Raw genomic sequence first — 221,936 nt, 5'->3', positions numbered from 1 at the left:
TGGAGTAGGCGGGAAGCTGGCCTGCGCAGGTTGCGCAGGCGGTTATATGGCTGAAACTACTGGATAATCTGTTCCACATTGACCACCTCGCAAGGCTTGCGCCTGGCGGCTGGCCCGTGCGTCAGCCCGTCGCGAGGGTGGGGCAATCGGCCGGGACGCGGTTGCCTGCGAGGCTCGGCTGGCCGAGGGCGACAGTGAGCAGGCTCGCGCCGGCCGCCGTCACCGCGACGAGGAAGCCGCTCGCCGGTCCGAAGATGTCGACGACCCAGCCGGTCGCAAAGGCGCCGAGAGCCATGCCGATGCTGATGCCGGTCATCACCCACGTCACGCCCTCGGTCAGCATCGCGGCCGGGACGCGCCGCTCGATCAGGCCGAAGGCCGTGATGAAGGTCGGCGAGATGGTGATGCCGCTCACGAAGACCGCTGTCGCAAGCACCGCGACGGAGCCTTCCGCAATCAGCAGCGGCAGTTGCAGGACGGCGAGCGCGGCGACGGCAATCAGCAGCTGGCGGTGCAGCGGCAAGGCAGGGTTGAGCGCGCCGAGGGTGAGGCCGAGAAAGAACGAACCGACCGCATAGACGCCGATGACAAGCGTCGCGGCGCCGGGCTGCCCCAGCGCCTCGGTGATGGCGACGGTGCTCACCTCGACGCTGGCGAATATCGCTCCGACGAAGATGAGGGCGAGAGTCACGATCTGCACCGCACGCTGCCGGATCGCGGAGCCGCGCGGGCCATCGGCCGAGACCGGGCGGACCGCAGGCTCGGTGCGGCGCTGAAGGAGGAAGGCCGTGCCGCCGAGCGCCAGCAGCGCGGTGCTCGCGACCATCCCGGCTTCGGGGAAAAGCGCCACGGCAAGACCGACGGAGAGCGAGGCGCCGGCGATGTAGACGAGTTCGTCCGCGGCGGATTCGAACGCGAAGGCGGTGTTGAGTTCGGGCCGGTCGCGGAAGATCTCGCTCCAGCGCGCGCGGACCAGTGCCGACATACTGGGCATTGCCGCGGCGAGGAACGCCGAGGCGAAAAGCGTCCACGCGGGCCAGCCGGCGGCGGCGGCCACGGTGAGCGTGGCGAAGGCGAGAACCGAGACGAGCATCGCCGGTCCCGCGACCGTTGCCTGACCGTGGCGGTCGACGAGGCGCGATATCTGCGGCGACACGAAGGCGTTGGTCAGTCCGAAGGTGGCCGAAACGGCGCCCGCGAGCCAGTAGGCGCCGTGGGTCTGCGACAGCATGGCGATGATGCCGATTGGCGCCATGGCGATCGGCAGGCGGGCGATGAAGGCTGTGCCGGAAAAGCCGGCGGCGCCGGGTGCCCGGAAGATCTCTGCGTAGGGGTTTCGCATCGGATTGGTCCTTGAAGCGGGCCTTGAATGGAGCGGCCCGATTTTCATATACGTAGCGTATGTCAGCGCAGATAGTGGCATACGGCGCGTATGTCAAATCGGATTCAGCGCGTATGTGAGGGAAGGGCTATGGAGGGGACGATCGCGGGAGAGGGGACGCGGACCACCCGCAAGGAGGCGATGGCCGAGACCCGCCGGAAGCTGATGGCCGCCGGGCGCGAAGCCTTCGGCACGATCGGCTATGCGGAGGCGTCGATGGATGACCTGACGGCGGCGGCGGGGCTGACGCGCGGGGCGCTCTATCACCACTTCGGCGACAAGAAGGGACTGTTGCGCGCGGTGGTCGAGGAAATCGACCGGGAGATGTCCGAGCGGCTGGGCGCGATCTCGGCCGCGGCCGGGTCGCGCTGGCAGGGGCTGGTGGATGAGCAGGTGGCCTATATCCGCATGGCGCTGGAGCCCGAAATCCAGCGCATCATGTTCCGCGATGCGCCGGCGGTCTTTGGCGATCTGTCGCAGTGGCCGAGCGCCTCGGCCTGTGTCGCGGCCCTGAAAGCGCATCTGGACGCGCTTCTGGCCGAGGGGGCCATCGTCGAGATCGACACCGAGGCTGCCGCGCGCCTGATCAGTGGCGCGGGTGGCTATGCCGCCACGTGGATCGCCACGTCGGAGGATCCGGCGGAGACTTCGGCGCGCGCGGTCGCGAGCTTTCGGACGTTGCTCGACGGGCTCCGCGCGCGCGGGATGTAGCGGGCGGCTAGAGGCTCTTCACCCGCACCGCCGCGGTTTCCGTCTCGGCGAGCTTCAGCGGGTTCCGGAGCGGCAGGCCGAAGTCGGCCACCTCGATCTCGAAGACGTCACCCGCCTCGGTCCGCACGTTGTCGGCGAAGGAGAGGGTTGCCGTGCCGAACATGTGGACGTGGACGTCGCCCGGTTCGCGGAAGATCGGGTACTTGAAGTGGTGGTGTTCGAGGTTGGCGATGAAGTGGCTCATGTTGGCCTCGCCCGACACGAAGGGCTTGGCCCAGATCACTTCGCCGTCGCGCCGGATGCGGCTCTCGCCCTCCACGTGCTGCGGCAGGTCGCCAAGGCGAAGCTCCGGCCCGAAGGACGCGGGGCGGAGCTTGGAGTGGGCGAGGAAGAGGTAGTTCTGCCGCTCGGTCACGTGGTCGGAGAATTCGTTGGCGAGCGCGAAGCCGAGGCGGTGCGGCGTGCCGTCCGGGCCGATGAGATAGATGCCGGCGATCTCGGGCTCCTCGCCGGCGTCGAGGGCGAAGCCGGGGCTGACGAGTGCCGCACCCGGGCCGATCGCCTGGGTGCCGTTGCCCTTGTAGAACCATTCCGGCTGGACGCCCGGCAGCTCCGCGGGCTTGCCCTCCGCGAGGCCCATGCGGAACATCTTCATGGAGTCGGTGAGCTTTTCCGGGTCGGTGGTCTGGTGCATCGCATCGCGCGTCGCGGCGCTGCCGAGGTGGGTGAGGCCGGTGCCGGTCAGGTGCAGGTGCGCGGGATCGGGGTGGGCGATCGGCGCCAGCACTCTGCCCTCGGCGAGGGCGGCGGCGAGGTCGACTTCCTCGCCGAGGCCCTTGGCCGCGACCGCCTCCACCAGCGTCTGGCCGGCGATGATCGCCTCCTGCGCGAGGTTGTAGGTGGTGTCGGTGGCCCGCACCAGCCGGGTGGTCTCGCCGTCGCGGAACGCCACCCGGCGATTGCCGGTTTCGTCGATGATCTGGATGATGTGCATGGGGGGTTACGCTCTGTTCTTGTTGTAGACGTCGAAGATTACGGCCGCGAGGAGCACCAGCCCCTTGATGACCTGCTGGAGGTCGATGCCAACGCCCATGATCGACATGCCGTTGTTCATCACGCCCATGATGAAGGCGCCGATCACCGCGCCGATGATCCGGCCGACCCCGCCCGAGGCGGAGGCGCCGCCGATGAAGCAGGCGGCGATCACGTCGAGCTCGAAGGCGACACCGGCCTTTGGCGTCGCGGTGTTGAGGCGGGCGGCGAAGATGAGGCCGGCGAGGGCGGCGAGCATCCCCATGTTGACGAAGACGAGGAAGACCAGCCGGTCGGTCTTGATGCCGGACAGCCGCGCGGCCTTCTCGTTGCCGCCGAGTGCGTAGATCCGCCGGCCTATCGTCGTCCGGGTGGTGATGAAGGTGTAGATCGCGATCAGCACCGCCATGGTGATGAGCACGTTCGGCAGGCCGCGGCCCGAGGCGAGCAGCCATGCGATGAAGACGAGGGCGAAGGCGATGACGCCGTTGCGGGCGATGAAGAACGCGAAGGGCTCCTCGATCGCGGCATAGCGCGCCTGCTTCGCGCGGGTGCGCACCGCCGAGACGACGAGGCTGATGGCAGCGGCGATCCCGAGGACGAGGGCGGTGAGGTTGATGCCGGTGCCCGCAAGGACATCCGGCACGAAGCCCGACGAGAGCGCCTGAAAGCCCTTGGGGAACGGCCCGACCGACTGGCCCTGCAGCATGGTGAGCGAGAGGCCGCGAAAGACCAGCATCCCCGCCAGCGTCACGATGAACGAGGGGATCTTCCAGTAGGCGATCCAGTAGCCTTGCGCCGCGCCGATCACCGCGCCGATGGCGAGGCAGGCGATGATCGTCGGCACCGTGGGGATGTGGTAGTGCACCATCATCACCGCCGCGAGCGCGCCGATGAAGCCCGAGACCGACCCCACCGAGAGGTCGATGTGGCCCGCGACGATGACGAGCAGCATCCCGAGCGCCATGATGACGATGTAGCTGTTCTGCAGGAACAGGTTGGTCAGGTTCACGGGCTTCAGCAGCACCCCGGAGGTCGCGACCTGGAAGAACGCCATGATCGCGACGAGGGCGAGGAGCATGCCGTATTCGCGGATGTTCGCCCTGAGGTGACCGACGAGCGACTGGGGGGGCGGGGACTCGCTGATGCTGGCCATGGTTTATCCGTTCACGATCATGCGCATGATGCGTTCCTGGCTCGCCTCGGCGGCGGGGAGCTGGCCGACGAGGGCGCCTTCCTTCATCACGTAGATGCGGTCACACATGCCGAGGAGTTCCGGCATCTCGGAGGAGATCATGATCACCCCCTTGCCGGCCTCGGCGAGGGCGTTGATGAGTGTGTAGATCTCGTATTTCGCGCCGACGTCGATGCCGCGGGTGGGCTCGTCGAGGATCAGCACCTCGGGGCCGGAGAACAGCCATTTGGAGAGGACGACCTTCTGCTGGTTGCCGCCCGAGAGATTGACGGTCTTCTGGTAGACCGAGGCGCAGCGGATGTTCAGGCGCTTGCGGTAGTCCATCGCCACCTTGCGCTCCGCGTGGCCGTCGATGACGCCGAGCTTCGAGACGCCGGCGAGGTTTGCCAGCGTGATGTTGTGGGTGATGTGGTCCTCGAGGATGAGGCCGAGGCTCTTGCGGTCTTCGGTGACGTAAGCGAGGCCGGCGGCGACCGCGCGGCCGACGGTGGAGACGTCGACGGGCCGGCCGTGGAGTTTCGCGGTGCCGGTGATGCCGTGGCCCCATGAGCGGCCGAAGAGACTCATGGCAAGTTCGGTGCGGCCTGAGCCCATGAGGCCGGCTATGCCGACGATCTCGCCGGCGCGGACGTTGAGCGAGACCTCGCGGATCGCCTGGCGGTCGGGGTGGACCTGATCGAAGACCGACCAGCCGTCGAGTTCGAACAGCATTTCGCCAACGTGCGGCGTGCGGGGCGGGTAGCGGTCGGACATCGGGCGGCCGACCATGTCGCGGATGATGCGGTCTTCGCTTGCCGCGCCGACGTGATCCTCGCCTGCCGCGCGGGCGTCGAGGGTCGAGACGGTGGCGCCGTCGCGCAGCACGGTGATGCGGTCGGCGACGCGGGCGATCTCGTTCAGCTTGTGGCTGATCAGGATCGAGGTGATGCCCTGTGCGCGGAATTCGAGCAGCAGGTCGAGGAGCTTGGCGCTGTCGGTCTCCTGAAGGCTGGCGGTCGGCTCGTCGAGGATGAGAAGCTTCACCCGTTTGGCGAGCGCCTTGGCGATCTCCACCAGTTGCTGCTTGCCGACGCCGAGGTCGGTGACGAGCGTGGTCGGCCGCTCGGTCAGGCCCACCTTCTTCAGGAGGCCGTCGGTGCGGGAGAAGGTCTCTTCCCAGTCGATGACGCCGCCCTTCGCCACCTCGTTGCCGAGAAAGATGTTTTCGGCGATCGAGAGCAGCGGCACGAGCGCCAGTTCCTGATGGATGATGACGATGCCCACCGCCTCGCTGTCGGCGAGGTCGCGGAAGGCGCGGATCTCACCCTCGAAGAGGATGTCACCCTCGTAGGTGCCCGCCGGATAGACCCCGGACAGCACCTTCATGAGCGTGGATTTGCCCGCGCCGTTCTCGCCCACGAGCGCATGGATCTCGCCCGGCAGCACCGTGAGATTGACGTTGTCCAGCGCCCGCACGCCCGGGAACGTCTTCACGATGCCCCGCATCTCGAGGATGGGTTGCATGTCCTGTCCCTTCGGGAGCCGAGCGAACGCATGGTCGCCCGGCCGGCCGTCGATCAGTTGGTGATCTGATCCTTCTTGTAGTAGCCGGAGTCGATCAGGATCGCTTCCCAGTTCGACTTGTCGACCTCGACGGGCTTCAGGAGGTACGAGGGCACCACCTTGACTCCGTTGTCATAGGTCTGGGTGTCGGTCACTTCCGGCGTGCCGCCCGTGAGCAGCGCGTCCACCATCTTCACCGTGACGCCGGCAAGCTCGCGGGTGTCCTTGAAGATCGTCGAATACTGCTCGCCCGCGAGGATCGACTTCACCGAGGGAACCTCGGCGTCCTGACCCGTGACGATGGGCATCGGCAGGTCGGCCGAGCCGTAGCCCACGCCCTTCAGCGACGAAAGGATGCCGATCGAGAGACCATCATAAGGCGAGAGCACGCCGTTGACGTGCGCGTCGGTGTAGTTGGCCGAGAGCAGGTTATCCATGCGCGCCTGGGCGACCGCGCCGTCCCAGCGCAGGGTGCCGACCACGTCCATTCCGGTCTGGCCGGAGGGGATCGCGATCGAGCCGTCGTCGATCAGCGGCTGCAGCACGCTCATGGCGCCGTTGTAGAAGAAGAAGGCGTTGTTGTCGTCCGGGCTGCCGCCGAAGAGCTCGACGTTCCACGGCTTCACGTCGGGGAAGCGCTCCTTCAGCCCCTTCACGAGGCTTTCGGCCTGCAACACGCCCACCTGGAAGTTGTCGAAGGTGGCATAGTAGTCGACGTTCGCGCTGTCGCGGATCAGCCGGTCGTAGGCGATGACGGGGATGCCGGAGGCGTGGGCGTTCTCGAGCGCGTTCGAGAGGGTGGTGCCGTCGATCGCAGCGATCACCAGCGCCTTCACGCCCTTGGTGATCATGTTCTCGATCTGCGCGAGCTGGTTGGGGATGTCGTCCTCGGCGTATTGCAGATCGGCCCCGTAGCCCGCGGCCTTGAACTGCTCCACCATGCTGTGGCCGTCCGAGATCCAGCGGGCGGAGGACTGTGTCGGCATCGCGATGCCGATCGTGCCCTTGTCCTGGGCGAGGGCCGGGAATGCCAGTGCCGCGGCAAGGGTAGCCCCCGCCAGAATGCGCGTCAGAAGCTTCATTGCGATCTCCCCATTGCGGGTGCGTCTGCCGATAATCTCCGGCGCCCCCGTCGTTTCTTCTGTTTCGCAGCGGCGTGGCGGGTCCTGTGTCCTGGATCCGCCACGCGCTTGCACTTTAGCCAGGCTTGGACATATCAAGCAAATCGCAATCACGGCGTATGGCATGACGGAAATCGCATGAGACCAGTTCCATCGCCGGATCAGGAGCAGGCGCGCGGCGCGGACCGGCTGATGGGTCGCGGTCTGAAGCTCACGCACCTGCGGCTCATTGCAGCGATTGACGAGACCCGGCAGTTGACGGCGGCGGGGCGCAGCCTGCGGCTGACCCAGCCGGCGGCGTCGCGGCTGCTGGCCGAGGCCGAGGCCATTGCCGGCCATCCGCTCTGCGAGCGCCAGCCGAAGGGCATCGCGCTCACCCCGGCGGGCGAGGCGCTGGCGCGCCGGGCGCGGCGGGTGCTGGCGGAGATTTCCGAGGCGGGGCGCGAGATCGGCGACGTGGCGGAGGGGCGGCTCGGCACGGTGCGGGTCGGCGCGGTGACGGCGCCGGCCATCGATCTCGTGGTGCCGATCCTGCAACGGCTGCAGCGCGATCATCCCGGCCTGACAGCCCAGGTCGACGTGACGACGAGCGACGTGCTCGTCCCGGATCTCCTGCGCAGCCGGCATGACTTCGTCATCGGCCGCGTGCCGGCGAGCGTCGATCCCCGGCCGCTCTGCATCCGCTGGCTCGGGGTCGAGCCGGTCGCGTTCATCGTGCGGGCCAATCATCCGCTGGCGCAGCGTTCGCAGGTCGGGATCGAGGATCTCGCATCCTACGACTGGGTGATGCAGCCGCCGGGCTCGCTCCTGCGGCGCACGGTGGAGGAGGCCTTCCTGGCGCGCGGCGCCGAGCCGCCGAACTGCCGGCTGAGCACCGCCTCGCTCATTGTCACGCTGACCCGGCTTACCCGGTCGAACTCGATCGCGCCGGTGTCGACGCAGGTGGCGCGGCTGCTGGCCGGCGACGGAGGGATCGGGCGCGCGGTGACGCCGCTTGCCGTCAGCTTTCCGCTGGAAGTGAAGCCGTTCGGGCTGATCCGTCTGCGCGGCCTGACGCTGCCGAGATCCGCGGCGCTTCTCTATGACGCGATCCTTGAGGCGGCGGTGCGGGCCGATGAGGCGAAGCGGGAACCATAGGGTCTGTTCGCGGGTTTACCAACCTTGGCGCGGGCCCGGATGGCCCGCCCGCAATCCGCCAACCCAGGAGGAACTTCCCCGATGGGAGTGCCCAAGAACACGATCTGCATCTGGTATGACGAGGACGCCGAGGCCGCAGCGCGGTTCTATGCCGAGACGTTTCCCGACAGCTCACTGGACGAGGTTTTCCGTGCCCCGTCGGACTTCCCGTCCGGCAAGGCGGGCGATGTGCTGACGGTGCGCTTCACCGTGGCCGGCATCCCCTGCATCGGGCTGAACGGCGGGACGATGTTCCCGCAGACTGAAGCGTTCTCGTTCCAGATCGCCACGGACGATCAGGCGGAGACCGACCGCTACTGGAACGCCATTGTCGGCAACGGCGGCAAGGAGAGCGAGTGTGGATGGTGCCGGGATCGCTGGGGCGTGTCGTGGCAGATCACGCCGCGCGTGCTGTCCGAGGCGCTCGCCGCTGGCGGCGACGAGGCACGCCGGGCGTTCGAGGCGATGATGACGATGCGGAAGATCGACGTCGCCGCGATCGAGGCGGCCCGGCGCGGCTGACGCGCGGGGCGCGGGGGGACGTGCGGCTGGCTGAGAGCCAGCCGCAGTGGTCCGCGAGCGGTGTCTGCGAACGGTGTCTGCGGGCTCAGTCGAGACCGAGCTTGCCGCGCAGCGTCGAGAGGTCCTCGGCGAGGGTGTTGACTGCGGCCGCGAGAACCACCCGGTCGGCTTCGGTGAGGTTGTCGTAGGTGACGTAGCCCTCGCCCGACTGGTACTTCGACAGGATGGTGTCGATCGTCGCGAAGTTTTCGTCGACGGTCTTGATGAAGTCCGGGTCCCGGTCGATCACCAGCGGACGCATCAGCTCGACGATCTTCTGCGCGCCGTCGAAGTTGCCGCGGAAGTCCCAGAGGTCGGTGTGGGAGTAGCGGTCTTCCTCGCCGGAGATCTTCGTGGCCGCGACCTCTTCCATCAGCACCGCGGCGCCGCCGACCACCACTTCGGGCGGGAAGGTGAGGCTCTCGATGCGGCCTTGAAGGTCCTGCACGTCGGCGAGCAGCTTGTCGGCCACCGGGTCGAGCCCTTCGGTCGAGTTCTTCTCCCAGAGGCCGTATTCGATGCGATGGAAGCCCGGGAATGCCGGGTCGGCCTCGGCCTTCTCGTAGTCGTCGGCGCGGCTGTCGATCGAGACGTCGAGATCGGAGAAAAGCTCGGCGATCGGCTCGATGGCCTCGTAGTTGAGCCGGGTCGGCGCGAAGAGCGACTTCGCCTTCTCCACGTCGCCGGCCTTCACGGCGGCCACGAACTCGGTGGTGTTCTTCACCAGCGTATCGACGTTCTCGGAGACGTAGATCTTGTACTCGCTGATCGGTTCAACCAGATCGAGCGTCGCTTCCTGTGCGTGTGCGGCCTGCGCTGCGAGCAGGGCGCCGGCAGCGGCAAAGGTCATGAGGCGCATGTGAGCACTCCTAGGGTTTGGTCCCGGGGTCGGGGGCCGGGTCGGAGGAAACCGGTTGGCTGGACGTGGTCTGGCTGGTCGGTGAGATGGCGGCGATGAGGGTCGAGCCCACGTAGTCGCCGTCGGCAAAGCCGGGCAGGGCGAAGAAGTAGCCACCGCCAACGGGTCGGATGTATTCCTCGAGCGGTTCCTTATCGAGCCGCTTCTGGACGGTGATGAAGCCGCGGTCGAGGTCGGCCTGCCACGCGATGAAGAGGAGCCCCTGGTCGAGCTGGCCGTTCTTCAGCACGCCGTTCACGTAGTTGAACGGGCGCCGGAGGATCAGGTTCGCCTCCGTGGCCGGCGTGCGCGGGTTGGCGAGGCGGATGTGGGCGTCGAGCGGTGTGCGGGTGCCATCGGGGTCAGTGGCGAAATCGGGTACTTGCGCCTCGGTCGCGTCCGGCTGGTCGAGGGGGGCGCCGGACATCTTCATCCGGCCCATGATGCGCTCCTGCTCGCCGAGGGGCGTGCGGTCCCAGCGCTCGACGAGGTTGCGGATGATGCGCACGGCCGCGTAGCTGCCGCCGGTTGCCCAGTCGGGTTCGTCGCTCTCGGGGCCGACCCAGACGAGCCTGCGCATCAGCTCCTCGTCGGCGCTGTCGGGGTTGGCGGAGCCGTCGCGGAAGCCGAGGAGGTTGCGCGCGCTTTCGGGCGCCGCGCCGGGGCGCTGTGGCAGGACGGGCACGTTGCCGGCCTGCGCCCACTTCAGGACCATCTGGCCGGGCAGGTTCTTCACCACATCGCGGAGCGCGTGGACGCAGGTGTCCTGGGTGTTGGCGCAGAACTGGAGCATCAGGTCGCCGTGGCAGAGGTCGGCGATGAGCGCATCGTTGTGGAACTTCACCATGCGTTGCAGCACGCGGGGTTTCAGGGCCGCGAGCCACGGACGGTCCTCGAAGAGCGAGCTTCCGAGACCCACGGTGATCGTCAGGGCGTCGGGGGGCACGACCGGCCCGAGAATGCCGCTGTCGGGCGGCGGCAGCTTCGGATCCGCGTCCGGCACCGGGCCGCCGTGGGTCAGGAACACGATGCGCTCGGTCAGGCGGCGGAAGAGCGCTTCGAGGTCGGCGGCATCGTTGGCGAGCACGTGGAACGCGGCAACGATGCCGTTCGCCGGGCGCGGGGTGACGATGCCGGCCTGATGCGCGCCATGGGGCGACACCATGTCGCGGCTGTTGGTGGTGTCGGCGATCGGCGCGTCCGTGACGTGGCGCTGGCCGGCGCTGGTCGTCTGCTCGGTCGCCGCGAGGGCGAGGCCTGGTGCGGCGGCGAGGGCGGCGGCGCCGGCGAGCAGCCCGCGGCGGGTGGTGGAAAGTGGGGTTTCGGCCATGGCTACTCCAGTCCGATCGCCGGGTTGAGCGCGCCGGCGGCATCCGCGATCCGCGCGAACGCCTCGGAGATCGTCTTGCGCCCGGCGTCGTCGACCGTGTCGTAGGAGGGGAAGGCGCCGTCGACTTTCAGGCCGTCGAGGGTCGCGCGCGCGGCTTCAAGGGCCGACGTGAGCGCGTCCGCGGTGGCCGGGTTCGCCTCGCGCACCAGTGGCTCGACGACGATTGCCGACTTGGTGATGCCGTCGAGATCGGCGGAATACTCCGCCAGATCGCTGTGAGAGTAGGGGGTCTGCGATGCCGCCGCCTGATCGGCAACCCGCGCCGCGAGCGAGGCCGCGTTACCGGCGAGATCTGCCGGCCCGGGCTTTGCCTGCTTCAGGCGGTCCTTCACGGTGGCGGCCGCTGTCGCGAGATCGGCCGCCACGGGAGCGAGCCCCTCGGTCGTGCCCTCGCTCCAGAGCGCATATTCGATCCGGTGGAAGCCGATGAAGGCGGGGTCGGCCTCGCGCTGCGCGAGGTATTCGGCGAGCGGGTCCATGCTGTTCACCAGATCGGCGATGCGCCCCGTCACCGGCGCCATCTGCCGCCACGGCTGCCGGGCGGCGAGCCAGGCGGCCTTCGCGCCGTCGACATCGCCGGCCGCCACCCGCTCCGAGAGGGTCGCCGTGGCCTCGGCGAGTTCGTTCGACCGGCGGCTGAGGTAGACCTGATACTCCGAGAGCGGCCCGATGAAGTGGCGCAGTTCCGGCGCGGCCTTCGCCGCCTCGGACTCCGCCGTCGCCACCACGGTCAGCTTGCCGCGCGGATTCGAGAGCAGTCCGCAGGTGATGTCGTAGGTTCCGGTCTTCAGCCGCGGGGTCAGGGTCGCGTTGAGCCCCGGCGTGATGTTCTCCCGCTCGGCGACGACCATCACGCCGTCGAGGATTTCCCACTCAAGCGGTCGCTCCGAGGCGTTGTGGATGCGGAAGGTGGCCTTGCCGGCCGGCACCGTCAGCTCGGCGGGTTCGCAGGTCTCGTCGGTCACCGTAACCAGGATCGCGCCATCGGTGGGCTCGGGCATGCTGGTCTTCGCCGCGTACCAGAACGCGCCGAGGCCGGCGATGACGAGAAGTGCGGCGCCGCCGATGGCGAGCGACGCGGCACCGCGCGACATGGGGCGGGATCCGGCCATGGTTCAGGCCTCCTGCCTGGCCGGTCGCGGCGCTGATGCCGGCCGCAGGAAGAAATAGAGGGTGACAAGGAGCACCAGCGCCCAGACGATGACCTCGCCGAGCACCGGCGCGTCGTGGTAGCCGAAGACGCCCGAGAGCACGGTGCCCGTCACCGAGGACACCGGCAGGGTGCGGGTCATGTCCCAGACGGTCTGCTGGAGATGGTTCCAGATCCCCGCTTCGTGGAGGTTGCGCAGAACGCTGGAGGCGAGGCCGGCGGCGACGAAGATGATGAAGGCGCCGGTCCAGAGGAAGAACCGCCGCAGGTCGAGCCGCACGCCGCCGCGATAGATACCAAAGCCAAGGAGCGCCGACACCAGCACCCCGAGGATGGCGCCGAGCGGCGCCGCGGGACCGGGGCTCTGCTGGAGGAGCGCAAGCAGGAAGAACACCGACTCGAGCCCCTCGCGTGCCACCGCGAAGAAGCTCATGCCGATGAGCGCCCACGCCGGTCCGCGGACGTCGGAGAGCGCCACGTCGATATCGTGCTCCATGGTCTTCTTGATCGAGCGCGCCGCCTTGCGCATCCAGAACACCATCGAGATGAGGACAATCACTGCGATGGTGCCGACGATCGCCTCGAAGAGCTCCTGTGTCTTCTGCGGGAACTGCGCTCCGAGGATCAACACGCCCGCGCCGACGAAGAGTGACAGGGCGACCGCGAGCAGGATGCCGACCCAGACCGTCGGCAGCCACGCCGCCCGCCCGGTTCGGGCGAGGTAGCTCGCGATGATCCCGACAATCAGGGCGGCTTCGAGGCCTTCCCGGAGCATGATGAGGAATGACGGCAACATCGGCAGCGCTCGCCTCTTGCATGCGGTGGGAGCCGGCTGCCCGAAAGTAGCCGACTTAACCGCTCAGGTATGGTTCTGACTAGTCGAGCCGCGCCGCCAGTGCAAGAGTGAGGCGCGACAGGGGCGTCACCGCGTGGTGAACGGTCGTCATCGCCCGCTTCTGATTTTCCGCTCGCGGTGGTCCCGCCGGCTGGTTCCCTTTGGGGCGCCGCCCATGCTAGGCGCCCGTTGTCAGGCGCCCCGTGACAGGTGAGCGTCGACCGGAAAGGCAGGGTGGCATGGACGAGACCGGGCAGACGCAGCCGCCGCGACGCGGGCGGGTGCGCTCAGTGGTGGCGCTGACGGGTGTTCTTCTCGCCATCGCGCTCTTTCTCGGACTCGGTGTCTGGCAGGTCGAGCGGCGGGCCTGGAAGCTCGATCTCATCGCCAGGGTCGATGCCCGCCTCGCGGCGGCGCCGGTCCCGGCGCCCGGTCCGCCGGACTGGGCGGGGATCGGGCGCGACGACGAATATACCCGCGTCACCGCGACGGGACATTTCCTGAACGATCACGAGACGCCGGTCCTCGCCGTCACCATCCACGGCTCGGGATCGTGGATCCTGACGCCCTTCGTCACGCCGGAGTTCACCGTGCTGGTCAACCGCGGGTTCGTGCCGCCCGACAAGCGCGATCCGGCGACACGCGAGGCACCGGACGGCGAGGTGACGGTGACGGGTCTCCTGCGGCTTGCCGAGCCCGGCGGGGGCTTCCTGCGCAGCAACGATCCCGCGGCCGGGCGCTGGTACTCGCGCGATGTCGCCGCCATCACCGCTCAGGACGGACTCGGGCCGGCGGCGCCATATTTCATCGACGCCGATGCGACGCCGAACCCGGGCGGGTTGCCGATCGGTGGCCTGACCGTCGTCAGCTTTCGCAACACGCATCTGATCTATGCGCTTACCTGGTTCGGCCTCGCCGCCGGCCTTGCGGCGCTCGCCTGGCGCAGTCGGCGGTTCTGAGCTTCCACCGGGCTGGAAACGCGGGCTAGAGTTCGGTGGACTCAAGATCGAAGGATGCCCCGCATGGCCCGTATTCTCGTCCTGTCGAGCTGGACCTCGGCCGGGCACGTGGGCCTGTCAGCCGCGGTTCCGGCGCTGCAGGCGCTCGGCCATGTGCCGCTTCAGCTTCCGACCATCGTGCTCTCCAACGAGCCGGGCTTTGCCCATACCGCCGGCGACCGTATCCCGCCGGAGCAGCTTGCGGCGATGATCGACGCGCTTGAGGGCAATGGCTGGCTCAGCGGGCTTGACGCGCTGCTGACGGGCTATCTGCCGAGTGCCGCTCATGTGGAGATCGCGGTCGGCCTCGTCGCGCGCATCCGGCGCCTGTCGCCCGCCGCCCGGGTGGTGGTCGATCCGATCCTTGGTGACACGGCGGAGGGGCTGTATCTCGATCCGGTTGCGGCCGCGGGAGTCCGGGACAGGCTGGTTCCGCTCGCTGATATCCTGACGCCGAACGGCTTCGAACTCGGGTGGCTGAGCGGGCAGGGGATCGCGACGCTCGCGGAGGCGGTCGCGGCGGCGCGCGATCTGGGGGCGCGGGTGCTCGTCACCACGCCGCCGCTCACCGACGCCGCCGGGGTGCTCGACGTCGGGCCGGGGGCGCCGGTCCTCTACGAAACGCCGCAGTTCAGGGATGTGCCACACGGGGTCGGGGACGTCTTCTCCGCGCTCATTGCCGCCGGCGAGCCGGTCGGCGCGGCGGTGGGGCATCTTGCCGCGCTCTGTGCCGCCAGCTCGGGAGCGGAGCATCTGGCGCTCGTGCCGGCCTCGGCCTGGATGGCCGCGTTGCCGGTTGCCGGGCGTTCGCTCGCAGAATCAGAGGGCTGAGGGATGGCGTTCGACTTCATCCTGATGCTGACCGAGAACGACCGGACGATCCCCGATGCAGGCCGGCGGCTCGACGAGGCGCTGGCCGGGGGTGCGCGGCACATCGGCTTCAAGGACGTGGGCCTGCCGGTCTCGGAGCTGAAGGGCCTGACGGACACCATCCGGGCCGCGGGCGGGCGGTCGTATCTTGAGGTGGTGAGCCTCGATGCGGGCCAGGAGCTGGCCTCGGCCCGGGCTGCCGTGGCGCTCGACGTCGACTGTCTGCTCGGGGGCACCCGGGCCGAGGCGGTGACGGAGGTGATCCGCGCGCATCCGATCCGCTACTATCCGTTTCCGGGTCGCATTCTCGGGCATCCGAGCGTGCTGGCGGGGACCGAGGACGAGATCGTTGCCTCGGCCCGCCATCTCGCGGCGCTGGAGCACGTGCACGGGCTCGACCTGCTCGCGTACCGCTTCGAGGGCGATGTGGCGGCACTGATGGCGCGGGTCTGCGCGGCGGTGGAGAAGCCGGTGATCATGGCCGGCAGCATCGACCGGGAGGCGCGGGTCTTCGCCACGGCCGAGGCCGGCGCGGCGGGGTTCACCGTCGGCACCGCGGCGCTCGGCGGCGCGTTCCCGACCGACGAGCCCGGGTTCGCCGGGCAGGTGCGGGCGCTCCTCGATCTCGCCGCCCGGGGCCGGGCGCGCTCGACCGCGCCGCGCCGCCTCGCGCTCGTCGCGCACGACAGCCGCAAGGCGCAGCTTCGGGCCTGGGTGCTGCGCCACGCGCGGGCGCTGACCGGGCACCGGCTGGTCTGCACCGGCGGCACCGGCGCGATGATCGCGGGGGCTGCGCCCGGGCTCACGGTCGAGCGGCTGCAGCGCGGCAGTCGCGGCGGCGACCAGCAGCTCGGCGCGCTGCTTGCGATCGGCGATCTCGATGGCGTGGTGTTCTTCGCCGACCCGACGGTGCCCCATGGCGGGGATGTCGATCTGCAGGCGCTGACCCGCCTCGCCATCGTCCACGATATCCCGATCGCGCTGAGCCCGGCCGCCGCCGACATGCTGGCGACGAGCCTGCTGGCGCGCGCGGGCTAAGGCGCCGCATCGGGGCGCTCGCGGCGCCGGAGGAGCGCCAGTCCCGCCGACACGAGTACCGCCGTCGTCGTGGCGTAGGCGATCACCGGCCATGCGGTGTCGCCGTCGAGGCACGTCACGGCGAGTGTGCCCGCGATGCTCACGACGAGGCTCTGGATGCAGAAGTAGAAGGCGACCGCCGAGCCTGCGATGTCGTCGAACTCCGCCAGCGCACCGTTGGCGGTGACGGAGACCGTGAGGACGATGCCGGCCGCCATCACCCACATGGGCACGATGAAGCCGAGGAAGGACGGCGACCGGGCGAGCTCGCCGACCGCGAGGAGTGCAGCTCCGGTGACGAGCAGCGCCATGCCGCGCGCGACGCAGCCCGCGATGCCCCAGCGGGCGACGAAGCCCTTCGCGAAGCGGGTGGTCGCGATCATCGCGAGCGCGACAGTGGCGAAGGCGAGGCTGAAGCCGATCGGGGAGTAGCCGGCCTGACCGATGAGCACGCGGGGCGCGGTCGAGAAGAACACGAAGAAGCTGCCCATGCCCGCACTGAACGCGAGGGTGTAGACCCAGAAGCCGGGGCTCGTGAAGATCGGCAGGACGGAGCGGTGGCGCCTCGCCGTGCCGATGGGGCGGGTTTCTCGCCACCGGATCGCGGCGTTCAGCAGCGCGGGCACGGCGAGTGCGGCGAGTGTGGCGAAGATTGCCCGCCATCCCAGAAGGTTGCCGATCAACGCTCCCGCGATTGGCCCGAGGGCTGGCACAAAGGCGAGCATCGAGCTGAACAGGCCGTAGATGACGACGCCTTCGGGGCGATCGGCGTAGACGTCGCGCACGGTTGCAAAGGTTGCGACCAGCATCGCCGAGGCGCCGATCGCCTGAACCAGGCGAAAGGCGAGGAAGATCAGGGCAGTCTGGGAACAGGCCGCACCAAGGGAGGTCACGACGAAGGCGGTGGCGCCCGCGAGCAGGACCGGCCGTCGCCCGAGGCGATCGGAGAGCGGGCCGAAGATCACCTGACCAACCCCCAGCATCACCATGTAGAGGCTGAGGGTGAGCTGGATGACGGAAGGCGTCGTGTCGAGGATGCCGGGCATCGCCGGGACGACGGGAAGATAGATATCCATCGCCAGCGAGGCGAGGATGTCGAAGGGGGCCATGAGCAGCAAGGCCGCTGGCAGCGTGAAGGTCCACGCGGGGCGTGTATCGGGCATGACGAAGGTACCGCTCGATCAAGGGATATCGGGCAGCGGCAGCTCGTCAGAAATCGGAAGAGTGTGGTCCAACTGAGCGCCGCAACAACAAGTTCGGTTGTTGCGGCTTACTTGTCTGCGGCCTTGGCGCTTTCCATGCGGGTGTCACCACGAAGAGGGGTCTGAGTACGGTCTCTACTGCCGGGGTTGTGCCAGCAGCGCCTTCAGCGTCTCAAGCGCACGATCGGCGCAGCGCATCTTTCGGCTCATCCGGTCGCAGCAGAGGCTGCCGGACATCAGCCGCTCGCCGAGTTCGACCGCGAGCACCATGTCGAAGAGCGACGGCGGCGCGCCCGGGGGCAGTCCAGATTGCTCATGCAGGTGATCGAGCAACAGACGTTCGAATTCGTCGGGTGTGCGCACCGGCCAGCCACGCGCCGCCGCCGCCCGAGGCAGATCGTCGGTGGTCAGCCGCGCGAAGGCGCGTCGTACCGAGGCCTCGAAATCAAGCCCGCCACCACAGTCCGAGCTCATTCCTTTGCTCCGAGACATTTCCATGACGCCGAGGTAGCGCGAATTTCCGGCACGGCCATGGCTTGGCGGGACGTTGTTCCGCGCCTAGCGCTGGGACAGCACGAAGAGGTTCTGGCAGCGGCCGCCCGAGCGGCAGTAGGCGAGGACCGGGCCTTCGAGCCGGTCGAGCGCCTGGCGGAAGTCCTCGACGTTCTGGCTGTCGATCTTGCCGGAGACGACCGGAACGAACGCGAATCCGAGGCCGAGTCGCTTCGCTTCCGCCTCGATCTCCGCCACCGGCGTCTGGTCGGCGCTCTCGCCCTCGGGGCGATTGCACATGATGGAGCGGAAGCCGAGACGTGCGATTTCGGCGACGTCCTGGGGCTCAATCTGCGGCGATACGCTGTAGTCGGGGGTGATCTCGGTGATGCTCATCTCGCGCCTCCTGGCCCCTCCGGGGCTCACATTCGCCGTCTAGCATGCGGCTTTGCGGCGTGCCAGTGGGCCGAATGCCTGTTTGCGCTCCTCCTGCGATGCTCAATTCGCCGGTACGGCGAGGGGGAGCGCGGTGGTGTTCTTGATCTCCTCCATGGAGAGTGAGGAGGTGACGTTGTAGATCGACACCTCCTTGATGAGCGCGCGATAGAAGGTGTCGTAGGCGCGGGCATTTGGCACCCGAACCTTGAGGATATAGTCGATATCCCCCGCCAGCCGGTGCGCCTCGAGCACCTCGGGCCGCGAGCGCACCGCCTGAAGAAAGCGTTCAAGCCAGCCGGCATCATGCTGCGACGTGCGGATCAGCACGAAGAAGCAGCTTTCGAGCCCGAGCTTGTCCGGGTCGAGCAGTGCCACCTCCGACTTGATGAGGCCCGAGGCGCGCATCTTGCGGATTCGGTTCCAGACCGGGGTCTTCGATGCCCCCACCCGACGGGCGATCTCGTCGAGGGCGAGGGTCGCGTCCTCCTGCAACAGGGCGAGGATGTTCCGATCCAGATCGTCCAATGCGTCGGCCATCCTGTCCTTCCTGCGCTTTCCACAACCATGTTTTCTGAGTCGCAATCTTAACGGACAGAATTCCTTATTTGAAGCGTGCCATTGAGGAAAACAGGGATTTTGTCCTATTTATAAGCTCACAGTTCCCAGGGGCCAAGGCATGCGACACTACCCGGTTTTCCTCGATATGCGTGACCGCACCGTCCTCGTGGCCGGCGGCGGCGAGGTGGCCGTGGCCAAGCTGCGCCTGCTCCTGAAGACGGAGGCACGGCTTCGGGTCTTCGCCGCCACCCCGGACGCCGCCGTTGCCGGTTGGGCCGCCGAGGGGCGCATCGAGCTTGTCGCCCGCGCGATCGAGGCGGGAGACGTTCCCGGCAGCGCGCTGGTCTATGGCGCGACGGGTAACGCACTCGCGGACGCCCGTGTGGCCCGGCTCGCCCGCGGCGCCGGTGTGCCGGTGAACCTCGTCGACAATCTCGAGGGCAGCGATTTCATCACGCCGGCGATCGTTGATCGCGATCCGGTGACGGTGGCGATCGGCACCGAGGGCGCGGCCCCGGTGCTCGCCCGCAAGATCAAGGCCGAGGTCGAGGCGATGCTGCCCACGTCGCTTGGCTCGCTCGCGCGCATCGGTCAGGCGTTTCGCGGCCGGGTCGAGCACCTCGACGGCAAGGCCCGGCGCGGGTTCTGGACCCGCTTCTACTTCCAGACCGGCCCGCGCGCGCTCGCCGAGGGTCAGGAGGCCGCCGAGGCCGAGCTCGGGCGGATGCTCGGCGCGGGTGCGGAAGCCGAAGACGGCTTCGTTCACTTCGTGGGCGCAGGCCCCGGTGACCCGGAGCTTCTGACGCTGAAGGCGCGCCGCCTGCTGCACGAGGCCGACGTGGTGATCCACGACCGGCTGGTTTCGCCTGGCGTCCTGGAGCTTGCCCGCCGCGAGGCAACGATCATCGAGGTCGGCAAGACCGGCTTCGGCCCGTCGTGGAAGCAGGACGACATCAACGCGCTTCTCGTGCTGCACGCCGCCTCCGGTGCCACCGTGGTCCGGCTGAAGGGCGGCGATCCGGCGGTCTTTGGCCGGCTCGACGAGGAGATCGAGGCACTGGAGACCGCGGGCGTTCGTTACGCGATCACGCCCGGCATCACCTCGGCGAGCGCCGCCGCCGCCGCCATCGGCCAGTCGCTGACGAAGCGCGGGCGCAATGCCGCGTTCCGCATCCTCACCGGCCACGACGTCGAGGGCTTTGCCGAACACGACTGGCGCGAGCTGGCCAAGCCCGGCGCCACCGCGGCGATCTACATGGGCAAGCGCGCCGCGACGTTCCTGCGCGGCCGCCTGATGATGCACGGCGCGAGCGCCGACACGCCGGTCACGGCGGTCGAAAATGCGAGCCTCGCCTCGCAACGTCTTCACGCCACGACACTTCTCGACCTGCCGCGCGCGCTCGACGCGACGACGCCCGGCGCACCGACCCTCATCCTCATCGGGCTCGCGCCGCGTGCGGCCGCCCTCGCTCTCGCCGACATGAAGGAAGCACTCTGATGGCACGCAAATTCCAGCCGCAGATGGCCACTGGCAACGACCTCTTCGAGGGCGATGTCGTCTACTTCACGTCGACGGGCTGTTGGTCGCGCGACATCGGCGATGCGGCCCTCGCGGTGAATTCGGAGGCGGCAGACGACCTCCTCGCCCGCGCCTCGGCGTTTCCGAACGAGGTGGTGAGCGTCTATCTCGTGGACTCCGCCATCGACGACCGCGGCCGCGCCGCGCCTGCCCATTTCCGCGAGGTGTTCCGCACCCGCGGGCCCTCCAACTACCCCGAGCATGGCCGCCAGGCGGAGAGTGTGTGATGTATCAGTACAACGATTTCGATCAGGCCTTCGTCCGCGAGCGGGTCGCGGAGTTCCGTGATCAGGTGGAGCGCCGCATCGCCGGGTCGCTGACCGAGGCGGAGTTCCTGCCGCTCCGGTTGAGGAACGGGCTCTATCTCCAGCTCCACGCCTACATGTTCCGTATCGCGATCCCCTATGGGACGCTCAACAGCCGCAAGATGCGGCAGCTCGCGATGATCGCGGATCGCTGGGACAAGGGCTACGGCCACTTCACCACGCGGCAGAACATCCAGTTCAACTGGCCGAAGCTGCGCGATGTGCCGGACATCCTCGACGCGCTCGCCGACGTCGAGATGCATGCGAACCAGACCAGCGGCAACTGCATCCGCAACGTGACCGCGGATCACTTCGCCGGCGCCGCCGCCGACGAGATCGAGGATCCGCGCGCGACGGCGGAGCTGCTCCGCCAGTGGTCGACCGACCACCCGGAATTCCTCTACCTGCCGCGCAAGTTCAAGATCGGCATCACCGGCGCGCCGAACGACCGCGCCGCGACCAAGACCCATGACATCGGCCTGCGCATGGTGCGCAGCTCCGACGGGCTGCCGGGCTACGAGGTCTCCGTGGGCGGTGGCCTTGGCCGCACGCCGATCATCGGCAAGGTGGTGCGCGAGTACCTGCCGAAGGCGGACCTCATCCCGTATCTTGAGGCGATCCTGCAGGTCTACAACCTCGCCGGACGCCGCGACAACAAGTTCAAGGCGCGCCTCAAGATCCTGGTGAACGAGACCGGGCTCGACGAGATCCGCCAGCAGATCGAGGCGCGCTTCGCCGAGAAGCGGGCCGAGTGGCCGCCGATCAACCCGGGCCTCCTGGCCGAGATCGAGGCCGCGTTCACGCCGCCCGTCTTCGAGCCCGCGGCGCCCGTCGCGCCGGTGCTCTCGGCTGGCCTGCGCTCGTTCATCGACACCAACGTTGCCGAGCACAAGCAGCCGCACTACGCGATCGTCACCGTGTCGCTGAAGCCGATCGGCGGGACGCCGGGGGATGCGACGTCCCATCAGATGCGCGTCCTCGCGGATATCGCCGAGGAGCTTGGCCACGACGACCTGCGCATCAGCCACGAGCAGAACGTGGTCTTCCCGCACGTGCCGCGCCGGCATCTGCCGGAGATCTACGACCGGCTGAAGGCGGCCGGGCTCGCAACGGCGAACATCGGGCTCGTCTCGGATATCATCGCCTGCCCGGGCATGGACTACTGCTCGCTCGCGACCGCCCGGTCGATCCCGGTGGCGCAGGAGATCGCCGAGACCTTCGCCGACATCGACCGACAGCGCGACATCGGGCCGCTGAAGATCAAGATTTCGGGCTGCATCAACGCCTGCGGCCATCACCACGTCGGCCATATCGGCATTCTCGGGCTGGATCGGGCAGGGGTGGAGAACTACCAGATCACCCTCGGCGGCGACGCCACCGAGACGGCGGTTGTGGGCGACAAGACCGGTCCGGGCTTTGCCTATGACGAGGTGGTGCCGGCGGTCGAGCGGCTGATCGGGGCGTATCTCGACATGCGCACCGAGCCCGGAGAGACCTTCCTCGAGACCTTCCGCCGGGTCGGCATGGGGCCGTTCAAGGCAGCGCTCTATGAAGAGGTGCGCTCCGATGCGGCTTGATTGCGCCAGCGCGCTCGAAGCCCATCCGCTCGACCGGGTCGAAGCGCTTCGCCTCGCCTATGGCGACGCGACGCCTGAAGCGGTGCTCGAGGCCACGCTTTGCGCGTTCCCGGATCAGGTGGCGATGGTGTCCTCGTTCGGCGCCGAGGCGGCGGTGTTGCTGAAGATGATCGCCGATCTCGACCGCGACCTGCCGGTCCTGATGATCGACTCGGCGATGCTCTTCGAGGAGACGCTGGAGTACCAGCGGACCCTCGCGGCGCACCTCGGATTGCGCAACGTGCGGATCCTGCGGCCGAACCCGGCCGATCTGGCGCGGATCGATCCGGATGACACGCTGCACCAGCGCGATCCCGACACCTGCTGCGGGGTTCGCAAGGTGCTGCCGCTCGACCGGGCGCTGCGGCCCTGGCCGGTGTCGATCAGCGGGCGGAAGCGGTTTCAGGCATCGAGCCGGGCCGCGCTCGAGATCTTCGAGCGCGAGGGCGAGCGGCTGAAGGTGAACCCGCTCGCGCACTGGGGCGCGCAGGACCTGCGCGCCTACATGGACGTTCACGAGCTGCCCCGGCATCCGCTGGTGGCGAAGGGCTTCCGGTCCATCGGCTGCCAGCCGTGCACGACGCCGGTGAAAGAAGGCGAAGATGACCGTGCAGGTCGTTGGCGCGGCACGGAAAAGATTGAGTGCGGCATTCATTTCGGCGCGGATGGTCGCATCCTCCGCGTTGCAAGCTGAGGGAGACGACCATGAGCGTCATCGTGACCGAGGCGGGTTTTGCCGCCGACAGCTGGACCCACGAGTTCCTGCCGTTCGACGTGTTCTGGTCGGGCCAGGACCTGCCGGAGGAAGGGCTCGCCGTCGAGTTCCCCAATGACCGGGAGCCGGCCGACCTGCTGCCCTGGCTCGACCGGGTCGAGCTCATCCGGGTGGCGTTCCCGGCCTACACAGATGGCCGGGGCTTCTCGATCGGGCGCCGACTGCGCGAACTCGGCTACACCGGCCGGCTGCGGGCGGTCGGGCCGCTGATCGCCGATCAGTTCCGCATGGCGCGGCGTGTCGGGTTTGACGAGCTCGAGATCCCCGACACGATGGCCGCGCGCCAGCCGGAGGCGCAGTGGAAGCTGCGTGAGCAGGGCTCGTATCTGCGGCGACTCACGGCCTGAGTTCCCGGTAGAACCCGAAATCCGAGGGGTTTCCCGAAGGTTAACGCCCGTGTTAAACCGCCCCGAAGGTGGGGCGTGCGAGCATGTGGTTCGGGAGACTCTTTCGGGGACTGGGTGCGGGTCTGCTGGCGCTGGCGGCGACGCCGGCGGCAGCGTGGACGCCCGCGAGCCTCATTGCGCCCTGTGAGGGTGACTGCGCCGTCAGCATCTATGGCGGCACCTATGTCGAAAACGCCATGGCCAAGGTGCTGGTCACGCGGCCCGAGTTCCCGGCCAGCTGGGACTACACCACGGACGACCATCTGATCGCGACGGCCATCTCGCGCGAGGCCGGCTGGCTCTGGGACCGGCATGTCTCGCTGGAGCCCGAGGTCGGCATCGGTCAGCGCTTCGGCCGCCAGAAGGCGACAGAGGTCTGGGGCGCGCTCTTCGTGCGCTATCACGGTTTTCCGTGGGATGGGGTGGTGCGCACCACGGTCGCAGTCTCCACGGGCCTGAACTGGGCGAGTGACAAGACCGCGGTCGAGCGCGACCGCAACCAGAACGACGAGGAGGGCTCGCACGTGCTGCACTTCCTCGCGCCCGAGGTCACATTCTCGCTGCCGAGTCATCCGGGTGCCGAACTTCTGTTCCGCATGCATCACCGCTCCGGGATCTTCGGGTTGATCAATGGGGCGTCTGGCGGTGCGCAGTATGCGACGGTCGGATTGAGGCTGCACTTCTGAGCTCGCATGGACTTGCGCTGGCGCCGCGGCGCGGCTACAGGCGGCATCGCCCGGGCGCCGAAGCGTCGGGGCCAAGTCTCCGCCACCTTGTCAAAACGGAATCGCATGACCCGCGCCCACCTTCCCGGCATCGCCGCCATGGCGGTCGTCGTCATCACCTCGAACATCCTCGTGCAGTATCTCGTCGGCCAGTGGCTGACCTGGGGGGCGTTCACCTACCCCTTTGCCTTCCTCGTCACCGACCTGATGAACCGCCTGCACGGGCCGAAGGCGGCCCGGCGGGTGATCCTCGCCGGCTTCCTCGTGGGGCTCGCCTGCTCCTTTGTCGGCAGTCAGATCGAAGGCCCGTTCGGGCCGCTGGTCAGCCTGCGTGTCGCGATCGCGTCGGCGAGTGCGTTTCTCGTCGGCCAGTTGCTCGATGTGGCGGTCTTCAACCGCCTTCGCCGCGGCAGCTGGTGGCGCGCGCCGTTCATCGCCAGCATTGCAGGCAGCGTTCTGGATACGGTGATTTTCTTCGGACTGGCGTTCTCCGCGACGTTCGCCTTCATCGCCCCCCACGTTGATGTGGGCTGGGCGAACGAGCTGATGCCGCTGCTTGGCCGGGGTCCGATGGTTCCGCTCTGGCAATCACTCGCGCTTGCCGATTTCGGCGTCAAATTTGCCATTGCATTGTTTGCTCTTGCACCGTTCCGCATCGTGATTGGCCGGTATCTAAACCGTGTTTGAGGAATCGCTTGCGTTTTCCCGCGGTGGTGTCAGGCTTGATCCAAGCGAAACCAGCGGAAGGAGGTGATCCAATGTCGAGTGAGACTTTGGAGAACGTGGTAAGGTCTACGCGGGCAGAGAAGGTCTAGGGGACAATTCCCCTCACGGCCGGAGTTCCGCAGGATCATTGTGATCCAGCCGACCCAGCCTCCAATCTCATGAATGTGTGAGGGGTCGTACAGCTGTACGACCCCTCATCGCTTTTATGAAATGATCGCTTTCACGAATGCCCGGGTCCAATGCTGCATGTCACCGACTCCATCCTGATCTCTGACTGGGAGCTCACCGAGAGCTTCGTGCGCGCGTCTGGTCCCGGCGGGCAGAACGTCAACAAGGTGGCGACCGCGGTCGAGCTCCGCTTCGAGGCCGCGCGCTCCCCGAACCTCGCCCCGGACGTCAAGGCGCGCCTGCGCCGCCTCGCCGGGCGTCGCTGGACGCTTGACGGCTCGCTGATCATTCGGGCGGAACGCCATCGCACCCAGGCCCTCAACCGCACCGAGGCGCGGGAGAAGCTGAAGGAGCTGATCCTCGCGGCGCTCGAAGCGCCAAAGCCGCGTCGGCCCACGCGCCCGACGCTCGGGTCGGTGCGCCGACGGCTCGACGGAAAGGCCCACCGCGGGGCTCTGAAGGCGAACCGTGGCACGGTGGGCGAAGAGATCTGAGGGGCGGCAACCGACCCGTCAGCCGGTCAATCTGTCCCGGCGAGCGCTCAGTTGGTCGGCGCGGTGTACTCCGGGCGGTCCTTCAGGGCTTCTGGCGTCAGGGTCGTCGTGAGTTCCGGCTTTCCGGCCTCCGTCCGGTGCACCATCACTTCGTCGGGCATCAGCAGGACCGTGGTCTCGCCGAAGCCGAGGAACCCGCCGAAGCGTGCGACGATGTTCTTCACGTTGCCATCGGCATCCAGCAGGACGTCCTCCACCGATGCGACGGTCTCGTTGTCAGGCCCCGCCTTGATGTCCGTGCCGATAAGCTCGTCGCGCGGGATCGCTGCAAGTTCGCTCCCGGCCCCCGTCGCAGCCTCTGGCGCGGTGGCGGGGGTCGCAGGCGTGGTTGCCGGCGCCATCGCACCCGGATCGGCCGGGGTGACGGGCTCGGGTGCCGTCTCGTCGGTCGCGGGCTGGTCGGTCGCGGGCGCGGTCTGCGCCATCACTGCCGCCGGGCCGGCTCCGAAAGCAAGAACCGCCGCTACGGCACTTGTGGCAAGAAGGGTCTTCAACATTTCTTCACGTCCTCTTCTACGCGCGCCATCACTTCGTCCGTGAAGCGACGACATACGATACGAAGGACAAACGAACCAGACTTCCAGTCGTTCCTCCGGAGTGGCAGCATCTGCCCGCAAGATATTGTGAAGATTGTGCTGAGAAGACTTCAGTTCATCTTGTACCCGGAGAACGCCGCGGCGAGGGCCGCTTCGAGCGCCTGGGCGGAGTAGGGCTTTCGGACGGTTGGAACATGCTCGAGGCCTTCGGCGATCGCGCCCACATCGCCATAGCCGCTCGCGAAGATGACCGGCATCGACTGTTCGACCAGACGCCGCGCCAGATCCTCGCTGCGCGCGGCGCCGATCACCAGGTCGAGGACGGCCGCGTCGAGCTTCTGCCGCGCGATGATGCCTTCGGCTTCGTCCAGGCTGTGAGCGACATGGACCCGGCCCGCGCCGAGGGACAGGAGCATGTCCTCAGTGTCGAGAGAGATCAGGGCGTCGTCCTCAAGGAGCAGGATGTCCTCGAGCGAGGTCAGGCTGGTCTTCACATTCATCTCCGAAGAAGTCCGATCGCTGCGCGTTCGAATACGCTGTCGTTCCGATGCTGATGCGGCTTCCGGCGGTCCCGAATGGCGGCCACCAGAGTTCGATCGGGGTGTTCCATGTTTGCACACCCCCCCTCCCAGTGCATTAACATTTATCCGGGATCTGCTTCGCTCCACGGAACAATCACGCGATCTTGGGGGTTCACCCTTGTATCATCAAGATGGGCGGCGTTTTCGCCCGGGCCGGAAGGGAGGGAGCCTTGGCCGATCTCAATCGATTTGCGGGCTTCACCTCGCCACTGCGGCTGGCACGTGATCCATACCTCTCTCGTGAGGACAAGATGAGCGGCCTCGCCACATGGCGAAGTATGGTGGAGCGGTTCTGCGACCACGACGATTCGGAAGATCACTGGCGGCTCATGCAGGAGATCAACCGGGCGTTCGAGGGCCTCGGCAGAACGTCATGAGGCAGGCCCGGCTTCGTCAGTGAGCGGCGCGGCGGGCGGTGACACGGCCACGCCGCTTTCGGGGAAGCGGATCTCGCAGACAAGCCCCTCGGGTCGGAAGTCGAGTTTAACCGAGCCGTTCAGCGTCACCCCGACCAGCCGTTCGAGCAGGACGCGACCGAAGCCGTGCCGCTCGGGCGGGATGACGGCCGGCCCGCCGGTCTCGGTCCAGCGGAGCCGCACCTCTCCGGGAATGCGTTCCCACGCAACCGCGAGCTGGCCCGCGGGCACGGACAGGGCGCCGTATTTGCTGGCGTTGGTCGCAAGCTCATGGAACGCCAGTCCGAGATTCTGCGCGGCGTCCGGCGTCAGCAGCATCGGCTCGCCATCGAGGCTCACCTGCGGCGACTCCGGGTCGATCGTCGCGGCGAGGCTCGCCCGGAGCAGTTCGCGCAGATCGGCTCCGTGCCAGGACTGCGAGACCAGCAGATCATGCGCGGCAGCGATCGCCCGGAGGCGCAACGAGAAGTCGGAAACGAAGCTTTCGAGATCACCGGAGAGGCTTGCGGTCTTGCGGGCCATGGCCTGGATCACCGCGAGCAGGTTCTTCGAGCGGTGCGTGAGTTCGCGCAGCATCAGCCGGATGCGTTTTTCGTCGCGCCGGCGCTCGGTCAGGTCGAGGGTGGTGCCGACCAGGCCGACGATCCCGCCAGCCGAGTCCCGCTTCGCCTCGACGGTCAGCTCGTAGTAGCGCACCGTGCCCGCGACCTCGACCTCGATCTCCACGGTCTCGCGGCCGCCCGAGGTGAGTACGCGCTGCTTCGGGCCCTGGAGCCGGTGGGCGTCGCGTTCGGAAAAGATCTCCGCATCGGTCCGGTCGAGGAAGTCCGTGGCCGTCAGGCCGGGCGGGGGATTGTAGACGAACGTGTAGCGCAGGCCTGGTCCCTGCTCGAAAACGGTGATGGGCGAGTCATCGAGCGCGAGCTCGAAGCGCTGGTAGGCAGTGGCGAGTTGCGCAGCCATCGCGGTCAGGCGGACCTCGAAGAGCCGCATCTCGGTCACGTCGAATGCCGAGCACAGGATGCCGTCGATCTCGCCAGCGGCGTCGAACGTGGGCACCACGGTCATGTCGAAGTAGAGCCGGCCTTCCTCGGGCGTGTGCAGCGCCACCGTGTCGTTCACCGTCAGACCCGCCTCGATCGCCTTGCGCTTCAGGGCGTCGGCTTCGGAGAGCAGGTCGGGCTCGACGAGTTCGTTTGCGGTCCTGCCGAGCACAGATTCGGCAGAGACGCCGAGGCGGGGGTTGTACATCCACGTGTAGCGGAGGTCGGTGTCCTGGGCGAAGACGGTGATGTTCGACCGGGCCAGCGCCTCGCGGAAGCGCCGGTCGGAGAGTTCTGTCTCCCGACGTGCCGCGTCGGCCGCCCGCTGGTCGGGCAGACGCGCGAGCGTCACGAGCCAGAGGCCGGCCGACGCTATGCCGAGGAGAGCCGCGGTGCCGGCACCGGAGGGGTGGTGTCCGGCGGTGTGCATGATCGCGGATGCGACGAGGATGCCGCCAATCGGCAGGGCACCGGCACCCAGCGCGCGCCGGCCATGCGGGTGCGCAAGGCTCGCCACGATGACGATCGCGCATACCGCCACGAACCCGGGTGCGAGCTCAGCCAGGTTCATCGCGTGGCCCCCTCCCGTTCCCACGCGGCGCGGCCCGAAGTGGGCCGCGCCGGTTGGTGATCACCTCATCCTGAGGTCCGGGTCTCCCCGGTGCAACCGTTCGGAGGCCCCGAGCGTTCCACCCCGGGGTCAGCAGAGGCCGCTGGCGGGGGAGTGGTGCCGGGGTTCAGTGCGACATACCGGGCATGTGACCGTCGTGGCCGCCGGCGGTGTCGCCGCGCGGCTGCACGTCGAAGTCGACCGCGAGTTCACCGGATTTCTCGAAGACCAGCGTTGCCGGCAGGGTCTCACCCGCGTTGAGCGGCTTGTCGAGGCCCATGAACATCACGTGGTACCCACCGGGCGCCAGTGCGACCGTGCCGCCGGCCGGGATTTCGAGCGCGTCGACCGCCTTCATGCGGGCCACCCCGCTCGCATCGGTCTCGGTGGTGTGGACCTCCGAACGGGGCACGTCGGCGCGGATCGCCAGCAGGCGGTCGGCGCTCGTGCCATGGTTCGTGATCGAGAAGTACCCCGCGGCGGTCTTGCCCGTGCTCTCAAGGGCGTAGGGGTGGGCGACCTCGAGGTCGCCGACCGTGTAGTCGTGGGCGAAGATCGGGGTCGCGAAGAGCGCCGCGGCAAGGCCGGCGGCGAGGATCAGGGGCGCGCGCATGTCGTCATCCTGCGATGGAAGAAAAAGGGAAGGAGCTTCAGGCGTCTTCCCGTCCTGGCGGCCCGCGGGGCGAGGCGGCGAGGATCCTGAGGCCGCCCGATCTTCCCTGCGCCAGCACGAATTCAGTGGGTTGTGCTGGCCGTGCGTCGAATTTCAGGCTGTCGCCCACCGCAGCAAGCGAGGGCGTCGAGGTCTGGCAGCCGGCACAGTGATCATGGTCTAGCGCGTGACCGTCACCACAAAGGTCGGCCGCGTTGCCACCGAGCAGCAGATAGGCCCGGAACGCGGTTTCATCCGCCGACGGCCGCTCGGCGTAGCCGGTCACCATCGCCGCGGCGAGGAGAACCGGCGCGATGATGAGCAGCAGGACCAGGCGGGCGAAGCGACGGCGCATGGTTCCGTCTAGCCCATGCGGGCGGCGGCGCCAAGCGGACGCGCCGCGGGCCGGACGCCGGGTTTACGCGTCGAGCGACGCCGCGGTGCGGAAGAACAGCGCCTGGCTGATCGCGGCCTTCACCGCGTTCGGGTCATAGGGCTTGGTGATGAGGAAGGTGGGTTCGGGCCGCTTGCCGGTCAGCAGGCGTTCGGGGAACGACGTGATGAAGATCACCGGCACCGCGAACATCGTCAGGATCTCGCGCACCGCGTCGAGCCCGGACGAGCCGTCGGCAAGCTGGATGTCGGCGAGCACCAGCCCCGGGGGCTCGGCGCCGGCGGCCTGGACGGCCTGACCGGCGGTGCGGGCAATCGTCGAGACCTCGTGGCCGAGGCTTTCGACGATCTCGGCGAGATCGAGCGAGATGAGCGGCTCGTCCTCGATGATCAGCACCCGCGTCGCGATCTGCCGGTCGATCTCGGCCACGGCGGTTGCGATGAGCTCGTGGATTTCCGGGACACTGCGGCCGGTGATGAGGGCAACTTCCTCGGGGCGAAAGCCCTCGAGCGTGGTGAGAAGCAGCACCTGGCGGCTCTCCGGCGCGACTTTGGCAAGGCGTTCGCGCGCGGTGCGCTCGCCCGGCGCGACATCATCGCCTTCCCCGGGCTCGATGCCGAGCCCGTGCCAGAGGTCCTGGAACAGCCGGAACACTCCGACCTTGGCGCCGGCCCCAAGGTCGAGGATCGTCGGATCGGCGACGATCGCTTCGAGGCAGGCGGTCACATGCGCGTCGCCGCTCTGCTGCGAACCGGTCAGCGCCCGCGCGTACCGGCGCAGATAGGGCAGGTGCGGTGCGATTTCCTGGGACAGGCTGGCAGGCATCTCTCGGTCCTCTCGAAATGGCGATGGCACGGCCACTGCCACACCCCGTCGGGCGCTTGTCGCGCCGATCTCTCGCGGCAACAAGGCTTCGGAGCGTGAAAAGTTCCGTCCTCCGGGGAACCCGGGCCTCGCCGAAGCATTTTGATGGAAGTCGCCTCGCCCTCTGAGAAGGCTCGGCGAGATGGAAGCGGGTTGGAATGGTGATGGCAGGCAGCGATCCAGAGGACGGCGTGGCGGGAAGGGCCGGACGGCACGGCAACGCCGGCGTCCGCAAGCACGACTGGATCGCGCGGCAGTTGCGGCGGGTCTACGATGAGGCACTCGACGAGGACATCCCGCCCGACATGATGGCGATCCTCGCGAAACTTGACGAGCCTCCTTCGGGCAGGGGGGATGGAGCGTGAGCAATCCGTCATTTCGCGACGATCTCGTCGCGGCCATACCGATGCTCCGGGGTTTCGCCCGCTCGTTGAGCGGGAACCGGGACCGTGCGGATGATCTGGTGCAGGAAACGCTGGCAAAGGCCATCTCCAACCGGGACAAGTATCGGCCTGGGACCAACCTGCATGCATGGCTGGTGACGATCCTGCGCAACCAGTACTATTCCGAGGGTCGGCGGCGCTGGCGTGAGATTTCCGATGCGGAGGGCACTTACGCCGCGAAGCTCACGGAGACGCCGGGGCACGACAGCCAGCTTGAGATGCGCGAGTTCCTGGCCGCCATGCAGGTTCTGCCGCCCGACCAGCGCGAGGCGCTGATCCTGGTCGGCGCCAGCGGGCTCTCGTATGAGGCCGCCGCCGAGGTGCTCGGAACCCGGGTCGGAACGGTGAAGAGTCGTGTCTCGCGGGCACGCGCCCGGCTCGACTTGCTGCTGAACGGCGGGGAAGGCTTTTCCCGGGATGAGGATGCAGTGCGCCGGTCCATGGCCCAGCTTACCCGAGCGATGTCCGGCTGAGACAGCCACAGCCGGACGCGGCGCCACACGTGGGCGCGCCGCGGCGCGCCGGACCGAAGCGCGCCAAGCCGAGGCCGACCGCACCCTATTTTCCGTCGATGACCCGAAGCTTTGTCGCTCCGCGCGGGGTGGACGGCGCGTTGGGATTGCCGTCGATACTGCGCAGCTTGGGGGCGGCGCTGGCGAAGGAAGATGCGGGTTCTGCAAACCCCGGCATCAGCGCCTTCGCCTCGATGTCGGGGAGTTGCGCGGCGGTCGGCGTGGGTGCGGGGCCGGGTTCGACCGGGCTGACCGCCACCTCGTCGATCTGGAAGGCGAGAGGCGCCGCGAAGATTTCGCCACCACCGGAGGTGCAGCCGATCACCCGGTTGATGTCGCCGAAGTCGCTGCGCAGCGGCATCATCAGCATGCTGGCCCGGTAGGTGCCGGCGCGGTTCTGCGCCGACAGGGACAGCTCGACCACCGCCGGCTCCGACATCACCAGATTGACCAGACGGCCGAAGCGTGTCCGGTCCGGCTCGTCGATCAGGCAGGACGGCTGCATCCCGCGCACCTCCATGCCCATCATCTCGCAGATCTTCATGCCGGCGAGGCGAATGCGAAGGTTGTCGGGAGCGAGCTTCTCGACAATGAACATGTTCTCCAGAGCCTGCTCGAATTGCCGCGGGTCGATCTCGGCCCGGTAGGGCGCGATACGGCCCGCCCGAAGGCGATCCCAATAGGTCCGGAGCGACGAAAGCATGAGGTCATTCATGGAAACTTGACCGCGTGGATCCTGCCTGCTTTACCTCGGGCCCGACGCCGACCTGGGTAAACGATTTCTTGACGTGCTTAGCTCAGCGAGTCCGCAAAGTCGCCACTTTTGCAGAGAGTAGCTTAATTTGCATATAAATTGGCGAAAAGATCAATGGTCTTTCTCCTTGGAGGCGAGTGAACGCGATGGCGATCGCATCAATGACAGGATACGCGGACGTTTCCGACGTCGCGGAGGGCTTGGGCTGGACCTGGGAGGCGCGCAGCGTCAACGGGCGTGGGCTCGATCTGAGATTGCGGCTGCCGGAGGGCTTCGAGGCGCTCGACGCGGCCGCGCGGGCGGCAGCGGCGAAGGCGCTGGCGCGCGGCTCGGTCACGGTCAGCCTGCGGCTCAGCCGGGGAGCCGCGGGGTCGGCTCCGCGGCTCAACCGGGAGGTGCTCGACGCCGTGGTGGCAGCGGCGCTGGCGGCCGGTGAGGCGGCGGCGGAGCGCGGGCTCGACCTCGCGCCGATGACGGCGGCGGATCTGCTGGCGGCGCGTGGGGTGCTCGAGGCGGATGTCGCGGCGCCCGGCGAGGACGGTGCACTGGTCGCGCGCATGGCCGCCGATCTTGACCGGCTCTTCGCCGCGCTGGCGGCGGCCCGGGCCTCCGAAGGCCGCGCTCTCGCCATAGTGATCACCGGCCAGCTCGACCGGGTGGCGGTGCTTGTGGCGAGCGCGCGCGAGACGGCAACGGCGCGTACGGCGCGATCGGGCGAACTGCTGCGCACCCGGATCGAGGCGGTGCTGGCCGGAACATCGGCGGTCGATGAGGCGCGCCTCGCCCAGGAGCTCGCGCTCCTCGCGGTGAAATCCGACATCACGGAGGAGCTCGACCGCCTGGTGGCGCATGTCGCGGCGGCACGGGAGCTGCTCGCCACGGGAGGCCCGGTGGGGCGGCGGCTGGATTTCCTGATGCAGGAGTTCAATCGCGAAGCGAATACACTGTGCTCGAAGTCCGGCGCCGCCGATCTCACGGCAATCGGCCTCGATCTCAAGGTGGTGGTCGATCAGATGCGCGAGCAGGTGCAGAATGTGGAGTGAAGCATGAGCGAGCCGCGCCGCCGGGGACTGCTCGTCATCCTATCGTCGCCGTCCGGCGCGGGGAAGTCGACGCTGTCGCGCCGGCTCCTCGAGGTCGACCCGGAGGTGAGCTTCTCGATTTCGGCGACCACCCGCCCGCCACGCCCGGGCGAGGTGGAGGGCCGCGACTATCTCTTCCGCAGCCGGCGCGAGTTCGACGACATGGTCGACGCGGGCCAGATGCTCGAGCACGCCGAGGTCTTCGGCAACCGCTACGGCACGCCGCGCGCTCCGGTGGAGGCTGCGATCGGCGAGGGCAGGGACGTGCTCTTTGACGTCGACTGGCAGGGCGGCCAGCAGATCCGCGGCTCGGTGCTCGGCGAGTCTGTCGTCTCGATCTTCATCCTGCCGCCGTCGATCGCCGAACTCGAGTCGCGACTTCGGGCGCGGGGACAGGATTCCGACGATGTGGTGGCTGGCCGGATGCAGAAGTCGCGCGACGAGATCAGCCACTGGGCCGAATACGACTATGTGCTGGTGAACGAGAATCTGGCACAGGCTGAAGAAGAACTCCGCGCCATCATCGCCGCCGAGCGGCTGCGGCGCGAGCGGCGGCCGGAGCTGGTCGGGCTGGTGCGGCGGCTGAACCGGGAATTCGAGGAGGGATCAACATGACGACCTGCTACAGTCTCGACGGTATCGCGCCCGAGCTCGCACCGGACGCGTGGATAGCGCCGGGCGCGCGGCTCATGGGGCGCATCTCGCTCGCGCCGCGTTCCTCGGTCTGGTTCAACGCGGTGCTGCGCGGTGACAACGAACTGATCTCCGTCGGCGAGGGCTCGAACGTTCAGGACGGCTCGGTCTGCCACACCGACATGGGTTTTCCGCTGAGCATCGGGCCGAATTGCACCATCGGGCACATGGCGATCCTGCATGGCTGCACCATTGGCGCCGGCAGTCTGGTCGGCATGGGCGCGACGGTGCTGAACGGCGCGCGCATCGGCTCGGGCGTGCTGGTCGGCGCCGGGGCGCTGGTGACCGAGGGCAAGGAGCTTCCCGACGGCACGCTCGTGGTCGGCAGACCGGCCAAGGTGGTGCGTGACCTGACGCCAGCCGAAATCGAGGGACTTCTCAACTCGGCGCGACGCTACAGCGAGAACGCCGCGCGTTTCATGGCAGGGCTTCGGCCAGCGGCGGGGTAAGCACCGGCGGCGGCACGGCGATCCGCACCTCGGCGGTCGTCGCGTCGAACCGGGCAGTAAGCGTCCCGCCCGTCTCGGCAAGGCCCCGCGCCAGCAGGGCGAACTGCACCGCGTCGGGGCGGACCTGCGCGAGTGGTATCCGGTCCCTGACATGCGCCCAGAGGTCGCCCGGCGGCGCGGTGCGCCGGCCGAGGGCACGAAGCGAGATGGCGCCCGGTTCCGGCGTGGTCAGCTCCAGCGTGCCGCCCATGGGCAGGCTCTTCTCGATGCAGAGAATGGCGAGGCAGGCGAGGCGCGCCGCAGGCCGCGGCAGATCACCGGCCGCATCCCAGGCGACGGCGAAGCGGCCGCTGAACATCGCCGCGCAAATCTGCGCCGCCTCGTCGCGCGGCGTCACGGCGCCCGGCTCTGCCGGCCCGAAGGCGATGCGGAAGAAGCGGAGCTTCGCGAGCGCCGCGGAAAGGCTGTCACTCATCAGTGTGAGCTCGGGCGAACGCGCAGGGGCCTCGAGTTCGAGAAGTTCGAGGCCGTTGCCGATGGCCCCGATCGGGCTTATCAGGTCGTGACAAAGGCGGGCGCTGACCAGCGCCGCGAGATCGCCGACGGTGGTGGTCATGCCGGGTGCGCCCCGCCGTGGGAGCCGCAGATGGACCAGTTTCTTGAGCCCGGGATGCTCGTGCGGCATCCGGCCTGCCCCGAATGGGGGCTCGGACAAGTGCAGTCGGTGATCAACGGCCGGATCACGGTTAACTTCGAACATGCCGGCAAGGTGGTCATCGATGGCTCCCGAGTCGAACTCACCCCGGAGTTCGATCCTCGCGAGGCAGGGTACTGATCGCTCGCACGGGATGGTTAACGCAAGCTTAAGTTGTGCTGTTCGGATTCAATTCTACCGAACGGATTTCCCGGGCGGTTGCCTGCAGCCGCTCGAACGCCGCAAAGCGGGCCGTGTGGAGCGGCGCGGTGGCCGCGTCGGGGGTGAAGGTGCGCGCGGGCGCCGACATCGCCGCCATGGCGGCGGGAATGTCGGCGTGGGCGCCGCCCGCGACTGCCCCGAGGATCGCGGCGCCGAGAAGCACCGGCTCGGGTGCGGTGGCGGTGACGACCGGCTTGCCCGAGGCGTCGGCAAGCAGCTGGCGCACCAGATCGGACTGGCCGGCGCCGCCACTCAGCATGACGCGCTCGACCGCGGCGCCGCGCGAGGCCTGCGCCTTCAGGATCTGGCGCAGCCCGTAGCCGATGCCGCAGAGACCGGAAACGTAGAGCGCGACGAGGCTCGCGGCGTCGGTCTCCATGCCGAGGCCGGCGATGACCGCGCGCGCGTGCGGATCGGCGAAGGGCGCGCGGTTGCCGAGGAACTCCGGCACCACGTGGATGCCGTGGGCGAGGGCCGCGACGCCGTCCGGGCCGGCGCTTCGTGCCGCTTCGTCGGAGAGGAGCCCGAGAAGTGACCGGCCTTCGGCCTCGGCCTGCGCGGTGAGTGCAGGCGCTGCCGGGTGCAGGTGGACGAGCCGGTCGATGGCGGCGCCGGCGGCGGACTGGCCGCCTTCGCTCAGCCACATGCCGGGCACCATGGCGGAGAAGTACGGGCCCCAGACGCCCGGCACGAAGACCGGCTCCCGGGTGGTCGTCATGGTGCAGGACGAGGTGCCGAAGACGTAGCCCATGGAGCCTGTCGGGTCGCCGAGCGCGCCGACGGTGCCGATGCCGCCCGCGTGGGCGTCAATGAGACCGGCGGCGACCGGCGTGCCCGGTGTGAGCCCGAGGGCGCTGGCGGCGTCGGAGGTGAGGCCGCCCAGGCGGGCGCCCGGGTCCATGACCTCGGTGCCGATGCGGGTGAACCCCTCGTCCGCCAGCACGCGGAGGCCGATGGCGCGGAAGTAGTCGGGATCCCAGCGGCGTTCGTGGGCGAGGTAGGTCCACTTGCAGGTGACGGTGCAGGACGAGCGGGCGAGGCTGCCCGAGAGCCGCCAGGTCAGCCAGTCGGCGAGGTCGAAGAAGCCCCACGCGGCGTTGAAGACCTCCGGGCGGTTTTCCCGGAGCCAGAGGAGCTTCGGGGTCTCCATCTCGGGTGAGATGACGCCGCCCACGTAGGAGAGCACGCTCGCGCCGGTGGCATTGATGCGTTCGGCCTGCTCGACGGCGCGGTGGTCCATCCAGACGATGATGTCGCGCGCCGGATCCTCGGAGGGGCCCACCGGCAAGGGCACGCCGCCCTCGCCGACCACGACGAGCGAGCAGGTGGCATCGACGCCGATGCCGCCGACCGAGGCGGGGTCGACGCGGGCTTCAGTCATGGCGCCGCGCACCGCCGCGCAGACGGCGGACCAGATGTCGGCGCTCGACTGCTCGACGATGGAGCCCGCCTCGCGCCAGAGGGCGATGTCGTGCTTCGCGCTGCCGAGCATCCGGCCGCCGGTGTCGAAGACGCCCGCCCGCGCGCTGCCGGTTCCGACGTCGATGCCGATGAAGTGCATGGGTCTACAGGTCCAGGGTCTGCGGCAGGATCACGAGGTCGCGGATCATCACGCCCTTCGGCCGGGTCAGCATGAACATCACCGCGGCCGCGACTTCCTCGGGCTGCATCAGGCTGCCGTCGGCGAGGGCTTCGTCCATCTTGGCCTTGGGCCAGTCGTCGAGGAGGGCGGTGACCACCGGGCCGGGGGCGACGGCGCCGATCCGCACGCCGTCGCGGGCGATCTGACGGCGGACGGTGTGGACGAACGCCTGAACCGCGAACTTCGACGCGGTGTAGATCGGTTCCCAGATCACCGGGACGAAGCCCGCGATGGAACTCGTCACGATGATGTCGCCGGACTTCTGCGCCACCATGTGCGGTAGCACCGCGTGGACCGTGCGGAAGACCGCGTTGACGTTGAGGTTCAGCATCCGGTCCCAGGCGTCGGGGTCGCCCTCGGTCACCTTGCCGCCGATGTAGGCGCCGGCGTTGGCGTGGAAGATGTCGAGGCCGCCCAGACGTTCGAGGATTGTCGGCAGCATCGCCTCGACGCTGGCGGGATCAAGCAGGTCCGTGACGACCGGCACGGCATTCGGACCGAGTTCGGCGCAGAGCGCGTCGAGCCGGTCGCCGGCGCGATCGACGAGCGCCACCCTGGCGCCCGCGTCGAGCATCGCCTTGGCGCAGGCCAGTCCGATGCCGGAGGCGGCGCCAGTCACGGCGGCCACCTTTCCCTTGAGGTCTTGCGTCACGTCTCTTCTCCCGAGGTCAGGCCCGGCCGTGCGCCGCGCGGCTCTGTCGTGCGAGGCTGTCGACGATCACGGCGATGGCGAGCACGGCGCCGGTGATCATGTAGCGGAGCGACGACGAGAGATTGAGCAGCGTCAGGCCGTTGGCGATGGACTGGATGACGATGATGCCGAGCAGCGCCGAATAGGCGCTGCCCCGGCCGCCAAAGAGCGAGGTGCCGCCGATGACCGCGGCGGCGATGGCGTTGAGGTTCACGTCGCCGGTGCCCGCCTGCTGGCTCGACGAAGCGAGGCGTGCGGCAGCGAGCGTGCCGCCGAGGGCTGCGAACATCGAGCAGAGCATGAAGGCGCTCATGTAGATGCGGCGCACGTTGATGCCGGCGCGCCGCGCGGCCTCGCGGTTGCCACCGACGGCGAACATCGAGCGGCCCCATTTGGTGCGGGTGAGGGCGTAGTCCATGGCGACGACGAGGGCGACGAAGAGGCCGAACATCCACGGCACGCCGCGCCCGAGGTTGAGATAGTGGACGGCGAGGACGATGATGAGGGTGATGACGGCGGCCTTGGTGACCAGCCGCGCCGTCGAGGGCGCCGAGAGGTTGGCCGCGCGCCGCCGTGCCGCCGCTCCGATGCCGAACCAGAGGATCGCGATCCCCGGCAGCACCGAGAGCGAGTAGGAGAGCCAGCGCGGCATGATGAGAAGCTGGCCGAAGGCCACGACCCACGAGCCGTAGGGCAGGTTGATCGACCCCGAGGAGCCGAGCAGGTAGAGCTGCAACCCGAGCAGCGCGAGCAGGCCCGCGAGCGTCGAGACGAAGCTCGGCATCCCGAGGCGGTTCAGCAGCATGGCGTAGACCGAGCCCGTCACCGCGCCGACCGCGAGGACGGCAAGGACCGCGACCGGCACCGGGAAGCCCTGGTTCACCCAGAGGACCCCGAGGATCGCCGAGGCGAGCCCGCTCATGGAACCGACCGAGAGGTCGATTTCACCGAGCGTGAGCACGCAGACGACGCCAAGCGCGATGATGCCGGTGGTCGAGCAGTCGAAGAGCAGGTTCACGAGGTTGTTCGGCGTCACGAAGACCGGGTTCAGCGAGGTGAAGACCGTCCAGATGACGATGAGACCGATGACAACCGGCAGCGAGCCGAGATCGCCCGAGCGCACCCGGTCGAAGAAGGCGCGAACTGTGCCGCCGAGGCCGGCATCCTCGCGCACGCGCACGTCGGCCCGGTCGAGGGGCGTTGGGGGGCGCTGGTCGGTCATGCGTCCTGTCCTTCCGCGCGCAGCCGTTCCGCCCGGCGGGTCACGGCATTGTCGGTGGCGCCGGTGATGGCGCCGACGAGATCGGCGTTCGAGGCATCGGGCGTGAAGACGCCGTTGTTGCGCCCGAGCCGGAGCACCACGATGCGGTCGGCGACGGCGCGCACGTCTTCCATGTTGTGCGAGATCATGATGACGCCGAGCCCCCGGGCGCGCAGCCGCTCGATGAGGTTCAGGACTTCGGCGGTCTGGGCAACGCCGAGGGCGGCGGTCGGCTCGTCAAGCATGATGATCCGCGGCTCGAGGAGCAGCGAGCGGGCGATCGCGACCGTCTGGCGCTGGCCGCCCGAAAGCGAGGCGATGGGCTCGCGCACCGAGGGGATGCGCGCGGCCAGCTCGCCGAGGAGCGTCCACGCCTTCACCTCCATCGCCACCTCGTCGAGGTGGTAGGCGTCGAGCTCGCGGCCGAGGAAGATGTTCGCCACCACGTCGAGGTTCTCGCAAAGCGCGAGATCCTGGAACACCGTGGCGATGCCGAGATCGAGCGCCGCGCCGGGGCTTGGCAACGTGACCGGCTGGCCGCGGAAGGTGATGGTGCCGGAGGTCGGCTGATGCACGCCCGCCAGCACCTTGACGAGCGTCGACTTGCCCGCGCCGTTGTCGCCGACGAGCGCCACCACCTCACCCGCGTGCACGTCGAGGTCGATGTCGGTGAGCGCGGAGACGGCACCGAAGTTCTTCGAGATACCGCGAAGGCTCAGGATCAGTTCACCGGGGGGCGGCAGCGGCGGCGGCTCTGGGGTGTCGGTCATGGCTCGTCCTTCTCCGGGGAGGGCGCGCGCCGGGGAGCTCCCGGCGCGCACGGAGCGTGTTCACTCGATGCCGAGCTCCTTGCAGCCGTCGGCATAGGCGCCGGTGCAGACCTCGGCGGCGGTCGCGAGCTTCTTGTCGAAGATCTCGGCCTTGATGTTCTCGCGCGTCACCACGACCGGGACGAAGAGCTCGGCCGGCGTGTTGTAGAGCGTGGCCTTCGCCTCCGGCGTCTCGCCGTTCAGGAACTTCACCGCGACCTGCGCCGCAGCGGCGCCGACGATCTCGGAGGGCTTGGAGATCGTGTTGAACTGGTCGCCCGAGACGATGAGCTGGAGGGCGGCCAGCGTCGCGTCATTGCCGGTGACGGGCGGCAGCGGGTCGACGCCCGCGGCCTTCAGCGCCGCGATCGCCGCGCCGCCGGTGCCGTCGTTCGCCGCGACGATGCCGACGATCTGCTCGCCGAAGCGCTGGACCTGGCCGCTCGTCCACTCCTGCGCCTTGGGCGGCGCCCAGTTCGGCGTGTCGAATTCGGCGAGCGTCTTGTAGCCGGAGGCGGCAAGGCCCTCGTGCACGCCGTCGCGGATGAGGCCGGCGGCCGCATCGGTGGGCGAGCCGTTGATCTGCAGGACGCCGCCCTTGTCCTTGGCGACGCCTGCCGCCTCGAGATGCTGCACCAGCGACTCCGCGATCGACTTGCCGATCGCCTGATTGTCGAAGGAGACGTAGAAGTCGGCCGGCGTGTCCGGGATCGGGCGGTCATAGGCCACGACCTTGATGTCCTGGCTCTGGGCGAGCTTCACCAGCGAGGCGGCGGCGGCGGAGTCGACCGGGTCGAGCACGATCACCTTCGCGCCCTGCGAGATCACCGAGTTGAACTGCTGCTGCTGGAGCGAGGCGTCGGCGGTGGCGTTCTGGTAGATCAGCGTGCAGTCAGGGCAGAGCTTTTCCATCTCGGCCTTGAAGCCGGGGAAATCATGCTCCTCGTATCGGGTGGAACCCTGATCAGGCATCAGGAACGCGACGGTGCCGGAGGCGGCCATTGCGGAGCCTGCCAGCAGGATCGCCGTCGCGGAGACGGCGCCGGCGAGGCTGAGGCGGAAAGTCGTCATCAGGTCATCTCCCTTTGGACATATCAGCGCGTCATCTCGTGCCGCCTCCGGCCGGCGCTGTTCGCCGGGGCGGGCGTCTCAGGCGGCCGCGGCGGGCGGCCCCTGCTGCAGCATGAGAGCGCGGAAGCGACTCGGCGGCATCCCCTTCTGCGCCAGGAACTGGCGATTGAAATTCGACAGGTTGTTGAAGCCCGAGGCAAATGCCACCTCGGTGATCGCCGGCCGCTCCGGGCTCATCAGGAGCTGGCAGGCGAGGTTGATCCGAAGCCGGCTCACATACTGCACCAGCGTCATGCCGGTGTGGCGGCGGAAGCTGCGCGAGAAGGCGCTCGGCGTCAGCTGCGAGAGTGCTGCGAGGTCCGGCTCGCCGAAGGGTTCGGTGAGGTTCCGGTTGATGTAGGCGAGGGCGGCGTTGATGCCGGCCGACATGAACCCTGACGGGTCGGGCAGGTAGCCGGTGCTGGTCAGCGGCGTCGCGGGAGCGGCGGCGAGGCGCCCGAGCACGCCCAGGAAGAGCTCGACCCGGCGCGGGCCGCGGGCCTCGACGAGTTCGGCAATCATCGGTCCGACCTCGGCGGAGGTGGCGACCGGGAACAGGAGGCCCCGCCGGCTCGCGGCCAGCATGTCGCGGCAGGCCCCGAGTTCGGGGAACAGCCGCATGGCATCGCCGATGAAGGCTTCGGTGAACTGCACGATGCGGCTGCGAAGCGGTACTTCTGCGCCGCCGGCGCACTCGCTCACCCAGTTGTGCGGCAGATTGGGGCCGGTCAGGACCAGATTGCCGGGCGCGAAACTCCCGATGAAGTCGCCGACGAAATAGTGCCCGGAGGTCGCCGCCACATGGTGAAGCTCATACTCGGGGTGGAAGTGCCAGCGGACGGTGCGGAACGGATAGCCGTGCTGCCACGCCTTGAACGATTCCTGCGAGCCGATGTCGACGAGCTCCAGATCCGGTCCCAAATGCAGCATCCTCCCCGCCGGCCGCCAGAACAGACAACCGCGCCGCCCGGCCGGTAGCTCCCGCCCGTGACGGGAGAGTCTATGCCGAGGCGACGATCGCCGGCTACTACGATTCGCGCGGTTGACTGATACTATTTTGACGACGGGTGAGGCTGTTCGGTCGATTGGAGCGCGGACTGCCCTTCCGCAGGCCTATCTGGGACGGTCGGGAGGAAACCAACAGCGTTTAGGTCGCCGATGACCACAAGGGCTGCGGGGCGCCGCCCGGCGCGTCTTCGACGCTCCCCACCAGCGCTGCCGCGTCCACTGGATGAGGAACGCCCTCGCGCATGCGCCGACGAAGCAGCGCTCGGCCGTCGTCGCCATGCTCCGGACAATCTTCGCCCAGGAGACCGCCGCCGAGGCCATTGCTCAGCGGGACGTCGTCGCCGACGCGCTCCGCGAGAAGCAGCCGAAGCTCGGCGCGCTGATGAACGCCTCGTCGGCGCGCTTATGCTCGAGACCAACGACGAATGGACCGTCGCTCGACGCTACATGAGACCCTCGCACGCGCCACCAACACTCCGACCGTCAGGGCGTGGCAGCCTGACAAGACACCGAGCCTCTCCGAGGACCGGCGCTCCTACACCAACAGACGGGACACGACCTCGTGGAAAGCATCGCCGGCTTCGAGCGCACCGATATTGCCAAGCCGGGGACCGCCGTCCCGGTAAAATCCACCGCCACGAGGTCCGCCTTGGCGGTGTAGCGACAGGCGTCTCCCGGTGTCTTCGCGACTCCAAGGCAGGCCCCGGCGCCCCCCGGCCAGTGGGCGCGGGAGAGATCGCGGCCCGTCGCCATCGATTTCATCGAACGAATCTCGATCTTTTTGGTCTTCGGACGCTCATGATAGTCGAGCGCGGTCCGCCGCTCGACTGCCTTCGCGATGCTGTCGGCCGTACTTGCGCAGTGATACATATTAATATCAGAGTTTCTTGTGGACAAGATCAGTGCTACTCGTTCAGCCAGCCGGGATCGAATTCATGGCTTGGAATAAAGCCTCTCCGACCGCTCGTTGCGAACCGCGAGGTTGTGGCCGGCGCGCGACCGATTAAAACTGGTCAGGACGGCAGGCCAGATCGTATCAGCATGGCCAAGGCTCAGGACCCGACAGGACTAACCGAGAAGGAAGCATTATGAACGACCCCGCCGAGAGCCAGCTGACCCCCGGTTACGTGGACAGAAGCGAGCTTCGGGTCGTCCCCGAGCTTGCGTCCTTCATCGAGGATGAGGCGCTCCCGGGCACCGGCATCGACGCGAAGACCTTCTGGGACGGGCTCTCCGGTCTGGTGAACGAGCTTGGGCCTCGAAACGCCGAACTGCTGCGGCGCCGGGCAGAGTTGCAGACGCTGATCGACAACTGGCACGACGAGCATCGCGACCAGCCGCGGCGGGAAGTCTACAAGGCCTTCCTGAGCGAGATCGGCTATCTGCTGCCGGAAGGCGACGACTTCACCATCGAGACAACGAACGTCGATCCCGAGATTGCCAGCGTGCCGGGGCCGCAGCTCGTGGTGCCGATCACCAATGCCCGCTTCGCCCTCAATGCCGCCAACGCGCGCTGGGGCAGTCTCTACGACAGCCTCTATGGCACGGACGCCATGGGAAGCGCGCCGCCAGCCGGCGGCTACGACCGGGGCCGCGGCGCGCGGGTCGTCGCTCGGGCGCGCGTGTTCCTCGACGAGGCGTTCCCGCTCTCGGGCACCAGCCACGCGGACGCGCGGCGATATCACGTGCGCGCGGGTGCGCTGCTCGTTGACGATCAGCCTCTCGTCCAGCCGGAGAAGTTCGTCGGCTACCGCGGCCATCCGCAGGCGCCGGATGCGGTCCTGCTGCGCAACAACGGGCTGCACGTGGAGCTGGTATTCGACCGCACTCATCTGATCGGCAGCCGCGATCAGGCTGGGCTGGCGGACGTGCGGCTGGAAAGCGCGGTCTCGGCGATCATGGACTGCGAGGACTCCGTCGCTTGCGTCGACGCCGAGGACAAGGTTGTCGCCTATCGCAACTGGCTCGGACTGATGAAGGGCGACCTGTCGGAGACGTTCCAGAAGGGCGGCCACCGGATGACCCGGAGCCTCAACCCGGACCTGACCTTCACCGCTCCGAATGGCGGCGAGATTACGGTCAAGGGGCGCGCGCTGCTGCTCGTGCGCAACGTCGGGCACCTGATGACCAACCCGGCGATCCTCGATCGCGAGGGCAACGAGGTCTACGAGGGCCTGATGGACGCGATGATCACCACGATGATCGCGATGCACGACCTGAAGAAGACCGAGCCGCCGCGCAACAGCGCCACCGGCTCGGTCTACGTGGTGAAGCCGAAGATGCACGGTCCGGAGGAGGTCGCCTTCTCGGACGAGACCTTCACCCGCGTGGAGGAGGTCCTCGGGCTGCCGCACGACACGGTGAAGCTCGGCATCATGGACGAGGAGCGGCGCACCAGCGTCAATCTCAAGGAGTGCATCCGCGCCGCGAAGTCGCGGGTCGCCTTCATCAACACCGGCTTCCTCGACCGGACCGGCGACGAAATCCACACGTCCATGGAGATGGGCCCGGTCAGCCGCAAGGAGTTCATCAAGCGCAAGCCCTGGATCGGCGCCTATGAGGTTCGCAACGTCGACATCGGCCTCGAGTGCGGCTTCTCCGGACGCGCCCAGATCGGCAAGGGCATGTGGGCCGCTCCGGACCGGATGGCCGCGATGCTCGAAACGAAGATCGAACATCCGAAGGCGGGCGGAAACTGCGCGTGGGTGCCGAGCCCGACCGCGGCCACCCTGCATGCGCTGCACTATCACAAGGTGGACGTCTTCAAGGTGCAGGAGGCGATTGCCAAGGAAGGGCGGCGCGCCCACGTCGATGCTTTGCTGGAGATCCCCGTCGCGAGCTACCAAAAGTGGACGCCGGACCAGGTTCGCCGCGAGGTCGAGAACAACGCCCAGGGCATCCTCGGCTACGTGGTGCGCTGGATCGATCAGGGTGTCGGCTGCTCGAAGGTTCCCGACATCAACGACGTGGCGCTCATGGAGGACCGCGCGACCTGCCGCATTTCGGCGCAGCACATCGCGAACTGGCTGCGCCACGGCATCGTCAGCGAGGAGGAAGTGATGACGATCATGCGGCAGATGGCCGAGGTGGTCGATCGTCAGAACGCCGGCGATCCGAACTATCGCCCGATGGCGCCCGGCTTCGACGGCGTTGCGTTCAGGGCGGCTTGCGACCTGGTCTTCGAGGGACGGTCACAACCCTCGGGATACACCGAGCCGATCCTGCACGCCCGCCGGCGCGAGCGCAAAAGGCTCGATGCGGCCGCCTGATACGCTTGAGCGGTTCAGCCCCGATAGCTGAACCGCTCTCCGGTCTGTCGCATTCCCCGGGGAAGGTGCAACTGCCGGGGCTCCGATGCCGCTCCCGTTTCAGTTCACTCCGCGACGGGAGCGGGCTTTCCGAACCAGTCTCGTCGTGCTGTTTGAGATAGTGCTTCAGCGCGAAGATCACTGGCACCTCGTCGCGCGGCGCCTCGCGGACCACCTGATTGCAGGTCACGACGCCGGTGTGATGTCGCGCCATCCATTCTGGCTGTCAGACGAGACTTGGGCCGCGATCGAACCGCATCTGCCACGCGGCAGGCCAGGCAAGACCCGCGCCGACGATCGCTTCAATCGCCGGTCCGCGCGCAGGCTGTTTGAGAAGATGGCAGCCGTGGGAGCAGTCCCTGACGAGCTTTCCATCGTTAGCACCCAAGGCGCAGCGGGCACAAAGGGGGAAGCTTCAACAGACCCTCGACCCGAATGTCGAACTCGAACCGGTCGAAGGCAAGAACGCAATCGGATCCGGCGCTAAAACCGTGAGGAACAGGGTCACCTGCCATCGTCCCGCCGTCACCCCGCAACAGATCGGCGACGCTCTTTAAAGCGAAAGGCGTGCTGGTTCAAGGAACTGATCCAGAAGATGGGAGGCTCGAGAAAGCAAGCGAGGCGCGCTTCGACGAGCGCTGCGTCCCCACCGGCAGGCGGTGCATCGCATCCGATAGCATGCAAGAGCAACTAAGGGCGGGAATCTGGCAGGTACAGGCGCGAAATCTTGTAATTTATCAATGATCTCAGGTGGGTATGGCGGAAGAGGAAGGAGTCGAACCCACCGGAGGCGCCAGGCGCCTCCCACCGGATTTGAAGTCCGGGCACCCCACCGGGGATGTTGCTCTTCCGAGCCTCATGGGTAGCGTCCGCGCCGCGCGGGTGTCAACCGGTGGGCGGGCGTGCCCGCTGTGGAATCAACGGGTTCGCCGTCGACGGTGCGAAAGCGCATGGCAAGGCTCACCGCATTGTCAGGCGCGGGCGGACTTCGGGATGGACGCCTCCCGCCAGTGATGGGACAGTCCTGCCCGGGCCGAGGTGCGGGTATCGCGGCGGCAGGTGTATCGCCCGACCATCAGAGCCGGGCCTTCGGCGGAGGAAGCGATGGGTGCGTCCGAAACGCTCGTGAAGACCGGGGAGCCGCGGCTCACGGCGCTCTCCCATGGTGGCGGCTGCGGTTGCAAGATCGCGCCGGGGGTGCTCTCGGAGATCCTGCGCGGGACGCCCGCGATGCCGGTGCCCGAGGCGCTGATGGTCGGGATCGAGACCTCGGACGACGCCGCGGTCTGGAAGCTCAATGACACCCAGGCGCTGGTGGCGACCACAGACTTCTTCATGCCGATCGTTGACGACCCGGCCGACTTCGGGCGGATCGCGGCGACGAACGCGCTCTCGGACGTCTATGCCATGGGCGGCACGCCGATCATGGCGCTTGCCATCGTCGGAATGCCGATCAACGTTCTCTCCCACGCGACCATAGGCGCGATCCTTGGCGGCGGCGCCAGCGCCTGCCGCGATGCCGGGATCCCGGTGGCGGGCGGGCACACGATCGACTCGGTCGAAGCGATCTATGGGCTCGTCGCGCTCGGGCTCGTGCATCCCGACCGGGTGCGGCGGAACGCCGCCGCCCGGCCGGGTGACGTGCTGGTGCTCGGCAAGCCGCTCGGTGTGGGCGTGTTGTCCGCCGCGCTGAAGAAGGGCGCGCTCGAGCCTGAGGGCTACGCGCGGATGATTGCGACGACGACGCGTCTCAACACCCCGGGGCCGGATCTCGCGGCGCTCGACGGGGTCCATGCCATGACTGATGTGACGGGCTTCGCGCTCGCGGGCCATGCGCTCGAAATGGCCCGGGGGGCGGGGTGCGACGTGCGGCTCGACTGGACGGCGGTGCCGCTGCTCGCCGGGGCGCGGGAGCTGGCGGCGCAGGGCTTCGTGACGGGCGCGAGTGGCCGGAACTGGGCGAGCTATGGTGCGGAAGTGGTTCTGCCCGATGACTTTCCGCCGGAGGCGAAGGCGCTGCTCACCGATCCGCAGACCAGCGGCGGCCTGCTCGTCGCCTGCGAGCCGGCCGCGATCGGCGAGGTGCTCGAAACCTTCCGCCGCCACGGCTTCACCGAGGCGGGGATGATCGGCGAGGTCATTGCGGCGGACGGGCCACCCCGCCTGCGTGTCTAGGTCATGGGATATCGCTCTACCGGTCGCGGTAGAGCGCGGCGCGGCCGAGGAGCATCAGGGTGACCGGCGTCGTGACGGTGACGAAGCCGGCGATCAGCAGTTCGTGCAGCACCGGCCGCGACTGGGTGACCGAGAAGACGATGATCGAGGCGAGGACGATCCCCGCGGTGCCCCAGCTCGAGCCCAGCGTCGGCGCGTGGATGCGCTCGTAGAACGTGCGGAGCCGCAGCAGGCCGAACGAGCCGATGAGCGCGAGACTCGAGCCGAGCACGAGGAAGGCCGCCGCCGGGATCGCCGCCCAGAGGGGCAGGGTATCGAGATGGGTCATTCGATGATCTCGCCGCGCATGAGGAATTTGGCCAGCGCCACCGTCGCCACGAAGCCGAGCATGGAGATGACGATCGCAGCCTCGAAGAAGAAGGCGGTGCCGTTGCGGATGCCGAGCGTCAGGAACAGGAGCATGGTGTTGACGTAGAGCGAGTCGAGCCCGAGCACCCGGTCCTGCGCCCGGGGGCCGCCCAGGATGCGGATGGTCGCAAAGACCATCGCGAGCGCCAGCGCCCCGAGGGCGAAGGTGATCGCGGCGGAGAGGATGGTGGCGCTCATTCGAAGATCTCCTTCAGCAATCGGCCGTAGCGCTGGTTGACCGTCTCCCGCCATTCCTCGGGGTCGGCGAGGTCGAAGACGTGCAGGAGCAACCGGCCGTGGGCCGCGTCGTAGTCGATCCAGGCGGTGCCCGGGGTGGCGGTGACGATGACCGCGAGGACGGCGAGCGCGGTCGGGTCGCTGATGTCGAGGTCGATCTCCACGAAGCCCGCCCGCCGGCCGGCGCGGCCGCCGCCGAGGATGATGCGCGCCACCGCGACATTCGAGACGATGATGTCGAGCACGACCCGGACGCAGAGCACGACCACCTTGTCCCAGCGGCGGATCCGTGGCCGGGAGGGCTCGAGCGCCGCCATCGCCTGACCGACGACCAGCGCCACCGCGGCGCCGAGCACGAGATGGCCGGGCGAAACGCGGTTGAGCAGCAGCCACATGATGACGACGCCGAGGCTGAGCAGCGGATGCGGCAGGATGCGGCTCATTTCCCGGCTTCCGGCATGGTCTCGGCGCCGAGGACCCCGCGCACGTAGACGTGGGGGTGGTAGAGCGACGTGGCGGTCGCCTCCATGTAGTCCATGACCGGCCCCGCCTTCACCGACGCGCCGAGGGTGAGCGCGAGGAGCACGATGACCGGGACGAGCTCGACCAGCGGCACGGAGGGCAGCTCCTCCTCTTCCGCCGCCCAGAACGTGCGGGTGCCTTCACGGACCAGGGCGATCAGCGCAGCGAGCCCGGAGATGATCACCACCGCGGTGAAGGCGATACCGATCAGCGGAATATCCCGTTTGCCCAGATCGTCGAACGACAGGACCGCGGAGAGCATGGCGAACTTGCCGAGGAAACCGGCGAGGGGCGGCACCCCGGCGATGAGCAGCGCGCAGGTGAGAAAGCAGAACCCGAGGACGGTCGTCGCTCCGGGTACCCCGGGACCGCTGCCGGCACTGCGCAGCTCGGCCTCCCCGAGATCGTCGTCGCCAAGCCCGTAGGCCTCGGCGGTCACCGTCAGGATGGCCGCGAGCTCGCTCTCGCCGCGCTCGATCAGCTCGACCATGAGAAAGAGCGCGCTGATGGCGACCGTGGAGATGACGAGATAGAAGAGCGCCGCGGCGATCATCGCGCTGCCGCCACCAAGGCCCGAGATGCCGATGACCGCAAGCAGCGTGCCCGAGGAGACGAGCACCGAGCAACTCGCAAGCCGCCCGAGCCCCTGCGAGGCGAGCACGCCCACCGTGCCGAAGACCAGCGTGGCAAGGCCGCCCCAGAGCAGCACCTCGGCGCCGAACCCGGTCATCTGTGCCGCGGCGGTGCCGAACGCGAGCGAGGAGATCCGCAGCACCACGTAGACCCCGACCTTGCTCAGCACCACGAAGACCGCGGCGGCGGGCGGTGGCGCGGCGCCGTAGGTGATCGGAAGCCAGAAGCAGAGCGGCCACATGGCGGCTTTGACGAGGAACGCGATCCCGAGGACAGCGGCGCCAGCCGCGAGCAGCGGCTGTTGCTCGGCCGCGACGAGCGGCACGCGAACCGCGAGATCGGCCATGTTGAGCGTGCCGGTGACGCCGTAGATCAGACTGACGCCGATCAGGAACAGAAGCGAGGCCGCGAGGTTCATCGCGATATAGTGCAGACCCGCGCGCACCCTGAGCGTTCCCGAGCCATGCAGCGCGAGTCCGTAGGAGGCGGCGAGCAACACTTCGAAGAACACGAAGAGGTTGAAGAGATCGCCGGTCAGAAACGCCCCGTTCAGCCCCATGAGCAGGAACTGGAACAGGCTGTGGAAATGCTGCCCGCGCCGGTCCCAGCGCGCCATCGCAAAGACCACCGCCGAGAGCGCGAGCACCGAGGTCAGAAGCACCATGAGCGCGGACAGCCGGTCGAGGACCAGCACGATCGCGAAGGGTGGCGGCCAGTCCCCGAGCAGATAGAGCCCGATCGACGTCGTGTGATGCGACGCCATGTCCACCAGTTCCAGTGCGACGATGAACTGGGCGACCGTCGAGACGACGGCGATCACCCGGCGCTGGGTCTCGCCGTAGAACAGCATCAAGGCCCCGGCGACGAGCGGGATCAGGATCGAGGCGATCAGGATGTGGTCGGGGCTCTCGGTCACCGGTCAGGCTCCTTGCCGTCCACGTGGTCGGTCCCGGTCAGTCCGCGAAGCGCGATCATCACCACGAGAAAGAGCGCGGTGGTCGCGAAGCTGATAACGATGGCGGTGAGGACCAGCGCCTGCGGCACCGGATCGGCGTAGAGACTGGTATCGACGATACCGGCTTTGTCGAGGACGGGGGGGGCGCCGGTACGCGGCCGTCCCATGGCGAAGATGAAGAGATTGACCCCGTAGGAGAGCAACGCCAGCCCGATGATGACCTGAAACGTCCGTGGCCGGAGCAGCAGCCAGACGCCCGACGCGACAAGGATGCCAATGGCGATGGCGAGCACGGCTTCCATCAGCCCTCCTCCTCGCTCTCGGCGGCACGCTGCGCGCGAAGCGACTGGTGGGCGATCGCGACGAGGATGAGCACGGTCGCGCCGACCACGAGCAGGTAGACCCCGATGTCGAAGAGCAGGGCGGACGCGAACGGAACCTTGCCGATCCACGGGAACTCCACGTACTGCGCGTAGCTCGTCAGGAACGGGTAGCCGAAGAGCCACGATCCGATGCCGGTCAGGGCCGCCACGATGAGGCCGAGCCCGATCCAGCGCAAAGGCAGGATGCGCAGCCGGTCCTCGACCTCGCGCACGTTCGATCCGAGGTATTGCAGCAGGAACGCGATGGCGAGCGTGATGCCGGCCGCGAAACCGCCACCCGGCAGGTCGTGGCCGCGCAGGAAGAGGTAGATCGAGAGCGTGATGATCGCCGGGAACATCCAGCGGATGATGACTGACGGCACCGCGAGATAGTCGCGCAAGGTATCGCCGACGTTGCGGTCCTCGCGCTCGGTGTCGGAGGCGTCCTGCCGAAGCTGCTGCTCGGGGCGGTCGCTGCTCTCCTGCGCCGGGCGGAAACGGCGGAGCAGGGCGAAGATGGTAAGTGCGACGATCCCGAGCACGGTGATTTCGCCGAAGGTGTCGAACCCGCGGAAATCGACGAGGATGACATTCACCACGTTGGTGCCGCCGCCCTCCACATAGGCGTGCTGCAGGAACCAGTCGGCGGTGCCGCGGTTCGGTGGCGTGGTCATCACCGCGTAGGCGATCCCGGCAATGCCAAGGCCGCAGGCGCTGGCGATGACCAGGTCGCGGCCGCGGCGGGCACGCGCGAGGAGCCCGCGGTCGGCGGCGATCTCCTCGCGCCGCTTCGGCAGCCAGCGCAGGCCGAGAAGCAGGAGCACCGTCGTCACGATCTCGACGAGGAGCTGCGTCACCGCCAGATCCGGCGCCGAGAGCCAGACGAAGGAGACGCACGTCATGAGCCCGGCGCCACCGACCAGCAGCAGCGCGGCGAAGCGGTGGTACTTCGCCTGCCAGGCCGCAGTGATGGCGCAGGCGGCGCCGACGGCCCAGACCACGGTGAAGAGCGGATCGAAGTTGCGCGGGCCGATGGGCTTCAGGTGTTCCGCCCCCCAGAGCATCCATGCGGCAGCGCCGAGCGCGACCAGCACCAGGATGCGGAGCTGCGTCTGAAGCCGCTCGGTGCCGAGAAGCTTGAACGCCCGCCGCGCCCAGATCCACGAGACGTTGACCAGCAGCCGCTCGAAGATGCGTTGCCCCTCCAGCTCCCGCAGGATCGGCGGCCCCTCCGGCGCCGTGGTGATGCGCGTTGCCAGCAGCCGATAGAGGATGAGACCACCGATGAGTGCGGCGATGCTCATGGCGAGCGGCAGGTTGAACCCGTGCCAGATCGCCAGGCTGTAGTAGGGTACATCCGGGCCGAGCACGGACAGCGCGGCGGTGTGCAGCGCCGGGGCGATGGTGACGCCGGGCAGGATCCCGACGAGCAGGCAGGTGACCACGAGCACCCCGACCGGCAGGCGCATGAGGAACGGCGGCTCGTGCGGCTCCTTGGGCAAATCGGTGGCGGGAGCGCCGAAGAAGACGCTGTGCACGAAGCGGATTGAGTAGGCGACTGACAGGATCGCGGCGATGAGCGCCACCCAGGTCATCGACCTGTCAAGAAGGGAACTGTCATAAGTTTCCGCGGCTTGCGCGAAGAACATCTCCTTTGAGATGAAGCCGTTCAGCAGGGGGACGCCGGCCATGGCCGCTGAGGCGACGATGGCGAGGGTGGCGGTCTCGGGCATGGCGCGCCAGAGCCCGCCAAGGCGCCGCATGTCACGGGTCCCCGCCTCGTGGTCGACGATGCCCGCCGCCATGAAGAGCGACGCCTTGAAGATCGCGTGGTTCACCGTGTGGAAGATCGCCGCGACGATGGCGAGGGGGGTGTCCATGCCGATGAGTGCGGTGATGAGACCGAGATGGCTCACCGTCGAGTAGGCGAGGAGCCCCTTCAGATCGTGCTGGAAGAGCGCGAAGAACGCTCCGAGCAGCAGTGTGAGCAGGCCCGCGGCGCTGACGATGGTGAACCACTCCTGCGTTCCGCCGAGGGCCGGCGAAACGCGGATCAGCAGGAAGACACCCGCCTTCACCAGCGTTGCCGAGTGCAGGAACGACGACACCGGCGTTGGGGCCGCCATGGCGTTCGGCAGCCAGAAGTGGAACGGCACCTGCGCCGACTTGGTGAAGGCGCCGAGCAGAACGAGGATCAGGATTGGCACGTAGAGCGGATGCGCCCGGAGCACGTCGCCCGAGGCCAGCACCTGATCCAGGTCGTAGGAGCCGACAATTGCGCCGATGAGCAAAACGGCCGCGAGGAGCGAGAGACCGCCGAACGCGGTGACGACGAGCGCCATGCGCGCGCCGTCACGCGCGGCCGGGCGCCGGTGCCAGTAGCCGATCAGCATGAAGGAGAAGACGCTGGTCATCTCCCAGAAGACCACCAGCATCACCAGATTGCCCGAGAGCAGGATGCCGCCCATGGCGCCCATGAAGGCGAGAAGCCACGCAAAGAGCCGCGCCGCCGGCTCCTTGGGCGAGAGGTAGTAGCGGGCATAGAGGAAGACGAGAAGCCCGATCCCGTTCAGCAGGATGAGGAAGAGCCATGCAAGGCCATCGACCCGGATCGTCAGGCGCAGGCCGAAGCTCGGCAACCAGGCGATATCGTACCGCGCGATCCCGCCGTTCGCCACCACCGGATAGAGCGCGATGGTGACGAGCAACCCCGCCACTGCAACCGAGCCTGCCAGCAACGCTTCTGCGTTCCGGCTGGTTGGCAGCAGCGCCGCGGCAATGCTGCCGACAAATGGCAGCACCAGCAACAGGGTCAGGAAATTCTGCAGAATCATTCCTCGAGGATGTCGGCTACCCTGCCGACATGCCATTCCACGGCCCTCACGCCAAGGCTTTGGCCGCAGATTTCCTGCCTCGCGAGGGGTATGATACCGACCTTGCCCGCAATGCGGGCAGAGATCGCTTCGGGCGACGGATTGCCCCGGCAATCGTGGGCCATTCCCTGGTTCGGAGGCCGCGTCAGAAGGTGTATCCCACGCGCAGGCCTGCCCCCCACACCCAGCCGTCGTCGAAACTGGTGTCGAGCAGATTCGTCGTATCGCCGAGTCGGCCGTAGGTGATGCCGCCCGTGATGCTCGTCCGCCCCCAGTCATAGCTCAGCGCCGCGGTGGCGGTGGTGCGGCCGTCGTAGGGGCCGAGCGTCGTCATGACGCCGCCGACACTCGGCTCGTAGCTGACCGAGAACGAGCCCGCGAGCTCGTCGGTGAGCTGCCTGCCGAGGCCGAGGGTGTAGGTCCACCAGTCGTCGCCATACTCGACCAGCGGCCGCGGCGCGCCGAGGAGGGCGGCGGTGGTCTCGCCGTAGAGCGGCGGGCTGATGTTGAACTCGGACCAGTCGACCCAGCGGATCGAGCCGAAGACCAGCGTTCCCGGCGCGACGCCGGTCTGGAACTCGAGCGTCGCCGACTGCGGCGTGTCGACGTCGGTGTTCGTGTCCACCGTCCCCGCAAGCGCCGAGGTCTCGCGGGTGTCGAGATCGTGGCTGATCTTCGAGTGGTACGTGAGCGCCACCCTGAGCGCGATTTCCGGGCGCTCGTAGGCGGTGCCGATGAGCCAGCCGTAACCCCAGTTCTTGCCCGCATCCACGGAGTAGCCGCCGAGGAACGGGATTGCGGCCTTCGCATCGAGGCGCTCGGCGCGCAGGCCGCCGTAGACCTTCACCGCGCTCGTCACGTCGTAGGCAACGGCCGCGGTGATCTGGTAGGTCTTCATGTCGGCGAGGCTGCCCTGATAGAGCGTGTCGCCATTCGGGAGCAGCGCCGGAAAGCTGCCCGCGCCATAGCTCGTGTCCGCCCCGTAGGGCTGGTCAAAGATCAGGGCGTAGGAGATGCGCTCAGTGAGATCGGCCCGGTAGGCGCCAGCGAAATTCCAGCGCGACTCGAAGAGATCGCCGGTGTTTCCCGGCACGAACATCGGAGCGGGGCCGGCAAAGCCCGCGGGGATCGTCGCGCCGTTGCCGCTCTGGTGCGGGTCGGAGAAACTGAAGCCGAACTCGGCGTAGCGGCCATCCTGATAGAGAAGGCGCACGGTCGCCGGCACCACCTGCTCGAGCGCCGCCGCGTGGGCGGTTCCGGCAACGGCCACAGCAAGGAGTGACGCGCCGGAGAGGACCCCGGCGAGCTGCAGGTTCGGCATGATGCTTCCTTTGGTATTGGGGTCTGTGGGGTCTGTCTGGTAATTGTCCGCTCTACACGGCCCTCGTTGTCAGCGTTGAAACGCTAAAGACCCGTTCTGGTTGCATGGTTTTGGCCATGTGTGACAATCACGCAACATTCCTGCGGGTCGGTTGCCGCGCGAGGGGGCAGCCGCCGGAAAGCGCCGCGGATGACGGCTGGCCGCCAATTCGTCGTCACGCCGGTGGAAGTGCCGCCGGCTCAGTGGGCGAGTACGGCGAGCATAAGCAGGGCTACGATATTCGTGATTTTTATCATCGGGTTGACGGCCGGTCCTGCGGTATCCTTGTAGGGATCGCCCACTGTGTCGCCGGTCACGGCCGCCTTGTGGGCGTCGGAGCCCTTGAAGTGCTTCTGGCCCGAGGCGTCGGTGAATCCGTCCTCGAAGATCTTCTTCGCATTGTCCCACGCACCGCCCCCCGATGTCATCGAGATCGCGACGAAAAGCCCGTTCACAATCACTCCGAGCAGCATGGCACCGACGGCCGCGAGCGCGGCGTCGCGTCCGGCAATCCAGTTGATCGCCGCGAAGACGACGATGGGCGACAGCACCGGCAGCAGCGATGGGACGATCATCTCGCGAATCGCGGCCCTGGTCAGGATGTCGACGGCCCGGCCGTAGTCGGGCTTCGAGGTGCCCGCCATGATGCCGGGGTTCTCGCGGAACTGCCGGCGCACCTCCTGCACGATGGAGCCGGCAGCCCGGCCCACCGCGGTCATGGCAATGCCGCTGAAGAGGTAGGGCAGGAGCCCGCCGATCAGCAGCCCGACGACCACGTAGGGGTTCGAGAGCGAGAAGTCGACGTTCAGTCCGTCGAAGAAGCTGCCCGGTTCCGCGTGCTGCGCGAAAAAGCGCAGATCCTCGGTGTAGGCCGTGAAGAGCACCAGTGCCCCGAGCCCGGCCGAACCGATGGCATAGCCCTTGGTGACCGCCTTGGTGGTGTTGCCGACCGCGTCGAGCGCGTCGGTGGTGGCACGCACCTCCGGCGGCAGGTCGGCCATCTCGGCGATGCCGCCGGCGTTGTCAGTGACCGGACCGAAGGCGTCGAGCGCCACGACGACCCCCGCCAGCGCCAGCATCGTGGTCACCGCGATCGCGATGCCGAAGAGCCCGGCCAGCTGGTAGGTGACGATGATGCCTCCGACGATGACGAGCGAGGGCAGCGCGGTTGATTCGAGCGAGACCGCGAGCCCCTGGATGACGTTGGTGCCGTGGCCGGTGATCGACGCCTGCGCGATGGATCGGACCGGGCGATAGCCGGTGCCGGTGTAGTATTCGGTGATGATGACGATCAGCGTCGTCACCACGAGGCCGACCGCGCCGCAGAAGAAGAGATCCCACGCGGTGAAGCTCGTTCCCGTTGAGGTGGTGAAGGTGGCGCTCATCGGCCCGGGAAAGACCACCGCGGTGAGTGGAAGCAGCAGGATGAGCGACAGGACGCCGGTGGCGATGAAGCCCTTGTAGAGCGCGCCCATGATCGTGCCGCCGGGCGAGAGCCGCACGGCGAAGGTGCCGATGATCGAGGTGATGACGCAGATCGCGCAGATCGTCAGCGGGAACAGCATCACCGTCCCGACCATTTCCGGCTGGCCGGAGAAGTAGATCGCCCCCAGCACCATGGTCGCGACCAGCGTCACCGCATAGGTCTCGAAGAGATCGGCCGCCATCCCGGCGCAGTCGCCCACGTTGTCGCCGACGTTGTCCGCGATGGTCGCCGGGTTGCGCGGATCGTCTTCGGGGATCCCGGCCTCCACCTTGCCGACGAGGTCCCCGCCGACGTCGGCGCCCTTGGTGAAGATGCCGCCACCCAGCCGCGCGAAGATCGAGATGAGCGAGCCGCCGAAGCCGAGGGCCACCAGCGCGTCCGTCACCGTGCGGTCGTTCGGCTCAAGCCCGGCGATCCCCACGAGGATGCCGTAATAGATGGCGACTCCGAGCAGCGCGAGGCCGGCGACCAGCATTCCCGTCACGGCACCGGCGCGAAACGCGAGCTGGAGTCCCTCGGCCAGCCCCTTCGAGGCGGCCTGTGCCGTCCGCACGTTGGCGCGCACCGAAACCAGCATGCCGATGAAGCCGGCAGTGCCCGAAAGAACCGCGCCGATCAGGAAGCCGATGGCGACGGGCAGGCCGAGAAGGAGCGCCACGATGACGAAGATCACCGCGCCGGCAATCGCGATCGTCAGGTACTGTCGCTTGAGGTAGGCGGTCGCGCCTTCCTGGATCGCCCCGGCGATTTCCTGCATTCGCGCGCTGCCGGTATCGGCGGCCAGCACCCAGCGAACCGCCCAGATGCCGTAGACGATGCTGAGCGCACCGCACAGGATGACGAGGAAAAGCACGTCCAGTCCCTCCCGCCCTTAGTTTTGGCGGCAGAGTGCATTATCAACTGGTTCGGCGCAAGCAGATCGGCGGCGCACCCCGAAGGTGCACCGCCGGTCTGTCGTCGCAATGCTGAAGGTGGCGTGAGCCCGCCCGGGCTCAGGCGGTCTCTTCGCTGGCCTTGTAGCGCTCGATCGATTCCATCAGGATCTTCTGGGCTTCGGCCTTGTTGCCCCAGCCGGTGATCTTCGCCCACTTGCCCTGCTCGAGCGACTTGTAGTGCTCGAAGAAGTGCCAGATGCGCTCACGGTGACGGATCGGCAGGTCCTCAAGGTCCTGGATCTCGGCCTGGAACGGGTCGACCTTCTCGATCGGCATGGCGATGAGCTTGTCGTCGAGGCCGCCGTCATCTTCCATGTGCAGCACGCCGATCAGGCGGCAGCGGATGACGGAGCCCGGAACCAGCGTGACCTCGGTGCGGACCATAACGTCCACCGGGTCGCCGTCCTCGTGCAGGGTGTTGGGCACGAAGCCGTAGTTGTTCGGGTAGAACATCGGCACGTTGACGATCCGATCGACCATCAGGGCGCCCGAGGCCTTGTCGAACTCGTACTTCACCGGCGAGCCGCCGGCCGCACCGCCCGGGATCTCGATAACCACATAGATGTCGTGCGGCGGATTCTCCCCCGGCGGGATCTTGTCGAGCTGCATGGGGGTAACCCCTCCAGAATTCAGTAACGAACGTGCCGCGCCTATCACATTCGCATCCGCAGCAAAAGAGGAATGGTCGTCGCATCGAACGAAGGTGGCGAACCGGCGCCGCGTCGCCGGTCGGGCACCTGATTGACACCGTCACAGCACCTTCACAGAACCGGACGATGGTCCGGGCGCCGGCGCGATCGTTGCCGGTATCCTGAGAGATACGGGAGATTGAGGATGGCCTCACCGCCGGACGACGGGCGCGTGCCGCCCATGCCGAGCTTCGCCGAGGCGACGCGCGTCTGGGCCCGGATCGCGCTTCTGTCCTTTGGCGGGCCGGCGGGGCAGATCGCGGTCATGCACCGCATCCTCGTGGAGGAAAAGCGCTGGATCGGCGACGCGCGTTTCCTGCACGCGCTGAACTTCTGCATGCTCCTGCCGGGGCCGGAGGCGCAGCAGCTCGCGACCTATTCCGGCTGGCTCCTGCACGGTGCGCGCGGCGGCTGGGTCGCGGGGATGCTCTTCATCGTGCCGGGGCTCGTCACGATCATGGGCCTCAGCTGGATCTATGTCATCTGGGGAGAGGTGGGCGTTGTCGCGGCGGCCTTCGTCGGCGTGAAGGCCGCGGTGCTCGCGATCGTGCTGCAGGCGGTCGTCCGCCTCGGCAGCCGGATCCTCGGGAGCGGCCTGCACCGCCTGATCGCCGCCGGAGCGTTCGTCGCGATCTTTGCCTTCGACGTGCCGTTTCCCCTGGTCGTCCTGAGCGCGGCGCTCATCGGGCTCGTCGCGGCGCGGGCAGGCGTCGCATCCGCCCGCGCGCCCGGCGGCCCGGGCGGTGGCGCCGGCGAGGTGGCGGACGCGGATACGGTTCTCGGCGCGGAGTCGCAGGCGCTCGGATCCGCGGCGGCGACCGGCGCGCTCCGGGCCGGTCTCCTCGCGCTTTTCCTCTGGTTCCTGCCCGTCGGCTTGCTGCTGCTCGTCGCGGGTCAGGGGAACGTCTTCACCGACATCGCGCTGTTCTTCTCCCACATGGCGCTCGTGACGTTCGGTGGGGCCTACGCAGCACTTGCCTATGTCGCTCAAGAGGCAGTCGGCACCTTCGGCTGGCTCCGGCCCGGCGAGATGCTCGACGGTCTCGGCATGGCCGAGACGACGCCCGGGCCGCTCATCATGGTGCTGCAGTTCGTGGGGTTTCTCGCGGCGTTCCGCGATGCCGGATGGAGCGAGCCGCTCGTTGCCGCGACTCTCGGCGGCCTGCTCGTCACCTGGGTCACGTTCGCGCCGTGTTTTGCGTGGATTTTCCTCGGGGCGCCTTACATCGAGCGCCTGCGCGGCAGCCCGGCGCTCGGCGCCGCCCTCGGGGCGGTGACGGCGGCGGTCGTCGGCGTCATCCTCAACCTTGCGGTCTGGTTCGCGGTTCACGCGGCGTTTCGCGAGGTGTGGGCGGTCGGGATCGGGCCGGTGTCGCTCGACCTGCCGGTGCTCGCGAGCATCGACTGGAAGGCGGCCGGTCTCGCGGCCCTCGCGATCGTCGCGGTGTTCCGCTGGCGCCTCGGTCTCGCGGGGGTCATCGGCGGCGGCGCGGCGCTCGGGATCGCGCTCCACGCCGTCGGCCTCTGAAGCCCCAGCGGCGGGCTGGACGCGCGCTCCGGCCACAGATAAGGGGATCCGGGAAGCAGAAAACGCGGAGAGGACCATGCGCGCGTTCGTCTTTCCGGGCCAGGGCGCCCAGGTGATCGGTATGGGGCGCGACCTCGCCGAGGCCTATCCGGCGGCCCGGGCCGTCTTCGACGAGGTGGACTCTGCCCTCGGCGAGAAGCTTTCGGCGCTCGTCTGGGAGGGCGACATCGCCGAACTCACCCTGACCGCGAACGCTCAGCCGGCGTTGATGGCGACTTCGATCGCCACGATGCGCGCGCTCGAGGCCGAGGGGGTGCCGGTGACGAGCGCCGCCTTCGTCGCCGGTCATTCGCTCGGTGAATATTCCGCGCTCTGCGCCGTGGGCTCGCTCAGCCTCGCCGACACCGCGCGCCTCCTGCGGCTGCGCGGGCAGGCGATGCAGGAGGCGGTGCCGGTGGGCGAGGGCGCCATGGCCGCGCTCCTCGGGCTCGATCTCGCGGCCGCCGAGGCGGTCGCGGCCGAGGCAGCCGCTGATGGCGGCGTCTGCCAGGCGGCGAACGACAATGATCCGGCGCAGGTCGTGGTCTCGGGCAGCCGCGCCGCGGTGGAGCGTGCCGTCGGGATCGCGAAGGGCAAGGGCGCGAAGCGCGCGCTGCTCCTGCCGGTGAGCGCGCCTTTCCACTGTTCGCTGATGCAGCCCGCCGCCGACCGCATGGCCGAGGCGCTGGCGGGCACCGCCATCGCCGCGCCGTCCGTGCCGCTGGTCGCCAACGTCAAGGCGGAGGCGACGTCGGACCCGGAGGAAATCCGCAGGCTCCTCGTGGAGCAGGTGACGGGCCGGGTGCGCTGGCGCGAGAGTGTCGCATGGATGGTCGCGCAGGGCGTCACGGAATTCGTCGAGGTGGGTGCCGGCAAGGCGCTCTCCGGCATGGTGAAGCGGATCGCGAAGGGCGCGGAGACGAAGGCGGTGGCGACGCCGGCCGACGTCCGGTCGCTCGCCGCGGAAGGCTGAGGAGAAAGAGATGTTCGATCTGACTGGCAAGGGCGCCCTCGTCACCGGCGCCTCGGGCGGCATCGGTGGCGCCATTGCCCGGGCGCTGCACGCCCAGGGCGCGGCGGTCGTGCTCTCCGGCACGCGGGTTGAGCCGCTCGAGGCGCTCGCGGCCGAGCTTGGCGAGCGTGCGCACGTGGCACCCTGCAACCTGTCGGATGCCGAGGCGGTCGAGGCATTGCCGAAGGCCGCCGCGGCGGCGCTCGGACAGGTGGACATTCTCGTCAACAACGCCGGCATCACCCGTGACCAGCTCTTCATGCGCATGTCTGACGACGACTGGTCGAAGGTGATCGAGGTGAACCTCACCTCGGTGATGCGCCTCTCGCGCGGCGTGCTGCGGGGCATGATGAAGGCCCGCTGGGGCCGGATCGTCAACGTCAGCTCGATCGTCGGCGTCACCGGCAACCCGGGTCAGGCGAACTACGCCGCATCGAAAGCCGCCGTGATCGGCATGTCGAAGTCGCTCGCGGCCGAGGTGGCGAGCCGTGGCATCACGGTGAACTGCGTGGCCCCGGGCTTCATCGCCACGGCGATGACCGATGCGTTGACCGACGACCAGAAGGCGAAGATTTCCGGGTCGATCCCCGCCGGGCGCATGGGAACCGCCGACGAGATCGCCGCCGCGGCGGTCTATCTCGCATCGCCTGAGGCGGCCTACGTCACCGGCCAGACGCTCCACGTCAACGGCGGAATGGCGATGGTCTGACGGCCCAGGGGCTTGTGTGCAATAGCATTTGCCAGCATCGTTCGGTGTGGTATAGCGCCGCGAAGTCGTTCCACGGTCACTTGGACTTAAGTGCGCTGACAATACCGCCGCTTGCGGCTCGGAAACAGGAATAGCCGGTCGAGAGACCGGCACAGAAGCAGAAACGAGGAAGACGCAATGAGCGATATCGCAGAACGCGTGAAGAAGATCGTGGTCGAGCACCTGAGCGTTGACGAGTCCAAGGTGACCGAGAGCGCGTCCTTCATCGACGATCTGGGCGCCGACAGCCTCGACACCGTCGAGCTTGTCATGGCTTTCGAGGAAGAGTTTGGCATCGAGATCCCGGACGACGCCGCAGAGACGATCCAGACCTATGGCGATGCGGTGAAGTTCATCGAAGCGAACGCCAGCGCCTGACATCCCTCGCCGGTGCCTTCGGGCCTGAGAGTTCGGGCCCGAGAGGAAGACCAAGCTCCGTCGCGCCACTGGCCGGCGGAGCTTCTTGCTTTTCCGGGGGATTTCTCCCAAGGCGCGCCACGCGCGTTGACCGGCAACCATGACGCGGGATGATGGGTGCGGGGACGCGACGATCCTGCCGTCTCTCGTCCCCGTGACCCCGCCCCAGCGGCCTCATTCCTTCATCGACTCGGACCTCATCCCTCCGGCGCGTCGGCGAGATGGGCGAGCAGCGCGCGTGCTTCCGGGCTGTTCCAGTTGGCGCCGCCGAGCAGGCGGCCGACTTCCGAGCCGTCCTTGGCAAGGATGATCGTCGCCGGCAGGCCCGGCACGTCCATCGCGCGCGCCAGGGTGCCCTTCGGATCGAGGGCGTTCGGCAAGGCGGTGATCCCGATTTCCTTGCGGAAGCGGGCGATGCCATCCGGCGCGTTGCGGCCGGTCGCGATGGTGATGACTTCAACGCCGCCGGGACTGTCGCGCGCCAGTGCCTCGAGTTCAGGCATTTCCGTACGGCAGGGCACGCACCAGGTGGCCCAGAAGTTTACGACCCGCACCCTGCCGTTTGACTCGGCCAGCGTGGTCTCCTGCCCGTCATCGCCGGTGTAGGGCGTGTCCGGCGCCGGAACCGGATCGGTCGCCAGCACGAGGCGGCGCATCTCGCCCACCTGCAACGCGTCGAGACTCCCCGGAGACTCCGCACCGACGGGGGTGGCGAGCGCCGTGATGGCAACGTATAGCAGTGCAGCCGCCGGGGAGGGCGTGCGCGCAAGGATCGAGGGCAGGCGGAGCGACATGGCCGACAAATCGGGTTCCAACACGATGTGGGGCGGTCGTTTTGCTACCGGCCCGGACGCCCTCATGCAGGCGATCAATGCGTCGATCGACTTTGACAAACGGCTCGCGGCGGAGGACATCGCCGCGAGCCGCGCCCATGCCGCCATGCTGGGCGCCACCGGCATCGTCAGTGATACCGATGTCGCCGCGATCCGGGAAGGACTGCTCACGGTCTTGTCAGAGATCGAGGCCGGAGATTTCGTCTTTTCGCGCGAGCTCGAAGACATCCACATGAACGTGGAGTCCCGGCTGCGCGAGCTGATCGGCACGGCTGCCGGACGGCTCCACACCGCCCGCTCGCGAAACGATCAGGTGGCGACCGACTTCCGCCTCTGGGTCCGTGGCCAATGCGACGCGGCGATCGATGGGCTGACCGAACTCATGCGGGCGCTGCTGGCGCAGGCCGAGGCCGGCGCCGACATGGTGATGCCGGGCTTCACCCACCTGCAGGTGGCGCAGCCCGTGACCTGGGGCCACCACATGCTCGCCTACGTCGAGATGCTCGACCGCGACCGGGGCCGGTTCCGCGATGCCCGGGCACGGATGAACGAGAGCCCGCTCGGGGCGGCGGCGCTGGCGGGGACATCCTTCCCGATCGATCGCGAGACGACGGCACAGGCGCTCGGCTTCGACCGGCCGATGGCGAACTCGCTCGACGCGGTCTCCGACCGTGACTTCGCGCTCGAGTTCCTGAGCGCCGCGGCGATCACCGCCACGCACCTCAGCCGCTTCGCCGAGGAACTCGTGATCTGGTCTACGGCGCAGTTCCGCTTCGTCTCCCTGTCGGATCGCTTCTCCACCGGCTCTTCCATCATGCCGCAGAAGAAGAACCCCGACGCGGCGGAGCTCATCCGGGCGAAGCCGGGGCGGATCAACGGCGCGCTGGTCGCGCTCCTGACGGTGATGAAGGGCCTGCCGCTCGCCTATTCCAAGGACATGCAGGAAGACAAGGAGCAGGTCTTCGACGCCGCGGACAGCCTGATGATCGCGCTTGCCGCCATGGCCGGCATGGCCTCCGACGTGGTGCCGCAGGCCGAGCGGATGCACGCGGCCGCGGCGGCCGGCTTCTCGACCGCGACCGATCTCGCGGACTGGCTGGTGCGCCGTCTCGGCCTGCCGTTCCGCGAGGCGCACCACGTCACCGGCGCGCTGGTGAAGCGCGCCGAGGCGAAGGGCGTCGACCTGCACGAGCTCACCCTCGGGGAGATGCAATCGGAGCACCCCGGGATCACGCGGGAGGTCTACGACGTGCTCGGGGTGGAGAATTCCGTCGCGAGCCGCATGAGCTACGGCGGCACCGCCCCCGAGCAGGTGCGCGCGCAGGCGGCGCGTTGGCGGGCGGCGCTTGCATGAGGACGCTTGTATGTGGAAGCTGATTCTCCTTCTGGTAGTATTCGCCGGGCTCGCGGCCTGTGGTATCAAGGGCGGACCCGTGGCTCCGAGGCAGGACGTCCCCCCGATTCCGGCCGCTGGTGCAAACGGAGGACTCGACCTCTGACCTGAAAGGGTTGCGCATGATATTCTCTCCCCGCTCGCTCCTGGTGGCGTGTTTCCTGATCGGAAGCGCCGTCTCCGCCATGGCAGAGGGGCCGGTGCTCCTGACCGTGACCGGCGAGGTTACCGCACCGAACCGTGGCCCGGTTGACCCGGAATACGACAAGCTTCTGGTCTTCAACGACGCAAAGTTCGAAAGGGCGCGTGAGTTCGGCCTCGCGGATCTCGAGAGCCTGCCTCAGCAATCGGTGAAGACGGATTTCCCCAAGGGCGGCCCTGAGACGGTGTTCTCGGGCCCGCTGCTCGGAGATGTGCTCGATGCCTCGGGTGCCCGGGGCGAGACGGTGACCATTCAGGCAATCGACGGCTATGCCGTCGAGATGCCGGCCACCGAACTGATCGCGAAGGGGGCGGTGGTGGCGACCCGGCGCGACGGCGAGCCCTTCGGCATCGGCAATTTCGGTCCGACCCAGATCGTGTTTCCGCGTGGTGACCGGGCAGACCTGAAGGACATGCCGGACGACTTGTGGGTCTGGCAGATCTACCGGATCGACGTGCGGTAGCGGCGCATCAGGGCGCTTGCGAGCCCGACGGACGCCATCCCGTGACGACCCCGGGATGGCGCGACCTCACAGTCATGGGAACGCTCGCGCGGGATCGCGTCGCCCCTGTCGCCTTGACTCCCGCGGGTACCCGCGAAAGGAAAGGCCCGCCCACGCGCCGCCACCGGAGTTCCGATGCCGCTTGTCCTTCAGTTCCCGAACATCGACCCGGCGCTCGTCTCGGTAAATCTCTTTGGCCTCGAGCTGGCGATCCGCTGGTACGCGCTCGCCTACATTGCCGGTCTGGTGCTCGGCTGGCGCTATGTGGTCGGGCTGATGCGCCGGCCGGCGGTCTGGGGCGGCACCGCGCCCATGCGGCCGGAGCAGGTGGATGACCTGCTGACGTGGATGATCCTCGGCGTGATCCTCGGCGGCCGCATCGGCTACGTGCTCTTCTACCAGCCGGCCTATTTCGCAGCGAACCCGGGCCAGATCCTTGCGGTCTGGCAGGGGGGCATGTCGTTTCACGGCGGCCTTCTCGGCGTGGCCGCGGGTGTCGTCGGCTTCAGCCTGAAGAACGGGCTCCGGCCGCTCTCGGTCGGCGATGCGGTGGCCGCCGCGGCACCGATCGGGATCTGCCTCGGGCGGATCGCGAACTTCATCAACGGTGAGCTCTGGGGGCGGCCGTCGACGGTGCCATGGGCGGTGGTCTTTCCCGGCGAGGCGGCGCTCAGCTGTCCGGTGGACTGGATCGGACCCTGTGCCCGGCATCCCTCGCAGCTCTACGAGGCGGCGCTGGAAGGGCTCGTGCTCTTCGTGCTGCTGTTCATCGCCATCCGCCGCGGTGCGCTGAAGCGGCCCGGGCGGGTGTTCGGGCTTTTCCTCATCGGCTACTCGGTGGCGCGGGTGGCGCTCGAAGGCTTCCGCCAGGCCGACCAGCAGTTCGTCACCGCGACCAACCCGCATGGCCAAGTCATCTCGCTCGGGGGCGATCTCGGGCTGACCATGGGCCAGACGCTTTCGCTCCCCATGGCGCTCGTCGGCCTCTTCCTTGTCCTGCGCTCGGTGCGGGCGGGAGAGCGGCGGGCGTGAGCCTCGCGGCCGCACTGCGGGCTCGGATCGCGGCCGAAGGATCGATCCGACTCGACGTCTGGATGGGCGCCTGCCTCTCGGCCTATTACGGCAGCCGCGATCCGCTCGGGGCTGGCGGCGACTTCACCACCGCGCCGGAAATCAGCCAGATGTTCGGCGAGATGGTCGGCGGCTGGCTCGCCCACGCCTGGATTGCGGCAGGGCGTCCGAACCCGGTCGTCCTTGCCGAGCTTGGCCCCGGTCGCGGCACGCTGATGGCCGACATCCTGCGCCTCGCGACCCGCGTGCCGGGCTTCGCCGAGGCCGCCTCGGTCTGGCTCGTCGAGACGAGCCCGGCGCTGCGGGCGCGGCAGGCCGAGACGCTCGCGGCACATCGCCCGTTCTGGGCGGCCCACATCGACGAACTGCCGGACGCGCCGCTCCTGCTCGTGGCGAACGAGTTCCTCGACGCCCTGCCGATCCGGCAGTTTCAGCGGGCCGACGTGCTGTGGCGCGAGCGGTACGTCGGCCTTGAGGGCGACCGACTCGCGTTCGTCTGGGGCCCCGGGCGGGCTGATGCGGATCTCGACGCGCGCTTTCCCCATGCGCTTGATGGAGCGATCGTCGAGGTCTCGCCCGTTGGCGAGGCGATCGCCGCCCGGATCGGCGCGAGGATCGCGGCGGCCGGGGGGGCGGCGCTTCTCATCGACTATGGCGCCTGGGATGGCGTTGGCGACACCCTGCAGGCGCTCCGGGGTCACGCCCCCTCGGATCCTCTCGCGGATCCCGGCAATGCCGACCTGACGGCGCACGTGAACTTCCGCGCGATCGCGGCGGCGGCGCGGCCGGCGGTCGCATTCGGCGATGTGGGGCAGGGGGCGTTTCTCGAGAGCCTCGGCATCACGGAGCGCGCGCGGGCGCTGGCCGGCGGTCATTCGCCGGGTGACGTCGAGGCAATTGCCGCGGCGCATCGTCGCTTGACCCACCCGGAAGAAATGGGACAGCTGTTTCGGGTTGTTTGCCTGGTGCCCGAGACCGACTCGACCCCGCCCGGATTCGCCGCATGACCCTTCAAATCCTCACATCGCCCAATCTTGCAGGAGTGCGCCACGGCTTCTTCACGCGCCGGGGGGGTGCGTCGTCGGGCGTCTACGAGGGGCTGAACTGCGGCCCCGGCTCCAATGACCAGCGCGAGGCGGTGGCGATGAACCGGGCGCGGGTCGCGGCCGCGCTCGACGTCGGCCCGGATCAGCTGCTGTCGCTGCATCAGGTGCACTCCGCCAACGTCGTTGTCGCTGGCCCCGACGGATGGGCCGAGCGGCCGAAGGCCGACGGCGTCGTGACCAATATCCCGGGCCTGGCGCTCGGGATCCTGACAGCCGACTGCGCCCCGGTGCTCTTCGCCGACCAGGCTGCCGGGGTTGTCGGCGCGGCACACGCAGGCTGGCGTGGGGCCATCGACGGCGTTCTTGAGGCAACGATTGCGGCGATGGTCAGGCTCGGCGCGCAGGAAGGCGCGATTGTGGCCGCCGTCGGCCCGACGATCAGCCAGGCCGCCTATGAAGTCGGGCCGGAATTCCTCGACCGGTTCCGCGACGAGGAGGCGGGCCTCGAGCGCTTCTTCATCCCCGGGCAGGGGGACCGGCTGCGCTTTGATCTGCCGGGGTTCGTGCTGCACCGTCTGCGCGATGCCGGCGTGGCCGAGGCCGCATGGCTCGGCGCCTGCACCTACTCTGATCCGACACGATTCTTCTCCTACCGCCGGGCCACCCACGGTGGTGAGCCGGACTACGGCCGTCTGATCTCGACGATTCGGCTTTGACTCCCGCAATGGTTGATTTATTGTGTGCTGATCTCGCTATTTGCGGGTGAGGGCGCGGTGCGTTAACCGAGCGTTAATTTTCGCGACGGAGTTTCGGCAGGGCGCGTGTGAGAGGGCGGCTTCGTGGCAAGCTGGGTCTGGGATTTCCTTTCGACGACCGGGTTTCAGTCACGCGGAGCCATCCTCGGGCAACCGGACCCTTTCTGGCTGCACCTGGTGGCTGGCGCGACGCTCGCGATCTTTGGGTTGCTGATCCCTGCGGCGGTCCTTCTCTCCGTCCTGCGGCGCTCGGAAGGGGCCCGGCGGGCGCTTCCCTCGATCCTCGCCGTCTCACTGGCGGCCTTTGGCGTGACGCATCTGATGTCCATATGGACCCTCTGGATGCCGGGCTACGGCGCGGAGGGCGTCATCAAGGCCGGAGCTGTCCTGAGCGCCATTTTCGTCGCGCTCATGTTCCTTCCCGCGATGCCGCTCCGTCTCCTCGTCTCTGGCCCGCGTCCGTTGGATGGGGGCGACGACCATTTCGCCGGGGGGCCTGCCGGGGGTGGCGGAGTGCAACTGCAGACGGCCGAGTTCAACCAGGAGATCGAGCGGCGGGTCAACGAGCGCACGGCCTCGCTCATGCTCGCGAACAAGGGACTCCGGGAGGCACGCGCCCTCGCCGACGAGGCGAATCGCGCCAAGTCGGCCTTTCTCGCCGCCATGAGCCACGAGATCCGCACGCCGATGAATGGTGTCCTCGGGATGCTCAGTCTGGTGCGACGCGACCAGCTCGACCCGGAACAGGCGCACTATTTCGCGGTCGCCGAGGAATCGGCGCATGGGCTTCTGGCCGTCATCAACGACATCCTCGACTATTCCCGCCTCGACGCCGGCGCGGTCACACTCGACGCTTCGGTTTTCTCGCCGGCGCGAGTGCTCCTGAAGGTCGCCGAGCTTCTCGGAGAGAGCGCCGCTCGCAAGGGGCTGCGCCTTGATGTCGAGATCGGGCCCGGCATGCCGCAGGAAGTCGTCGGCGATCCCCAGCGGTTGCGGCAGGTGCTGATCAATCTGATCAGCAATGCGATCAAGTTTACCGAGCGGGGCGGGGTCAGCGTCCGCTTCGACGCCGCCGGGCCGGGTCGGCTGGCATGCGAGGTGCACGACACCGGGGTCGGTATCGCCCCGGAGTTTCTCGACTGCCTGTTCACGCGCTTCGCACAGAGCCGTGACGGCGCCCGGCACGGCGGCTCGGGTCTTGGCCTCGCGATCTGCCGCGCCCTCGTGGAACTCATGGACGGGGAGATCGCCGTTGAAAGCATACCGGGCGAGGGAAGCGTCTTCCGCTTCTGTATCGCCTGCCGCGAGGTTTCGACGCTGCTGCCCGAGCCCTCCCGGTCCGTCGCTCCCGCAGAGACCGCGGTGGGCGATTCGGTCGCACATGCCCGGGTGCTCGTCGTCGAGGACAACGCCGTGAACCAGTTGCTCGTGGCAAAGCTTCTGACCCGCGCCGGTCACGACGCCACCGTCATTGGCGATGGCGAAGGCGCGCTGAAGTTGCTGCGCGGCCGCGACTTCGACGTGGTGCTCATGGACGTGCAGCTTCCCGGCATGGACGGTGTCTCGGTCACCCGTGCCATACGCGAGCTGACCGGGGCGATCCGGGACGTCCCGGTGATCGCCCTGACGGCGAACGCCATGGCCGGCGACCGTGAGCGCTATCTCGCGGCCGGAATGGACGACTATGTCGCGAAGCCGATTGCCGCCCGGGAACTCTACGCGGCAATCGATCGCCAGATGGAGAGAAAAAGCCTCAAGGCGCTCCAGCGCCGCTTCGCGCCAGTCTAGTCTCGCGCCAGCCCAGTCTCGCGCCGTCTAGTCTCGCGCCAGCGCCCGCGCCTCGTAAACGTCGAAGGGCACCGCCGGCTCGTCCTTGGCGCAGCGGATGACGAGGCTTGTCTTGACGCTTGCAACGTTGGGCGCCGCGGTCAGTTCCTCCGTCAGGAACGACTGAAAGGTCGAGAGGTCCGGCGCCACGCATTTCAGGATGAAATCGATCTCGCCATTCAGCATGTGGCACTCGCGCACAAGCGGCCATGCCCGGCACTTTGCCTCGAATGCCGACAGGTCGCGCTCGGCCTGACTCGACAGCCCCACCATGGCAAAGACCTGCACCTCGAACCCGAGTTCGCGGGCATTGATCTTGGCGTGGTAGCCCTCGATCAGTCCGCTCTCCTCCAGTGTGCGCACGCGCCGCAGGCAGGGCGGTGCCGAGATCCCGACCCGGCGCGACAGTTCGACGTTGGTCATCCGTCCGTCGCCCTGCAGCTCGGCGAGGATGTGTCGGTCGATGGGATCGAGCTTGCTGGCTACCATGTGCTCATATGCTCCGGGAACGTCCCGTTAGTAAACAATCGCCCACCCGCTTGGCAATAATCTTTCGTACTTGCGAAAGATTTGGCAAGGCCCCCTTGGAAATCGCCGCCCTTGGTCTGGTCGCCGTCCGGCAGGGGCCTATACTCGGACAGCATATTTTACACACTCAGGCACGCCTCCCCATGTCCGAAACCCGTCCCGTCGCACCTGCGCGGCCAATGCCTCGTTTCGCGGAATTCATCGCCATGATGGCCGCGCTCATGGCGATGACGGCGCTTTCCGTCGACATCATGCTGCCGGCACTTCCCGAGATCCGGGCCGAGTTCGGCCTCATCGACGCCAACGCCCAGCAGCTTGTCATCACTGCCTATGTCGCGGGCTTCGCGATTGGCCAGTTCTTTCATGGTCCGCTGAGTGATGGCATCGGGCGGCGCGCGGTGCTTCTCGGCGGACTTGTGGCATACACCCTTGCCTCGATCGGCTGCTTCATCGCCGGCAGCTTCGAACTCCTGCTCCTTGCCCGCGTGGTGCAGGGTCTCTCCAATGCCGCGCCGCGGATCATCGCGGTTGCCGTGGTCCGCGACATCTATGGCGGGCGGCGCATGGCCGAGGTCATGTCATTCGTGATGATGATCTTCATCATCGCGCCGGTCGTCGCTCCGTCGATCGGCGGCGGCCTGATGCTGTTCGGAAGCTGGCACCTCATCTTCGTGTTCCTGACCGCCCTTGGTGCGGTCAACCTCGTCTGGATGGCGCTGCGCCTGCCGGAGACGCGTCCGGCGGCGAGCCGGGAGCCCATGTCGGTCCGCTGGGTCGTCGGCGCCTTTGGCCAGGCGATCGCCAACCCGCAGACGCTTGGCTACACGCTGGCGACCGGGATCGTCTTCGGCTCGCTCATGGGTTACATCAACTCGGCGCAGCAGGTCTTCGTGGAGGTCTATGATCTCGGTGCGCTCTTTCCGATCGTCTTCGGTGCCTGCGCCATCGCGCTCGCGGTCGCGTCGTTCGTGAACAGCCGTCTCGTCGGACGCCTCGGCATGCGCCGGGTGTCGCACGTCGCGGTTATCGGATTCCTGGTGTCGGGGGTGATCCATGTGGCCATCGCGCTCACGACCGGCGTGCCGCTCTGGCTCTTCCTCACGCTGCTCTCGACCAGCCTGTTCTGCTTTGGCCTGATGATGCCGAACTTCAACGCCCTCGCCATGGAGCCGATGGGGCGCATCGCCGGCACCGCCTCGTCCTTCGTCGGTGCCGTCACCACGGCCCTCGGCGCGGCCCTCGGTCTCTGGATCGGCCAGAGCTACGACGGGACGATCGTGCCACTGACCATCGGGTTCGCGGCCCTCGGCGCGGGGTGCCTTCTCGTGGTGCTGGTGACGGAGCGGGGTCGGCTGTTCCGCGCCGCGCCGCCCGCGCGCGCCAGCACGCGGTGAAATCGCTCTTTCCCCGCAGCGGGCGCCCATGGTAACCGACCCGCGGAAAAATGAGGGATGCCTGACCGATGGCACTGCAGCGTACCTTTTCGATCATCAAGCCGGACGCGACCCGGCGCAACCTGACCGGCGCGATCAACGCCAAGCTTGAGGAGGCCGGTCTGCGTATCGTCGCGCAGAAGCGCATCCACCTCAGCAAGGCGCAGGCCGAGGCGTTCTACGCCGTCCACAAGGAGCGGCCGTTCTTCGCCGAGCTGACCGAGTTCATGAGTTCCGCGCCGATCGTCGCGCAGGTGCTCGAGGGCGAGGACGCAATCGCGAAGAACCGTGAGGTCATGGGCGCGACCAACCCCGCCGACGCCGCGCCGGGAACCATCCGCAAGGAATTCGCGCTGTCGATCGGCGAGAACTCCGTGCACGGTTCGGACGGCCCGGACACCGCCGCGACCGAGATCGCCTACTTCTTCTCGGGCCTCGAGATCGTCGGCTGACAAGACCAGGGCCGGGCCGCTGGCCCGGCAACGACGGACCGGGGGATCAGGCGAGCAGCGCCAGCGGCGCCCGCTCCCCCGCCACGAACCGCCTCAGCACCGGCGGATAGAGCCGGTGCTCCATGGGCAGCACCCGCGCCGCGAGCGCGTCGGGCGTGTCGCCCGCCTCCACCGGCACAACCGCCTGCCCGAGGATCGGGCCTGAATCGAGGTCGGGCGTCACCTCGTGCACCGTGCAGCCATGCACCGCCATTCCGGCCGCGAGGCAGCGCGCGTGGGTGTGCAGGCCGGGGAACAGCGGCAGGATCGAGGGATGGATGTTCAGCATCCGCCCGGCCCAGGCTTCGATGAACCCGGGCGTCAACACCCGCATGAACCCCGCGAGACAGAGCAGCTCCGCACCACTCTCGCGGAGCGGTGCCATCATCGCGGCCTCGAAGCTCGCGCGATCGGGGTAGCTCCGGTGATCGACCACGGCCGTCGGGATACCCATCTCCGCGGCGCGCGCGAGGCCACCGGCATCGGGACGGTTCGAGAGCACGAGGCACACCTCGGCCGGATGGCCGGGGTCCGCCATGTCCCGCGCCAGCGCGAGCATGTTCGAGCCCCCGCCGGAAATCAGGATCGCGACCTTCCGGCGGCTCACAGCGTGCCCGAGTACCGCACGCCCGCGCCCCGGGTGACGACGCCGATCCGGTGCACCACGTCGCCCTCGGCCGCGAGTGCCGCTGTGGCCGCGTCGGCGGCCCCCGGCGCCACGACGGCCACGAGCCCGATGCCGCAGTTGAAGGTCTTCAGCATTTCCGCCTCGGCGATGCCGCCCGCGTCGCGCAGCCAGCGGAACACCGGCGGGAGCTCCCAGGCGTCGAGGTCGATCTCCGCGCCCAGCCCCTTCGGAAGCACGCGCGGCAGGTTCTCGGTGAGCCCGCCGCCGGTGATATGGGCGAGCGCATGCACCCCGCCGCCGCGAACCGCCTCGAGCGCCGGGCGCACGTAAATCCGCGTCGGCGCGAGCAGCCGGGCGCCGAGGCTTGCTCCCGTGCGGCCCGTGTCGAACGGCGCGGGATCGTCCCAGCCGAGCCTTGCCGCCTCGGCCACCCGGCGCACCAGGCTGAAGCCGTTCGAGTGCACCCCCGATGACGCCACCCCGAGCAGCACGTCGCCCTCGGCCACGTCGCGGGGCAGGGCTCCCGTGCGCTCCATGGCGCCGACCGCGAAGCCCGCGAGGTCGAAGTCCTCGGGATCGTACATCCCCGGCATTTCCGCGGTCTCGCCGCCGATCAGTGCGGCACCCGCCATCCGGCAGCCTTCGGCGATCCCGCCGATCACCGTGGCCGCGGCGTCGACATCGAGCCGGCCGGTGGCGAAGTAGTCGAGAAAGAACAAGGGCTCCGCGCCCTGACAGACCAGATCGTTGACACACATGGCGACGAGATCGACCCCCACCGTGTCGAGCGCGCCGGTGTCGATTGCGAGCCGGAGCTTGGTTCCGACCCCGTCGGTCGCGGACACCAGCACCGGATCGTCATAGCCGGCCGCCTTCAGGTCGAAGAGCGCGCCGAAGCCGCCCAGCCCCGCCATGACGCCGGGGCGGATCGTCGAGGCCGCCGCCGGTTTGATCCGGTCGACGAGCGCATTGCCAGCATCGATATCGACGCCCGCCGCGCCATAGGTCAGGCCATTGCCGCGGTGGTCGCTCACGCCGCTCTCTCCGTCCGGGGTTTCCGATCGTGGCTCCTCTAGCGCAAGTCCCCGCTCAAGGGAACAGCCCCGCCGGAGTGTCAGGCCGGTATGCCGTGCCGAGGCCCTGCGTCAGGTCGCGACACGCGATACCCACGCTTGACGCCGCCGGCACCCCGGCGCTAGCAGGGGGGCGATGGCGGGCCTGTAGCTCAACGGTCAGAGCAGAGCGCTCATAACGCTTTGGTTGCAGGTTCGAATCCTGCCGGGCCTACCAATCCTCGTCAGAATCCGTCCCGAGCGGGGAATGACGAACCGCATTGCGGGTGACTTGGGGGGTGACGATGTCCTCGACCGACTCCGATCCCGCCGATGCGGATCCCGCTGGCACCGTCCTCGACATCTATCAGCACCACGTCGCCGCGTTCGTCACGCTGCGCAGCACGGCGCTCTTCGAGCGGCCGTGGCTCGATGCGCTGCTCGCGGCCATGCCGCCGGGCGGGCGCGAGGTGCTCGACATCGGCTGCGGCACGGGGGCGCCGATGGCGGCGTATCTGATCGCGAAGGGGTGCCACGTCACCGGAATCGACGGGGCACCGGCGATGATCGAACGGGCGCGCGCGAGCTTCCCGGGCCATGTCTGGATCAGTGCCGACATGCGTGACCTCCCCGAGCTGGGTGCATTTCATGCGGTCGTCGCGTGGCACAGCTTCTTTCATCTCACGCCTGAGGATCAGCGGCCGATGTTCGCCCGCTTCGGGCGTCACTGCCTGCCCGGGGGTGTCCTGATCTTCACCAGCGGCACCGCGTATGGCGAGGCGATCGGCAGCTTCGAGGGACGCCCGCTCTACCACGGGAGCCTCGACAGCGCCGAGTATCACGACCTGCTGCGGGCAAACGGCTTCGACGTCATCCGGCACGTGGAGACCGACCCGGAGTGTGGCGGCGCCACGGTCTGGCTGGCGAGGAAGTCCGGCGGGCAGGGCGACTGACCCCCGCAAGTGCCAAGGGCATGATGGGGTGCTATGGTGGCGGGGATTTCTCCCTGCCGGAGGCCAATGACGTGGTTATCCGTTGAATTACTCAATGAGGTTGATTAATCAGGCAGCGTGAGCCGAGCCGAACCGGATGTGCCGCGCCCCGGAGGCCTTGCACCCCGAGCGACGGTCGGGTGAACTCTGGCGGGAGCCCCTGCGAAAGGGCCCGTCCCGACGAAGGGAGAGACGGTCGATGTTCCTGGTCTGCGGCGAAGCGCTGTTCGATTTCTTTCTGGAAAGCGAAGCGGGGCCGGCGGCCTCGACCTACGCCGCGCGCGCGGGCGGATCGCCCTTCAACGTGGCGATCGGGCTGTCGCGCCTCGGCAAACCGTCGGGTCTGCTGACCGGCATCTCCACCGACCTCCTCGGCCAGCGTCTGGCGCAGGTGCTGGACGACGAGGGCGTCTCCCGCCGCTACGCGCTCCCGACCGACCGGCCGACCACCATCAGCCTCGTGGGCCTCGATACCCATGGGGTCGCCGCCTACCAGTTCTATGACGCAGGCTCCGCCGACACCGGCGTGCGGCCGGAGGACCTGCCCGAGCTCGGCGAGGAGGTGACCGGCCTGCACTTCGGCTCCTACTCGCTCGCCGCCGCACCGGTGGCCGACGCCTACGCCACGCTGTCAAGGAAGCACCGGCACGGCTTCATCTCGATCGACCCGAACGTGCGGCCGAACGTCGAGCCCGACATGAGCGTCTGGCGCGCGCGCCTCGACACGCTCTTCCCGATGGCCGATCTGGTGAAGATCAGCTCGGAGGATCTCGAACTGCTCTGGCCCGGGCGCTCGGCCGACAGCTTCGCCGAGGACGTGCTGCGCCGGGGCGTCCGCCTCGCGGTCGTCACCGACGGCGGCGAAGCGGCGCATGGCTGGACGGCGAAGGGTCTCCACGCCTCGGCGGCGCCGCCGAAGGTGGAGGTCGTCGATACGGTCGGCGCGGGCGACACGTTTCAGGCGGCGCTGATCGCCCAGCTTCTCGACCACGCCGATGGCCCGGTCGCGGCGCTCGATGCGCTTGACGCCGACAGTCTCGCCCGGACCCTCGACTACGCCGCCCGCGCGGCGGCCATCACCTGCTCGCGCCGTGGCGCCGACCTGCCGCGGGCCGCCGATCTCGACCCGGACCTCCCCGACTGAAGGACTGCGCGCATGGTCTCGACCGTCATCCCCGTCCACCCGTTCGATCTCGTCATCTTCGGTGCCACGGGCGATCTCTCGCATCGCAAGATCCTGCCAAGCCTCTACCGCCGGATGCTGGTCGGCCAGATGCCCGCCGGCAGCCGGCTGATCGGTGCGGCGCGCTCGAAGATGACCAGGGCGGAATTCCGCAAGACCGTGCGCGAGGCGCTGGGAGAGTTCGTCGAGGCGAAGCATCAGAAGCCCGAGGCGATCGAGGAGTTCCTGAACGCGATCGACTACGTGGCGATCGACGCCACGGGCGACGCCGGCTGGGGCGCGCTCGCCAAGAAGCTCGACGAGAAGCCCGACAACATCCGCGCGTTCTATCTCTCGGTCGCGCCCGCGCTCTTTGCGCCCATTGCCGCGCGCCTCGCGCAGACCGGCATTGCGACGCCGGAGAGCCGCATCGTGGTGGAGAAGCCGCTCGGCCACGACCTCGCCTCGGCGAAGACCCTGAACGCGGAGCTGCGCAAGCACTTCCACGAGAGCCAGATCTACCGGATCGACCACTACCTCGGGAAGGAGACGGTGCAGAACCTCATGGCGATCCGTTTCGCCAACGCCCTCTTCGAACCGCTCTGGAACTCGCACTACGTCGAGCAGGTTCAGATCACCGTGGCGGAGTCGATCGGGGTTGCCGGGCGGGGAGCGTACTATGACAAGTCGGGTGCCATGCGGGACATGGTGCAGAACCACATGATGCAGCTCCTGTGCCTCACCGCCATGGAGCCGCCGTCGAAGTTTGATCCCGACGCGGTGCGCGACGAGAAGCTGAAGGTGATCCGCGCGCTGGACCCGCTGAAGGTTTCCGACACCGTGCGCGGCCAGTACCGCGCCGGCGGCGGTGATGGCAGTTACCTCGACCACGTGGGCAATCCGGCGAGCCGCACCGAGAGCTTTGTCGGCCTGCGCGTCCACATCGCGAACTGGCGCTGGTCCGGGACGCCGTTCTACCTGCGGACCGGCAAGAAGCTCACGGCCCGGGTCTCCGAGATCTGCGTGGTCTTCAAGCACCCGCCGCACACCATCTTTCCGCAGGTAGACACCCTGCGCGGCAACGCGCTGATCATCCGGCTGCAACCGAACGAGGGCATTACCCTCAGGGTCGCGATCAAGGATCCCGGTCCCGGCGGCATGCGTCTCGTCGAGGTGCCGCTCGACATGACCTTCGCCGGCACCCTCGGGCCGGACGGCGACCTCCCCGAAGCCTACGAGCGGCTGATCATGGACGTGATCCGTGGCAACCAGACGCTCTTCATGCGCGGCGATGAGGTCGAGGCAGCGTGGGAATGGGCCGATCCGATCCTGACTGCCTGGGAGGAATCGGGGTCGCGGCCGATGCCCTATGACCCCGGCAGCGCCGGCCCGATCGACGTCTACAAGCTCACCGGCTCGGACGGCCACCTGTGGCGGGAGATCGCGGCATGATCGAGGTTGCCTTCCAGAGCTATCCCGACCGCGAGACGCTGATGCGCTCGCTCGCCGAACTCGTCGCCGACCAGCTCCGCGCGGCGCATGCCACCAAGGAGACCGCAACCCTCGCCGTCCCCGGTGGCACGACGCCGGGGCCGTTCCTTTCGGCGCTCTCCGAGGCCGACCTGCCGTGGCAGGGCATCCGCGTCCTGCCCACGGACGAGCGGCGCGTCTCGGAGTTCAGCGAGCGCTCCAATCATCGGCTGATCGCCGATACCCTGATCCAGAACCGGGCCGCGAAGGCGGACCTCGTCTCGCTGCACGAGCCGCTCATCGGCTCGCTCGAGAAGCGGGTGGAGGCGGTGCTGCCGATCGACGTGCTGGTTCTCGGCATGGGCGACGACATGCACACGGCCTCACTCTTTCCCGGCGCGCCCGAGCTCGGCGCCGCGCTCGCGCCCGGCGCGCCGGCCGTGCTTGAGATCACGCCGCCAAGCCAGCCCGAGGCGCGTCTCACCCTCACCGCCCCCGTCCTGCGCGCGGCGGACGTGATCCACGTGCTCATCACCGGTCCCGACAAACTGGCGGCGTTCGAAAAGGCCCGCGCGGGCGGACCCGAGGCCGAGGCACCGATCCGCGCGGTGCTGACGGCGCCCGCGCCGGTGACCGTCCACTACGCCGAATAGGGGGAAGGGAGCCATGACGCTCAATGCCACCGTCGCCCACGTCACGGAACGGATCGTGGCGCGATCGAAGCCGCTCCGCCGTCCCTACCTCGACCGCATGGCGCGTGCCCGTGAGGCGGGCACCGCGCGGGCGCATCTCACCTGCGGCAACCAGGCGCATGCCTACGCGGCCATGCCGGGCGACGACAAGGCGCGTCTCGCGGCCGGCACGGCGGGCAACCTCGGGATCGTCACCGCGTTCAATGACATGCTCTCGGCGCATCAGCCCTATGAGACCTACCCCGCGCTGATCCGGCGCGCCGCCCATGAGATGGGCGGCACCGCGCAGGTTGCGGGCGGGGTGCCGGCCATGTGCGACGGGGTGACCCAAGGCCAGGCGGGGATGGAGCTCTCGCTCTTCTCCCGCGACGTGATCGCCATGGCCGCCGGGATCGCGCTCTCGCACAACGTCTTCGACGCGGCGGTCTTTCTCGGGGTCTGCGACAAGATCGTCCCCGGCCTTGTCATCGCCGCGGCGACCTTCGGCCACCTGCCGACGGTGTTCCTTCCCGCCGGCCCGATGACATCCGGCATCCCGAACGACGAGAAGGCCAAGGTCCGCCAGCAGTTCGCCACCGGCGAGGTCGGCCGCGACAAGCTCATGGCGGCCGAGATGGCTTCCTATCACGGGCCGGGCACCTGTACCTTCTACGGGACGGCGAACACCAACCAGATGCTGATGGAGTTCATGGGGCTCCACCTGCCGGGATCGTCGTTCGTGAACCCGAACACGCCGCTGCGCGAAGCGTTGACCATCGAGGGGGCAAGGCGTGCCCTGGCGATCTCGGCGCTTGGCAACGAGTACACGCCGGTTTGCGACGTCCTCGACGAGCGGGCGTTCGTGAACGGCATCGTCGGCCTCAACGCCACCGGCGGCTCGACCAACCTGCTTATCCACCTGATCGCCATGGCGCGCGCGGCGGGCATCATCCTCGACTGGGAGGACTTCGCCGATCTCTCCGACGCGACGCCGCTCATGGCGCGGGTCTACCCGAACGGGCTCGCGGACGTGAACCACTTCCATGCGGCGGGCGGCCTCGGCTTCATGATCGGCGAGTTGCTCGGGGCAGGGCTGCTGCACCCGGACGTGCGCACCGTCGCAGGCGACGGGCTCGCCCGCTATACCCGCGAGCCGAAGCTCCTCGACGGCGCGCTGGTCTGGGACGATGGCGCCGGCGAGACGCTGAACGACAGGATCCTCCGTCCCGCCTCGGACCCGTTCCAGCCGACCGGCGGGGTAAAGCGTCTGGCGGGCAATCTCGGCACCGGCGTCATGAAGATCTCCGCCGTCGCGCCCGAGCGGCACGTCATCGAGGCGCCCGTGCGCGTCTTCGCCGATCAGGAGGACGTGAAGGCCGCGTTCAAGGCGGGCGAGTTCACCTCCGACACCGTCGTCGTCGTGCGTTTCCAGGGGCCGAAGGCGAACGGCATGCCGGAACTCCACAGCCTGACGCCGGTTCTCGCGGTCCTCCAGGACCGGGGGCTGAAGGTCGCCCTCGTCACCGACGGGCGGATGTCGGGCGCCTCCGGCAAGGTGCCCTCCGCGATCCACGTCTCGCCCGAGGCCCTCGACGGCGGCCCGCTCGCCCGCCTGCATGACGGCGACTGGGTGCGCGTCGATGCGGTCGCGGGCACTCTCGACGTGCTCACCCCCGGCGCCCTCGACCGGCCGAACGTGCGTCCCGACCTCGTGGAAAACGGCTTTGGCACCGGCCGCGAGCTCTTCGACATCTTCCGCAATCACGTGGGCCCGGCCGAGACCGGGGCCACGCCGCTTTTTGCCTGACCCCGGAAGGAGCCCCGCATGACCCCCGAAGACGCATCGGCCTACGCCCGTGAGATCTGCGGCCTGGCACCGGTGATCCCGGTCATTGTCGTCAAGGACGCAGGCCACGCCCGGCCGCTCGCGAAGGCCCTCGTCGCCGGCGGCCTGCCGGTGCTCGAGGTGACGCTCCGCACCCCGGCCGCGCTCGACGCGATCCGCGCCATGGCCGAGGTCGAAGGCGGCATCGTCGGCGCCGGCACCCTGCTGACCCCGGCCGACGTGAAGGCGGCGAAGGCTGCCGGCGCGAACTTCGGCGTCTCGCCCGGGCTCACCGACTCGCTGCTGAAGGCCTGTGAGGACGAGGAACTGCCGCTCCTCGCCGGCACCGCGACCGTCTCGGAGGCCATGCGCCTGCTCGAGCGCGGGTACAGCGTGGCGAAGTTCTTCCCCGCCGAAGCGAACGGCGGCGCGCCCTCGCTCAAGGCCTACGCGGGCCCCATCCCGCAGATGCACTACTGCCCGACCGGCGGCATCACCCCGAGGACGGCGTCCACCTATCTCGCGCTGCCGAACGTGCTCTGCGTCGGCGGCTCCTGGGTCTGCGATCCGGGCCTGCTCGCCGACGAGCGTTGGGACGAGGTGGAGCGGCTGGCACGCGAGGCGCGCGAGCTTCGGGGATGATTCCGGGGATGATGTTGCAACCTCGCGCTGGCCAGGCTTGGGAAAGACCTGCCGCAGCGCCCAGCAAACCGATGACCCGGAGACCGCACCCATGACCGTCTGGACCTGGACCAAGCTCGCCGAGGCCGGCAAGGCCGCCGAGGCGACGCCCATCCTCGACCGCTTCGCCGAGAACCCCGACCGCTTCGCCGAGTTCTCGGTCACCCTCGATGACATGACGCTCGACTTCTCGAAGACCACGCTCGACGCGGGCGCGGTCGCGCTTCTCGTCGAGCTCGCCGAGGAACAGGGCGTGCCCGAGCGCCGCGACGTGATGTTCACCGGCGGCAAGATCAACATCACCGAGGGCCGCGCCGTCCTGCACACCGCGCTGCGCAACCGCAGCGGCAAGGCGATCCTCGTCGACGGCACCGACGTGATGCCGGAGGTGAGGGAGGTGCTCGACCGCATGGCGGTCTTCGCCACCGGCATCCGTTCCGGCAAGATTGCCGCCATCGACGGCAAGCCCTTCACCGACGTGGTGAACATCGGCATCGGCGGCAGCGACCTCGGCCCGGCCATGGCGACGCTGGCGCTCGCACCCTACCACGACGGCCCGCGGCTCCACTATGTCTCGAACGTCGATGGCGCGGACATCCACGACAAGCTCCTCGGCCTCGATCCGGCCCGCACCCTCGTCATCGTCGCCTCCAAGACCTTTACCACCATCGAGACGATGACCAACGCCCGCACCGCCAAGGCATGGATGGAAGCCGCCCTCGGCCCCGACGCCGGCAAGCACTTCGCCGCCGTCTCCACCGCCCTCGACAAGACCGCGGCCTTCGGCATCGACCCGTCCCGGGTCTTCGGCTTCTGGGACTGGGTCGGCGGGCGCTATTCGGTCTGGGGCGCCATCGGCCTGCCGGTGATGATCGCCATCGGCCCGGACGACTTCGGCGAATTCCTCGACGGCGCGCAGGACATGGACCAGCACTTCCAGAGCGCGCCGCTCGCCCGCAACATGCCGGTACTCCTCGGGCTCGTCGGGATCTGGCATCGCAACGTCATGGGCTACCAGACCCGCGCGATCCTGCCCTACGACCAGCGCCTGTCCCGCCTGCCGGCCTACCTCCAGCAGCTCGACATGGAGTCGAACGGCAAGAGCGTCACCCTCGACGGCTCGCCGGTGACGACCGCGACCGGCCCGGTCGTCTGGGGTGAGGCCGGCACCAACGGCCAGCACGCGTTCTACCAGCTCCTGCATCAGGGCACCAACATCGTGCCCTGCGAGTTCCTGATCGCCGCCGTCGGCCACGAGCCGGCGCTCGAGCATCACCACCAGCTCCTGATCGCGAACTGTCTCGCCCAGTCCGAGGCGCTGATGCGTGGCCGGACCCTCGCGGAGGCCGGGAAGACCGTGAAGGATCCGGCGCTCGCCCCCCACAAGGTCTTCCCCGGCAACCGCCCGTCGACGACCCTCGTCTACACCGAGCTCACCCCGCGCACCCTCGGGCGGATCATCGCGCTTTACGAGCATCGGGTCTTCGTCGAAGGCGTGATCTGGGGCATCAACTCCTACGACCAGTGGGGCGTGGAACTCGGCAAGGAACTCGCCACCGCCCTCCTGCCGCTCGTGGAATCGGGCCGGGGCTTCGGCGGAAAGGACGGCTCGACCGCCGGGCTCCTCCAGACGATCACCGACCTCAGGGGCTGACCCGAGGTGTGAGATGCGACCGCCACAGTGTCCTGAAGCACAAGAAGCGCTTCAGGGGGAAGAAGCATGGCCGCCGACCTTGCTGGAACAGAAGGGAGTGACCGAATGTGGACGGCGACGGCTTCGCCGATTTCGCCGTCACGCTCGGTGGCGTTACGGACGTGTTCAAGTTCGATCTGATCGTATAGACGAGGCGGATGCTCGATACGACCGATCCTGATGCACCCCGCCTGCTCCATGCCGACACCCACCTTCTGGTGTGGGAGAAGCCGTCGGGCCTGCACACCGTCCCGGCGAAGCCGCCGGGAACGCAGGACTGTCTGATGGCGCGGGCGGAGGCGCGGTATCCCGGCGCGCTTCTCGTCCACCGCCTAGACCGCGACACGTCGGGCGTGGTGGTCATGGCGCGGACCCGGCTCGCCCAGCGGCATCTCGGCTGGCAGTTCGAGCGCCGCCAGGTCGAAAAGAGCTATGTCGCCCGCGTCGCCGGTCACGTGACCGGCGAGGAAGGGCGCGTCGACCTGCCGCTCCGCTGCGACTGGCCGAACCGCCCACGGCAGATGGTGGCGGACGACGGCCGGCCGAGCGTCACCGACTGGCGCGTCGTCGCGCGCGAGGCGGATGCGACCCGGGTCGAGCTGACGCCGCTGACCGGGCGCTCCCACCAGCTCCGGGTGCACATGCTGGCGCTCGGCCACCCGATCCTCGGCGATACGCTCTACGGCGACCCCGCCTCGGCTCCGCGGCTGCAACTGCACGCCCGTCTGCTGGCCTTCCGCCATCCCATCGGCGGTGCGCCGGTCAGCTTCGAGAGTCCGGCGCCGTTCTGAATTTCCTGCGCGCCGAACGACTTCGGCGCCAGTTCACCCTTGAGTGAACGCGGCTCCCTTGCGACATTGGCACATTGCAATCACGGGGCCTCGATTCCGCGCGCTGGCGGGGGGAAGTCCTCGTCTCCTCGAGTCAGTCCGATGATCGTCGATTTCTCGTCCCAAGCCGAGTCGATTGCCCGTGGTCAATTTGACGCCTGCATCGTTGGCAGCGGTCCGGCCGGGATAACCCTCGCCCGCAAGCTCGCCGCCTCCGGCTTGTCGGTCGCCCTGATGGAGGGCGGTGGCCTCGACTACGAGCAGAGGTCGCAGGACCTCTACGCCGGCGACATCGTCGGCCGCGACTACCATCCCCTCGACAGCACCCGACTGCGCTTCTTTGGCGGCTCCTCGAATCACTGGCTGGGCCTCTGCCGCGCGCTGGAGCCGTGGGATTTCGAGGCGAGGCGTGATCTTCCCGGCAGCGGCTGGCCGATCACGCGCGCCGACCTCGATCCCTACGCGGCCGAAGCCGACGGCATCGTGTCGATTCCGGGCGCCTACGCGGACAAGACGGATCAGTTCGCCGGGGACGACTTCCGGGTGATCCGCTTCCGCCACAGCCCGCCCACCCGCTTCGGCGAGACCTTCCGGGAAGAGATCGGCGCGTCCGATCGGATCACCCTTGTCCTCAACGCAAACCTCGTCGACCTCGACCTCGACGACAGCCTCGGCACGGTCACCGGCGCCCGCTTCAAATCCTACGCCCCCGGCGATCCCGGCATCCTCGTCAACGCCCGGGTGTACTGCCTCTGCATGGGCGGGCTCGAGAACCCGCGCTTTCTCCTCAACGCCACGCGCCAGTTGCCGCAGGGGATCGGCAACGAGACCGATCTGGTCGGGCGCGGCTTCTGCGAACATCCCGCCTACACGGTGGGCAAGGTGCTCTTCGAAGACGAGGTACCGACACCCCGGGAATACGATCCGACCCCGGAGTTCCTCGCGCGTCAGCAGTCGGCGAACTTTCACCTCTTCCTCCAGACCCGCGCCCGGAATCTGACGAAGGAACTCGTGCGGAGCGTGATCTGCACGACGGATTTCGGCGCGCGGCTCGCCCGGGCCGTTCTCGACCGCGGCCTGAACTGCGATGCCGGCGGGCTCGACACCTACTTCCGGCTTCGCGAACAGGACACGAGCGTCGGAGCGCTCAGCCTCATCATCGAGCAGACCGTGGATCCTGACAGCCGCGTCACCCTCTCGCAGCAGCGCGACATGTTCGGCCATCGCCGCATCGCCCTCGACTGGCGCCTGAACGATCAGGACGCCCATACGATCCGCGAGGCCTGTCTCGGCATCGCCGGAGGTTTCGCGGAAACCGGCACCGGCCGGGTTCAGCTCAACGACTGGGTGACCGCGGCGGACATCGAGCCGCCGCAGCTCGGATCGGGCAACGGCGAGGTCGCCCTGCATCACCACCTCTGCACCACACGCATGAACGCCGATCCCGCCCTCGGCGTCGTGAACGGCGACTGCCGGGTGCATTCGGTCTCGAACCTCTACATCGGCGGGTCGAGCGTGTTTGCCAGCGCAGGCTATGCCAACCCGACCTACACCATCGTCCAGCTCGCCCTGCGCCTCGGCGATCACCTGTCCCGGATGCTCAAGGCCTGAGCCTCCGGCGGAACCGATTGCTTTCCCTGATTCGCTCCCTTGTGGCGACAACGGTGGACTTTCGCGGTTTCCGGTGGTAGGAGCGCGGCTCCCACCGCCAAGCATGAATCGCATTGCCATGTCCGAGACCGACACACGTTCGCGCGTCGAAACCAGGCCCCAGATCGAGCGGCCGAAAGTCTACAAGGTCCTGCTGCTCAATGACGACTACACGCCGCGGGATTTCGTTGTCGCCATCCTGCGCGCCGTCTTCCGCATGACGACCGATCAGGCCAACGGCGTGATGCTCGCGGCGCACGTGCAAGGCATGTGTGTCGTCGCGGTCTACACCCGCGAGATCGCCGAGACGAAGGCGACCGAGGCGACCGACATGGCCCAGCGTGAGGGCTTCCCGCTGCTCTTCACCATCGAGCCCGAGGACTGAGGGCTCCCGCGCCGGCTCAGCCCGGCGCCTCGCACCCGCGGATATCCACGACCCGGTCAGGCCCGAGGACGGTCAGCCGCATGTCATCCCGCGCGATCACCGATGTTGCGTCCGATCCCAGCGCCTCCATTGGCGCGCTTGCCGTGAGCGTCAGTCCCTCGACGCTGCTCTGCGGCGTGCCGATCCAGATATCCGGCCGGCCTGGTTCGATCAGGGCGATCTCGCCCGGGTTCGTCGGCTGTGCGAAGGTGACGGTCGCGATGATCTCGTCACCGTCGGCGCCCGGTGTGAGCGTACAGGTGGCGCGCACCACGCCCGCCTCTGCGGCGCTCTGGGCGCGCTGGGCAAGTGCCGTCTCGATCTCGTGACGCCCGTCCTCCGCCGCGTCGGGGGCAAGCGCCAGTTCCGCCGAGGCCTCGGCGGCGATGCAGATGTCCGAGCAGACGCCGAAGTCTGCCTCAAGCGTGATCTCCATGGGCGCTGACGGATCGGCTGGCCTCAGCCGGACAGGCAGCACCAGCTTCTGCTCGTAGCCGAAGGTCTGCATTCCCTCGGTCTCGAACATGATCGGCCGTGGCCACTCGTAGGAAACCGCCGCAAGGTTTCGCGACTCCGACCAGTCAAAGCGTGGCGGGATCCCTGCCTCGCCGGGGATGCGCCAGTAGGTGTGCCAGCCGGGCGCCAGCGCGATTTCGATCGCGGCCACCCGCGAGCCGTCGGGCGCGCGCCAGCCGGAGAGGAGGCGCATGCCCGGAGCGGCGGCGGCGGCAATCCCCGTGGCGATCGAAGCAACGCTGCGGCTTACCTCCGGGATCACGGCTGCGGCTGCGGCCGGGCCGGCTTCCTCTGCCGTGGCAGGGGTCGGAACCGCGTCCTCCGCCAGGGCGACGACGGGTGCCGCGATGGCAAGGCCGGCGGCTGCTGTGGCAAGGACAATCGGATGCATCTTGGTCTTTCGGCACAGATTCCCTTTCGGATGTGCCGCGAAATCGTGCAAACCAACAGTCACAACTCGGCGAGCCTCGCGGCTTCGCGAGCGGCAGTTGCGCCAAAGCCCATGCGCCGCGGCTTGACCGCGCCGCTGAATGGCGGTCTTGTGCCGGCCCGCTCCATTGTCTCCCCGGGATCCGCTCATGGCCGAGCCGCTCACTCTCTATCTTGCCGCCCCCCGCGGCTTTTGCGCCGGCGTTGATCGCGCCATCAAGATCGTCGAGATGGCCCTCGAGAAGTGGGGTGCGCCAGTCTACGTGCGGCATGAGATCGTTCACAACCGCTATGTGGTCGAGGGGCTGAAGGCCAAGGGCGCGGTCTTCGTCGAGGAGCTGTCCGACTGCCCGCCCGACCGCCCTGTGGTGTTTTCCGCCCACGGCGTGCCGAAGGCGGTGCCGGCCGAGGCCGAGGCCCGGCGGATGCTCTACGTCGATGCGACATGCCCGCTGGTCTCGAAGGTCCACCTCGAGGCCGAGCGTCACCATCAGAGCGGCCTGCAGATGGTGATGATCGGCCACGCCGGCCACCCGGAAGTGATCGGCACCATGGGCCAGCTCCCGGACGGCGCGGTGATTCTCGTCGAGACGGTTGCGGACGTCGCGGGCATCGCGCCGATCGATCCGGGCCGGCTCGCCTACATCACCCAGACGACGCTCTCGATCGACGACACCGCCGAGATCGTCGCCGCGCTGCGCGTGCGCTTCCCGGCGATCATCGGGCCGCACAAGGAAGACATCTGCTACGCCACCACCAACCGGCAGGAAGCGGTGAAGGCGATGGCGCCGAAGATCGAGGCGCTGCTCGTCATCGGCGCCCCGAACTCCTCGAACTCCCAGCGGCTGGTCGAGGTCGGCCGCCGGTCGGGCTGCGCCTACTCGCAGCTCGTGCAACGGGCGAGCGACATCGACTGGCGCGCGATCGCGGGCGCCCGTTCGATCGGCATCACCGCCGGGGCCTCGGCGCCGGAGGTGCTGGTGGAAGAGGTGATCGCCGCCTTCCGCGCGCGCTACGACGTGACCGAGCGTCTGGTGGAGACCGCGCAGGAGAACGTCGAATTCAAGGTGCCGCGGATCTTCCGCTCGAAGGTGGCGTGAGCATTCATGAGTGACGACGGGCCGGCGATCTTCGCCTTCACCGATGGTGCCTGCTCCGGCAATCCCGGCCCGGGCGGCTGGGGCGTGGTGCTGCAGGCGCGCGAGGGCGACGAGGTCGTCCGCGTTCGCGAGCTCTCGGGCGGCGAGCCGCAGACCACCAACAACCGCATGGAGCTGATGGCGGCGATCTCGGCGCTGGAAACCCTGACCCGTCCGACGCGGCTCTCCGTCGTCACCGACAGCGTCTACGTCCGCGACGGCGTGACCAAGTGGATCCACGGCTGGCGCCGCAACGGCTGGAAGACCGCCGCGGGGAAGCCGGTGAAGAACGAAGACCTCTGGAAACGCCTCGACGCCGCCGCCGCGCCGCACACCGTCGCGTGGGAGTGGATCAAGGGCCACGCCGGTCACGTGGAGAACGAGCGCGCCGACGAACTCGCCCGCGAGGCGATGGCGCCGTTCAAGAAGAAGAAATCCGCCCGGCCCGAGGACGTCGGCAGCCTCGGGCGGTAGCCCCGGCGCCGCTCAGAGTGCCGCGCGCGCATCCTTCCGGGCGAGGCGTTCCAGCAGATAGTCGACTTCCGCCCGCCCGGTCGCCGAGAGCGCAGGCCCGGGCTTGCGCTGCACGTCCGACCCGATGACGCCGCGCCGCATCAGCACGTACTTCCGCACCGAGAGACCAACCCCCGGCTGCTGCTCGTAGCGGATGAGCGGCAGGTGGGCGTCGAAGAGATCGTGTGCCGCGTCGCGCTCACCCCTGGCGTGCAGGTCGATGAGTTCCACCAGCATGTCGGGGAAGGCGTAGCCGGTCATCGCACCGTCCGAGCCGCGCTCGGGCTCGAAGTCGAGGAAAATCCCGCCGTTCGCGGTCAGGATCGAGAACGGGCGGAGCGTGCCGTCAGCCTGCAACTTGCGCAGCGCCGTGAGCTTCTCAAGCCCCGGCCAGTCCTCGGCCTTCAGCATGACACAGGACGGATGCTCCGCCATGATCCGGGCGATCACCGGCACCGAGAGGATGACCGAGAGCGTCAGCGGATAGTCCTGCAACGCCCACGGCACGTCCGGCCCGATCGCCTCCACGGCTTGCGCGAAGTAGGCCGCGATCTGCTCGTCGCTCCGAAGGTGCGGGGCAGGGGCCACCATCACCCCGGCCGCGCCGGCGTCCATGGCGTCCCGCGCGAGGCTTCGCATCGCCGCGAAGCCCGGAGCCGAGACGCCGACCACGACCGGCACGCGCGAGCGCGCGACGACGCGCCGGGCGATGGCGCGCGACTCCTCGGGCTCGAGCTTCTGCGCCTCGCCCATGATCCCGAGGATCGTCATGCCGGTGGCGCCGGCGTCCTGATAGAAGTCCGTCAGCCGGTCGACGCCGTCGAGATCGAGCCGGCCGTCCGGGTGAAACGGCGTTGCCGCGATCGGATAGACCCCGGTCGTCCCGGTCCCGAAGCTCATTTCCCGGCCTTCGATGCGGCGTAACGCGCCTTGGTCTCGTCGTTCATCGGGTAGAGCCCGGGCAGCGGCACGCCGCGCTCCACCTCGGTCATGATCCAGGCTTCCATCGCCTCCTGCTCCGGCGCCTCGGCCAGCACCGCGTCGAGGAGCGCCGCCGGGATCAGCACGGCTCCGTCGTCGTCCGCGACCACCACGTCATCGGGGAAGACCGCGACGCCGCCGCAGGCCACCGGCTCCTGCCAGCCGACAAAGGTCAGTCCCGCGACCGACGGCGGGGCGGCAACGCCGTCGCACCAGACCGGCAGGCCGGTGCCGAGCACGCCGGCCGCGTCGCGCATCACCCCGTCGGTCACGAGGCCCGCCACGTCGCGCTTCACCATTCGGGCGCAGAGGATGTCGCCGAAGATGCCGGCGTCGGTCACGCCCATGGCGTCGGCGACGACGATCACCCCCTCGGGCATCGCCTCGATGGCGGCGCGCGTCGAGATCGGCGAGGCCCAGCTCGCCGGCGTCGCCAGATCCTCGCGGGCCGGCACGAAGCGCAGGGTGAAGGCCGGACCGACGAGGCGGCCCTGACCCTCGCGGATCGGCCGCGTGCCGCGCATCCAGACGTTGCGCAGGCCCTTCTTCAGCAACACCGTGGTGAGCGTTGCCGTCGAGACGCCCTCAAGGATTTCAACGGTCTTCGGATCGAGCGCCATGACTGGTTCCCTAAGGGTTGATTGCGATCGCTCCCGGCTCGCCGCAGGGCGCGTACATGGTGTCGTCGAGGCCCGCGCGCGCGGCTGATCTCCGGATCGGCTGCCGTCCCGAAGAGCTCAGTACAGCCGGTCCCGCACGCTCGCCGCGAGTCCCGCCGCCACATCCTCGACCGGGTCGGCAATCTTGCCGTGCACCTTGATCGTCTCCGCGAGGCTCGGCACGTCGGAGATGTCGGGCCAGTCCTCCGGCCGCCACAGGCCCGAGCGGATCATGCATTTCGGGCAGTGCGACATGACGCTCTCGACGGCGACGACCAGCACATGCTCGGGCGGGCGCCCGCGTTCGGCGAGATCCTGACGCAACGCCTCATCGCGCACGATCACGCCCTGACCGGTCACCCGCAACGTCCAGTCGATGCCGGGGACGATGAAGATGAGCCCGATCGCCGGATTGACCAGCAGGTTCTGGAAGGTGTCGAACCGCTTGTTCCCGAGCCGGTCCGGGATCGCCAGCGTCTTTTCGTCGAGCACACGAACGAAGCCCGCCGGATCGCCCTTCGGCGACACGTCCATCGCGCCGCCCTTGCCGACGGAGCCGATGAAGATGAACGGCGAGGCGGCAATGAAGCGGCGGCTCATCTCGTCGACGACCGCCACCTCCTTCACCGCCGCGCGCGGGGTGACGTTGCCCGAGACCGCGCGGATCTCGTCTTCGCTCTCCACCACCGAGGAAAAGCGGGCGCGGAGCCGTGCGACCTCGGGGTGCATCAGCTTTCCACCGAGGCAATGGCGGCGGCGAGCTTGCCGAGGCCCTGCGCCGGCAGGCCGGCGATGTTGATGCGGCTGTCGCCCACGGCATAGATGCCGAAGTCCTCGCGCAGCTTCACCACCTGTTCCGGGCTGAGCCCGAGCCGCGAGAACATCCCGCGATGGGTGCCGACGAAGTCGAAGCGGTCGGAGTTCGTCGCCCGGCGCAACTCGTTGGCGAGGCCCTTGCGCAGCTCCAGCATGCCTGCGCGCATGGACTCGAGCTCCGCCTGCCAGTCGGCCTTGAGCGCGGGGTCGCTCAGGATGAGCGCCACCACCTTCGCGCCGTGATCGGGCGGGAAGGAGAAGTTCAGCCGGCTGAGCGAGGCGAGGTTCGCCTTCGTGATCGCGGACTTCTCGGCGGTCTCCGAAATCGCGATGGCCGCGCCGACCCGGTCACGGTAGAGCCCGAAGTTCTTCGAGCAGCTGACCGCGAGGAGCATCTCGGGCACCGCCGCCGCCATGTGCCGCACGCCTGCGGCATCGGCTTCGAGCCCGTCACCGAAGCCCTGATAGGCGAGGTCGATGAACGGCACCACGCCGGCCTTCACCACGAAGTCGGTGACCTCGGCCCACTGCTCTAGCGTCAGGTTCGCGCCCGTCGGGTTGTGGCAGCAGCCGTGCAGCAGCAGTACATCCCCCGGCTTCATCGCCACGAGATCGGCCATCATCGCCGCGAAGTCGACGCCGCCAGTCGCTGCGTCGAAGTAGCGATAGGTCCGCGACGGGATGCCGAGATGGGCGAGCATCGCCGGATGGTTCGGCCAGGTCGGGTCGGAGTACCAGACCGTTGCGGCCGGGTTCGAGCGCTTGATGAGTTCCAGGATCTGGCGGATCGCGCCGGTGCCGCCCGGCGTCTGGGCGCCGGCGATCCGGTCGGCGGGCACCGACGAGCCGAGCGCAAGCTCACCCAGCAGCTTCACGAACTCCAGATCGCCGAGGATGCCCACGTATGACTTGCTGTCCTGCGTGTCGAGGAGACGCTTTTCCGCCGCCTTCACCGCGCGCATCACCGGGGTCTTGCCGTTCGCGTCCTTGTAGACGCCGACGCCGAGGTCGAGCTTTTCCGTGCGCGGGTCGGCGCGGAACATCTCCAGGAGTTCGATGATCTTGTCGGGGGGGGACGGCTTCAGCGTCTCGAACATTTGGCCCTCCAGGGCTTCGTCAGGAGTCGATCAGGGAGCGATCGCGGGTCAGCACCCGCTCGTAGGTCGTCCGGCGAACCGGCGCAAACCCTGCTTTCTGGTAGAGCGGCAGGGCGCGCGGATGGTCGAGCGAATTGGTGTTGACGGTGACAGACAGCGTGCCGGGCCGGTCCCACGCCGCGTGCACCGCCGTCTGGATCAGGAAGCTGCCAAGCCCGCGGCCGATCGCCTCGGGCACGAGGCCGAAGTACGACAGATCGACGGTCTCGGGTTGCCGGCCGTCGAGGATGAAGAAGCCATGCGGCCAGCCGTCGCGCACCAGCGTGTAGAGCGTCACCGCCGGATCGTGCAGGAACGCCACCACGTCCTCTGCGGGTGCGTCGTGCTGGTCGGTCCACTCGTAGTCGCGGCCGACCGCGTCGTAGAGGTCGAGAAAGTACCAGAGCGGCGGCCGGTCCGCCGCGATCAGCGCCGTTGTCGGGCCCACGGGCACATGCGGACGGGGATAGGCCGGGCGCGCCGCCATGCGGAGATAGGTGATCGTCACCTCCACGGATTCGCCGGCGCCGCGGATCATCCCACTTCGACCTTCAGATCCGGATACGCGCCCCATTCCGCCCAGGACCCGTCGTAGAGCGCATGGGTGCGGTTGCCGAGCCGCTCGAGCCCGAGGCTGAGGATCGCCGCAGAGATCCCGGAGCCGCAGGTGGTGACCACGGGCTTCGTCACGTCGACACCGCCCGCGGCGAAGGCGGCCTTGAGGCCGGCTGCGTCAAGCATGGTGCCGTCGGCATTCATCAGCGCGGTCCAGGGCACGTTCTTCGAGCCCGGGATGTGCCCCGAGCGCAGGCCCGGCCGCGGTTCCGGCGCCTCGCCGCGGAAGCGGTCGGCGGCGCGGGCGTCGACGATCTGCGCATCGCCGAGCTTCGTTGTCGCCGCAACCTGCGTCACGTCGCGCACGAGGCTCGCGTCACGGCGCGCGGTGAAATGCCGGTCGCGCATGATCGGGGTGCCGGCCTCCACGGGCCGCCCCTCGGCCTGCCACTTCGCCAGACCACCGTCGAGCACCGCCACATCGGTCTTGCCAAAGAGGCGGAACAGCCACCAGACACGCGGCGCGCTGAAGATGCCGACGCTGTCGTAGATCACCACCCGGTGCCCGTCGCCGATCCCGAGGCCGCGCATCCGCGAGACGAACTTTTCCACCGGCGGCGCCATGTGCGGCAGGTCGGACTGATCGTCGGAGATCTCGTCGATGTCGAAGAACCGCGCGCCCGGTATGTGGGCGGCCTCGAATTCCGCCTTCGGATCGCGCCCGGAGCCGGGCATGTGCCAGCTCGCGTCAAGTATGCGCAGATCGGGCGCTCCGAGATGGCTGTCGAGCCATTCGGTTGAAACCAGCAGCTTGGGATCGCTCTCGGCCATTGGTGCATCCCGGGGAGGTTATCGGAGCTTCCCGGATAGCCGCCCCGGCGCGCCAGCACAAGCGCCCGAGGCCACGGTCTTTCGACCGCGGCCCCGGAGATCAGACCGGAGGGGTCAGCCCCAGCAGAGCTTCAGGCCCTCTTCGGTGCTGATCGACTTGACGCCCGGCATCGGCTGGTCGGTGACGAGCGCCACGCCGGTATCGAAGAAAGTCTTGCCCTCGGTCGCCGCCGGCTTCTCGCCGGTCTCGGCGAATTTCGCGATCGCCTCGATGCCGAGGGCCGCCATCTGCAACGGGTACTGCTGCGCCGTCGCGCCGAGCGCGCCCTCGGCCACGTTCTTCACGCCCGGGCAGCCGCCGTCGACCGAGACGATCGTCACGTCCTTGTCCTTGCCGAGGCTGACCAGCGCCTGATAGGCGCCCGCCGCCGCCGGCTCGTTGACGGTGTAGACGAGATTGATCGTGGGATCGGTGGCGATGAGCTTCTCCATGGCGGTGACGCCGCCCTCCTCGGAGCCCTGCGTCACCTCATGGCCGACGATGCGCGGGTCGGTCTCGTCACCGATGATGGTCGGATCGTTGATCTCGATCCCGAAGCCCTTCATGAATCCCTGATCGCGCAGCTGGTCGATGGTCGGGAACGACGGCAGCGCGTCGAGCATGGCGATGCGCGCATCGGCCGCCTTGTCGCCGAGCTTCTCCTTCGCCCACTGGCCGATCAACTCGCCCGCGACGAAGTTGTCGGTGGCGAAGGTCATGTCGGCGGCGTCTGCCGGCGACAGCGGCGTGTCGAGGGCGATCACCAGAATGCCCTGCTTCTGGGCGTCCTGCATCATCGGCGCGATCTGTGACGGATCGTTCGCCACCATCAGGATGCCCTTGGCGCCCGACGCGAGGCAGGCCTCGACCGCGGTCACCTGGCTCTCGTGGTCGCCATCGAACTTGCCGGCGGCGATGCTGAGCTCCACGCCGAGCTCCTTCGCCTTCGCGACGGCGCCCTCGCGCATCTTGGTGAAGAAAGGGTTCGAGTCCGTCTTGGTGATGAGGCAGGCCGAGATCGGCGCCGCCATCGCACCCGATCCGATGCCCAGAGCGAGCGCGAAAGCGGTTCCAGCCAGCAGAAGTTTCATGCGGTTCCTCCTGAAGATCCGTTCCTGTGCGGAACTGTGTGTAACGATAAACCGGACGCAACCGTTGCGTTGACCGCCGACACGGCGTAACTGGCGCGGGCTTGCATTGGCTGGCGTCCTCCCCCGAGGCGGTCCCGGCGGTTTTCCCGCCTGTGATGTCGGACCTGTCGGTCAGCGTGCTCTGACGTCCGCCGCGAAGTCAAGCGACGTGACGTCAGCCGTGCGTCGAGCTTGACGCAAGGGAAGCGAGCCCCTACCTCAATTACATGGAGACGATCGCATTCAAATGGTCGCGGGCCGGAGGTAGGCCGCTGCTTCGTTCGCTGCTGCGAACGATCTGAGCCGGTACGCTCGCGTCACCGATCTTCTTCTGAAGTCCCCGCCCACAATCGAATTCTGACGATGCGTCCCTTCAGAGGGCGCCCGCCGTTACAAGGAGGAACGCAATGTCCGCCCCGACCTCGCAGGAACCACCCATCGTCCTCGACGCCGCCTGGAGCGACCGTCTGGAGGAGCTGGCGGCCGTCGCCATCCGCCGCGGGCTCGGGACCGTCGGGGACCGGCTGATGGCCGAAGTCGCCCGCGCCACGGTGCTGCCGAGTGCCGAGATGCCCGCCGACGTGGTCAATATCGGCTCCGCGGTGCGCTACCGCGACGAGGTGAGCGGGCGCGAGCATTCCGTGTCCCTGGTCCTGCCGCAGAACGTCGACATCGACCGTGGCCGCATCTCCGTGCTCACCCCGGTCGGCGCCGCGCTGATCGGCCTCAGGACCGGCGCCACCATCGGCTGGGAAACCCGTGAGGGCGAAGAGCGCCGCCTGACCGTGCTTGAGGTGACCCCGGCCAAGTGACGGGACCAGCGACCGCGATCGGCCTGTTCGCTGGAGCCGCTGCGTGCGGCGGATGCGGCGAACAGGCCCGCGGGGTGTTTCTGAGGCCTACCTCAGATCCGGCGGCGTCGCCTCCGCGCCCAGCTCCGCGATGATGGCGTCGAGCGCCGCCACCCGGCTGCCCTGTTCGCCGAGCCGTCGCACCGAGACGGTGCGCTCCTCGACCTCGCGGCCGCCGACCGCGAGAATGACCGGCACCTTGGCGAGTGAGTGCTCGCGGACCTTGTAGTTGATCTTCTCGTTCCGAAGATCAGCCTCGACCCTGAGCCCCGCCGCTTTCAGCGCCGCCACCACCTCCAGCGCATAGTCGTTCGCTTCGGAGACGATCGGCGCCACCACGATCTGCCGCGGCGCGAGCCAGAGCGGGAAGCGCCCGGCATAGTGCTCGATCAGGAGCCCGATGAAGCGCTCGAACGTGCCGAACACCGCCCGGTGCAGCATCACCGGCCGATGCCGCCCGCCGTCCTCGCCCACGTAGGACGCATCGAGCCGCTCGGGCAGCACGTAGTCGAGCTGGAACGTGCCGCACTGCCACGTGCGCCCGATCGCGTCGGTCAGGTGGAATTCGAGCTTCGGCCCGTAGAACGCACCCTCGCCAACCGCGATGTCGAACTCCAGCCCGGCGGCGCGCAGCGCGTCGGAGAGCGCGTCCTCCGCCCGGTCCCACGTCGCGTCGTCGCCCGCCCGCACGTCCGGCCGCGTCGCGAGCTTGTAGGAAATGTCGGTCATGCCCATGTGGCCGTAGACCCGGGCGAAGAGCGCGAGAAACCGGCTCGTCTCGTCCTTGATCTGGTCCTCGCGGCAGAAGATGTGCGCGTCGTCCTGCGTCATCTGCCGCACGCGCATCAGCCCGTGCAGCGCGCCATGTGCCTCGTTGCGGTGGCAGCAGCCGAACTCCGCCATCCGGAGCGGCAGGTCGCGGTAGCTCTTGGTGCCCTGCCGGAAGATCTGCACGTGGCCAGGGCAGTTCATCGGCTTCAGCGCCATGAGCTGCGCCTTGCCCGACATCACCGGATCGGCATCCTCGTCGGCGGTCTCGGGGACTTCGTCCGGCACCACGAACATGTTCTCGCGGAACTTGCCCCAGTGCCCGGACTGCCGCCAGAGCTTCGAGTCGAGCAGCTGCGGCGTCTTCACCTCCACATAGCCGTCGGCGTCGAGCTGACGGCGGATGTAGGCTTCGAGCTCGCGCCACAGGCGGAAGCCGTTCGGATGCCAGAACACCGACCCCTGCGCCTCTGGCTGCAGGTGGAAGAGGTCCATCTCCTTCGCGAGCTTGCGGTGGTCGCGCTTCGCGGCCTCCTCCAGCTGGTGGAGATAGGCGTCCAGATCGGCGCGTGAGCGGAACGCCACGCCATAGATGCGCTGGAGCATCGGTCGCGACGAGTCGCCCCGCCAGTAGGCACCGGCGATCGACATGAGCTTGAACGCGTCCGGCGGCACCTGCCCGGTGTGGGCGAGGTGCGGGCCGCGGCAGAGATCCTGCCAGTGGCCGTGCCAGTACATGCGGATCGGATCCGCGCCGGGGATCGCCTCGACCAACTCCACCTTGTAGGGCTCGCCCGACGCCTCGTAATGCCGGATCGCCCGGTCACGCTCCCAGACCTCGGTGCGCACCGGGTCGCGCGCGGCGATGATCTGCCGCATGCGCGCCTCGATCGCCCCCAGATCCTCCGGGGTGAACGGCTCCTGGCGATCGAAGTCGTAGTACCAGCCGTTATCGATGACCGGGCCGATCGTCACCTTCACGTCGGGCCAGAGCTCCTGCACCGCGCGCGCCATGATGTGGGCGCAGTCGTGGCGGATGAGTTCGAGTGCCGCCTCGTCCTTCGCGGTGACGATGGCGAGCGACACGTCCTTCTCGATCGGCAGCGACAGATCGGACAGCCGCCCGTCGACCACCGCGGCCAGCGCCGCCTTTCCGAGGGATTTGGAGATCCCGGTCGCGACATCGGCTGCGGTCGATCCCGCCGGCACCTGTCGTACCGCGCCGTCGGGGAGCGTGACCGCCACCTCCCGCACATTGGGTTCGAGGTCGCTCATCACACTACTCCAATCGGTTCGGCGCCTACGATGCGCCCGGTTCTGAGGAAATCGCGACGTAGGCGCAGCGCCCCTCGGGTGTCAAGCGCGCCGACGCAATCCGGCGGGAAAGGTTCCCTTTGCCCTGTCGACGCCGATGCGCAATGGTGGGGTGCGGCGATTCTCACAAATTGGTGAGAAAACGCCCGGTCCGTCGAAGTGGAGCATGAGAGACAACATGCGTGTCACCCGTTTCTCGACCAGTGGCCATGCCGTCATCTGCTTGCTCTGACTGCCATTTCCCGGTTGCGATCCCCGCTGCCGGACGTTTCCGCCATTCGTCCCCGAACCGAGGCCTTGTCATGAAACGCCAGATCCACGCAGTTCTCTCGGTCGTCGTTCTCTCGGGCCTCGCCGCCTCGGGCGCCTTTGCGCAAGGTGTCGAGCCCGAGACCTTGTCGGTGATGGAGCGCATCCCCGAAGGGCCGCATGTCTACGTCATGGACTTCGGCATCAACGGCGCGAGTCCGATCTACGTGCTGAACGGTGACGACCTGTCGCTGCTCGGCTCGATCACCACCGGCACCTTCGCCACCATGAAGATGAGCGACGACAAGTCGACGCTCTACTCGTCTTCCGCCTACCTCCGCCGCTATACCTATGGCGAGGTCGAGGCGGTGATCCACGCGTGGGATCCGCAGACGTTGTCGATCAAGAAGGAATTCACGGTCACCCCCAAGGTCGCGCAGGCGCTGAGCCAGCGGGGCACGCTGAACGCCTCCGCTGACGGCAAGTACCTGCTGATCCAGAACGCGACCCCGGCCACCTCGATCACCATCGCCGACGCCGTCGAAGGCAAGGACCTCGCCGAGATCCCGACCCCGGGCTGCTGGACGGCGTATCCCTCGGTTGAAGGCATGTCCTTCACCACACTCTGCGGCGACGGCACGGTGGCGAAGTACACCTACGATGCCAGCGGCAAGGCGGGGCAGCCGGCGAAGTCGGACAAGATCTTCGACGCCGACAAGGACCCGCTCTACGGCGATGCCATGCGCATCGACGGCAAGCTCGTCTATGTCTCCTACGGCGGCACGCTCTACGTCATCGACGACAGCGGCGAGAAGCCGACCCTCGCAAAGACCGTGCCCTTCACCGAAGAGGGCTGGGCGCCGGGCGGCTACAACCTCATGGCCTACAACAAGCCGACGAACACCCTGTTCATCCTGATGCACTCGGAGCCGTTCGACGGATCGCACAAGGCCCCGGCCGAAGAGATCTGGGCGATCGACATGGCGACCGACAAGGTCGTCGGCCGCTCCGAGGCGCATCACGAGGCGAGTCTCACGGTCAGCGCCACCGATGATCCGGTGGTCTATGCCATCGACCACATGGGCGGCGTCCACCGCTACGCCGTGGAGAAGGGCGACAAGGTGACCCTCACCCAGACCGCGTCGCGCGAAGGCGTCACCATGTTCCCGACCATCGTCGAGGCCGACTTCTGAGATGTTCGAGGAATCGACCGGCCCTGCCGCACTGGCAGCAGTTACGATCACCACGTTTCTGGTGATCGTGCTGGCGCGTGCCGCCTGGCACAAGATCGACCGGTTTCTTGAGACGGTGGGCTTCGCGCAAGGCTACGGCCTGGTGCCGGAGGCCGCGGCGGCGCCCGTCGTCCGCGCCCTGACGGCGGCCGAGGGGGTGACGATCCTCGCGCTACTCGTCCCGGTGACACGCCCGCTGGGCGGTCTCGCCGCCGCCGGTCTCTTTGCCGGCTACGGCGCCCTGATGGCGGTGGCGCTGCGGCAGGGACGCACCCGGATCGAGTGCGGCTGCGGCGGTCCGCCGCAGCTCGTCTCGGGCTTCACGCTGGCGCGCAACGCCGGTCTCGCGGCCCTCGGGCTGGCCGTCGCCGTGCTGCCGGTGGCGTCAGTCCCGCCGCTCGGCGCGCTCCTCGCCATCGTCGCGGCGCTGGTTCTCGCGGCGCAGTACGGCATCCTCGAAAAGCTCGCCTCGCATCTTCCCAACATCCGCACGGGGGAGGGGACACGATGAGCCTGCTCGGCTTCGCCGTCATCGCGCTCTGGGTCGTCGTGATCCTGCAGCTCGGCGTGATCTTCGCCCTCGCGCGGCAGGTCGGGATCCTCTTCGAGCGCGTCTCGCCGGTCGGCGCGATGATCTCGTCGAACGGCCCCGAGCTCGGCGAGACGGTGCCCGCTCTCGTCCTGCCGAACCTGAACGGCGCGCCGCTGACACTCGGGCAGGGGGGCCGGTCGCAACTCGTCTTCTTCCTGTCCACCAGCTGCCCGATCTGCAAGGCGCTGCTGCCGGCGCTGAAGTCGATCCGGGGTGACGAGGGCAAGTGGCTCGACGTCATCCTTGCCTCCGATGGCCGGGAGACACTGCACCGGAAGCTGATCGAGGCGGAGGGGCTCGGGGCGTTTCCCTACGTCCTCTCGTCCGAACTCGGAATGAACTTCAAGGTGGCCAAGCTCCCGTTCGCCGTCCTGATCGATGATCGCGGCACGGTGGCGTCCAAGGGCCTCGTCAACAGCCGCGAGCAGCTCGAAAGCCTGTTCACCGCATCGGAAACCGGCATCCCGTCCTATCAGGCGGCGGTCGCCGGAATGTCCTCGTAACGCGTCGCAAGAAGGAACCCGATCATGTCCCGCATCATCGACAGCTTGCTGAAGCGCTTCGACAAGGCCGTCGAGGCGAATGTGCGTTCGTCCGCCCGCAGCTACGGCCGTCGCTCGTTCCTCGCGACGACCGGCACGGTCCTTGCCGGCGCCGCCGCTGGCCTGCCGATCCTGCCCTTCGATCGCCGGGCGAACGCCGCCACCGGCGACGAAGCGGCCGATCCGTGCAGCTACTGGCGCCAGTGCGCCATCGACGGCTTCGTCTGCGAGGAGTCGGGCGGTTCGATCACCCAATGCCCGCCGGGCACCTCGACGTCAGCCGTGTCCTGGGTCGGCACCTGCATGAACCCGGACGACAACAAGAACTATCTGATCAGCTATAACGACTGCTGCGGCAAGCAGGCGGTCTTTGGCGCGACGTTCTGCAACAACAACAAGGGCGAGCGGCCGGGCTACCGCATGGGCCTCTACAACGACATCAACTGGTGCATGGCCAACACCGACAAGGGCTACCACTGCACCGTGTCCATCGTCATGGGACAAGCCGAATAATGACCAATTCCCTCCCCAGGACAGCCGCCGCCATCCTGCTTCTGGCCTCTGCCGGCACCGCCGGTGCCGCCGACCTCGACGGCGCGGCGCTCTTCGAGACGCACTGCTCCGCCTGCCACAACGCGGGTGGCATCGGCACGCCGGGCTTCGCCCCGCCGCTCGACCGCCCGGAGTTCTGGCAGGAACTCGGCGACAACGCCCCGAAGTACATCGCGGGCGTCGTCACCAAGGGCCAGAACGCGCAGATCACCGTGCGCGGCGAGTCCTATGCCGGCACGATGATGCCCCCGGTGCCGGGCGCGTCCGACGAAGAGCTCGCGGCGATCACGACCTGGGTGCTCGACGACCTCGGCAAGACCGACAAGACGGTCACGCCCGAGGACATCGCCGCCGCCCGGAGCGGAATGACCATCGCCGATGTGAAGGCGATGCGGCCTGCAACGGAGTAGGAGTGCAACGGAGCACGGCCTCCAGCGGTTGAGAGAGTGATGCGACGGATCCTCGTATGCCTTGCGCTGCTTCTGCCGGGAGCGCCGGTTCTCGCCGGCGCCCTCTCCCCGCACGCCTCCTACATCCTGCAGTGCTCCGGCTGCCACCTCCTGAACGGGGAGGGGGCGCCCGAGGCCGGCATCCCGACCTTCCCGGGGTCCGTCGGCCTCATCGCCGGGGCCGACATCGGCCGGACCTACATGATGCACGTCCCCGGCGTCGTCTCGGCAAGCCTCAGCGACGCCGAGATTGCCGAGGTGGTGAACTACGTGCTCGACTCCTGGGGTGACGGTGCGGCGCACTTCACCGCCGAGGAGGTGGCACGCCGACGCGCCATCCCGGTCGGTGACGTGGTCGCGTTCCGCCGCGAGGTCGCCGCCGAACTGGCCACCGAGGGCATCACCATCGCCGACTATCCCTGGCCCTGAGGTGGGTCGGTCCGCGACCCGCCCGCCGCGCGTGCGCCCATCTCCTGCCGCCGCAGCAATGACCGCCCGCCCGTGATCGTCCTTGCCGTCATCGTTGCCCTGACATTCCTGCTGACCTTCGCCGGAGGCTCGCACGTGGGGGCCGGCTGGTTCTGGGACACCGGGAACGCGCTCGGCTTCGTTGCCCTCGCGGGTCTGCTCTTTCAGATGATCCCCTACGCCCGGGGCGCCACCACCCGGCGTCACGAGATCCTCGGCTACTGGGTGCTCGGCGTCGGCATGCTGCACGCCTTCTGGTTTCTCCTCGGCGACGGCGCGGTCTGGACCTACCTCCGGCCCGGCGCCCCGCTCGCCATGTGGTTCGGCCTCGCCGCGCTCGTCGTTCTCGCCGTGCTGACGGCGCTCGCCCGGATGCCCGACAGGATGCGCGTCCACCGGCGCTTCCGCACGTTCCGCACGGTCCACCGCGTCCTCGGCTTCGCCCTCGTCGCGGCGGCGGGCCTGCACGTCATGCTCACCGGCTACTACCTCGGCCGTTGGGTGCAGGACGTGCTCTTCGTGCTCCTCGTCGCCGCCACCTGCCTCGGACGCTCCCGGTGGGCGCGCCTCGGTCAGGCGCCCATCGCATCGGGCCAGACGTTCGTGGCCCTCGGCATCGCCGCCACGAGCGCGTTCCTGCTCCTCAGGAACCTCCCCTGGTGAAGTGGCTCCTCGCCGCGCTGTTCCTCGCAGGGGCGATCCTCGTGATCACCGGCCCGCCCTGGCCGGTGCCGACGGCCAAGCGCGCGGTCTTCTCCGGCTCCGGCCGTGCGATCCTGCCGATGACCTTCATCCACAACGACCACAAGGGCGTGTCCTGCACCATCTGCCACCACGAGTTCGTCGACGGCACCACGGGCCTTTCCTGCATCAACTGCCACCTGACCGATCCGAAGGTCTCGGACATCTTCGAGACCCAGTTCCACGACCTCTGCCGCACCTGCCACATGGACGAGCAGGCAGCCGGCAAGCCGGGCGGCCCCACGCGCCACTGCGCCGCCTGCCACTTGCCGGACAATCAGTTCTGAGGGAGTAATCCGGCGGAAACGGCCGAAACGGCAGAATACTGCGGGTGATCATTCTCAGGCTATTCTGATCGGAACTCAGCCGGTTGCTGTCGCGTTGTGCGTTCATCATGTCAGGTCGCCAAGGACACAGGCTGTCTTTTGGCGGGAAGCCGGTCCTGATGATCAGGTCTGCCTGTCTGGCAGAATATCGCCCACACCCGGGGCGTCTCGTTGACACCCATCGCTGGCCTGAGAATGATGTCGGGCTTGATGTTTTCATGATCGGAAGTGAATGTGACCAGATTTCCCCGTATCGTCGCCGGATCATTGCTCCTCACCTTCATTTCCGCCGCTTGCGTCACCGCGCAGGACAGTACATCCGCGACAATGCTGGTCTATGATGTCTCGGGCTCCATGTGGGGCCGGCTGGACGACGGCACCACGAAAGTCGAGAGCGCGCGCAAGGTCCTGCGCGACTACCTCGCCTCGGCCGACCCGGAGACCGCGATCGGCGTCGTCGCCTATGGCCACCGCCGCAAGGGCGATTGCGCCGACATCGAACTGATTGCCCCGCCGAGCACCGACACGAAGGGCCTCGCGGACCGCATCGACGCCCTGATGCCGGTCGGAAAGACGCCGCTCACCGCCGCGATGCAGCAGGCCTACGAGGCCCTGCCGAAGACCGCCGAGGAGGCCGACCTCATCCTGATCACCGACGGACTCGAGACCTGCGAGGGCGACCCCTGCGCCCTTGCCGACGAACTCGCGGCAAGCGGCGTGACCGTGCGCGCCCACGTGGTCGGCTTCGGACTCTCCGAGGAGGAGGCGAACACCCTGTCGTGCCTTCCCGAAAAGACCGGCGGCCAGCTCCTGCGCCCGCAGTCGGGCGAGGAACTCAAGACCGCGCTGACCCGCGTCAGCGAACCCGTCGCCGTGAAGAAGGAACCGCCGGCCGAACCGATCACCCAGCACGTCGACCTCGTCACGCCGGACGACCAGCGCATTCGGGCCGAGAAGGTCACCGTCACCGCGGTGAACGATGACGGCGAGAAGATCGGCGTGCGCTACGTTGGCGGCACCAGCTTCACGACCGAGCTCGTTCCCGGCGACTGGACCTTCACCGCCGCGTCGCCCGATGTCAGCGGCGAGGTGAGCGTGACGCTGACCGAGACCACGACCACCGACCTGCCGGTCACCCTGAAGAACGTGACGGGAGTGGTCCGTGATCCCGGCCAGGTGCGCGTCGATGCGGAGACCACCTTCCTGATCGACGTCGAGTCCTGGGGACCGTCGGAATACAACGCCCTCTTCGTCTATCCCGAAGGCGCGAAGCAGCGCTCCAGCCTCGTCGAGGAAGACCAGATGTCGCAGGAGGTCGCAGGCACCTTCTGGTCGCGTCCGATCCGTCTGCCCGGTCCGGGCAAGTATCTCGTGGGGCTCGCGCCTTTTGGGGCGGAAATCTCGGAAGTGAAGAACCCGATCACCGTCGAGGCGACATTCGAGCCGCAGGTAACCATCACGCTCCCGTCCGCGACGGCGACCCGCGCCGAGCTGCTGCCGATCGAGATCACCGGCGGCCACGCCCACAACGACAACATCTGGTTCCAGAAGCCCGGCAGCAATGACCGCTTGGACATCGTCTGGTTCAGCCAGCTCTGGAACGAAGAGGCCGGGCGCATGGAACTGCGCGCGCCGAAGGAGGTGGGCGACTACACCCTCCACTACGGCTGGCAGGAAGACGGCAAGTGGGTCACCGCCACCGAAGTCCCGCTGACCGTGACGAAGTAGGGCCTCGGGTGTCCGGTCGAGCGACCGGACCTTCGCGGCCCGGCCGCTCATCGGGTTCGCCCAGCCGGGAAAGGCGAGCCTGCGCAAGGAGTTTCACGTAAAGCGATCCGGCCGATACTTGTGGACCGGATTGCGCCTTGCCTATCTGGCCCCGAATTGATTGGGGCCAGCTCGCATGACGACGATCTACGGCAGCGCCGGTGACGACACCCACCTGCTTGGCACGGCGAAAGCCGACGAAATCCACGGCCTGTGGGGTGACGACCACATCAGCGGGGTCGCGGGGCGGGACACTCTCTTCGGGGGCGGGGGCAACGATACCCTCGACGGTGGCGCCGGGGCCGACTTCCACGATGGGGGCGGCGGCTTCGATCTCGTTCTCTACACGACGAACACCAGCTCCGTGTGGGCCGATTTGCGCTCCGGGGGCGTCAGCTTTCCGGGAAAGACCTGGCCGACCGAGACTATCGTGAATGTCGAGGCCGTGGACGGCGGCTCGGGGCACGACACCTTCATCGGCAACGGCGCGGGCAACCTCTTCACCGGAAATGCCGGGAATGACACCCTCGTCGGCAATATCGGGGCGGATACCCTCATCGGCGGCGCCGGAGCCGACAGCCTCGATGGCGGAAACGGGCAGGACAGCCTCGTCGGTGGCTTCGGCAACGACACCATGCGCGGCGGACTGCACGACGACATCTTCGTCACCATTCCACTGGTGAGCGGGGTCGATGAGGATGGAAACTTCATTTTCGTCGACGACGGATCAGACGTGTACGACGGTGGCGGCGGCTCTGACACCGTCGCGCTGAACATTCCGGTCAGCTTCGATACCTGGTACCCGATCCTTGGTGAGGTGGCCGCGGCCGTCAACCTTGCGAAGGGAACACTGGCCCTGACGTCTGCCGCGACCAGGGACACCCTGATCGCGATCGAGAACGTCGAGACCGGCAACGGCAACGACACGATCGTCGGCAGCGCGGCGGACAACTTCATCGATGCCGGAGACGGCGTGAACCTGGTCTTCGGCGGCGCGGGCAACGACACGATCCTCGGGGCGAGCGAGGCCTACTGGGCCGGTTCGGGCGACACCCTCAACGGCGGCGCCGGCAACGATCTCATCAAGGGCAACGGCGGCTATGGGCTCGAAGGCGGCCATACCCCGTGGCCGGACGAGGGCTACGCGCTCACCGATCATCTGGACGGCGGCAGTGGCAACGACACGCTGGAAGCGGGTCGTGGCGACGCGGTGCTGACCGGGGGAGCGGGCGACGACGTCTTCATCCTGAGCGACAAGGCGCTGAGCGATGACAGAAACGGCGCGGATACTCCGGACACAGACTTGCCGCAGATCACGATCACCGACTTCAACCGCAGCGAGGACCGCATCCTGCTGGATTTCAGCGAGGGTCACGGGGCGATGTTCGTCGGACGGACGACCGATCTGGAGTTCAATCAGCTCGGGTTCGAGAGGGTCGGCGCGGACACCGTCGTCAGTATCCGCCTCGAGGACATCGGCGGAGATTTCTATGGGCCCGGCTACCACGACATCCTGACGATCACCCTGTCGGACTACCTCGGTGGATTGAGCGCCGCCGACTTCGGGATGCTCTAGACCCCTTCGATCCGGCCGTGCCGGGGGGTCGTCCCCGGCATGGCGCTTCCGGCGGCGGTCGGCGCGGTCCTCAGCTCGCCGGCCCGTTGTCTGACGCGGTGACGCCCACACGGACCACCGATCGCCTGCCCTTTACGTCGTAGCAGGCGAGTTCCACCTGCACACGGCTTCCCTCCGGCAGGTCGCTGGCGGAGACGCGCGACGCCATGTATCCGCGCAATGCACCGCCTTCCTTCAGGACGACCTCCGTTTTTCGGGTGAAGATCGGGACGTCCCGAAACGCGCTCATCGCCTTGCGCAGCCCCGCCAGTTCGGGGGTCTCCGAGTGGTACAGGTCCGCACGGATCGGGCTTCCGTCGACGTAGACGCTCATGGACCATCCACCAGCGGCGCTTGGCATCTCGCCGGTGTTGGCCACGAAGCCGGAGACAAGGACCAGCCGGGCCGCGTCGTCTCCGGGCAGGGATCGCCCGCAGGAAATGTTGTCGATATATATATCACCAGGTCCGGGCGTCTTGCGCTGTTGGCGCTCAGGTCGGCCTCAGCCCGGGCAAGATCGGCCTCGAGTTGCGCGATACGGTCCCGTTCGATGCGGTACGGTGCGCACATCACATGATAGGAAAACAGGAGCAGGAGGACGAGGCCGGTCGCGGCCACGCCGTAGACGCTCCACACGTCGAATTCCGGGGCCATCGCCGCCCAGCCGGAAATTGCGAAATGCAGGACGAACCCGACCAGCGGGACGACCAGCAGGGTAAAGGCCAGTGGTGGTCCGCCAAGCGATGCAAGGCTGTCGGACCATCCCCGGCGTATGGCTTTTCGCAGCATGAGTCCGAGGATGCCCGTGAAACCGGCGCGTGTGAAGAGGTCTCCGAAAGGTTGCGCGCCGGCTGACGGGCGGGAGAGTATCGCGCTATATCGACCGGACAGGAGAGGTGCGCAACGCGCGCACCCGCCTCATGCCGTCGCGTCGGCCTTCAGCCCCATCCGCTCCTCCACGTCGCGGCGCATCAGGAACTTCTGGACCTTGCCGGTCACGGTCATCGGAAACGCCTCGACGAACTCCACGTAGCGCGGGATCTTCTGGTGGGCGATCTGGCCCTCGCAGAAGCCCCGAAGCTCGGCTTCCGTCATCGTCTCCCCCTCGCGCAGCACCACCCAGGCGCAGAGCTCCTCGCCGTACTTCCGGTCGGCGACGCCGAAGACCTGCACCGACTGCACCTTCGGGTGGGTGAACAGGAACTCCTCGATCTCGCGCGGATAAAGGTTCTCGCCGCCCCGGATCACCAGATCCTTGATGCGGCCGACGATGTTGCAATAGCCCTCCGCGTCGAGGCTCGCGAGATCGCCGGTGTGCATCCAGCCGGCAGCATCGAGCACGTCCTTCGTCTTCTCGTCGTCCTCCCAATAGCCCTGCATCACCGAGTATCCCCGGGTACAGAGCTCGCCCGGCTCGCCGCGCGGCACGATCCGGCCTGCGAGGTCCACCACCTTCACCTCCAGATGCGGATGGATCCGCCCCACCGTGGAAACCCGCCGCTCCAGCGGATCGTCGGTGGCGCTCTGGAAGCTCACCGGGCTCGTCTCGGTCATGCCATAGGCGATCGTGACGTCGCCCATGTGCATCCGCTCGACCACCTTCTTCATCACCTCGATCGGGCAGGGCGAGCCCGCCATGATCCCGGTCCGGAGCGACGAAAGGTCGATGCCGGCGAAGTCCGGGTGGTCGAGCTCGGCGATGAACATCGTCGGCACTCCGTAGAGCGCCGTGCACCGCTCCGCCGCCACGGTCTGCAGCGTGACGAGCGGATCGAAGCCCTCCCCGGGATAGACCATCGTCGCGCCATGGGTGACGGCGGCGAGGTTGCCCATCACCATGCCGAAGCAGTGGTAGAGCGGCACGGGAATGCAGATGCGATCCTCTTCGGTCATGCGAAGGGCACGGCCGACGAAGTAGCCGTTGTTGAGGATGTTGTGGTGGGTGAGCGTCACCCCCTTCGGCGAGCCGGTGGTTCCGCTGGTGAACTGCACGTTGATCGGGTCATCGAACTGCAGCCGCCCGCCAAGCTCCGCGAGCGCCGTCCGCTCCGCGTCGCCGCCAAGTGCGGGCACATCCTCGAAGGCGATCGTGCCCGCGACCTTCGGGCCGCCGATCTGGATGACGCTGCGCAAGGTCTTCAGCCGCGCCGCCTCCAGATGCCCCGGGAGCGCGGTGGCAAGCTCCGGCGCGAGGGTGCCGAGCAGCCCCATGTAGTCGCTGGTCTTGAACGCCGTCGCGGTGACGAGCGCGGCGCACCCCACCTTGTTGAGCGCGAACTCGAGTTCGGTCAGGCGGTAGGCCGGATTGATCGTCACCAGCACCAGCCCGGCGCGCGCCGCGGCGAACTGGGTGATCGTCCATTCCGCCCGGTTCAGCGACCAGATGCCGATCCGATCGCCGCGCCGAAGGCCGAGGGCGAGCAGTCCCGCCGCGAAGGCGTCCGCGCGTTCGCGCAGCTCGGCCCAGCTCCAGCGCACGTCCTGCGATGGCGAGACCAGCGCCTCCCGATCGCCCCACAGCTCGGCGGCGTTGTCGAGCGCCTGTCCGATCGTCTGGCCGAGCAGGGGAACGTCGGAGATGCCGGAGACGTAGCTGCCCATGTGATCGCTCATTCGTTCCTCCCTGTCGTCCTGTTGTCTGCTTCCAGGCCAGTCCCGGTCTCGTCCGCCGCGGCGACCGGAATCATCGTCCCCTGCATCACTGCCACGTGCCGGCGCTCGCCGGCGTTGTCCTCGGCCCAGACGTCCGCCGCCGCCACCACGAGCCGCCGTCCGGGGCGAATGACCCGGCCCTCGGCGACAAGGCGGCCGGCGCCGGGGGAAAGCAGGTTGATCTTCATCTCCACGGTCATCACCTCCGAGCCATCGGGGATGACCGACAGGGCCGCGTAGCCGGCGGCGTTGTCGCCAAGGGCGAAGATGAGCGCGGCGTGGGCAAAGCCCTGTTGCTGGCGAAAGCCTTCTCCCACCGCCGCCTCGATCACCACACGCCCCCGATCCACGGAGACGAGCCGCGCCCCGAGGGAGCGCATCATCGACTGGCGTGCGAAGCTCTCGCCGACGCGGGCTTCGGTGCCAGCGAGCGCGCGGTCGGCCATCACCCGCCCCCCAGGAAGGCGCCGATCCGCTCCTGCGCCTCGTCGCTTTCCCAGCGATCCGCGAGGGCGGCAATGGAGGTGCGGATGTCCTCGGCCTCGTCGGTTCCGAGGTCGAGGCAGAGCGCCTTCGCCGCCGCCACCGCCCCCGGTGCCGTCTTCAGCACCGCGTCGGCGTGCCGGCGCACCCGTTCGTCCAGCATGTCGCCCGGGCAGGTCTCGTGGATCAGCCCGGCGCGCATGGCGAAGTCGGTGCCGAAGGTCGAGCCGGAGAAGAACACCTGCCGCGCGAATCCCCGGCCCATGCGGGCGACGACGAAGGGGCCGATCGTCGCGGGGACGAGCCCGAGCCGGGTCTCGGTCAGCGCGAGCCTGATCCCGTCGGCGGCGATCGCGATGTCGGAGACCGCCACGAGCCCGACGCCGCCACCGTAGACGTTGCCCTGCACCCGCGCGATGAGCGGCTTTGGCAGGGCGTTGAGTCCGGCCAGCATCGCCGAGAGCCTGCCGGCCTCGGCCATCTTGCCGGCGCGGTCGGCCGCCTGCTGCTGGCGCATCCAGTCGAGATCACCCCCGGCGCAGAAGCTCGGGCCGGTGGCGGCGAGAACCACGGCGCGGACCGCCGCGTCGTTTCCGAGCGTCGCCGCCGCCTCGGTGAGCTCGGCGATCATCGCGGCGTTCATCGCGTGATGCTTCTCGGGGCGGTCGAGCGTGACCGTCGCGATGCCGTCGGCGCCGGTTTCGACCCGGATCGTCTCGAAGCCGCTCATGAGGCCGGGCTCACGAGCTTCGGGGCCGCTGCGATGTGACGGGCCATGAAGTCCTCCGCCTGCTCCAGTTTCGCCATATCAAGCCCGGTCTCCCAGCCCACTGCGGCAAGCATTCGGACCAGTGGCAGGGTCGAGACGTTGCCGCGCGCACCCGGCGCGTAGGGGCAGCCGCCGAGCCCGCCGATCGCGCTGTCGAAGGTGCGCAGGCCATGGGCGAGCGCCACCTCGACATTCGCGAGCGCATTGCCGGTGGTGTCATGGAAGTGCCCCGCGAGCCGGTCCGCGTCGATCGTCCGCAGCAGGTGCGACAGGACGCGCTCCATGCTCTCGGGCGTCGCGCGCCCGATGGTGTCCCCAAGCGCCACCTCGTAACAGCCCATGGCGAGCAGCGCCTCGGTGACGCGGGCGACCTCGGCGGGCGCGATCGGTCCGTCATAGGGGCATTCGACCATGCAGGAGACATAGCCCCGCAACCAGAGGCCGGCCTCGCGGGCGGCCGCGGCCACCGGTGCGAAGCGTTCGAGGCTCTCGGCGATCGTGCAGTTGATGTTGTGGCGGCTGAATCCTTCGGAGGCGGACGCGAAGATCGCCACCTCGTCGGCACCCGCCTCCCGCGCGCCCTCGAAGCCGCGCAGGTTCGGCGTGAGGGCGGCGTAGCGTACCCCCGGCGCGCGGCGGATGCCGGCCATGACCGCCGCCGCGTCTGCCATCTGTGGCACCCAGCTCGGCGAGACGAAGCTCGCAGCCTCGATGCGGGTGAGCCCGGTCGCGGAGAGCAGGTCGATGAGCGCCACCTTGTCGGCGGTCGGGACGAAGCCGGGCTCGTTCTGCAGGCCGTCGCGCGGCCCGACCTCGTAGATCGTCACTTTCCGTGAGGCGGTCTCAGACATGGGCGTCCTCCCCGTCCGGCTCGCGCGTCTCGGGGGCGAACTCGACGAGCAGTGTGCCATCGCTCACCGTGTCACCGACGGCGCAATGCACCGCCTCGACGATGCCGTCGGACGCGGCGCGCAGGCTGTGCTCCATCTTCATCGCTTCGAGCACCACGAGGATCTCGCCCTTTGCCACGGCCTCGCCCGCCTTGACCGGCACCGAGCGCACGAGCCCGGTCATCGGCGCGGTGATGCGGCTCTCTTCCGGGCCACCGGAGCTTTCGACCGCCAGCGGGTCGATGAGCGCGAAGTCGGTGATCCGGCCGTCGAGCAGCACCGAGACGGCGCCCCCGGCTCGCGCAACGTGGGCACGAAGGTTGCGCCCGCCCTGACGCGCGCGCATTTCACCGCCGCTGACGCTGACCGCCTCGAACCGGGCGACGTGCCAGCCGTCCTCGACGGCGATCGTTCCAGGCCCGAGCAAGCGCAGGTCACGCGCCACCAGGGCGCCGTCCGAGACGAGTTCGACCCGCCGGCTCGCCGACCCCCAGAGGCGGAAGCCGAAGTGCGGCCGCGCCGGGTCGAGATCGAGGGCGGCCATCGCCGCGAAGAGCACCGCCGCGTCCTCGGGCGGGCCGACGTGGGTCAGCGCGTCCTGCTTGCGGCCGATGAGCCCGGTGTCCATCTGCCCGGCGGCGAAGTCGGCGTCGCGGCAGAGCGCCTGCAGGAAGCCGAGGTTCGTCGCCGTCCCCGCCACATGCGTCGCCCCGAGCGCCTCGCGCAGCCGGAACAGCGCCTCGGTCCGGGTGGCCGCGTGGCTGGTGATCTTGGCGATCATCGGGTCGTAGTAGGCGGAGATCCGGTCGCCGCCGCGCACGCCGGTGTCAATCCGTGCGCCGTGCGGGAAGGCCACGTGGAGCAGCGGCCCCGGTGCGGGCAGGAAACCCCTGGTCGGGTCCTCGGCGTAGATGCGTGCCTCGAAGGCGTGACCGTTGAGGCGGATTTCGTCCTGCGCGAGCGGCAGTGGCTCGCCCGCGGCGACGCGAAGCTGCCACTCCACGAGGTCGAGGCCGGTGATGCCCTCCGTCACGGGATGCTCGACCTGAAGGCGGGTGTTCATTTCCATGAACCAGAAGCCGTCCGGGCGGAGCGGGCCGGAGCCATCGACGATGAACTCGATCGTCCCGGCGTTCACGTAGTCGACCGCCCGGGCCGCGGTTACCGCGGCTTCGGTCATCGCCGCGCGCATCTCGGGCGTCATGCCGGGTGCAGGGGCCTCCTCGATCACCTTCTGGTGCCGGCGCTGCAGCGAGCAGTCGCGTTCCCAGAGATGCACCACCTGCCCGTGCCTGTCGCCGAAGACCTGTACCTCGATGTGGCGCGGGGTCGTCACGTACTTCTCGATCAGTACCGCCGGATCACCGAAGCTCGACTTGCCTTCCCGCTGCGCGCCCTCGAGTGCGGAGGCGAAATCATCCGGCGCCTCGACCAGCCGCATCCCCTTGCCGCCCCCGCCGGCACGCGCCTTGATGAGCACCGGATAGCCGATCTTCTCCGCCTCGGAGGCGAGGAAATCCGCGTCCTGTTCGGCGCCGTGGTAGCCCGGCACCACAGGGACGCCGGCCGCCGACATGCGGGCCTTGGCCGCATCCTTCAGGCCCATGGCCCGGATCGAGGCCGCGGACGGGCCGATGAAGACGAGCCCGGCGGCTTCCACCGCCTCGACGAATGCCGGGTTCTCGGACAGAAAACCGTAGCCCGGATGGATCGCCTCGGCGCCGGTCGCAAGGGCGGCCTCGATGATGCGTTCGCCCTTGAGGTAGCTCTCGGCGACGGGGGCCGGGCCGATCGGCACCGCCTCGTCAGCCATCGCCCGGTGGCGCGCGTCGGCGTCCGCGTCGGAATAGACCGCGACGGTGGCGATCCCCATGCGGCGGCAGGTGTCGATGACCCGGCAGGCGATCTCACCACGGTTCGCGATCAGGATTTTCGTGAACATGTCGGCCCTCACATCCTGAAGACGCCGAAGCGCGTGTCCTCGACCGGCGCGTTCAGCGCCGCACGGAGCGACAGCGCCACCACGTCGCGGGTCGTTCGCGGGTCAATGATGCCGTCGTCCCAGAGCCGGGCCGAGGCGTAGAGCGGGTGGGACTGCTCCTCGAACTGGTCGAGCACCGGTTGCTTGAACGCGGCCTCCTCGTCAGCCGACCAGTTGCCGCCACGGGCCTCGATCGCGGTCCGCCGGACGGTGGCGAGAACACCCGCCGCCTGTTCGCCGCCCATCACCGAGATGCGGGCGTTTGGCCACATCCAGAGGAAGCGCGGTCCGAAGGCCCGGCCGCACATGCCGTAGTTCCCGGCGCCGAACGAACCACCGACGATCACCGTGACCTTTGGCACAGCGGCGGTCGAGACGGCGTTGACGAGCTTCGCCCCGTCGCGGGCGATGCCACCGGCCTCGTACTTCGAGCCGACCATGAAGCCGGTGATGTTTTGCAGGAACAGCAGCGGAATGCGGCGCTGGCAGCAGAGCTCGATGAAGTGCGCGCCCTTCTGCGAGCTCTCGGAGAAGAGCACGCCGTTGTTGCCGATGATCCCGACCGGGATCCCGTCGATATGCGCGAAGCCGCAGACGAGGGTGGTGCCGAAGCGCTCCTTGAACTCCTCGAAGTCCGAGCCGTCGACGATCCGGCCGATCACCTCGCGGATGTCGTAAGGGATCTTTGCGTCCGCCGGCACCACGCCGACGATCTCGTGCGGATTCATGGCCGGTGCCACGGCGGACCGCAGCGGGATCGAGGGGGAGGGCGGAAGGCCGAGGTTGCGCACCGCCTGGCGCGCCAGCGCCAGCGCGTGGGCATCGTTCTCCGCGAGATAGTCCGCGACCCCGGAAAGCCGGGTGTGGGTGTCGCCACCGCCGAGGGTCTCGGCATCGACCACCTCGCCGGTCGCGGCCTTCACCAGCGGCGGGCCGGCGAGAAAGATCGTGCCCTGTTCCTTCACGATGATCGTCTGGTCGCTCATTGCCGGCACGTAGGCGCCGCCCGCGGTGCAGGAGCCCATGACGACGGCGATCTGCGCGATGCCGGCGGCGCTCATGCGCGCCTGATTGTAGAAGATGCGCCCGAAGTGGTCGCGGTCGGGAAACACCTCGTCCTGGTTCGGCAGGTTCGCACCGCCCGAGTCCACGAGATAGATGCAGGGGAGGCGGTTCTCCTCGGCGATCTCCTGGGCGCGCAGATGCTTCTTGACGGTGACCGGGTAGTAGGTGCCGCCCTTCACGGTCGCATCGTTGCAGAGGATCATGCAGTCGCGCCCGGAGACACGGCCGATGCCGCCGATGACGCCGGCGGCGGGGATCGGGTCGGCGTAGACGCCGTCCGCGGCGAAAAGGCCGATCTCGAGGAACGGGCTGCCGGGATCAAGCAATCGGGTGATCCGCTCGCGCGGCAGGAGCTTGCCGCGGGCCACGTGCCGGTTGCGGGATTTCTCGTCGCCGCCGAGCATGGTCCTTGCGGCCAGCGCGCCGAACTCGTCGATCAGTCCCACCATGCGCGCGGAGTTGGCGGCAAACTCGGGCGAGTTCGCCGCCACCTTGCTGGTGAGCCGGCTCATTTCGTCTGCTCGAAGATTTCGCGGCCGATCAGCATCCGGCGGATCTCGGAGGTGCCGGCGCCGATCTCGTAGAGCTTGGCATCCCGCAGCAGGCGGCCGGTGGCGAAGTCGTTGATGTAGCCATTTCCGCCAAGGCACTGGATCGCGTCGAGCGCCACCTGCGTCGCCTTCTCGGCGGCGTAGAGGATGCAGCCGGCGCTGTCCTGGCGGGTCGTCTCGCCCCGGTCGCAGGCGGCGGCCACCGCGTAGACGTAGGCGCGGCAGGCGTTCATCGTGGTGTACATGTCGGCGAGCTTACCCTGCATCAGCTGGAAGGTGCCGATGGGGCTGCCGAACTGCTGGCGATCGTGGACATAGGGCACGACGATGTCGAGGGCGGCCGCCATGATGCCGACCGGCCCGGCGGCGAGGACAACACGCTCATAGTCAAGACCCGACATCAGCACGTTGACGCCCTTGCCTTCCTGCGCGAGCACGTTCTCGAACGGCACCTTGCAGCCCTGAAACACCAGCTCGCAGGTGTTCGAGCCACGCATCCCGAGCTTGTCGAGCTTCTGGGCGGTGGAGAAACCTTCCATGCCGCGCTCGACGATGAAGGCGGTGATCCCGCGCGAGCCGGCCTCGGGGTCGGTCTTGGCGTAGACGATGAGCGTGCTCGCGTCCGGGCCGTTGGTGATCCACATCTTGTTGCCGTCGAGGACGTAGCCGTCGTTCTGCTTGCGGGCGCGAAGCTTCATGCCGACGACGTCCGATCCGGCGCCGGGCTCGGACATGGCGAGGGAGCCCACGTGCTCCCCCGACATGAGCTTGGGCAGGTACTTCGCCTTCTGCTCCGCCGTGCCCCAGCGCCGCATCTGGTTGACGCAGAGATTCGAATGCGCGCCGTAGGAGAGCCCGACCGAGGCCGAGGCGCGGGAGATCTCCTCCACCGCGATGCAGTGCGCGAGATATCCCATGCCGGAGCCGCCATCCGCTTCGGGCACGGTGATCCCGAGAAGACCGAGATCGCCGAACTTCTTCCAGAGATCGGCGGGGAACTCGTTCTCCCGGTCGATCTCGGCCGCGCGCGGCGCGATCTCGTCGGTTGCGAAGCGGCGCACCATGTCGCGGAGCGCGCCGATGTCCTCTCCGAGGCCGAAGTTCATCGACTGGTCGAACATGTCTTCCTCCCGTTTGCCGGCGCTCAGTCGCCGCCTGACTGGTCTCAGCCTAACCCGGGGAGGATCGCGTTTCCCGCCAATCTTTGTGCAGGAGGCGCCACGATGCGCGCCTGAAGTCTTCATTGCAAGACGGGAGAGCCTTTCCCCGGCCACCCGAAGAAGGGCCGGGCCGAAGAGGGGCCGGGCCGAGGGGCCGGGGATGTGTCGGGCGGAGAACGCCCGTCCGGTCAGGCGGCGGTCGTTGCCGGCTCCGGCAGGTCCGCGAGCGCCTGCTTGATCGCGGCGACCATGAACTCGATGAAGAGCCGGCTCTTCGGATCCTGCAGGCGCTTGTGCGGGAAGATGCAGGCGAGGCTGACCGCGTAGGGCGGGTTGTCTTCGCAGACCGGCACGAGCTCTCCGGACGCAAGATATTCCGCGACCTCGAAGCGCGGCTTCAGCATGATTCCCCGTCCGGCGAGCGCCCATGCGGTCAGCACGTCGCCATCGTCGGATTCGAGCGAGCTGGCCACTTCGAATCGCTGCGGCCCCTCGGGCGTCTCGAGGGTCCACACGAAGTCCCTTGCTCCGGGATAGCGATGGAGCAGGCAGGCATGATCCTGCTCCATGAGCTCCTTTCCCGTCCGGGGTCGCGGCCGATCCACGAAGTAGCCCGGCGCTGCGCAGAGCAGTCTCGGGCAATCGGCGATGTGCCTTACCCGGAAGTTCGAATCCTCGAGGATCCCGAGGACAAACGCCATGTCGAGCGCCTCGACGGTGATGTCGATCTTCCGGTCCGAAAGGCGGAGGCGGACGTCGATCTCGGGGTAGGAATCCTTGAACTCGGGAATCCGTTGGGCAATCAGCCGCTTGCCAATGCCAAGAGGCGCTCCTACATGCAGGGAGCCCTTGGGCTTGCGCGAAACGTCGGCCACTGCCCCCTCGGCCTCGTCGATCGCCTCGAGAATTTTCTGGGCACCCTTGTAGAAGATCGAGCCCTGCTCGGTCGGGTGCAGACTGCGCGTCGTGCGATTGAAAAGGCGCACGCCGAGGTGCTTTTCAAGTTCGCCGATCCGCGCCGAGGCGACCGCGGCGGAGATGCGCTGATCACGCCCGGCGGCGGACATGGAGCCTAGCTCGTAGACCCGGATGAAGGTCTTAAGATTGCCCGTATATGACATTGGATCTTCCCCCTTCGGCACGCATAGCATTTTCAAGCTGAGGGCGAAACTGCTCGAAGATTTGCAGCATTTGCGAAGAGAGTGATTTCTGCGACGTTATCTCATCATCCAATTGGAGGGGGGCAATGTACGATTTCGCAATCATATGGGACTGGCTGGCCTTTGGTGTCCGCTGGCTGCACGTCATAACCGGAATCGCCTGGATCGGCTCATCATTCTATTTTGTCGCGCTGGACCTTGGGCTTAGGAAGACTCCGAACCTTCCTGTCGGCGCCCACGGCGAAGAGTGGCAGGTTCACGGCGGCGGCTTTTACCATATCCAGAAGTATCTGGTCGCGCCGGAGCAGATGCCCGACCATCTGATCTGGTTCAAGTGGGAGAGCTATGTCACATGGCTCTCGGGCTTTGCCATGCTCTGCATCGTCTACTATGCGGGCGCGAACATCTTCCTCGTGGACCGCACCGTCGCCGACCTGCCGGTCTGGGGTGCGATCGTGATCTCGCTCCTGTCCCTGTCGGTCGGGTGGCTGTTCTACGACAATCTCTGCAAGTCGCGGCTGGCCAACAACCCGACGTCACTGATGGTGCTGCTCTTCTGCATCCTGGTGGTGATGGCGTGGGGCTACACGCAGCTCTTCTCGGGTCGCGCGGCACTCCTGCATCTCGGTGCCTTCACTGCGACGATCATGACGGCGAACGTTTTCTTCGTCATCATGCCGAACCAGCGCGTCGTGGTTGCAGACCTGAAGGCCGGCCGGACGCCGGATCCGAAGTATGGCAAGATCGCCAAGCTGCGTTCGACCCACAACAACTACCTGACGCTGCCGGTGCTGTTCCTGATGCTCAGCAACCACTATCCCCTCGCTTTCGCGACGGAATGGAACTGGCTGATCGCGAGCCTGGTGTTCCTGATGGGCGTCACCATCCGGCACTACTTCAACACCATGCACGCAACAGGCAAGGGACCGAACTGGACCTGGGCGGCAACGGCGGTCATTTTCGTCATCATCATGTGGCTGTCTTCTTCGCCCATGAGCCAGCGGCCGGAACTCGCCATGTCGCCGCTCGATCAGAAGTTCGCGGAGGCGCCTGGGTTCACCCAGGTCGCCGACGTGGTTCGGGGCCGCTGCGGCATGTGCCACACGACCGAACCGTTCTGGCCGGGCGTCCACCGCGCGCCCAAGGACGTGATCTTCGAGACGGATCAGGAGATCGCGGCGTACGCCCGGGAAATCTATCTGCAGGCCGGGCTCAGCCACGCCATGCCTCCGGGCAACGTGTCCGAGATCGAGCCGACCGAGCGCAAGCAGATCGTCGACTGGTATCGCGCCGCCGTGGAGGAGGGTGCTTAACCTAGGACGATTTAAGCCTTTCTCCCCCGGGAGGCTTTCCTTATCATCCCGCGCCGGAGCTGCCTGAAGACGGGGCAGCAGTGGGTTCGGGTGGTGCCAGTGGACGGGACGCGTGATCGCCCGGGGAAGACGGCTAACAACTGGAGTCGCAAGGACAACATTCGCGCGGGTGCGGTGTCTGGTCCATGGCGAAGCGCTCCGCGCGCAGCGGAGCGCAAAGACATCGGGACCGAGGCGCTGGAGGCCGGGCGGGTATCCGAAACGCGGACTCCGGCGCCTGCCCATTTGTCGCACGCCGCGGCCGCGTCGCCGGATCGTGCGAAGGCTCCCGGTGAGGCTCAGGCAACCAGGGCGCAGGCAAGTCCCGCGCGCGCCAGTCCGGCCCAGGCCGGTCCCACCCATGCCAGTCCCACCCATGCCAGTCCGGCGCACGCCGGCCCCACCCATGCCAGTCCGGCCCAGAGCAATTCAGCCCGGCGCACTCCCGCCCAGACCCGACCGGCATTCCTCGCCGCGCAGGCCAGCCGGCTGCGCTCCATGACGATCTGGATTGGCCTGGGGGCAGCCCTTGCCATCGCCATCGTGGTGGCCGCCTTCCTTCTTCGGCCAGAAGCCGCACCAGAGACCGCGGATGCACCGGCCGAGGGCACCGCGGCCATGTCGACCGAGTCCCCCGCGCCCGCTCCGCCGGGGGTCTCTGGCGAGCAGCCGGTGTCCGTGCCCGAAGCCAGCCGGCCGCTTGCCGATCCGGCGTTGGCGGGGGTCGATACCGTGCGCCTGCGAATCGGGCCGGAGATCGCGGACGAGCGGCGCAACCAGCTCACCGCCGCGCTGACCCAGGCGGGCATTCCGAACGTGGTCGTCGAGCAACTGCCGTTCCGGATCGCAACGTCGCGGATCGGCTACTATCGCGATGAGGATCGGGCCGCGGCGGAGGCGCTGGCACGGGTCATCTCGCCGGCGGTCGCCGAGGGCGACGCCATCGGCGTGCGCGACTATGGCGAGTTGCTGAGCGATCCGCAGCCCGGACGGCTCGACCTCTGGATTGGTGGCTAGACGATGGACTGGGGAATGCGGGGAGTGCTGCTCGCTGCGGGTCTGGTTGCGCTGCCGGCATTGGCGCAGGCGCCCAACGAGACCCAGCCGGAGAGCCCGGCCGAGTACCGGGCGATCCTTCAGGCGGAGGTGGAGGAGCTCGAGGCACAACGCCGGACGCTCGACGCGGCGGTGGCCGAGGCGAAGCGCACCGTGGAGGAGGAGACTGCGGCGCGCGATCTGATCGCCGAAGAGGCATCGGCGCGGCAGCGTGAGATCGACTCGATGTTGGCGCGGCTCGACGGGTTGAAGAGAACGGTGGAGGAGGCCGACGCGGCCGCCGGCGCCGCGGAGGCGCGCAAAAAGACGGCGGAGGGCGAGGCCCGAGCGGCCGAGGCGCGGCTCAAGGACGTCAACGGCGAGGTCAACCGGCTCGACGATGCGCTGAAGGCCGCCACCCTCAACCGGGCCGAGGCCGAGCGCGACCGGGCGATGCTGGAGGAAAAGCACACCGCCGCCGAGGCATCCCTCAGGGATGTGGAGGACCGGTTAGAGGCGTCGAAGACGGCACTCGCCGCCGCGACCGCGGAGCAGGAGCAGGCGGAGCAGGCCGCGGAAAAGCTCGCGGCCGTGCAGGGCGAGGTCTCCGACGCGGAGCGAGAGCTCGAAACGCTGCGGCAGGCCGTGGCGACGGAGACGGCGCGCCGGGATGAGGCCGTGCGCGCCGCCGATGCCGCCGTCGCCCGGCGCACATCCGAGGAACAGGGCGCGACCACGGCGGCGGCACGCCGGCGTTCGATCGAGGCCGAGATCGCCGCAGCGGGAGAGCCGCAAGGCGCGCCGGCCGAGGTCACCGCGTCCGCGCCGGATGCTGCTGGAGGACGGCGGTCGCCCGCTGCGGTGGCGGCGGCGGTCGGGACGGCGCCGGGGCTCGGCGACATGACGGCCGAGGCACGGGCGGAGTTGGTGTCGGCGCTCGAGAACGGCGCGTGCGTCACCGATGCGCTGCGGCAGGCGACAGGTTCGGTGAACCGGCTGAGCGCGGCGGCACTGGTACGAGGGGTGGGGGATTGCTGATGCGGACGTGGATGCTGCTCGGGATCGGACTGGCTCTGGCCGGCCCCGCGCTCGGGCAATCGCTGACCGGCAGCATCATCACCGGCAGCGATGGCGGCACGGACACGGCCATGGGCGAGGACATCGCGGCCGTCGCGGCGGCGTGTGGTGTCGGGTTGCGCGTTACCGAGAGCGACGGGTCAATCGAGAACATGGAGGCGGTGCGCGACCGGCCGGGCACCCAGCTTGGCATCGTGCAGAGCGACGTGCTCGAATACTTCCGGACCTTCGAGGCCGACGATCCGGCGCTGGCGCGCACGGCGCATGGGGTGCGGATCGCCTTTCCGCTGAACGACAGCGCGGTGCATGTGCTGGCGCGCAATGACATCGCCGATCTCGCGGCGCTCGACGGGCGACGCGTGGCGACCGGGCCGGAAGACAGCGGAAGCCGCGTGACGGCGGACCTGGTGATGGATCTCGCCGGGGTGACGCCGGGCGAACGACTGGCGCTGTCGCCGGAGGCAGCCATCGATGCGCTGGTGGCGGGCACGGTCGATGCCATGGTTTACGTCGGCGGGGTGCCGGCGGCGCTCCTGAACGATCCGCGGCTGGCAAACGGGGTGCATCTCCTGCCGCTGGAGGCGCCGGCGCTTCGGGCGGCCTACACGCCGACAGAGATCCCGGCCGGGGCGTATCCGTTCGTGGAGACCGCGGTTCCGGCGGTGAAGGTGCGCTCGCTGCTGGTCGCCTACGACTACACGCCGCGGCGGAACAACTATCACGCCGCGAGTTGCCGGCTGATCGCCGACGTGGGGCATCTGCTGGTGACGCGGTTGGGAGAGCTGAAGGAGAGCGGCCACCCGGCGTGGAAGACGGTTGACCCGACCGACCTGCCGCAAGGCTGGCAGGCGTCGAACTGTGTGCTGGAGGGACTTGATCCGGCGTATCCGTTCGTCTGCCGGAAGCCTGACGGCACCGAGGTGGCCGAGGGTGGCGCGAGCGACGAGGGGCCGAATGCGCTCTTCATCAGCCGGGTCTGCGCGCGGCTCGGATGCTGAATCCGGCGCGCGCGCAGCTCACCGGGCCAAAGATCACCGAAGCGCAAGAAAAGGCGTTCCCCCTGCGCAGGGGGAACGCCGAAGTCTGAGGCCGGAGGCTTACGCGCCGATCTGGCTGCGCAGCGCCACGACGTCGCGCAGGCGCTGACCGAGGGCCATCTTGGCCTCATCGGGCGCGTCGGCGAGATCCCTCTCGGCTGCTGCGAGGAGATCGCTCACCATCGCGGCATTCGCCTCGGCACGCGGCACCGCCTGTTCGGCGAGGATCGACGCCGCGGTGGGCGAGATCTCGGCAAAGCCGCCGGTCACCACATACTCGGTCACTTCGGAGCCCGCAGTGACGCGGACGACGCCGGGACGCAGCGTGGTCAGGAATGGCGCATGGTTCGGCATGGCGGTGAAATCCCCGGCCATGCCGGGGATCTGGACCGCCGTCGCCTCGACAGACGCGAGCTTGCGCTCGGGGCTGACGAGATCGAAGGTGAGGGTGTCGGCCATCAGGCTGCCTCGGCGGCCATCTTCTCCGCCTTCTTGATGACCTCGTCGATGCCGCCGACCATGTAGAACGCGGCCTCCGGCAGGTGATCGAACTCGCCGGCAACGACGCGCTTGAAGCTGTCGATGGTCTCGGCGAGCGGAACCTGCACACCGGGCGAGCCGGTGAAGACCTGCGCCACGTCGAACGGCTGCGACAGGAAGCGCTGGATCTTGCGGGCCCGGGCGACGGTGAGCTTGTCGTCTTCCGAGAGCTCGTCCATGCCGAGGATGGCGATGATGTCCTGGAGCGACTTGTAACGCTGCAGGATGCCCTGCACGTCACGGGCGACCTGGTAGTGCTCTTCGCCGATCACCATCGGGTCGAGCAGTCGCGAGGTGGAGTCGAGCGGGTCGACGGCCGGGTAGATGCCGAGCTCCGAGATCGCGCGCGACAGCACCGTTGTGGCGTCGAGGTGGGCGAACGAGGTGGCCGGCGCCGGGTCGGTGAGGTCGTCGGCGGGCACGTAGATCGCCTGCACCGAGGTGATCGAGCCGTTCCGCGTCGAGGTGATCCGCTCCTGCAGCGCGCCCATGTCGGTCGCGAGCGTCGGCTGGTAGCCCACGGCGGAGGGGATACGGCCGAGAAGCGCCGACACCTCGGAACCCGCCTGGGTGAAGCGGAAGATGTTGTCCACGAAGAAGAGCACGTCGGTGCCCGACTGGTCGCGGAACTGCTCGGCGAGCGTCAGGCCCGACAGCGCGACGCGGGCACGGGCCCCCGGCGGCTCGTTCATCTGGCCGTAAACCAGCGCCACCTTCGACTTCGACAGGTCGTCGGCGTTGATGACGCCCGACTCGATGAACTCGTGGTAGAGGTCGTTGCCCTCACGGGTCCGCTCACCCACGCCGGCGAACACGGAATAGCCCGAGTGCACCTTGGCGATGTTGTTGATGAGCTCCTGGATGAGCACGGTCTTGCCCACGCCGGCACCGCCGAAGAGGCCGATCTTGCCGCCCTTGGCGTAGGGGGCGAGCAGGTCGATGACCTTGATGCCGGTGACGAGAACCTCGGACTCGGTCGACTGAGACGCGAAGTCCGGCGCCGGCGCGTGGATCGGGCGATGCTCGGTCGCCTCGACCGGGCCCTTCTCGTCCACCGGGTCGCCGACGACGTTCAGGATGCGGCCGAGGGTGGCGTCACCCACGGGCACCTGGATCGCCTTGCCGGTGTCGGTCACCGTGGCGCCGCGAACCAGACCTTCGGTCGAGTCCATCGCAATGGTGCGGACGGTCGACTCGCCGAGGTGCTGGGCGACCTCGAGGACGAGGCGGACGCCGTTGTTCTCGGTTTCGAGCGCGTTCAGGATCTCGGGGAGGTGGCCGTCGAACTGGACGTCGACAACCGCGCCGATGACCTGCGTGATCCTGCCGGTGGGTTTTGCTTCGGCCATGTGCCTTTGTCTCCGTCCCCTTTAGAGCGCCTCGGCGCCCGAAATGATCTCGATAAGCTCGCTCGTGATCGCCGCCTGGCGCGAGCGGTTGAACTGGATAGTCAGCCGGTCGATCATGTCGCCGGCGTTGCGGGTGGCATTGTCCATCGCGGACATGCGCGCACCCTGTTCGGAGGCCCCATTCTCCAGAAGTGCCGTGAAGATCTGCGTGGCAACGCCGCGGGGAAGGAGTTCCGCGAGGATCGCGCCCTCGTCGGGCTCATACTCGTACTGCGCACCCGAGGCGCCCTCGGATGCCTCGAAGATTGCCGGGATCAGCTGCCGCGCCGTCGGGATCTGCGAGATGACCGACTGGAAGCGGTTGTAGAAGATCGTGCAGACGTCGAATTCACCGGTGTTGTAGCGGTGCAGGACATCCTGCGCGATGCGCGCGGCGTCGAGATAGGCGAGCTTCTTCACCTCGGAGAGATCGACGTGGCCAATGAGGTAGTTGTTCATGTCGCGGCGAAGCTGCTCGCGGCCCTTCTTGCCGACCGTGAGGATCTTCACGGTCTTGCCCTCGGCCAGCAGACGGTTCGCATGGGCGCGGGCAAGGCGCACGATCGACGAGTTGAAGCCGCCGCAGAGGCCGCGCTCGGCGGTGGCGACGACAAGCAGGTGAACCTTGTCGCCACCGGTGCCGCCGAGGAGCCGCGGGGCATTCGCCGCACCCGACACGCCGGATGCGAGATTGCCGAGCACCCCCTCCATGCGCTCAGCGTAGGGGCGGGCGGCTTCAGCCGACTCCTGCGCGCGACGGAGCTTGGCGGCGGCGACCATCTGCATCGCCTTGGTGATCTTCCGCGTGGACTTCACGCTGGTGATCCGGATCTTCAGGTCCTTCAGGCTGGGCATTGTCTCCGGGTTCCTCGTTCAGTCCTCGTCACGCGCCCTGAGGGGCGCGTCGCTTACAGGCGGGAGCGGGGCGGTCAGGTGTCCGCCGCGCATCCCGCGCGACCTTCTCAGGCGAAGGTCTTGGTGAAGGCGTCGAGGACGGCCTTGATCTCTTTCTCGATGTCACCGGCGATCTTCTGATCCTGCGTGGTGATCTTGTCGAGAAGACCGGACTCGCTGGAGCGCAGGTGCGCGAGAAGCCCGCGCTCGTAGCGGGTGACGTCCTTCACCGCCAGCTTGTCGAGGTAGCCGTGGGTGCCCGCGTAGATCACCACCACCTGCTCGGCGTTGGTGAGCGGCGAGTACTGCGGCTGCTTCAGGAGTTCGACCAGGCGCGAGCCGCGGTTCAGCAGGCGCTGGGTCGCGGCGTCGAGGTCCGAGCCGAACTGCGCGAAGGCGGCCATTTCGCGGTACTGCGCGAGCTCGAGCTTGATCGAGCCGGCGACCGACTTCATCGCCTTGGTCTGGGCCGAGGAGCCCACGCGGCTGACCGAGAGGCCGACGTTCACCGCCGGACGGATGCCCTGATAGAAGAGCTCCGACTCGAGGAAGATCTGGCCGTCGGTGATCGAGATGACGTTCGTCGGAATGTAGGCCGACACGTCGCCCGCCTGGGTCTCGATCACGGGAAGCGCGGTCAGGGAGCCGCTGCCGAAGTCGGCATTGAGCTTCGCCGCGCGCTCGAGGAGACGCGAGTGCAGGTAGAACACGTCGCCCGGGTAGGCTTCGCGGCCGGGCGGACGGCGAAGGAGCAGCGACATCTGGCGATAGGCGACGGCCTGCTTCGTCAGGTCATCATAGATGATGAGCGCGTGCATGCCGTTGTCACGGTAGTACTCGGCCATGGCGCAGGCGGCATAGGGCGCGAGGTACTGCATCGGCGCCGGCTCGGAGGCCGTGGCGGCAACGATGGTGGTGTATTCCATCGCCCCGGTCTCTTCCAGCTTGCGGACGAGCTGGGCGACGGTGGAGCGCTTCTGGCCGACGGCGACGTAGATGCAGTAGAGCTTCTTGCTGTCGTCGCTGCCGGCGGCGTCGTTATAGACCTTCTGGTTCAGGATGGCGTCAAGCGCGAGCGCCGTCTTGCCGGTCTGACGGTCACCGATGATGAGCTCGCGCTGGCCGCGGCCGATCGGGATGAGCGCGTCGATCGCCTTGAGGCCGGTCGCCATCGGCTCGTGCACCGACTGGCGGGGGATGATGCCCGGAGCCTTGACGTCGGCGACGCGGCGCTCGGTCGCGTCGATCGGGCCCTTGCCGTCGATCGGGTCGCCGAGTGCGTCGACCACGCGGCCGAGCAGACCCTTGCCCACCGGCACGTCCACGATCGACTTCGTGCGCTTGACCGTGTCGCCCTCGCCGATGTCGCGGTCGGAACCGAAGATCACGACGCCGACGTTGTCGACTTCGAGGTTCAGGGTCATGCCGCGGATGCCGCCCGGGAACTCCACCATCTCGCCGGCCTGGACATTGTCGAGGCCGTGGACGCGGGCGATCCCGTCGCCGACGGAGAGCACACGACCCACCTCCGCGACCTCGGCCTCCTGACCGAAGTTCTTGATCTGCTCCTTGAGGATAGCAGAGATTTCAGCGGCTTGGATCGCCATCATCCGACCTCTTTCATGACATTCTGCAACTGGGCGAGTTTCGAGCGGATCGACGTGTCGATCATCCGCGAGCCGACACGCACAACGAGACCGCCGATCAGCGTCTCGTCGACCGTCACGTCGAGCTTCACGTCCTTGCCCACGCTCGCCTTGAGCGTTTTCCTGAGCGCCTTGGCCTGCTCGTCGCTGAGCGGCTTCGCGGCGGTGACTTCGGCAGTGACCTCACCACGTTCGTCCGCGATCAGAGCCTTCATCTGGGCGATGAGCTCCGGCAGGACGAACAGGCGGCGGTTCCGGGCCATCAGGCCGAGGGTGTTCTTCACGACGACACCGGCGCCCAGCTTGTCGCCGATCAGGGCGATCACACGGGCATGTTCGTCACGGGTATGGATCGGCGAGCCGATCATCTCGCGGAACTCCGGGCTGACGGCCAGGGCGTTCTCGAAGGCAAGAACGTCGGCCTCGACCTTGTCGAGTGTCTTGCCTTCCTTGGCGAGGTCAAAGAGTGCGGTCGCGTAACGGCCCGCCACCCCAGTGGTCATCGACGCTGAGCTGGACACCCGTCCCCCTTCTCGTTGTTCTGGCGGCCCCCGCGGGCGGACAGGATTTCGATTCCCGGCCTGCGGCCGAACGACGCCCCGGCTAGATCGCGGCGCGGTGATAGCAGAGGGTATGCTGCGTGGCAATACGCCGGAAGCCCCTTGCGGATAGGGCCTTGTGAGGAGACGTCAAGCCGGGCCGGGTGCGTGGCGGCAGGTCTTACGCGGTGGGTTTCGGCCCGCAGAATGCAGCGGCACAGAACGTGCGCAGGGCCCTGAACTGCCGTTTCCTAAGGCATTTCCGGCCAGTCCACTGAGCACAATACAACTTTTGGTAATTCAGGGATGAGCAATCTCCCCGGACGCGGGAGCGCAGGGCCCCGCCGCATTTTATTTCCCCGGAATCTCGGGCGCTTCGTAATGGTGGCCGCGGGCAGGTTCCGGGAAGGGAAGGGTGAGACCTTCGAGCACGTCCAGCGGGCCACGCACAGCAAGCTTTCCGGTGGACGGCGGGCGGGCGTAGACCTGTTTCGTCGCCTCCGCGATCAGGGCGCCGGCAATGACTCGGGGCTCGAGGCGCCGGCCAAGGCGCTCGAGGATATAGGACGTCTGGATCCAGAAGCGGCGATGGGTCGGCGGCGCATAGAGTGCGGCGGCGTGACGCTCGGGCTCGAAGCGGTGTGCGCGCATCAAGCCCTCCAGCTGGCCAAGACTGTAGGGGCGGCCGTGGCCGAACGGGGTGACGTCACGCCGTGCCCAGAGACCGGAGCGGTTCGGCACGATGAAGGCAACGCGTCCTCCCGGCGCGAGCACGCGCCAGATCTCGGGCATCAGGGAGCCCGGCTTGTCCGACGTCTCGAGCCCGTGGATGACGATCAGCCGGTCGACGCTGCCTGCCTCGATCGGCCAGTGAGTTTCCTCGACGAGGACCGAGAGGTTCGGCGCACCGATCGGCCAGGCCATCACGCCCTGACCGCTCGGCATCAGTGACAGGACGCGCCGGGCGTCCGTGAGGAACGGCCGGAGCATCGGAGCGGCGAATCCGTAGCCGACGACGGTGAGGTCGCGGGTCTCCGGCCAGAGTGAGCGGAGCGCTTCCTGAAGCACGCGTTGCGCCGAGCGCCCGAGACGGGTGCGGTAGTAGAAGGCGCGGAGGTCGAGAACGTCGAGATGCATCGGGTACCGCGGCTTCTCTGGCAGAATGGGCAGGTTGCACTACCCTAGAGGATCGCCAACATCTGTGCCAATGCGAAGGGAAAAGTCCGTGCCACTCGAAGTTGTCATCGTTCCGTGCCGCACGGACAATTACGCCTACCTGCTTCGGGATGAGGCCAGCGGCAAGGTCGGGCTCGTGGATGCGCCCGAGGCCGGACCGATCATCGCCGCGCTGAAGGAGCGAGGGTGGCGGCTGGACCTGATCCTGCTCACGCACCATCACGACGACCACGTGGCCGGCGTGCCCGAATTGCGCGCGGCGTTCGGGCCGGAGGTGGTGGGACCTGCCGCCGAGGCGCGGATGCCGCCGCTCGACCGGGGCGTGAAGGAGGGCGAACACGTCGCGCTTGGCGAGAGTGTCGCGGAGGTGCTCGAGGTGCCGGGGCATACCCTCGGGCACATTGCGTACTACTTTGCAACGGCAGAGGCGCTGTTCTCGGCCGACAGCCTGATGGTGATGGGCTGCGGGCGGGTGTTCGAGGGGACGCTGCCACAGATGTGGGAGAGCCTCGGGAAGATGGCGGCACTGCCGGATGCGACCATGGTCTACTCCGGTCACGAATACGCGGAGTCAAACGTACGTTTCGCGCTCTCGGTGGACGGTGCAAACCCGGCGCTCGATGCCCGCGCGGCGGAAATCGCCGCGCTGCGAGGCAAGGGCACGCCCACCGTTCCGGCGTCACTTGGGCTGGAGCGGGCCACAAACCCGTTCCTGAGGGTCGCGGACACCGGGTTCAAGGAGAATCTGGGACTTTCGGGTTCGCCCGATGCGCAGGTTTTCGCCGAGGTCCGGCGCCGGAAGGACGCTTTCTGAGCAGACGCCGGAATTGATGGAATCCTCGCGTCAACGTCACTGCATTTTTTTTGCGCTTTTGCGGGGGCGTGGCATAATCGGCCTTGAAGCGTGCAGGATAAAACCGAAGTTTAAGAGCTAGCGGGGCAAGGTTGGACCTGCCCTCCGCCGGTCTACCCCGACCGGCGGGACAAGACCGGAAGGAACGCGGACTATGCCGTCTTTTTCGAGTACCCTCGAGACCGCAATCCACAACGCCCTCGGGCAGGCAAATCAGCGCAAGCATGAACTTGCCACGCTCGAACATCTGCTTCTCGCTCTTGTCGATGAGCCCGACGCCGCTCGGGTGATGAAAGCCTGCGGTGTCGATCTCGCGAAGCTGCGCAAGACCATTCTGACTTTCCTCGACGAGGAACTCGACGCGCTCATTTCGGATATCGAGGGCTCGGAGGCTGCGCCCACCACCGGCTTCCAGCGGGTGATCCAGCGCGCGGCGATCCACGTGCAGAGTTCGGGCCGATCGGAGGTCACGGGGGCGAACGTTCTCGTCGCGATCTTCGCCGAGCGCGAGAGCCATGCCGCCTATTTCCTGCAGGAGCAGGACATGACCCGTTACGACGCGGTCAATTACATCAGCCACGGCGTCGCCAAGGATCCGAATTACGGGGAAGCTCGCCCCGTGAAGGGAGCCGAAGCCGCCCCGGAAACGAAGGCTCAGTCACCCAGCAACAAGGAGGCCGAGGAGACCGCATTGCAGAAGTACTGCGTCGACCTGAACGAGAAGGCTCGCCGGGGGGACGTGGATCCGCTGATCGGCCGTGATCTTGAGGTCGAGCGCTGTATCCAGGTGCTTTGCCGGCGGCGGAAGAACAATCCGCTCCTTGTGGGGGATCCGGGCGTCGGCAAGACGGCGATCGCCGAGGGGCTGGCACGCAAGATCGTTGATCGGGAGACCCCTGCGGTGCTCGCCGAGACGACGATCTATTCGCTCGACATGGGGGCGCTGCTGGCCGGCACGCGGTATCGCGGCGACTTCGAGGAGCGGCTGAAGGCGGTGATGAAGGAGCTCGAGCAGCATCCGAACGCCATCCTCTTCATCGACGAGATCCACACCGTCATCGGCGCCGGGGCGACGAGCGGCGGGGCGATGGACGCGTCGAACCTGCTGAAGCCCGCGCTCCAGTCGGGGACGCTGCGCTGCATGGGGTCGACCACCTACAAGGAATACCGCCAGCACTTCGAGAAGGACCGGGCGCTCGCGCGGCGGTTCCAGAAGATCGACGTGAACGAGCCGTCGATCGAGGATGCGTTCAAGATCCTCAAGGGGCTGAAGCCCTACTTCGAGGATCACCACGACATCCGCTACACGCTCGACGCCATCAAGTCGGCGGTCGATCTGTCGGCGCGCTACATCCATGACCGCAAGCTGCCGGACAAGGCGATCGACGTGATCGACGAGGCGGGCGCGGCGCAGCATCTGCTGCCCGAAAGCCGCCGGCGCAAGACCATCACCTCGCGGGAGATCGAGGCGGTCGTGGCGAAGATCGCCCGGATCCCGCCGAAGAACGTCTCCAAGGATGACGCGGTGGTGCTGAAGGATCTCGACCGGTCGCTGAAGCGGCTCGTCTTCGGCCAGGACAAGGCGATCGAGGCGCTGGCCTCGGCGATCAAGCTCAGCCGCGCCGGCCTGCGCGAGCCGGAAAAGCCGATCGGCAACTACCTCTTCACCGGCCCGACCGGCGTCGGCAAGACCGAGGTGGCGAAGCGGCTCGCCGAACAGCTGGGCGTCGAGCTCGTGCGCTTCGACATGTCGGAGTATATGGAGAAGCACACGGTCAGCCGCCTGATCGGCGCGCCTCCGGGCTATGTGGGCTTCGATCAGGGCGGGCTTCTGACCGACGGTGTGGACCAGCATCCGCACTGCGTCCTGCTGCTCGACGAGATGGAGAAGGCGCACCCGGACGTCTACAACATCCTGCTGCAGGTGATGGACAACGGGAAGCTCACCGACCACAACGGCCGGACGGTGGATTTCCGCAACGTCGTCCTGATCATGACGTCCAATGCCGGCGCCAGCGAGCAGGCTAAGGAGGCTCTCGGCTTCGGGCGCAGCCGGCGCGAGGGCGAGGACACCGCCGCTGTGGAGCGGATGTTCACGCCGGAGTTCCGCAACCGTCTCGACGCGGTGATCTCGTTTGCGCCGCTGCCGCGGGAGGTCATCCTTCAGGTGGTGGAGAAGTTCGTCCTCCAGCTCGAAGCGCAGCTTCTCGACCGGAACGTACAGATCGAGCTTTCGCCCGAGGCTGCCGAGTGGCTGGCGGAAAAAGGCTACGACGACAAGATGGGCGCGCGGCCGCTTGGCCGGGTGATCCAGGAGAACATCAAGAAGCCGCTCGCCGAGGAGCTGCTCTTCGGCAAGCTGGCGAAGGGTGGTCTCGTGCGCGTCGCGGTGGAGAACGACCAGATCGCGCTGAAGATCGAGCCGACGGGCACGCCGCAGATCACGGCGAAGAAGCCGCCGCTCCTGACCGCGGAGTAGGCACCGACGCCCTGCCGGCGTCGCTCGAACGAACGGAAGGCCCGTCGACCGCAAGGTTGGCGGGCCTTCCAATTTGTTGACGTGAGCGAGCAACGGGCGCTCAATGAAATCTCAATCAGCCGGCAAGGGGTTCCGTTGCCGACAAGGGGGAGTTCGTCAATGAGCCTCTGGCGGAGCATGATCCTGTCGATCGCCGGTCTTGGCCTGGCTGCCTGCGTGCAGGCGCCGGCGCCCGTCCCGATCGGCGCCGTCGTGGTCTTCGGGGATTCCCTCAGCGACGTCGGCACCTACCAGGCCGCCACCCGAAGCCGGACGAATCCGGGAAAGTTCACCATCAACCCGTCGAACATCTGGGTCGAGGACGTCGCGCTTCACTATGGTCAGGTGGTGAGGCCAGATCGGTCGCTGACCATGGACCGCGATGCGAGCTCTGGCGTGACGCGCGCCGTGGGCACCGCCCGGGTGATCGGCGGGAATGGCTATGCCGAAGGCGGCGCCCGCGTCGCCCGCCTGCCGAGCCAGAGCGGGATCGGCAACAACAGGCTGGTGGCGCCCGTGGCGAGCCAGCTCGAACGCTACATTGCCAGCAATGGCCGTTTCAGCCCCGATGAGCTCGTGATCATCGACGGCGGAACGAACGACATCTATGCGCAGTTCAGTGCCATGTGCTGGGGAACCGACGACAACGGGATCGGCGCAGGCAAGACGACGCAGGCAATCGCGGACCGCGAGGTCGAGCGCGCCGCGACCGACCTCATCGCCGTCGTCGGGAAGGCGAAAGCGAACGGAGCGGGCGTGGTGCTCGTGGCCGGCGCGATCGACTGGACCGATGCGCCGTTTGGCCGGAAGTACCTCGCCGCGAGCGAACTCGCGACCGGTTGCAGCCAGAGCTTCGCGCCCGGGCAGGTGAAGGAGTGGACGGCGAGCTTCAACCGGACGCTGGCCGATGGCGTCGGGCACATGCCCGGAGTGATCGTTCTCGACTTCGCCACCCCGGTCAACGCGGTGCTCGCTGATCCGGGACGCTTCGGGATCACCAACGCCACGGAGCCCGCCTGCACCAACAAGCGGCCGACGACGAGCGCGGTCTTCTGCACCGGCGAGACCCTCGCGGCGCCGGACGCGGGCTCGACATATCTCTGGTCCGACACGTTCCATCCCGGCCCTCGCCTGCATGGTCTCATCGCCGACGAGGCGTTGCGCCTGCTCGAACCCGTCGCCGCGCCGTAAGGGCAGGAAGTCGCCCCCGGGCCGGGGCGTCGTATCCGGCGTCGGTTGCAGGTTCCGGTGGGTGTCTCTAGTGTGACACTCCATCCCAGCTTGAGCGAGGCCATGGCGCAAAACTTCCGTCACTCCGAAATCCTTACTCTTGCGCGTGAGGCGGGGAAGGTGACGGTCGAGGAACTGGCGTCCTACTTCAATGTCACTGCCCAGACCATCCGCCGTGATCTGTCGGAGCTTTGCGACGTTGGCCAGCTGACGCGGGTGCATGGCGGGGCGATGATCCCCTCGGGCGTCATCGCGCTCGGCTACGAGGATCGGCGCAGCCTCGCGAGCCAGGAGAAGGATGCCATCGCCCGGCTCGTCGCCGAGCAGATCCCGGACGGTGTCTCGATCTTCATGAACATCGGCACCACCACCGAGGCGGTGGCGCGCGCGCTGCTGAAGCACCGCAATCTGATGGTCATCACCAACAACCTCAACGTCGCGAACATCCTCGCCACCAGCCCGAACTCCGAGGTGATCGTCGCGGGCGGCATCCTCAGGCGGTCGGACGGGGCGCTGGTGGGGGACGTGACGGCGGAGTTCATCGGGCAGTTCAAGGTCGACTACGCGATCATCGGCTCGGCGGCGGTCGACCCGGACGGCTCGCTCCTCGACTACGATTTCCGCGAGGTGCGTGTCGCGCAGGCGATCATCAAGAACGCGCGCAAGAGCTACCTCGTCGCCGACCACACCAAGTTCAAGATGGCGGCCCCGGTGCGCATCGCGAGCCTCGCGGATCTGCACGGCTTCTTCACCGACATCCAGCCGCCGAAGTCGATCTTGCAGCTCTGCGCCGACAACGACGTGTTCATTCGCACGGTCGAGAACGCCGGACGCGTTCGCTGAAGGTGCCGTTTCGCGTTCGTTCGCGCAGGCAATTGTTTCGTCTGTAGCGTCAGTCCATCCGTCTTGCTGAGAGCGCTCGCATCGCGCTTGGTGCGGGGCTAGGCTTTTCCCGTGGAAGCCTTGGGGCGCGCGGGGGGCATGCGAAATCTCGACACTTCGGCTCTGCGCGCGCTCGTCGCCGTGGCGGAAATGGGCGGCGTGACACGCGCCGCCGCGCAGCTCAACCTGACCCAGTCGGCGGTATCGCTCCAGATCAAGCGCCTCGAGGAGACGCTTGATCTGTGCCTGTTCGATCGGGTCGGCCGGGGCGTGGTGCTGACCGTGGCCGGTGAGGAGCTCGTCGGCTATGCCCGGCGGCTCCTGGCGGTCAACGATGAGATCGTCGTCCGCCTCGGGCAGGCCGGCGGTGCGGACGGTGATATCCGTTTCGGCGTGCCGTGCGACATCGTGAACTTCCACGTGCCGCAGGCGATCCGAAGCTTCAGCCTGCGGCACCCCGAGACCCGTCTCACGCTGCGGACAGAAGTGAGCGGGCTCCTGCGGGAGCAATGCGAAGCGGGATCGCTCGACCTGATCCTGACGACTGAATCCGAGCCCGGCCCGGAGGCCGAGATCCTCGGCCAGGTGCCGCTGGTCTGGGTCGGCGCGCCGGGCGGGCAGGCGTTCCGGCGCCGGCCGTTGCCGATCGCGGCGGTGACGGGATGCGCCTTCACCCGCGTCCTGATGGCCCGGCTCTCGGCGGCGGGGTTCGACTGGAAGGTGGTGAGCGAGGGCTCGATGGTCGAGAGCCTCGTTGCCGCTGATCTCGCGGTCTACGCGATGCTGCGCGGCGCGATCGCCCCGGGGATGGCCGAGATCGAGCACGGTGGCGGCCTGCCGCCACTTCCGTGCCTGTCGCTGGCGCTCTACCTGACGCAGGGGCCACGGCGGCGTCTCGCCGAGCGCCTTGCCGGCAGCCTGCGCGAGGCGTTCGGGGTGGCTGCGGCTGCGGCCTGATAGACCGGACCGCGACCGATCACGAACGCTCATGAATCGGATTTCGATAACTCGTTGGACGGCGCGGGCCCTCGTCGGCATTCTCGGACGTGCGGGTTTGAGCCGCACGCGGTCAGAGAGAACCGCGGAATTTCATGATCTCACCCGGCCCGCGCGGCTGGCCCTTGTCTGGCCGGACGCCACCGGGATTCCATAAGGGTATCATCAAGATGACCGGCATCAACCTGCCTGTCGGCAACATCGTGGACCGCGTCGGTGACGCGCGCGTCGATGGTCTGCTCGATCTGAGCTGGGGATCGAACGACCTCAGCTACAGCGACCCCAACTCGCCCTCGGACTACGGGCCGAACTACCCGGTGCCGATCCTCAGCGTCTCGCAGATCTCCTCGGGCCAGCTTCTCGCGGTCAGTTGGGCGCTCGACACTAACGGGCCGATCGCGAGCGGCGTCAACGGTGGCCTTTTCTCGGTCGAGGCGTTCACCAACGCGAACTTCGGCTATCAGGGCGGTGGCAGCGGCACGGCGGTCCTGCGCTTCGCCAACTCGCAGGACCCGGGCACGGCCTATTCGTTCGGGCCGCAGCAGGGCGACGTGCGCAGCGGTGACGCCTTCTTCGGCGGCGTCGGCCGGCTGCCGGTGCAGGGGACGGCGGACTACCATGCGGTTCTCCAGCAGGCCGCGCACGGGCTCGGGCTGAAGTACGCGCACGTGAACTCCGGCTACGGGCCGCAGTCGGGCGCCTATGACGCACTGGAATTCACCGTGATGTCCTTCCGCTCCTACGCCGGCGCGGCGATCGGGGAATACACCAACGAGATCTTCGGGATGCCGCAGACCTACATGATGGGCGACATCCGTGCCCTGCAGCAGCAGTACGGCGCCGACTTCTCAACCAACGCCGGCAACACCGTCTATTCGTGGAGTCCGACGGGCGGTGAGACGTTCGTGAACGGGCAGGTCGCCATTGATCCGGGCGGCAACCGCATCTTCATGACCATCTGGGACGGTGGCGGATTCGATACCTACGATCTCTCGAACTACACGAGCGACCTGCAGATCGACCTCACCCCGGGCGGCTCGTCGCAGTTCTCCGACATCCAGACGGCGAGCCTCGGCGACGGGCACTTCGCAAGGGGCAACGTCTACAACGCCCTGCAATATCAGGGCGATGCGCGCTCTCTGATCGAGGCGGCGATCGGCGGTTCGGGTGACGACGAGGTGCTCGGCAACGCCGCCGGCAACATCATCGACGGCGGCAATGGCAACGACACGCTCTCGGGCGGTGCCGGCGACGACATCATCCACGGCGGCGGCGGCAACGATCTCATCTACGGCGGGCCGGGGCGCGATGACATCACAGGCGGCGACGGCAACGACACGATGTACGGCAATGCCGGCGACGACCAGATGGGCGGCGGCAAGGGCAATGACACCTACAACGTCGATAGTATGACCGAATTCGTCTACGAGTTCTCGGGCGAGGGCCGTGACACGGTGATCTCGACCGTCGTGCACACCCTGGGCGCGAACTTCGAGGATCTGGTCCTGGTGGGCAGCTTCGCCACCGGCGGCACGGGGAACGCGCTCGCCAACCGGATGACCGGCAGCGACTTCGGCAACACCCTCCTTGGGGTGGGTGGCAATGACACGCTGACCGGCAACGGCGGTGAGGATTTCCTGCGCGGCGGCAATGGCGGCGACCGGCTGGCGGGCGGCTCGGGGGCGGACGTTCTGATGGGCGGCAAGGGGGCGGACATCTTCGTCTTCGAGCGGGCCGCCCATTCCGATCCCGACGGCAACGACATCCTGCGCGCGGCCGACGGCGGGCCAGCCTTCGACGGCGCCGGGGCCGCCTCGGGTGACCGGATCGACCTGTCGGCGATCGACGCGAACACCCGCGTCGCCGGCGATCAGGCGTTCAGCTTCGGCAAGACGGGCAGCGGCGGACTCTGGGTGACGGAGATCGACGGCGACACCGTGATACGGGCCAACGACGGTTCAGGCACCGGGTTCCAGTTCGAGCTCGTGATCGAGGACGGCGGTATCCTCGCCTCGGCGTATCGCGGCGGCGACTTCATCCTCTAGGCAGTTCGGAGCGGGCGTAGGCAATGCCCGACGCCGATCCGTACGGCGCGACGCTCTCCCTCGCGCCGGATGCTCCGGGCCCGCCGTCCCCGCGGAGCGCCCCGGAGCTGGCGGATGGCCGGCGATGGTTTCTCCCCGTTTCCATCGCCGGCCACCCGCCGACGTCACCGCCTGACAGCGCCCGTGTCATCGTCCCGTGTCATCGCCCGCTGGATCTCGGCGCCGATCTCCGGCCATAGTCGGGCCGCGTGACTGCCCCGCGCGCGCCCCGTTCCGAGGTCAGTGCCCATGCCCGAGTTTCGCCGCATCCTGCTCACCGGCGCAGCCGGCAGTCTCGGGAGCCACCTCAGGCGCGGTCTCGCGCCGCTCGCCGACACCTTGCGGTTGCTGGACATGAATCCCCTCGGGGCGGCGGCGGCGAACGAGGAGACGCTTCAGCTCGACCTCTCCGACCGGGAGGCGGCGATTGCCGCAAGCCGGGATTGTGACGCCATCGTGCATTTCGCCGGCCATCCACGCGAGCAGACCTTTGAGGAGATCCTCGCCGACACGCTGCCCGCCTCGTACCACATCTTCGAGGGCGCGCGGCTCAACGGCGTGAAGCGGGTGATCTACGCCAGTTCGATCCACGCGGTCGGCTTCCATCCGGTCGAGGCGGTGCCCGATACCCGCGCGCAGCATCGGCCGGACACATTCTACGGTCTCACCAAGACCTTCACCGAGGATCTCGCGAGCCTCTACTGGGACAAGTATGGCGTCGAGAGCGTCATGCTGCGGATCTGCTCGTGCTTCCCGGAGCCCGCGGACCGGCGGATGCTCTGGTCGTGGCTGTCGTTTGCCGACTGCGTGCGGCTGGTGGAGTCGGCGCTGCTGGCGCCGCGCGTCGGCTTCTCGGTGATCTATGGCACCTCGGCGAACGCGGCGGCGGCGGTGTCGAACGCCCATGCCGGTCATCTCGGCTTCGTGCCACAGGACAGCGCGGACGGCCATGCCGCCGCCATTCTCGCCCGGACGCCACGACCTGATCCCGAGGCGGTCGGGACGCGGGTGGTGGGAGGCGGCTTCGCGGCCACCGGACACCCGGACGACGCAGCGTGACGATCGAGGCAATCCTCGCCACGTGGCCGGCGGTGGAACTCCGGGCCGCGGGCGGCTTCACCCTGCGCCGTGGGGCAGGAGGCGGCAACCGGACCTCGGCGGCGACGCTCGACGGGATGAGCGGCGATATTCCGGCCGCAGAGGCCGCGATGCGCGCCTGGGAACAGCGGCCGGTCTTCATGATCCGGCCCGGTGAGGCGGCGCTCGATGCTGACCTCGCGGCCCGGGGCTACGAGGCCTACGACCACACGAGGGTGCTCGCGGCCTCCGCCGCGCCGCTCGCCGGAGCCGACCCCGAGCGGGCGTTCTTCGGGGACATGCGGCTTCGCGTGCTGGAAGAGGTCTGGGCGCCGGGCGGCATCGGACCCGAGCGGGTCGCGGTGATGGCACGCGCCCCGGGGCCGAAAATCTACCTGCTTGGCCGGCATGGCGACAGGGTGGGTGGCGCGGGCTTTGCGGCGATCCACGGCGACGCGGTGGTGATGCATGCGGTGGAAGTGACGCCTGCGGCACGGCGCACCGGGATCGGCGCCGCCATGGTGCGCGCCGCTGCAGCCTGGGGCAGGGAGCGCGGCGCAGGGCGCCTGCTCCTCGCGGTCACCCAGGCGAACGTGGGCGCCACAGCCCTCTACCGCGGCCTCGGGTTCGAGGAAGCCGCGGCCTATCACTACCGGCGGGCGCCCGCCGCCTGACGGCGTCAGGTCGGCAGGAAGCCCGACTTCGCCTTGCCATCCGGCAGTGTCCGTCCGCCGCTCAGGATGCGGAAGGTCCTGGGCATCCGGGCCTGCAGCAGCCGGCCGACGAGGATGCAGGTCCAGATCGTCAGGCTGACCGTCACCACGTAGAGCCCGATCTGAGCCACCTCGCTCATCGGGTCGATCATCGAGCCGAGGCCGAGCTTCAGGAACAGGATCGGCGGATAGTGGGCGCAGTGGATGAAGAAGGCCATGTAGGCGTTCTTCACCACCCAGTCGGCAAATCGCCCTTCGAGCAGCAGGGCCGCGACGTTCCAGACCGCAAGCGCTCCGAGCACCCGCATTGCGGCGGTCGCGATGTCGAAGTCGAGGCCCATGGTCCGCCCGACGTAGTAGGGCGCCACCGTGCGCGCGAGGGCGACCGCGAGAAATACCCCGAAGACGGGCAGGATCAGGCGCCGGGGCAGATCGGGCCGGAGCCCCTGCATGGCGCAGGTCGCGCCGAAGCAGAAGAAGATCAGCACGTCGAGCCGGTGGAAGAGGCCGGTCGGCACGTCGAGCACCCAGAGCGGCACCAGGATCGCGATGGTCAGCCACGGAAGCCGCGAGGCGAGGAACCAGATCACCGGGCTGAGCGCCACGGTGATGATGAGATCGTGGATGAACCAGAGCTGAAACGCGAGCGGCGTCCGGGTGATGCCGAGCGAGGCATCGAGCCAGTTCACGACCATGTTGCGGCCGGAGTCGAAGAAATTGGCGAAGAGGCTCGGGGCCACGAGGTGCATGGCGAGGCCAAGCGTCGCAAATCCGCCTCCCCAGATCACGCAGGGCAGCACCAGCGACTGGACCCGCCGCCGCAGCTTGCGGACGAAGTCGGGGGGCGTGTCCCGGCTTGCCCCGTAGAAGAACAGATAGCCCGAGATCGCGCTCATCGCCGGGACGGCAGTGAAGCCGATGTAAAGGACGAACGAGATCAGGATCGAGGCGACGGGAAGCGGCTGCCCCTGATAGCCGCGGTAGGGCGACAGCTCGGATCCGTAGATCCCGCCGTAGTGCAGGAAGACGAGGGCAAGCACGAGGACGAGGCGCAGCCAGGCAATGCGGCGGCGGTCAAGTTCGGTGAGCGGCGCAGCTCGTTGGCCGGCCGCAGCCGGGGCATGCGTGCGCGGGTACGCGACTGACGAGGACAAGGCAATCTCCAGCGGTCCGGGTGAAACGGCATCCCCGGACCCCGCGCGTGACGCGGCAAGTCCGGGACGGTTCAGACGGAGTGGCTGGCTTCGGGTGGGCTCAGCTCCGGCATGGGAGCAGCGGCACGCGGGCGGGTCACGTCGCCCGGCCGCGCGTAGCCGACGGCAAGGCGCGGGTCGAACGGATCGGCGACCGAGGCCAGTACGCCCGGTGCCTGGCAGTGCGCGTTGGCGTGGCTTGTCTTGCTGCATTTCGCGGCAGGCGCGTCTTCCGTGACGAGGGCAACGATTGCCGCAACCCTGTCGCCGAACTGATCGACCGAAGCGCCGACGTGATCCCGACCCGATGCCAGCGCGAGGAGCGTGACGACGGCGAGGACGACAGCGAGGAGGATTGATGGCGAAAGGCTACGAGTCATCCGGCACAAGATGAAGAGACAATTACGGGAGCGGACATCTTGTAGACAAACGCGCGATTCTACCATAGGCGCTGTGGTTGTTCCGATGGTGCCACGGATCATTTTCCAGTTGAACCGGGCGTGAATTCAGTGGGATCGGATGGTTCCGTCGCGCGTTCGTGATGGCTCAGGCCGGCCAGGTGTCGGCACCGCTCTTCCTGAAATGGTCGCTCAGGAAGTCGATGAAGGCCCGAAGCTTCGGCTGGGGGAACCGGCCCTGCGGATAGACCGCGTAGACGCCGAGCAATTCGCGCGGGCGGTCCGGCAGCAGCTCCACCAGCCGGCCGGAGGCAAGTGCGGCGCCGAGCATGAAGCTCGGGACCTGCGCGATGCCGAGGCCCGCCTCCGCCGCCCGCATCAGTGCCTCGCCGTTGTTGACCGTCAGCCGGCCGCCGACCCGGATCTGGCGTTCCTCCCCGGATGCGGTGTGCAGCCGCCAGAAGTTGCCGGTTGAGAGCTGCGAATAGTGCAGGAGGCGGTGGTCGTTGAGGTCGTCTATCGTGCGGGGCACCGAGGCTTCCGAAACATAAGCCGGCGACGCGACGATGACGGTACGGGTCTCGGCGAGCTTCTTCGCCTTCAGGGAGCTGTCGGCGAGAGTGCCGATGCGGATCGCGAGGTCGAAGCCTTCGGCGAGGAGTTCGACGAAGCGATCGTCCAGCACCATGTTGACGTCGACCTCCGGGTAGGCGCCGAGGAACGCCGAGACAGCCGGGGTCACGTGATGCACCCCGAACGTCACTGGCGCGGAGATGCGCAGCGAGCCCTTGGGGTTCGCCTGCATCGCGGTCACCATGCTGTCAGCCTCGGCGGCCTCGGTGAGCACCGATCTCGCCCGATCGTAGTAGGCGAGACCGACCTCGGTCGGATTGACCCGCCGGGTGGTCCGGTTGAGCAGTCGGACTGCCAGCCGGGCCTCGAGCGCGGAGACATGTTTCGATACGGCGGACTTCGACAGCCCCATCTTGCGGGCAGCATCCGTGAAGCCGCCGTGGTCGACGACGTGGACGAAGGCTTCCATTTCGGTCAGACGGTCCATCGGGTCGTTCAGCCGTTTCCATTTGTGGAACGATACGCCGCAGGTCGGCGGATCGTCAACGCCACCGCGCCGGCCGGACCGTTCAGTATGATGAGCAGGTCATGAGCTGCCGGTGGTAGATGCCGGCCCAGTTCTGCACGTCCCGTGCCACGCCGGGCAGCCAGGTCTTCTTGCGGTAGGAGCCGCGGGCAAAGCCGGCCTTGCCCTCGTGGAAGGCGAGATACTGGTTGTAGGCGTCAGTCACCGGCACGCCATTCACCCGGGCGTTGGAATTCATGTACCAGCCGATGAAGTCCGAGGCGTCGGAGAAGTCCTCGCGGTCGGCGCCCCGGCGGCCGGTGTCGGAGATGTAGCCCTCCCACGTGCCGTCGATCGCCTGCGCATAGCCGTAGGCCGAGGAGAGGGGGACATCGCGGGCGAAGATGCTGCTTCCCACGCGCTTGGTGGGCCGGGCGTCAGCGCGGAAACTCGATTCGCGTGCGATGGTCGCGAGTTGTACCGCGACCGGGACGCCCCATTTCTCTTCGGTCTTGCGCATGGCCGCGAACCAGCCGGGCTTCTCTTCCTGCATCCGGCACGCGTCGACGACCGTGGACGGAGGCGACTCCGTTCCCCCGCACGAACTCAGGATCGCACAAAAAGCCAAGAGGGCGAGCGGGCGCCCCCATCCCTTGCCTGCTGTCATCTCACTGCCCGCGTGTCTTGTTGCACGTCGTCCGCGGAGTTTGCCGCAATCGGGTCAGCAAGCCAAGGGAAAGCTCAGATGAAAAAAGCCAGAATTGCCGGGATCGCCACCACCGAGAGCAAGGTCGAGACCACGACGAGCCCGGCGACTTCGTCGGGGCTCGCCCGATATTTCGCCGCGAGCATGTAGGACGTGACGGCAACCGGGGTTGCGACCTGCACGATGAGAACACCCAGCGTCATCTTGGGCAGCGCGAAGGCGAGCCCGACGCCCAGAGGCACCACGGTGCAGAGCGCGAGCTTCGCGACGCAGAGTGCAAGCGCCGGTCCGAGGGCGCGCGGCTGCAGCCGGGCGATGGCGACACCGAGCGTGATGAGCATGAGCGGGATCGCCATCTGACCGATCAGATCGAGGCTCGCCGCCAGCCATTCCGGCACGCTCCAGCCCATGACGAGAAACACCGAGCCGAGCAGCGTGCCGCCGACCAGCGGCTCGCGCAGCGCGCTCATCGGGCTGCCGCCGCCGGCAACGACCCAGACGCCGACCGTGAAGGAGAGGATCGCCATGACGGCGAAGATCACGACCGCCACGTCAAACCCCGCCTGTCCGAAGGCGAAAAGCGCAACCGGCAGGCCGATGTTGCCGGTGTTGCCGAAGGCGAGCGGCGCCCAGTATGCCGCGAGATCGAGCTTCAGCAGCCTCACCAGTGCCCAGGCGAGCAAGCCGACGATGACGTAGGCGAGGGTCGACGCCAGCACCGTATCGAGCAGGAGCGCGGGATCGACCTTGGAGCGGACCAGCGCCATGAAGATCAGACAGGGCGTCGACAGCGTCATCGAGAGCCGCGACACGAAGGCGACGTCGTAGTCGAGGCCCCGGCGAACCCAGATGAAACCGATCGCCGCGAGGAGCGCGACAGGGGCAATGATAGTGACAATCTCGAAGACGAGATGCATTTACAGACCGGGCTCCGGCGTTGCAGTTTTACCGCACGGCACCTCTGGCCAGTGCCCCTGACGTGGACAGAATGTCAACCGGGGACTATCGTGGGTGGAAGCGGAGTTCGTGGGTAACCGGCCATGTTGCAGACAGCAGCCAAATTTTCCCTGGGGCAGGTGGTGCGCCACCGTGTCCACCCGTTCCGTGGTGTGATCTTCGACGTCGATCCGTCGTTCAACAATACCAACGAGTGGTGGGAGTCGATCCCGGAGGACAGCCGGCCGGCCAAGGACCAGCCGTTCTATCACCTGCTCGCCGAGAACGAGACCTCGTACTACGTGGCCTACGTCTCCGAGCAGAACCTCGTGATGGACGACAGCGGCGAACCGGTCGACCACCCCGAGGTCTCGGCGATGTTCGGCGCCCTCCGCGAAGGCGGGCGCTACGATCTCGACGGGCGTCTGCACTAGGCGCCCGTCACCACCCGCTGAATCTCGGCCACTTTTCGGCCACCGCGCCATCGCGCAGCACCTCATAGCGATCGTACTGCGCCGCCGTCGAGCAGGCGTGGTTGGGCAGCACCCGCAGCCGCGCGCCAACCGGCAGGTCGGGGATGCTCGCGCCGCTGCCGGCGCGGGCGGCCACGATGCCGTGCTCCTGGTTCGCACCGACCACGATCAGGTTGTCATAGGGCGTGCCGTCGAGCTGGCAGACGACGCCGTAGCCCTGATCGACCGACTGCGCCGCGGTGCCCCGGTCGCGCGACATGGCCATCCAGCCCGCGTCCGTGATGATCCAGCCCTTGTCGTGCTGGTGGCCGATCACCGTGGCCAGCACGCTCAGGGCGATGTCGTCGACGTTGCAGACCCCGACGCCGGCCTGAAAGAGGTCGAAGAACACGCAGACCCCGGCGCGGAACTCGGTCAGTCCGTCGAAGCCGGTGGCGCTCATGAACGTCGGCGTCGAGCCGACGCTGACCACCGGGCAGGCATGGCCCGCCGCCCGGAGCGTCCCGGCCGCCGTCACCACGGCGCGCCGCTCGCCTTCGGCCGCCGCCTCGAGCGCGGCGCGGCCACGTGCGACATAGCTCTCGCCGCCATGGGTCAGCACGCCGCGCAGCTCCGCCGCCGGTTCCAGCGCCCCGGCGATCGCGAGAAGAAGGGCCGCGTCGTCGGGCTTCACTCCGGAGCGATGGCCGTCGCAGTCGATTTCGATCAGCGCCGGAATGCGCATCCCGGGCGAAGACGCGGCCGCGACCGCCTCGGCCTGCGCCACGTTGTCGAGAATGACGCTGAGATCGACGCCCCGCGCCCGCAGCGCGAGGACCTCGTCGAGCTTTTGCGGCGCAATGCCGACGCCATAGGTGATGTCGGTGACTCCCGCGTCGGCGAAACGTTCAGCCTCCTTCAGGGTGGAGACCATGGCGGGACCGGTCGGCGTCAGCATCTGGCGCCGTCCGACCTCGACCGACTTCGCGGTCTTCAGATGGGCGCGATAGCTCACGCCTGTGCCGGCAAGCCGGCCGTGGATCCGCTCAATGTTGCGGTTCATGCGGGCTTCGTCGAGAAGCAGGCACGGTGTGGGGAGTGTGTTGAGGTTCTGCATAATAGCGGCGACGCTAGCGCCCCGGCGCGTCCCCCTCAAGACATGGTTCATCAGAGTTCGGCGCCACGCTTGCCAAAGCTGTTCGGGGCCGTCATGTTCGTTTCATGATCGGCAGTTCCGAGATCGCCCAGTTCCCGAGCCTTCCCGACGCGGTCGCCTTCCATCGCACCGAACTCTCCGTCATTCTCGGCGTCTACGGGCGTGCTGTCGCCGCCGGACTCTGGCGGGACTACGGCATCTCGATGCTGAAGGAGCACGCGATCTTCTCGATCTTCCGGCACAGCGCCGAGCGCCCGCTCTACCGGATCGAGAAGCATCCGCGTCTCGCCGCCCGTCAGGGGCAGTACATGGTGGTCGCCATGGACGGGCGCATCCTGCGCCGGGGCAACGATCTCGCCCACGTGCTGCGGGTGCTGGATCGGGCGCTCATCCGTTCCGTCTGAGCTGATCTGACCTGACCGGGCAGCGCGCGGAGACTACCGTCCCGTGAAGCGCGGCGTGCGCTTCTCGCGCTGGGCCGCAAGGCCCTCCGCATGGTCCTCCGAGGCGAAGCAGGCGACGATCCGCGCGCGCGCCGCCGTCTCGTCGAGGGTGCCCGACACGATCTCGCGCAGCGTCCGCTTCATGCCGCGCACGGCGAGCGGTGCGAGCGCGGCGATCTCGGCGGCGATCTCGTCGGTGCGCGCGGCGAGGCGGTCCGCTGGCACGAGCTCGTCGACGAAGCCCGCGGCCAGCAGCGCATCGGCGCCGAAGGTCTCGGCGCGCAGGAACATCCGTCGGGCGATCTGCGAGCCGAGCCGGTCGACCGCCCGCGCGATCCCGGCTGGCTCGTAGTGGATGCCGAGCTTCGCCGGCGGCACGAAGGCGCGCATCCCCTCGACTCCCACGCGGAAGTCGCAGGCGAGCGCCAGCTCGACACCACCGCCATACACCCCGCCGTTCAGGGCCGCGATGACCGGCACCGGAACGGCGTCGAGCCGGCCGCAGAGTGCTGTCAGCGGATTGACGCCGCCGAAGCTGCCGCCCGCGACCTCGCCGAGCGACGCGCCGGCACAGAACGAGCGCCCGCGCCCGGTCAGCACGACGACGCGAAGCGTGTCGAGCCTCTCCCAGTCGGCCAGCACCGCGGCGAACGTGTCGATCCCGGCGCGGTCGAGCGCGTTGTGTGCCTCCGGCCGGTTCAGGACGATACGGCCCACCGGCCCGTCGATCTCAGCCTCGATCATGCCTCGAACTCCGCAAAGACCGGCGCGTGGTCGCTCGGCCGTTCCCATCCCCGCACGGCTCGCGCGATCCGGCTGCCGCCCGAGCGCGCGGCAAGGTCCGGCGTCGCCCATACGTGGTCGAGCCGGCGCCCCTTGTCGACCGTCGACCAGTCCGCCGCGCGGTAGGACCACCACGAGAAGAGCCGCCCCGTTGGCAGGTGCGCCCGCGTCACATCGACGAAGTCGCCCGCCGCGCGGATCGCCTCGAGCGCCGCCACCTCGACGGGCGTGTGGGTGACGACCCTCACGAGCTTCTTGTGATCCCAGACGTCGTCCTCGCGCGGCGCGACGTTGAAGTCGCCCACGAGGATCGCGCCCTCCCGTGGCGCCACGCTGAAAGCCGCGCGCACGGCGTCGAGAAAGTCGAGCTTCTTGCGGAATTTCGGGTTCAGCACCGGGTCGGGCAGATCTCCGCCCGCCGGGATGTAGAGGTTGTGGACGACCGCGCCGGACGGCAGCCGCGCCGCCACGTGGCGCGCATCCTGCGGCAGGCCGAAGGCAAGGCTCGGCGCCTCGTCGAGCGGCAGGCGCGACAGGATCGCGACACCGTTGTAGCCCGGCTGACCGCGCGCGACGACGTGGGCATAGCCGAGCGCCCGCACGCCATCGAGCGGGATCTTCTCCACCGGCGACTTCGTCTCCTGCAGGCAGAGGACGTCAGGGCCTTCCTCACGCAGGAGGCGGAGCACCGACTCCTCGCGGAGCCGGACCGAGTTGATGTTCCAGGTGGCAATCTTCACGGCCATCGCCCGCTGTCAGCCCGCTGTCAGGAGGTGTCCCCATAGATGCCGGTGCCGGGATTGCCAATGGCCGGCACGCGGCCTTTCCGTCAGGCAAGCTCTGCCGCCGCGAGTTCCGCAATCCTCAGGTCCACCTCCGCCAGAGGGTCGCCGTCTTCGAGGAACCACGCCGCCGACAGGCCGGTCCAGGCGAGGATCCACTGAAGCAGGCGGCGGCGGTCCATGCCCGCCACGTCGGTCACCACGCCGAGTCGCCGATGGAAGCGCCCCGGCTGCGTCGCGACCGGCCGGCTCGGATCGCTCAGGTCCGGGTTGGTGAAGATGTTGGCGAAGTCGAAGCCGCGTTCGCCGATCAGCCCGTGCGGGTCGATGGCGAGCCAGCCACGCGGGCCGAAGTCGAGCACGTTGTCGTGGTGCAGGTCGCCGTGGAGAACGACGGGCTCGCGTTGATCGGCGAGCAGCATTTGCGCGGTCGCGAGACTGCGGGTCAGTATCCCCCCGTACCGTGCCGCGGCTGGTTCGAGCTCCCGGAACCACCGGGTCAGGGGAACCAGCTCGGGAAGCGGACCGGGCCGTTTGCGGTGCAGCCGGGCGACGGTTGCGCAGAGCGTGCGGCAGGCCGCATCGTCGTCGCCGCCCCGGGCCATGTCCGCGAGCGACCGGGCGCCCGTGGCGCGCTCCATGACGAGGGCGGTGTCGTCCCGGGCGAAGACCCGGGCCGCGCCATCGCCGCTCCACCACGCCATCAGCGCCGCGCCGCGCTGCTGGTCAGGGCTGGACGCGAGTTTCAGCATGGCGGGCTCGCCGTTCCGAAGCACCGGAAGCAGGCGCGCCGCGGGGGTGGTGATGGGTTCACCGTCGGGAACGAGGCCCCAGAGGCGCAGATAGGGTTCGAACAACGCTGGTCTTCCCGCTCATGGCAGGCACTGCGGGAAAGACGGGCCGGATGCCCGCCTTTTCCCCCGGTGCCTCACGGAACCAGACGATAGCCGCCGGGCTCGGTGACGAGGATCCGGGCGTTCGCCGGATCGGGCTCGATCTTCTGCCGCAGGCGGTAGATATGGGTCTCGAGCGTGTGCGTGGTCACGCCGGCGTTGTAGCCCCAGACTTCGTGCAGCAGCGTGTCGCGCGGCACGACGGCGGCACCCGAGCGGTAGAGGAACTTCAGGATGTTCGTCTCCTTCTCGGTCAGGCGGATCTTCTTGTCGCGCTCGTCGACGAGCAGCTTCGCCGCGGGCCGGAAGCTGTAGGGGCCGACGCCGAAGACCGCGTCCTCCGACTGCTCGTGCTGGCGAAGCTGCGCCCGGATACGGGCGAGCAGCACCGGCAGCTTGAACGGTTTCGCGACGTAGTCGTTCGCTCCGGACTCGAGCCCGTGGATCTGGTCGCTGTCGGTGGTGTGTCCGGTCAGCATGATGATCGGGCACTTCACCCCCTGCTTGCGCATCAGCCGGCAGAGTTCGCGCCCGTCCATGTCCGGCAGGCCGACGTCGAGGATGACGAGATCGTAGATCTGTTCCTTGGCGCGGGCGAGGCCGCCCTCACCGTCGCCCGCCTCGAAGACGTCGAATTCTTCGGTGGCCACGAGCTGATCCGCGAGCGCTTCGCGCAGGTCCGGATCGTCGTCGACCATGAGAATTCTCTTCACGACACCCATGGTTCATCTCCTTTTTCCCATTCAGCTGTTGGTTTTGCGCGCGGATCGCAATATTTCCCCCGGGAGCCTCACGGCAGTGTGTCTCCGGACACGACAATGTTTCAGGGAGGACGGCATGAGCCTCGGGCTGGACGCGGTGGAGCGCCTCGCACGGGCGCGCTCCGACCTGCGCATGGGAGCTGGCATCGCGGTTCTCGGACCGGAGACCGGCGCGCTCGTGATGGCGGCGGAGACCGTTCCGGCGGCGCGCCTTGCTGATCTGCGCTCGCTCGGCGAGGTCGATCTCGCGATCACCGACTGGCGGGCGGAGACGCTGAAGGCGCGTGCCTACGACGGCGATCTGGCGCGGGTGGCGCTGCCGGCGGATGCGGAAATCGACTGGGTCCGCGCGACGGCGAATCCGGCGGCGGACCTCGAATGGCCGATGAAGGGGCCATATCTCACGCGGCGCGGCGGCGACCCGAGCCTGCATCGGGCGGCGATCGCGCTCCTGAAGAGCGCGCACCTGCTGCCGGCGGCGCTGGTCGTCGTGCTGCCGGCGGCCGAGGTGGCGGCGCTCGCCGAGACGCACCGGCTCTCGTCCGTGGCGCTCTCGGACGTACCACCGATGCCGGTCGCCCCGGTTCTCGTGGAGATCGCCGCCGCAAGGGTGCCCTTGCAGGTGAACGAGGCGGGCCGGGTGCGGGTGTTCCGGCCGCGCGATGGCACGGAGGAGCATTATGCGGTCGAGGTCGGTGCCGCCGACCGGGCGCGGCCGGTGCTCTGCCGGCTGCACTCTGCCTGCTTCACCGGTGATCTCTGCGGCAGCCTGAAATGCGACTGCGGCCCGCAGCTTCATGCGGCCCTCGATCAGATCGGCACGGCGGGGGAGGGGGTGCTTCTCTACCTGAACCAGGAGGGGCGCGGCATCGGGCTTGCCAACAAGATGCGGGCCTACGCGCTGCAGGATCAGGGGTTCGACACGGTCGAGGCAAACCATCGCCTCGGGTTCGAGGACGACGAGCGCGACTTCCGGCTCGGGGCGAACATGCTTCGGACCATGGGCTTCCGCGAGGTCCGGCTGATGACGAACAACCCCCGCAAGGTGGCGATGATGGAGACGTGTGGCCTCAGGGTCGTCGAGCGGGTGCCGCTCAAGGTCGGGAAGACGACGTTCAACGAGGGATATCTCGCGACCAAGGCGGCGAAGAGCGGGCATCTGCTGTGAGTCCGAAGCCCTCCACGGGTCACGGTCGGTCAAGACATGGCGGATCAAGGCACGGCGGGGACGATCTGCGCGCCCGGGCCGGCGATCTGGTCGTCACCCGCTGGGGCGCGTGGTTTCTCAATCGCCGCTTCCCATGCGCCGTCGGACGTGGTGGCGTCGGCGAGAAGCGACGAGAGGGCGACAGTGTGACGCCGGTCGGGCGGCACCGGATCGAGGTGGTCCTGCACCGGCCGGACCGGCTCGCGGGCACGGGGCGCGGGATCGAGCCGCGCGATGGCTGGTCGGACGATCCGAAGGATCCGGCCTACAACCGCATGGTCCGGCGTCCGCATCGCTTCAGCCACGAGGCGCTGCGGCGGGCCGACCGGCAGTACGACCTGCTCGCGGTGCTCGACTGGAACCGCGACCCGCCGGTGCCGGGACTGGGGAGCGCGATCTTCCTGCACGTCTGGCGCCGGCCGCGATATCCGACCGCAGGGTGCATCGCGTTCCGCCGCGCGGATCTCGACTTCATCCTCTCACGGATGGGGCCACGGGCGCGGGTGGTGGTGCGAGACTAGCTGCCGCTCGCGAGAATCGCCGAGAGCACCTTGTCGAACGCGCGGGCGTCGGCGCGATTGTCGGCCTCGACGGTTACCGATGCGTCGCCGTCCTCGTCGAGGAAACAGGCCTCGAAATCGTCAAGGTCGATCTCCTCGGGCTCGTCGGATACCGAGCCGTCCTCGGGCAGGTGGCAGGCAAGCGGGTTCTCCACGCGTAGCCGGAGCATCCATGCGTGGCCCTGCGCCGGACGAACCTCGAGCAGCCCGACCGTGGTCGCGACCGCAAGCTCGTCCTCGGTGTCGAGTTCCTCGGCGGCGACCGGCGCGCCGTCCCAGACGAATTCCCGGGTCGCCCGGACCTCGACGCCCGGCGGACCCGCCTTGAGCCATTTCAGAAGATGTCGGGCGGAGACGTCGATCTCGCGCTCCATGGTTGCTCCCTCGTCAGTACTCCCCGCTCTCCATCAGGTCGGTGCCGTCCATCAGCCGGTCGACACCCTCCTCGAGATAGTCGGCGACGTGCGGATGCGCGAGCAGGTACGCCGCGGTCGCCCCCTCGTGCCGCTCCGCGGCGAGCGTCAGCGCCTCGGAGAACTCCTCAGGCTCCACGTCGCCCCGCCCGAGCCACATGAGCGCCACGAGCTGGGCCTGCTGGTCCGGCTCCAGGTCGTCGATCAGGGCTTCGAGTTCGGCCCGCGTCAGATCGTCGTCGTCTTCCTGCAGGGTTGCGGGGCCCTCGTCGTCGGTCGGGTTCGACCCCGAATCGGGAGAGACCAGGCCTTCCCGGGCCATCACCGCGCGCAGCTTGAAGATCAGCTCCTGCAGAAGCTCCGGATTGAGGTCGAACTCGTCCATGACATGTCCCTGCCGGTTCCGTCAGCAGGAGCTTATCACGGGTGGAGCACGCTTCACCACTGGTGCCGTGATCGGCACGCGACGGTATGCAAATCGCCGTTGGACGTCTCGCCCCGGGGCCGCTAAGAGAGCGCCAGCATCTGACGAGGAGATGAAGTCCATGACGGCGACCCGTACCGAAACCGACAGCTTCGGCCCGCTCGAGGTTCCGAGCGACCGCTATTGGGGAGCGCAGACCCAGCGGTCGATCCTGAACTTCCCGATCGGCTGGGAGAAGCAGCCGGTGGCCGTGGTTCGCGCCCTCGGGATCATCAAGCAGGCGGCGGCACAGGCGAACATGGAAGCCGGTGTTCTCGACGCGAAGATCGGGGAGGCGATCGTTGCCGCGGCCGACGAGGTGGCCACGGGCAAGCTCGATGATCACTTCCCCCTCGTCGTCTGGCAGACCGGGTCGGGCACCCAGTCGAACATGAACGCGAACGAGGTGATCTCGAACCGGGCGATCGAGATTCTCGGCGGCGAGATCGGCTCGAAGAAGCCGGTGCATCCGAACGACCACGTCAACATGGCGCAGTCCTCGAACGACACCTTCCCGACGGCGATGCATGTCGCCGTGGCGATGACCGCGCGGGACGTGACGCTGCCGGGCCTGCAGAAGCTGCACGGCGCGCTGGCGGAGAAGGCCGAGGCCTTCAAGGACATCATCAAGATCGGCCGCACCCACACCCAGGACGCGACGCCGCTGACGCTCGGGCAGGAGTTCGGCGGCTACGCCTTCCAGGTCGAGCAGGGCATCAAGCGGGTGACCGCGGCGCTGCACAACATCTATCCGCTGGCGCAGGGCGGCACGGCGGTCGGCACCGGGCTCAACACCCGCAAGGGCTTTGCCGAGGCGGTGGCCGCGAATATCGCCAGGATCACCGGGCTGCCGTTCGTGACCGCGCCGAACAAGTTCGAGGCGCTGGCGGCGCACGACGCGCTGGTCGAGATGTCGGGCGCGCTGAAGACGGTCGCGGCCTCGCTCTTCAAGATCGCCAACGATATCCGTTTCCTCGGGTCGGGGCCGCGCTGCGGGCTGGGCGAGCTCATCCTGCCGGAGAACGAGCCGGGCTCGTCGATCATGCCGGGCAAGGTGAACCCGACGCAGGCCGAGGCACTGACCATGGTCTGCGCCCACGTCATGGGCAACGACGCGGCGGTGGGATTTGCCGGCAGCCAGGGCCACTTCGAGCTCAACGTCTTCAAGCCGATGATGGCCTACAACGTGCTGCAGTCGATGCAGCTGCTGGGCGATGCGGCCAGCGCCTTCACCGACAACTGCGTGGTCGGCATCGAGGCGGACGAGGAGCGGATCTCGAAGCTGATGTGGGAGAGCCTGATGCTGGTCACGGCGCTGGCGCCCACGATCGGCTATGACAACGCCACCAAGGTGGCCAAGACCGCCCACAAGAACCGCACCACCCTGAAGGAAGAGGCGATCAACCTCGGCTTCGTCGATGCGGAGACTTTCGATCGCGTGGTTCAGCCGAAGGACATGCTCGGGCCGAAGTGATCGGGCGGGACTGGTCGAACTGACCGGGGCGCGCACATTGCGCGCCCCACTTATGTATTGGAATTACCTGATATTTCCGACCGTTACCGGATTTCAATCCAGGTGAACGCCGTGGATCGCCCCACCGTCAGAAGATGAAGTCCGGCACCTGAGAGGCCGAGGTGAGGGACGCCCGCGCGCCTGGTGACGATCGTCGGCCCGGCTGCAGCGTCACGGCCGGTGTTGCCACAGGCGGTGCGGTTGATGTCCTCGATCGTGCTTCGGAGACTGATCGGGTGCGCAGCGCGCGCACCCGTCAGCTTGAGCGCACAACAAGTGCGGTAACAAACCAGAACGCAAGTATCCCGAAGGGACGGGGGGCCGCTTGCGGGAAGTGAGTAGTTTTGGGGAAAACTATTCAGGGAGAATTCTCAATTGGAGACCCCTTGTCTATAGCATCTCTCTCGATAAGCGGAAACAACTTTCGACGACCGGGCCAGATCCGGCTCTGTTGCAGGTGTGTCTTGCGCCCCTGAAGTGTGAGGTCGGGGTGGCGCTCATCCTGAGGCAGGTGGGCCGCGTCCGGGGGGGGGGCCGGACGCGGCCTTTGCCGCGAATCGGTGCGCGCGGGAGCGCGCAGAGTCTTCTTTTCCGGTTTTCCGGCTGTTGCCGGAAAACGACTGCTCTCCAGGTTTCAAGGCCGTATGAAAACCCCCGGGACGGCTGCAGGCGCAGCGTCGGCGGGGCGGGTCAGCTTTCGGGGCGGGCGCGGAAGCCGGTGGCGACGAGGTACTTCTCGGAGGAGTCCTTGCGGCTGGCCGGCGGCTTCATGTGCTGGACCTTGGCAAAGCCCCGGTTCAGCCATTTCACCAGGGTCGCGTCGGCGCCGCCGGCCAGCACCTTGGCGACAAAGGCGCCGCCGGGGGCCAGCACGTCCATGGCGAATTCCGCGGCCGCCTCGACCAGCGTGGTGATGCGCAGGTGGTCGGTCTGCGGGTGGCCCGAGGCGGGCGCGGCCATGTCGGAGAGCACGACGTCAGCCTGACCGCCGAGCGCGGTGCGCACGGTCTCGTCCGCGCCCTCGTCGAGGAAGTCGAGCTCGATGAGTTCGGCGCCGGGGATCGGCTCGACCGGTGTCAGGTCGACGCCGAGGACGCGGCCCTGCGGCTTGTTCCTGCGCTCGTGAAGCGCGTTCGTGCGGGCGACCGCCACTTGCGTCCAGCCGCCGGGGGCAGCGCCGAGGTCGACGATGCGGCCGCCCGGCTGCAGCAGGTGGAAGCGGTCGTCGATCTCGATGAGCTTGTAGGCGGCGCGGCTGCGGTAGCCCTCGATGCGGGCGCGTGCCACATATGGGTCGTTGAGCTGGCGCTCGAGCCAGAGCGTCGAGGAGAGCTTTCGGCCCTTCGCGGTCTTCACCCGCACCCGGAGCTCGCGGCGTCCGCGGCCCGATCCCGGCTTGTCGGTCATCTTTTCCATCCTTTTCGGCACGGCGGCGGCGGCACCCGCACGCCCGGCCGGCGCTGTCGCTATTCCGCCCAGATCCCGTCGCAGAAGGCGCCGCGCGCGTTCATCATCGCGAAGAGCATCCCCTCGCGCAGGCCGCGGTCGGCCACCCGCATGGATTCCGTCGGCCAGATCCGCAGCAGCGTCTGCAGGATCGCCGCGCCGGACATGATGAGTTCGGAACGGTCGCGCCCCAGGCCGATGTCCGAGCGCCGGCCATCGGGGCCGAGGCGCAGGAAGCGGGCGATCACTTCCTCGATCGCCTGCGCCGAGAGCCGCATGCCGTCGACCTTGCGGCGGTCGTAGCGCCGGAGGCCGAGGTGTGCGGCGCCGACCGTGGTGACCGTGCCGGAGGTGCCGATCATCTGGAAGGTCTCGGGATTGTCGCCGGTCAGGTGTTCGAGGTAGGGCTTGAAGCCGGAGATCCGCTCCTCGAAGTACCACGACATCAGCGCGAAGCGGGCGCTGTCGTCGCTCACGTCGGCGTAGCGCTCGTGCAGGGTGGCGACGCCGAGGGGCACGGAGATGAAGTCGACGATGCGGGCGGTGTCCGGGCCCTGCTCGCCACCGGACATTTCAAGGTTGACGATCGCCTGGGCCCGGCGCGACGGATCGACGCTCGAGAGGTCGAGCCAGACCAGTTCGGTCGAGCCGCCGCCGATGTCGAAGACCAGCACCTGTTCGGCCTTCGACGAGACCAGCGGCGCGCAGGAGATCACCGCGAGGCGGGCCTCTTCCTCGGGCCGGATGACTTCGAGGGCGAGGCCGGTCTCGCGCGCGGCGACAGCGAGGAAGTGGCTGCCGTTGCGGGCGCGGCGGCAGGCTTCGGTGGCGACGAGCCGGACGTTTTCCACCTGATAGCGGGCGAGCTTGCTGGCGCAGACATCAAGCGCCGCGAGGGTGCGGCCGATGGCGCCGCGGGAGAGGTGACCGGTGCGCTCAAGGCCGGAGCCGAGCCGGACCGACTTGGCAAAGGCGTCCACCACGCGAAAGCGTCCGGCATCCGGCGTTGCAATGAGCATCCGGCAGCTGTTCGTGCCCAGGTCGAGGGCCGCGTACAAGTCGGACTCCGGCGCCGCCAGATCGCGGCGCCTCGGAACGAACGCGACACACTCCTGCGCAGACTCCGTCAAGTCCCGCGCCATATGTAGAAACCAGAATTTCTGTGCCCGGTGTACCGTTCCCCGGGCGTTTGGACGAATGTTACATGACGGGTCGCGGCGTGGCAACATCCTGCCGAGGCGTCCGGGACTTGCCGGGGGAGTGACGGGGGCCTAGTTTCGCGGCTCCGGGCCGGGTGCCGGCCGCCGTCGTGGAGGCGTGCCGATGTCCAGCCAAGAGCTTGCCACTGATCTTCTCGAGCGCGAGGCGGCGCTCAGGGCCGATGGTGCCAATCCGCGGATGCGCGATGCGGCGGCGGCGCTCGGGGTGCCGGAGGCGGCACTTCTCGAAGCGCGGCGCGCGGGCGGTGCGGCCGTGCGCCTCAGGCGGGCCGATGTGGCGGAAGGGTTCGGGACCATTCTCGCGCGGCTTCCCGAGGTTGGCGAGGTGATGGCGCTGACCCGCAACGAGACCTGCGTCCACGAGTTGACGGGACGGTTTTCCGAGCCGGCCTTCGAGGGAGCCATGGGGCAGGTGGTGGGTGAGATCGACCTGCGGCTTTTCATGCAGCACTGGCGCTATGGCTACTGCCTCGACGAGGATACCCGCTCGGGCCCGCGCCGGAGCCTGCAGTTCTTCGATGCGACGGGGACGGCGATCCACAAGGTCTACGCGACCGGCGGCACCGATCGGGCGGCGTTCGACGCGATCGTCGCGGCGGTGGCCGATCCCGATGCGGCGCCGGCGGCGTTCGTGCTGCCGAAGCCGCGGGCCGGGGAGCGGCCGGACGGCGAGATCGACGTCGCGGGCTTTCGCGCGGCGTGGGACGGGCTCGGGATGACCCACGAGTTCTTCATGATCCTGCGCCGGTTCGGGGTGACGCGGGCGCAGGGGATGCGGCTCGCCGGGCCGGAGCGGGCGCGGCAGGTGCCGGTGAGCGCGCTTCGCGCCGTGCTCGACGGGGTGGCGGCGGAGGGTGTGCCGATCATGGTCTTCGTCTCGAACCCGGGTTGCGTGCAGATCGAGACCGGTCCGGTGCAGCGGATCGTCGAGGTCGGGTCGTGGCTGAACGTGCTCGATCCGGGCTTCAACCTGCATCTCGACACTGCGGGGGTCGCGGGGGCGTGGGTGGTGCGCAAGCCCTCGGTCAATGGCGAAATCCATTCGCTGGAGGTCTATGACTCGGCGGGGGATCTGGCCTGCCAGATCTTCGGGCACCGCAAGGCCGGCGGGCGGGAACTGGCGGAGTGGCGCGGGCTGGTGACCGGGGTGGCCGGGGCCGCCTGAACGGCCCGGGCGCTTCCGGGAGAACACCCGGGCGTCGGCGGCTGCGTGATCAGGATTTGCAGGCCGGATCGTTCGGGTGGTGCCTGCAGGCCTCGGACGGGCGATGCTCCTGGCTGTTCTGGTGGGCCTCCCGGGTACGAGTCGCCTGGCTTGGTGCCGCTTGGTGCTCGGTGCCCTGGGTCTGCGCTTCGTGCCGCTGGTGGCGATCGCGCTCGGTGGTGGGCGATTGCGGCCGGGCCGCGTCGTTTGCCTGCGCCCGCCGGTGTTCAGGCGTCTTGCCGGCTGCGGACGGCTGGTGTTCCGATGAAGGTCGGCTGGCCGGGGCGGTGCTGGCGGATGGCTCAACGGGGCGGTGCCGGTTGGCCGAGGCGGGCGCCGGAACCGGGGCGGTCGAGGCAACGGGGGCCGGGTTCGGGTGGCCGGGTCCGCGCGGCGGCGGTGCCCAAGGCGCCGGATTCGGACCCGGGCGCGCGTAGAGAGCCTCCCGCCGCCAGTCGATCGCGTCCTGGTGCCAGTAGTTCGCCCATCCGTGATTGCCGTCATTGCCGTTGTTGTGACTGTTGTTCCAGAGGCTGGAGACGAGCAGGCCCGCGCCGAAGCCGATTGCGCCGGCGACGATGGGGTTGGCGCCGGTGGCGATGGGGGCCGGTCCGGCATAGGCCACGTCACGATCGACGTAGACGGTCTCGGGGTCGTACTGCGGCACGTAGACCACCTTCGGGTCGGCCGGGCGGATGGTGATGCCGGAGTCGCCGCGGCTCACGACCTGTGCGGTGTTGCTCGTCAGGTTGCCCTTGTCCATCGCCTCCGAGCGCATGGTCTGGATCGCTGACATGACGTCGGCGTGGTCGCTCGCGAAGGCGGTGCCGAGGTCGTCGGTCCAGCTCGTCTGGTCGGCCATCCGGCTGAGGACGCTCGGGAAGCCGGAGAGGAGGACGAGGATGCTCTGGTCCCATTGGCCGGCGGAGACCGCGTCGGCGAGGTCACTGTCGCTCATGTTCGGCGCCCGGGCGATCAGCGCGCCGGCGGCGTTCACCTGATCGGGATAGGTCGAGGCGACGAGGACCTGGGCGAGGAGCGCGTCGGGGTAGAGGGCGATGGGAGCAACCAGCTTGTCGAGCTGTGCCGCGGTGTAGCTCGCGGTGGGCAGGCTCGACGAGGAGGTGGTGGTCGCTGGCTCCGACTGGGTGACGGCGTTGCTCAGGCGCTGGGCGAGCGTGGCGCTGACATCCTGCGCGTTGGCCATATTCATGGCCGACGCTGCGCCGAGAACTGCGACAAGAGCGATGACGGAGGTGAGGGTGCGCATGATGCTGAGACCACTTCTGCGGGCGATGTGCCCCGCCGCAGAAGTGGGATGGGTCTGTCCCCTCGTCGATGCCACACGCTTCACGAGTTCGGGGTTGCCCGCCCTCAGGGTCGCCCGCCGCGTCGGGACGCGGCGGGCGGTGTTTGCCTCAGGCCACGTTCTCGGCAGCGGGCGCGAGCAGAGCCTTCCAGATCACCGCGCCGATGGCCGCGCCGATGAGCGGCGCCACCCAGAAGAGCCAGAGCTGGCCGGTCGCGCCGGTTTCGGCGAAGAGGCGACCGCCGTGGAGCGGGCCGGGTTGACGGAGGTGTTGGTCACCGGGATCGAGACGAGGTGGATGAGGGTGAGGGCGAGGCCGATGGCGATGCCGGCGAAGCCCGCCGGGGCCTTCGGGCTGGTCGCGCCGAGGATGACGAGCAGGAAGCCTGCCGTCAGCACGACCTCGATCAGGAAGCAGGCGAAGAGGCTGTAGCCGCCCGGCGAGTTGGCACCGTAGCCGTTCGAGGCGAAGCCGCCGGGGACCCAGTCAGCCTTGCCCGAGGCGATGGCGTAAAGGATGAGCGCCGCGACGAAACCGCCGAGAACCTGGGCGATCCAGTAGGGGATGAGCTCGCCCCAGGAGAACCGGCCACCGATGGCGAGGCCGAGCGAGACCGCCGGGTTGAAGTGGCCGCCGGAGATCGGACCGACCGCGTAGACCATGGTGAGCACGGTGAGGCCGAACGCGAGCGCCACGCCGGCGAAACCGATACCGAGCTCGGGGAACGCCGCGGCGAGTACGGCACTGCCGCAGCCTCCGAACACCAGCCAGAATGTGCCGATGAACTCGGCGGAAAGCTTGTTGATCACTGTCGTCCCCTCGATGTGGATCGGGCCGTTCATTGACCCTTGAAACCGCCTATACGCGGCCCTCCTGCCGGAAGCGAGAGGGCCTTTCCGGCAATATTGCTCAGTGGCGCCGACCTTTTTCACCGACGGCTTGCTCGGCCTTTTCAATCTCAGCTTGCCTGCGCGAGATCACGTCGCCGATCGGCGGGCCCTGGAAGCGCCGACGCTCGAAGCCGAACCAGACAACAGCTGTCAGCAGGAAGAAGCCGACAGTAATGTAGAGCGCCCAGTCGTTCGGCGGCTGGATGCCGATGACGAAAATCAGCACCATCGAGATCACCGAAAGCACCGCGAAGACGGTGAAGACTGGGCGGCCGAGGTCCCACGGGCCCATCTTGTCCCACTTCGGCGTGCCCCACGCGAGAAGGCCGAGCACGATCGGGACGGTGAACGAGATGAAGAGGAAGATGACCGTGCAGGAGACGACGATGGTGTAGGCGGAGGTGCCGGCGACCGAGACGAGCGACGATCCCCAGACGAAGAGCACCGCGAGCGTCGCGGCGGTCCAGATCGCCGCGACCGGCGTGCGGTAGGTCGGGCTGACCTTCGAGAGCGACTTCGAGCCGGGCAGGCCGCCGTCTCGGGCGAAGGCGAAGATCATCCGCGAGGCGGAGGTGACCGTGGCGAGGCCGCAGAGCAGCTGTGCGACGAAGACCACGAGGTAGACGAATTCCTTCACGCCGGCGCTCACCTGCTGGTCGAAGGCCCAGAAGAAGACGTTCCAGCCCTGCGCCGCCGCCTGATCCATGTCCGGGATCATGAGGACGAACGAGGCGAGGAAGAGGTAGCCGAAGAGCGCCGACCAGACGACCGACATCACCATGGCGCGCGGCACGGAATGTGCCGCCTTGAACGTCTCCTCGGAGGTGTGCGCCGAGGCGTCATAGCCGGTGATCGTGTAGATCGGCAGCAGCAGGCCGAGGGCGAAGACCCAGCCGTTCGAGACCGCCGGCCAGACGTTGCCACCGGCCTCGCCGGAGTAGTTCCTGAAGCTGAAGAGCCGGCCGAGGTCCCAGCTGTCCGCCGCGATCAGGCAGACGACGGCGATGAGGATCGAGCCGAAGAAGATCAGCCATCCGGAGAAGTCGGTGAGGCGCGCGGTGAGCCGGATCCCCATGTGGTTGATGAGCGCCTGACCGCCGGTGATGATGATCAGGAAGATCGTCTGGGTGAGAAGCGTGTTCTCGATGCCGAGCTTCGGCCCGAACGCCCCCATGAAGAAGGTCCACGTGCCGACGTTGATGGCGCCGAGCACGGTGATGAGGCCGAGCAGGTTCAGCCACGCCGTTACCCAGCCGGTGCCGCGGTTGCCGAGGATCGAGCCCCAGTGATAGAGGCCGCCGGCCGTGGGGTAGGCCGAGCTGATCTGTGACATGGCGACGGCAAAGACGAGGCTGACGAAGCAGCCGACCAGCCAGCCGATGCCGATGCCGATGCCGCCCGAGCCAGAGGTCGCCTGCGCCAGTGAGTTGATGCCGCCCGACAGGATGCAGATGATCGAGAACGAGATCGCGAAGTTGGAAAAGCGGCTCAGGGTTCGCTGCAGCTCCTGGGCATAACCCATGCCGTGCAGCGCCCTGATGTCGTCGTTTCGATCCTGATCGGAGTAGTCGTGCTGCGGCATTCGCCTCCCCCCGGGGTCATGTCTGGGCGGGCGTGGGCAATCCGCGCGCGGAGCCAGCTTCTGGCGAAAGCGAACAACGCGTGAGACGCGCCCGTCAATTCAAACCTGAGGCCGGGCCGGCGTGACGTGACTTCCGCTTCGCCGTTCGAGCGGGGTTTGCGCGACTTTGCGGCAGACAGGTGGTCAGTGCCGGCGGATCAGGCATCCGATATCGTTCCCGCAGGGGCGTTCACGGGCGCCCGGGCATAGCTGCGCCACGGTCGCGAGTCGCGTCGGGACGCGCCGTCCCGTGCGGGCAGCCTGCCGGTCGGGAGCCCGAAGTCAGTCGCTGGTCGCGGCGCCGAGCGTCGCGCCGGTGACGGCTCCGGCGGCGGTTCCGATCACCGGGCCGCCGACCAGTGTCCCGACTGCCGCACCGCCGAGGCCGCCGCTTGCCGCCCGGGACGTCGGGTTGCTGCCGCACCCCGGGAGGACGAGTGCCGCGAGGCCGAGGGCAACGATTGCTGTGCGCATCGAAAGTCTCCTTCGTGGCCTCAACGCGGCAGGGCCTTGTTCGCTCCCGGACGAGCACTCCGCGCTGATCGTGGAAACGTCTTGCCGCAGCGCGGCAAAACCCATATATGGGGACCTCGCGCCGCGGTCTGATACCCGGCTTGCGACAGCGGTGGCGCAGGGCCCGCCTGTCTCATGGACTGGGCCACACCGACAACCGGATTTTCGTCACATGCGCCTGACGAGGGGCCATGGCCCGCCAACGCCTGACCGGCCGCGGCGGGGAGGATGACAAGTATTGACTGAACAGACCTTTGCCGCACTGGGCGTTGCCCAGCCGCTCGTCGATGCGCTCACGCGTGCGGGCCTCACCTGTCCGACGCCGATTCAGGTGGCGACGATCCCGGCGCAGCTCGAGGGCCGCGACGTGCTCGGCGTCGCGCAGACCGGCACCGGCAAGACCGCCGCGTTCGGCCTGCCGATGGTGCAGGCGATCCACGGGCTGAAGGGGCGCCCGACGCCCAAGACCTGCCGTGCGCTCATTCTCGCGCCGACGCGCGAGCTCGCCGTGCAGATCGAGACGAGCCTGCGCAGCTATGCCGGCGGGCGGCTCTCTACCCAGCTGGTGCTCGGCGGCATGTCGCGCAGCGCGCAGGTGCGTGGCATCGGGCGTGGCGTCGACGTTGTGATCGCGACGCCGGGGCGCATCATCGACCTGGTGGACGAGGGTGACCTGCGTCTCGACGAGACCCGCTTCGTGGTGCTCGACGAGGCCGACCGGATGCTCGACATGGGCTTCATCAATCCGGTGCGCTCGCTCGTGGCGAAGCTGCACCCGCGGCGGCAGTCGCTGCTCTTCTCGGCGACGATGCCGGCGGAGATCGAGACGCTGACGAGGGAGTTCCTGAAGGATCCGCTGCGGGTCGAGGTGGCGCCGCAGTCGACGGTGGTGCCGAAGATCGAGCAGACCGTCGAGCTGATGCCGACCGCGGACAAGCGGGCGCGGCTCCTGGCACTCGTGGGCGACCCGGAGGTGGGGCGTGCCATCGTCTTTGCCCGCACCAAGCGCGGCGCCGACCGGGTGGCCGAGAACCTGCAGAAGGACGGCGTCGACGCCGAGGTGATCCACGGCAACAAGGCGCAGAACGCCCGGCAGCGGGCGCTCGATGCCTTCCGCGCCGGTCGCGTCCGGGTGCTCGTCGCCACCGACATCGTGGCGCGCGGCATCGACGTGCCGGGGATCACCCATGTGGTGAACTACGACCTGCCCGACGAGGCGGAGTCCTATGTCCATCGGATCGGGCGGACCGGGCGCAATGGCGCGGCCGGGATCGCGGTGACGCTCTGCGCGCCGGACGAGGTGGACAAGCTGCGCGCGGTGGAGAAGATCACCCGCACGCGGCTGCTCTCGGCGGACGTGCGTGGCGAGCCGGCCCCGAAGAAGCATCAGGGCCGCCCGGGTGGCCGTGGCGGCGCGCCGAAGGCTGCCCACGGCAAGCCGTACCAGCCGAAGCCGCATCAGCCGAAGCCGGCCCATGGCGGCGAGGCTCAGAAATCCGGCCCGCAGCGCCGCCGTCCGCGCCGCCCGCGCATCACCCGCGCGGCCTGAGGCATCATCACCGGCGGCGCGTGCGCGCCGCCGGTTCCCAGAGCCCTGGTCAGATCGGCAGGACGTTGAAATACGCCTTGTAGCGGCCGCCGCTCGCCTCGGCGACGGACGTGTCCAGCTTGTAGTCGACGCTGCCGTCATGCCACGTCGCCTGCCGCGCGAACAACACGAGTTGCCGGCCGGAGACCACGAGCTGACTGTGACCGATCCTGCTGCCCCTCGACCCGGCGATGGGTGGCGAGAGCAGGTGGCGCTCCAGTTCCATCTGGTTCCCGGTTTCCCCTACGGCTTCCTCCACAAGGGTCTGGACGGCGGCGCGACAACGGTCTGGCGCGCAGCACCGATGGCCGGTGAACAGGGTCATGATGGTGATGTCCAGCGGCTCGCCGCGGAACACCTCCATGCTGTCGCGGCCGGCGTCGCCACGGTCGATCCGATGAAAGACCCGGCTTCTGAAGGCTCGCGCCGGGATCGGTGCGTCCGGGGCCGCGATGCCGATGACCGCGCAGGGCTCGCCATCGGTCGAGTTCCGGTTGCCGGGCATCTGCTCCAGGCATTTCAGCCCGGTGAAGCTGAGGCTGATGCCCGAAAGGTCGACGGCCCCGCTGTCGTTCCACCAGTAGATGCTGCCGTGCTGGAACCGGCTGCGCCGCCCGTCCTCGGAGAAGTCTTCCTCGTCGCCGATCGGGTAGCCGAGGTAGGAGTCCACCCCGCCGAGTTCGTCCCAGCGGCCGCGGATGTCGCCTCCGACCACGACGGCCGGGGTCCGTGGGCTCCGGTAGATCGAGCGTCCCCCCGTGAAGTGGCTGACGCGGCCCGAGCCGTCGGGCGTCGGCATCTCGTCGCAGGTTGGCCGCCCCCATCCCGCGCCGCCGAGCGCGCGCCACTTCCGGCAGATCGCGCCGTGGACCTCGAAAGCGCGCCTGCCGTCGAGATCGCAGACAACGGCACCGTGCCGGCAGTACCAGACGGTGGGCCTTTTCTGCTCGACGGGCCCGAAGAACGCCGCGCCCCCCATGACGTCGAACTTCCTCTGCAGAAGTGCCGTGTGGATGAAGATCAGCGAGCTCGGGATGCGGGGCATGCGAGCATACGGGTTGAAGGCTCGACGAGGCGGACCCGGATCGATGGAAAGGGCAGGGACATTGGGCAAGTCTCCTTCACTTCGCGGCGAGGCGTGGCGGCAAACGTGCCGCGACTCCTGATCGGGATACGTGAGAAAGCGGATGCTCCGGTCGAAGGACACGGTACCATGCCTTCTACGTATTCGTTAGCTGTCGATAGCGTACGTTTTACAGGGTGCGACGATTGAAACATCTCAGCCTGCCACGGGTTGCCGGTATTTCGGAGTCGGTGGATCGGCCCGTATCCGCCCGATCGCGAAGCCCTGCGCATTGACACCCGGCATTTGCCGTTATAAGCGCCCCCGACCGTCCGGTTGGGGCGGTGGATTTGGCGCTCGTGGACCCCGCAAGGGGAATCCTGTCGGCCGGGGAAGCCCCGGCAGAGGAGACGCCGGGATAATTTGGAAAGGATACACCCGTGACCAAGCGCACGAGTGCGAAGTACAAGATCGACCGCCGCATGGGCGAAAACATCTGGGGGCGCCCGAAGTCCCCGGTGAACAAGCGCGAGTACGGCCCCGGCCAGCACGGCCAGCGCCGCAAGGGCAAGATGTCGGATTTCGGCACCCAGCTCCGCGCCAAGCAGAAGCTCAAGGGCTACTACGGCGACCTGACCGAGAAGCAGTTCCGCCGGATCTACGACGAGGCCGAGCGTCAGCGCGGTGACACGCCGGAGATCCTGATCGGCCTGCTGGAGCGCCGGCTCGACGCGGTGGTCTACCGCGCCAAGTTCGTGCCGACCGTCTTCGCCGCCCGCCAGTTCGTGAACCACGGCCACGTCGCCGTGAACGGCCGCCGCGTCAACATCGCCTCCTACCGCGTGAAGGAAGGCGACGTGATCTCGGTCCGTGACAAGTCGAAGCAGCTCGCGATCGTGCTCGAGGCGATCGGCTCGCCCGAGCGGGACGTGCCGGAGTACCTGGCCGTCGACCACTCCAAGCTCACCGCAGAGTTCGTGCGCTCGCCGTCGCTCTCCGACGTGCCGTATCCGGTGATGATGGAGCCGAACCTCGTCGTCGAGTACTACGCGAAGAACTGACCGCGTCCCTTCGGGGGACTGTGGCGGCCGCGGGCACCAGCCCGCGGCCGTTTGCGTTCCCGGGTCGTGCGAGGGTGGTGGACCGCGCGCCGCCGGGCCGGCATCCTGTCTGCGATACGGTGCAGGGGGGCGGTGCGGTGCATGTCGGTCTGATCACCGGGCTCGGGCCCGCGGCTACGGTCGTCTACTACCGGCGCCTGACCGAAGCCGCCGCCGCACGCGGCTGCCGGCTGGAACTGACCATGGTCGAGGCCAGCATCCGCGAGGTGCTGGCGAACAACCTCGCCGGTCGGTCGCGGGAACAGGCGGAGGTCTTCGCCGGGCTGCTACACCGCCTGAAGGCGGCGGAGGCCGAGGTTGCCAGCATCACGGCCATCGGGCCGCATTTCTGCTGGGAGGAGACGCTGACGCTCAGCCCGTTGCCGCTCGTCTCGGCGATCGCCCCGCTCGATACCCACTGCGCGACGCACGGGCTTCGGCGGGTGGGGCTGCTTGGCACGGCGCGGGCGATGGAGACGCGGCTTTTCGGGCAGATGGTGCGGACGTGCGTCCTTGTGCCGGAGGACAGCGCGGCGGTGGGCAAGGCCTATCAGGACATGGCCGTCGCGGGCCGCTGTGACGAGGCGACTCGCCGGCGGCTCTTCGCGGCGGGGGCGGAGATGATGGCGCATGGCGCCGAGGCGGTTGCGCTCGCCGGCACCGACCTCTTGCTGGCCTTCGACGGGCGCGATCCGGGCTTTCCGGTGATCGATGCGCTTGAAGTCCATGTGGCGGTGCTGGCCGATCTCGCCACGGACCGGACATCGCTCGCGGACATTGCCTGAGGCCGGCGGTTCAGGTCCGCCCCGGGCGGCGCACGGTGCGCACCGTCGCGCCACCGCCCGAGCCGCAGAAGAAGCGGTCGTGGCCGTCGGACTCGAGGCCGGAGACGCCGGTGCCTTCGGGCATGTCGAGGCGTTCGAGGACCGTGCCGCTCACCGGGTCGATGCGGCGGAGGTCGCTTTCCGCGCCTTCCCACGTGCCATGCCAGAGTTCACCCTCGACCCATGTGACGCCGGTGACGAAGCGGTCGGAGGCGATCACGCGCCGGACGGCGCCGGTCCCGGGGTCGATCTCGCGGATCCGGCGCCCCTCGTAGTCGCCGACCCAGAGCGAACCCTCGGCCCAGGCAAGGCCGGAGTTGCTGCCCTCCGGGGCCGGGATGGTGCCGAGCACGTCGCCGGTCGCGGGGTCGATCCTGCGGATGTCGCTGCCGGCGATCTGCCAGAGGTGCTGGCCGTCGAAGGCGGTGCCGGCGTCGGCGAGTGTGGCGAGGCGCGCGACGATGTCGCCGCTCTCCGGATCGAGGCCGTTCAGGTGGTCGCCGGAGGCGAACCAGACCCGGGTTCCGTCGTAGCTGACGCCGTGGACGGCCTCGACGTCGTCGAAGGGGCCGTACTGGCCGAGGATTTCCGCGCGTGCGTGCTTCATGGCTGCGAGCCTATCCAATCGCGGCGGGCGCGGGGAGTAACAACGCTGTCGGGAAGCCAGGGACGCCGGGGACGGTCCAGCGGCGGGCGCGGCCGCGGCCGAGGGACTCGGCCTTGCCGGTCGCGGCGAGGTCTTCGAGGGCGCGCTGGACAGTGCGCGGGCTGACGTCGAGGGCGAGGGCGAGCGCCGAGCTCGACCATGCCTCGCCGTCGGCGAGCAGCGCCAGCACCGCGCCGTGCGGCTGCTCGGTGGGTGGGGTGATGACGGCGACGTCGTCTGCCTCGGGTTTCAGGATGAAGCCGTCGGGCGTGGCGTCGATGCCGGCGAGCGGCGCGAGTCTCTTGCGGAGGCGGCCAATCTCGACGCGCAGCCGCGCCCGGTGCGACTCGTCGGCCTCGCGGCCGCGAAAGGCCGTGGCGATCAAGGCCGCGCGGGTCGCGTCGCCGGGCCAGGCTTCGGCGAGGGTGCGGGCAAGCGTGAAGAGGACCGGACGGCTGGCGAGCGAGAGGCTGGCGCCCCGGCGCCGGATCGCGCCGCGGCAGGCGTCGATGACGAGGGCGCCGGAGCCGATGAGGGCCTCGACGCCCGCGAGGTCGAGGAGAGGGCTGCCGCCGCCCACCTGCCGCGCGGCGGGGGCGGCGAGGTGGCGGGCGGCGTGGGCGACTTCGGCGGCGAGGGCGGGGATCCGGGCGGCGCGGGCCGCCTCCGCCGCGTGGGCGAGGGCGGCCCCTGCGTCGGCCGCGCGGATCCGGCGCATGGCGATGCCGGCAGTGACAAGCCAGTAGCCGGCTCGCGACGCGGGCGGCAGCGCTGTGGCGTCGAGACTGGCGAGCATCGCCTCGGCCGCATCGAGCCTGCCGATGAGGAGGAGCCGCCGGGCTTCGAGATAGCCTGCATGCGCCGCGTTCGCGGGGTCGCCGCGGGCGGCGAGGGTCGCCGCGGTGGCGCGCAGGGTGCGCGTCGGCGTGGCAAGGTCGCGGGAGACCAGCGCGATCTCGGCCTCGGCGAGCCGGCAGCGGGCGCGGGCGAGGGCGTCGCGTTGCGCGAAACCCTGCGCCGCCGCCTTCAGGAGTCCGCGGGCGCGGTCCAGATCGCCGAGCTGCGCCATGGCGATGCCGCGAAGCGCGAGTGCTGGCGGGTCGTCGCGAAGCGCCACCCGCTTCAGCGCACCGAGCGGGTCACCGGCGGTGAGCGCACGGCCGGCGGCGGCGATCAGCGGGTCCACGAAGATCCCGACATAGGAAATCCCGTCAGACTTGTCACTCCCGCCCCCCTCCCGTCCGCGCCTAGGGTTCGTCGCATCGGCAGGAGCATGACGAAAGGCGGCGGCGATGACCACCATCCGGACAGGAGACCGCATTGCGGGATGGCTCGCCCTCGCGGCGGCGCCGGGCTTCGCGGCCATGGCGCTCGTCTCGGGCGTGGGCGGTGATCAGGCGGCGTTCTGCATGGGGCCGGGGCCGTTCGGCCTCGACGCCATGACGGCGATGTACCTGCTGATGAGCCTCAGCCACCTGCCGCCCTGGCTGCGGCGTGCCGCACGGCGCGAACCGGCGGCTTAACCCCGGAGAAGGAGAGAGATCATGGACCACACCATCGTTTCGCGCGCGGCCTGGCTTGATGCCCGAAAGGCGCTGCTGGCGAAGGAGCGGGCGATGACCCACGCGCTCGACGCGCTGCGTACCGAGCGCCGTGCGCTCCCGTGGGTCGAGGTGGACAAAGCTTACGTCTTCGACGGGCCCGACGGCGAGGTGACCCTCAGCGAGCTCTTCGGTGACCGGAGCCAGCTTGCGGTCTATCACTTCATGCTGGCGCCGGGCGCTACGGGCATCTGTACCGGCTGCGCGTTCACGGCGGATCATGTGGACGCCGCGCGGCAGCACTTCGAGCAGGCCGATCTCGCCTTTGCCGCGATCTCGCGGGCGCCGCTCGACGAGATCGAGGCGGTGCGGCGGCGGATGGGCTGGACGTTTCCCTGGGTCTCGTCGCGCGGCAACGACTTCAATCATGACTACGGCGTCTTCTTCACGCCGGAGGAACGCGCGGCCGGGCAGGCGATCTACAACTACGGGACGCCGATCAGGACGAGTTCGGACATGCACGGGATCAGCATCTTCGCGAAGGACTCAGATGATCGGATTTTTCACAGTTACTCCACCTATCATCGCGGCACGGAGCTGGTGATGGGAGCGTTCAGCTGGCTCGATCTTGCGCCGAAGGGGCGTAACGAGCAGGGGACGATGAACTGGGTGCGGCTGCACGACGAGTACTGAGAAGTACTGGCGCGGGCGGTTTCGCGCGGCATCGGGGTTGACTCCTTGCCGGATAGGTTCGATGGCCCATGTTCCCGCTTCAGAACACGCCCGTCCGCCAGGCCCCGGGCCCCAACCAGGAGCCAGCCATGCCCGCATATCGCTCGCGCACCACAACCCACGGCCGCAACATGGCGGGCGCTCGCGGCCTCTGGCGGGCGACCGGCATGAAGGACGGCGACTTCGGCAAGCCGATCATCGCCGTCGTCAACTCCTTCACCCAGTTCGTGCCCGGCCACGTTCACCTGAAGGATCTCGGCCAGCTCGTCGCGCGCGAGATCGAGGCGGCCGGCGGCGTCGCCAAGGAATTCAACACCATCGCGGTCGATGACGGCATCGCGATGGGCCACGACGGGATGCTCTACTCGCTGCCCTCGCGCGAGGTGATCGCCGACTCGGTCGAGTACATGGTGAACGCCCACTGCGCCGACGCGATGGTCTGCATCTCGAACTGCGACAAGATCACGCCCGGCATGCTGATGGCGGCACTCCGGCTCAACATCCCGGTGGTCTTCGTCTCCGGCGGGCCGATGGAGGCGGGCAAGGTCGTGCTCGGCGGCAAGGAGCAGGCGCTCGATCTGGTCGACGCGATGGTCGCCGCCGCCGACGACAAGGTTTCCGACGCCGACGTGCAGGTGATCGAGCGCTCGGCATGCCCGACCTGCGGGTCGTGCTCTGGCATGTTCACTGCCAACTCGATGAACTGCCTGACCGAGGCGCTCGGGCTGTCGCTGCCGGGCAACGGCTCGACGCTCGCCACGCACGCCGACCGGCGCCGGCTCTTCGTCGAGGCCGGGCATCTCATCGTCGATCTGGCGCGGCGCCACTACGAGCAGGACGACGCCACGGTCCTGCCGCGTGCCATCGCCTCGAAGGGCGCCTTCGAGAACGCCATGTGCCTCGACATCGCCATGGGCGGCTCGACCAACACCGTCCTGCACATCCTCGCCGCCGCCCACGAGGCGGAGTGCGACTTCACCATGGACGACATCGACCGGCTGAGCCGCAAGGTGCCGGTGCTCTGCAAGGTCGCGCCGGCGAAGGCGGATGTGCACATGGAGGACATCCACCGCGCGGGCGGCATCATGGCGATCCTCGGCGAACTCGACCGGGCGGGGCTTATCGACACCAGCCTGCCCACCGTGCATGCGCCGAGCCTTGGCGACGCGCTCGACCAGTGGGACATCGTGCGCACCAGGTCCGAGAAGGTGCGTGACTTCTACCTCGCGGCGCCGGGCGGCGTGCCGACGCAGCAGGCGTTCAGCCAGTCGCGGCGCTGGGACGATCTCGACACCGATCGCGAGAACGGCGTCATCCGCTCGGCCGAGCACCCGTTCTCGCAGGACGGCGGGCTTGCCGTGCTCTATGGCAACATCGCCGAGGACGGCTGCATCGTGAAGACCGCGGGGGTCGACGACTCGATCCTGAAGTTCACCGGCCGGGCGCGGGTTTTCGAGAGCCAGGACGCGTCGGTGAGCGCCATCCTTGGCAACAAGATCCAGCCGGGCGACGTGGTGCTCATCCGCTACGAGGGGCCGAGGGGCGGGCCGGGCATGCAGGAAATGCTCTACCCGACGAGCTACCTGAAGTCGAAGGGCCTCGGGAAGGCCTGCGCGCTCGTCACCGACGGCCGCTTCTCGGGCGGCAGTTCGGGGCTCTCGATCGGCCACGTCTCGCCCGAGGCGGCCGAGGGTGGCGCGATCGGGCTGGTTCAGGAAGGCGACACCATCGAGATCGACATCCCGAACCGGACGATCCACCTCGCGGTGGATGACGCCGAGCTTGCCCACCGTCGCCGTGCGCAGGAGGAAGCGGGCTGGAAGCCGGCCGCTCCGCGCAAGCGGAAGGTGACGACGGCGCTCCGCGCTTATGCCGCCTTCGCGACCAGCGCCGCGCGCGGCGCCGTGCGGGTGGTGCCCGAGTAGGGCGCCACCACCTCTTCCGCAGTTTCACTTCCTTTCCGGGCCGCGCAACCCATGTCATCGAGTACCCACGACCGGAGCCCGGCCGGTCGCCTGCGCCGGGCGTTGCACACGCTGGGTCCGGCCATGGCCCGGGTCGCCGCGCGCGAGGGCGTGCGCGCGGGACTGGGCGCCATGGTGGGGCTGGCGATCGCCTCGCTTCTCTTCGCGCCGAGGGCCGACCTGCATCTGGCGCTGGCGATGATCCCGCCGTTCGGCGCATCGGCGGTGCTTGTCTTTGCGGTGCCGAACAGCCCGCTGGCGCAGCCCTGGTCAGCGCTCGTCGGCAACACCCTCTCGGCCATCGTGTCGATCGCGGTGGTGAAGCTCGTGCCGGCCATGGTGATCGCCGTACCGCTCGCGACCGGGTGCTCGATCCTCGCCATGGTGCTCACGCGCTCGCTGCATCCGCCGGGCGGGGCGGTGGCGCTGACCGTGGCGTTGAACCCGGCGGAGATCACCGAGGTGGGCTTTCGCTTCGCGCTGGCGCCGGTGGCGCTCGGGACGCTCATTCTCGTGCTGGTCTCGGTCCTCTACACCCGGGCCACGGGGCGGAAGTATCCGTTCCGCCAGCCGGACGAGCCGAGCCCGCAGGGCACCGCCGACAAGCCGGCCATGGAGCGGCTCGGGCTGAGCGAGGCCGAGTTGCGCGAGTTGCTGACCGAGTTTCGCCAGTCGACGAACCTCGGCGTCGAGGATCTGGCGCGCCTCCTCGCGGGGGCGGAGCTGCGGCTTGCCGGGCACCATCTCGAGGGGCTGACCTGCGCTGACATCATGTCGCGCGATCTCGTGACCGTGGCGCCGGAAGCCACCCGGGCCGAGGTGTCGGCGATCTTCGCGGCCCATGGCTTCACCTCACTGCCCGTTGTCACGCCGACGGGCAGCTATGTGGGCACGATCTTCCAGATCCATCTGATCCGCGATCCCGACGCGGAGACTGCGACGGCACTGATGGCGCGCGATCTGCCGACGGTCACCCCCGATCTGCCCGCGGCCGCGCTGCTGCCGCTGCTCGCGGAGGGTAAAGTCGACGCGGTGCCGGTGCTGGAGGGCGAAACGATTGTCGGTATCACCACCCGGACGGATCTGGTCGCCGCCATGGCGCGCCGACTCGCCGGGATGCCCGGGCCGGTCTGACCTCATGGGCCGGAGCGGGCACCGGACCGGGGAGCGGTCCGGCTAACGGGAGGCAGTGTCGAGCCAGATCGTCACCGGGCCGTCGTTGACGAGGCTGACGGCCATGTCGGCACCGAAGACGCCGGTGGCGACGCGAACGCCGTGGCCCGCCACGGCCTCGGCGAAGTGTCGGTAGAGCCGTTCCCCCTCGTCCGGGGCGGCGGCGGTCGAGAAGCCGGGACGGTTGCCCCTGGTCTCGGCGGCGAGGGTGAACTGGCTGACGATCAGCGCGTCGCCGCCGACGTCGAGGAGCGAGCGGTTCATCCGGCCCTCGTCATCGCGAAAGATCCGCAGGTTCGCCACCTTCCGCGCCAGCCATGTGGACTCGGCCTCGCCGTCGCCGCGCATGGCACAGACGAGAACGACGAGGCCGGGGCCGATTCGGCCCACGCTCTCGCCCGCGATGGAAACGTCGGCGCCCGATGTGCGCTGGACCAGGGCTCGCATGGCATCCCTCGAAAAGCCGGGGGCGGCGTTGCCTCCGTCAGGCCGGAATACCCCGCGCCTCTCGGGCGGTCAAAGGTCGGCAATCGGAGGTCGGCGGTCAGAGATGATCGACCTTCACGCTCTCGCCGAGGTCCGCCCCGGTCCCGGAGAGCGCGGCGCCGGCAGTGATCCGGTCCGGTCCGAGCCACACTTCGGCATCCTCCGGGGTGACGGTGAGAAGCCGGATCGAGGGATCGTCCGCACCGTCCCAATAGGCAGTGTCCACGCCGGTCCAGAGTTCGGCGATCTTCTGGCGGTCGTCCGTGATCGCGGCCTGCCCGGTCAGGGCGAGATAGTCGTGGTTCTGTCCGTCGGCGAAGGCGAGCGAGACGGTCGGGAACTTCTCGATCTGATCGTCCTTCCGGTCATCCACGTCGATCAGGAAGTGGATGCGGTTCTCTTCGCGGCTGGGCCTTGCGATGAGGGGCCGCGCCCGCTGGCGTTCGCCGTCCCAGGTGACGAACATGCAGCATCCGATGGAGCCGACGAGCTTCCAGATCGCATCCACCGCTTCCTCGCGGGTCATCGTCTTGTGGGCCATGAGATCCTCCACTTCCACGCAGGAGCAACCCCACCGGAAGCGCGAGGTTCCCGTCTAGCCGAAGTCGCCGCGGTCGCCACCGACCGCGCCCTGCTGGTAGGGCTGCACGAGGTTCGAGAAGCGGGTGAACTGGCCCTCGAAGGCGAGATCCACTGTGCCGATCGGCCCGTGGCGCTGCTTGCCGATGATGACCTCCGCGCGGCCGTGGAGCGCGCTCATGGCGTCCTTCCACTTCACCATCGCCTCGACATCGTGGTCGCCGGGCTTCTCCCGTTCCTTGTAGTACTCTTCCCGGAACACGAACATCACGACGTCCGCGTCCTGCTCGATCGAGCCCGACTCGCGCAGGTCCGAGAGCTGCGGCCGCTTGTCCTCGCGGCTTTCGACCGCGCGGGAGAGCTGGGAGAGGGCGATCACCGGGATGTTGAGTTCCTTGGCGATCGCCTTCAGACCTTGCGTGATCTCCGAGACCTCCTGCACGCGGCCCTCGGAGCGCGATGAGGCAGGCTTCGCGAGCTGGAGGTAGTCGATGAAGAGCACGTCGAGCCCGTGCTGGCGCTTCAGCCGCCGGGCGCGGGCGGCGATCGTCGAGATCGGGAGGGCGGGCGTGTCGTCGATGAAGAGCGGACAGTTCTCGAGGGTCTTCGCCGCCTCGATGAAGCGGCGCATCTCTTCCTCGGTCATGTCGCCGTGGCGGATCTGGTGCGAGGGCACCCGGCTCGTCTCGGAGAGGACGCGCGCGGCGAGCTGTTCGGCCGACATTTCGAGGCTGTAGAAGCCGACCACGCCGCCCTCGACCGCGCCTTCGCTGCCGTCGTGCCTGATGCCCTTCTTGTAGGCCTTGGCGATGTTGAAGGCGATGTTGGTCGCGAGCGAGGTCTTGCCCATGGAGGGCCGGCCCGCGAGGATGATGAGGTCCGACGGATGCAGGCCGCCGAGGCGCTTGTCGATGTCGGCGAGACCGGTGGAGATGCCGGCAAGCCCGCCCTCGCGCTCGTAGGCGGCGTTCGCAACCTTGACCGCGTCGATGACGGCGCGGCGGAAGGTCTGGAAGCCGCGATCGACCTTGCCCTGCTCGCCGAGCTGGTAGAGCGCCTGCTCGGCCTCGGTGATCTGGTCCCTGGGCTCGCTGTCGACCAGGGCGCGCCCGGCCTTGTCGGCGATGCCCTGGCCGAGCAGGATCAGCTCGCGGCGGATGGCGTTGTCGTAGATGAGCTGGGCGTAGTCCTTGGCGGCGAAGAGCGAGATCGCGGCGCCGGCGAGACGCACGAGGTACGCGGGGCCGCCGAGCTCCTTCAGGCCCGCATCGTCGTCGAAGAACGCCTTCAGCGTGACCGGCGTCGCGAGGGCGTTGCGCCGGATGCGCTCGCCCGCCACGTCGAAGATCCGCGCGTGGACCGGATCGAAGAAGTGCCCGGGCTGCACGATCGAGGCGACGCGGTCGTAGACCTCGTTGTTGACGAGGAGCGCGCCAAGCAGTGCCTGTTCCGCTTCGACGTTGTGGGGCAGCTCGCGGGTCTCGGCATCGAGCCCGGGGGTGTTTCCATCGGCCATGAGAATCTCCCTGAGCCACGCTTATAGCCCCCCGACCGGGGAGAGGCTTCCCCCGTTGGCCTGTGGATAAGGTGGATAGCGGGGACGGCTTGGGAGGACGGCTTGGCCCTCGCGCGGCGTCCGAGCATAGTGGGGAAAAATCTGGGGGATAGCATGAATGAACCGACCGAGGCCGTACCGCCGGTGAAGGTCCGCTTCGATGCGGCGGAAATGGGCGCGGTGGCGCACCTCTATCGCGGCGAGGTCTACCGCAGCACCGTGTGGCGCACGCGACTCGACCAGACGACGAACTGGGCGGTGGTGACGACGGGGCTGGCCATGTCGCTGACCTTCGCGGGGCCCTATGCCTCGCCGTTGCCGCTGATCGTCGTGGGGTTGCTCGTCGTCGTGTTCCTGCTGCTCGAGTCGCGGAGGTATCGATATTTCAGCGTCTGGCGGGCGCGGTGCCGGCTGATGGAGACCGATCTCTACGTGCCGATGCTCCGGGGCGAGGGGGTGAAGCTCGACGGCAAGTGGAACACGCTGCTGGCCGACGACTACGAGCACCCGGAGTTCCACATCAGCTACTGGCGGGCGATCGGCCGGCGGCTGCGCAGCAACTATGCCTATATCCTCGGGATCCAGGCGCTGGCCTATTTCGGCAAACTGGCGATCCATCCCACCCCGGTCGGGACCTGGGCGACCTTCTTCAGCCGGGCGGCGGTCGGGCCGGTGCCGGGATGGATCGTGGTGATCGGCGGGGCGCTGTTCCACGGCAGCTGGGTCGTGGTCGCGCTCATCACCTACATGGTGGACCGGCGCCAGCGGCTGGGCCGACCGGTGAGCATGTGAGCTGGCATGGCGGGTTGAGGCAGGTTTCCTTGCCGATCGTGAGCCGCCGCAGTGTCCTTGCGGGAGGCGCGGCGGTGCTGGCGGCCGCGCCCGTGCGGGGGCAGCCGGTGCCGGTGCGGGCGGAGTATCCACTGCTCGCGGCTCCGCCGGCGAGCCATGCGGTGACGTGGCTCGACGTGGCGACGGAGGGCGGCACGTATCGGTTGTTCCGCGCAGTGCCGCGGGCGGCGGCTCCGGCGGATGGGTGGCGCTCGCTCTGGATGCTTGACGGGAACGCGGTCTTCAACCGGCTGACGGCGGACGAGCTTGGGGCCGTGCCTGGGCTTGTGATCTTCGGGGTGGGGTATCCGGTCGCGACCGAGTTCGACTTCGATGCCCGGGCGCGGGACTATACCCCGGAGGGGGCCGGCGCCCGGGCCGACCCGCGGCAGCCGGAGCGGGAGACGGGCGGCGACCGGCGGTTTCGGGCGCGGCTCCTCGGGCCGCTCAGGGCGGCGGCTGAGGCCGGGGTCGCCGTCGATCCGGGCGGGCGTTGCCTCTGGGGGCATTCCTATGGCGGGCTCTTCACGCTCGTGACGCTGCTGGAGGCGCCGGGGGCGTTCCGCCGCTATGTGGCGGTCAGCCCGTCGCTCTGGTTCGCGCCCGAGGTGCTGGCCGGGATCGAGGCGGCGGCGCCGGCCGCGGCGGCCGGCACGGGTCTCATGCTGCTGCATGGCGGGGACGAGGGGCGCGGGCAGGGGCCAGAGGCGAAGGCGCTTGCCGAACGGCTGGCCCGGCGTGGGGATATCGAGGTGACGTCAGAGGCGCTGCCCGGGCTCGGGCATGGCGCGACGCTGGCCGGATCGTTCGGTCGGGCGCTCGGCTACGCCACCGGCTAGGCGACCCTGCGCGAGTTGCGCGTGTCGACTATCGATCTGATAATGCAGGAAAACATATCCGGCGCTGGTCAGCTGTCAACCAGCCTTGACCGTGGGGCCGGCTCAGAAGCGGGTGACGAGACTGAGGTAGAGGCGGGTCTCGTGGTCCCTGTCCGTGGTGTCGGTGGCGGTGCCGGTCGACTGTCGGGCGATCTCGGGGGTGAGGGTCAGCCAGTCGGTGAGGTCGATCCGGGCGCCGATCCCGAAGGAGCCGAGGCGCTCGAAGGTGGCGCCGTCGCGCTCCTCGCTGCGGTCGTACGCGCGGCCATGGTCGGCGAAGGCGTAGAGCTCCATTGCCGCGGCCACCCGCTCGGGCGGTGCCACCCCGCGGCGGAGCTCGATGCGTGTCCCCCAGCCGGAGTCGCCGCTGGTGTTGCCGGGCGCGAAGCCGCGGCCGATGGTGCTGTCGCCGAGAGCGAAGCGTTCGGGGGCTGGAAGGACGTTGGCGGCGATCTGGCCCGTCGCCTCGAACCAGAGCGAGAATGGGCTCTCGCCGAGGCGTTGCAGGCGGCTGAGGCCGAAGGTCGCGAGGGTGAAGTCGGGGTCGCCTGCCGCGGGGCCGGTGCCGCCGACGTCGCTCCACGCGCCGATGCCGCGGCGGATCCCGGCTTCCACGAGGCTGACGCCGCCCATTCTGTCGGCCACGTCCCACGAGAAGCTGGCGCGCGCCACCGCGAGGCGGTTGGTCTCCTCGGTCGAGCCGCCGGCGAAGCCGGTGACGGAGGTCGCCTCCTGCCAGTCGAGCCCGACCCGGCCGAAGAGGTTCATCGAACGGGTGCGCACGAAGGGCACGACAAGGCCGGCGCGCAGGTTCGTCTCGTCGGAGATCAGGCTGAGGCCGTCGGGCGAGCCGCTGCGGGAAAGATCCGGCTTGCCGCGGGAGGTGTCGGCGTGGAACTCGAAGCGGCCGCCATCGAGCCAGCCGCCGGAGAGCCATGGCAGCGGCACATCGGCCGCGCCTTCGATATAGCTGAGCGCGCCGCCGCGCGGGGCGACGGCAATGAGGCCTTCGAGGCGCTCGCCGAGGCCGAGCGTGTCGTAGGCGCTGATGCCGGCGGTCAGGCCGAAGTCGCCGTAGAGCCGCGAGCCGCGATTGTCCGCCGAGGCAAAGCCGGTGAAACGGTCCGGGTTCGCCAGCACCGTCATGTCCGCCGCACCGAAGGTGGTGGCGGACGCGGTGACAACGGTCTCGATGCCGGCGCCATAGGTGTCACGGGCGAGAAGCACGCTCCGCTCCAGCGTCTCGATGCGGAACGGGCGGTCGGTCGCGACGGGCGTGAAGAGACGCCGGAGCGTCGCCTGCTGCGACGGGCTGCCCCCGTCGATGCCGACGTGATCGACGAAGCCCTCGATGACCGCGATGTGGAGCGTGCCGTGGGCGAGGCTCTGCTCGGAGAGGACCGCCTGCGAGAACACGAAGCCGCGGGCGCGATAGGCGGCGGTCAGGCGCGCGACGAGATCGGTGATGGTCGCCGCCGAGACCGGCTGCCCGAGAAGCGGCGCCCAGATCGGCGCGAGGTCCGCCTCGGGGATCGCGGTTGCTCCGTCGAGGATGACGCGCCGGAGCAGGATGCCGCCGGGCGATGGGGCGAGCGGCGCCACGGTTGCCGGCGGGGGCGGGGCCAAGGCAGTGGGGCCGGCGTCGAGGTCGGGCCCGGGGAGGTAGTCGGCGGCCGGCTGGGCGGTGGCGGGTCGCGTCGCGACCGGCAGAGTGGCGACGGCAATTGCGACGGCAATTGCGGCGGGTATTGCGAGGGGCAGGGGCGCGCCGAGGACGGCGAGAAGCGCGAGCCGGTGTTTCACAGCGAAGTCCTCGTGATCCAATAGTTCTCGCGGGTGGTGCCGCAATCGCCGGCGTCGCCTGGAAGCACACCTGCGATGCAAGTCGGGTCCGCGGCCGGGGTGGTCGTGGCGCCGCCCGATGCGGGTACGAAGCCTTTGGTGTCGGCGTCTCGGGTGGCGGTTTCCGTGTCGGCGCCGGTGGCGCGCGCGCCCGTGCCCGTGCCACCGCCGAGACCCATGGTCCGGGAGAATTCGCCGAGCGAGTAGGTGAGGACGAAGGGGTTGTCGATTGCCGGGGGCGCCTCGGCCGAGGTGGTGCGGAAGCTCGCATCGCCAGGGGTCAGCGGCGGGACGCCACGCGCTGCGATGTGGCGCTCTTCGTGGCCGGTCAGCTGCGCGGGTGCCGCGAGCGGTGCCGGCAGGAGGCTGAGGGTGCCGTCGACGAAGGTGATGGCGTAGTTCGCGCTGGTGAGGCCGCCCGGGGTGAGCGCGTAGGCACCGGCCGGGCTGTCAGCGTCGGCGTCGGAGGTGATGCTGAGGCTGCCGCCGAGGACGGACGTGCCTTCGCCGGAGACAAAGCCGGCGTATCGGGCGGTGAAGTCGGGGTCAGGGGCGCCTTCGATCCGCGCGGCGTCGTTTGCGGTGATCGTGAGGGCTGCGGGGTCGATCGTCAGATAGCCGGCGATGTAGGAAATGGCGTAGTTGCCGTTGGTGTGGCCGGCCGGGGTGACGCCGTAGGTGCCGACCGGGCTCGACTGGCCGGCCGTGGTCTCGAAATGCAGGGTGCCGGCGAGGTCGGCGGCATCGTCGCCGTTGACGAAGCCGGCGTAGGTCGCAGCGTAGGGGGCGCCGGCGTTGCCGTAGGTGCGGCTCAGATCGTTGGCAGTGACGGTGAGGGGGGCCGGGTTGACGGTGAGCGTCCCCGGCTGCCAGGCGATGGCGTAGTTGCCGCTGGTGAGGCCGGTCGCAGCGATGGCGTAGGCGCCGACAGCGCTCGTCTTTGTGGCGGAGGTGGCGACCGCGAGCTGGCCCGAGAGGTCGGTGGCGTCGTCGCCCGCGACGAAGCCGGTGTAATGCACGCCAAGGCCCGGGTTGGCGGCGCCGTAGCGGCGGTGCGTGTCGTTCGCGGTGATGGTGAGGGGCGCCTTCGTCACCGTGAGGGCGCCGGGTGCGTAGGTGATGGCGTAGTTGCTGCTGGTGAGACCCGAGGCGGTGATGGCGTAGGTGCCCACGTCGGAGGCGGGTGTCGCAGCGGTGGCGAGGGTGAGCGGCCCGAGGTCGGCGGCGGTGTCGCCGGCCACGAGCCCGGCGTAGCGGGCGGTGAGGCTCGGATTGGCGGCGCCGTAGCGTCGGCCGGCGTCGTTCGCGGTGACGGTGAGGGCGGCGCGGGTCACGGCGAGGGCGCCGGGCGCGTAGGTGATGGCGTAGTTGCTGCTGGTGAGACCCGAGGCGGTGATGGCGTAGGTGCCCACGTCGGAGGCGGGTGTCGCAGCGGTGGCGAGGGTGAGCGGCCCGAGGTCGGCGGCGGTGTCGCCGGCCACGAGCCCGGCGTAGCGGGCGGTGAGGTTCGGATTGGCGGCGCCATAGCGTCGGCCTGCATCGTTCGCGGTGACGGTGAGGGCGGCGGGCGTCACGGCGAGGGCGCCGGGTGCGTAGGTGATGGCGTAGTTGCTGCTGGTGAGACCGGCGGCGGTGATGGCGTAGGTGCCCACGTCGGAGGTGGGTGTCGCGGCGGTGGCGAGTGTGAGCGGGCCGAGGCTCGCGGCGGTGTCGCCGGCCACGAGTCCGGCGTAGCGGGCGGTGAGGTTCGGATTGACGGTGCCGTAGCGTCGGCCTGCGTCGTTCGCGGTGACGGTGAGGGCGGCCGGGGTCACGGCGAGGGCGCCGGGTGCGTAGGTGATGGCGTAGTTGCTGCTGGTGAGACCGGCGGCGGTGATGGCGTAGGTGCCCACGTCGGAGGTCCGGGTTGCAGAAGTCGCGAGGGTGAGCGGCCCGAGGTCGGCGGCGGTGTCGCCGGCCACGAGTCCGTCGTAGCGGGCGGTGAGGCTCGGATTGGCGGCGCCGTAGCGTCGGCCGGCGTCGTTCGCGGTGACGGTGAGGGCGGCGGGGGTCACGGCGAGGGCGCCGGGTGCGTAGGTGATGGCGTAGTTGCTGCTGGTGAGACCGGCGGCGGTGATGGCGTAGGTGCCCACGTCGGAGGTCCGGGTTGCAGAAGTCGCGAGGGTGAGGTTGCCGGCGAGATCGCGAGCGTCCTCGCCGGGGATGAAGCCGGCGTAGCGGGCGGTGAAGCCGGGGTTCGTGGCGCCGTAGGGCCGGCTTGCGTCATCTGCGGTGATGGTGAGGGGCGCGGGGGCGACGGTGATGCTGCCGTCGACGAGGGCGAGGCGGTAGCCCTGGGCCGAGGCGGTGGCGGCGAGAGCTGCCGTGTGGCTGCCGGCGGCGGCGGTGGGGGTGGTGCCGGTGGCGGTAACGGTGGGCGTGCCGGTGAGGGCGGTGGCGAAACTGTCGCCGGGGCGCAGGCCCGTGGCGGTGAAGCCGATCGCCGGGGTGGTCTCACCGTAGGTCTTGCTGGCGGAGTCGGCTGCGAGTGTGAGGGTCGGCTGCTCGGCGTAGACGATCCGGCTGCCGGTGAAGCCGAGGCCTGCCGGCGGGTCGCTGGCGAGGCTGCGGCCGTAGAGGTCGAAGCCGTCGGGGACCGGGAGGGCCCCCGAGGGGCTGGCGAAACGGTCCATGTAGAGGAGCCAGCGGCCGCCGGGGGCGAAGACGTCCCCACCGGAGGCGTTCGCGAAGGCCGCGCCGGCCGAGACGACGAGCGAGGCGCCCGGGTCGGTGGTGGTGAGCGTGGTGCCCGCGCCGAGGGTGATGCCCTGCGCCGAAACGAGGGTGAGCCGCGAGGCGGTGACGGGGGCGTCGATCGCGAGGCTACCGGTGCCGGTCGTGGTGACGGAGAGCGGCAGGGCGGCCTCGTAGGACGAGGCGGCGCCGGCCGGGGTTTCGGTTGCGAGGGTGAAGTCGTGGCCGGCGGCGAGGCTGAAGATCGGCTCGACGGTGGCGGCGATGGAGCCCGCGAGGCTGACCGGGCCGCCGTCGGCCGCGCCGGTGCCGGACTGGACGGTGCCGAACCAGCACTGTTCCGCGGCGATGAGGATCAGGGGAGCGCCACCGAGGCTGGCGAGGCGGGCGGGTGAGCCGCCGGTCCAGTCCTGTACGAGGATGCGGTCGCGAGCCTCCACGGTGAGGGAGCCGCCGGGGCCGGCGAGGATTTCGGCCCGGCTGCCGGCGCCGATGCCGCCGACGACGTCGATCTTCGGGGCGGAGAGGCTGACGGTGCCGGAGGACGTGGCGCTGCCGACCCGGACCCACTGGTTCGCGCCAGCGCCGCCGCGAACGAGGATGGCGTGGCCGGCGGTAATGCTGAGATCGCCGCTGCCGGTGGCGAGGTCGAGGCCACCCTGCCAGTTTCGCAAGGTCACCTGGTTGCCGGCGGTGAGAGTGAGATCGCCTGCCGCCGTCCTGACCGCGAGATCGCCGGGGCGGGCGCGGGTGAGGCGGATGTCGCCGGTGCCCGCGGTCAGGGTGATGCTGGCCGCGTCGGTCGCGGTGAGATCGGCTGCGATACCGATCGAGCGTGCGGCGCTGACGGTGAAGTCGCCGTTGGCGGTGGTGACAGGCGCGGAGATCAGGATGTCGCGCTCGGCCGAGAGGGTGAGCGCGCCGGGGCCCGTCCAGCCGAGGGCGCCGATTACCGTGATGTCGCCGGCTTGCGTCGAGGCCGGCTGCACCGTGGTGACGGTGACGTCGGTGCCGGCGTCAAGCGCCGCCTGAAGCGCCACGAGGCTGACGATGTAGGGGCCGGCGCCGGGGGGCGGCGTGATCGCCCCGCCGCTGGTCGCGGCGCCGGCGGTGCCGATGACGACGTTTCGCGGATCGAGGAGCCAGCGGCCGCCGTCGCCGGCGGTGACGGCGGCGTTCGGTCCGAGCCGGAGAGCGGCGACGGCGGAGGTCTCGATGAAGCCGCCACGCCGGCCGCCGGTGGCGGAGAGGCGTCCGTCGATGCGGGCGTTGGCGTCGGACCATGCGATGATCACACCGCCGGTGCCGGTGGTACCGTCGGCGATGATCCCGGCGCCTTCGGCAATCGCAAGCTCGTGGGCGCGGGGCAGGGTGCTGCTGCCGCCGCGGTTGCCGCCCACGCGCACGATGCCGCCGTCGGTGCCGCCGCGAGCGGAGAGACGGGCGTTGCCGGTCACCTCGATCTGCCGGCCGGTGACGGTGACCTTTCCGCCGGTCTCGTTGCCGCTCGCGTCGAGGATGCCGGCGACGCGGGTGCGGCCGCCGCCGCCGTGCAGCTCGATGCTGCCGCCGGCCTTGCCGTCGGCGGCGCGGACGAGACCTTCGACGTTGATCGCCGAGTCGAGCGCCGAGGCGGTCTCGGCGACGCTGACGATGACGTTGCGCGCGTCGATGGTGCCGGTGGTCGCGGCGCGGCCCTTGCCGGCGATGCGCAGGAAGCCGTCGCCCGCGAGGTCGAGGGTGCCGGTCGTCCCGCCCGCGAGGACCACGGCGCCCTGGCGCGCGACGATGGTGCCGGCGTTTTCAACGCTGTCGCCGACGAGGGCGGCGAGACCGGCCGCGCCAACGGTGATCCTGCCGCGGTTGGTGACCGTGCCGCCCGGGCCGGTGCCGCCAAGCTCCACCCTGCCGTCCCGCTGGAAGCGGGCGGCATCGACGCGGCGGCTGGTCGCGACGAGGCCGCCCGCATCGACCGTGGCGCCGTCGCTGAAGAGCACACCGGCGCCGTTCTGGATGACGACGGTGCCGCGCGCACGGATCGCGCCCTCGATCACGCTCGGCCGGCTGGTGGTGACGCGGTTGAGTGTCGCCGAGGTCTTGCCCGGCTGCTCGAAGACCACCGTGTGATCGCGGCCCACATCGAACCGGCGCCAGTCGATCACCGCTCGGGGCGTGGTCTGGCGGATGACGGTGCGCTCCGTGCCGCCGACGATCCGCGCCGATCCGCGCGCCACGACGCCACCCCGGGGGACGAGGGGCTCGGCAACCGCCGCCTCGGCGAGCGTGAGGGCGAGGAGCGACACCCCGAGCAGGTGCATCGCGCGGGCGGGACGCATGGTCACTGTTTCAACGGGCATGTCGCAACCTTGTAAAACAACTATAAGTTGTATCTCGGGCACTCGTCGAAAATGCAAGGGAAACACCGGGTCCACGGGGGCTCAGGGACCGGCGACTTGCGACGCATTTGAATGATCGGGACGCCGGCTTAGGGCTTCCGCAACGCCGCGAGGCCTAAGCCTTCGGACGGCGAGCGCGGTGGGGACCGTGTGCGCCCTTGGGGTGGGGAACTGCATGGGGACTGGACGGGTGACCGGCCGCGCACGGCGCGCGGGCCTCGGTCAATGGGTGGGCGTGTTGAGCCTGATGCTGATGCCGACACTGGCGATCCCGGCGGCCGGGCTTCGTGCCGACGACACGCGGGCTGCGGGGGCAGTGCGTCCGCTCGACATGCACGCGGTGGTGCTGAACGGATCGGTGGTCGGATCGGGTTTTGTCATCACGGACGGGGTCGCGGTGACGAATCGGCACGTGCTGAAGGGGTTGCGGCCCGGCGCTCGTGTGCAGCTTCTCGCGTCGGGCGTGACTCACGGTGTGGCGGTGGCGACGGTGCTGGCGCTGAGTCCGCGAATGGACCTCGCGGTCCTCGGCGTGAGGCCCGGTTTCCTGCCGGTCGTCCCGGACGCGAGGGCGCCGGCCCTGCCGGGGGGCACGGTGGTCGCGGCCGGGGTCGATGCGCGCGACGGCCCGGGCGGGCCGCGCTACGCGGCACCGGGGGAGATCATCGACGCGGCTGCGGAGATCGCCGCGTTCGGGCCGGGGCTCATCGTCCGCCTGCCGCTCGGGCGGCCGGGGTTCTCCGGCGGGCCGCTGTTCGACGCAGAGGGACGGCTCGTCGGCATGGTGACGGCGCTCAGGAGCGGCGGCGGCGCCGTCGCTCCGGCGGCGGCCAGCGGTCGGACGGCTGCCGGTGCCGAGACGGAAGCCTATGCGCTGGACGCGGGCGCGGTGCGGGCGGAGGTGGCGCGGCTGCTCGGGGCTTTCCGCGGCTGGCGGTAACGTGCACATCTGCCGCGGGACGTCTGCGGCGGGAGAGCGGGGCACATGGCATTGGCGGGACGCGGGATCGCGGTGGTTGGTGGCGGCGTGGGCGGGGTCGCCGCGGCGCTGGCGCTGGCGCGGCGGGGCGCGGCCGTCACCCTGTGGGAGCGCGCCGCGGAACTTGGCGAGGTGGGTGCGGGCCTGCAGATCGGACCGAATGGCGTGGCGGTGCTCGAGGCGCTGGGCGTCACCGAGCGGCTGCGCGAGCGGGCATCCCTGCCCGAGGCGATCGAGCTGCGCGACCACGTGGGCGGGCGACTCGTGGCGCGGGTGCCGCTCGGGGCAACGGCGCGCGCACGCTACGGACGGCCCTACTGGCACCTGCACCGGGCCGACCTGCTCGCGGGACTGGTCGACGCGGCGATGGCGGCGGGGGTGAGCGTGCGGCTCGGTCACGAGGTGACGGGGCCGGACGATCCGCTGCTTGCCGGCGCCGAGGTCGTGATCGGCGCGGACGGCGTGCGCTCGCGCCTGCGGGCGGCGACCGGCACCGGGGGCGCGGTGCGCTTTACCGGGCACGTGGCCTGGCGCGGCATCGTTCCCGCGGACCGGGTTCCGGGCGAGCTGGCGCGCCCGGCGTCACGGGTCTGGATGGCGCCGGGGCGGCATCTTGTGAGCTATCCGCTGCGCGGCGGCCGGCTGGTGAACTTCATCGCGATCGAGGAGCGCACGGCCTGGGCGGAAGAGGGCTGGAGCCTGCCCGGCGACCCGGACGAAGTGCGGCGCGCGTTCGCGGACTTCGGCGGCGACGCGGGCGCGCTGCTCGGCGTGGTGAGCGAGTGCTTTCTCTGGGGGCTCTTCGATCACCCGGCATTGACCACATGGCGCGCGGGGCGGCTGGCGCTGCTTGGCGACGCCTGCCACCCGATGCTGCCGTTCCTCGCGCAGGGTGCGACGATGGCGCTGGAGGATGCATGGGTACTCGCAGAGACGCTCGACCGCGCGCCGGACCCGGCGGCGGGGCTCGCGGAATACGAGCGCCTGCGGCGGGCGCGGGTGACGCGGGTGCAGCGGGCGTCGGCGCGAAACGCCGGCGTATATCATCTGAGCGGCGTCGGGCGTCGGCCGGTTCATGCCGGGCTCCGGGCAATTTCAACAGTTGCGCCGGGGCTACTTCTCGGCCGCTTCGACTGGCTCTACGGTAGCGACGTCACCCGGACGGGTTGACAGCCGTGGTCGATGCTGGCTTTTGCCGCGGTAACTGGCGAGGAGGTCCCGACGCATGATCGAATCCGCAATGTTGACCGCGTTCCTCCAGGTCATCATGATTGACCTGGTTCTGGCTGGCGACAATGCGGTGGTGATCGGCATGGCCGCCGCCGGGCTCTCGCCGGAGCACCGCAGCAAGGCGATCCTGATCGGCATCCTTGCCGCGACGGCCCTGCGGATCTGTTTCGCGCTGATCGCCACCGAGCTTCTGGGCATCACCGGCCTCCTGCTCGCGGGCGGGCTGCTGCTGCTCTGGGTCTGCTGGAAGATGTACCAGGAGATCCGGGCGCATGCGGCGGCGCACGAGGGGGTGGAGGCGGTCTCGAACACCGACCTCAACGCCGACGGCACCGTCGGCCGCGCGCCGCGCAAGACCCTGCGGCAGGCGGTGACCCAGATCATCATCGCTGACGTCTCCATGTCGCTCGACAACGTGCTGGCGGTTGCCGGCGCGGCGCACGAGCACCCGGTGGTGCTGGTCTTCGGGCTTGCGCTTTCGGTGGCGCTCATGGGCTTCGCCGCCACGTTCATCGCCCGGCTGCTCAACAAGCATCGCTGGATTGCCTGGGTCGGTCTGCTGGTCATCCTCTATGTTGCGCTCAAGATGATCTACGACGGCTATCTCGACATCACCGGCGTCGCGATCCACTGATCGGTTCGTCTTGGAAACCTGCTCCGCCGCGCCTAGATCCGCGGATGAGACCTGCGCGGAGGATGTGATGTTCGGACTGTCGAAGAAGACCGAGATGCCCGTGTCGGGCAAGGCGCTGCCGGGCCGTCCCGGCGCGATCCCCACCGCCGCGACCAACTTCGTCACCGGGCGCCCGCTCGAGGAGCCGGTGCCCGAGGGCATGGCGCGGGCGATGTTCGGGATGGGCTGCTTCTGGGGCGTGGAGCGGGTGTTCTGGAAGCTGCCCGGCGTCTACGCGACCGTCGTGGGCTATGCCGGCGGCGAGACGCCCAATCCGACCTATGAGGAGCTCTGCACCGGCGCGACCGGTCATGCGGAGGTGGTGCTCGTCACGTATGATCCGGCGGTGATTTCCTACGAGGGGCTGCTGAAGGCGTTCTGGGAGGGGCACGACCCGACGCAAGGGATGCGGCAGGGCAATGACGTGGGCACGCAGTACCGCTCGGGCATCTATCCCTTCACGCCGGAGCAGCACGCGGCGGCGGAGGCGTCGAAGGCTGAGTTCGGCAAGCGGCTGAAGGCCGCGGGCTACGGGCCGGTCACGACGGAGATCGTCGATGCGCCGGAGTTCTATCACGCCGAGGGTCCGCACCAGCAGTATCTCGCCAAGAACCCACGGGGCTACTGCGGCCTTGGCGGCACGGGCGTTACCTGCCCGGTGGGGCTCTCCGCGTGACGACCGGCGTCCCGGTTCTCCGGCGTGCCACCGCCGCCATTCATGGCCGGCCGGCGGCCGAGACGCTGCGCGACGCGCTCGACGAGCTCGACCCCGCGCCGCTTGCGAGTGACATCAACGACCATGACGACGGCTCCGGCCTCTGGGACGTGAGCGGCATCTTCGGCGAGGCGCCCGACGAGGTGGCGCTCGCCCTCCTCGCGGACGCGCACGGCAGCGACAGCTTCGTGGTCGAGCGGATCGAGGATCGCGACTGGGTCGCGCAGGTCCGCGCCGAGCTGACGCCGGTCGAAGCCGGGCGCTTCGTCGTCTTCGGCAGCCATGACCGGGAGCGGATCGGTCCGAACCGCATCGGCCTCGAAATCGAGGCGGCGCAGGCGTTCGGCACCGGGCATCACGCGACGACGCGGGGTTGCCTGCTGGCGCTCGACACTCTCCTGCGCCGCGGCTTCGTGGCGCGCCGGGTGGCCGATATCGGCGGCGGTACGGGCGTGCTTGCCATGGCTGCGACCTCGGTCTGGCCGGCGGTGGCGATCGCGGGCGACATTGATCCGGTGGCGACGGTGACGGCGCGGGAGAACGTGGCGGCGAACGGCGTCGCGTCGCGGGTCAGTTGCGTCACTGCCGCGGGCTTTCGCCACCCGCGTCTCCATGCGGCGGCGCCGTTCGATCTGGTCTTCGCCAACATCCTCGCCGGGCCGCTGAAGCGCATCGCGCCGCAGATGGCGGCGGCGCAGGAGACCGGCGGCGTGGCGATCCTGTCGGGGATCCTCTCGCGTCAGGCGGCGGGGGTCGTCGCGGTCTATCGCGGCTGGGGATACCGGGTGATCGAGCGGGTGCCGATCGACGGCTGGACGACGCTCGTTCTCGGGATGCATCGCTGAAAAGCGAACGGGCGGCTCCCGGAAGGAGCCGCCCGTGTCGAAACACATGTTACTCGTTACTTGTCTTTGGCCCCGCTGGCCGGAGTCGTCGCCGGGCGCGGTGCCCGGCCGGGTGTCAGCGGCGCGCGAGCGCGCCCGAGACCGTGCCGATCTCGTGACGGGTGACGCCGATGTCGGCGAGCTGCGCGTCCGAGAGGTTGGCGAGGGCAGCGCGCGTGCTGCGCGCACGGTTCCAAGAGGAGAATGCCCGCACGACGGCCTCGATGCCGGCGGTGGCGCGGAAGATTGAAACGGCCCCGAGCGGAACCGACTGGCTGCTGTTGAAGGGGGCGGACATGGTCATCTTCTTGGTCTCTGTGATTTCAGGCGGGACCGGAACATCCGGTTGCTGAGCAGAGATTTAGGCGCACGCGCGCCATTCCACAAACGCCAAGACTGCAACTCAGCCATGCGTCCGGTGCAGGGGCGTCAACGAAGTGTCAAACGCCGGAGCTGCCCAAAACTCACGGCTGGCGCCGGAGGTCAACCCGAAGCTGCGCGAGGGCTGTCGGAAAATGCGTTCTGCGGGCTGATCGGGCAATCGGTGCGCAGATTGCAGGCACTATTATTCGCCGGGCTCTGCCGGCCCGGCGGTCAACGCGGCGCTTGGCGAATGTTCGCGCTTCGTGCTAGGCACGGAGCGGCGAGGTGGCAGGCACAAGGCGCAGAAACATGCGCGTCATAGGTATTGATCCGGGGCTGAGGCGCACCGGTTGGGGCGTCGTCGACGTGGAGGGCACTCTGGTGCGTCACGTGGCGAACGGCGTCTGTCAGTCGGAGGGCGATGATCTCGCCACGCGACTCCTCAGTCTCTTCGTGGCGCTGACCGCCGTCGTGTCGGCGCAGCGGCCGGAGGCGGCGGCGGTGGAGCAGACTTTCGTCAACAAGGATGCGGCCGGGACGCTGAAGCTCGGGCAGGCGCGGGCGGTGGCACTGATCGTGCCGGCGCGCGCCGGGGTGCCGGTGGCGGAATACGCGCCGAACGCGGTCAAGAAGGTGGTGGTGGGTGTCGGCCATGCGGAAAAGGCTCAGGTGGAGCACATGGTGAAGCTGCAGCTTCCGGGTGTGAAGCTCGCAGGGCCCGACGCGACCGATGCGCTGGCGATCGCGCTCTGTCATGCGCATCACGCACGCTTTCAGGGGCGGCTCGCGGCGGCGATCGCGGGGATCCGGGCGTGATCGGCAAGGTGAAGACGTGATCGGAAAGGTGACGGGGCGCGTCGGTTACGTGGACGGTGATCATGTGCTGGTGGAGACGGCGGGCGGTGTCGGCTACCTGGTGATGTGCTCGGACCGGACACTCGCGGGCCTGCCCGGCCCGGGCGAGATGGTGGCGCTCTTCACCGAACTGGTGGTGCGCGAGGATCTGATGCAGCTCATCGGGTTTCGCACGCTGGCGGAGCGCGAGTGGCATCGGCTTCTCACCTCGGTGCAGGGCGTCGGCGTGAAGGCCGGTCTTGCGATCCTCGGGACGCTGGGTGAGCAGGGGGTGGCGCGGGCGCTGTCGCTCGGCGACGCCGGCGCGATCCGCGCGGCGCCGGGCGTCGGGCCAAAGCTCGCGCAGCGGCTGGTTCTGGAGCTGCAGTCGAAGGCACCCTCGGTGATGGCGATGGGGGCGGCCGGTGCCACGCCGGCGATGACCGGCACGGCACCCGCGCTGGCGCCCGCCGCGGCGACGGCTCCTGCGACGGCCCAGGTGGTGCCGGTCGGGGCGCAGGCGCGGGCGGATGCGCTCTCGGCGCTCCTGAACCTCGGCTACGGCCAAGGCGAGGCGGCGGCTGCGGTGGCCGAGGTCGATGATGGCGCGGGCGACGTCTCGGGCCTGATCCGCGCGGCGCTTCGCGTTCTCGCGCCGAAAGGATGAGCTCCGAAAGGACCAGCATGGCGACGCCTGATCCCACAGTGCGACCCGAGAGCCTTCCCGAGGACGCCGACCGGGCACTCCGGCCGCGCTCGCTTGACGAGTTCATCGGCCAGCGCGCGGCGCGGGCCAACCTCGCGATCTTCATCGAGAGCGCGCGGCGGCGTGGCGAGGCCATGGACCACACGCTGTTCTACGGGCCGCCGGGCCTCGGCAAGACCACGCTGGCGCAGATCATGGCGCGCGAGCTTGGGGTGAACTTCCGCATGACCTCCGGGCCGGTGCTGGCGAAGGCCGGCGATCTGGCGGCGATCCTGACCAATCTCGACGCGCGCGACGTGCTCTTCATCGACGAGATCCACCGGCTGTCGCCGGTGGTGGAGGAGATCCTTTATCCCGCGCTCGAGGACTTCCAGCTTGACCTGGTGATCGGCGAGGGGCCGGCGGCGCGCACGGTCAGGATCGAGTTGCAGCCCTTCACCCTGGTTGGCGCCACGACCCGGCTCGGGCTGCTCACGACGCCGCTCCGCGATCGTTTCGGCATCCCGACGCGGCTCGAGTTCTACGAGGTGGACGAGCTGGAGGCGATCGTCACCCGGGCGGCGCGGCTGATGAAGGCCGACGCGACGCCCGAGGGGGCGCGCGAGATCGCGCGGCGGGCGCGCGGCACGCCACGGATCGCCGGGCGGCTGCTGCGGCGGGTGGCGGACTTTGCGCTGGTGGAGGGCGACGGGCGGGTGACGCGCGAGATCGCCGACGGGGCGCTCGGCCGGCTCGGGGTCGACACGATCGGCCTCGACGGCGCCGACCGACGCTATCTCGGGCTCATCGCGGAGAACTACGGTGGCGGGCCGGTCGGGATCGAGACCATCGCGGCGGCGCTCTCGGAGTCGCGCGATGCGATCGAGGAGGTCATCGAGCCATACCTGCTGCAGCAGGGTCTCATCGCCCGCACGCCGCGCGGGCGGGTGCTGGCGGCAAAGGCCTGGACCCACCTCGGCCTTGCCGCTCCACGGGCACCGGACCGGATCGGCGACCTGTTCGAGGACGACTGAGGCGCGAGACGCAAGGCGACCGGCGCCCCCGGCGCGGGCTGCGTCGCGGGTTTTCGCCGCCGGGGTCGTCGCCTGCCGTGACCGGCTTCAACCCCGGTGGGATAATTTGAGCCTAAAGCGGGGAATGCATTTAACTTTTCGGCAATCGGCTTGTGTAACCCCTCATTCCACGAACACGGAGTGAAGTCATGCTTGCCGCCTTCCTGAGCCAGACGCTCGCGGACAATGAGATGGCATTCGTCGCGACCGCGCTGATGGTTGCGGGCATCATGGCGACGACCGTGGTCATCCTCCTGCACCGGGCAAGCCAGCTGACGGGAGCGGCGCGGGCCTCATGGGGTCTGCTGCTGGCCGGGGTGGCGGGAATTGGCGTGTGGACGACACACTTCGTGGCAATGCTCGGATACCGCCCCGACGCGGCGCTGGCCTATGATCCGGTGGTGACCTTCGCGTCAGCTGCGATCGGCGTCATTTCCATCGGCGGGCCCCTGATGGCGTGCTGCTACGTGCGGCGCCGCCGGGTGCGGGCGGCCTGTGGCGTCGTGATGGGCCTGGGGGTGGGTGCGATGCATTTCACCGGCATCAGCGCGCTTGACGATTGCGTGGTGTCCCACTCGCCCCTGACCAGTCTTCTCGCTGTCGCCCTCGGTGCCGTGCCGCTCGCGGCGGCCCTCGTCATTCGGGGCGGACGGGCAGGAGCGGTGCTTCAGGCGGGGCTGATCATCGTCGGGGTTTGCGCGCTCCATTTCACCGGGCTCCATGGCCTGAGCTTCACGAAGCTCGCCGCCGGAGGCTCGACGGCGATCGACCCGGCCTCCCTCTCGCTCATCGTCGTCTCCGCGGCCATCCTGCTCTGTGGCGCGGCGTCAGCGGCGGTCTACACCGAGACGCGGCTCGAGGCGCAGCGGCAGCAGGCAGCGAGCGCGCTGGCCGAGCAGGACGAGCGTTTCCTGCTCGCGCTGCGCAACATGTCGAACGGGCTGGTGATGGTCGATGCCGAGGGACAGGTGATCGCGTTCAACTCGCGTGCCGTCGAGATCCTCGGACTCGATGCCGAGGACGTGGCGCCCGGCAGGGGGATCGCCCTCATCGTCGGCGCGATGGCGCGCCGCGGGGAATGGGACGCGGCGGAGATCGCCGATTTCGTCGCCGAGCATCGCCACTGGCTCGCCGGCGAGGGGGGCACGCGCACCGAGCGCCGCTTCGCCAACGGCCGGACTCTCGCGGTCAGCTGCCGGCGGATGCCCGAGGGCGGCGCGGTTCTCTCCTACGACGACGTGACGGAGTCCCGCGCGGCCCGGGACGCCATGGACTTCATGGCGCTGCACGATCCGTTGACCGCGCTGCCGAACCGTCGGAGCTTTCACGATCTGGTGGGGCGGCTGTCGACCGAGGGGGAGACGTGCGGTGCCCTGCTGCTGATCGACATTGACCGGTTCAAGTGGATGAACGAGACGTTCGGCCATTCGGTCGGCGATGCGGTCCTGATCCAGATCGCCGACCGGCTGCGTTTTGCCTGCCCGGACGGCGAGCTGGTCTTCCGCTTCGAGGGCGGAGAGGTGGCGGCGATCGTGCGCGCGGGAACCGAAAGCGATGCCCGGCGACTTGCCGAGGTGCTGCGGGCCGCGGTCGCGCGGCCGGTGCCGATCGAGGGCGAGCCGGTGAGCGTGAGCTGCTGCATCGGGTTCGCCTGCGTCGCGGACGGCGACTGGCACCAGTTGCTCGAGCGGGCGAGCCTCGCGCTGCGCCGTGCCAAGGAGTTCGGTCGTGACCGGATCGAAGGCTACGAGAGCGGGATGATCGAGCGGGCGGCACGCCGTCGGCAGATCGAGGTGGAGCTGGCCGAGGCGCTGGCGCAGGACGCGTTCGAGCTGCATTTTCAGCCGTTCTACGCCCTGCCGGCGCGCCGTCTGATCGGCTTCGAGGCGCTGCTCCGCTGGCGGAACCCGGCACTCGGCATGGTGTCGCCGGCGGAGTTCGTGCCGATCTCCGAGGCGAACGGCCTTATCGTCGACATCGGCGCCTGGGTGCTGGAGGAGGCCTGCCGCCAGCTCGCGCGCTGGCCGGTGCATCTGCACGTGGCAGTGAATGCTTCCGCGGTGCAGTTGCGTTCGGCGGATTTCGTGGGACAGGTCGCGGACGCCCTGCGGCGTCACGGCGTCGAGGCCCGGCGCCTCGAGGTGGAGCTGACCGAGACCGCGATGGTCGAGGACGGGAGATTGCTGTCGGAGGTGCTGAAGGGCCTGCGCCGGCTGGGCGTGCGCATCGCCATGGACGACTTCGGCACCGGCTATTCGTCGCTCGCGCACCTGCGGGACTTCGAGCTGGACCGGATCAAGATCGACCGCAGCTTCATCGACACCGACGTTGCCGACCTGGGATCGCGTGCGGTCATCCGGGCGGTCACGAGCCTCGCGCAGGACCTGAACATCCTGACGATCGGCGAAGGCGTCGAGACCGAGGAGCAGTTCCAGCGGCTGGTCGAGTGCGGCTGCGACGTGGGTCAGGGATATCTGCTCGGCAGGCCGATGGATGCCGCGGCCGCGAGCCGGCTCATCTCGCTTCAGATGTTCGACGACGACCTGGGCGCGGAGCAGCGCGAGGCCTCCCGGTTGCGCGAGGAGGCCAACGGGTTTCGCGAGAGCCGCGCGGCCGGCTGAGACGCGCGCGGGGTCGGCAAGCGATGCGGATGGATCAGTAGAACATCGGCGCGTTGCGCACGAGGATCGTCTGCAGCGCGTAGAGGATCACGATCAGGACCAGCGGCGAGAGGTCGAGCCCGCCCATGTTCGGCAGGACGCGGCGGATCGGGCCGTAGATCGGTTCAAGCACGCGGTTGAGGCCGGTCCAGATGTTCCAGACGATGGGCTGGTTGCGGTTCAGCACATTGAAGCCGATCAGCCAGCTCATGACGACGTGCGCAAGCACGATCCACCAGACGATCTTGATGATGAAAAGCAGCACGAGTATCAGCGATCCCATCGGTATCCCGTCCGGTTTGAGGCGGCCGTTAGGTAAACCCTCGCAGACGCGTTCGCAAGAGTGTTGACGCCACCTGCGTCCGGGAGGCGATACCGGAAGGGTATCGCACCTTACCCGGGCGGGCTTTGACCCGCGGCGCGGCCCGGCGGATCCTCCCGTCCATTGCTGACAGCCGGGCGCTCCGCGCGGCCGGGGCCGCGAGACCCCGGGCGGAGTGCCCTTGCCCGAAGGTCGGGGGCCGGCGGCATCGGGGGAATGCGGCGATGGCCCAGACAGACATCAATATCCGGCAGGTGCTCGACGAGCGGCCGGTCGGCGGCTTTCAGTGGCGGGTGATCGGGCTTTGCCTGTTCGTGGCGCTGCTCGACGGCTTCGACACGCAGATCATTGCCTTCACGGGCCCGGCGATCGCGAAGGGCTTTGGCATGTCGCCGGCCGACATGACGTGGATCTTCATTGCCGGAACGCTCGGGATGGCGATCGGGGCGATGGGGCTCGGGACGATCGGCGACCGGATCGGACGCCGGCGGGCGATCCTCGCGGCGATTGCCCTCTTCTCGGTGTTCTCCTTCGCCATCGCCTTCGCGCAGACGCCGATGCAGATCGTGGTCCTGCGCTTCCTGACCGGGCTCGGGATGGGCGGCGCGACGCCGGTCCTGCTGGCACTCGCGGCGGAGTACAGCCCGGCACGGCTGCGCGGGGCCGTCCTGACCGTGGTGCTGCTCGGCCTGCCCGCGGGCGCGCTGCTCGGTGGCGTGCTGGCGGCCGGCTGGATGGCGGTGATCGGCTGGCAGGGGATGTATCTCGTCGGCGGGGCGATCCCCATGGTGATCTTCCTCGTCTGCCTGTTGCTGCTGCCGGAATCGCCGCAGTTCCTTGCGGCCCGGGGGCGGCCGGATGATCTCGGGCGGGCGCGGCGGCTGCTCGGGCGGATCATCGGCCGCGCGGTGGCCTCGGAGGCGACGTTCACTCGTCCCGAGACGGTGGAGCAGGGCTCGGTCCGCGGGCTGTTCGCCCCGGCCTATCGCACCAGCACGGTGGCGATCTGGGCGGTCTATCTCTTCAACTGGATCGCCTGGTTCATGTTCCTGCTCTGGCTGCCGACGGTCCTGACGCGGGCCGGGCTCGAGCAATCGACCGCGGCGCTTGGCACGGTGGTGGTCAATGCCTCTTTCATCGTCTGCGCGATCCCGCTGTCGCTCTACCTGCCACGGCTCGACATCCGCCGCACGCTGGCGGCGATGTTCGCGATCGGCATTGCCATCTGCCTCGGGCTGGCGGCGGCGGGCAGCAACTGGACGCTGGTCTTCGCGCTGGTCGCGGCCGGCGGCTTCGGGATCGGCGGGCAGCAGATCGCGCTCAACTACCTGATCGCGAGCACCTATCCGACCGAGTTGCGCGCGACCGGGACGGGCTGGGCGATCGGCATCGGCCGGACCGGCGCGATTGCCGGCTCGGCGCTCGGTGGCTGGGTGCTGCAGGGTGCCGGGGTGCCGGGATACTACATCGGGCTCGCCGTGCCGCTGGCGATCGCGGCCTGTGCGGTGGCACTGGTCCAGACCCGCGCAAGGCGCGCGGGCGTCGCCACGGCCTGACAGACGCTCACGGCACGGGGGATTCCCCGGGCCGTGCCTGCGTGCCTCAGTCGGCGATACGCTTGTTGCGCGCGGCGAGAAGCTTCAGGCGCAGGGCGTTGATCTTGATGAACCCGGCCGCGTCCTTCTGGTCGTAGGCGCCGGCGTCGTCCTCGAAGGTGACGTGGCTCTCGGAGTAGAGCGAGGCGGGCGACGAGCGGCCGACGACATCGGCGGACCCCTTGTAGAGCTTCACCCGGACGGTGCCCTCCACATGCTCCTGGCTCTTGTCGATGAGCGCCTGGAGCATTTCGCGCTCCGGCGAGAACCAGAAGCCGTTGTAGATGAGTTCGGCATAGCGCGGCATGAGCTCGTCCTTCAGGTGCCCGGCGCCGCGATCAAGCGTGATCTGCTCGATGCCGCGGTGCGCCACGAGAAGCACCGTGCCGCCCGGCGTCTCGTAGACGCCACGAGACTTCATGCCGACGAAGCGGTTTTCCACGAGGTCGAGCCGGCCGACGCCGTTGGCGCCACCAAGCTCGTTCAGGCGGGTCAGGAGTGCCGCGGGCGACAGGCGCTCGCCGTCGATCGAGACCGCATCGCCCTTCTCGAAGCCGATCTCGACATAGGTCGGCGTGTCGGGGGCGTCCTCGGGGGCGACGGTGCGCTGATAGACGTAGGCGGGCGCCTCCTCGGCGGGGTCTTCGAGCACCTTGCCCTCGGAGGAGGTGTGGAGCAGGTTCGCGTCGACCGAGAACGGCGCCTCGCCGCGCTTGTCCTTCGCGATCGGGATCTGGTTCTCCTCGGCGAACTGGAGCAGCTTGGTGCGCGAGGTCAGGTCCCATTCGCGCCACGGCGCGATGACGCGGATCGAGGGATCGAGCGCGTAGGCCGAAAGCTCGAAGCGCACCTGGTCGTTGCCCTTGCCGGTGGCGCCGTGGGCGATGGCGTCCGCGCCGGTCGCTTGGGCGATCTCGACGAGGCGCTTCGCGATCAGCGGGCGGGCGATCGAGGTGCCAAGCAGGTAAAGCCCCTCATAGACCGCATTGGCGCGGAACATCGGGAAGACGAAGTCGCGCACGAATTCCTCGCGCAGGTCCTCGATGTAGATGCTGTCGGGGTTGATGCCGAGCAGTTCGGCCTTCTTGCGGGCGGGCTCGAGTTCCTCGCCCTGGCCGAGGTCGGCCGTGAAGGTGACGACTTCGCAGCCGTATTCGGTCGCAAGCCACTTCAGGATGATCGAGGTATCGAGGCCGCCGGAGTAGGCGAGCACAACCTTCTTCGGAGACGTCATTTTTCCGGGCTCCCACGCTGTCGCACGCGGTCTAGTGGGTTTTCCGCAGGGCGGCAAGCGTCAGGCGATGGCCCGGATTCGGGCGGGAATCCGCCCTGTCGGGGCCGGCAAACGCCGGAAAATCCCGAGCCGCGGGCTTCGGTGCAGCGGCTCAGCCGGCGTGGTGGAGAACGGTGCCGTGCGCTGCGAAGGCCGCCAGCGTCTCCTCCGGTGCGTCGCCGCTGACCACGAGATGGGTGATCGCCTCGGGCGGGGCGACGCGGAATGGTGCCGCGGTCGCGAGCTTGTCGGTGGTGGCAGCGACGGCGAGGCCGAGGCTTGCCTCGGCCATGGCGCGCTTCACGTCCGTCTCGGCGGGATCGAACGCCGTGATGCCGAGGTCCGCGTCGATGGCGCAGGGGCCGAGGAAAAAGAGGTCCGCCCGGAGGCGGCGAATGGCGTCGATGGTGTCGGCGCCGAGGCAGGCGCCCCGGCTCGCGTCGTGGGTGCCGCCGAGCACGACGAGGCGGATGTCCTCGCGACTGGCGAGCGCGCCCGCGACGGAGAGCGAGTTCGTGGCGATGGTGAGGCCGAACCCCGCCGGGATGCCGGTGGCGATCGCCGTGGCGATGGCGGTGTTGGTGGTGCCCGCGTCGATCAGGATGGTCTGGCCGGGGGCGATGAGCGCGGTCGCGGCGCGCGCGAGCGCGGCCTTTTCAGGTGCTGCGATCCCGGCGCGGGTGCGCTCCGGCCCGGGTTCGGGCGCAGTCGTGAGGGGCAGGGCGCCGCCGTAGACCCGGCGGCAGGCACCGGCGCGGGCGAGGTCGCGCAGGTCGCGGCGCACGGTGTCTTCGGAGACGCCAAACTCGGCCGCGAGGCTGGCGGCAAGGACCCGGCCCTCGGTTGCGAGGCGGTCAAGGATCACGCCGTGGCGCTCGTCGGTCAGCATGGCTTCTAGGCCCGGCTCCAATTCTTGTTCGTGCATGTTCTTGCATGATTGAGCGCGTTGTGCAATCAGGGGCTCGGGGGATTTGCGGAGTCTACGGTGATGTTGAGGGGTTGGTTGCAGGAGCCCGAGCGGCGGGTCTATGCGGCATTCGCGATCTATTCGTTTGCGCTTGGAAGCATCTTTCCGCGCTTGCCGGACATCCAGTCGGGCATGGGCGTGGGCGAGGGGGCACTTGGCCTCGGGCTGATCGGCACGCCGCTCGGGACGCTGCTCTCGCTCACTTTCGCGCCGCCCTACCTGGAACGGATTGGATACCGGCGGGCGCTGATCGTGCTGATGCCGCTGATCGCGCTCTGCCTCGCGGTGGCGTCCTGGGCGCCGGACCCGCTGATGCTCTTCATCCTGTTGCTGCCGGCGGGCATCACCATCGGGTGCATCGAGGTGATCGTGAACGTCGAGGCCGATCGCACCGAGGCGCTGATCGGGCGTCGGATCATGAATCGCTCGCATTCGTTCTGGAGCTTCGGCTTCTTCGGCGCCGGGATCGCCAGCGGCGTGATCGCGCAGGTGGGCGTCTCGCCGCAGCTGCATCTCGGGCTCATGGTGCCGCTGGTGGCGGCGGCGACGACCTTCGTCTTCGCCGACTACCAGCCAGCGCCGATGCGGGCGAGCGAGCGCACGGCGGCCGCTGACGTGGCGGCGCCAACCTTCGCGCGGCCGACGGCGGCCATCCTCGTCCTCGTGGCGGTGACGCTCTCGGCGATGCTGATGGAGGGCGCGAGCCTCGACTGGTCGGCGATCTACATGCGCAACGTCTTCGATGCCTCGCCGCTGCTCTCGGGGCTGTCCCTCGCGATCTTCGCGGCGAGCCAGGCGCTGATGCGGTTCTACGCCGACGGTTTCGTCGATCGCTATTCGCCGTCCGACGTGGCGCGGACGCTGATCGCGATCATGGCGGCGGGCGTGCTCGTGGTCTTCTTCTCGCCGTTCCCGGCGCTTTCGCTCGCGGGCTTCGCGATGCTGGGCGTGGGGACGAGTGCGATCTTCCCGCTGGCGATGTCGGCGGCGGCGCAACGCACCGACCGGCCGGCGGCGATCAACGTGGCCTCGCTCGCGCAGATCTCGTTCGTGATCTTCCTGCTCGGGCCGCCGCTCCTTGGCTTCATCGCCGAGCACTGGGGGATCCGCTGGTCGTTCGGCATCGGTCTGCCGCTCATCGTGCTGAGCCTCGCCGCGAGCCGCGCGCTCGGCTATGCCGGGCCGCGGCGACAGTCGCCGCAAGCGGTCAACTAGCGGCGCGCGCCTCGGGTGCGGTGACGAGGGCGGCGGCGTCCGCGGCAGAGAGCGGCCGGTGGAACAGGAAGCCCTGAACCCAGTCGGTGCCGATGTCGCGGATGACGCTGCATTCGGCCTCGGTCTCGACGCCCTCGACCACGCTCACGATGCCGATGTCGCTCGCGAGCTTCACCACCGACTGCACCACGCGCCGGCTCATGTCGTTCATCTCGATGCCGGTGACAAAGGCCCGGTCGATCTTGATCTTGTGCAGCGGCAGGCGGTGGAGCTGGGCGAGGCTCGAATAGCCGGTGCCGAAGTCGTCGAGCGCGATCCGGGCGCCGAGTTCGATCAGCATGTGCAGCGAATCAAGCGTCGTCTCCCAGTTCTGCACCAGCGCGGTCTCGGTGATCTCGAAGTCGATGCGCCGGGGATCGACGCCGCTCTCGCGCACCGCGCGGCAGACCGCGGCGATCGCGTCGGACGACCCGACATCCTCCACGGAGAGATTGAAGCTCAGGCGCACATGCCCGGGCCAGGAGCGAAGCTCCGCGAGGGCCTTCGGCAGCATGACGCCGGTGATCTGCCCGACGACGCCCATGCGCTCGGCGAGGGGCACGAAGACGGCGGGCGAGACCGGCCCGAGACTCGGGTTGGTCCAGCGTGCGAGCGCCTCGAAGGCGCGGACTTCGCGGGTTCGCGCGTCAACGATCGGCTGGAACACCGGATAGAGCTCGTGCTCGAGATCAGCGGTGCGCAGCGCCTGCATGAGCACGCTTTCGCTGCGGATGCGGGTGCCGTGCTCGCTGGCGAACAGGATCGGCGCGCCACGCTGGCCCGATCGCTTGGCGTGGTAGAGCGCATAGTCCGCCCGATCGAAGAGCTCGCGGATGTTGCCGGCGTTCTCGGGCCAGGTGGCGAAGCCGATGGTGGCGGTGACGTTCGCGACCACGTTTCCGATCCGATACGGCACCGCGAGGCCGTCGCAGATCCTCTGGCCGTGGGCGAGCAACTCATCGGCCTCCATCGGGTGGCGCGAGATCAGCGCGAACTCGTCACCCCCGAGACGGTGGACGAGGAAATCGCCGCTCGCTTCCGTCTCGAGCCGCCTCGCGGCGGCGATGAGAAGCTGATCGCCCGCGCTATGGCCGTAAGCGTCGTTCACACCCTTGAAGCCGTCGAGATCGAGAATCCCGACAGCGACCCGGTGCCCGGGGCCGTCGTCCTGGGAGACGGATGCTTCAAGTGAGGTGAAGAACATGCGGCGGTTGGGGAGCTCGGTCATACTGTCGAGATTGGCCAGCCGGAGATTGTCGTCGCTGAGTTTCTGAAGCTCGCGGGTCTTCTCGACGATGTCGGCGGTCGAGGCGACCAGCCGCGCGAAGTCCGCGCCATAGCGCCGCATGATGAAGAGCATAGCGATGAGAACGAGAACATAGTTGACCGCGATGAGGATGAGCACGGTCTCGCCGCTCGTCGACAGCATCACGAAGAAGGCGAGCGCGGAAAGCCCCGAGACGGTCATGTTGACGCGGGGGGCCTGCATCAGGCAGGCGCCGCAGCCGATTCCGGTGAAGGAGACGTAGAAAGCGGCCTGCGCCTTGGTGAGCGGGTCGCCGTAGAACGCGAAGAACAGCGTTCCCCATCCCATGAAGACGATCGTGAACACGACGGCGAGGAGGTTCAGCCGCCGCATCTGCCGGCGCGCGGCCGCGCGGTCCATCGGGACGTCCCCCTGGCGGTGCCAGTGGACCAGCCTCGCGATGCAGATGGTGTTGCAGACGCTGGGCCAGATCACCCCGAGCCAGATTGGCGCATGGGGCGCCTGGACGAGCATGGTGAAGGTCGTGTTGACCACCAGAAGCCCATAGAGAAACGGCACTTGCCGCGAGAAGGTCGCGGCTTGTGCCACCTCCAGATCGATCTGGGGCAACTGACGAAAAGGTTCACCCACAGTACGAACTCCCGTGTCCTGCGTCGGCCTCGGCGTAGATCGAGCCATCGCCCGAAAAGGTGAATCCGGCGTGAAACGCCCCCCTGATACCGTCTCGGCAGGCCGTGGTGGCGGACTCCCTGCCTTGCAGGGAGTATCACGTCATATCAGTATCTTGCGACTAGATGCTCGCAAATGACTTTCGGCAGGCCGGTGGCATTGTCGGAGAATGCCACCTTTCGTCGTGCCGGACCTCAGCCGTCGATGAAGGGTGCATCCCCCCGGTCGCGCGCCGCGGCCAGGAAGTCGCGGTCGATCGAGGGCAGCACGTCGCCGTGGATCGTCGCCTCGAAGGCGCGCAGACGCTTGTAGATCGAGAGCAGCTCGACGACGGTCGTCCACGAGTTGACGAGATACTGAAACGAGTTGCGGACTTGTCCGAAGGCATTCAGGATCTGGTTCATCAGGCCGAGGGTGATCGCACCGGCGACAATGGCGGGGGCGAGCAGGAAATAGGCGAAGACGTTGTCGACCTGAAGGTAGAGGATCCGGGCAACGTTGAAATACATGTAGTGGAAATACAGGCGGAAATAGTTTCGCCGGACGTTGGCGAAGAGATCGCGCGCGGTCGGCGGATCGGCGCGGGACGGGTCATCCTCACCGTAGACGAGTTCCTTCCGGTACGCCGCTTCGACCCGCTGGTTGCGGAACTCGAGCCCGGGCAGCTTGATGCCGATGAGCGCGAGAAAGCCGGTACCGAAGGCGGACCAGAGCAGCGCCGCGGTGACGAGGGGCTGTGGAATGGCGCCAAGGATGGGAACTTCGGAGATCCCAGCCGAGAGATGGATGAGCACCGGCAGGAAGGCGATCAGCGTCATGATCGCGTCGAGCAGGCTGACGCCGAGGCTCTCGGTCGTGCTCGAGAACCGCATGGTGTCTTCCTGCACGCGCTGGGACGCGCCCTCGATGGTTCGGAGATCGGACCAGTGGCTCATGTAGTAGTTGTTCATCGCCGTGCGCCAGCGGAAGACATAATGGCTGACGAAGAAGAGCGAGAGCACGCCGACGACGACGGCAACCAGCGCGATCGAGAGAAACGACGCGATGCCTGCATAGAACTCGCCCAGGGTCACCGGCCGCGTCTTGCCGAGTGCTGCCTGGATCAGGTCGTAGAACGGGCCGTACCAGTCGTTGATCGCGACGGAGACCTGCACCTGGAAGTAGGTGGTGAAGAGGATCAGCGCCGAGCCGAGCACCGACCAGCGCCACCACGGATGCGGCGCGTAGAGCTGCCAGCCGAGGGCGAAGAGCCCGACCGCGACGATGTAGTAGAGATAGAACCACAGGAACGGGCCTGACCAGAAACGGCTGACCCCGATCGGCAGCGCGCCGTCCGCGGGGCCGGCGAAGCCGAGGCCGTCGCCGAGGCTGTAGCCGCCGAGATACCATCCGGCGACGCAGACGATGGCCCAGAGGACGGCTGACCAGAAGAAGAGCTTGGGCGGGTTGGGAAAGAACGAGATGAACACAGGCTGACGTCGCGCTCCGGCCGGGGGGCCAGGAGCGCGCAGCCCCCGGCGAAGCCTCCATTGACTCGTAAAATGGCAGAGTTGCAACGCCTTGCTGGGCCGGTTCACCCGGGAGTGAGGCGGGAGCCGTCGGGACAGCTCTCGTGGTGCGCGGCTTGTGCGCCGGTCGATGCGGGGTCTCGGGCGCCACGCTCGCTTGCAAGCCGCTGGCCGCGCGGCTAGGTCAGTCTCGACTGGCGCGACGGCGAGGGCCTTGATGATCTACGCGACCCCGGACGAATGGCTCGGTGCCCGGCACAAGCGCGTGGCGCTTTTCGGCATGTCGGGTCTCGGCAAGACCCGGATCGCGGCGATGCTGCGCGAGGAGGCGGAGTGGTTCCACTACTCCATCGATTTCCGCATTGGCACCCGTTACATGGGCGAGCACATCGTCGACAACTTCAAGCGCGAGGCGATGCGCAACCGTTTCCTGCGCGAGCTTCTGCGGTCGGATTCGATCTTCATCGCCTCGAACATCAGCTTCCACAATCTCGCGCCGCTCTCGACCTACCTCGGCAAGCCGGGCGACCCGGACAAGGGCGGCATTCCCTTCGACGAATATCTCCGCCGTCAGCGCCAGCACCGCGAGGCCGAGATCGCCGCAACCCGGGACGCGGTGCCGTTCATCGGCAAGGCGCAGGAGATCTACGGCTACGACCACTTCGTCTGCGACACCTCAGGCTCGCTCTGCGAGGTGGTGGACCCGGAGGATCCGGCCGATCCGGTGATGGTCGATGTTGCCGGCGCAACGCTGCCGGTCTGGTTTCGCGGGACCGAGGCCGATCTTGAGGAGCTGTGCCGTCGCTTCGACCGGGCGCCGAAGCCGATGTATTATCCCGAGAGTTTCCTGACGAAGCTCTGGACGAGCTACTGCACCGAGCGCGGTGTCCGCCCGGACGCGGTCGATCCCGACGATTTCATCCGCCACGGCTTCCGGGCGCTGATGGCGCACCGCCTGCCGCGCTATCAGGCGATGGCCGACCGCTGGGGGGTGACGGTAGAGGCCACGGAAGTCGCGTCCGTGCGCGATCCGGCGGATTTCGACGCGCTGATCGCTGCCGCGATCGCCCGCCGGACGGCATGAGCCGGGAGCACGACAGCAACGACCCAGATCGCCACTCGGACGGCGGCAGTCACCGCGACCACGGGCACGACCATGGTGACGCGCACGATCATGCCGGCCACAGCCACCATCATGTGGCGAACGCCGGCAATGCCCGGGCGATCGGCCTGGCGGCGTTCCTCACCGGCAGCTTCATGCTGGTGGAGGTCGTGGGCGGGCTGGTTGCAGGCTCGCTGACGCTTCTCGCCGACGCGGGCCACATGGCGACCGATTTCGCGGCACTCGCCATGGCGTGGCTCGCGTTCCGGGTGGCGCGGCGCCCCGCCGACCGGACGCGCACCTACGGCTTTGACCGGCTGGCAGTGATGGCGGCCTTCATCAACGGCATCGCGCTTTTCGTCGTCGCGGGCTGGATCGTCATCGAGGCGGTGCGCCGGCTCGGGACGCCGCACCCGGTCGAGGGCGGCCTGATGCTGGTGGTGGCCGCGGTCGGGCTTCTGGTGAACATCGCCGCGTTCTGGGTGCTGTCGCGGGGAGATCGCAGCAATCTCAACGTCCGGGCCGCGTTTCTTCACGTGGTGAGCGACATGCTCGGCTCGGTCGGTGCGATCCTTGCGGCGCTGATCATCCTCGCCACCGGCTGGACGCCGATCGACCCCATCCTCTCGGTGCTCGTCTCGGTCCTGATCCTGCGACACGCGTGGGGCGTGGTGCGTGACAGCGGCCACATCCTGCTCGAAGGCACGCCGCCCGACTTCGACGCAGGTGCGGTTGCCGGCGATCTCACCACCGCGGTGCCCGAGGTGCGCGAGGTCCGCCACCTCCACGCCTGGTCGATCAGCGAGGAGCGGCCGGTGGTGACGCTCGAGGCGCTGCTCGCCGTCGGCGCCGACCCGGAGCGGACGCGCCAGCGGGTGAAGGCGCGGCTCGCCGAACGCTTCGGTTTCAATCACGCGACCGTCGAGGTGATCGCGGCTGACGGGATCGTCGCAGAGGTGCGACACGAAACCACGTTTGTGCACGGGGAGTTGCCGCGCGGCGGCTCAGAGCCTATCTAGGCGCTCCCGACCCCCGAGGCGTTCAGTCCCATGCCCATCAAGATCCCCGAGACCCTGCCCGCCTTCGACGTGCTCCGGCACGAGGGCGTCATGGTCATGTCGGAAGATGCGGCGCTCCGGCAGGACATCCGGCCGTTGCAGATCGGGCTTCTCAACCTGATGCCGAAGAAGGTGCAGACCGAGACGCAGTTCGCCCGCGTCATCGGCACGACGCCGCTGCAGATCGAGCTCACGCTCATCCGCATGAGCGAGCATCAGTCGAAGAACACCTCCGCCGCGCATCTCGAGGCGTTTTACCAGCCGTTTTCCGAGGCGCGGAAGCGGCGGTTCGACGGGCTCATCATCACCGGCGCGCCGATCGAGCATCTCGATTTCGAGGCGGTGAGCTACTGGGACGAGCTGCGCGAGGTCTTCGAGTGGACCCAGACCAACGTCCAGTCCACCATGGCGGTGTGCTGGGGTGGCATGGCGATGCTGCACCACTTCCACGGCGTGCCGAAACATGCGCTGCCGGCCAAGGCGTTCGGCTGCTTCACGCATCACGCGGTGGCACCCTCGGCAACGGTGCTGCAGGGCTTCTCCGACAGCTTCGTGATCCCGGTCAGCCGCTGGACCGAGGTGCGCAACGAGGACGTGGCGCTGCACCCTGATCTGCGGGTGCTGCTGGATTCCGACGACGTCGGCCCGGCGCTGGTCGAGGATCGCGGACACCGCGCCTACTACATGCTGAACCACCTCGAGTACGAGTCGACGACCCTGCGCGAGGAGTACGACCGCGACGTGGCCGCCGGCGGCACCGTGCCGCTGCCGTGGGACTACTTCCCCGAGAATGACCCGGCCCGGGAGCCGGAGAACCGGTGGCGCAGCCACGGTCATCTGCTCTATGGCAACTGGATCAACGAGATTTACCAGTCGACCCCCTACGACATTACCACGATCGGCGGCTGAGCGGAGGCACCCTCCCGGCCGGCGGAATCAGGGGCGGCTACCGGCTCCGGCGGGCGCCCGCCCCGATGATCTCTGAAAATACGCGGATTCCAGTTGGTTGTCTGACTCCACTCAGCTGATTGCCCCACCTGTCGGGAAGCGTCATAGTTGTCGCACAAGCTGAGGAGCGCGCGACGTGGCAGAGGCGGACAGTGACAAGCCGTTCGACGGGGCGGTCAGCCGCTACATAAAGAAGAAGGCGCCGAAGGAAATCCGGGAGGCGCTGGAGAAGGCGGGCAAGCACGATATCCTCGATCCGGGCTACCCGTACCGCAAGGAGCTCGACGACAAGGAATACGAGGACGCCTTTCACGCCTGCCAGCTCGAACTGGTGAAGATGCAGACTTGGTTCCGGGCCGAGGGCAAGCGCATCGTCATCGTCTTCGAGGGCCGCGACGCCGCCGGCAAGGGCGGGGCGATCAAGGCGGTCCGCGAGAACCTGAACCCGCGCTGGACACGCGACGTGGCCCTCGCCGCGCCATCGGACGTGGAGCGCGGGCAGTGGTACTTCCAGCGCTACGTGGCGCATCTTCCCACGCGGGGCGAGCTCGTGCTCTTCGACCGTTCCTGGTACAACCGGGCGATTGTCGAGCATGTGTTTGGCTGGTGTACCGACGAGGAACGCGAGCGGTTCTTCCGCGAGCTTCCGAGTTTCGAGGACATGCTGGTCCGGGACGGCATCATCTTCATGAAGCTCTGGCTCGCCATCAGCCGTGCCGAGGAACTCCGGCAGTTCCTGCAGCGCGAGAGGGATCCGCTGAAGCAGTGGAAGCTCAGCCCGACCGACATCGAGGGGCTGGCGAAGTACGACGATTTCACCACCGCCATCGCCGAGACCTTCGTGCGCAGCAACACGCCGATCGCACCCTGGACGGTAATCCTGAGCGAGGACAAGCGGCGGGCGCGGCTTGCGGCAATGCAGTCGATCCTCTCCCGGCTCGACTATCCCGGCAAGGCGGTGACGCCGCCCGATCCGGCGATCTGCGGCGGGCCGGAGCTTCTTGCCGAGCGCAAGCCCGCAGGCTGAGCGCCGCGGTCTTGCGCGGGGCCACGGCGCTTCCCATCTTTCCCGGGACCGGCCCTTGCGGGACGGCCCCGAGATGACGGCCCCGAGATGACGGCCCCGAGATGACGGCCCCGAGACCACGGCCCGAGAGGACTGCGATGTATGCCAGCGACGTGACCGGCCCGATGTCAGGGCTCCCCGATCCGGTGCGAGAGCCCGAGTTCTATCGTGGCGTGCCGATGCGGCGTTTCGTCGCCTGGCTGATCGACCTCGTGATCGTGATCGCGATCGGCGTGCCCCTGGCGCTGGTGTTCGGCGTCTTCACCCTCGGCTTCGGCTTCGCACTCTTTCCCGCGATCGTGACCGCGATCGCGTTCGCCTACCGGACCCTGACGCTGGCCAACGGCTCCGCCACCTGGGGCATGAAGTTCTGCGGAATCGAGTTCCGGCGGGGCGACGGATCGCGCTTTGACTTGCCGACTGCGGGGTTGCACACCCTGATCCAGACCGTTGCCTTCACCTTCTTCGTGCTTCAGATGATCAGTTGCGCGACGATCCTCGCGACGCGCTACGGCCAGAGTCTGCCCGACCTCATCCTCGGGACGACGGCGCTGCACAGGCCCGTGGACTGACCCCGTGGGCTGAGCCGAACCGCAGGGACGGCGCCGTGCGTTCATGGTTCCCGGAGAATCCTGTTGCCCGGCGCTCGGCGGTGTTGATACGCTTCGGCGCAAAGGGGGAACCGACCGGGACATGCGCCACAGTCTGCCGCAGTCGCACCAGTTCTATGTAACGGCACCGCAGCCTTGCCCGTATCTGCCGGGCAAGGTTGAGCGGAAGCTGTTCACCGCCCTGCAGGGCGAGGGTGCGTGCCATCTGAACGACGTTCTGTCGCATCAAGGCTTCCGCCGTTCGCAGAACGTGCTCTACCGGCCGTCCTGCGCCGGGTGTTCGGCCTGCCTTTCGGCTCGGATCGTCGTCCGCGACTTCCAGCCAACGCGCGGCCAGCGGCGGGTTCTTCGGCGCAACGCCGATCTGGAGCGCATCGCGCGGAGCCCCTGGGCGACCGAGGCGCAGTACAGCCTCTTCCGGCGCTACCTTGATGCGCGCCATGCCACCGGCGGCATGGCAGACATGGACATGAACGAATTCGCGGCGATGATCGAGGAGAGCCCGGTCAGAAGCCGGGTGATCGAGTATTACCGGCCGCGCGATGGCCAGCCGCGGCGCGAGCTGACGGCGGTCTGCCTGACCGACATCCTCTCGGACGGGGTGTCGATGGTCTATTCGTTCTTCGATCCCTCGCTCGATGCGCGCAGCCTCGGGACCTACATCATCCTCGACCACATCCGCCTCGCGGCGGAATCGGGCCTGCCTTACGTCTATCTCGGCTACTGGGTGCCCGGGAGCGCGAAGATGGACTACAAGGCGCGCTTCCAGCCGCTCGAGATCTTCGCCGAAAGCCGTTGGGCGCTTGCGACCGAGACCGACACCGCCACGCTGGCGCGGCGTCGTGGAGACCGGCCGGCGATCAGCGAGCAGGTCGCGGCCATCGAGTTGCCCTCGACGAAGTAGGCGGCAGGCGCGTCCCTCAGACAAATCCCGCCGGTAGTTCCCGCAGCCAAACGCCGGGGCCGGGTCCAGCGGGGGTCGTGTCCGGCCGAAGCTGTCGCCTCGGCCGGTACCGGGTCGTCAGCCCTTGGTGCGGTTCCTGATCTGGAAGGTGTCGAAGGAATACTCCGCCACCTGGAACCAGAGATAGCCCTCGCTCCGGAAGGCCTTCTGGCTGTCGTAGATCGTCTTGAAGTCGGCGTTGGTCGCGGTCAGTTCGTCATAGACCTCGTTCGACGCCGCATACGCCGCCTCGACCACGTCCTGCGGGAAGGCCTTCAGCTTGGCGCCGCCGGCGACGAGCGAGCGCAGCGCCTCGGGATTGCGGTAGTCGTACTTCGCCAGCATGTCGATGTTGGCGTTCGCCGCGGCGTTCTGCAACACCGCCTGATATTCCGGCGGCAGGGCGTTCCACTTCTCGAGGTTGACGAAGAAGTGGACGGTCGGGCCACCCTCCCAGAAGCCGGGATAGTAGTAGTAGGGCGCCACCTTGTAGAAGCCGAGCTTTTGGTCATCGTAGGGGCCGACCCACTCCGCCGCGTCGATGGTACCGCGCTCGAGCGCCGGGTAGATGTCGCCGCCCGGGATCTGCTGCGGCACGACGCCAAGCTTCTCCATGACCTTGCCAGCGATGCCGGCGATGCGCATCTTCACGCCGTCGAGATCGGCGACGTTGGTGATCTCCTTGCGATACCAGCCGCCCATCTGGGTGCCGGTGTTGCCGCCGGGCATGCTGAAGAGACCGTGCTTGGCATAGAAGGTGTTCAGCAGGTCGTTGCCGCCGCCTTCGATCAGCCAGGCGTTCATCAGCCGCGCGTTCAGCATGAACGGCGTCGCGGTGCCGAGCGCGAAGGTCGGATCCTTGCCCCAGTAGTAGTACGAGCAGGTGTGCGCCATCTCGATGGTGTTGGTGCCGACCGCCTCGGCCGCCTGCGCCGTGGGGACGATCTCGCCCGCCGGGAACACCTGGATCTCGAAGTTGCCGTTCGTCATGGTCTTCACCTGCTCGGCAAAGACCTCGGCCGCCCCGTAGATCGTATCGAGCGAGCGCGGGAAGCCCGACGTGAGGCGCCACTGGAACTTGGTCGCGGTCTGGGCGAGCGCGGGCGTGGCGAGCGCCGCGACGGCGCCGCCGCTGGCGGCCGCCTTCAGAAAGTTGCGTCTCTTCATCGGTTCCTCCTTGACGGTTGGACTGGCCGTGGGTCGGCCTATTGGTTGGGCGGACTGCCAAGGTCGAGCGACGGCGGACCGAAATCGAGATCCGGTGCGCCGAGGTCGTCCCCGCCGGGAATGCTCAGGCTGTCGAGTTCATGCTCCACCGCGCTTTCGTCCATCTGAACGTGCTCGCCCAGCCAGTACGTCACCGACTCCGGCCAGAAGACGAGCGTGAACACCACGATGAGCTGGAGACAGATCCAGGGGATCGAGCCCCAGTATATGTCCCGGCTTTTCACCTCCTTCGGCGCGATGCCCCGCAGGTAGAACAGCGCGAAGCCGAAGGGTGGATGCATGAACGAGGTCTGGATGTTCACGCACAGCAGGAGACCGAACCAGACCATGTTGATGTCGAGCGCGTGCGCCGTGGGCAGCAGCATCGGCACGACGATGAAGCAGATCTCGAAGAAGTCGAGGAAGAACGCCAGAAAGAAGACGAACACCATGACGAAGAGCAGGAATCCCGTCCGGCCGCCCGGCAGGCTGGAAAGCATGTGCTCGATCCAGCGGCCGCCGTTCACGCCCTGGAAGACGAGGCTGAAGACCGTCGCGCCGATCAGGATGAAGACCACCATCGACGTGATCCGCGCGGTGGTCTGCATCGCCTGCCAGACGAGAGTCTTCGAGAAGCGGCGGTGCAGGACGGAGAGCAGGATCGCCCCGACCGCGCCCATGGCGCCAGCCTCGGTCGGCGTGGCGAGGCCGAGGAAGATCGTGCCGAGCACGAGGAAGATCAGCACGAGCGAGGGCACCATGCCCCAGGCGACCTTGGCGACGAGCGCCCAGCCGTGGAGCGTGCGCGCCTCCACCGGCAGCGCCGGCACGAGTTGCGGGCGGAAGATCGCCAGCGCGAGAATGAAGAGCAGGAACGCACCCACCTGCAGCATCGAGGGGCCGATCGCACCGAGGTACATGTCGCCGACCGAGACGCCGAGCTGGTCGGCCAGGATGATGAGCACGAGGGACGGCGGAATCACCTGCGCGATCGTCCCGGAGGCGGCGATGACGCCGGTGCCGACGCGCATGTCGTAGCCATACTTCAGCATGACCGGCAACGAGATCATGCCCATGGCGATCACCGAGGCGGCCACCGTCCCGGTCACGGCACCGAGGACGGCGCCGACGAGAATGACGGCGAACGCGAGACCGCCGGGAAATGGCCCGAAGAGCTGCCCGGCGCCTTCGAGGAGGTCTTCCGCCAGCCCGCTGCGTTCGAGCACCGCCCCGAGGAACGTGAAGAAAGGGATGGCGAGCAGCAGGTCGTTCGACATGATGCCGAACGTCCGGTAGGGCAGGGCCTGCAGGAACTCCGGCCCGAAGTAGCCGGTATGGATCGCGAGGGCGCCGAAGAAGAGGCCGAGCGCCGAGAGCGAGAACGCCGCCGGGAAGCCAATGAGCAGGAAGCAGATCAGCCCCGCGAACATCGTCGGGGCCATCAGGCCGTATTCAAGCATCGCGACCCCTCTGTCGGATACGCACGATCACTGAAGAGGTCTCTCGTATTCGACCACCTCGTCGGTCAGGCCGCGCAGGGCCGCGAGCCGCTTGATCCACTCGGCGATACCCTGAAGGAAGAGGAGCATCAGCCCGAACGGCAGCAGGAACTTTACCGGCCAGAGCATCAGGCCGCCGGCGTTCGACGAGTGTTCGCCGCTCGTGAAGCTCGTCATGAAGAATTCGAGCGCGAAGAAACCGATGACGAGCACGGAAGGGATGAGAAAGAGCGGAATGCCGAGCAGGTCGATCCAGAGCTTCCGCCGTTGCGGAGCGTTTCCATAGAAGAGATCGACCCGCACGTGCTCGTTCAGACGGAACACGTTGGCGGCGCCGAGCAGGAAGATGCCGGAGAACATCTGCCACTGGATCTCCAGCCATGCATTGGAACTGAGGCTGAAGAGGTACCGCGAGACCGCGTTGCCCGCGCTGACAAGGCAGGCGAGCAACACCAGCCAAGCCGAGATCCACCCGAAAAAGGTGCTGATCCTGTCGATTCCACCGGCGAGGCGGAGCAGGCCCTTCATGCATATCCTCCCCTGCCGGCCCGTGCGACGCTATCGTGCGTCATTCTGTCCTGCATGCTGGCGATTCTGGTAACGACTGTCGTTTGTTGTGGCAAGCGGACTGGGCCGCTTGACGCTACGTCCTTCTGCGAGCGCGCAACAAAAGATCGGAATCCCCGGCGCGCGGGCAATTTCTTGGGCAGAAGCTGGTTGACGCCAGGTCGGCCAAAGCGTATGGGAACCCTCTGCGGAGGGTTAATTCGACAATGTTCGAGGCTGTACTTATCGTTGGACGGCGCGGAGAACGGACGGGGGCCTGAGGCTCACGAACGTGACCGCGCCATGGCCCCCCGAGAGGGGGTTTTTTTATGGCTGTTGCCCGGGCGGGACGAGGATCGGCGGGCGGGGAATCGGAGTGGTGGAGATGAAGCGAGCGATGACGGGCGCCGAGATGGTCGTCCAGGCGCTGAAGGACCAGGGGGTTGATACGGTCTTCGGCTATCCGGGCGGGGCAGTGCTCCCGATCTACGACGTACTTTTCCAGCAGAACGACATCCGCCACATTCTCGTGCGCCATGAGCAGGCCGCGACCCATGCGGCGGAGGGCTACGCGCGCTCGACCGGCAAGCCCGGGGTCTGCCTCGTCACCTCCGGGCCCGGTGCCACGAATGCCGTCACCGGCCTGACCGACGCGCTGATGGACTCGATCCCGATCATCGTGCTGACCGGGCAGGTTCCGACCTTCCTGATCGGCAACGACGCCTTCCAGGAGGCTGACACCGTCGGCATCACCCGGCCCTGCACCAAGCACAACTGGCTGGTGAAGGAGACCGACCGGCTCGCCGAGACGATCCATCAGGCGTTTCACGTCGCCATGACCGGCCGGCCGGGGCCTGTCCTCGTCGACATCCCGAAGGACGTGCAGTTCGCCACGGCCGACTACACGGCGCCTGACGAGGCGCGGGTCATGCATTACCAGCCGCAGACCAGGGGCGATTCCGGCGCGATCCTCGCTGCCGTCGAGGCTCTGGAGAAGGCGGAGCGGCCGGTCATCTATTCTGGCGGCGGCGTCATCAATTCCGGACCGGAGGCGTCACGGCTCCTGCGCGAGCTCGCGGCGGAGACCGGCTTTCCGGTGACCTCGACCCTGATGGGCCTCGGCGCCTATCCGGCGTCGGGCGAGGCGTGGATCGGCATGCTGGGCATGCACGGCACCTACGAGGCGAACTGGACCATGCATGACTGCGACGTCATGCTGGCGATCGGCGCGCGCTTCGACGATCGGATCACCGGGCGGACGGATGCCTTCAGCCCCGGTTCGCTCAAGATCCAGATCGACATCGACCCGTCGTCGATCAACAAGAACATCCACGTGCAGATCCCGATCGTCGGCGACGTCGGCACCGTGCTGACCGAGATGCTGCGCATCTGGCGCGAGCGTGGCTCGAAGACCCGCTCCGAGGCGGTGGCGAAGTGGTGGCGGCAGATCGAGCTCTGGCGCGGGCGGGACTGCCTCGCCTACCGGAACTCCGACAAGGTCATCAAGCCGCAGTACGCGCTGGAACGGCTCGAGGCGCTGACCCGCGACCTCGACCGCTACATCACCACCGAGGTCGGCCAGCACCAGATGTGGGCGGCGCAGTACCTGAAGTTCGAGGATCCGAACCGCTGGATGACCTCCGGCGGCCTCGGCACCATGGGCTACGGCCACCCGGCCTCGATCGGCGCCCAGCTCGCGCATCCCGATGCCCTCGTCATCAACGTGGCGGGCGAGGCGAGCTGGCTCATGAACATGCAGGAACTCGGCACCGCGGTGCAGTACCGCCTGCCGGTCAAGCAGTTCATCCTGAACAACGAGCGCCTCGGCATGGTTCGCCAGTGGCAGGAACTGCTGCACGGCGAGCGCTATTCCTCGTCGTGGTCCGAGGCGCTGCCCGACTTCGTGAAGCTGGCCGAGGCCTTCGGTGCGAAGGGCATCCTCGTCACCGATCCCGCGAAGCTCGATGATGCGATCCGCGAGATGATCGAGCATCCCGGGCCGGTGGTCGTCGATTGCCTGGTCGAGAAGCACGAAAATTGCTACCCGATGATACCGTCGGGCAAGGCGCACAACGAGATGATCCTCGGAGAGGACGCCACCGCGGGCGCCATCGAGGCTGGCGGCGCGGTTCTGGTCTGAGGGGAACGGTAAGATGAACGCACTTGCGATCCAGAAGGGCGCGAGCCGCCACAGCGCCTACGATCTCGTCAACCCGTTCGACGAGCGCGAGGAGACCCACACGCTCGCGATCCTCGTGGACAACGAGGCGGGCGTGCTCGCCCGGGTGATCGGGCTCTTTTCCGGCCGGGGTTACAACATCGACAGCCTTACGGTGGCCGAGACCGACCACGAGGGACACCTCAGCCGGATCACCATCGTGACCACAGGTACCAAGGCGGTGATCGAGCAGATCAAGGCACAGCTCGGCCGCCTCGTGCCGGTCCATGACGTACACGACCTGACGGTCGAGGGCCCGGCGGTGCAGCGCGAGCTCGCGCTCATCAAGGTCGCGGGCACCGGCGAGCGCCGGCTGGAGGCGATGCGCACCGCGGAAATCTTCCGTGCCCGCGCGGTCGACACGACGCTCGAGAGCTTCGTCTTCGAGATCACCGGCGCGCCGGAGAAGGTGGATGCCTTCATTGCGCTCATGCGCCCGCTCGGCCTCGTCGATGTGGCCCGCACCGGCGTCGCGGCCATCGCGCGCGGGGCCTGACGGCCCGCCGGTACGCTTCGACCGTTGCGGTGCCCTCGGACCGCGACGGTGCGACACGCTTGGCAATCACACCACGCGAGCCTAGGCTGAAGGGGAACCAACTCCCCTGAATGCGAGTGGCCCCATGCAGATGCCCGAACCGAATGCCGCCATCCTCGCCCGCAAGGCCGAGATCGTGCGGGGGTTGCAGCGGCTTTTGCCAACAGACGCGGTGATCCATGCGCCGGAGGAAGTGCGGGCCTATGAGTGCGATGCTCTGACGGCCTATCGCTGCCCGCCGCTCGCCGTGGTGCTCCCGACCTCGACGGCGCAAGTCTCGGCGATCCTCGCCTACTGTCATGGCGAAGGCGTCAAGGTGGTGCCGCGCGGCGCGGGCACGAGCCTCGCGGGCGGCTCGCTGCCGACGGCGGACGCGGTGCTGCTCGGGGTGGCACGGATGAACCGCGTGCTCGAGACCGATTACGAGAACCGGCTGATCCGGGTCGAGACCGGCCGCACCAACCTCAGCGTCACGGCGGCGGTGGAGGAGGACGGATTCTTCTACGCCCCCGATCCGTCGAGCCAGCTCGCCTGCGCCATCGCCGGCAACATCGCGATGAATTCCGGCGGCGCGCACTGCCTGAAGTACGGGGTGACCACCAACAACCTGCTCGGCGTCACCATGGTGCTGATGGACGGCACCGTGATCGAACTCGGCGGCGGCCATCTCGACTCGGGCGGCCTCGATCTGCTCGGGGTCGTCTGCGGCTCCGAGGGCCAGCTCGGCGTGGTGACCGAGGCGACGCTCAGGATCATCGCGAAGCCCGAGGGCGCGCGGCCCGTCCTGCTCGGCTTCTCGTCGAACGAGGTCGCGGGCGCCTGCGTCTCCGACATCATCCGCGCCGGCGTCCTGCCGGTGGCGATCGAGTTCATGGACCGCCCGTGCATCGAAGCGTGCGAGGCCTTCGCGAAGGCCGGCTATCCTGACGTCGAGGCGCTGCTCATCATCGAGGTGGAAGGCTCGGAGGCCGAGATCGAGGATGGTCTGGCGCGCATCGTCGCGATCGCCGAGCGGCATTCACCGGACGTGATCCGTGAGAGCCGGTCGGCGGAGGAGAGCGCGCTGATCTGGAAGGGCCGCAAGTCGGCGTTCGGGGCGATGGGGCAGATCGCCGATTACATCTGCCTCGACGGGACGATCCCGGTGAGCGAGCTGCCGCTGGTGTTGCGCCGGATCGGCGAGCTGACCGCGAGCTACGGGCTGCGGGTGGCGAATGTCTTCCACGCCGGCGACGGCAACATGCATCCGCTCATCCTCTACAACGCGAACGCCCCCGGCGATCTCGACAAGGCCGAGGCGCTCGGCGCCGACATCCTGAAGCTCTGCGTCGAGGTGGGCGGCTGTCTCACCGGCGAGCACGGCGTGGGGGTGGAGAAGCGCGACCTGATGGAAGTGCAGTACGGGCCGGCGGATCTCGAGGCGCAGCTTCGGGTGAAGGACGTCTTTGACCCCGGGTGGCTCCTGAACCCCGCCAAGGTGTTTCCGCTCGCGGTCTCCGCACCCCGGCGGGCGGCGTGAGCGCCACGGGCCGGGAGGACGGCGTCGGGGGGCATCGAGCCCCCCTCCGCCGTCGTCGGCTGACGCCGCCGGCGCGCTGCTTCGACGACCCGTATGGTTGCGGGGACGGGACGCGGCCTTTGCCGCGACAGGGAGCGCGCGATGCGCGCGAGGATTTCTTTGCTTCTTTTCCCGCTGTTGCGGGAAAAGCGACTGCTCTCCAGGTTTCAAGGCCGTATGAAGCCCGGGGGCGAGACTGGCGGACGGAGGGAGGTCAGTGAGCGCGGGGTTGCTGCCGGAGAGTGAGGCGGAGCTGGCCGAGATGGTGCGCGCGGCCGGGGCCGCGGGCAAGGGGCTCGCGATCCGGGGCGGTGGCACACGGGGTATTGGTCGGGCGATCGAGGGGACGCCGCTGTCGCTCGGCGGGCTGGCTGGCATCACGCTCTACGAGCCCGGCGCGCTGACGCTCGTCGCCCGTGCGGGCACGCCGGTCGAGGAGATCGAGGCGGTGCTGGCCGCCGAGGGTCAGCGGCTGCCGTTCGAGCCATGGGATGGCCGGGCGATGGCGGGGGCGAACGGCGTGCCGACGGTGGGCGGGCTTGCCGCCACCAACGCCTCGGGGCCGCGGCGCATCGAGGTCGGTGCCGCGCGTGACAGCATGATCGGTGTGCGTTTTGTCGACGGCACCGGCGCGGTGGTGCGCAACGGGGGCCGGGTGATGAAGAACGTCACCGGGCTCGATCTCGTCAAGCTGCTTGCCGGCAGCCATGGCACCCTTGGCATCCTGACCGAGGTGGCGTTCAAGGTGTTGCCCGCTTCGATGGAGACCGCGTCGCTGGTCTTTGACGGGCATGACCTGGAGACCGCTGGCCACGCGATGCGGGCAGCACTCGCCACGCCCTACGGGGTGTCGGGGGCGGCGCATGGGGGCGGGCGCACGTGGCTGAGGATCGAAGGGTTTCCCGCCTCGGTCGCGCACCGCACGAAGGCGCTTGGCAGCGCGCTCGCGCGGTTCGGGTCGGGCCGTGTCGAGCCGGGGCCGGGCGACTGGGCGGCGATCCGCGACGTGACGGCGTTCGCCGGGCGGCAGGGGGCGCTCTGGCGCATCTCGGTCAGGCCGAGCGATGGGCCGGGGGTGGCGGCGCGTCTCGCGCCGGCAGAGGTCATGCTCGACTGGGCCGGTGGCCTCGTCTGGGCGCTGGCGCCGGAGACGATGGACGTGCGGGCGGCGCTCGGCGTGCCGGGGCACGCAACGCTCATGCGGGCGAGTGAGGCGGCGAAGACGGCATGGGGGGTGTTTCACCCCGAGCCCGGCCCGGTGGCGGCGCTCTCGGCCGGGCTTCGCGCCCGGTTTGATCCGCAGGGAATTCTCAATCCGGGGCTCATGGCGGCACCGGCGAAGGTGGCGGCCTGATGCAGACGAATTTCACCCCCGAGCAGCTCAAGGATCCGGCGGTTGCGCGGTCGAACCAGATCCTGCGGACCTGCGTGCATTGCGGCTTCTGTACCGCCACCTGTCCGACGTATCAGGTGCTGGGCGATGAGCTCGACAGCCCGCGGGGGCGCATCTACCTCATCAAGGACATGCTCGAGGCGGGACGGCCGGCGGACGCGCGGACCGTCAAGCACATCGACAGGTGTCTCTCCTGTCTCTCCTGCATGACCACCTGTCCGTCGGGGGTGCACTACATGCATCTCGTCGATCACGCGCGGGCACACATCGAGAAGACCTATCGCCGGCCGCCGATGGAGCGGGCGCTGCGCAGCGTGCTGGCGGCGATCCTGCCCTATCCGCGGCGGTTCCGCATGGCGCTGCGGGCCGCGCGGCTCGGCAAGCCGTTCGCCGGGCTGATGCCGGCGCAGCTCAGGGCGATGCTCGCCTTCGCGCCGTCGCGTCTGCCGGCATCGAGCCCGCTCGACCGGCCGCAGGTCTTTCCCGCTGATGGTGGTCGGAGGAAGCGCGTGGCGCTGCTGACCGGCTGTGCCCAGCGGGTGCTCGACACCGAGATCAATACGGCGACGATCCGGCTCCTCACGCGGCACGGCTGTGAAGTGGTGGTGGCGGAGGGGATGAGCTGCTGCGGCGCGCTGGTGCATCACATGGGGCGTGAGGACGATGCGCGCGGGGCGGCGGCGCGCAACGTCCGGGCCTGGATGCGTGAGGTGCGCGCGGGCGGGCTCGATGCCATCGTGGTGAACACCTCCGGCTGCGGCACGATGGTGAAGGACTATGGCCATCTCTTCGCCGACGGGACGCTTGCCGAGGACGCGGCGACGGTGGCGGGGCTCGCGCGCGACGTGAGCGAGGTGATGGCCGAACTCGGGGTGACGCCGACCGAGGACGTGGGCGGGCTGCGGGTCGCCTATCACGCCGCCTGTTCGCTGCAGCACGGCCAGCAGGTGCGGACGGCGCCGAAGACGCTCCTGAAGGCAGCGGGATTCGAGGTGGTGGAGCCGCGCGACAGCCATCTCTGCTGTGGCTCGGCCGGCACCTACAACCTTCTGCAGCCCGAGATCGCCGGCAAGCTGCGGGAGCGCAAGGTCGCGACGATCGAGGAAACCGCGCCGCAGGTGGTGGCGGCGGGAAATATCGGCTGCATGGTGCAGATCGGCTCGGGGACGGCGCTGCCCGTCGTCCACACCGCGCAGTTGCTCGACTGGGCGACGGGCGGCCCGCGGCCCGCGGCGCTCGCCGTCCCGTGATCCGCGCCGTCGCCGGGCTCGTCCTCGCGCTGCTGCTTTCGGCCGGGATGCTGGCAGAGGCCGCGCCGGGGCGACGGATGCTCTCGGCTGACGAGGCGGTGCCGTTCCGGGCTGTCGGGCGGGTGAACATCGCCGGTGCGCGGTTCTGCACCGGAACACTGATCGCGCCGGATCAGGTGCTGACGGCGGCGCACTGTCTCTATCACCCGCGCACCGGGGCGCTGGTGCCGCCCAAGGAAATCCGCTTCGTGGCGGGGCTTCGGATCGACAGGAAGGCGGCACAGCGGCGCGTGGTGCGCGCTGTGCCCGACCCGGATTTCAGCTTCGGGCGCGCGGGGCCGAGTGGGGTGCAGTCGGATCTGGCGGTGCTCTACCTCGCGGTACCGATCCCGGCCAAGGCGGCGGTGCCGTTCGGGACGGGACCGCTCGGGCGCGGGCCGCTCGCCATCGTCTCCTATGGCAGGGACCGCCCGCAAGCGCCGTCGATCGAGGCGCCCTGCGGTGTGATTTCGCCCTATGGCGGGGGGCTGGCGGTGGATTGCGCCGTGACGGAGGGCGTCTCGGGCGCACCGGTCTTTCAGGGCGAGGGGGCTGCGCGGCGGGTCGTTGCGGTGGTCTCGGCCATGGGGCGCACGGTCGGCGGCGGCGGGCGCGACGTGGCGCTCGCGGCCCGTGTGGAGCCGGCGCTCGACCGATTGCGCGATCTCGCAGACCCTTGAAACCCGCTGAGGGCTATCCCAAGTACGGAGCGTCCGGGGCCGATCATCGGCCCGGATGGAGAAGACGAGGACCTGTCCATTGGAAGGTCCGATCCATGTATCGCTTCGTGAAGGATGCAAGCATGCGCCACTTTGACTTTTCCCCGCTCTATCGCTCGACTGTCGGCTTCGATCGTCTTGCCAATGTTCTCGACCAGGCACTGTCGTCCGACGTGACGCAGAATTCCTATCCGCCCTACAACATCGAGAAGACTGGCGATGACGCCTATCGCATCACGCTCGCGGTTGCCGGTTTCGCTGACGCCGAACTGAGCGTCGAGGTGCGCGACGGCCAGCTGATCGTGACCGGACGCAAGGCCGAGGCCGAGGAGAAGACCAACGTCCTGCACCGCGGCATTGCCACGCGCGCCTTCGAGCGCCGCTTCCAGCTCGCGGATCATGTGCGCGTCGTCGAGGCGGTAACCGAGAACGGCCTGCTGCACGTCAGCCTCGTGCGCGAGATCCCCGAGGCGCTGAAGCCCCGCAAGATCGAGATCAGCGGCACCAAAGCCCTTGAGGCCCAGCCGGTGGAGGCTCAGGCGGCAGCTTGACGCCTGACTGCTTGACAGCTCAACTGCCGTTGATGACGGCTGAAGTGGAGGCCCGCTCTCGAGAGCGGGCCTTTTTCGTGGCCGGCAACGGAACGGGGCCGGTGCAACGGGTCACCGGCGTTGCGAGGGTCAGGACGCGTGCGTTAACGTTAAGCGGTCAGCAGGCATTCACCGCCGGACCCATTCTGGCTACGCTCATGTCCGGGGGCGCTCCGGCGTTAACCATACCGCCGTCAGGCGCGGTGGTCGCGTGTCGTCTCAGGGGAGCGCACCGCGACCGGGGCGCCGGCTGCGGTGTAGGTGCGGAGCTCGCCACATTCCCTGGCGATCTCGTCGATCCGGGCGATCCCCGAGCGGACGCCGGCGAGCGAGGCGAGGATCAGCCGGCTGTTGCGCTCGGCGCGGGCCTTCAACGCGGTGAGGAAGGCTTCCGGCAGGTCGGTCTCGCTTTCGAGGATCTCGGCGACCGCGGCCTCGCGTTGCTCGACGATGGCCTTCAGGCCGGTCAGCGGCCCGTTCAGGATCAGCCGGCGCTCGAGGTCGAGCAGCCTGAGGACGCGCGCGTAGCGGGCGGAGGTGAGGATCCGGGCGATCATGTGCCGCTCTCCCTGTGCTTGATGACGTCGAAGATGCGTTCGGCGAGGCCGATGCCGCCGCGAGCCGCGAGGAGTTTCGCGTATTCTTCAGTGAGGAGGCTGCCGAACGCCTCCTCGCCGACACCGCCGCCGAAGCTCTCGGACCGGGCATTGAGGCCGGTGTATTTCAGCATCTCGGCGAGAAAGCTCGCCTCAAAGCCTTCCGCCACCTTGTGGGCGGCGGCATCGCGGGCGGCATCGGGCGCCGCTCTCGCGGTATCAGGCGCCGCTCTTGCGGTGCCGCCCGGCGGCTGGCGCATGCCGAGGGCAGGGAGGGGGGAAATCTGCATCTGCGGCTCCGGCCGTGGGGGCGATGCCGGGACCATGACGCTCCGCCGGTAAAGATATCGTAACGCTTGCCGCGCAACACCGGACCAGTCCCCACGCGCTTCTCGGAGATGCGATGCTCGCCCCGGACCAGGCCCTCGCCGGCCCCAAGCCCATCTCCCGACCGACTGCCCCTTCGGCGCCAGCCGGCAGTGCGACAGCGGCGGCCGGTCCGACCGCTGGGGAGGCGGCGTTGAGTGTGCTTCCCGTCTTCGATCTCCTGGCGGACGTCGCACAGCCTGTCGCGCAGCCTGCGGCCCGTGGAGTTCCGCTGCCGCACGGCAGGCCGGACGGGCGCCCGGTCGAGGCGCCGGCCCCGCCCGACCCCGAGACCTCCGGCGGCGCGGAGGCAATCGTCGCGGGTGTCACATGGCCCATCGCCTCCCCGTCGATCGCCCCCCAAGCGATCGCCCCCCAAGCGATTGCCCCCCAAGCGATTGCCCCGGAGGCGCAAGCGCCGGTTGCGGCGCCTGCCGTCGATCCGCGCGCGCCGGAGCCGGGGATGCCGGGCCGATCGCTCGTGGCGCCCGAACTGGTGCGCGGACCAGTCCTCGCGTCGGTTTCGGTGCCGGACGCCGTCGCGCCGCCGGCGCCGGGTTCCGCTCCGGCGACACTGGCGTTGCCGCCCGCGCCTGCCGCCCAGCCAGCCCGGCCGGTCGAACCCGGGGATGACGTCGCCGCGGCGGAGGCGCGCGGCGACACGCAGACCGTCGGCCGTCCGGTGCAGCCCGGCGCGGACACGGCCACGTCCGTCGCGGGCATGGCTGTCGCCAGTGCGGCGACGCCGGGCCCGACGCTGACGCCGACGACGCCAGTTCCGGGAGTCGTCGGCTGGCAGTTCGTTCCGCAGCCGGCTGCGGGGTCCGCGTCCGCGCCCGCGCCAGAGGCGGCTCCGCTTGCGCCGGACCCGCAGGTGCGGCCGGAGGCGCTGGCCGGTCAGGTGGCGGTCGCGGTCGGCAAGGGCGGGCACGCTGCCCGCAAGGTCGAGTTGCGCCTTGATCCGCCCGAGCTCGGCCGGGTCGAGATCCACCTCAGCCCGACCGAGAAGGGCGGCATGCAGGCCATCGTTCTGGCGGAGCGCCCGGAGACCCACGACCTCCTGCGGCGGCACGCCGACGTCCTCGCGCGCGAGCTCGGCAACGCCGGCTATTCCGACGTCAACCTCAGCTTCAGCGCCGGCACCGATGCGGGCGTCGGACGCGGCCTCCCCGCGCCGATCCCTGAGCGCGCCGCCTTCGCTCTTGCCACGGGGGATGCACCCGCCTCCGGCCCGGCGGTGTCCCTCCCGCAGCCCCGCGTCGACGGCGCCCTCGACATTCGCCTCTGAAAGGCGCCTCTGAAAGGATCGACCCATGTCCGTGAGCAGCCCCGGCCCCGTGCCAACGCCCGTGCCAACCTTCACGGCCGGCACCCCGGTGACGGCAAAGACGAAGGCTTCGGCGACTGATCCGAGCGACAAGGCAAAGACCGCGATCAACGCCGATTTCGATACGTTCCTGAAGCTCCTCACCACCCAGATGCAGAATCAGGATCCGTTGCAGCCGATGGAGTCGACGCAGTTCGTCGCGCAGCTCGCCAGCTTCTCCGCGGTCGAGCAGCAGATCCGCACCAACGATCAGCTCGGAAGCATCTTCGGCGCGCTCTCCACCGGGAATGCCAACCTCGCCGAATGGATCGGCCGGGAGGTGCGGGCACCGCAGAGCGCGGATTTCACCGGCCAGCCGATCGAGGTCGATGTCACCGCGACGCCGGGAGCCGACAGGACTGTCCTCGTCGTGACGAACGACTTCGGTCGGGAAGTGTCCCGCACGCCGGTCGATGCAACGTCGGGAAGCGTGACGTGGGACGGCACCGACTCGCTCGGCACCACGGTCGCGGATGGTCGCTATGGCTTCAGGCTCGACAGCTACGACGGCGATGCGCTCCTCGGCAGCGACACCGGCCGGGTCTTTGCTCCCGTGGAAGAGGTGCGCATCGTCGACGGCTCGCCGATGCTCGTTGTCGGAGACGGTACCCAACTCGCGCTCGACGAGGTGAGCGCCGTCCGCTAGCGGTCGCAAGCGTCAGATGGTCTGGATCTCGCGGCAATTCAGCGCCCCGGCGCTGATGCGCCGGTTCTGCCGGATCGGCTTTCCGCTTTCCGCCCGCCGGTCGGCGCTGGGCTGCGCCCGGCGGTCAGCTCGCGATCTGCGGTTTCAGCTGGTCGATGAGTTCGGCCGCCGCCGCCTTCGTCAGGGTCTGGTCGAAATCAACGCCGGCCTCGGCGCAACGCACCCTGAGATAGGCTGCCTCCTCGCGGCTCATGCGTTCGTCCCCGGTTACCCAGTCCCGGGGATTCTTCGATGTGTTGGCATACTCGGCAGGGTCCGGGTCGCCGGTCTTGCTGGGGATGGCATCGTCGGGATCGTCGATCATCGAGGGTGAAGTCCTTTGCTGCTCATGTAACGCTTCACGATGCTTCAGGGTTCCGCCGCGTTGCCTCAAGGACACATCCGATGAGATGTTCGTTACAACGCCTGCCACGGTCCTGAAACCGCGGTCGAGGACGAGTATGTTACACGGACCGTGGCCGGACCGCGGGGTAACGCTCTAGACCGGAGTACTGAGTGATGGATCGTGGCGAAAAGAAGCCGCCAGCGGCACCGCAGAAGCCGGCGCCGAAGCCCCCTGTCGGGGTGAAGTTCAGCGACTGGGCGTCAATCTGACGCCTTGACGGAGAGGAGCCTCGGCGCCAGTGCGCGCCGGGGCAGATACGGCCCGCAAAGACGGCTCGACGCTGTCGCCCGGGGATCCTCGCGAGGATCCATTCCGCGACGCACCTTGAAATCATCCGCCGCCGGCATTCCCGCGGGAACGACCTGTGAGTGTGTCAGGTGCTTATCGTCGACCGATGCCGTGCGCCTCGCGCGCATCCCAATTCACCTGATTTCCTTCGGCACGAAAGCGCCGGTTCCGCTTGTCGGAACTGGCCGGAGGTGACTGGCATGGTGCTTGCTTGAATACGGGCAATGACCACGCAACGGAGGAATCGCGTGATGAAGGCCCAGGTCCTGAACCAGTATGACGAGAAGCTCACGGCCGACTCGTGGGTGACGCTGCAGGATGTCCCGGATCCGAAGATCGAGAAGTCGACCGACGTCATCGTGCGGATCGGCGGCGCCGGCGTGTGCCGGACCGACCTCCACATCATCGAGGGCGTGTGGAAGCCGCACATGGACCCGGACGGCCATCATCTCCTGCCGCTCATCATGGGGCACGAGAACGCCGGCTGGGTGGAGGAGATCGGCAAGGAGGTCGAAGGCCTGAAAGTCGGCGACCCGGTGATCGTCCACCCGAAGATCTCCGGCGGCACCTGCCTCGCCTGCCGTCGCGGCCACGACATGCACGGGCCGGGCACGTTCCCCGGGCTCGATTCCAATGGCGGATATGCCGAGTACCTGTCCACGTCCGAGCGCAATATCGTCGCCCTGCCCAAGACGCTGGCGCCGAAGGAGGTGGCCCCCTACGCCGACGCCGGCCTTACCGCCTATCGTGCGGTGAAGAAGGCAACGCGGCACCTGCTGCCCGGCGAGAGCGTCGTGGTGATCGGCGCGGGCGGCCTCGGCCACATCGCGATCCAGTGCCTGAAGGCCATGTGCGCGGCGGACGTGATCGTCGTCGACAAGTCCGACGACTCCCTGAAGCTCGCCGAGAAGATCGGCGCCGACAAGCTGGTGAAGGCGGACGGCAACGAAGTCGAGGCACTGCTTGCGCTGACCGGCGGGCTCGGCTCGGAGGCGGTCATCGACTTCGTCGGCGAGAAGGGCATGACCGCCAAGGGCCTCGCCATGACCCGCAGCATGGGCAGCTACTACGTGGTGGGCTACGGCGAGAACATCGTCGTTCCGACCGTTGACATGGTGATCACCGAGAAGAACATCATCGGCAATCTCGTCGGCACATGGGCCGAGCTCGTCGAGCTGATGGCGCTGGCCGACCGCGGGCTGGTGAACCTGACGACCGTGGACTACTCGCTTGCCGACGCCAACAAGGCGCTCCAGGACCTGAACGCCGGCCGCATCCACGGCCGCGCGGTGCTGATCCCCTGACGCCTCGTCACGGAGAGGGCGGCCGCCGCGGCGGTCGCCTCACTTGTCATGGAAAGGGGTGGGCTGGATGTGCGGATTGATTGCAAGCG

At 68.5% G+C, this 221,936-nt stretch carries 215 protein-coding genes, 2 tRNA genes and 2 pseudogenes (1 of these 219 only partly in view); 115 read left to right on the top strand and 104 right to left on the bottom strand.

The annotated features are described in order from the left end of the window. Positions 1-8, top strand: the 3' end of a protein-coding gene (locus HNP73_RS13170) for a DHA2 family efflux MFS transporter permease subunit (RefSeq protein ID WP_184150052.1). 1,534 nt of this gene lie to the left of the window's left edge; the window shows 8 of its 1,542 coding nt (coding positions 1,535-1,542); its start codon lies beyond the left edge, outside the window; its stop codon occupies positions 6-8. Positions 9-121: 113 nt separating this feature from the next. Here the strand turns inward: HNP73_RS13170 and HNP73_RS13165 are convergent, their stop codons facing one another. Then, positions 122-1,342, bottom strand: a complete 1,221-nt coding sequence (locus HNP73_RS13165; protein ID WP_184150049.1) for an MFS transporter — start codon at positions 1,340-1,342, stop codon at positions 122-124. A gap of 129 nt (positions 1,343-1,471) precedes the next feature. Between HNP73_RS13165 and HNP73_RS13160 the strand changes: the two genes are divergently transcribed. Then, entirely contained in the window at positions 1,472-2,092 is a 621-nt protein-coding gene (locus HNP73_RS13160) for a TetR/AcrR family transcriptional regulator (protein WP_184150046.1), read from the top strand. A 7-nt stretch (positions 2,093-2,099) separates the two neighbouring features. Here the strand turns inward: HNP73_RS13160 and araD1 are convergent, their stop codons facing one another. From araD1 to chvE, 4 genes are read right to left on the bottom strand one after another with little or no spacing between them, the layout of a single operon-like run. Continuing rightward, entirely contained in the window at positions 2,100-3,086 is a 987-nt protein-coding gene (araD1, locus tag HNP73_RS13155) for an AraD1 family protein (protein WP_184150043.1), read from the bottom strand. Positions 3,087-3,092: 6 nt separating this feature from the next. Next, the gene (gene mmsB, locus HNP73_RS13150) at positions 3,093-4,280 is read right to left on the bottom strand and encodes a multiple monosaccharide ABC transporter permease (protein WP_184150040.1); all 1,188 of its coding nucleotides are present in this window, start codon (positions 4,278-4,280) and stop codon (positions 3,093-3,095) included. Positions 4,281-4,283: 3 nt separating this feature from the next. Next, positions 4,284-5,822 (bottom strand): multiple monosaccharide ABC transporter ATP-binding protein, encoded by a 1,539-nt coding sequence (gene mmsA / locus HNP73_RS13145; RefSeq protein WP_184150037.1) that lies wholly within the window; start codon positions 5,820-5,822, stop codon positions 4,284-4,286. A 53-nt stretch (positions 5,823-5,875) separates the two neighbouring features. Beyond that, a complete protein-coding gene (chvE, locus tag HNP73_RS13140) occupies positions 5,876-6,943 on the bottom strand; it encodes a multiple monosaccharide ABC transporter substrate-binding protein (protein WP_184150034.1) in 1,068 nt (355 codons plus the stop codon). Positions 6,944-7,120: 177 nt separating this feature from the next. Here chvE and HNP73_RS13135 point away from each other — a divergent pair, with 177 nt between their 5' ends. Further along, on the top strand, positions 7,121-8,119 hold the full coding sequence (locus HNP73_RS13135) for a LysR family transcriptional regulator (RefSeq protein WP_184150031.1): 999 nt from the start codon (positions 7,121-7,123) through the stop codon (positions 8,117-8,119). An 81-nt stretch (positions 8,120-8,200) separates the two neighbouring features. Further along, positions 8,201-8,680 carry a VOC family protein gene (locus HNP73_RS13130; protein WP_184150028.1) on the top strand — a complete coding sequence of 160 codons (480 nt, stop codon included), beginning with the start codon at positions 8,201-8,203 and terminating at the stop codon, positions 8,678-8,680. 85 nt (positions 8,681-8,765) lie between these two features. Here the strand turns inward: HNP73_RS13130 and efeO (HNP73_RS13125) are convergent, their stop codons facing one another. Genes efeO (HNP73_RS13125) through efeU form a run of 4 tightly spaced genes read right to left on the bottom strand, consistent with a single transcriptional unit; the run spans position 8,766 to position 12,953 of the window. Then, positions 8,766-9,578, bottom strand: coding sequence for an iron uptake system protein EfeO (gene efeO / locus HNP73_RS13125; protein ID WP_184150024.1), 813 nt, complete (start codon positions 9,576-9,578; stop codon positions 8,766-8,768). A 10-nt stretch (positions 9,579-9,588) separates the two neighbouring features. Continuing rightward, complete coding sequence (gene efeB / locus HNP73_RS13120) at positions 9,589-10,947, bottom strand: iron uptake transporter deferrochelatase/peroxidase subunit (protein WP_184150022.1); 1,359 nt, start codon at positions 10,945-10,947, stop codon at positions 9,589-9,591. Positions 10,948-10,949: 2 nt separating this feature from the next. Then, positions 10,950-12,119, bottom strand: coding sequence for an iron uptake system protein EfeO (gene efeO / locus HNP73_RS13115; protein ID WP_184150019.1), 1,170 nt, complete (start codon positions 12,117-12,119; stop codon positions 10,950-10,952). Between the two features lie 3 nt (positions 12,120-12,122). Beyond that, positions 12,123-12,953 carry an iron uptake transporter permease EfeU gene (efeU, locus tag HNP73_RS13110; RefSeq protein ID WP_184150017.1) on the bottom strand — a complete coding sequence of 277 codons (831 nt, stop codon included), beginning with the start codon at positions 12,951-12,953 and terminating at the stop codon, positions 12,123-12,125. 278 nt (positions 12,954-13,231) lie between these two features. Here efeU and HNP73_RS13105 point away from each other — a divergent pair, with 278 nt between their 5' ends. From HNP73_RS13105 to HNP73_RS13095, 3 genes are all read left to right on the top strand, one after another. After that, positions 13,232-13,951, top strand: coding sequence for an SURF1 family protein (locus HNP73_RS13105; RefSeq protein WP_184150013.1), 720 nt, complete (start codon positions 13,232-13,234; stop codon positions 13,949-13,951). A gap of 63 nt (positions 13,952-14,014) precedes the next feature. Then, entirely contained in the window at positions 14,015-14,821 is an 807-nt protein-coding gene (locus HNP73_RS13100) for a bifunctional hydroxymethylpyrimidine kinase/phosphomethylpyrimidine kinase (RefSeq protein WP_184150010.1), read from the top strand. A 3-nt stretch (positions 14,822-14,824) separates the two neighbouring features. Then, positions 14,825-15,898, top strand: coding sequence for a methylglyoxal synthase (locus HNP73_RS13095; RefSeq protein ID WP_184150007.1), 1,074 nt, complete (start codon positions 14,825-14,827; stop codon positions 15,896-15,898). On the opposite strand, the gene floR is transcribed toward HNP73_RS13095, so the two are convergent. The 4 genes from floR to HNP73_RS13075 all read right to left on the bottom strand — a co-directional run bounded on the left by floR (position 15,895) and on the right by HNP73_RS13075 (position 18,606). Then, positions 15,895-17,100 carry a chloramphenicol/florfenicol efflux MFS transporter FloR gene (floR, locus tag HNP73_RS13090; RefSeq protein ID WP_184150004.1) on the bottom strand — a complete coding sequence of 402 codons (1,206 nt, stop codon included), beginning with the start codon at positions 17,098-17,100 and terminating at the stop codon, positions 15,895-15,897. The two genes, HNP73_RS13095 and floR, sit on opposite strands and share 4 nt — an antisense overlap. A gap of 174 nt (positions 17,101-17,274) precedes the next feature. Next, a complete protein-coding gene (locus HNP73_RS13085; protein WP_184150001.1) occupies positions 17,275-17,613 on the bottom strand; it encodes a hypothetical protein in 339 nt (112 codons plus the stop codon). 84 nt (positions 17,614-17,697) lie between these two features. Continuing rightward, entirely contained in the window at positions 17,698-18,027 is a 330-nt protein-coding gene (locus tag HNP73_RS13080; protein ID WP_184149998.1) for a protein tyrosine phosphatase family protein, read from the bottom strand. A gap of 102 nt (positions 18,028-18,129) precedes the next feature. Next, the gene (locus tag HNP73_RS13075; protein ID WP_184149995.1) at positions 18,130-18,606 is read right to left on the bottom strand and encodes an Lrp/AsnC family transcriptional regulator; all 477 of its coding nucleotides are present in this window, start codon (positions 18,604-18,606) and stop codon (positions 18,130-18,132) included. A gap of 139 nt (positions 18,607-18,745) precedes the next feature. On the opposite strand from HNP73_RS13075, the gene cysG reads away from it, so the two are divergent. The 8 genes from cysG (at position 18,746) to arfB (ending at position 25,401) form a co-directional block, all read left to right on the top strand. After that, positions 18,746-20,125, top strand: a complete 1,380-nt coding sequence (gene cysG / locus HNP73_RS13070) for a siroheme synthase CysG (protein WP_184149992.1) — start codon at positions 18,746-18,748, stop codon at positions 20,123-20,125. Further along, positions 20,125-20,433, top strand: coding sequence for a DUF2849 domain-containing protein (locus HNP73_RS13065; protein WP_184149989.1), 309 nt, complete (start codon positions 20,125-20,127; stop codon positions 20,431-20,433). The genes cysG and HNP73_RS13065 overlap by 1 nt, the downstream gene beginning before the upstream one ends. Next, a complete protein-coding gene (locus tag HNP73_RS13060; protein ID WP_184149986.1) occupies positions 20,433-22,088 on the top strand; it encodes a nitrite/sulfite reductase in 1,656 nt (551 codons plus the stop codon). Before HNP73_RS13065 ends, HNP73_RS13060 begins: the two co-directional genes overlap by 1 nt. Next, complete coding sequence (locus HNP73_RS13055; protein ID WP_184149983.1) at positions 22,078-22,821, top strand: phosphoadenylyl-sulfate reductase; 744 nt, start codon at positions 22,078-22,080, stop codon at positions 22,819-22,821. The genes HNP73_RS13060 and HNP73_RS13055 overlap by 11 nt, the downstream gene beginning before the upstream one ends. A gap of 11 nt (positions 22,822-22,832) precedes the next feature. Next, on the top strand, positions 22,833-23,249 hold the full coding sequence (locus HNP73_RS13050; protein ID WP_184149980.1) for a DUF934 domain-containing protein: 417 nt from the start codon (positions 22,833-22,835) through the stop codon (positions 23,247-23,249). Positions 23,250-23,332: 83 nt separating this feature from the next. Then, positions 23,333-23,974, top strand: coding sequence for a hypothetical protein (locus HNP73_RS13045; protein ID WP_184149978.1), 642 nt, complete (start codon positions 23,333-23,335; stop codon positions 23,972-23,974). 105 nt (positions 23,975-24,079) lie between these two features. Next, a complete protein-coding gene (locus HNP73_RS13040) occupies positions 24,080-24,700 on the top strand; it encodes a queuosine precursor transporter (protein ID WP_184149975.1) in 621 nt (206 codons plus the stop codon). 278 nt (positions 24,701-24,978) lie between these two features. Continuing rightward, positions 24,979-25,401 (top strand): alternative ribosome rescue aminoacyl-tRNA hydrolase ArfB, encoded by a 423-nt coding sequence (gene arfB / locus HNP73_RS13035; protein ID WP_184149972.1) that lies wholly within the window; start codon positions 24,979-24,981, stop codon positions 25,399-25,401. A 47-nt stretch (positions 25,402-25,448) separates the two neighbouring features. Here arfB and HNP73_RS13030 read toward each other — a convergent pair whose 3' ends face one another. After that, the gene (locus tag HNP73_RS13030) at positions 25,449-25,958 is read right to left on the bottom strand and encodes a PRC-barrel domain-containing protein (protein WP_184149969.1); all 510 of its coding nucleotides are present in this window, start codon (positions 25,956-25,958) and stop codon (positions 25,449-25,451) included. Between the two features lie 149 nt (positions 25,959-26,107). Continuing rightward, positions 26,108-26,491 carry a response regulator gene (locus HNP73_RS13025; RefSeq protein ID WP_184149966.1) on the bottom strand — a complete coding sequence of 128 codons (384 nt, stop codon included), beginning with the start codon at positions 26,489-26,491 and terminating at the stop codon, positions 26,108-26,110. A gap of 257 nt (positions 26,492-26,748) precedes the next feature. Between HNP73_RS13025 and HNP73_RS13020 the strand changes: the two genes are divergently transcribed. After that, positions 26,749-26,955 (top strand): hypothetical protein, encoded by a 207-nt coding sequence (locus HNP73_RS13020; RefSeq protein ID WP_184149963.1) that lies wholly within the window; start codon positions 26,749-26,751, stop codon positions 26,953-26,955. Here HNP73_RS13020 and HNP73_RS13015 read toward each other — a convergent pair. The 4 genes from HNP73_RS13015 to HNP73_RS13000 form a co-directional block, all read right to left on the bottom strand. Further along, complete coding sequence (locus tag HNP73_RS13015; RefSeq protein WP_184149961.1) at positions 26,950-28,608, bottom strand: sensor histidine kinase; 1,659 nt, start codon at positions 28,606-28,608, stop codon at positions 26,950-26,952. The genes HNP73_RS13020 and HNP73_RS13015 overlap by 6 nt on opposite strands. Positions 28,609-28,774: 166 nt before the next feature. Next, on the bottom strand, positions 28,775-29,260 hold the full coding sequence (locus HNP73_RS13010; protein ID WP_184149958.1) for a copper chaperone PCu(A)C: 486 nt from the start codon (positions 29,258-29,260) through the stop codon (positions 28,775-28,777). A gap of 37 nt (positions 29,261-29,297) precedes the next feature. Beyond that, positions 29,298-29,654: a hypothetical protein gene (locus HNP73_RS13005; RefSeq protein WP_184149955.1), complete on the bottom strand. Its 357-nt coding sequence runs from the start codon at positions 29,652-29,654 to the stop codon at positions 29,298-29,300. A 63-nt stretch (positions 29,655-29,717) separates the two neighbouring features. Then, positions 29,718-30,518 (bottom strand): response regulator, encoded by an 801-nt coding sequence (locus HNP73_RS13000; protein ID WP_184149952.1) that lies wholly within the window; start codon positions 30,516-30,518, stop codon positions 29,718-29,720. 203 nt (positions 30,519-30,721) lie between these two features. Here HNP73_RS13000 and HNP73_RS12995 point away from each other — a divergent pair, with 203 nt between their 5' ends. Both HNP73_RS12995 and HNP73_RS12990 read left to right on the top strand, forming a co-directional pair. Then, positions 30,722-30,922, top strand: coding sequence for a NepR family anti-sigma factor (locus tag HNP73_RS12995; protein ID WP_184149949.1), 201 nt, complete (start codon positions 30,722-30,724; stop codon positions 30,920-30,922). After that, positions 30,919-31,473, top strand: a complete 555-nt coding sequence (locus HNP73_RS12990) for a sigma-70 family RNA polymerase sigma factor (RefSeq protein WP_343063296.1) — start codon at positions 30,919-30,921, stop codon at positions 31,471-31,473. The genes HNP73_RS12995 and HNP73_RS12990 overlap by 4 nt, the downstream gene beginning before the upstream one ends. Positions 31,474-31,558: 85 nt before the next feature. Here the strand turns inward: HNP73_RS12990 and HNP73_RS12985 are convergent, their stop codons facing one another. Then, entirely contained in the window at positions 31,559-32,227 is a 669-nt protein-coding gene (locus HNP73_RS12985) for a PAS domain-containing protein (RefSeq protein ID WP_184149946.1), read from the bottom strand. Positions 32,228-32,427: 200 nt separating this feature from the next. Between HNP73_RS12985 and HNP73_RS12980 the strand changes: the two genes are divergently transcribed. Genes HNP73_RS12980 through HNP73_RS12970 form a run of 3 tightly spaced genes read left to right on the top strand, consistent with a single transcriptional unit; the run spans position 32,428 to position 34,490 of the window. Then, positions 32,428-33,309 carry a YicC/YloC family endoribonuclease gene (locus HNP73_RS12980; RefSeq protein WP_246399744.1) on the top strand — a complete coding sequence of 294 codons (882 nt, stop codon included), beginning with the start codon at positions 32,428-32,430 and terminating at the stop codon, positions 33,307-33,309. A 3-nt stretch (positions 33,310-33,312) separates the two neighbouring features. Then, complete coding sequence (gmk, locus tag HNP73_RS12975; protein WP_184149940.1) at positions 33,313-33,963, top strand: guanylate kinase; 651 nt, start codon at positions 33,313-33,315, stop codon at positions 33,961-33,963. Then, positions 33,960-34,490, top strand: a complete 531-nt coding sequence (locus HNP73_RS12970; RefSeq protein ID WP_184149937.1) for a gamma carbonic anhydrase family protein — start codon at positions 33,960-33,962, stop codon at positions 34,488-34,490. Before gmk ends, HNP73_RS12970 begins: the two co-directional genes overlap by 4 nt. On the opposite strand, the gene HNP73_RS12965 is transcribed toward HNP73_RS12970, so the two are convergent. After that, positions 34,459-35,106 (bottom strand): histidine phosphotransferase family protein, encoded by a 648-nt coding sequence (locus HNP73_RS12965; RefSeq protein WP_184149934.1) that lies wholly within the window; start codon positions 35,104-35,106, stop codon positions 34,459-34,461. The genes HNP73_RS12970 and HNP73_RS12965 overlap by 32 nt on opposite strands. A gap of 30 nt (positions 35,107-35,136) precedes the next feature. On the opposite strand from HNP73_RS12965, the gene HNP73_RS12960 reads away from it, so the two are divergent. Next, the gene (locus HNP73_RS12960; protein WP_184149931.1) at positions 35,137-35,325 is read left to right on the top strand and encodes a DUF3553 domain-containing protein; all 189 of its coding nucleotides are present in this window, start codon (positions 35,137-35,139) and stop codon (positions 35,323-35,325) included. Positions 35,326-35,353: 28 nt separating this feature from the next. Here HNP73_RS12960 and HNP73_RS12955 read toward each other — a convergent pair whose 3' ends face one another. From HNP73_RS12955 to HNP73_RS12930, 6 genes are all read right to left on the bottom strand, one after another. Then, a complete protein-coding gene (locus tag HNP73_RS12955) occupies positions 35,354-36,967 on the bottom strand; it encodes an FGGY-family carbohydrate kinase (RefSeq protein WP_184149928.1) in 1,614 nt (537 codons plus the stop codon). 4 nt (positions 36,968-36,971) lie between these two features. Then, complete coding sequence (locus HNP73_RS12950; protein WP_184149925.1) at positions 36,972-37,700, bottom strand: SDR family NAD(P)-dependent oxidoreductase; 729 nt, start codon at positions 37,698-37,700, stop codon at positions 36,972-36,974. 16 nt (positions 37,701-37,716) lie between these two features. Then, complete coding sequence (locus tag HNP73_RS12945) at positions 37,717-38,961, bottom strand: sugar ABC transporter permease (RefSeq protein WP_184149922.1); 1,245 nt, start codon at positions 38,959-38,961, stop codon at positions 37,717-37,719. Then, on the bottom strand, positions 38,958-39,770 hold the full coding sequence (locus HNP73_RS12940) for an ATP-binding cassette domain-containing protein (RefSeq protein WP_184149919.1): 813 nt from the start codon (positions 39,768-39,770) through the stop codon (positions 38,958-38,960). The genes HNP73_RS12945 and HNP73_RS12940 overlap by 4 nt, the downstream gene beginning before the upstream one ends. 60 nt (positions 39,771-39,830) lie before the next feature. Beyond that, the gene (locus HNP73_RS12935; protein WP_184149916.1) at positions 39,831-40,880 is read right to left on the bottom strand and encodes a substrate-binding domain-containing protein; all 1,050 of its coding nucleotides are present in this window, start codon (positions 40,878-40,880) and stop codon (positions 39,831-39,833) included. 78 nt (positions 40,881-40,958) lie between these two features. Beyond that, positions 40,959-41,840 (bottom strand): helix-turn-helix domain-containing protein, encoded by an 882-nt coding sequence (locus tag HNP73_RS12930; RefSeq protein WP_184149913.1) that lies wholly within the window; start codon positions 41,838-41,840, stop codon positions 40,959-40,961. A gap of 230 nt (positions 41,841-42,070) precedes the next feature. Between HNP73_RS12930 and HNP73_RS12925 the strand changes: the two are divergent. Together HNP73_RS12925 and HNP73_RS12920 are read left to right on the top strand one after the other, a co-directional pair. Continuing rightward, positions 42,071-42,415, top strand: a pseudogene (locus tag HNP73_RS12925) (transposase); the annotation flags it as partial. A 600-nt stretch (positions 42,416-43,015) separates the two neighbouring features. Beyond that, a complete protein-coding gene (locus HNP73_RS12920) occupies positions 43,016-45,196 on the top strand; it encodes a malate synthase G (RefSeq protein WP_184149910.1) in 2,181 nt (726 codons plus the stop codon). A gap of 796 nt (positions 45,197-45,992) precedes the next feature. Here the strand turns inward: HNP73_RS12920 and HNP73_RS12915 are convergent. Next, a tRNA-Sec gene (locus HNP73_RS12915) sits at positions 45,993-46,086 on the bottom strand. A gap of 253 nt (positions 46,087-46,339) precedes the next feature. On the opposite strand from HNP73_RS12915, the gene selD reads away from it, so the two are divergent. Continuing rightward, positions 46,340-47,410, top strand: coding sequence for a selenide, water dikinase SelD (gene selD / locus HNP73_RS12910; RefSeq protein ID WP_184149907.1), 1,071 nt, complete (start codon positions 46,340-46,342; stop codon positions 47,408-47,410). A gap of 16 nt (positions 47,411-47,426) precedes the next feature. On the opposite strand, the gene mnhG is transcribed toward selD, so the two are convergent. From mnhG to ppa, 9 genes are all read right to left on the bottom strand, one after another. Then, positions 47,427-47,738 (bottom strand): monovalent cation/H(+) antiporter subunit G, encoded by a 312-nt coding sequence (gene mnhG / locus HNP73_RS12905; protein WP_184149904.1) that lies wholly within the window; start codon positions 47,736-47,738, stop codon positions 47,427-47,429. Further along, positions 47,735-48,016, bottom strand: coding sequence for a K+/H+ antiporter subunit F (locus HNP73_RS12900; protein WP_184149901.1), 282 nt, complete (start codon positions 48,014-48,016; stop codon positions 47,735-47,737). Before HNP73_RS12900 ends, mnhG begins: the two co-directional genes overlap by 4 nt. After that, complete coding sequence (locus HNP73_RS12895) at positions 48,013-48,498, bottom strand: Na+/H+ antiporter subunit E (protein WP_184149898.1); 486 nt, start codon at positions 48,496-48,498, stop codon at positions 48,013-48,015. Before HNP73_RS12895 ends, HNP73_RS12900 begins: the two co-directional genes overlap by 4 nt. After that, positions 48,495-50,126 (bottom strand): monovalent cation/H+ antiporter subunit D, encoded by a 1,632-nt coding sequence (locus tag HNP73_RS12890; RefSeq protein ID WP_184149895.1) that lies wholly within the window; start codon positions 50,124-50,126, stop codon positions 48,495-48,497. Before HNP73_RS12890 ends, HNP73_RS12895 begins: the two co-directional genes overlap by 4 nt. Next, complete coding sequence (locus HNP73_RS12885) at positions 50,123-50,467, bottom strand: Na+/H+ antiporter subunit C (protein WP_184149892.1); 345 nt, start codon at positions 50,465-50,467, stop codon at positions 50,123-50,125. The genes HNP73_RS12890 and HNP73_RS12885 overlap by 4 nt, the downstream gene beginning before the upstream one ends. Next, complete coding sequence (locus HNP73_RS12880; protein WP_184149889.1) at positions 50,467-53,361, bottom strand: monovalent cation/H+ antiporter subunit A; 2,895 nt, start codon at positions 53,359-53,361, stop codon at positions 50,467-50,469. Before HNP73_RS12880 ends, HNP73_RS12885 begins: the two co-directional genes overlap by 1 nt. Positions 53,362-53,545: 184 nt before the next feature. Then, the gene (locus HNP73_RS12875) at positions 53,546-54,721 is read right to left on the bottom strand and encodes an OmpP1/FadL family transporter (RefSeq protein WP_184149886.1); all 1,176 of its coding nucleotides are present in this window, start codon (positions 54,719-54,721) and stop codon (positions 53,546-53,548) included. Between the two features lie 239 nt (positions 54,722-54,960). After that, on the bottom strand, positions 54,961-57,099 hold the full coding sequence (locus tag HNP73_RS12870) for a sodium-translocating pyrophosphatase (protein WP_343063293.1): 2,139 nt from the start codon (positions 57,097-57,099) through the stop codon (positions 54,961-54,963). 139 nt (positions 57,100-57,238) lie between these two features. Continuing rightward, on the bottom strand, positions 57,239-57,790 hold the full coding sequence (gene ppa / locus HNP73_RS12865; protein WP_184149883.1) for an inorganic diphosphatase: 552 nt from the start codon (positions 57,788-57,790) through the stop codon (positions 57,239-57,241). 225 nt (positions 57,791-58,015) lie between these two features. Between ppa and chrA the strand changes: the two genes are divergently transcribed. The 4 genes from chrA to HNP73_RS12845 all read left to right on the top strand — a co-directional run bounded on the left by chrA (position 58,016) and on the right by HNP73_RS12845 (position 61,575). Then, the gene (gene chrA, locus HNP73_RS12860) at positions 58,016-59,398 is read left to right on the top strand and encodes a chromate efflux transporter (protein ID WP_184149880.1); all 1,383 of its coding nucleotides are present in this window, start codon (positions 58,016-58,018) and stop codon (positions 59,396-59,398) included. Between the two features lie 76 nt (positions 59,399-59,474). Next, complete coding sequence (gene fabD, locus HNP73_RS12855) at positions 59,475-60,410, top strand: ACP S-malonyltransferase (protein WP_184149877.1); 936 nt, start codon at positions 59,475-59,477, stop codon at positions 60,408-60,410. A gap of 10 nt (positions 60,411-60,420) precedes the next feature. Further along, positions 60,421-61,158: a 3-oxoacyl-[acyl-carrier-protein] reductase gene (fabG, locus tag HNP73_RS12850; RefSeq protein WP_184149874.1), complete on the top strand. Its 738-nt coding sequence runs from the start codon at positions 60,421-60,423 to the stop codon at positions 61,156-61,158. Between the two features lie 177 nt (positions 61,159-61,335). Then, positions 61,336-61,575, top strand: a complete 240-nt coding sequence (locus HNP73_RS12845) for an acyl carrier protein (RefSeq protein WP_184149871.1) — start codon at positions 61,336-61,338, stop codon at positions 61,573-61,575. 236 nt (positions 61,576-61,811) lie between these two features. Here the strand turns inward: HNP73_RS12845 and HNP73_RS12840 are convergent, their stop codons facing one another. Further along, positions 61,812-62,408 (bottom strand): TlpA family protein disulfide reductase, encoded by a 597-nt coding sequence (locus tag HNP73_RS12840; RefSeq protein ID WP_184149869.1) that lies wholly within the window; start codon positions 62,406-62,408, stop codon positions 61,812-61,814. Between HNP73_RS12840 and argH the strand changes: the two genes are divergently transcribed. The 6 genes from argH to HNP73_RS23350 all read left to right on the top strand — a co-directional run bounded on the left by argH (position 62,407) and on the right by HNP73_RS23350 (position 69,204). Further along, positions 62,407-63,801 (top strand): argininosuccinate lyase, encoded by a 1,395-nt coding sequence (gene argH, locus HNP73_RS12835; protein WP_184149866.1) that lies wholly within the window; start codon positions 62,407-62,409, stop codon positions 63,799-63,801. The two genes, HNP73_RS12840 and argH, sit on opposite strands and share 2 nt — an antisense overlap. 161 nt (positions 63,802-63,962) lie before the next feature. Next, on the top strand, positions 63,963-64,505 hold the full coding sequence (locus HNP73_RS12830; RefSeq protein ID WP_184149863.1) for a putative pterin-binding protein: 543 nt from the start codon (positions 63,963-63,965) through the stop codon (positions 64,503-64,505). Positions 64,506-64,679: 174 nt separating this feature from the next. Further along, the gene (lgt, locus tag HNP73_RS12825; RefSeq protein WP_184149860.1) at positions 64,680-65,576 is read left to right on the top strand and encodes a prolipoprotein diacylglyceryl transferase; all 897 of its coding nucleotides are present in this window, start codon (positions 64,680-64,682) and stop codon (positions 65,574-65,576) included. Further along, a complete protein-coding gene (locus HNP73_RS12820; protein ID WP_343063290.1) occupies positions 65,573-66,622 on the top strand; it encodes a class I SAM-dependent methyltransferase in 1,050 nt (349 codons plus the stop codon). The genes lgt and HNP73_RS12820 overlap by 4 nt, the downstream gene beginning before the upstream one ends. Next, a complete protein-coding gene (gene pgeF / locus HNP73_RS12815; RefSeq protein ID WP_184149857.1) occupies positions 66,619-67,377 on the top strand; it encodes a peptidoglycan editing factor PgeF in 759 nt (252 codons plus the stop codon). Before HNP73_RS12820 ends, pgeF begins: the two co-directional genes overlap by 4 nt. Positions 67,378-67,500: 123 nt before the next feature. Continuing rightward, complete coding sequence (locus HNP73_RS23350; RefSeq protein ID WP_184149854.1) at positions 67,501-69,204, top strand: ATP-binding protein; 1,704 nt, start codon at positions 67,501-67,503, stop codon at positions 69,202-69,204. Between the two features lie 27 nt (positions 69,205-69,231). Here the strand turns inward: HNP73_RS23350 and HNP73_RS12805 are convergent, their stop codons facing one another. Then, a complete protein-coding gene (locus HNP73_RS12805) occupies positions 69,232-69,732 on the bottom strand; it encodes an Lrp/AsnC family transcriptional regulator (RefSeq protein WP_184149851.1) in 501 nt (166 codons plus the stop codon). A 245-nt stretch (positions 69,733-69,977) separates the two neighbouring features. On the opposite strand from HNP73_RS12805, the gene HNP73_RS12800 reads away from it, so the two are divergent. Together HNP73_RS12800 and ndk are read left to right on the top strand one after the other, a co-directional pair. Next, positions 69,978-71,165 (top strand): multidrug effflux MFS transporter, encoded by a 1,188-nt coding sequence (locus HNP73_RS12800; RefSeq protein WP_221288492.1) that lies wholly within the window; start codon positions 69,978-69,980, stop codon positions 71,163-71,165. Between the two features lie 68 nt (positions 71,166-71,233). After that, positions 71,234-71,656 carry a nucleoside-diphosphate kinase gene (gene ndk, locus HNP73_RS12795; RefSeq protein ID WP_184149845.1) on the top strand — a complete coding sequence of 141 codons (423 nt, stop codon included), beginning with the start codon at positions 71,234-71,236 and terminating at the stop codon, positions 71,654-71,656. Positions 71,657-71,702: 46 nt separating this feature from the next. Here ndk and purN read toward each other — a convergent pair whose 3' ends face one another. Both purN and purM read right to left on the bottom strand, forming a co-directional pair. Further along, on the bottom strand, positions 71,703-72,302 hold the full coding sequence (gene purN, locus HNP73_RS12790) for a phosphoribosylglycinamide formyltransferase (protein WP_184149842.1): 600 nt from the start codon (positions 72,300-72,302) through the stop codon (positions 71,703-71,705). Further along, positions 72,299-73,357, bottom strand: coding sequence for a phosphoribosylformylglycinamidine cyclo-ligase (gene purM / locus HNP73_RS12785; protein WP_184149822.1), 1,059 nt, complete (start codon positions 73,355-73,357; stop codon positions 72,299-72,301). Before purM ends, purN begins: the two co-directional genes overlap by 4 nt. A gap of 180 nt (positions 73,358-73,537) precedes the next feature. Between purM and HNP73_RS12780 the strand changes: the two genes are divergently transcribed. From HNP73_RS12780 to clpS, 11 genes are all read left to right on the top strand, one after another. Further along, positions 73,538-73,613 (top strand) — tRNA-Ile (locus tag HNP73_RS12780). A gap of 67 nt (positions 73,614-73,680) precedes the next feature. Continuing rightward, a complete protein-coding gene (locus HNP73_RS12775; protein WP_184149820.1) occupies positions 73,681-74,328 on the top strand; it encodes a class I SAM-dependent DNA methyltransferase in 648 nt (215 codons plus the stop codon). A gap of 238 nt (positions 74,329-74,566) precedes the next feature. Then, the gene (locus tag HNP73_RS12770) at positions 74,567-75,511 is read left to right on the top strand and encodes a carbohydrate kinase family protein (RefSeq protein ID WP_184149817.1); all 945 of its coding nucleotides are present in this window, start codon (positions 74,567-74,569) and stop codon (positions 75,509-75,511) included. Positions 75,512-75,523: 12 nt separating this feature from the next. After that, entirely contained in the window at positions 75,524-76,981 is a 1,458-nt protein-coding gene (zwf, locus tag HNP73_RS12765; protein WP_184149814.1) for a glucose-6-phosphate dehydrogenase, read from the top strand. Then, complete coding sequence (pgl, locus tag HNP73_RS12760) at positions 76,978-77,652, top strand: 6-phosphogluconolactonase (protein WP_184149811.1); 675 nt, start codon at positions 76,978-76,980, stop codon at positions 77,650-77,652. Before zwf ends, pgl begins: the two co-directional genes overlap by 4 nt. Before the next feature lie 13 nt (positions 77,653-77,665). After that, a complete protein-coding gene (gene edd, locus HNP73_RS12755) occupies positions 77,666-79,477 on the top strand; it encodes a phosphogluconate dehydratase (RefSeq protein WP_184149808.1) in 1,812 nt (603 codons plus the stop codon). 18 nt (positions 79,478-79,495) lie between these two features. Beyond that, on the top strand, positions 79,496-80,137 hold the full coding sequence (eda, locus tag HNP73_RS12750) for a bifunctional 4-hydroxy-2-oxoglutarate aldolase/2-dehydro-3-deoxy-phosphogluconate aldolase (RefSeq protein WP_184149805.1): 642 nt from the start codon (positions 79,496-79,498) through the stop codon (positions 80,135-80,137). A 91-nt stretch (positions 80,138-80,228) separates the two neighbouring features. Continuing rightward, positions 80,229-81,830, top strand: coding sequence for a glucose-6-phosphate isomerase (gene pgi, locus HNP73_RS12745; RefSeq protein WP_184149802.1), 1,602 nt, complete (start codon positions 80,229-80,231; stop codon positions 81,828-81,830). 197 nt (positions 81,831-82,027) lie between these two features. Then, complete coding sequence (locus HNP73_RS12740) at positions 82,028-82,660, top strand: RluA family pseudouridine synthase (RefSeq protein WP_184149799.1); 633 nt, start codon at positions 82,028-82,030, stop codon at positions 82,658-82,660. A 141-nt stretch (positions 82,661-82,801) separates the two neighbouring features. Then, a complete protein-coding gene (locus HNP73_RS12735; protein ID WP_184149796.1) occupies positions 82,802-84,310 on the top strand; it encodes a GMC oxidoreductase in 1,509 nt (502 codons plus the stop codon). Positions 84,311-84,428: 118 nt separating this feature from the next. After that, entirely contained in the window at positions 84,429-84,734 is a 306-nt protein-coding gene (gene clpS, locus HNP73_RS12730) for an ATP-dependent Clp protease adapter ClpS (RefSeq protein WP_184149793.1), read from the top strand. Between the two features lie 16 nt (positions 84,735-84,750). Here clpS and HNP73_RS12725 read toward each other — a convergent pair whose 3' ends face one another. Then, positions 84,751-85,680 (bottom strand): protein-disulfide reductase DsbD domain-containing protein, encoded by a 930-nt coding sequence (locus HNP73_RS12725; RefSeq protein ID WP_184149790.1) that lies wholly within the window; start codon positions 85,678-85,680, stop codon positions 84,751-84,753. Positions 85,681-85,867: 187 nt separating this feature from the next. On the opposite strand from HNP73_RS12725, the gene ispH reads away from it, so the two are divergent. After that, positions 85,868-86,818: a 4-hydroxy-3-methylbut-2-enyl diphosphate reductase gene (ispH, locus tag HNP73_RS12720; protein WP_184149787.1), complete on the top strand. Its 951-nt coding sequence runs from the start codon at positions 85,868-85,870 to the stop codon at positions 86,816-86,818. A gap of 6 nt (positions 86,819-86,824) precedes the next feature. Continuing rightward, positions 86,825-87,331: a ribonuclease HI gene (gene rnhA, locus HNP73_RS12715; protein ID WP_184149784.1), complete on the top strand. Its 507-nt coding sequence runs from the start codon at positions 86,825-86,827 to the stop codon at positions 87,329-87,331. Positions 87,332-87,343: 12 nt separating this feature from the next. Here the strand turns inward: rnhA and HNP73_RS12710 are convergent, their stop codons facing one another. The 7 genes from HNP73_RS12710 to HNP73_RS12680 all read right to left on the bottom strand — a co-directional run bounded on the left by HNP73_RS12710 (position 87,344) and on the right by HNP73_RS12680 (position 93,479). Then, entirely contained in the window at positions 87,344-88,270 is a 927-nt protein-coding gene (locus HNP73_RS12710) for a dihydrodipicolinate synthase family protein (protein WP_184149782.1), read from the bottom strand. Beyond that, positions 88,267-88,971, bottom strand: coding sequence for a ribonuclease activity regulator RraA (locus tag HNP73_RS12705; protein ID WP_184149779.1), 705 nt, complete (start codon positions 88,969-88,971; stop codon positions 88,267-88,269). The genes HNP73_RS12710 and HNP73_RS12705 overlap by 4 nt, the downstream gene beginning before the upstream one ends. A gap of 117 nt (positions 88,972-89,088) precedes the next feature. Then, a complete protein-coding gene (locus HNP73_RS12700; protein WP_184149776.1) occupies positions 89,089-89,739 on the bottom strand; it encodes an MSMEG_1061 family FMN-dependent PPOX-type flavoprotein in 651 nt (216 codons plus the stop codon). After that, positions 89,739-90,923 (bottom strand): amino acid aminotransferase, encoded by a 1,185-nt coding sequence (locus HNP73_RS12695; protein ID WP_184149773.1) that lies wholly within the window; start codon positions 90,921-90,923, stop codon positions 89,739-89,741. Before HNP73_RS12695 ends, HNP73_RS12700 begins: the two co-directional genes overlap by 1 nt. 19 nt (positions 90,924-90,942) lie before the next feature. Further along, positions 90,943-91,500 (bottom strand): GNAT family N-acetyltransferase, encoded by a 558-nt coding sequence (locus tag HNP73_RS12690; RefSeq protein ID WP_184149771.1) that lies wholly within the window; start codon positions 91,498-91,500, stop codon positions 90,943-90,945. Further along, the gene (gene sseA / locus HNP73_RS12685) at positions 91,497-92,348 is read right to left on the bottom strand and encodes a 3-mercaptopyruvate sulfurtransferase (protein WP_184149769.1); all 852 of its coding nucleotides are present in this window, start codon (positions 92,346-92,348) and stop codon (positions 91,497-91,499) included. The genes HNP73_RS12690 and sseA overlap by 4 nt, the downstream gene beginning before the upstream one ends. A gap of 114 nt (positions 92,349-92,462) precedes the next feature. After that, positions 92,463-93,479 (bottom strand): substrate-binding domain-containing protein, encoded by a 1,017-nt coding sequence (locus tag HNP73_RS12680; protein WP_184149767.1) that lies wholly within the window; start codon positions 93,477-93,479, stop codon positions 92,463-92,465. Between the two features lie 446 nt (positions 93,480-93,925). On the opposite strand from HNP73_RS12680, the gene rnk reads away from it, so the two are divergent. Further along, positions 93,926-94,330: a nucleoside diphosphate kinase regulator gene (rnk, locus tag HNP73_RS12675; protein ID WP_184149765.1), complete on the top strand. Its 405-nt coding sequence runs from the start codon at positions 93,926-93,928 to the stop codon at positions 94,328-94,330. An 87-nt stretch (positions 94,331-94,417) separates the two neighbouring features. Here the strand turns inward: rnk and thrS are convergent, their stop codons facing one another. Further along, a complete protein-coding gene (gene thrS, locus HNP73_RS12670; protein WP_184150709.1) occupies positions 94,418-96,391 on the bottom strand; it encodes a threonine--tRNA ligase in 1,974 nt (657 codons plus the stop codon). Between the two features lie 362 nt (positions 96,392-96,753). Between thrS and HNP73_RS12665 the strand changes: the two genes are divergently transcribed. From HNP73_RS12665 to HNP73_RS12620, 10 genes are all read left to right on the top strand, one after another. Then, positions 96,754-97,893, top strand: coding sequence for an amine dehydrogenase large subunit (locus HNP73_RS12665; protein ID WP_184149763.1), 1,140 nt, complete (start codon positions 96,754-96,756; stop codon positions 97,891-97,893). Position 97,894: 1 nt separating this feature from the next. Beyond that, positions 97,895-98,443, top strand: a complete 549-nt coding sequence (locus tag HNP73_RS12660; RefSeq protein ID WP_184149762.1) for a MauE/DoxX family redox-associated membrane protein — start codon at positions 97,895-97,897, stop codon at positions 98,441-98,443. Next, on the top strand, positions 98,440-99,027 hold the full coding sequence (locus tag HNP73_RS12655; protein ID WP_184149759.1) for a thioredoxin domain-containing protein: 588 nt from the start codon (positions 98,440-98,442) through the stop codon (positions 99,025-99,027). Before HNP73_RS12660 ends, HNP73_RS12655 begins: the two co-directional genes overlap by 4 nt. 24 nt (positions 99,028-99,051) lie before the next feature. Continuing rightward, the gene (locus tag HNP73_RS12650) at positions 99,052-99,579 is read left to right on the top strand and encodes a methylamine dehydrogenase light chain (protein WP_184149756.1); all 528 of its coding nucleotides are present in this window, start codon (positions 99,052-99,054) and stop codon (positions 99,577-99,579) included. Then, positions 99,579-100,028, top strand: a complete 450-nt coding sequence (locus HNP73_RS12645; RefSeq protein WP_184149753.1) for a c-type cytochrome — start codon at positions 99,579-99,581, stop codon at positions 100,026-100,028. Before HNP73_RS12650 ends, HNP73_RS12645 begins: the two co-directional genes overlap by 1 nt. A gap of 39 nt (positions 100,029-100,067) precedes the next feature. Then, entirely contained in the window at positions 100,068-100,496 is a 429-nt protein-coding gene (locus tag HNP73_RS12640; RefSeq protein WP_184149750.1) for a c-type cytochrome, read from the top strand. Between the two features lie 72 nt (positions 100,497-100,568). Continuing rightward, entirely contained in the window at positions 100,569-101,198 is a 630-nt protein-coding gene (locus HNP73_RS12635; RefSeq protein ID WP_184149747.1) for a hypothetical protein, read from the top strand. Next, positions 101,195-101,563 carry a cytochrome c3 family protein gene (locus tag HNP73_RS12630; protein WP_184149744.1) on the top strand — a complete coding sequence of 123 codons (369 nt, stop codon included), beginning with the start codon at positions 101,195-101,197 and terminating at the stop codon, positions 101,561-101,563. Before HNP73_RS12635 ends, HNP73_RS12630 begins: the two co-directional genes overlap by 4 nt. 273 nt (positions 101,564-101,836) lie before the next feature. Continuing rightward, positions 101,837-103,330 carry a VWA domain-containing protein gene (locus tag HNP73_RS12625; RefSeq protein ID WP_184149741.1) on the top strand — a complete coding sequence of 498 codons (1,494 nt, stop codon included), beginning with the start codon at positions 101,837-101,839 and terminating at the stop codon, positions 103,328-103,330. A 175-nt stretch (positions 103,331-103,505) separates the two neighbouring features. Next, positions 103,506-104,945 carry a calcium-binding protein gene (locus tag HNP73_RS12620; protein WP_184149738.1) on the top strand — a complete coding sequence of 480 codons (1,440 nt, stop codon included), beginning with the start codon at positions 103,506-103,508 and terminating at the stop codon, positions 104,943-104,945. A 70-nt stretch (positions 104,946-105,015) separates the two neighbouring features. Here HNP73_RS12620 and HNP73_RS12615 read toward each other — a convergent pair whose 3' ends face one another. From HNP73_RS12615 to HNP73_RS12570, 10 genes are all read right to left on the bottom strand, one after another. After that, a complete protein-coding gene (locus HNP73_RS12615) occupies positions 105,016-105,318 on the bottom strand; it encodes a hypothetical protein (protein WP_184149735.1) in 303 nt (100 codons plus the stop codon). After that, a complete protein-coding gene (locus HNP73_RS12610) occupies positions 105,315-105,773 on the bottom strand; it encodes a hypothetical protein (RefSeq protein WP_184149732.1) in 459 nt (152 codons plus the stop codon). Before HNP73_RS12610 ends, HNP73_RS12615 begins: the two co-directional genes overlap by 4 nt. A 129-nt stretch (positions 105,774-105,902) precedes the next feature. Beyond that, positions 105,903-107,597: an AMP-binding protein gene (locus HNP73_RS12605; RefSeq protein WP_184149729.1), complete on the bottom strand. Its 1,695-nt coding sequence runs from the start codon at positions 107,595-107,597 to the stop codon at positions 105,903-105,905. After that, positions 107,594-108,082, bottom strand: a complete 489-nt coding sequence (locus tag HNP73_RS12600; RefSeq protein ID WP_184149726.1) for a PaaI family thioesterase — start codon at positions 108,080-108,082, stop codon at positions 107,594-107,596. Before HNP73_RS12600 ends, HNP73_RS12605 begins: the two co-directional genes overlap by 4 nt. Continuing rightward, entirely contained in the window at positions 108,082-108,849 is a 768-nt protein-coding gene (locus HNP73_RS12595; RefSeq protein ID WP_184149723.1) for an enoyl-CoA hydratase-related protein, read from the bottom strand. The genes HNP73_RS12600 and HNP73_RS12595 overlap by 1 nt, the downstream gene beginning before the upstream one ends. After that, on the bottom strand, positions 108,846-109,739 hold the full coding sequence (locus HNP73_RS12590) for a hydroxymethylglutaryl-CoA lyase (RefSeq protein ID WP_184149720.1): 894 nt from the start codon (positions 109,737-109,739) through the stop codon (positions 108,846-108,848). The genes HNP73_RS12595 and HNP73_RS12590 overlap by 4 nt, the downstream gene beginning before the upstream one ends. Next, positions 109,732-111,720, bottom strand: a complete 1,989-nt coding sequence (locus HNP73_RS12585; RefSeq protein ID WP_184149717.1) for an acetyl/propionyl/methylcrotonyl-CoA carboxylase subunit alpha — start codon at positions 111,718-111,720, stop codon at positions 109,732-109,734. The genes HNP73_RS12590 and HNP73_RS12585 overlap by 8 nt, the downstream gene beginning before the upstream one ends. Before the next feature lie 8 nt (positions 111,721-111,728). Beyond that, positions 111,729-113,336 carry a carboxyl transferase domain-containing protein gene (locus tag HNP73_RS12580; RefSeq protein WP_184149713.1) on the bottom strand — a complete coding sequence of 536 codons (1,608 nt, stop codon included), beginning with the start codon at positions 113,334-113,336 and terminating at the stop codon, positions 111,729-111,731. Next, positions 113,333-114,496, bottom strand: coding sequence for an isovaleryl-CoA dehydrogenase (locus HNP73_RS12575; protein WP_184149708.1), 1,164 nt, complete (start codon positions 114,494-114,496; stop codon positions 113,333-113,335). The genes HNP73_RS12580 and HNP73_RS12575 overlap by 4 nt, the downstream gene beginning before the upstream one ends. Before the next feature lie 227 nt (positions 114,497-114,723). Then, complete coding sequence (locus HNP73_RS12570) at positions 114,724-115,656, bottom strand: LysR family transcriptional regulator (protein ID WP_184149705.1); 933 nt, start codon at positions 115,654-115,656, stop codon at positions 114,724-114,726. Positions 115,657-115,781: 125 nt separating this feature from the next. Here HNP73_RS12570 and HNP73_RS12565 point away from each other — a divergent pair, with 125 nt between their 5' ends. From HNP73_RS12565 to HNP73_RS12550, 4 genes are all read left to right on the top strand, one after another. Further along, the gene (locus tag HNP73_RS12565) at positions 115,782-117,008 is read left to right on the top strand and encodes a urate hydroxylase PuuD (protein WP_184149702.1); all 1,227 of its coding nucleotides are present in this window, start codon (positions 115,782-115,784) and stop codon (positions 117,006-117,008) included. A 537-nt stretch (positions 117,009-117,545) separates the two neighbouring features. Further along, the gene (locus tag HNP73_RS12560) at positions 117,546-118,064 is read left to right on the top strand and encodes an RAD23 family protein (RefSeq protein ID WP_184149699.1); all 519 of its coding nucleotides are present in this window, start codon (positions 117,546-117,548) and stop codon (positions 118,062-118,064) included. 24 nt (positions 118,065-118,088) lie between these two features. Beyond that, a complete protein-coding gene (locus HNP73_RS12555; RefSeq protein WP_184149696.1) occupies positions 118,089-119,120 on the top strand; it encodes a coiled-coil domain-containing protein in 1,032 nt (343 codons plus the stop codon). After that, positions 119,120-120,157, top strand: coding sequence for a TAXI family TRAP transporter solute-binding subunit (locus HNP73_RS12550; RefSeq protein WP_184149693.1), 1,038 nt, complete (start codon positions 119,120-119,122; stop codon positions 120,155-120,157). The genes HNP73_RS12555 and HNP73_RS12550 overlap by 1 nt, the downstream gene beginning before the upstream one ends. Before the next feature lie 99 nt (positions 120,158-120,256). On the opposite strand, the gene atpC is transcribed toward HNP73_RS12550, so the two are convergent. From atpC to HNP73_RS12520, 6 genes are all read right to left on the bottom strand, one after another. Beyond that, positions 120,257-120,655 (bottom strand): ATP synthase F1 subunit epsilon, encoded by a 399-nt coding sequence (gene atpC / locus HNP73_RS12545; RefSeq protein WP_184149691.1) that lies wholly within the window; start codon positions 120,653-120,655, stop codon positions 120,257-120,259. After that, positions 120,655-122,085 carry a F0F1 ATP synthase subunit beta gene (gene atpD, locus HNP73_RS12540; protein ID WP_184149688.1) on the bottom strand — a complete coding sequence of 477 codons (1,431 nt, stop codon included), beginning with the start codon at positions 122,083-122,085 and terminating at the stop codon, positions 120,655-120,657. Before atpD ends, atpC begins: the two co-directional genes overlap by 1 nt. 21 nt (positions 122,086-122,106) lie before the next feature. Further along, entirely contained in the window at positions 122,107-122,979 is an 873-nt protein-coding gene (locus HNP73_RS12535; protein WP_184149685.1) for a F0F1 ATP synthase subunit gamma, read from the bottom strand. A 107-nt stretch (positions 122,980-123,086) separates the two neighbouring features. Further along, the gene (gene atpA, locus HNP73_RS12530) at positions 123,087-124,625 is read right to left on the bottom strand and encodes a F0F1 ATP synthase subunit alpha (RefSeq protein WP_184149682.1); all 1,539 of its coding nucleotides are present in this window, start codon (positions 124,623-124,625) and stop codon (positions 123,087-123,089) included. Then, positions 124,625-125,185: a F0F1 ATP synthase subunit delta gene (locus HNP73_RS12525; protein ID WP_184149679.1), complete on the bottom strand. Its 561-nt coding sequence runs from the start codon at positions 125,183-125,185 to the stop codon at positions 124,625-124,627. Before HNP73_RS12525 ends, atpA begins: the two co-directional genes overlap by 1 nt. A gap of 369 nt (positions 125,186-125,554) precedes the next feature. Next, positions 125,555-126,340: a class I SAM-dependent methyltransferase gene (locus tag HNP73_RS12520; RefSeq protein ID WP_184149676.1), complete on the bottom strand. Its 786-nt coding sequence runs from the start codon at positions 126,338-126,340 to the stop codon at positions 125,555-125,557. A gap of 88 nt (positions 126,341-126,428) precedes the next feature. Between HNP73_RS12520 and gloB the strand changes: the two genes are divergently transcribed. From gloB to HNP73_RS23910, 8 genes are all read left to right on the top strand, one after another. Beyond that, positions 126,429-127,193: a hydroxyacylglutathione hydrolase gene (gene gloB / locus HNP73_RS12515; protein WP_184149673.1), complete on the top strand. Its 765-nt coding sequence runs from the start codon at positions 126,429-126,431 to the stop codon at positions 127,191-127,193. A gap of 193 nt (positions 127,194-127,386) precedes the next feature. After that, positions 127,387-129,711, top strand: coding sequence for an ATP-dependent Clp protease ATP-binding subunit ClpA (gene clpA / locus HNP73_RS12510; protein WP_184149670.1), 2,325 nt, complete (start codon positions 127,387-127,389; stop codon positions 129,709-129,711). A 159-nt stretch (positions 129,712-129,870) separates the two neighbouring features. After that, the gene (locus tag HNP73_RS12505; RefSeq protein WP_184149667.1) at positions 129,871-130,941 is read left to right on the top strand and encodes an SGNH/GDSL hydrolase family protein; all 1,071 of its coding nucleotides are present in this window, start codon (positions 129,871-129,873) and stop codon (positions 130,939-130,941) included. Positions 130,942-131,043: 102 nt separating this feature from the next. Further along, a complete protein-coding gene (locus tag HNP73_RS12500; protein WP_184149664.1) occupies positions 131,044-131,823 on the top strand; it encodes a DeoR/GlpR family DNA-binding transcription regulator in 780 nt (259 codons plus the stop codon). A gap of 138 nt (positions 131,824-131,961) precedes the next feature. Next, positions 131,962-132,819, top strand: coding sequence for a LysR family transcriptional regulator (locus HNP73_RS12495; protein WP_184149661.1), 858 nt, complete (start codon positions 131,962-131,964; stop codon positions 132,817-132,819). Between the two features lie 209 nt (positions 132,820-133,028). Continuing rightward, complete coding sequence (locus HNP73_RS12490) at positions 133,029-134,903, top strand: M10 family metallopeptidase C-terminal domain-containing protein (RefSeq protein WP_184149658.1); 1,875 nt, start codon at positions 133,029-133,031, stop codon at positions 134,901-134,903. 288 nt (positions 134,904-135,191) lie between these two features. Continuing rightward, a complete protein-coding gene (locus HNP73_RS12485; RefSeq protein ID WP_184149655.1) occupies positions 135,192-136,001 on the top strand; it encodes an NAD-dependent epimerase/dehydratase family protein in 810 nt (269 codons plus the stop codon). Then, positions 135,998-136,693 carry a GNAT family N-acetyltransferase gene (locus tag HNP73_RS23910; RefSeq protein ID WP_184149652.1) on the top strand — a complete coding sequence of 232 codons (696 nt, stop codon included), beginning with the start codon at positions 135,998-136,000 and terminating at the stop codon, positions 136,691-136,693. The genes HNP73_RS12485 and HNP73_RS23910 overlap by 4 nt, the downstream gene beginning before the upstream one ends. A 5-nt stretch (positions 136,694-136,698) precedes the next feature. Here the strand turns inward: HNP73_RS23910 and HNP73_RS12475 are convergent, their stop codons facing one another. The 5 genes from HNP73_RS12475 to HNP73_RS12455 form a co-directional block, all read right to left on the bottom strand. Next, on the bottom strand, positions 136,699-137,886 hold the full coding sequence (locus tag HNP73_RS12475; RefSeq protein WP_184149649.1) for an acyltransferase family protein: 1,188 nt from the start codon (positions 137,884-137,886) through the stop codon (positions 136,699-136,701). Positions 137,887-137,957: 71 nt separating this feature from the next. Next, the gene (locus HNP73_RS12470; RefSeq protein WP_184149646.1) at positions 137,958-138,305 is read right to left on the bottom strand and encodes a hypothetical protein; all 348 of its coding nucleotides are present in this window, start codon (positions 138,303-138,305) and stop codon (positions 137,958-137,960) included. A gap of 166 nt (positions 138,306-138,471) precedes the next feature. Further along, a complete protein-coding gene (locus HNP73_RS12465; RefSeq protein WP_184149643.1) occupies positions 138,472-139,383 on the bottom strand; it encodes a LysR family transcriptional regulator in 912 nt (303 codons plus the stop codon). A gap of 82 nt (positions 139,384-139,465) precedes the next feature. Next, positions 139,466-140,068 (bottom strand): transglycosylase SLT domain-containing protein, encoded by a 603-nt coding sequence (locus HNP73_RS12460; protein ID WP_184149640.1) that lies wholly within the window; start codon positions 140,066-140,068, stop codon positions 139,466-139,468. 74 nt (positions 140,069-140,142) lie between these two features. Beyond that, positions 140,143-141,024, bottom strand: a complete 882-nt coding sequence (locus HNP73_RS12455; protein WP_184149637.1) for an AEC family transporter — start codon at positions 141,022-141,024, stop codon at positions 140,143-140,145. 123 nt (positions 141,025-141,147) lie between these two features. Here HNP73_RS12455 and hspQ point away from each other — a divergent pair, with 123 nt between their 5' ends. Next, entirely contained in the window at positions 141,148-141,477 is a 330-nt protein-coding gene (hspQ, locus tag HNP73_RS12450) for a heat shock protein HspQ (protein WP_184149634.1), read from the top strand. 7 nt (positions 141,478-141,484) lie between these two features. Here the strand turns inward: hspQ and HNP73_RS12445 are convergent, their stop codons facing one another. Then, positions 141,485-142,558 carry an alanine racemase gene (locus HNP73_RS12445; protein WP_184149631.1) on the bottom strand — a complete coding sequence of 358 codons (1,074 nt, stop codon included), beginning with the start codon at positions 142,556-142,558 and terminating at the stop codon, positions 141,485-141,487. 158 nt (positions 142,559-142,716) lie between these two features. Here HNP73_RS12445 and HNP73_RS12440 point away from each other — a divergent pair, with 158 nt between their 5' ends. Beyond that, complete coding sequence (locus HNP73_RS12440; protein ID WP_184149628.1) at positions 142,717-143,055, top strand: DUF2794 domain-containing protein; 339 nt, start codon at positions 142,717-142,719, stop codon at positions 143,053-143,055. Positions 143,056-143,088: 33 nt separating this feature from the next. On the opposite strand, the gene HNP73_RS12435 is transcribed toward HNP73_RS12440, so the two are convergent. The 4 genes from HNP73_RS12435 to HNP73_RS12420 all read right to left on the bottom strand — a co-directional run bounded on the left by HNP73_RS12435 (position 143,089) and on the right by HNP73_RS12420 (position 146,274). Continuing rightward, positions 143,089-143,838 carry an enoyl-CoA hydratase/isomerase family protein gene (locus tag HNP73_RS12435; RefSeq protein ID WP_184149625.1) on the bottom strand — a complete coding sequence of 250 codons (750 nt, stop codon included), beginning with the start codon at positions 143,836-143,838 and terminating at the stop codon, positions 143,089-143,091. Further along, on the bottom strand, positions 143,835-144,623 hold the full coding sequence (locus tag HNP73_RS12430) for an exodeoxyribonuclease III (RefSeq protein WP_184149622.1): 789 nt from the start codon (positions 144,621-144,623) through the stop codon (positions 143,835-143,837). The genes HNP73_RS12435 and HNP73_RS12430 overlap by 4 nt, the downstream gene beginning before the upstream one ends. An 83-nt stretch (positions 144,624-144,706) precedes the next feature. Further along, on the bottom strand, positions 144,707-145,516 hold the full coding sequence (locus HNP73_RS12425; RefSeq protein ID WP_184149619.1) for an aminoglycoside phosphotransferase family protein: 810 nt from the start codon (positions 145,514-145,516) through the stop codon (positions 144,707-144,709). A 71-nt stretch (positions 145,517-145,587) separates the two neighbouring features. Next, complete coding sequence (locus HNP73_RS12420; protein ID WP_184149616.1) at positions 145,588-146,274, bottom strand: response regulator transcription factor; 687 nt, start codon at positions 146,272-146,274, stop codon at positions 145,588-145,590. Positions 146,275-146,389: 115 nt separating this feature from the next. On the opposite strand from HNP73_RS12420, the gene ribA reads away from it, so the two are divergent. Next, complete coding sequence (gene ribA / locus HNP73_RS12415) at positions 146,390-147,481, top strand: GTP cyclohydrolase II (RefSeq protein ID WP_184149614.1); 1,092 nt, start codon at positions 146,390-146,392, stop codon at positions 147,479-147,481. A gap of 65 nt (positions 147,482-147,546) precedes the next feature. Beyond that, the gene (locus tag HNP73_RS12410; protein ID WP_184150706.1) at positions 147,547-148,041 is read left to right on the top strand and encodes a L,D-transpeptidase family protein; all 495 of its coding nucleotides are present in this window, start codon (positions 147,547-147,549) and stop codon (positions 148,039-148,041) included. On the opposite strand, the gene HNP73_RS12405 is transcribed toward HNP73_RS12410, so the two are convergent. Together HNP73_RS12405 and HNP73_RS12400 are read right to left on the bottom strand one after the other, a co-directional pair. Then, positions 148,038-148,454 (bottom strand): hypothetical protein, encoded by a 417-nt coding sequence (locus tag HNP73_RS12405; protein WP_184149612.1) that lies wholly within the window; start codon positions 148,452-148,454, stop codon positions 148,038-148,040. The genes HNP73_RS12410 and HNP73_RS12405 overlap by 4 nt on opposite strands. 13 nt (positions 148,455-148,467) lie before the next feature. Further along, positions 148,468-148,878, bottom strand: a complete 411-nt coding sequence (locus HNP73_RS12400) for a DUF3775 domain-containing protein (RefSeq protein ID WP_184149610.1) — start codon at positions 148,876-148,878, stop codon at positions 148,468-148,470. 160 nt (positions 148,879-149,038) lie between these two features. Here HNP73_RS12400 and fumC point away from each other — a divergent pair, with 160 nt between their 5' ends. Further along, positions 149,039-150,430, top strand: coding sequence for a class II fumarate hydratase (fumC, locus tag HNP73_RS12395; protein WP_184149608.1), 1,392 nt, complete (start codon positions 149,039-149,041; stop codon positions 150,428-150,430). Positions 150,431-151,159: 729 nt separating this feature from the next. Here the strand turns inward: fumC and HNP73_RS12390 are convergent. Continuing rightward, on the bottom strand, positions 151,160-151,876 hold the full coding sequence (locus HNP73_RS12390; RefSeq protein ID WP_184149606.1) for an RlmE family RNA methyltransferase: 717 nt from the start codon (positions 151,874-151,876) through the stop codon (positions 151,160-151,162). A gap of 59 nt (positions 151,877-151,935) precedes the next feature. Continuing rightward, the gene (locus tag HNP73_RS12385) at positions 151,936-153,057 is read right to left on the bottom strand and encodes a Ppx/GppA phosphatase family protein (RefSeq protein ID WP_184149604.1); all 1,122 of its coding nucleotides are present in this window, start codon (positions 153,055-153,057) and stop codon (positions 151,936-151,938) included. Between the two features lie 181 nt (positions 153,058-153,238). Here HNP73_RS12385 and HNP73_RS12380 point away from each other — a divergent pair, with 181 nt between their 5' ends. Next, positions 153,239-154,300 carry a hemin-degrading factor gene (locus HNP73_RS12380; protein WP_184149602.1) on the top strand — a complete coding sequence of 354 codons (1,062 nt, stop codon included), beginning with the start codon at positions 153,239-153,241 and terminating at the stop codon, positions 154,298-154,300. Positions 154,301-154,349: 49 nt separating this feature from the next. Here HNP73_RS12380 and HNP73_RS12375 read toward each other — a convergent pair whose 3' ends face one another. The 4 genes and pseudogenes from HNP73_RS12375 to HNP73_RS12360 form a co-directional block, all read right to left on the bottom strand. After that, positions 154,350-155,552 carry a DUF3300 domain-containing protein gene (locus HNP73_RS12375; protein ID WP_184149599.1) on the bottom strand — a complete coding sequence of 401 codons (1,203 nt, stop codon included), beginning with the start codon at positions 155,550-155,552 and terminating at the stop codon, positions 154,350-154,352. A 205-nt stretch (positions 155,553-155,757) separates the two neighbouring features. Continuing rightward, positions 155,758-156,458: pseudogene (gene aqpZ, locus HNP73_RS12370) on the bottom strand (aquaporin Z). 100 nt (positions 156,459-156,558) lie between these two features. Then, positions 156,559-158,121, bottom strand: a complete 1,563-nt coding sequence (locus HNP73_RS12365; RefSeq protein ID WP_184149596.1) for an amino acid permease — start codon at positions 158,119-158,121, stop codon at positions 156,559-156,561. 321 nt (positions 158,122-158,442) lie between these two features. Then, positions 158,443-158,634, bottom strand: coding sequence for a hypothetical protein (locus HNP73_RS12360; RefSeq protein ID WP_184149593.1), 192 nt, complete (start codon positions 158,632-158,634; stop codon positions 158,443-158,445). A 277-nt stretch (positions 158,635-158,911) separates the two neighbouring features. Between HNP73_RS12360 and HNP73_RS12355 the strand changes: the two genes are divergently transcribed. Next, positions 158,912-160,222 carry a DEAD/DEAH box helicase gene (locus tag HNP73_RS12355; RefSeq protein WP_184149589.1) on the top strand — a complete coding sequence of 437 codons (1,311 nt, stop codon included), beginning with the start codon at positions 158,912-158,914 and terminating at the stop codon, positions 160,220-160,222. Positions 160,223-160,271: 49 nt separating this feature from the next. Here HNP73_RS12355 and HNP73_RS12350 read toward each other — a convergent pair whose 3' ends face one another. Continuing rightward, complete coding sequence (locus HNP73_RS12350; protein WP_184149587.1) at positions 160,272-161,306, bottom strand: LGFP repeat-containing protein; 1,035 nt, start codon at positions 161,304-161,306, stop codon at positions 160,272-160,274. Positions 161,307-161,764: 458 nt separating this feature from the next. On the opposite strand from HNP73_RS12350, the gene rpsD reads away from it, so the two are divergent. Together rpsD and HNP73_RS12340 are read left to right on the top strand one after the other, a co-directional pair. After that, positions 161,765-162,385: a 30S ribosomal protein S4 gene (rpsD, locus tag HNP73_RS12345; RefSeq protein ID WP_184149584.1), complete on the top strand. Its 621-nt coding sequence runs from the start codon at positions 161,765-161,767 to the stop codon at positions 162,383-162,385. 137 nt (positions 162,386-162,522) lie between these two features. Continuing rightward, entirely contained in the window at positions 162,523-163,209 is a 687-nt protein-coding gene (locus HNP73_RS12340) for an aspartate/glutamate racemase family protein (protein WP_184149570.1), read from the top strand. Between the two features lie 10 nt (positions 163,210-163,219). Here HNP73_RS12340 and HNP73_RS12335 read toward each other — a convergent pair whose 3' ends face one another. After that, on the bottom strand, positions 163,220-163,855 hold the full coding sequence (locus HNP73_RS12335) for a Vgb family protein (RefSeq protein WP_184149567.1): 636 nt from the start codon (positions 163,853-163,855) through the stop codon (positions 163,220-163,222). Positions 163,856-163,865: 10 nt separating this feature from the next. Further along, the gene (locus HNP73_RS12330) at positions 163,866-165,080 is read right to left on the bottom strand and encodes an HTH domain-containing protein (RefSeq protein WP_184149564.1); all 1,215 of its coding nucleotides are present in this window, start codon (positions 165,078-165,080) and stop codon (positions 163,866-163,868) included. 106 nt (positions 165,081-165,186) lie between these two features. On the opposite strand from HNP73_RS12330, the gene HNP73_RS12325 reads away from it, so the two are divergent. From HNP73_RS12325 to HNP73_RS12310, 4 genes are all read left to right on the top strand, one after another. Beyond that, entirely contained in the window at positions 165,187-165,417 is a 231-nt protein-coding gene (locus HNP73_RS12325) for a hypothetical protein (RefSeq protein ID WP_184149561.1), read from the top strand. 21 nt (positions 165,418-165,438) lie between these two features. Further along, positions 165,439-166,128, top strand: coding sequence for a DUF899 domain-containing protein (locus tag HNP73_RS12320; RefSeq protein WP_184149558.1), 690 nt, complete (start codon positions 165,439-165,441; stop codon positions 166,126-166,128). Between the two features lie 128 nt (positions 166,129-166,256). Then, positions 166,257-168,092, top strand: coding sequence for a dihydroxy-acid dehydratase (ilvD, locus tag HNP73_RS12315; protein WP_184149557.1), 1,836 nt, complete (start codon positions 166,257-166,259; stop codon positions 168,090-168,092). 51 nt (positions 168,093-168,143) lie between these two features. Further along, the gene (locus HNP73_RS12310) at positions 168,144-169,265 is read left to right on the top strand and encodes an HPP family protein (RefSeq protein WP_184149555.1); all 1,122 of its coding nucleotides are present in this window, start codon (positions 168,144-168,146) and stop codon (positions 169,263-169,265) included. 42 nt (positions 169,266-169,307) lie between these two features. On the opposite strand, the gene dtd is transcribed toward HNP73_RS12310, so the two are convergent. From dtd to HNP73_RS12295, 3 genes are all read right to left on the bottom strand, one after another. Then, positions 169,308-169,751, bottom strand: a complete 444-nt coding sequence (gene dtd / locus HNP73_RS12305) for a D-aminoacyl-tRNA deacylase (RefSeq protein ID WP_184149553.1) — start codon at positions 169,749-169,751, stop codon at positions 169,308-169,310. Between the two features lie 97 nt (positions 169,752-169,848). Next, positions 169,849-170,331: a pyridoxamine 5'-phosphate oxidase family protein gene (locus tag HNP73_RS12300; protein WP_184149551.1), complete on the bottom strand. Its 483-nt coding sequence runs from the start codon at positions 170,329-170,331 to the stop codon at positions 169,849-169,851. A gap of 54 nt (positions 170,332-170,385) precedes the next feature. Beyond that, on the bottom strand, positions 170,386-171,885 hold the full coding sequence (locus tag HNP73_RS12295; protein ID WP_184149549.1) for a replicative DNA helicase: 1,500 nt from the start codon (positions 171,883-171,885) through the stop codon (positions 170,386-170,388). Positions 171,886-172,038: 153 nt separating this feature from the next. Between HNP73_RS12295 and HNP73_RS12290 the strand changes: the two genes are divergently transcribed. Continuing rightward, complete coding sequence (locus HNP73_RS12290) at positions 172,039-172,716, top strand: DUF2270 domain-containing protein (RefSeq protein ID WP_221288488.1); 678 nt, start codon at positions 172,039-172,041, stop codon at positions 172,714-172,716. Positions 172,717-172,754: 38 nt separating this feature from the next. Beyond that, positions 172,755-173,594 carry an alpha/beta hydrolase gene (locus tag HNP73_RS12285; protein ID WP_343063310.1) on the top strand — a complete coding sequence of 280 codons (840 nt, stop codon included), beginning with the start codon at positions 172,755-172,757 and terminating at the stop codon, positions 173,592-173,594. Positions 173,595-173,696: 102 nt separating this feature from the next. On the opposite strand, the gene HNP73_RS12280 is transcribed toward HNP73_RS12285, so the two are convergent. Beyond that, positions 173,697-175,436, bottom strand: coding sequence for a POTRA domain-containing protein (locus HNP73_RS12280; protein WP_184149545.1), 1,740 nt, complete (start codon positions 175,434-175,436; stop codon positions 173,697-173,699). Continuing rightward, a complete protein-coding gene (locus tag HNP73_RS12275; RefSeq protein WP_184149543.1) occupies positions 175,433-180,565 on the bottom strand; it encodes an MBG domain-containing protein in 5,133 nt (1,710 codons plus the stop codon). The genes HNP73_RS12280 and HNP73_RS12275 overlap by 4 nt, the downstream gene beginning before the upstream one ends. 214 nt (positions 180,566-180,779) lie before the next feature. On the opposite strand from HNP73_RS12275, the gene HNP73_RS12270 reads away from it, so the two are divergent. From HNP73_RS12270 to HNP73_RS12250, 5 genes are all read left to right on the top strand, one after another. Then, entirely contained in the window at positions 180,780-181,544 is a 765-nt protein-coding gene (locus HNP73_RS12270; RefSeq protein ID WP_184149540.1) for a S1 family peptidase, read from the top strand. 45 nt (positions 181,545-181,589) lie between these two features. Next, complete coding sequence (locus HNP73_RS12265; protein ID WP_184149537.1) at positions 181,590-182,753, top strand: FAD-dependent monooxygenase; 1,164 nt, start codon at positions 181,590-181,592, stop codon at positions 182,751-182,753. 55 nt (positions 182,754-182,808) lie between these two features. Further along, positions 182,809-183,447 carry a TerC family protein gene (locus tag HNP73_RS12260; RefSeq protein ID WP_184149534.1) on the top strand — a complete coding sequence of 213 codons (639 nt, stop codon included), beginning with the start codon at positions 182,809-182,811 and terminating at the stop codon, positions 183,445-183,447. Positions 183,448-183,514: 67 nt separating this feature from the next. Continuing rightward, a complete protein-coding gene (msrA, locus tag HNP73_RS12255) occupies positions 183,515-184,162 on the top strand; it encodes a peptide-methionine (S)-S-oxide reductase MsrA (protein ID WP_184149531.1) in 648 nt (215 codons plus the stop codon). Further along, positions 184,159-185,046: a 50S ribosomal protein L11 methyltransferase gene (locus tag HNP73_RS12250; RefSeq protein WP_343063283.1), complete on the top strand. Its 888-nt coding sequence runs from the start codon at positions 184,159-184,161 to the stop codon at positions 185,044-185,046. Before msrA ends, HNP73_RS12250 begins: the two co-directional genes overlap by 4 nt. 115 nt (positions 185,047-185,161) lie before the next feature. On the opposite strand, the gene HNP73_RS12245 is transcribed toward HNP73_RS12250, so the two are convergent. Next, the gene (locus HNP73_RS12245) at positions 185,162-185,383 is read right to left on the bottom strand and encodes a DUF1127 domain-containing protein (RefSeq protein ID WP_184149529.1); all 222 of its coding nucleotides are present in this window, start codon (positions 185,381-185,383) and stop codon (positions 185,162-185,164) included. A gap of 374 nt (positions 185,384-185,757) precedes the next feature. On the opposite strand from HNP73_RS12245, the gene ruvC reads away from it, so the two are divergent. The 4 genes from ruvC to HNP73_RS12225 all read left to right on the top strand — a co-directional run bounded on the left by ruvC (position 185,758) and on the right by HNP73_RS12225 (position 190,661). Beyond that, complete coding sequence (ruvC, locus tag HNP73_RS12240) at positions 185,758-186,264, top strand: crossover junction endodeoxyribonuclease RuvC (protein ID WP_184149527.1); 507 nt, start codon at positions 185,758-185,760, stop codon at positions 186,262-186,264. A gap of 16 nt (positions 186,265-186,280) precedes the next feature. Beyond that, positions 186,281-186,949, top strand: a complete 669-nt coding sequence (gene ruvA / locus HNP73_RS12235) for a Holliday junction branch migration protein RuvA (RefSeq protein WP_184149525.1) — start codon at positions 186,281-186,283, stop codon at positions 186,947-186,949. A gap of 17 nt (positions 186,950-186,966) precedes the next feature. Further along, positions 186,967-188,001, top strand: coding sequence for a Holliday junction branch migration DNA helicase RuvB (ruvB, locus tag HNP73_RS12230; protein ID WP_184149523.1), 1,035 nt, complete (start codon positions 186,967-186,969; stop codon positions 187,999-188,001). A 188-nt stretch (positions 188,002-188,189) separates the two neighbouring features. Further along, positions 188,190-190,661, top strand: a complete 2,472-nt coding sequence (locus HNP73_RS12225) for an EAL domain-containing protein (protein ID WP_184149521.1) — start codon at positions 188,190-188,192, stop codon at positions 190,659-190,661. Between the two features lie 34 nt (positions 190,662-190,695). Here the strand turns inward: HNP73_RS12225 and HNP73_RS12220 are convergent, their stop codons facing one another. Continuing rightward, positions 190,696-190,983, bottom strand: coding sequence for a YggT family protein (locus HNP73_RS12220; RefSeq protein WP_184149519.1), 288 nt, complete (start codon positions 190,981-190,983; stop codon positions 190,696-190,698). A gap of 263 nt (positions 190,984-191,246) precedes the next feature. Here HNP73_RS12220 and HNP73_RS12215 point away from each other — a divergent pair, with 263 nt between their 5' ends. Then, positions 191,247-192,578, top strand: coding sequence for an MFS transporter (locus tag HNP73_RS12215; RefSeq protein ID WP_184149517.1), 1,332 nt, complete (start codon positions 191,247-191,249; stop codon positions 192,576-192,578). 46 nt (positions 192,579-192,624) lie between these two features. Here the strand turns inward: HNP73_RS12215 and HNP73_RS12210 are convergent, their stop codons facing one another. Together HNP73_RS12210 and HNP73_RS12205 are read right to left on the bottom strand one after the other, a co-directional pair. Further along, complete coding sequence (locus HNP73_RS12210) at positions 192,625-193,851, bottom strand: argininosuccinate synthase (RefSeq protein WP_184149514.1); 1,227 nt, start codon at positions 193,849-193,851, stop codon at positions 192,625-192,627. 151 nt (positions 193,852-194,002) lie between these two features. Further along, the gene (locus HNP73_RS12205) at positions 194,003-194,779 is read right to left on the bottom strand and encodes a DeoR/GlpR family DNA-binding transcription regulator (RefSeq protein WP_184149512.1); all 777 of its coding nucleotides are present in this window, start codon (positions 194,777-194,779) and stop codon (positions 194,003-194,005) included. 99 nt (positions 194,780-194,878) lie between these two features. Here HNP73_RS12205 and HNP73_RS12200 point away from each other — a divergent pair, with 99 nt between their 5' ends. Continuing rightward, positions 194,879-196,072, top strand: a complete 1,194-nt coding sequence (locus HNP73_RS12200) for an MFS transporter (protein ID WP_184149509.1) — start codon at positions 194,879-194,881, stop codon at positions 196,070-196,072. On the opposite strand, the gene HNP73_RS23325 is transcribed toward HNP73_RS12200, so the two are convergent. Next, positions 196,065-198,008 (bottom strand): EAL domain-containing protein, encoded by a 1,944-nt coding sequence (locus HNP73_RS23325; protein WP_184149506.1) that lies wholly within the window; start codon positions 198,006-198,008, stop codon positions 196,065-196,067. The two genes, HNP73_RS12200 and HNP73_RS23325, sit on opposite strands and share 8 nt — an antisense overlap. A 233-nt stretch (positions 198,009-198,241) precedes the next feature. Beyond that, positions 198,242-199,516 (bottom strand): peptide antibiotic transporter SbmA, encoded by a 1,275-nt coding sequence (gene sbmA / locus HNP73_RS12190; protein WP_184149503.1) that lies wholly within the window; start codon positions 199,514-199,516, stop codon positions 198,242-198,244. Positions 199,517-199,772: 256 nt separating this feature from the next. Here sbmA and HNP73_RS12185 point away from each other — a divergent pair, with 256 nt between their 5' ends. The 6 genes from HNP73_RS12185 (at position 199,773) to HNP73_RS12160 (ending at position 205,244) form a co-directional block, all read left to right on the top strand. Continuing rightward, entirely contained in the window at positions 199,773-200,639 is an 867-nt protein-coding gene (locus HNP73_RS12185) for an ATPase (RefSeq protein ID WP_184149500.1), read from the top strand. Then, positions 200,636-201,676 (top strand): cation diffusion facilitator family transporter, encoded by a 1,041-nt coding sequence (locus HNP73_RS12180; RefSeq protein ID WP_184149497.1) that lies wholly within the window; start codon positions 200,636-200,638, stop codon positions 201,674-201,676. Before HNP73_RS12185 ends, HNP73_RS12180 begins: the two co-directional genes overlap by 4 nt. A gap of 30 nt (positions 201,677-201,706) precedes the next feature. After that, positions 201,707-202,624: a homoserine O-succinyltransferase gene (locus tag HNP73_RS12175; protein ID WP_184149494.1), complete on the top strand. Its 918-nt coding sequence runs from the start codon at positions 201,707-201,709 to the stop codon at positions 202,622-202,624. A gap of 175 nt (positions 202,625-202,799) precedes the next feature. Then, a complete protein-coding gene (gene ppk2 / locus HNP73_RS12170) occupies positions 202,800-203,690 on the top strand; it encodes a polyphosphate kinase 2 (RefSeq protein ID WP_184149491.1) in 891 nt (296 codons plus the stop codon). Positions 203,691-203,827: 137 nt separating this feature from the next. Further along, on the top strand, positions 203,828-204,301 hold the full coding sequence (locus tag HNP73_RS12165) for an RDD family protein (protein WP_184149488.1): 474 nt from the start codon (positions 203,828-203,830) through the stop codon (positions 204,299-204,301). Positions 204,302-204,422: 121 nt separating this feature from the next. Then, positions 204,423-205,244, top strand: coding sequence for an arginyltransferase (locus HNP73_RS12160; protein ID WP_184149485.1), 822 nt, complete (start codon positions 204,423-204,425; stop codon positions 205,242-205,244). Positions 205,245-205,361: 117 nt separating this feature from the next. Here the strand turns inward: HNP73_RS12160 and HNP73_RS12155 are convergent, their stop codons facing one another. Genes HNP73_RS12155 through HNP73_RS12145 form a run of 3 tightly spaced genes read right to left on the bottom strand, consistent with a single transcriptional unit; the run spans position 205,362 to position 208,516 of the window. Further along, positions 205,362-206,450: a TRAP transporter substrate-binding protein gene (locus HNP73_RS12155; protein ID WP_184149482.1), complete on the bottom strand. Its 1,089-nt coding sequence runs from the start codon at positions 206,448-206,450 to the stop codon at positions 205,362-205,364. A gap of 38 nt (positions 206,451-206,488) precedes the next feature. Then, the gene (locus HNP73_RS12150; protein WP_184149479.1) at positions 206,489-207,949 is read right to left on the bottom strand and encodes a TRAP transporter large permease; all 1,461 of its coding nucleotides are present in this window, start codon (positions 207,947-207,949) and stop codon (positions 206,489-206,491) included. A 27-nt stretch (positions 207,950-207,976) separates the two neighbouring features. Further along, a complete protein-coding gene (locus HNP73_RS12145; protein WP_184149476.1) occupies positions 207,977-208,516 on the bottom strand; it encodes a TRAP transporter small permease subunit in 540 nt (179 codons plus the stop codon). A gap of 403 nt (positions 208,517-208,919) precedes the next feature. Here HNP73_RS12145 and HNP73_RS12140 point away from each other — a divergent pair, with 403 nt between their 5' ends. From HNP73_RS12140 to HNP73_RS12110, 7 genes are all read left to right on the top strand, one after another. Beyond that, positions 208,920-210,674, top strand: a complete 1,755-nt coding sequence (locus HNP73_RS12140) for an acetolactate synthase 3 large subunit (protein ID WP_184149473.1) — start codon at positions 208,920-208,922, stop codon at positions 210,672-210,674. Between the two features lie 13 nt (positions 210,675-210,687). Continuing rightward, complete coding sequence (gene ilvN, locus HNP73_RS12135; RefSeq protein WP_184149470.1) at positions 210,688-211,248, top strand: acetolactate synthase small subunit; 561 nt, start codon at positions 210,688-210,690, stop codon at positions 211,246-211,248. A gap of 124 nt (positions 211,249-211,372) precedes the next feature. Continuing rightward, positions 211,373-212,806, top strand: a complete 1,434-nt coding sequence (locus HNP73_RS12130) for an FAD-linked oxidase C-terminal domain-containing protein (protein WP_184149459.1) — start codon at positions 211,373-211,375, stop codon at positions 212,804-212,806. Positions 212,807-213,074: 268 nt separating this feature from the next. Continuing rightward, the gene (locus tag HNP73_RS12125) at positions 213,075-214,199 is read left to right on the top strand and encodes an FAD-binding protein (protein WP_184150697.1); all 1,125 of its coding nucleotides are present in this window, start codon (positions 213,075-213,077) and stop codon (positions 214,197-214,199) included. Next, positions 214,199-215,488, top strand: a complete 1,290-nt coding sequence (glcF, locus tag HNP73_RS12120) for a glycolate oxidase subunit GlcF (protein ID WP_184149457.1) — start codon at positions 214,199-214,201, stop codon at positions 215,486-215,488. The genes HNP73_RS12125 and glcF overlap by 1 nt, the downstream gene beginning before the upstream one ends. After that, positions 215,485-216,207 carry a trypsin-like peptidase domain-containing protein gene (locus HNP73_RS12115; RefSeq protein WP_184149455.1) on the top strand — a complete coding sequence of 241 codons (723 nt, stop codon included), beginning with the start codon at positions 215,485-215,487 and terminating at the stop codon, positions 216,205-216,207. Before glcF ends, HNP73_RS12115 begins: the two co-directional genes overlap by 4 nt. A 122-nt stretch (positions 216,208-216,329) precedes the next feature. Continuing rightward, entirely contained in the window at positions 216,330-216,797 is a 468-nt protein-coding gene (locus HNP73_RS12110) for an Hsp20 family protein (RefSeq protein ID WP_184149452.1), read from the top strand. A 233-nt stretch (positions 216,798-217,030) separates the two neighbouring features. Here HNP73_RS12110 and HNP73_RS12105 read toward each other — a convergent pair whose 3' ends face one another. Together HNP73_RS12105 and HNP73_RS12100 are read right to left on the bottom strand one after the other, a co-directional pair. Further along, positions 217,031-217,393: a hypothetical protein gene (locus tag HNP73_RS12105; RefSeq protein WP_184149449.1), complete on the bottom strand. Its 363-nt coding sequence runs from the start codon at positions 217,391-217,393 to the stop codon at positions 217,031-217,033. Then, entirely contained in the window at positions 217,390-217,722 is a 333-nt protein-coding gene (locus HNP73_RS12100) for a rod-binding protein (RefSeq protein ID WP_184149446.1), read from the bottom strand. The genes HNP73_RS12105 and HNP73_RS12100 overlap by 4 nt, the downstream gene beginning before the upstream one ends. Before the next feature lie 236 nt (positions 217,723-217,958). Between HNP73_RS12100 and HNP73_RS12095 the strand changes: the two genes are divergently transcribed. Beyond that, positions 217,959-219,086, top strand: coding sequence for a flagellar hook-length control protein FliK (locus tag HNP73_RS12095; RefSeq protein ID WP_343063309.1), 1,128 nt, complete (start codon positions 217,959-217,961; stop codon positions 219,084-219,086). Positions 219,087-219,111: 25 nt separating this feature from the next. Then, entirely contained in the window at positions 219,112-219,810 is a 699-nt protein-coding gene (locus tag HNP73_RS12090) for a flagellar hook capping FlgD N-terminal domain-containing protein (protein ID WP_184149440.1), read from the top strand. 124 nt (positions 219,811-219,934) lie between these two features. Here HNP73_RS12090 and HNP73_RS12085 read toward each other — a convergent pair whose 3' ends face one another. After that, complete coding sequence (locus tag HNP73_RS12085) at positions 219,935-220,174, bottom strand: DUF3072 domain-containing protein (RefSeq protein ID WP_184149437.1); 240 nt, start codon at positions 220,172-220,174, stop codon at positions 219,935-219,937. A gap of 620 nt (positions 220,175-220,794) precedes the next feature. Here HNP73_RS12085 and HNP73_RS12080 point away from each other — a divergent pair. Further along, positions 220,795-221,847, top strand: a complete 1,053-nt coding sequence (locus HNP73_RS12080) for an NAD(P)-dependent alcohol dehydrogenase (protein ID WP_184149435.1) — start codon at positions 220,795-220,797, stop codon at positions 221,845-221,847. Positions 221,848-221,936: the final 89 nt, after the last annotated feature.

Origin of the sequence: Amaricoccus macauensis, assembly GCF_014201905.1 — a bacterium.
Lineage (GTDB): Bacteria > Pseudomonadota > Alphaproteobacteria > Rhodobacterales > Rhodobacteraceae > Amaricoccus > Amaricoccus macauensis.
This window is presented reverse-complemented; position numbering and strand designations above follow the sequence as displayed.

What these genes read in the sequence shown, in the direction of transcription:
- HNP73_RS13165 (WP_184150049.1), bottom strand. Translation starts at nt 1,342, where the DNA reads ATGCGAAACCCCTACGCAGAGATCTTCCGGGCACCCGGCGCCGCCGGC.
- HNP73_RS13160 (WP_184150046.1), top strand. Translation starts at nt 1,472, where the DNA reads ATGGAGGGGACGATCGCGGGAGAGGGGACGCGGACCACCCGCAAGGAG.
- araD1 (WP_184150043.1), bottom strand. Translation starts at nt 3,086, where the DNA reads ATGCACATCATCCAGATCATCGACGAAACCGGCAATCGCCGGGTGGCG.
- mmsB (WP_184150040.1), bottom strand. Translation starts at nt 4,280, where the DNA reads ATGGCCAGCATCAGCGAGTCCCCGCCCCCCCAGTCGCTCGTCGGTCAC.
- mmsA (WP_184150037.1), bottom strand. Translation starts at nt 5,822, where the DNA reads ATGCAACCCATCCTCGAGATGCGGGGCATCGTGAAGACGTTCCCGGGC.
- chvE (WP_184150034.1), bottom strand. Translation starts at nt 6,943, where the DNA reads ATGAAGCTTCTGACGCGCATTCTGGCGGGGGCTACCCTTGCCGCGGCA.
- HNP73_RS13135 (WP_184150031.1), top strand. Translation starts at nt 7,121, where the DNA reads ATGAGACCAGTTCCATCGCCGGATCAGGAGCAGGCGCGCGGCGCGGAC.
- HNP73_RS13130 (WP_184150028.1), top strand. Translation starts at nt 8,201, where the DNA reads ATGGGAGTGCCCAAGAACACGATCTGCATCTGGTATGACGAGGACGCC.
- efeO (WP_184150024.1), bottom strand. Translation starts at nt 9,578, where the DNA reads ATGCGCCTCATGACCTTTGCCGCTGCCGGCGCCCTGCTCGCAGCGCAG.
- efeB (WP_184150022.1), bottom strand. Translation starts at nt 10,947, where the DNA reads ATGGCCGAAACCCCACTTTCCACCACCCGCCGCGGGCTGCTCGCCGGC.
- efeO (WP_184150019.1), bottom strand. Translation starts at nt 12,119, where the DNA reads ATGGCCGGATCCCGCCCCATGTCGCGCGGTGCCGCGTCGCTCGCCATC.
- efeU (WP_184150017.1), bottom strand. Translation starts at nt 12,953, where the DNA reads ATGTTGCCGTCATTCCTCATCATGCTCCGGGAAGGCCTCGAAGCCGCC.
- HNP73_RS13105 (WP_184150013.1), top strand. Translation starts at nt 13,232, where the DNA reads ATGGACGAGACCGGGCAGACGCAGCCGCCGCGACGCGGGCGGGTGCGC.
- HNP73_RS13100 (WP_184150010.1), top strand. Translation starts at nt 14,015, where the DNA reads ATGGCCCGTATTCTCGTCCTGTCGAGCTGGACCTCGGCCGGGCACGTG.
- HNP73_RS13095 (WP_184150007.1), top strand. Translation starts at nt 14,825, where the DNA reads ATGGCGTTCGACTTCATCCTGATGCTGACCGAGAACGACCGGACGATC.
- floR (WP_184150004.1), bottom strand. Translation starts at nt 17,100, where the DNA reads ATGCCCGATACACGCCCCGCGTGGACCTTCACGCTGCCAGCGGCCTTG.
- HNP73_RS13085 (WP_184150001.1), bottom strand. Translation starts at nt 17,613, where the DNA reads ATGAGCTCGGACTGTGGTGGCGGGCTTGATTTCGAGGCCTCGGTACGA.
- HNP73_RS13080 (WP_184149998.1), bottom strand. Translation starts at nt 18,027, where the DNA reads ATGAGCATCACCGAGATCACCCCCGACTACAGCGTATCGCCGCAGATT.
- HNP73_RS13075 (WP_184149995.1), bottom strand. Translation starts at nt 18,606, where the DNA reads ATGGCCGACGCATTGGACGATCTGGATCGGAACATCCTCGCCCTGTTG.
- cysG (WP_184149992.1), top strand. Translation starts at nt 18,746, where the DNA reads ATGCGACACTACCCGGTTTTCCTCGATATGCGTGACCGCACCGTCCTC.
- HNP73_RS13065 (WP_184149989.1), top strand. Translation starts at nt 20,125, where the DNA reads ATGGCACGCAAATTCCAGCCGCAGATGGCCACTGGCAACGACCTCTTC.
- HNP73_RS13060 (WP_184149986.1), top strand. Translation starts at nt 20,433, where the DNA reads ATGTATCAGTACAACGATTTCGATCAGGCCTTCGTCCGCGAGCGGGTC.
- HNP73_RS13055 (WP_184149983.1), top strand. Translation starts at nt 22,078, where the DNA reads ATGCGGCTTGATTGCGCCAGCGCGCTCGAAGCCCATCCGCTCGACCGG.
- HNP73_RS13050 (WP_184149980.1), top strand. Translation starts at nt 22,833, where the DNA reads ATGAGCGTCATCGTGACCGAGGCGGGTTTTGCCGCCGACAGCTGGACC.
- HNP73_RS13045 (WP_184149978.1), top strand. Translation starts at nt 23,333, where the DNA reads ATGTGGTTCGGGAGACTCTTTCGGGGACTGGGTGCGGGTCTGCTGGCG.
- HNP73_RS13040 (WP_184149975.1), top strand. Translation starts at nt 24,080, where the DNA reads ATGACCCGCGCCCACCTTCCCGGCATCGCCGCCATGGCGGTCGTCGTC.
- arfB (WP_184149972.1), top strand. Translation starts at nt 24,979, where the DNA reads ATGCTGCATGTCACCGACTCCATCCTGATCTCTGACTGGGAGCTCACC.
- HNP73_RS13030 (WP_184149969.1), bottom strand. Translation starts at nt 25,958, where the DNA reads ATGTTGAAGACCCTTCTTGCCACAAGTGCCGTAGCGGCGGTTCTTGCT.
- HNP73_RS13015 (WP_184149961.1), bottom strand. Translation starts at nt 28,608, where the DNA reads ATGAACCTGGCTGAGCTCGCACCCGGGTTCGTGGCGGTATGCGCGATC.
- HNP73_RS13010 (WP_184149958.1), bottom strand. Translation starts at nt 29,260, where the DNA reads ATGCGCGCGCCCCTGATCCTCGCCGCCGGCCTTGCCGCGGCGCTCTTC.
- HNP73_RS13005 (WP_184149955.1), bottom strand. Translation starts at nt 29,654, where the DNA reads ATGCGCCGTCGCTTCGCCCGCCTGGTCCTGCTGCTCATCATCGCGCCG.
- HNP73_RS13000 (WP_184149952.1), bottom strand. Translation starts at nt 30,518, where the DNA reads ATGCCTGCCAGCCTGTCCCAGGAAATCGCACCGCACCTGCCCTATCTG.
- HNP73_RS12995 (WP_184149949.1), top strand. Translation starts at nt 30,722, where the DNA reads ATGGCAGGCAGCGATCCAGAGGACGGCGTGGCGGGAAGGGCCGGACGG.
- HNP73_RS12985 (WP_184149946.1), bottom strand. Translation starts at nt 32,227, where the DNA reads ATGAATGACCTCATGCTTTCGTCGCTCCGGACCTATTGGGATCGCCTT.
- HNP73_RS12980 (WP_246399744.1), top strand. Translation starts at nt 32,428, where the DNA reads ATGACAGGATACGCGGACGTTTCCGACGTCGCGGAGGGCTTGGGCTGG.
- gmk (WP_184149940.1), top strand. Translation starts at nt 33,313, where the DNA reads ATGAGCGAGCCGCGCCGCCGGGGACTGCTCGTCATCCTATCGTCGCCG.
- HNP73_RS12970 (WP_184149937.1), top strand. Translation starts at nt 33,960, where the DNA reads ATGACGACCTGCTACAGTCTCGACGGTATCGCGCCCGAGCTCGCACCG.
- HNP73_RS12965 (WP_184149934.1), bottom strand. Translation starts at nt 35,106, where the DNA reads ATGACCACCACCGTCGGCGATCTCGCGGCGCTGGTCAGCGCCCGCCTT.
- HNP73_RS12960 (WP_184149931.1), top strand. Translation starts at nt 35,137, where the DNA reads ATGGACCAGTTTCTTGAGCCCGGGATGCTCGTGCGGCATCCGGCCTGC.
- HNP73_RS12955 (WP_184149928.1), bottom strand. Translation starts at nt 36,967, where the DNA reads ATGCACTTCATCGGCATCGACGTCGGAACCGGCAGCGCGCGGGCGGGC.
- HNP73_RS12945 (WP_184149922.1), bottom strand. Translation starts at nt 38,961, where the DNA reads ATGACCGACCAGCGCCCCCCAACGCCCCTCGACCGGGCCGACGTGCGC.
- HNP73_RS12940 (WP_184149919.1), bottom strand. Translation starts at nt 39,770, where the DNA reads ATGACCGACACCCCAGAGCCGCCGCCGCTGCCGCCCCCCGGTGAACTG.
- HNP73_RS12935 (WP_184149916.1), bottom strand. Translation starts at nt 40,880, where the DNA reads ATGACGACTTTCCGCCTCAGCCTCGCCGGCGCCGTCTCCGCGACGGCG.
- HNP73_RS12920 (WP_184149910.1), top strand. Translation starts at nt 43,016, where the DNA reads ATGAACGACCCCGCCGAGAGCCAGCTGACCCCCGGTTACGTGGACAGA.
- selD (WP_184149907.1), top strand. Translation starts at nt 46,340, where the DNA reads ATGGGTGCGTCCGAAACGCTCGTGAAGACCGGGGAGCCGCGGCTCACG.
- mnhG (WP_184149904.1), bottom strand. Translation starts at nt 47,738, where the DNA reads ATGACCCATCTCGATACCCTGCCCCTCTGGGCGGCGATCCCGGCGGCG.
- HNP73_RS12900 (WP_184149901.1), bottom strand. Translation starts at nt 48,016, where the DNA reads ATGAGCGCCACCATCCTCTCCGCCGCGATCACCTTCGCCCTCGGGGCG.
- HNP73_RS12895 (WP_184149898.1), bottom strand. Translation starts at nt 48,498, where the DNA reads ATGAGCCGCATCCTGCCGCATCCGCTGCTCAGCCTCGGCGTCGTCATC.
- HNP73_RS12885 (WP_184149892.1), bottom strand. Translation starts at nt 50,467, where the DNA reads ATGGAAGCCGTGCTCGCCATCGCCATTGGCATCCTTGTCGCGTCGGGC.
- HNP73_RS12880 (WP_184149889.1), bottom strand. Translation starts at nt 53,361, where the DNA reads ATGATTCTGCAGAATTTCCTGACCCTGTTGCTGGTGCTGCCATTTGTC.
- HNP73_RS12875 (WP_184149886.1), bottom strand. Translation starts at nt 54,721, where the DNA reads ATGCCGAACCTGCAGCTCGCCGGGGTCCTCTCCGGCGCGTCACTCCTT.
- ppa (WP_184149883.1), bottom strand. Translation starts at nt 57,790, where the DNA reads ATGCAGCTCGACAAGATCCCGCCGGGGGAGAATCCGCCGCACGACATC.
- chrA (WP_184149880.1), top strand. Translation starts at nt 58,016, where the DNA reads ATGGCCTCACCGCCGGACGACGGGCGCGTGCCGCCCATGCCGAGCTTC.
- fabD (WP_184149877.1), top strand. Translation starts at nt 59,475, where the DNA reads ATGCGCGCGTTCGTCTTTCCGGGCCAGGGCGCCCAGGTGATCGGTATG.
- fabG (WP_184149874.1), top strand. Translation starts at nt 60,421, where the DNA reads ATGTTCGATCTGACTGGCAAGGGCGCCCTCGTCACCGGCGCCTCGGGC.
- HNP73_RS12845 (WP_184149871.1), top strand. Translation starts at nt 61,336, where the DNA reads ATGAGCGATATCGCAGAACGCGTGAAGAAGATCGTGGTCGAGCACCTG.
- argH (WP_184149866.1), top strand. Translation starts at nt 62,407, where the DNA reads ATGGCCGACAAATCGGGTTCCAACACGATGTGGGGCGGTCGTTTTGCT.
- HNP73_RS12840 (WP_184149869.1), bottom strand. Translation starts at nt 62,408, where the DNA reads ATGTCGCTCCGCCTGCCCTCGATCCTTGCGCGCACGCCCTCCCCGGCG.
- HNP73_RS12830 (WP_184149863.1), top strand. Translation starts at nt 63,963, where the DNA reads ATGATATTCTCTCCCCGCTCGCTCCTGGTGGCGTGTTTCCTGATCGGA.
- lgt (WP_184149860.1), top strand. Translation starts at nt 64,680, where the DNA reads ATGCCGCTTGTCCTTCAGTTCCCGAACATCGACCCGGCGCTCGTCTCG.
- pgeF (WP_184149857.1), top strand. Translation starts at nt 66,619, where the DNA reads ATGACCCTTCAAATCCTCACATCGCCCAATCTTGCAGGAGTGCGCCAC.
- HNP73_RS12805 (WP_184149851.1), bottom strand. Translation starts at nt 69,732, where the DNA reads ATGGTAGCCAGCAAGCTCGATCCCATCGACCGACACATCCTCGCCGAG.
- HNP73_RS12800 (WP_221288492.1), top strand. Translation starts at nt 69,978, where the DNA reads ATGATGGCCGCGCTCATGGCGATGACGGCGCTTTCCGTCGACATCATG.
- ndk (WP_184149845.1), top strand. Translation starts at nt 71,234, where the DNA reads ATGGCACTGCAGCGTACCTTTTCGATCATCAAGCCGGACGCGACCCGG.
- HNP73_RS12775 (WP_184149820.1), top strand. Translation starts at nt 73,681, where the DNA reads ATGTCCTCGACCGACTCCGATCCCGCCGATGCGGATCCCGCTGGCACC.
- HNP73_RS12770 (WP_184149817.1), top strand. Translation starts at nt 74,567, where the DNA reads ATGTTCCTGGTCTGCGGCGAAGCGCTGTTCGATTTCTTTCTGGAAAGC.
- zwf (WP_184149814.1), top strand. Translation starts at nt 75,524, where the DNA reads ATGGTCTCGACCGTCATCCCCGTCCACCCGTTCGATCTCGTCATCTTC.
- pgl (WP_184149811.1), top strand. Translation starts at nt 76,978, where the DNA reads ATGATCGAGGTTGCCTTCCAGAGCTATCCCGACCGCGAGACGCTGATG.
- edd (WP_184149808.1), top strand. Translation starts at nt 77,666, where the DNA reads ATGACGCTCAATGCCACCGTCGCCCACGTCACGGAACGGATCGTGGCG.
- eda (WP_184149805.1), top strand. Translation starts at nt 79,496, where the DNA reads ATGACCCCCGAAGACGCATCGGCCTACGCCCGTGAGATCTGCGGCCTG.
- pgi (WP_184149802.1), top strand. Translation starts at nt 80,229, where the DNA reads ATGACCGTCTGGACCTGGACCAAGCTCGCCGAGGCCGGCAAGGCCGCC.
- HNP73_RS12740 (WP_184149799.1), top strand. Translation starts at nt 82,028, where the DNA reads ATGCTCGATACGACCGATCCTGATGCACCCCGCCTGCTCCATGCCGAC.
- HNP73_RS12735 (WP_184149796.1), top strand. Translation starts at nt 82,802, where the DNA reads ATGATCGTCGATTTCTCGTCCCAAGCCGAGTCGATTGCCCGTGGTCAA.
- clpS (WP_184149793.1), top strand. Translation starts at nt 84,429, where the DNA reads ATGTCCGAGACCGACACACGTTCGCGCGTCGAAACCAGGCCCCAGATC.
- HNP73_RS12725 (WP_184149790.1), bottom strand. Translation starts at nt 85,680, where the DNA reads ATGCATCCGATTGTCCTTGCCACAGCAGCCGCCGGCCTTGCCATCGCG.
- ispH (WP_184149787.1), top strand. Translation starts at nt 85,868, where the DNA reads ATGGCCGAGCCGCTCACTCTCTATCTTGCCGCCCCCCGCGGCTTTTGC.
- rnhA (WP_184149784.1), top strand. Translation starts at nt 86,825, where the DNA reads ATGAGTGACGACGGGCCGGCGATCTTCGCCTTCACCGATGGTGCCTGC.
- HNP73_RS12710 (WP_184149782.1), bottom strand. Translation starts at nt 88,270, where the DNA reads ATGAGCTTCGGGACCGGGACGACCGGGGTCTATCCGATCGCGGCAACG.
- HNP73_RS12705 (WP_184149779.1), bottom strand. Translation starts at nt 88,971, where the DNA reads ATGGCGCTCGATCCGAAGACCGTTGAAATCCTTGAGGGCGTCTCGACG.
- HNP73_RS12700 (WP_184149776.1), bottom strand. Translation starts at nt 89,739, where the DNA reads ATGCACCCCGAGGTCGCACGGCTCCGCGCCCGCTTTTCCTCGGTGGTG.
- HNP73_RS12695 (WP_184149773.1), bottom strand. Translation starts at nt 90,923, where the DNA reads ATGTTCGAGACGCTGAAGCCGTCCCCCCCCGACAAGATCATCGAACTC.
- HNP73_RS12690 (WP_184149771.1), bottom strand. Translation starts at nt 91,500, where the DNA reads ATGATCCGCGGCGCCGGCGAATCCGTGGAGGTGACGATCACCTATCTC.
- sseA (WP_184149769.1), bottom strand. Translation starts at nt 92,348, where the DNA reads ATGGCCGAGAGCGATCCCAAGCTGCTGGTTTCAACCGAATGGCTCGAC.
- HNP73_RS12680 (WP_184149767.1), bottom strand. Translation starts at nt 93,479, where the DNA reads ATGAAACTTCTGCTGGCTGGAACCGCTTTCGCGCTCGCTCTGGGCATC.
- rnk (WP_184149765.1), top strand. Translation starts at nt 93,926, where the DNA reads ATGTCCGCCCCGACCTCGCAGGAACCACCCATCGTCCTCGACGCCGCC.
- HNP73_RS12665 (WP_184149763.1), top strand. Translation starts at nt 96,754, where the DNA reads ATGAAACGCCAGATCCACGCAGTTCTCTCGGTCGTCGTTCTCTCGGGC.
- HNP73_RS12660 (WP_184149762.1), top strand. Translation starts at nt 97,895, where the DNA reads ATGTTCGAGGAATCGACCGGCCCTGCCGCACTGGCAGCAGTTACGATC.
- HNP73_RS12655 (WP_184149759.1), top strand. Translation starts at nt 98,440, where the DNA reads ATGAGCCTGCTCGGCTTCGCCGTCATCGCGCTCTGGGTCGTCGTGATC.
- HNP73_RS12650 (WP_184149756.1), top strand. Translation starts at nt 99,052, where the DNA reads ATGTCCCGCATCATCGACAGCTTGCTGAAGCGCTTCGACAAGGCCGTC.
- HNP73_RS12645 (WP_184149753.1), top strand. Translation starts at nt 99,579, where the DNA reads ATGACCAATTCCCTCCCCAGGACAGCCGCCGCCATCCTGCTTCTGGCC.
- HNP73_RS12640 (WP_184149750.1), top strand. Translation starts at nt 100,068, where the DNA reads ATGCGACGGATCCTCGTATGCCTTGCGCTGCTTCTGCCGGGAGCGCCG.
- HNP73_RS12620 (WP_184149738.1), top strand. Translation starts at nt 103,506, where the DNA reads ATGACGACGATCTACGGCAGCGCCGGTGACGACACCCACCTGCTTGGC.
- HNP73_RS12615 (WP_184149735.1), bottom strand. Translation starts at nt 105,318, where the DNA reads ATGAGCGTCTACGTCGACGGAAGCCCGATCCGTGCGGACCTGTACCAC.
- HNP73_RS12610 (WP_184149732.1), bottom strand. Translation starts at nt 105,773, where the DNA reads ATGCTGCGAAAAGCCATACGCCGGGGATGGTCCGACAGCCTTGCATCG.
- HNP73_RS12605 (WP_184149729.1), bottom strand. Translation starts at nt 107,597, where the DNA reads ATGAGCGATCACATGGGCAGCTACGTCTCCGGCATCTCCGACGTTCCC.
- HNP73_RS12600 (WP_184149726.1), bottom strand. Translation starts at nt 108,082, where the DNA reads ATGGCCGACCGCGCGCTCGCTGGCACCGAAGCCCGCGTCGGCGAGAGC.
- HNP73_RS12595 (WP_184149723.1), bottom strand. Translation starts at nt 108,849, where the DNA reads ATGAGCGGCTTCGAGACGATCCGGGTCGAAACCGGCGCCGACGGCATC.
- HNP73_RS12590 (WP_184149720.1), bottom strand. Translation starts at nt 109,739, where the DNA reads ATGTCTGAGACCGCCTCACGGAAAGTGACGATCTACGAGGTCGGGCCG.
- HNP73_RS12585 (WP_184149717.1), bottom strand. Translation starts at nt 111,720, where the DNA reads ATGTTCACGAAAATCCTGATCGCGAACCGTGGTGAGATCGCCTGCCGG.
- HNP73_RS12580 (WP_184149713.1), bottom strand. Translation starts at nt 113,336, where the DNA reads ATGAGCCGGCTCACCAGCAAGGTGGCGGCGAACTCGCCCGAGTTTGCC.
- HNP73_RS12575 (WP_184149708.1), bottom strand. Translation starts at nt 114,496, where the DNA reads ATGTTCGACCAGTCGATGAACTTCGGCCTCGGAGAGGACATCGGCGCG.
- HNP73_RS12570 (WP_184149705.1), bottom strand. Translation starts at nt 115,656, where the DNA reads ATGTCATATACGGGCAATCTTAAGACCTTCATCCGGGTCTACGAGCTA.
- HNP73_RS12565 (WP_184149702.1), top strand. Translation starts at nt 115,782, where the DNA reads ATGTACGATTTCGCAATCATATGGGACTGGCTGGCCTTTGGTGTCCGC.
- HNP73_RS12560 (WP_184149699.1), top strand. Translation starts at nt 117,546, where the DNA reads ATGACGATCTGGATTGGCCTGGGGGCAGCCCTTGCCATCGCCATCGTG.
- HNP73_RS12550 (WP_184149693.1), top strand. Translation starts at nt 119,120, where the DNA reads ATGCGGACGTGGATGCTGCTCGGGATCGGACTGGCTCTGGCCGGCCCC.
- atpC (WP_184149691.1), bottom strand. Translation starts at nt 120,655, where the DNA reads ATGGCCGACACCCTCACCTTCGATCTCGTCAGCCCCGAGCGCAAGCTC.
- atpD (WP_184149688.1), bottom strand. Translation starts at nt 122,085, where the DNA reads ATGGCCGAAGCAAAACCCACCGGCAGGATCACGCAGGTCATCGGCGCG.
- HNP73_RS12535 (WP_184149685.1), bottom strand. Translation starts at nt 122,979, where the DNA reads ATGCCCAGCCTGAAGGACCTGAAGATCCGGATCACCAGCGTGAAGTCC.
- atpA (WP_184149682.1), bottom strand. Translation starts at nt 124,625, where the DNA reads ATGGCGATCCAAGCCGCTGAAATCTCTGCTATCCTCAAGGAGCAGATC.
- HNP73_RS12520 (WP_184149676.1), bottom strand. Translation starts at nt 126,340, where the DNA reads ATGCATCTCGACGTTCTCGACCTCCGCGCCTTCTACTACCGCACCCGT.
- clpA (WP_184149670.1), top strand. Translation starts at nt 127,387, where the DNA reads ATGCCGTCTTTTTCGAGTACCCTCGAGACCGCAATCCACAACGCCCTC.
- HNP73_RS12505 (WP_184149667.1), top strand. Translation starts at nt 129,871, where the DNA reads ATGAGCCTCTGGCGGAGCATGATCCTGTCGATCGCCGGTCTTGGCCTG.
- HNP73_RS12500 (WP_184149664.1), top strand. Translation starts at nt 131,044, where the DNA reads ATGGCGCAAAACTTCCGTCACTCCGAAATCCTTACTCTTGCGCGTGAG.
- HNP73_RS12495 (WP_184149661.1), top strand. Translation starts at nt 131,962, where the DNA reads ATGCGAAATCTCGACACTTCGGCTCTGCGCGCGCTCGTCGCCGTGGCG.
- HNP73_RS12490 (WP_184149658.1), top strand. Translation starts at nt 133,029, where the DNA reads ATGACCGGCATCAACCTGCCTGTCGGCAACATCGTGGACCGCGTCGGT.
- HNP73_RS12485 (WP_184149655.1), top strand. Translation starts at nt 135,192, where the DNA reads ATGCCCGAGTTTCGCCGCATCCTGCTCACCGGCGCAGCCGGCAGTCTC.
- HNP73_RS12470 (WP_184149646.1), bottom strand. Translation starts at nt 138,305, where the DNA reads ATGACTCGTAGCCTTTCGCCATCAATCCTCCTCGCTGTCGTCCTCGCC.
- HNP73_RS12465 (WP_184149643.1), bottom strand. Translation starts at nt 139,383, where the DNA reads ATGGACCGTCTGACCGAAATGGAAGCCTTCGTCCACGTCGTCGACCAC.
- HNP73_RS12460 (WP_184149640.1), bottom strand. Translation starts at nt 140,068, where the DNA reads ATGACAGCAGGCAAGGGATGGGGGCGCCCGCTCGCCCTCTTGGCTTTT.
- HNP73_RS12455 (WP_184149637.1), bottom strand. Translation starts at nt 141,024, where the DNA reads ATGCATCTCGTCTTCGAGATTGTCACTATCATTGCCCCTGTCGCGCTC.
- hspQ (WP_184149634.1), top strand. Translation starts at nt 141,148, where the DNA reads ATGTTGCAGACAGCAGCCAAATTTTCCCTGGGGCAGGTGGTGCGCCAC.
- HNP73_RS12445 (WP_184149631.1), bottom strand. Translation starts at nt 142,558, where the DNA reads ATGAACCGCAACATTGAGCGGATCCACGGCCGGCTTGCCGGCACAGGC.
- HNP73_RS12440 (WP_184149628.1), top strand. Translation starts at nt 142,717, where the DNA reads ATGATCGGCAGTTCCGAGATCGCCCAGTTCCCGAGCCTTCCCGACGCG.
- HNP73_RS12435 (WP_184149625.1), bottom strand. Translation starts at nt 143,838, where the DNA reads ATGATCGAGGCTGAGATCGACGGGCCGGTGGGCCGTATCGTCCTGAAC.
- HNP73_RS12430 (WP_184149622.1), bottom strand. Translation starts at nt 144,623, where the DNA reads ATGGCCGTGAAGATTGCCACCTGGAACATCAACTCGGTCCGGCTCCGC.
- HNP73_RS12420 (WP_184149616.1), bottom strand. Translation starts at nt 146,274, where the DNA reads ATGGGTGTCGTGAAGAGAATTCTCATGGTCGACGACGATCCGGACCTG.
- ribA (WP_184149614.1), top strand. Translation starts at nt 146,390, where the DNA reads ATGAGCCTCGGGCTGGACGCGGTGGAGCGCCTCGCACGGGCGCGCTCC.
- HNP73_RS12405 (WP_184149612.1), bottom strand. Translation starts at nt 148,454, where the DNA reads ATGGAGCGCGAGATCGACGTCTCCGCCCGACATCTTCTGAAATGGCTC.
- HNP73_RS12400 (WP_184149610.1), bottom strand. Translation starts at nt 148,878, where the DNA reads ATGGACGAGTTCGACCTCAATCCGGAGCTTCTGCAGGAGCTGATCTTC.
- fumC (WP_184149608.1), top strand. Translation starts at nt 149,039, where the DNA reads ATGACGGCGACCCGTACCGAAACCGACAGCTTCGGCCCGCTCGAGGTT.
- HNP73_RS12390 (WP_184149606.1), bottom strand. Translation starts at nt 151,876, where the DNA reads ATGACCGACAAGCCGGGATCGGGCCGCGGACGCCGCGAGCTCCGGGTG.
- HNP73_RS12385 (WP_184149604.1), bottom strand. Translation starts at nt 153,057, where the DNA reads ATGGCGCGGGACTTGACGGAGTCTGCGCAGGAGTGTGTCGCGTTCGTT.
- HNP73_RS12380 (WP_184149602.1), top strand. Translation starts at nt 153,239, where the DNA reads ATGTCCAGCCAAGAGCTTGCCACTGATCTTCTCGAGCGCGAGGCGGCG.
- HNP73_RS12375 (WP_184149599.1), bottom strand. Translation starts at nt 155,552, where the DNA reads ATGAATATGGCCAACGCGCAGGATGTCAGCGCCACGCTCGCCCAGCGC.
- HNP73_RS12365 (WP_184149596.1), bottom strand. Translation starts at nt 158,121, where the DNA reads ATGCCGCAGCACGACTACTCCGATCAGGATCGAAACGACGACATCAGG.
- HNP73_RS12360 (WP_184149593.1), bottom strand. Translation starts at nt 158,634, where the DNA reads ATGCGCACAGCAATCGTTGCCCTCGGCCTCGCGGCACTCGTCCTCCCG.
- HNP73_RS12350 (WP_184149587.1), bottom strand. Translation starts at nt 161,306, where the DNA reads ATGCCCCGCATCCCGAGCTCGCTGATCTTCATCCACACGGCACTTCTG.
- HNP73_RS12335 (WP_184149567.1), bottom strand. Translation starts at nt 163,855, where the DNA reads ATGAAGCACGCACGCGCGGAAATCCTCGGCCAGTACGGCCCCTTCGAC.
- HNP73_RS12325 (WP_184149561.1), top strand. Translation starts at nt 165,187, where the DNA reads ATGACCACCATCCGGACAGGAGACCGCATTGCGGGATGGCTCGCCCTC.
- HNP73_RS12320 (WP_184149558.1), top strand. Translation starts at nt 165,439, where the DNA reads ATGGACCACACCATCGTTTCGCGCGCGGCCTGGCTTGATGCCCGAAAG.
- ilvD (WP_184149557.1), top strand. Translation starts at nt 166,257, where the DNA reads ATGCCCGCATATCGCTCGCGCACCACAACCCACGGCCGCAACATGGCG.
- HNP73_RS12310 (WP_184149555.1), top strand. Translation starts at nt 168,144, where the DNA reads ATGTCATCGAGTACCCACGACCGGAGCCCGGCCGGTCGCCTGCGCCGG.
- dtd (WP_184149553.1), bottom strand. Translation starts at nt 169,751, where the DNA reads ATGCGAGCCCTGGTCCAGCGCACATCGGGCGCCGACGTTTCCATCGCG.
- HNP73_RS12300 (WP_184149551.1), bottom strand. Translation starts at nt 170,331, where the DNA reads ATGGCCCACAAGACGATGACCCGCGAGGAAGCGGTGGATGCGATCTGG.
- HNP73_RS12295 (WP_184149549.1), bottom strand. Translation starts at nt 171,885, where the DNA reads ATGGCCGATGGAAACACCCCCGGGCTCGATGCCGAGACCCGCGAGCTG.
- HNP73_RS12290 (WP_221288488.1), top strand. Translation starts at nt 172,039, where the DNA reads ATGAATGAACCGACCGAGGCCGTACCGCCGGTGAAGGTCCGCTTCGAT.
- HNP73_RS12275 (WP_184149543.1), bottom strand. Translation starts at nt 180,565, where the DNA reads ATGCCCGTTGAAACAGTGACCATGCGTCCCGCCCGCGCGATGCACCTG.
- HNP73_RS12270 (WP_184149540.1), top strand. Translation starts at nt 180,780, where the DNA reads ATGGGGACTGGACGGGTGACCGGCCGCGCACGGCGCGCGGGCCTCGGT.
- HNP73_RS12265 (WP_184149537.1), top strand. Translation starts at nt 181,590, where the DNA reads ATGGCATTGGCGGGACGCGGGATCGCGGTGGTTGGTGGCGGCGTGGGC.
- HNP73_RS12260 (WP_184149534.1), top strand. Translation starts at nt 182,809, where the DNA reads ATGATCGAATCCGCAATGTTGACCGCGTTCCTCCAGGTCATCATGATT.
- msrA (WP_184149531.1), top strand. Translation starts at nt 183,515, where the DNA reads ATGTTCGGACTGTCGAAGAAGACCGAGATGCCCGTGTCGGGCAAGGCG.
- HNP73_RS12245 (WP_184149529.1), bottom strand. Translation starts at nt 185,383, where the DNA reads ATGTCCGCCCCCTTCAACAGCAGCCAGTCGGTTCCGCTCGGGGCCGTT.
- ruvC (WP_184149527.1), top strand. Translation starts at nt 185,758, where the DNA reads ATGCGCGTCATAGGTATTGATCCGGGGCTGAGGCGCACCGGTTGGGGC.
- ruvB (WP_184149523.1), top strand. Translation starts at nt 186,967, where the DNA reads ATGGCGACGCCTGATCCCACAGTGCGACCCGAGAGCCTTCCCGAGGAC.
- HNP73_RS12225 (WP_184149521.1), top strand. Translation starts at nt 188,190, where the DNA reads ATGCTTGCCGCCTTCCTGAGCCAGACGCTCGCGGACAATGAGATGGCA.
- HNP73_RS12220 (WP_184149519.1), bottom strand. Translation starts at nt 190,983, where the DNA reads ATGGGATCGCTGATACTCGTGCTGCTTTTCATCATCAAGATCGTCTGG.
- HNP73_RS12215 (WP_184149517.1), top strand. Translation starts at nt 191,247, where the DNA reads ATGGCCCAGACAGACATCAATATCCGGCAGGTGCTCGACGAGCGGCCG.
- HNP73_RS12210 (WP_184149514.1), bottom strand. Translation starts at nt 193,851, where the DNA reads ATGACGTCTCCGAAGAAGGTTGTGCTCGCCTACTCCGGCGGCCTCGAT.
- HNP73_RS12205 (WP_184149512.1), bottom strand. Translation starts at nt 194,779, where the DNA reads ATGCTGACCGACGAGCGCCACGGCGTGATCCTTGACCGCCTCGCAACC.
- HNP73_RS12200 (WP_184149509.1), top strand. Translation starts at nt 194,879, where the DNA reads ATGTTGAGGGGTTGGTTGCAGGAGCCCGAGCGGCGGGTCTATGCGGCA.
- HNP73_RS12185 (WP_184149500.1), top strand. Translation starts at nt 199,773, where the DNA reads ATGATCTACGCGACCCCGGACGAATGGCTCGGTGCCCGGCACAAGCGC.
- HNP73_RS12180 (WP_184149497.1), top strand. Translation starts at nt 200,636, where the DNA reads ATGAGCCGGGAGCACGACAGCAACGACCCAGATCGCCACTCGGACGGC.
- HNP73_RS12175 (WP_184149494.1), top strand. Translation starts at nt 201,707, where the DNA reads ATGCCCATCAAGATCCCCGAGACCCTGCCCGCCTTCGACGTGCTCCGG.
- HNP73_RS12165 (WP_184149488.1), top strand. Translation starts at nt 203,828, where the DNA reads ATGTATGCCAGCGACGTGACCGGCCCGATGTCAGGGCTCCCCGATCCG.
- HNP73_RS12160 (WP_184149485.1), top strand. Translation starts at nt 204,423, where the DNA reads ATGCGCCACAGTCTGCCGCAGTCGCACCAGTTCTATGTAACGGCACCG.
- HNP73_RS12155 (WP_184149482.1), bottom strand. Translation starts at nt 206,450, where the DNA reads ATGAAGAGACGCAACTTTCTGAAGGCGGCCGCCAGCGGCGGCGCCGTC.
- HNP73_RS12150 (WP_184149479.1), bottom strand. Translation starts at nt 207,949, where the DNA reads ATGCTTGAATACGGCCTGATGGCCCCGACGATGTTCGCGGGGCTGATC.
- HNP73_RS12145 (WP_184149476.1), bottom strand. Translation starts at nt 208,516, where the DNA reads ATGAAGGGCCTGCTCCGCCTCGCCGGTGGAATCGACAGGATCAGCACC.
- HNP73_RS12140 (WP_184149473.1), top strand. Translation starts at nt 208,920, where the DNA reads ATGAAGCGAGCGATGACGGGCGCCGAGATGGTCGTCCAGGCGCTGAAG.
- ilvN (WP_184149470.1), top strand. Translation starts at nt 210,688, where the DNA reads ATGAACGCACTTGCGATCCAGAAGGGCGCGAGCCGCCACAGCGCCTAC.
- HNP73_RS12130 (WP_184149459.1), top strand. Translation starts at nt 211,373, where the DNA reads ATGCAGATGCCCGAACCGAATGCCGCCATCCTCGCCCGCAAGGCCGAG.
- glcF (WP_184149457.1), top strand. Translation starts at nt 214,199, where the DNA reads ATGCAGACGAATTTCACCCCCGAGCAGCTCAAGGATCCGGCGGTTGCG.
- HNP73_RS12110 (WP_184149452.1), top strand. Translation starts at nt 216,330, where the DNA reads ATGCGCCACTTTGACTTTTCCCCGCTCTATCGCTCGACTGTCGGCTTC.
- HNP73_RS12105 (WP_184149449.1), bottom strand. Translation starts at nt 217,393, where the DNA reads ATGATCGCCCGGATCCTCACCTCCGCCCGCTACGCGCGCGTCCTCAGG.
- HNP73_RS12100 (WP_184149446.1), bottom strand. Translation starts at nt 217,722, where the DNA reads ATGCAGATTTCCCCCCTCCCTGCCCTCGGCATGCGCCAGCCGCCGGGC.
- HNP73_RS12090 (WP_184149440.1), top strand. Translation starts at nt 219,112, where the DNA reads ATGTCCGTGAGCAGCCCCGGCCCCGTGCCAACGCCCGTGCCAACCTTC.
- HNP73_RS12085 (WP_184149437.1), bottom strand. Translation starts at nt 220,174, where the DNA reads ATGATCGACGATCCCGACGATGCCATCCCCAGCAAGACCGGCGACCCG.
- HNP73_RS12080 (WP_184149435.1), top strand. Translation starts at nt 220,795, where the DNA reads ATGAAGGCCCAGGTCCTGAACCAGTATGACGAGAAGCTCACGGCCGAC.